The organism is Ensifer sp. NPDC090286, from assembly GCF_044769565.1.
GTDB lineage: Bacteria > Pseudomonadota > Alphaproteobacteria > Rhizobiales > Rhizobiaceae > Ensifer.
In genome coordinates, this window is sequence record NZ_JBIVYF010000001.1 from 1,274,759 (window position 1) to 1,498,427 (window position 223,669).

General features: G+C 64.0%; 225 protein-coding genes, 2 other RNA genes and 1 pseudogene (2 of these 228 cut by a window edge). 97 read left to right on the plus strand and 131 right to left on the minus strand.

Annotated elements, in window-relative coordinates; translation table 11 throughout:
• Positions 1-6, minus strand: partial view of a hypothetical protein gene (locus ACIQUG_RS06350; RefSeq protein ID WP_402318694.1) — the start only. The gene continues 792 nt to the left of window position 1, outside the view; only the first 6 of its 798 coding nucleotides appear in the window; its start codon is at positions 4-6; its stop codon lies off the left edge, out of view.
• Between the two features lie 197 nt (positions 7-203).
• Entirely contained in the window at positions 204-1,868 is a 1,665-nt protein-coding gene (locus ACIQUG_RS06355; RefSeq protein WP_402318697.1) for an arylsulfatase, read from the minus strand.
• Between the two features lie 311 nt (positions 1,869-2,179).
• On the opposite strand from ACIQUG_RS06355, the gene ACIQUG_RS06360 reads away from it, so the two are divergent.
• Positions 2,180-2,650: a group III truncated hemoglobin gene (locus ACIQUG_RS06360; RefSeq protein ID WP_192446611.1), complete on the plus strand. Its 471-nt coding sequence runs from the start codon at positions 2,180-2,182 to the stop codon at positions 2,648-2,650.
• Positions 2,651-2,702: 52 nt separating this feature from the next.
• On the opposite strand, the gene ACIQUG_RS06365 is transcribed toward ACIQUG_RS06360, so the two are convergent.
• The 5 genes from ACIQUG_RS06365 to ACIQUG_RS06385 all read right to left on the minus strand — a co-directional run bounded on the left by ACIQUG_RS06365 (position 2,703) and on the right by ACIQUG_RS06385 (position 7,350).
• Entirely contained in the window at positions 2,703-3,623 is a 921-nt protein-coding gene (locus ACIQUG_RS06365) for a DMT family transporter (RefSeq protein ID WP_402318700.1), read from the minus strand.
• Positions 3,620-4,141 (minus strand): MarR family winged helix-turn-helix transcriptional regulator, encoded by a 522-nt coding sequence (locus ACIQUG_RS06370; protein ID WP_402318703.1) that lies wholly within the window; start codon positions 4,139-4,141, stop codon positions 3,620-3,622. The genes ACIQUG_RS06365 and ACIQUG_RS06370 overlap by 4 nt, the downstream gene beginning before the upstream one ends.
• Before the next feature lie 79 nt (positions 4,142-4,220).
• Entirely contained in the window at positions 4,221-4,781 is a 561-nt protein-coding gene (gene recX, locus ACIQUG_RS06375) for a recombination regulator RecX (protein ID WP_402318706.1), read from the minus strand.
• A 301-nt stretch (positions 4,782-5,082) separates the two neighbouring features.
• A complete protein-coding gene (locus tag ACIQUG_RS06380) occupies positions 5,083-5,853 on the minus strand; it encodes a siderophore-interacting protein (protein ID WP_402318709.1) in 771 nt (256 codons plus the stop codon).
• A 267-nt stretch (positions 5,854-6,120) separates the two neighbouring features.
• On the minus strand, positions 6,121-7,350 hold the full coding sequence (locus ACIQUG_RS06385) for a PLP-dependent aminotransferase family protein (RefSeq protein ID WP_043616346.1): 1,230 nt from the start codon (positions 7,348-7,350) through the stop codon (positions 6,121-6,123).
• A 453-nt stretch (positions 7,351-7,803) separates the two neighbouring features.
• On the opposite strand from ACIQUG_RS06385, the gene ACIQUG_RS06390 reads away from it, so the two are divergent.
• Complete coding sequence (locus tag ACIQUG_RS06390; RefSeq protein ID WP_402318712.1) at positions 7,804-9,441, plus strand: arylsulfatase; 1,638 nt, start codon at positions 7,804-7,806, stop codon at positions 9,439-9,441.
• Between the two features lie 226 nt (positions 9,442-9,667).
• Positions 9,668-10,117: a hypothetical protein gene (locus ACIQUG_RS06395; protein WP_402318715.1), complete on the plus strand. Its 450-nt coding sequence runs from the start codon at positions 9,668-9,670 to the stop codon at positions 10,115-10,117.
• Between the two features lie 123 nt (positions 10,118-10,240).
• On the opposite strand, the gene ACIQUG_RS06400 is transcribed toward ACIQUG_RS06395, so the two are convergent.
• Positions 10,241-10,903, minus strand: coding sequence for a LysE family translocator (locus tag ACIQUG_RS06400; RefSeq protein WP_402318718.1), 663 nt, complete (start codon positions 10,901-10,903; stop codon positions 10,241-10,243).
• Between the two features lie 149 nt (positions 10,904-11,052).
• On the opposite strand from ACIQUG_RS06400, the gene ACIQUG_RS06405 reads away from it, so the two are divergent.
• Together ACIQUG_RS06405 and ACIQUG_RS06410 are read left to right on the plus strand one after the other, a co-directional pair.
• The gene (locus ACIQUG_RS06405; RefSeq protein ID WP_402318721.1) at positions 11,053-11,925 is read left to right on the plus strand and encodes an arginase family protein; all 873 of its coding nucleotides are present in this window, start codon (positions 11,053-11,055) and stop codon (positions 11,923-11,925) included.
• An 83-nt stretch (positions 11,926-12,008) separates the two neighbouring features.
• Positions 12,009-12,608, plus strand: coding sequence for a class I SAM-dependent methyltransferase (locus tag ACIQUG_RS06410; RefSeq protein ID WP_402318723.1), 600 nt, complete (start codon positions 12,009-12,011; stop codon positions 12,606-12,608).
• Between the two features lie 45 nt (positions 12,609-12,653).
• Here ACIQUG_RS06410 and ACIQUG_RS06415 read toward each other — a convergent pair whose 3' ends face one another.
• The gene (locus tag ACIQUG_RS06415; protein WP_402318726.1) at positions 12,654-13,895 is read right to left on the minus strand and encodes an RDD family protein; all 1,242 of its coding nucleotides are present in this window, start codon (positions 13,893-13,895) and stop codon (positions 12,654-12,656) included.
• A 631-nt stretch (positions 13,896-14,526) separates the two neighbouring features.
• Between ACIQUG_RS06415 and ACIQUG_RS06420 the strand changes: the two genes are divergently transcribed.
• Positions 14,527-16,047 carry an arylsulfatase gene (locus ACIQUG_RS06420; RefSeq protein ID WP_402318729.1) on the plus strand — a complete coding sequence of 507 codons (1,521 nt, stop codon included), beginning with the start codon at positions 14,527-14,529 and terminating at the stop codon, positions 16,045-16,047.
• 57 nt (positions 16,048-16,104) lie between these two features.
• Here ACIQUG_RS06420 and ACIQUG_RS06425 read toward each other — a convergent pair whose 3' ends face one another.
• From ACIQUG_RS06425 to ACIQUG_RS06480, 12 genes are all read right to left on the minus strand, one after another.
• Entirely contained in the window at positions 16,105-16,428 is a 324-nt protein-coding gene (locus ACIQUG_RS06425; protein ID WP_402318732.1) for a hypothetical protein, read from the minus strand.
• Between the two features lie 100 nt (positions 16,429-16,528).
• On the minus strand, positions 16,529-16,822 hold the full coding sequence (locus tag ACIQUG_RS06430) for a hypothetical protein (RefSeq protein ID WP_402320593.1): 294 nt from the start codon (positions 16,820-16,822) through the stop codon (positions 16,529-16,531).
• Between the two features lie 186 nt (positions 16,823-17,008).
• Positions 17,009-17,668 (minus strand): L,D-transpeptidase, encoded by a 660-nt coding sequence (locus ACIQUG_RS06435; RefSeq protein ID WP_402320596.1) that lies wholly within the window; start codon positions 17,666-17,668, stop codon positions 17,009-17,011.
• 44 nt (positions 17,669-17,712) lie between these two features.
• Positions 17,713-18,648, minus strand: a complete 936-nt coding sequence (locus tag ACIQUG_RS06440; RefSeq protein WP_402320599.1) for a glycine betaine ABC transporter substrate-binding protein — start codon at positions 18,646-18,648, stop codon at positions 17,713-17,715.
• Between the two features lie 522 nt (positions 18,649-19,170).
• On the minus strand, positions 19,171-20,862 hold the full coding sequence (locus ACIQUG_RS06445; RefSeq protein ID WP_402318734.1) for a methyl-accepting chemotaxis protein: 1,692 nt from the start codon (positions 20,860-20,862) through the stop codon (positions 19,171-19,173).
• A 160-nt stretch (positions 20,863-21,022) separates the two neighbouring features.
• Entirely contained in the window at positions 21,023-21,532 is a 510-nt protein-coding gene (locus ACIQUG_RS06450; protein WP_402318737.1) for a metal-dependent hydrolase, read from the minus strand.
• A gap of 130 nt (positions 21,533-21,662) precedes the next feature.
• Positions 21,663-21,878 carry a hypothetical protein gene (locus tag ACIQUG_RS06455; RefSeq protein ID WP_034792977.1) on the minus strand — a complete coding sequence of 72 codons (216 nt, stop codon included), beginning with the start codon at positions 21,876-21,878 and terminating at the stop codon, positions 21,663-21,665.
• Between the two features lie 138 nt (positions 21,879-22,016).
• On the minus strand, positions 22,017-22,931 hold the full coding sequence (ubiA, locus tag ACIQUG_RS06460; protein WP_402318740.1) for a 4-hydroxybenzoate octaprenyltransferase: 915 nt from the start codon (positions 22,929-22,931) through the stop codon (positions 22,017-22,019).
• Positions 22,932-23,352: 421 nt separating this feature from the next.
• The gene (locus ACIQUG_RS06465) at positions 23,353-24,015 is read right to left on the minus strand and encodes a peroxiredoxin (protein WP_043626719.1); all 663 of its coding nucleotides are present in this window, start codon (positions 24,013-24,015) and stop codon (positions 23,353-23,355) included.
• A 336-nt stretch (positions 24,016-24,351) separates the two neighbouring features.
• The gene (locus tag ACIQUG_RS06470) at positions 24,352-25,335 is read right to left on the minus strand and encodes a threo-3-hydroxy-L-aspartate ammonia-lyase (RefSeq protein WP_402318744.1); all 984 of its coding nucleotides are present in this window, start codon (positions 25,333-25,335) and stop codon (positions 24,352-24,354) included.
• Positions 25,336-25,398: 63 nt separating this feature from the next.
• Positions 25,399-25,986, minus strand: a complete 588-nt coding sequence (locus ACIQUG_RS06475) for a hypothetical protein (RefSeq protein WP_402318747.1) — start codon at positions 25,984-25,986, stop codon at positions 25,399-25,401.
• A 125-nt stretch (positions 25,987-26,111) separates the two neighbouring features.
• Complete coding sequence (locus ACIQUG_RS06480) at positions 26,112-27,629, minus strand: PLP-dependent aminotransferase family protein (protein WP_402318750.1); 1,518 nt, start codon at positions 27,627-27,629, stop codon at positions 26,112-26,114.
• A gap of 87 nt (positions 27,630-27,716) precedes the next feature.
• On the opposite strand from ACIQUG_RS06480, the gene ACIQUG_RS06485 reads away from it, so the two are divergent.
• The 10 genes from ACIQUG_RS06485 to ACIQUG_RS06530 all read left to right on the plus strand — a co-directional run bounded on the left by ACIQUG_RS06485 (position 27,717) and on the right by ACIQUG_RS06530 (position 34,461).
• A complete protein-coding gene (locus ACIQUG_RS06485) occupies positions 27,717-28,340 on the plus strand; it encodes an FMN-binding negative transcriptional regulator (RefSeq protein ID WP_402318752.1) in 624 nt (207 codons plus the stop codon).
• A 130-nt stretch (positions 28,341-28,470) separates the two neighbouring features.
• Positions 28,471-29,103: a LysE family translocator gene (locus tag ACIQUG_RS06490; RefSeq protein ID WP_402318754.1), complete on the plus strand. Its 633-nt coding sequence runs from the start codon at positions 28,471-28,473 to the stop codon at positions 29,101-29,103.
• Between the two features lie 153 nt (positions 29,104-29,256).
• Positions 29,257-30,843, plus strand: a complete 1,587-nt coding sequence (locus tag ACIQUG_RS06495; RefSeq protein WP_402318757.1) for an acetolactate synthase large subunit — start codon at positions 29,257-29,259, stop codon at positions 30,841-30,843.
• 272 nt (positions 30,844-31,115) lie between these two features.
• Entirely contained in the window at positions 31,116-31,352 is a 237-nt protein-coding gene (locus tag ACIQUG_RS06500; RefSeq protein WP_043612659.1) for a helix-turn-helix domain-containing protein, read from the plus strand.
• 454 nt (positions 31,353-31,806) lie between these two features.
• Positions 31,807-32,016, plus strand: coding sequence for a cold-shock protein (locus ACIQUG_RS06505; RefSeq protein ID WP_043612661.1), 210 nt, complete (start codon positions 31,807-31,809; stop codon positions 32,014-32,016).
• Positions 32,017-32,192: 176 nt separating this feature from the next.
• Positions 32,193-32,429, plus strand: a complete 237-nt coding sequence (gene rpsU, locus ACIQUG_RS06510; protein ID WP_043612663.1) for a 30S ribosomal protein S21 — start codon at positions 32,193-32,195, stop codon at positions 32,427-32,429.
• Positions 32,430-32,470: 41 nt separating this feature from the next.
• Positions 32,471-32,692 carry a hypothetical protein gene (locus ACIQUG_RS06515; protein ID WP_043612665.1) on the plus strand — a complete coding sequence of 74 codons (222 nt, stop codon included), beginning with the start codon at positions 32,471-32,473 and terminating at the stop codon, positions 32,690-32,692.
• Positions 32,693-32,799: 107 nt separating this feature from the next.
• Positions 32,800-32,922, plus strand: coding sequence for a hypothetical protein (locus ACIQUG_RS06520; RefSeq protein WP_256364274.1), 123 nt, complete (start codon positions 32,800-32,802; stop codon positions 32,920-32,922).
• Positions 32,923-33,181: 259 nt separating this feature from the next.
• Entirely contained in the window at positions 33,182-34,096 is a 915-nt protein-coding gene (locus ACIQUG_RS06525) for a pyridoxal-phosphate dependent enzyme (RefSeq protein ID WP_402318764.1), read from the plus strand.
• 116 nt (positions 34,097-34,212) lie between these two features.
• Positions 34,213-34,461, plus strand: coding sequence for a hypothetical protein (locus ACIQUG_RS06530; protein ID WP_402318767.1), 249 nt, complete (start codon positions 34,213-34,215; stop codon positions 34,459-34,461).
• Between the two features lie 196 nt (positions 34,462-34,657).
• Here ACIQUG_RS06530 and ilvC read toward each other — a convergent pair whose 3' ends face one another.
• Both ilvC and ACIQUG_RS06540 read right to left on the minus strand, forming a co-directional pair.
• Positions 34,658-35,677 (minus strand): ketol-acid reductoisomerase, encoded by a 1,020-nt coding sequence (gene ilvC, locus ACIQUG_RS06535; protein ID WP_104663209.1) that lies wholly within the window; start codon positions 35,675-35,677, stop codon positions 34,658-34,660.
• A gap of 54 nt (positions 35,678-35,731) precedes the next feature.
• Positions 35,732-36,379, minus strand: a complete 648-nt coding sequence (locus tag ACIQUG_RS06540) for a TetR/AcrR family transcriptional regulator C-terminal domain-containing protein (protein WP_402318770.1) — start codon at positions 36,377-36,379, stop codon at positions 35,732-35,734.
• Between the two features lie 439 nt (positions 36,380-36,818).
• Between ACIQUG_RS06540 and ACIQUG_RS06545 the strand changes: the two genes are divergently transcribed.
• Positions 36,819-37,397 (plus strand): AAA family ATPase, encoded by a 579-nt coding sequence (locus ACIQUG_RS06545; protein WP_402318773.1) that lies wholly within the window; start codon positions 36,819-36,821, stop codon positions 37,395-37,397.
• A gap of 24 nt (positions 37,398-37,421) precedes the next feature.
• Here ACIQUG_RS06545 and argS read toward each other — a convergent pair whose 3' ends face one another.
• Positions 37,422-39,125, minus strand: a complete 1,704-nt coding sequence (gene argS, locus ACIQUG_RS06550; RefSeq protein WP_402318776.1) for an arginine--tRNA ligase — start codon at positions 39,123-39,125, stop codon at positions 37,422-37,424.
• Positions 39,126-39,283: 158 nt separating this feature from the next.
• Complete coding sequence (locus ACIQUG_RS06555; RefSeq protein WP_402318778.1) at positions 39,284-40,132, minus strand: LysR family transcriptional regulator; 849 nt, start codon at positions 40,130-40,132, stop codon at positions 39,284-39,286.
• A gap of 202 nt (positions 40,133-40,334) precedes the next feature.
• Between ACIQUG_RS06555 and ACIQUG_RS06560 the strand changes: the two genes are divergently transcribed.
• The 7 genes from ACIQUG_RS06560 to ACIQUG_RS06590 all read left to right on the plus strand — a co-directional run bounded on the left by ACIQUG_RS06560 (position 40,335) and on the right by ACIQUG_RS06590 (position 46,763).
• Positions 40,335-41,114: a cysteine hydrolase family protein gene (locus ACIQUG_RS06560; protein WP_402318781.1), complete on the plus strand. Its 780-nt coding sequence runs from the start codon at positions 40,335-40,337 to the stop codon at positions 41,112-41,114.
• A gap of 9 nt (positions 41,115-41,123) precedes the next feature.
• Positions 41,124-42,461 carry an efflux RND transporter periplasmic adaptor subunit gene (locus ACIQUG_RS06565; RefSeq protein WP_402318784.1) on the plus strand — a complete coding sequence of 446 codons (1,338 nt, stop codon included), beginning with the start codon at positions 41,124-41,126 and terminating at the stop codon, positions 42,459-42,461.
• A gap of 20 nt (positions 42,462-42,481) precedes the next feature.
• On the plus strand, positions 42,482-44,425 hold the full coding sequence (locus tag ACIQUG_RS06570; RefSeq protein ID WP_402318787.1) for a MacB family efflux pump subunit: 1,944 nt from the start codon (positions 42,482-42,484) through the stop codon (positions 44,423-44,425).
• Between the two features lie 89 nt (positions 44,426-44,514).
• Complete coding sequence (locus ACIQUG_RS06575; protein ID WP_402318789.1) at positions 44,515-44,940, plus strand: hypothetical protein; 426 nt, start codon at positions 44,515-44,517, stop codon at positions 44,938-44,940.
• A gap of 109 nt (positions 44,941-45,049) precedes the next feature.
• A complete protein-coding gene (locus ACIQUG_RS06580) occupies positions 45,050-45,457 on the plus strand; it encodes a hypothetical protein (protein WP_402318792.1) in 408 nt (135 codons plus the stop codon).
• Positions 45,458-45,492: 35 nt separating this feature from the next.
• Positions 45,493-46,194 (plus strand): Type 1 glutamine amidotransferase-like domain-containing protein, encoded by a 702-nt coding sequence (locus tag ACIQUG_RS06585; protein WP_402318797.1) that lies wholly within the window; start codon positions 45,493-45,495, stop codon positions 46,192-46,194.
• Positions 46,191-46,763, plus strand: coding sequence for a nucleotidyltransferase family protein (locus ACIQUG_RS06590; protein WP_402318800.1), 573 nt, complete (start codon positions 46,191-46,193; stop codon positions 46,761-46,763). The genes ACIQUG_RS06585 and ACIQUG_RS06590 overlap by 4 nt, the downstream gene beginning before the upstream one ends.
• A gap of 66 nt (positions 46,764-46,829) precedes the next feature.
• Here the strand turns inward: ACIQUG_RS06590 and ACIQUG_RS06595 are convergent, their stop codons facing one another.
• The gene (locus tag ACIQUG_RS06595) at positions 46,830-47,054 is read right to left on the minus strand and encodes a DUF1127 domain-containing protein (RefSeq protein WP_402318802.1); all 225 of its coding nucleotides are present in this window, start codon (positions 47,052-47,054) and stop codon (positions 46,830-46,832) included.
• Positions 47,055-47,167: 113 nt separating this feature from the next.
• Here ACIQUG_RS06595 and ACIQUG_RS06600 point away from each other — a divergent pair, with 113 nt between their 5' ends.
• Positions 47,168-48,073 carry a LysR family transcriptional regulator gene (locus ACIQUG_RS06600; RefSeq protein WP_402318805.1) on the plus strand — a complete coding sequence of 302 codons (906 nt, stop codon included), beginning with the start codon at positions 47,168-47,170 and terminating at the stop codon, positions 48,071-48,073.
• A 5-nt stretch (positions 48,074-48,078) separates the two neighbouring features.
• On the opposite strand, the pseudogene ACIQUG_RS06605 reads toward ACIQUG_RS06600, so the two are convergent.
• Positions 48,079-48,174, minus strand: a pseudogene (locus ACIQUG_RS06605) (DUF2280 domain-containing protein); the annotation flags it as partial.
• 32 nt (positions 48,175-48,206) lie between these two features.
• Between ACIQUG_RS06605 and ACIQUG_RS06610 the strand changes: the two are divergent.
• Positions 48,207-48,398, plus strand: a complete 192-nt coding sequence (locus tag ACIQUG_RS06610) for a hypothetical protein (protein ID WP_156134222.1) — start codon at positions 48,207-48,209, stop codon at positions 48,396-48,398.
• Here the strand turns inward: ACIQUG_RS06610 and ACIQUG_RS06615 are convergent.
• Complete coding sequence (locus tag ACIQUG_RS06615) at positions 48,395-49,414, minus strand: putative metallopeptidase (protein ID WP_402318808.1); 1,020 nt, start codon at positions 49,412-49,414, stop codon at positions 48,395-48,397. The genes ACIQUG_RS06610 and ACIQUG_RS06615 overlap by 4 nt on opposite strands.
• A 486-nt stretch (positions 49,415-49,900) precedes the next feature.
• Between ACIQUG_RS06615 and ACIQUG_RS06620 the strand changes: the two genes are divergently transcribed.
• The 3 genes from ACIQUG_RS06620 (at position 49,901) to ACIQUG_RS06630 (ending at position 51,357) form a co-directional block, all read left to right on the plus strand.
• A complete protein-coding gene (locus ACIQUG_RS06620; protein WP_402318811.1) occupies positions 49,901-50,356 on the plus strand; it encodes a hypothetical protein in 456 nt (151 codons plus the stop codon).
• Positions 50,357-50,495: 139 nt separating this feature from the next.
• Positions 50,496-51,077 carry a hypothetical protein gene (locus ACIQUG_RS06625; RefSeq protein WP_402318814.1) on the plus strand — a complete coding sequence of 194 codons (582 nt, stop codon included), beginning with the start codon at positions 50,496-50,498 and terminating at the stop codon, positions 51,075-51,077.
• Between the two features lie 148 nt (positions 51,078-51,225).
• Positions 51,226-51,357, plus strand: coding sequence for a hypothetical protein (locus ACIQUG_RS06630; RefSeq protein ID WP_256364293.1), 132 nt, complete (start codon positions 51,226-51,228; stop codon positions 51,355-51,357).
• Here ACIQUG_RS06630 and ACIQUG_RS06635 read toward each other — a convergent pair.
• Positions 51,341-51,541, minus strand: coding sequence for a hypothetical protein (locus ACIQUG_RS06635; protein WP_402318817.1), 201 nt, complete (start codon positions 51,539-51,541; stop codon positions 51,341-51,343). The genes ACIQUG_RS06630 and ACIQUG_RS06635 overlap by 17 nt on opposite strands.
• Positions 51,542-51,684: 143 nt before the next feature.
• Between ACIQUG_RS06635 and ACIQUG_RS06640 the strand changes: the two genes are divergently transcribed.
• The gene (locus ACIQUG_RS06640) at positions 51,685-52,434 is read left to right on the plus strand and encodes an SDR family oxidoreductase (RefSeq protein WP_402318819.1); all 750 of its coding nucleotides are present in this window, start codon (positions 51,685-51,687) and stop codon (positions 52,432-52,434) included.
• Positions 52,435-52,523: 89 nt separating this feature from the next.
• On the opposite strand, the gene ACIQUG_RS06645 is transcribed toward ACIQUG_RS06640, so the two are convergent.
• A complete protein-coding gene (locus ACIQUG_RS06645; protein ID WP_402318822.1) occupies positions 52,524-52,976 on the minus strand; it encodes an Lrp/AsnC family transcriptional regulator in 453 nt (150 codons plus the stop codon).
• 114 nt (positions 52,977-53,090) lie between these two features.
• Here ACIQUG_RS06645 and ACIQUG_RS06650 point away from each other — a divergent pair, with 114 nt between their 5' ends.
• A complete protein-coding gene (locus ACIQUG_RS06650; RefSeq protein WP_402318825.1) occupies positions 53,091-54,074 on the plus strand; it encodes a nucleoside recognition domain-containing protein in 984 nt (327 codons plus the stop codon).
• A 25-nt stretch (positions 54,075-54,099) separates the two neighbouring features.
• On the opposite strand, the gene ftrA is transcribed toward ACIQUG_RS06650, so the two are convergent.
• Positions 54,100-55,134, minus strand: coding sequence for a transcriptional regulator FtrA (gene ftrA / locus ACIQUG_RS06655; RefSeq protein WP_402318828.1), 1,035 nt, complete (start codon positions 55,132-55,134; stop codon positions 54,100-54,102).
• 84 nt (positions 55,135-55,218) lie between these two features.
• On the opposite strand from ftrA, the gene ACIQUG_RS06660 reads away from it, so the two are divergent.
• From ACIQUG_RS06660 to ACIQUG_RS06670, 3 genes are all read left to right on the plus strand, one after another.
• Positions 55,219-55,650 (plus strand): rhodanese-like domain-containing protein, encoded by a 432-nt coding sequence (locus ACIQUG_RS06660; protein ID WP_205238400.1) that lies wholly within the window; start codon positions 55,219-55,221, stop codon positions 55,648-55,650.
• A 188-nt stretch (positions 55,651-55,838) separates the two neighbouring features.
• Complete coding sequence (locus ACIQUG_RS06665; RefSeq protein WP_043622477.1) at positions 55,839-56,315, plus strand: GNAT family N-acetyltransferase; 477 nt, start codon at positions 55,839-55,841, stop codon at positions 56,313-56,315.
• A 597-nt stretch (positions 56,316-56,912) separates the two neighbouring features.
• Positions 56,913-57,320, plus strand: coding sequence for a hypothetical protein (locus tag ACIQUG_RS06670; RefSeq protein WP_402318833.1), 408 nt, complete (start codon positions 56,913-56,915; stop codon positions 57,318-57,320).
• Between the two features lie 43 nt (positions 57,321-57,363).
• On the opposite strand, the gene ACIQUG_RS06675 is transcribed toward ACIQUG_RS06670, so the two are convergent.
• Together ACIQUG_RS06675 and ACIQUG_RS06680 are read right to left on the minus strand one after the other, a co-directional pair.
• The gene (locus ACIQUG_RS06675; protein WP_402318836.1) at positions 57,364-58,596 is read right to left on the minus strand and encodes an HlyD family secretion protein; all 1,233 of its coding nucleotides are present in this window, start codon (positions 58,594-58,596) and stop codon (positions 57,364-57,366) included.
• Between the two features lie 3 nt (positions 58,597-58,599).
• The gene (locus ACIQUG_RS06680; RefSeq protein ID WP_402318839.1) at positions 58,600-59,076 is read right to left on the minus strand and encodes a hypothetical protein; all 477 of its coding nucleotides are present in this window, start codon (positions 59,074-59,076) and stop codon (positions 58,600-58,602) included.
• A gap of 270 nt (positions 59,077-59,346) precedes the next feature.
• Here ACIQUG_RS06680 and ACIQUG_RS06685 point away from each other — a divergent pair, with 270 nt between their 5' ends.
• The gene (locus ACIQUG_RS06685) at positions 59,347-60,072 is read left to right on the plus strand and encodes a class I SAM-dependent methyltransferase (RefSeq protein ID WP_402318842.1); all 726 of its coding nucleotides are present in this window, start codon (positions 59,347-59,349) and stop codon (positions 60,070-60,072) included.
• 38 nt (positions 60,073-60,110) lie between these two features.
• Here ACIQUG_RS06685 and ACIQUG_RS06690 read toward each other — a convergent pair whose 3' ends face one another.
• Both ACIQUG_RS06690 and ACIQUG_RS06695 read right to left on the minus strand, forming a co-directional pair.
• A complete protein-coding gene (locus ACIQUG_RS06690) occupies positions 60,111-61,379 on the minus strand; it encodes an NAD(P)/FAD-dependent oxidoreductase (RefSeq protein ID WP_402318844.1) in 1,269 nt (422 codons plus the stop codon).
• Between the two features lie 138 nt (positions 61,380-61,517).
• A complete protein-coding gene (locus ACIQUG_RS06695; protein ID WP_402318847.1) occupies positions 61,518-61,832 on the minus strand; it encodes a DUF1272 domain-containing protein in 315 nt (104 codons plus the stop codon).
• A gap of 70 nt (positions 61,833-61,902) precedes the next feature.
• On the opposite strand from ACIQUG_RS06695, the gene ACIQUG_RS06700 reads away from it, so the two are divergent.
• Positions 61,903-62,937 (plus strand): GlxA family transcriptional regulator, encoded by a 1,035-nt coding sequence (locus ACIQUG_RS06700; protein ID WP_402318849.1) that lies wholly within the window; start codon positions 61,903-61,905, stop codon positions 62,935-62,937.
• 8 nt (positions 62,938-62,945) lie between these two features.
• On the opposite strand, the gene ACIQUG_RS06705 is transcribed toward ACIQUG_RS06700, so the two are convergent.
• Together ACIQUG_RS06705 and ACIQUG_RS06710 are read right to left on the minus strand one after the other, a co-directional pair.
• Complete coding sequence (locus tag ACIQUG_RS06705) at positions 62,946-63,530, minus strand: isochorismatase family protein (RefSeq protein WP_402318852.1); 585 nt, start codon at positions 63,528-63,530, stop codon at positions 62,946-62,948.
• A gap of 6 nt (positions 63,531-63,536) precedes the next feature.
• Positions 63,537-64,001, minus strand: coding sequence for an Lrp/AsnC family transcriptional regulator (locus ACIQUG_RS06710; RefSeq protein WP_043622517.1), 465 nt, complete (start codon positions 63,999-64,001; stop codon positions 63,537-63,539).
• A gap of 189 nt (positions 64,002-64,190) precedes the next feature.
• On the opposite strand from ACIQUG_RS06710, the gene ACIQUG_RS06715 reads away from it, so the two are divergent.
• Positions 64,191-64,910 carry an aspartate/glutamate racemase family protein gene (locus ACIQUG_RS06715; protein ID WP_402318855.1) on the plus strand — a complete coding sequence of 240 codons (720 nt, stop codon included), beginning with the start codon at positions 64,191-64,193 and terminating at the stop codon, positions 64,908-64,910.
• Between the two features lie 65 nt (positions 64,911-64,975).
• Here the strand turns inward: ACIQUG_RS06715 and ACIQUG_RS06720 are convergent, their stop codons facing one another.
• From ACIQUG_RS06720 to ACIQUG_RS06735, 4 genes are all read right to left on the minus strand, one after another.
• The gene (locus tag ACIQUG_RS06720; RefSeq protein WP_402318858.1) at positions 64,976-65,866 is read right to left on the minus strand and encodes a GrpB family protein; all 891 of its coding nucleotides are present in this window, start codon (positions 65,864-65,866) and stop codon (positions 64,976-64,978) included.
• Entirely contained in the window at positions 65,867-66,259 is a 393-nt protein-coding gene (locus tag ACIQUG_RS06725; RefSeq protein ID WP_402318860.1) for a glyoxalase/bleomycin resistance/dioxygenase family protein, read from the minus strand.
• A 52-nt stretch (positions 66,260-66,311) separates the two neighbouring features.
• A complete protein-coding gene (locus ACIQUG_RS06730; protein WP_402318862.1) occupies positions 66,312-67,592 on the minus strand; it encodes an FAD-dependent oxidoreductase in 1,281 nt (426 codons plus the stop codon).
• 267 nt (positions 67,593-67,859) lie between these two features.
• On the minus strand, positions 67,860-68,264 hold the full coding sequence (locus ACIQUG_RS06735) for a winged helix-turn-helix transcriptional regulator (RefSeq protein WP_402318865.1): 405 nt from the start codon (positions 68,262-68,264) through the stop codon (positions 67,860-67,862).
• Between the two features lie 202 nt (positions 68,265-68,466).
• On the opposite strand from ACIQUG_RS06735, the gene ACIQUG_RS06740 reads away from it, so the two are divergent.
• Both ACIQUG_RS06740 and ACIQUG_RS06745 read left to right on the plus strand, forming a co-directional pair.
• Positions 68,467-69,351, plus strand: a complete 885-nt coding sequence (locus ACIQUG_RS06740; RefSeq protein ID WP_402318868.1) for an NmrA family NAD(P)-binding protein — start codon at positions 68,467-68,469, stop codon at positions 69,349-69,351.
• 205 nt (positions 69,352-69,556) lie between these two features.
• The gene (locus ACIQUG_RS06745; RefSeq protein WP_192446668.1) at positions 69,557-69,940 is read left to right on the plus strand and encodes a VOC family protein; all 384 of its coding nucleotides are present in this window, start codon (positions 69,557-69,559) and stop codon (positions 69,938-69,940) included.
• A 106-nt stretch (positions 69,941-70,046) separates the two neighbouring features.
• Here the strand turns inward: ACIQUG_RS06745 and ACIQUG_RS06750 are convergent, their stop codons facing one another.
• The 4 genes from ACIQUG_RS06750 to ACIQUG_RS06765 form a co-directional block, all read right to left on the minus strand.
• Positions 70,047-71,261 carry a multidrug effflux MFS transporter gene (locus tag ACIQUG_RS06750; RefSeq protein WP_402318872.1) on the minus strand — a complete coding sequence of 405 codons (1,215 nt, stop codon included), beginning with the start codon at positions 71,259-71,261 and terminating at the stop codon, positions 70,047-70,049.
• 166 nt (positions 71,262-71,427) lie between these two features.
• Entirely contained in the window at positions 71,428-72,222 is a 795-nt protein-coding gene (locus ACIQUG_RS06755; RefSeq protein WP_402318875.1) for a class I SAM-dependent methyltransferase, read from the minus strand.
• A gap of 96 nt (positions 72,223-72,318) precedes the next feature.
• Positions 72,319-72,975, minus strand: coding sequence for a histidine phosphatase family protein (locus ACIQUG_RS06760; RefSeq protein WP_402318878.1), 657 nt, complete (start codon positions 72,973-72,975; stop codon positions 72,319-72,321).
• Between the two features lie 24 nt (positions 72,976-72,999).
• Positions 73,000-73,752 carry a pyridoxine 5'-phosphate synthase gene (locus tag ACIQUG_RS06765; protein ID WP_402318880.1) on the minus strand — a complete coding sequence of 251 codons (753 nt, stop codon included), beginning with the start codon at positions 73,750-73,752 and terminating at the stop codon, positions 73,000-73,002.
• Positions 73,753-74,225: 473 nt separating this feature from the next.
• On the opposite strand from ACIQUG_RS06765, the gene ACIQUG_RS06770 reads away from it, so the two are divergent.
• The 3 genes from ACIQUG_RS06770 to ACIQUG_RS06780 all read left to right on the plus strand — a co-directional run bounded on the left by ACIQUG_RS06770 (position 74,226) and on the right by ACIQUG_RS06780 (position 77,339).
• On the plus strand, positions 74,226-75,338 hold the full coding sequence (locus tag ACIQUG_RS06770) for a hypothetical protein (RefSeq protein ID WP_192446673.1): 1,113 nt from the start codon (positions 74,226-74,228) through the stop codon (positions 75,336-75,338).
• Positions 75,339-75,736: 398 nt separating this feature from the next.
• The gene (locus ACIQUG_RS06775) at positions 75,737-76,411 is read left to right on the plus strand and encodes a MerR family transcriptional regulator (RefSeq protein ID WP_112985256.1); all 675 of its coding nucleotides are present in this window, start codon (positions 75,737-75,739) and stop codon (positions 76,409-76,411) included.
• Positions 76,412-76,664: 253 nt separating this feature from the next.
• Entirely contained in the window at positions 76,665-77,339 is a 675-nt protein-coding gene (locus ACIQUG_RS06780) for a hypothetical protein (protein ID WP_402318884.1), read from the plus strand.
• Between the two features lie 4 nt (positions 77,340-77,343).
• Here ACIQUG_RS06780 and ACIQUG_RS06785 read toward each other — a convergent pair whose 3' ends face one another.
• Genes ACIQUG_RS06785 through ACIQUG_RS06795 form a run of 3 tightly spaced genes read right to left on the minus strand, consistent with a single transcriptional unit; the run spans position 77,344 to position 79,215 of the window.
• Entirely contained in the window at positions 77,344-77,613 is a 270-nt protein-coding gene (locus ACIQUG_RS06785) for a hypothetical protein (RefSeq protein WP_402318887.1), read from the minus strand.
• Positions 77,614-77,668: 55 nt separating this feature from the next.
• Entirely contained in the window at positions 77,669-78,040 is a 372-nt protein-coding gene (locus ACIQUG_RS06790) for a VOC family protein (protein WP_402318890.1), read from the minus strand.
• Between the two features lie 47 nt (positions 78,041-78,087).
• Positions 78,088-79,215 (minus strand): ATP-dependent RecD-like DNA helicase, encoded by a 1,128-nt coding sequence (locus ACIQUG_RS06795; RefSeq protein WP_043624159.1) that lies wholly within the window; start codon positions 79,213-79,215, stop codon positions 78,088-78,090.
• A gap of 402 nt (positions 79,216-79,617) precedes the next feature.
• Here ACIQUG_RS06795 and ACIQUG_RS06800 point away from each other — a divergent pair, with 402 nt between their 5' ends.
• Together ACIQUG_RS06800 and ACIQUG_RS06805 are read left to right on the plus strand one after the other, a co-directional pair.
• Positions 79,618-80,706 carry an AbrB family transcriptional regulator gene (locus tag ACIQUG_RS06800; RefSeq protein ID WP_402318894.1) on the plus strand — a complete coding sequence of 363 codons (1,089 nt, stop codon included), beginning with the start codon at positions 79,618-79,620 and terminating at the stop codon, positions 80,704-80,706.
• A gap of 46 nt (positions 80,707-80,752) precedes the next feature.
• The gene (locus tag ACIQUG_RS06805) at positions 80,753-81,175 is read left to right on the plus strand and encodes a hypothetical protein (RefSeq protein WP_402318896.1); all 423 of its coding nucleotides are present in this window, start codon (positions 80,753-80,755) and stop codon (positions 81,173-81,175) included.
• A gap of 38 nt (positions 81,176-81,213) precedes the next feature.
• On the opposite strand, the gene ACIQUG_RS06810 is transcribed toward ACIQUG_RS06805, so the two are convergent.
• Positions 81,214-82,104, minus strand: coding sequence for a LysR family transcriptional regulator (locus tag ACIQUG_RS06810; RefSeq protein WP_402318899.1), 891 nt, complete (start codon positions 82,102-82,104; stop codon positions 81,214-81,216).
• Between the two features lie 98 nt (positions 82,105-82,202).
• On the opposite strand from ACIQUG_RS06810, the gene ACIQUG_RS06815 reads away from it, so the two are divergent.
• The 4 genes from ACIQUG_RS06815 (at position 82,203) to ACIQUG_RS06830 (ending at position 85,185) form a co-directional block, all read left to right on the plus strand.
• Positions 82,203-83,186 (plus strand): quinone oxidoreductase family protein, encoded by a 984-nt coding sequence (locus ACIQUG_RS06815; protein ID WP_402318902.1) that lies wholly within the window; start codon positions 82,203-82,205, stop codon positions 83,184-83,186.
• 256 nt (positions 83,187-83,442) lie between these two features.
• Positions 83,443-83,820, plus strand: a complete 378-nt coding sequence (locus ACIQUG_RS06820) for a lipoprotein (protein ID WP_043624149.1) — start codon at positions 83,443-83,445, stop codon at positions 83,818-83,820.
• On the plus strand, positions 83,804-84,355 hold the full coding sequence (locus ACIQUG_RS06825; RefSeq protein ID WP_402318904.1) for an RNA polymerase sigma factor: 552 nt from the start codon (positions 83,804-83,806) through the stop codon (positions 84,353-84,355). The genes ACIQUG_RS06820 and ACIQUG_RS06825 overlap by 17 nt, the downstream gene beginning before the upstream one ends.
• On the plus strand, positions 84,352-85,185 hold the full coding sequence (locus ACIQUG_RS06830; RefSeq protein ID WP_402318907.1) for an anti-sigma factor family protein: 834 nt from the start codon (positions 84,352-84,354) through the stop codon (positions 85,183-85,185). Before ACIQUG_RS06825 ends, ACIQUG_RS06830 begins: the two co-directional genes overlap by 4 nt.
• A 141-nt stretch (positions 85,186-85,326) precedes the next feature.
• Here the strand turns inward: ACIQUG_RS06830 and ACIQUG_RS06835 are convergent, their stop codons facing one another.
• Positions 85,327-85,962, minus strand: a complete 636-nt coding sequence (locus ACIQUG_RS06835) for a TetR family transcriptional regulator (RefSeq protein WP_402320602.1) — start codon at positions 85,960-85,962, stop codon at positions 85,327-85,329.
• 91 nt (positions 85,963-86,053) lie between these two features.
• Here ACIQUG_RS06835 and ACIQUG_RS06840 point away from each other — a divergent pair, with 91 nt between their 5' ends.
• Both ACIQUG_RS06840 and ACIQUG_RS06845 read left to right on the plus strand, forming a co-directional pair.
• The gene (locus tag ACIQUG_RS06840) at positions 86,054-86,707 is read left to right on the plus strand and encodes an O-methyltransferase (protein ID WP_402318909.1); all 654 of its coding nucleotides are present in this window, start codon (positions 86,054-86,056) and stop codon (positions 86,705-86,707) included.
• Positions 86,708-86,761: 54 nt separating this feature from the next.
• A complete protein-coding gene (locus ACIQUG_RS06845; protein WP_402318912.1) occupies positions 86,762-87,652 on the plus strand; it encodes an SDR family oxidoreductase in 891 nt (296 codons plus the stop codon).
• Between the two features lie 230 nt (positions 87,653-87,882).
• Here ACIQUG_RS06845 and ACIQUG_RS06850 read toward each other — a convergent pair whose 3' ends face one another.
• The 5 genes from ACIQUG_RS06850 to ACIQUG_RS06870 all read right to left on the minus strand — a co-directional run bounded on the left by ACIQUG_RS06850 (position 87,883) and on the right by ACIQUG_RS06870 (position 91,457).
• Positions 87,883-88,272, minus strand: a complete 390-nt coding sequence (locus ACIQUG_RS06850) for a nitrile hydratase accessory protein (protein WP_402318914.1) — start codon at positions 88,270-88,272, stop codon at positions 87,883-87,885.
• Complete coding sequence (gene nthB, locus ACIQUG_RS06855) at positions 88,241-88,900, minus strand: nitrile hydratase subunit beta (protein WP_402318917.1); 660 nt, start codon at positions 88,898-88,900, stop codon at positions 88,241-88,243. Before nthB ends, ACIQUG_RS06850 begins: the two co-directional genes overlap by 32 nt.
• A complete protein-coding gene (gene nthA / locus ACIQUG_RS06860; RefSeq protein WP_402318920.1) occupies positions 88,897-89,541 on the minus strand; it encodes a nitrile hydratase subunit alpha in 645 nt (214 codons plus the stop codon). The genes nthB and nthA overlap by 4 nt, the downstream gene beginning before the upstream one ends.
• Before the next feature lie 91 nt (positions 89,542-89,632).
• Positions 89,633-90,226, minus strand: coding sequence for a LysE family translocator (locus ACIQUG_RS06865; RefSeq protein ID WP_402318923.1), 594 nt, complete (start codon positions 90,224-90,226; stop codon positions 89,633-89,635).
• A 319-nt stretch (positions 90,227-90,545) separates the two neighbouring features.
• Positions 90,546-91,457: a twin-arginine translocation signal domain-containing protein gene (locus ACIQUG_RS06870; protein ID WP_402318926.1), complete on the minus strand. Its 912-nt coding sequence runs from the start codon at positions 91,455-91,457 to the stop codon at positions 90,546-90,548.
• Between the two features lie 116 nt (positions 91,458-91,573).
• Between ACIQUG_RS06870 and ACIQUG_RS06875 the strand changes: the two genes are divergently transcribed.
• Complete coding sequence (locus tag ACIQUG_RS06875; RefSeq protein WP_402318930.1) at positions 91,574-92,482, plus strand: LysR family transcriptional regulator; 909 nt, start codon at positions 91,574-91,576, stop codon at positions 92,480-92,482.
• A 161-nt stretch (positions 92,483-92,643) separates the two neighbouring features.
• Positions 92,644-93,489: an aldo/keto reductase gene (locus ACIQUG_RS06880; protein WP_402318933.1), complete on the plus strand. Its 846-nt coding sequence runs from the start codon at positions 92,644-92,646 to the stop codon at positions 93,487-93,489.
• Between the two features lie 145 nt (positions 93,490-93,634).
• Here the strand turns inward: ACIQUG_RS06880 and ACIQUG_RS06885 are convergent, their stop codons facing one another.
• Positions 93,635-94,615 (minus strand): acyl-CoA desaturase, encoded by a 981-nt coding sequence (locus ACIQUG_RS06885; protein WP_402318936.1) that lies wholly within the window; start codon positions 94,613-94,615, stop codon positions 93,635-93,637.
• A 179-nt stretch (positions 94,616-94,794) separates the two neighbouring features.
• On the opposite strand from ACIQUG_RS06885, the gene ACIQUG_RS06890 reads away from it, so the two are divergent.
• Entirely contained in the window at positions 94,795-95,151 is a 357-nt protein-coding gene (locus ACIQUG_RS06890) for a metalloregulator ArsR/SmtB family transcription factor (RefSeq protein WP_402318939.1), read from the plus strand.
• Between the two features lie 71 nt (positions 95,152-95,222).
• The gene (locus ACIQUG_RS06895; protein WP_402318942.1) at positions 95,223-95,474 is read left to right on the plus strand and encodes a hypothetical protein; all 252 of its coding nucleotides are present in this window, start codon (positions 95,223-95,225) and stop codon (positions 95,472-95,474) included.
• A 19-nt stretch (positions 95,475-95,493) separates the two neighbouring features.
• Here ACIQUG_RS06895 and ACIQUG_RS06900 read toward each other — a convergent pair whose 3' ends face one another.
• The 3 genes from ACIQUG_RS06900 to ACIQUG_RS06910 all read right to left on the minus strand — a co-directional run bounded on the left by ACIQUG_RS06900 (position 95,494) and on the right by ACIQUG_RS06910 (position 99,271).
• Positions 95,494-96,519: an NADP-dependent oxidoreductase gene (locus ACIQUG_RS06900; RefSeq protein ID WP_402318945.1), complete on the minus strand. Its 1,026-nt coding sequence runs from the start codon at positions 96,517-96,519 to the stop codon at positions 95,494-95,496.
• Between the two features lie 378 nt (positions 96,520-96,897).
• The gene (gene ilvN / locus ACIQUG_RS06905) at positions 96,898-97,470 is read right to left on the minus strand and encodes an acetolactate synthase small subunit (RefSeq protein WP_402318948.1); all 573 of its coding nucleotides are present in this window, start codon (positions 97,468-97,470) and stop codon (positions 96,898-96,900) included.
• Between the two features lie 22 nt (positions 97,471-97,492).
• Positions 97,493-99,271: an acetolactate synthase 3 large subunit gene (locus tag ACIQUG_RS06910; protein ID WP_034792684.1), complete on the minus strand. Its 1,779-nt coding sequence runs from the start codon at positions 99,269-99,271 to the stop codon at positions 97,493-97,495.
• Between the two features lie 510 nt (positions 99,272-99,781).
• Between ACIQUG_RS06910 and ACIQUG_RS06915 the strand changes: the two genes are divergently transcribed.
• Positions 99,782-101,155 carry an MATE family efflux transporter gene (locus ACIQUG_RS06915; RefSeq protein WP_402318953.1) on the plus strand — a complete coding sequence of 458 codons (1,374 nt, stop codon included), beginning with the start codon at positions 99,782-99,784 and terminating at the stop codon, positions 101,153-101,155.
• A gap of 45 nt (positions 101,156-101,200) precedes the next feature.
• On the opposite strand, the gene ACIQUG_RS06920 is transcribed toward ACIQUG_RS06915, so the two are convergent.
• Complete coding sequence (locus ACIQUG_RS06920) at positions 101,201-101,569, minus strand: hypothetical protein (protein ID WP_402318956.1); 369 nt, start codon at positions 101,567-101,569, stop codon at positions 101,201-101,203.
• Between the two features lie 389 nt (positions 101,570-101,958).
• Entirely contained in the window at positions 101,959-102,570 is a 612-nt protein-coding gene (locus ACIQUG_RS06925) for a TetR/AcrR family transcriptional regulator (RefSeq protein ID WP_402318959.1), read from the minus strand.
• 116 nt (positions 102,571-102,686) lie between these two features.
• On the opposite strand from ACIQUG_RS06925, the gene ACIQUG_RS06930 reads away from it, so the two are divergent.
• Together ACIQUG_RS06930 and ACIQUG_RS06935 are read left to right on the plus strand one after the other, a co-directional pair.
• Positions 102,687-103,298, plus strand: coding sequence for a class I SAM-dependent methyltransferase (locus tag ACIQUG_RS06930; RefSeq protein WP_402318962.1), 612 nt, complete (start codon positions 102,687-102,689; stop codon positions 103,296-103,298).
• A 24-nt stretch (positions 103,299-103,322) separates the two neighbouring features.
• The gene (locus ACIQUG_RS06935) at positions 103,323-104,333 is read left to right on the plus strand and encodes an NAD-dependent epimerase/dehydratase family protein (RefSeq protein WP_402318965.1); all 1,011 of its coding nucleotides are present in this window, start codon (positions 103,323-103,325) and stop codon (positions 104,331-104,333) included.
• A 12-nt stretch (positions 104,334-104,345) separates the two neighbouring features.
• Here the strand turns inward: ACIQUG_RS06935 and cax are convergent, their stop codons facing one another.
• Entirely contained in the window at positions 104,346-105,446 is a 1,101-nt protein-coding gene (cax, locus tag ACIQUG_RS06940) for a calcium/proton exchanger (RefSeq protein ID WP_402318968.1), read from the minus strand.
• 274 nt (positions 105,447-105,720) lie between these two features.
• Between cax and ACIQUG_RS06945 the strand changes: the two genes are divergently transcribed.
• Complete coding sequence (locus ACIQUG_RS06945; RefSeq protein ID WP_402318971.1) at positions 105,721-107,733, plus strand: ATP-binding protein; 2,013 nt, start codon at positions 105,721-105,723, stop codon at positions 107,731-107,733.
• A gap of 132 nt (positions 107,734-107,865) precedes the next feature.
• Positions 107,866-108,579 carry a class I SAM-dependent methyltransferase gene (locus ACIQUG_RS06950; RefSeq protein ID WP_402318974.1) on the plus strand — a complete coding sequence of 238 codons (714 nt, stop codon included), beginning with the start codon at positions 107,866-107,868 and terminating at the stop codon, positions 108,577-108,579.
• Positions 108,580-108,599: 20 nt separating this feature from the next.
• On the opposite strand, the gene ACIQUG_RS06955 is transcribed toward ACIQUG_RS06950, so the two are convergent.
• Positions 108,600-109,013: a helix-turn-helix domain-containing protein gene (locus ACIQUG_RS06955; protein ID WP_245281695.1), complete on the minus strand. Its 414-nt coding sequence runs from the start codon at positions 109,011-109,013 to the stop codon at positions 108,600-108,602.
• A 160-nt stretch (positions 109,014-109,173) separates the two neighbouring features.
• Here ACIQUG_RS06955 and ACIQUG_RS06960 point away from each other — a divergent pair, with 160 nt between their 5' ends.
• Together ACIQUG_RS06960 and ACIQUG_RS06965 are read left to right on the plus strand one after the other, a co-directional pair.
• Positions 109,174-109,566 carry an MAPEG family protein gene (locus ACIQUG_RS06960; protein ID WP_402318978.1) on the plus strand — a complete coding sequence of 131 codons (393 nt, stop codon included), beginning with the start codon at positions 109,174-109,176 and terminating at the stop codon, positions 109,564-109,566.
• A gap of 115 nt (positions 109,567-109,681) precedes the next feature.
• Positions 109,682-110,083, plus strand: coding sequence for a VOC family protein (locus ACIQUG_RS06965; protein WP_402318981.1), 402 nt, complete (start codon positions 109,682-109,684; stop codon positions 110,081-110,083).
• Between the two features lie 19 nt (positions 110,084-110,102).
• Here ACIQUG_RS06965 and miaA read toward each other — a convergent pair whose 3' ends face one another.
• Positions 110,103-111,014, minus strand: a complete 912-nt coding sequence (gene miaA / locus ACIQUG_RS06970) for a tRNA (adenosine(37)-N6)-dimethylallyltransferase MiaA (RefSeq protein WP_402318984.1) — start codon at positions 111,012-111,014, stop codon at positions 110,103-110,105.
• On the opposite strand from miaA, the gene serB reads away from it, so the two are divergent.
• Positions 111,013-111,900, plus strand: a complete 888-nt coding sequence (serB, locus tag ACIQUG_RS06975; protein ID WP_402318987.1) for a phosphoserine phosphatase SerB — start codon at positions 111,013-111,015, stop codon at positions 111,898-111,900. The genes miaA and serB overlap by 2 nt on opposite strands.
• A complete protein-coding gene (locus tag ACIQUG_RS06980; RefSeq protein WP_402318990.1) occupies positions 111,897-112,472 on the plus strand; it encodes a GNAT family N-acetyltransferase in 576 nt (191 codons plus the stop codon). The genes serB and ACIQUG_RS06980 overlap by 4 nt, the downstream gene beginning before the upstream one ends.
• Positions 112,473-112,550: 78 nt before the next feature.
• Here the strand turns inward: ACIQUG_RS06980 and ACIQUG_RS06985 are convergent, their stop codons facing one another.
• From ACIQUG_RS06985 to ACIQUG_RS07030, 10 genes are all read right to left on the minus strand, one after another.
• Positions 112,551-113,456 carry a LysR substrate-binding domain-containing protein gene (locus ACIQUG_RS06985; RefSeq protein WP_402318992.1) on the minus strand — a complete coding sequence of 302 codons (906 nt, stop codon included), beginning with the start codon at positions 113,454-113,456 and terminating at the stop codon, positions 112,551-112,553.
• A 618-nt stretch (positions 113,457-114,074) separates the two neighbouring features.
• The gene (locus ACIQUG_RS06990; protein ID WP_402318995.1) at positions 114,075-115,595 is read right to left on the minus strand and encodes a DegQ family serine endoprotease; all 1,521 of its coding nucleotides are present in this window, start codon (positions 115,593-115,595) and stop codon (positions 114,075-114,077) included.
• Positions 115,596-115,866: 271 nt separating this feature from the next.
• Complete coding sequence (locus ACIQUG_RS06995) at positions 115,867-116,253, minus strand: ACT domain-containing protein (RefSeq protein WP_043621496.1); 387 nt, start codon at positions 116,251-116,253, stop codon at positions 115,867-115,869.
• Between the two features lie 6 nt (positions 116,254-116,259).
• Complete coding sequence (locus tag ACIQUG_RS07000; protein ID WP_034792618.1) at positions 116,260-116,445, minus strand: DUF2065 domain-containing protein; 186 nt, start codon at positions 116,443-116,445, stop codon at positions 116,260-116,262.
• A 7-nt stretch (positions 116,446-116,452) separates the two neighbouring features.
• Positions 116,453-117,373, minus strand: coding sequence for a protease modulator HflC (gene hflC, locus ACIQUG_RS07005; protein ID WP_043621493.1), 921 nt, complete (start codon positions 117,371-117,373; stop codon positions 116,453-116,455).
• Positions 117,370-118,488: an FtsH protease activity modulator HflK gene (gene hflK, locus ACIQUG_RS07010; protein WP_034792611.1), complete on the minus strand. Its 1,119-nt coding sequence runs from the start codon at positions 118,486-118,488 to the stop codon at positions 117,370-117,372. Before hflK ends, hflC begins: the two co-directional genes overlap by 4 nt.
• A gap of 156 nt (positions 118,489-118,644) precedes the next feature.
• Positions 118,645-119,181 carry a dihydrofolate reductase gene (locus ACIQUG_RS07015; RefSeq protein WP_402319001.1) on the minus strand — a complete coding sequence of 179 codons (537 nt, stop codon included), beginning with the start codon at positions 119,179-119,181 and terminating at the stop codon, positions 118,645-118,647.
• Entirely contained in the window at positions 119,174-119,779 is a 606-nt protein-coding gene (locus tag ACIQUG_RS07020) for a glutathione S-transferase family protein (protein ID WP_402319003.1), read from the minus strand. Before ACIQUG_RS07020 ends, ACIQUG_RS07015 begins: the two co-directional genes overlap by 8 nt.
• A 168-nt stretch (positions 119,780-119,947) precedes the next feature.
• Entirely contained in the window at positions 119,948-120,742 is a 795-nt protein-coding gene (locus ACIQUG_RS07025) for a thymidylate synthase (RefSeq protein ID WP_402319006.1), read from the minus strand.
• A 99-nt stretch (positions 120,743-120,841) separates the two neighbouring features.
• The gene (locus ACIQUG_RS07030; RefSeq protein WP_043621481.1) at positions 120,842-121,150 is read right to left on the minus strand and encodes a DUF2853 family protein; all 309 of its coding nucleotides are present in this window, start codon (positions 121,148-121,150) and stop codon (positions 120,842-120,844) included.
• Positions 121,151-121,296: 146 nt separating this feature from the next.
• Between ACIQUG_RS07030 and ssrA the strand changes: the two genes are divergently transcribed.
• The 5 genes from ssrA (at position 121,297) to ACIQUG_RS07055 (ending at position 123,903) form a co-directional block, all read left to right on the plus strand.
• Positions 121,297-121,655, plus strand: a transfer-messenger RNA (tmRNA) gene (gene ssrA / locus ACIQUG_RS07035).
• Positions 121,656-121,794: 139 nt separating this feature from the next.
• On the plus strand, positions 121,795-122,307 hold the full coding sequence (locus tag ACIQUG_RS07040; RefSeq protein WP_043621479.1) for an SspB family protein: 513 nt from the start codon (positions 121,795-121,797) through the stop codon (positions 122,305-122,307).
• A gap of 18 nt (positions 122,308-122,325) precedes the next feature.
• Positions 122,326-122,538 carry a DUF4169 family protein gene (locus ACIQUG_RS07045; protein ID WP_402319010.1) on the plus strand — a complete coding sequence of 71 codons (213 nt, stop codon included), beginning with the start codon at positions 122,326-122,328 and terminating at the stop codon, positions 122,536-122,538.
• A gap of 89 nt (positions 122,539-122,627) precedes the next feature.
• A complete protein-coding gene (locus ACIQUG_RS07050; protein WP_402319012.1) occupies positions 122,628-122,864 on the plus strand; it encodes a ribbon-helix-helix domain-containing protein in 237 nt (78 codons plus the stop codon).
• A 250-nt stretch (positions 122,865-123,114) separates the two neighbouring features.
• Complete coding sequence (locus tag ACIQUG_RS07055) at positions 123,115-123,903, plus strand: hypothetical protein (protein ID WP_402319014.1); 789 nt, start codon at positions 123,115-123,117, stop codon at positions 123,901-123,903.
• Positions 123,904-124,042: 139 nt separating this feature from the next.
• Here ACIQUG_RS07055 and ACIQUG_RS07060 read toward each other — a convergent pair whose 3' ends face one another.
• The 3 genes from ACIQUG_RS07060 to ACIQUG_RS07070 form a co-directional block, all read right to left on the minus strand.
• Positions 124,043-125,377, minus strand: a complete 1,335-nt coding sequence (locus ACIQUG_RS07060) for a TadE/TadG family type IV pilus assembly protein (RefSeq protein WP_402319017.1) — start codon at positions 125,375-125,377, stop codon at positions 124,043-124,045.
• 459 nt (positions 125,378-125,836) lie between these two features.
• Positions 125,837-129,583: an AsmA-like C-terminal region-containing protein gene (locus tag ACIQUG_RS07065; protein ID WP_402319020.1), complete on the minus strand. Its 3,747-nt coding sequence runs from the start codon at positions 129,581-129,583 to the stop codon at positions 125,837-125,839.
• 231 nt (positions 129,584-129,814) lie between these two features.
• Positions 129,815-131,221 carry an FAD-binding oxidoreductase gene (locus ACIQUG_RS07070; protein WP_402319023.1) on the minus strand — a complete coding sequence of 469 codons (1,407 nt, stop codon included), beginning with the start codon at positions 131,219-131,221 and terminating at the stop codon, positions 129,815-129,817.
• Positions 131,222-131,620: 399 nt separating this feature from the next.
• Between ACIQUG_RS07070 and ACIQUG_RS07075 the strand changes: the two genes are divergently transcribed.
• Positions 131,621-131,797 carry a hypothetical protein gene (locus ACIQUG_RS07075; RefSeq protein ID WP_402319026.1) on the plus strand — a complete coding sequence of 59 codons (177 nt, stop codon included), beginning with the start codon at positions 131,621-131,623 and terminating at the stop codon, positions 131,795-131,797.
• A 191-nt stretch (positions 131,798-131,988) separates the two neighbouring features.
• On the plus strand, positions 131,989-132,423 hold the full coding sequence (locus ACIQUG_RS07080; RefSeq protein WP_043621463.1) for a DUF1772 domain-containing protein: 435 nt from the start codon (positions 131,989-131,991) through the stop codon (positions 132,421-132,423).
• Positions 132,424-132,447: 24 nt separating this feature from the next.
• On the opposite strand, the gene ACIQUG_RS07085 is transcribed toward ACIQUG_RS07080, so the two are convergent.
• Together ACIQUG_RS07085 and ACIQUG_RS07090 are read right to left on the minus strand one after the other, a co-directional pair.
• Positions 132,448-135,558, minus strand: coding sequence for an efflux RND transporter permease subunit (locus ACIQUG_RS07085; RefSeq protein ID WP_043621530.1), 3,111 nt, complete (start codon positions 135,556-135,558; stop codon positions 132,448-132,450).
• A 59-nt stretch (positions 135,559-135,617) separates the two neighbouring features.
• On the minus strand, positions 135,618-136,799 hold the full coding sequence (locus tag ACIQUG_RS07090) for an efflux RND transporter periplasmic adaptor subunit (protein ID WP_402319030.1): 1,182 nt from the start codon (positions 136,797-136,799) through the stop codon (positions 135,618-135,620).
• Between the two features lie 314 nt (positions 136,800-137,113).
• Here ACIQUG_RS07090 and ACIQUG_RS07095 point away from each other — a divergent pair, with 314 nt between their 5' ends.
• Positions 137,114-137,935 carry a cyclase family protein gene (locus tag ACIQUG_RS07095; protein WP_402319033.1) on the plus strand — a complete coding sequence of 274 codons (822 nt, stop codon included), beginning with the start codon at positions 137,114-137,116 and terminating at the stop codon, positions 137,933-137,935.
• Between the two features lie 183 nt (positions 137,936-138,118).
• On the opposite strand, the gene ACIQUG_RS07100 is transcribed toward ACIQUG_RS07095, so the two are convergent.
• The gene (locus ACIQUG_RS07100; RefSeq protein WP_402319036.1) at positions 138,119-138,433 is read right to left on the minus strand and encodes an EthD family reductase; all 315 of its coding nucleotides are present in this window, start codon (positions 138,431-138,433) and stop codon (positions 138,119-138,121) included.
• Positions 138,434-138,542: 109 nt separating this feature from the next.
• On the opposite strand from ACIQUG_RS07100, the gene ACIQUG_RS07105 reads away from it, so the two are divergent.
• The 3 genes from ACIQUG_RS07105 (at position 138,543) to ACIQUG_RS07115 (ending at position 141,865) form a co-directional block, all read left to right on the plus strand.
• Positions 138,543-138,683 carry a hypothetical protein gene (locus ACIQUG_RS07105; RefSeq protein WP_402319039.1) on the plus strand — a complete coding sequence of 47 codons (141 nt, stop codon included), beginning with the start codon at positions 138,543-138,545 and terminating at the stop codon, positions 138,681-138,683.
• A 122-nt stretch (positions 138,684-138,805) separates the two neighbouring features.
• Positions 138,806-139,213, plus strand: coding sequence for a carboxymuconolactone decarboxylase family protein (locus ACIQUG_RS07110; RefSeq protein ID WP_402319042.1), 408 nt, complete (start codon positions 138,806-138,808; stop codon positions 139,211-139,213).
• Between the two features lie 186 nt (positions 139,214-139,399).
• Positions 139,400-141,865 carry an ATP-dependent helicase gene (locus ACIQUG_RS07115; RefSeq protein ID WP_402320605.1) on the plus strand — a complete coding sequence of 822 codons (2,466 nt, stop codon included), beginning with the start codon at positions 139,400-139,402 and terminating at the stop codon, positions 141,863-141,865.
• A gap of 47 nt (positions 141,866-141,912) precedes the next feature.
• Here the strand turns inward: ACIQUG_RS07115 and ACIQUG_RS07120 are convergent, their stop codons facing one another.
• The 4 genes from ACIQUG_RS07120 to ACIQUG_RS07135 form a co-directional block, all read right to left on the minus strand.
• Complete coding sequence (locus ACIQUG_RS07120) at positions 141,913-142,311, minus strand: hypothetical protein (protein ID WP_402319045.1); 399 nt, start codon at positions 142,309-142,311, stop codon at positions 141,913-141,915.
• A 172-nt stretch (positions 142,312-142,483) separates the two neighbouring features.
• Positions 142,484-142,945: a GNAT family N-acetyltransferase gene (locus tag ACIQUG_RS07125; protein WP_402319048.1), complete on the minus strand. Its 462-nt coding sequence runs from the start codon at positions 142,943-142,945 to the stop codon at positions 142,484-142,486.
• A gap of 48 nt (positions 142,946-142,993) precedes the next feature.
• On the minus strand, positions 142,994-143,629 hold the full coding sequence (locus ACIQUG_RS07130; RefSeq protein ID WP_402319051.1) for a cysteine hydrolase family protein: 636 nt from the start codon (positions 143,627-143,629) through the stop codon (positions 142,994-142,996).
• 168 nt (positions 143,630-143,797) lie between these two features.
• Positions 143,798-144,469: a phosphoribosyltransferase gene (locus ACIQUG_RS07135; protein ID WP_402319053.1), complete on the minus strand. Its 672-nt coding sequence runs from the start codon at positions 144,467-144,469 to the stop codon at positions 143,798-143,800.
• Between the two features lie 329 nt (positions 144,470-144,798).
• Here ACIQUG_RS07135 and ACIQUG_RS07140 point away from each other — a divergent pair, with 329 nt between their 5' ends.
• Both ACIQUG_RS07140 and ACIQUG_RS07145 read left to right on the plus strand, forming a co-directional pair.
• The gene (locus tag ACIQUG_RS07140) at positions 144,799-146,043 is read left to right on the plus strand and encodes a diguanylate cyclase (protein ID WP_402319056.1); all 1,245 of its coding nucleotides are present in this window, start codon (positions 144,799-144,801) and stop codon (positions 146,041-146,043) included.
• Between the two features lie 153 nt (positions 146,044-146,196).
• Complete coding sequence (locus ACIQUG_RS07145) at positions 146,197-146,691, plus strand: CreA family protein (protein ID WP_192446720.1); 495 nt, start codon at positions 146,197-146,199, stop codon at positions 146,689-146,691.
• Positions 146,692-146,932: 241 nt separating this feature from the next.
• Here ACIQUG_RS07145 and ACIQUG_RS07150 read toward each other — a convergent pair whose 3' ends face one another.
• The 3 genes from ACIQUG_RS07150 to ACIQUG_RS07160 form a co-directional block, all read right to left on the minus strand.
• Complete coding sequence (locus ACIQUG_RS07150; protein ID WP_043621430.1) at positions 146,933-147,235, minus strand: hypothetical protein; 303 nt, start codon at positions 147,233-147,235, stop codon at positions 146,933-146,935.
• A gap of 258 nt (positions 147,236-147,493) precedes the next feature.
• Positions 147,494-147,958 (minus strand): chemotaxis protein CheW, encoded by a 465-nt coding sequence (locus tag ACIQUG_RS07155; RefSeq protein WP_034792537.1) that lies wholly within the window; start codon positions 147,956-147,958, stop codon positions 147,494-147,496.
• Positions 147,959-147,960: 2 nt separating this feature from the next.
• Complete coding sequence (locus ACIQUG_RS07160; RefSeq protein WP_402319061.1) at positions 147,961-150,060, minus strand: methyl-accepting chemotaxis protein; 2,100 nt, start codon at positions 150,058-150,060, stop codon at positions 147,961-147,963.
• Between the two features lie 369 nt (positions 150,061-150,429).
• Between ACIQUG_RS07160 and ACIQUG_RS07165 the strand changes: the two genes are divergently transcribed.
• The 3 genes from ACIQUG_RS07165 (at position 150,430) to ACIQUG_RS07175 (ending at position 152,492) form a co-directional block, all read left to right on the plus strand.
• Positions 150,430-150,588 carry a hypothetical protein gene (locus ACIQUG_RS07165; protein WP_192446723.1) on the plus strand — a complete coding sequence of 53 codons (159 nt, stop codon included), beginning with the start codon at positions 150,430-150,432 and terminating at the stop codon, positions 150,586-150,588.
• Positions 150,589-150,855: 267 nt separating this feature from the next.
• A complete protein-coding gene (locus tag ACIQUG_RS07170) occupies positions 150,856-151,455 on the plus strand; it encodes an SCO family protein (RefSeq protein ID WP_402319065.1) in 600 nt (199 codons plus the stop codon).
• Positions 151,456-151,616: 161 nt separating this feature from the next.
• On the plus strand, positions 151,617-152,492 hold the full coding sequence (locus ACIQUG_RS07175; protein ID WP_402319068.1) for a 50S ribosomal protein L11 methyltransferase: 876 nt from the start codon (positions 151,617-151,619) through the stop codon (positions 152,490-152,492).
• A 211-nt stretch (positions 152,493-152,703) separates the two neighbouring features.
• On the opposite strand, the gene ACIQUG_RS07180 is transcribed toward ACIQUG_RS07175, so the two are convergent.
• Positions 152,704-152,976: a hypothetical protein gene (locus ACIQUG_RS07180; RefSeq protein WP_402319070.1), complete on the minus strand. Its 273-nt coding sequence runs from the start codon at positions 152,974-152,976 to the stop codon at positions 152,704-152,706.
• Between the two features lie 578 nt (positions 152,977-153,554).
• Between ACIQUG_RS07180 and ACIQUG_RS07185 the strand changes: the two genes are divergently transcribed.
• Positions 153,555-155,390, plus strand: a complete 1,836-nt coding sequence (locus ACIQUG_RS07185) for an aminopeptidase P family protein (protein WP_402319073.1) — start codon at positions 153,555-153,557, stop codon at positions 155,388-155,390.
• An 85-nt stretch (positions 155,391-155,475) separates the two neighbouring features.
• Here ACIQUG_RS07185 and ACIQUG_RS07190 read toward each other — a convergent pair whose 3' ends face one another.
• From ACIQUG_RS07190 to panC, 4 genes are all read right to left on the minus strand, one after another.
• Positions 155,476-155,790, minus strand: coding sequence for an AzlD family protein (locus ACIQUG_RS07190; RefSeq protein ID WP_043615991.1), 315 nt, complete (start codon positions 155,788-155,790; stop codon positions 155,476-155,478).
• Positions 155,791-155,792: 2 nt separating this feature from the next.
• Entirely contained in the window at positions 155,793-156,506 is a 714-nt protein-coding gene (locus ACIQUG_RS07195) for an AzlC family ABC transporter permease (RefSeq protein ID WP_043615959.1), read from the minus strand.
• Positions 156,507-156,717: 211 nt separating this feature from the next.
• On the minus strand, positions 156,718-157,539 hold the full coding sequence (panB, locus tag ACIQUG_RS07200; protein ID WP_402319077.1) for a 3-methyl-2-oxobutanoate hydroxymethyltransferase: 822 nt from the start codon (positions 157,537-157,539) through the stop codon (positions 156,718-156,720).
• Position 157,540: 1 nt separating this feature from the next.
• A complete protein-coding gene (gene panC / locus ACIQUG_RS07205) occupies positions 157,541-158,416 on the minus strand; it encodes a pantoate--beta-alanine ligase (protein ID WP_402319080.1) in 876 nt (291 codons plus the stop codon).
• A gap of 249 nt (positions 158,417-158,665) precedes the next feature.
• Here panC and ACIQUG_RS07210 point away from each other — a divergent pair, with 249 nt between their 5' ends.
• The 3 genes from ACIQUG_RS07210 to ACIQUG_RS07220 all read left to right on the plus strand — a co-directional run bounded on the left by ACIQUG_RS07210 (position 158,666) and on the right by ACIQUG_RS07220 (position 160,567).
• Positions 158,666-158,965 carry a hypothetical protein gene (locus ACIQUG_RS07210; protein ID WP_402319083.1) on the plus strand — a complete coding sequence of 100 codons (300 nt, stop codon included), beginning with the start codon at positions 158,666-158,668 and terminating at the stop codon, positions 158,963-158,965.
• A 332-nt stretch (positions 158,966-159,297) separates the two neighbouring features.
• Complete coding sequence (locus ACIQUG_RS07215) at positions 159,298-159,705, plus strand: VOC family protein (protein WP_192446731.1); 408 nt, start codon at positions 159,298-159,300, stop codon at positions 159,703-159,705.
• 208 nt (positions 159,706-159,913) lie between these two features.
• On the plus strand, positions 159,914-160,567 hold the full coding sequence (locus ACIQUG_RS07220) for a CatB-related O-acetyltransferase (RefSeq protein ID WP_402319085.1): 654 nt from the start codon (positions 159,914-159,916) through the stop codon (positions 160,565-160,567).
• Positions 160,568-160,598: 31 nt separating this feature from the next.
• Here the strand turns inward: ACIQUG_RS07220 and ligA are convergent, their stop codons facing one another.
• From ligA to aqpZ, 10 genes are all read right to left on the minus strand, one after another.
• The gene (gene ligA / locus ACIQUG_RS07225) at positions 160,599-162,752 is read right to left on the minus strand and encodes an NAD-dependent DNA ligase LigA (RefSeq protein ID WP_402319088.1); all 2,154 of its coding nucleotides are present in this window, start codon (positions 162,750-162,752) and stop codon (positions 160,599-160,601) included.
• A gap of 75 nt (positions 162,753-162,827) precedes the next feature.
• Complete coding sequence (locus ACIQUG_RS07230) at positions 162,828-163,817, minus strand: hypothetical protein (RefSeq protein WP_402319090.1); 990 nt, start codon at positions 163,815-163,817, stop codon at positions 162,828-162,830.
• 157 nt (positions 163,818-163,974) lie between these two features.
• Positions 163,975-165,648, minus strand: coding sequence for a DNA repair protein RecN (recN, locus tag ACIQUG_RS07235; RefSeq protein ID WP_192446735.1), 1,674 nt, complete (start codon positions 165,646-165,648; stop codon positions 163,975-163,977).
• Positions 165,649-165,683: 35 nt separating this feature from the next.
• Positions 165,684-166,550, minus strand: coding sequence for an outer membrane protein assembly factor BamD (locus tag ACIQUG_RS07240; RefSeq protein ID WP_043615925.1), 867 nt, complete (start codon positions 166,548-166,550; stop codon positions 165,684-165,686).
• 173 nt (positions 166,551-166,723) lie between these two features.
• Positions 166,724-167,677, minus strand: coding sequence for a UDP-3-O-acyl-N-acetylglucosamine deacetylase (gene lpxC / locus ACIQUG_RS07245; protein ID WP_192446736.1), 954 nt, complete (start codon positions 167,675-167,677; stop codon positions 166,724-166,726).
• 334 nt (positions 167,678-168,011) lie between these two features.
• Positions 168,012-169,799: a cell division protein FtsZ gene (ftsZ, locus tag ACIQUG_RS07250; RefSeq protein WP_402319095.1), complete on the minus strand. Its 1,788-nt coding sequence runs from the start codon at positions 169,797-169,799 to the stop codon at positions 168,012-168,014.
• A 97-nt stretch (positions 169,800-169,896) separates the two neighbouring features.
• On the minus strand, positions 169,897-171,228 hold the full coding sequence (gene ftsA, locus ACIQUG_RS07255; RefSeq protein ID WP_034792498.1) for a cell division protein FtsA: 1,332 nt from the start codon (positions 171,226-171,228) through the stop codon (positions 169,897-169,899).
• Positions 171,225-172,175, minus strand: coding sequence for a cell division protein FtsQ (gene ftsQ, locus ACIQUG_RS07260; protein ID WP_043615914.1), 951 nt, complete (start codon positions 172,173-172,175; stop codon positions 171,225-171,227). Before ftsQ ends, ftsA begins: the two co-directional genes overlap by 4 nt.
• Positions 172,163-173,089, minus strand: coding sequence for a D-alanine--D-alanine ligase (locus ACIQUG_RS07265; protein WP_043615911.1), 927 nt, complete (start codon positions 173,087-173,089; stop codon positions 172,163-172,165). The genes ftsQ and ACIQUG_RS07265 overlap by 13 nt, the downstream gene beginning before the upstream one ends.
• Before the next feature lie 311 nt (positions 173,090-173,400).
• Complete coding sequence (aqpZ, locus tag ACIQUG_RS07270; RefSeq protein ID WP_192446739.1) at positions 173,401-174,087, minus strand: aquaporin Z; 687 nt, start codon at positions 174,085-174,087, stop codon at positions 173,401-173,403.
• A 324-nt stretch (positions 174,088-174,411) separates the two neighbouring features.
• On the opposite strand from aqpZ, the gene ACIQUG_RS07275 reads away from it, so the two are divergent.
• Positions 174,412-175,722, plus strand: a complete 1,311-nt coding sequence (locus ACIQUG_RS07275) for an MFS transporter (RefSeq protein ID WP_402319101.1) — start codon at positions 174,412-174,414, stop codon at positions 175,720-175,722.
• A 164-nt stretch (positions 175,723-175,886) separates the two neighbouring features.
• On the opposite strand, the gene ACIQUG_RS07280 is transcribed toward ACIQUG_RS07275, so the two are convergent.
• From ACIQUG_RS07280 to ACIQUG_RS07370, 19 genes are all read right to left on the minus strand, one after another.
• On the minus strand, positions 175,887-176,567 hold the full coding sequence (locus ACIQUG_RS07280; RefSeq protein WP_402319103.1) for a hypothetical protein: 681 nt from the start codon (positions 176,565-176,567) through the stop codon (positions 175,887-175,889).
• A 31-nt stretch (positions 176,568-176,598) separates the two neighbouring features.
• On the minus strand, positions 176,599-177,573 hold the full coding sequence (gene murB / locus ACIQUG_RS07285; protein ID WP_402319106.1) for a UDP-N-acetylmuramate dehydrogenase: 975 nt from the start codon (positions 177,571-177,573) through the stop codon (positions 176,599-176,601).
• 2 nt (positions 177,574-177,575) lie between these two features.
• Positions 177,576-178,985 (minus strand): UDP-N-acetylmuramate--L-alanine ligase, encoded by a 1,410-nt coding sequence (gene murC, locus ACIQUG_RS07290; RefSeq protein WP_192446742.1) that lies wholly within the window; start codon positions 178,983-178,985, stop codon positions 177,576-177,578.
• Positions 178,982-180,106 (minus strand): undecaprenyldiphospho-muramoylpentapeptide beta-N-acetylglucosaminyltransferase, encoded by a 1,125-nt coding sequence (murG, locus tag ACIQUG_RS07295; protein WP_402319109.1) that lies wholly within the window; start codon positions 180,104-180,106, stop codon positions 178,982-178,984. Before murG ends, murC begins: the two co-directional genes overlap by 4 nt.
• 3 nt (positions 180,107-180,109) lie before the next feature.
• Positions 180,110-181,264, minus strand: coding sequence for a putative lipid II flippase FtsW (gene ftsW / locus ACIQUG_RS07300; RefSeq protein WP_043615892.1), 1,155 nt, complete (start codon positions 181,262-181,264; stop codon positions 180,110-180,112).
• 96 nt (positions 181,265-181,360) lie between these two features.
• Positions 181,361-182,752, minus strand: coding sequence for a UDP-N-acetylmuramoyl-L-alanine--D-glutamate ligase (gene murD / locus ACIQUG_RS07305; RefSeq protein ID WP_402319112.1), 1,392 nt, complete (start codon positions 182,750-182,752; stop codon positions 181,361-181,363).
• 7 nt (positions 182,753-182,759) lie between these two features.
• On the minus strand, positions 182,760-183,860 hold the full coding sequence (gene mraY / locus ACIQUG_RS07310; RefSeq protein ID WP_043615886.1) for a phospho-N-acetylmuramoyl-pentapeptide-transferase: 1,101 nt from the start codon (positions 183,858-183,860) through the stop codon (positions 182,760-182,762).
• 233 nt (positions 183,861-184,093) lie between these two features.
• Complete coding sequence (locus ACIQUG_RS07315) at positions 184,094-185,548, minus strand: UDP-N-acetylmuramoylalanyl-D-glutamyl-2,6-diaminopimelate--D-alanyl-D-alanine ligase (protein ID WP_402319116.1); 1,455 nt, start codon at positions 185,546-185,548, stop codon at positions 184,094-184,096.
• Between the two features lies 1 nt (position 185,549).
• Positions 185,550-187,013, minus strand: coding sequence for a UDP-N-acetylmuramoyl-L-alanyl-D-glutamate--2,6-diaminopimelate ligase (locus tag ACIQUG_RS07320; RefSeq protein ID WP_402319119.1), 1,464 nt, complete (start codon positions 187,011-187,013; stop codon positions 185,550-185,552).
• A 66-nt stretch (positions 187,014-187,079) separates the two neighbouring features.
• The gene (locus tag ACIQUG_RS07325) at positions 187,080-188,828 is read right to left on the minus strand and encodes a peptidoglycan D,D-transpeptidase FtsI family protein (RefSeq protein WP_402319122.1); all 1,749 of its coding nucleotides are present in this window, start codon (positions 188,826-188,828) and stop codon (positions 187,080-187,082) included.
• A complete protein-coding gene (locus tag ACIQUG_RS07330) occupies positions 188,828-189,211 on the minus strand; it encodes a hypothetical protein (protein WP_402319125.1) in 384 nt (127 codons plus the stop codon). The genes ACIQUG_RS07325 and ACIQUG_RS07330 overlap by 1 nt, the downstream gene beginning before the upstream one ends.
• 6 nt (positions 189,212-189,217) lie before the next feature.
• Complete coding sequence (rsmH, locus tag ACIQUG_RS07335; protein ID WP_402319128.1) at positions 189,218-190,243, minus strand: 16S rRNA (cytosine(1402)-N(4))-methyltransferase RsmH; 1,026 nt, start codon at positions 190,241-190,243, stop codon at positions 189,218-189,220.
• Between the two features lie 14 nt (positions 190,244-190,257).
• A complete protein-coding gene (gene mraZ / locus ACIQUG_RS07340) occupies positions 190,258-190,698 on the minus strand; it encodes a division/cell wall cluster transcriptional repressor MraZ (RefSeq protein ID WP_192446750.1) in 441 nt (146 codons plus the stop codon).
• A gap of 501 nt (positions 190,699-191,199) precedes the next feature.
• Positions 191,200-191,835: a hypothetical protein gene (locus ACIQUG_RS07345; RefSeq protein ID WP_402319132.1), complete on the minus strand. Its 636-nt coding sequence runs from the start codon at positions 191,833-191,835 to the stop codon at positions 191,200-191,202.
• A gap of 8 nt (positions 191,836-191,843) precedes the next feature.
• An RNA gene (gene rnpB, locus ACIQUG_RS07350) (RNase P RNA component class A) lies at positions 191,844-192,243 on the minus strand.
• Positions 192,244-192,349: 106 nt separating this feature from the next.
• Positions 192,350-193,540, minus strand: coding sequence for an NAD(P)/FAD-dependent oxidoreductase (locus ACIQUG_RS07355; protein ID WP_402319135.1), 1,191 nt, complete (start codon positions 193,538-193,540; stop codon positions 192,350-192,352).
• Between the two features lie 295 nt (positions 193,541-193,835).
• Positions 193,836-194,363, minus strand: coding sequence for a lytic transglycosylase domain-containing protein (locus ACIQUG_RS07360; protein ID WP_043615871.1), 528 nt, complete (start codon positions 194,361-194,363; stop codon positions 193,836-193,838).
• Between the two features lie 223 nt (positions 194,364-194,586).
• Positions 194,587-195,351 carry an N-acetylmuramoyl-L-alanine amidase gene (locus ACIQUG_RS07365; protein ID WP_043615869.1) on the minus strand — a complete coding sequence of 255 codons (765 nt, stop codon included), beginning with the start codon at positions 195,349-195,351 and terminating at the stop codon, positions 194,587-194,589.
• A complete protein-coding gene (locus ACIQUG_RS07370) occupies positions 195,348-196,055 on the minus strand; it encodes a TerB family tellurite resistance protein (RefSeq protein ID WP_402319138.1) in 708 nt (235 codons plus the stop codon). Before ACIQUG_RS07370 ends, ACIQUG_RS07365 begins: the two co-directional genes overlap by 4 nt.
• A 429-nt stretch (positions 196,056-196,484) precedes the next feature.
• Here ACIQUG_RS07370 and ACIQUG_RS07375 point away from each other — a divergent pair, with 429 nt between their 5' ends.
• The 3 genes from ACIQUG_RS07375 (at position 196,485) to ACIQUG_RS07385 (ending at position 199,628) form a co-directional block, all read left to right on the plus strand.
• Positions 196,485-197,702, plus strand: coding sequence for a pyrophosphate--fructose-6-phosphate 1-phosphotransferase (locus ACIQUG_RS07375; protein ID WP_043615863.1), 1,218 nt, complete (start codon positions 196,485-196,487; stop codon positions 197,700-197,702).
• A 127-nt stretch (positions 197,703-197,829) separates the two neighbouring features.
• Positions 197,830-198,465 (plus strand): LysE family translocator, encoded by a 636-nt coding sequence (locus tag ACIQUG_RS07380; RefSeq protein WP_043615860.1) that lies wholly within the window; start codon positions 197,830-197,832, stop codon positions 198,463-198,465.
• A gap of 116 nt (positions 198,466-198,581) precedes the next feature.
• Positions 198,582-199,628, plus strand: a complete 1,047-nt coding sequence (locus ACIQUG_RS07385; RefSeq protein ID WP_402319141.1) for a transglycosylase SLT domain-containing protein — start codon at positions 198,582-198,584, stop codon at positions 199,626-199,628.
• 67 nt (positions 199,629-199,695) lie between these two features.
• Here ACIQUG_RS07385 and ACIQUG_RS07390 read toward each other — a convergent pair whose 3' ends face one another.
• On the minus strand, positions 199,696-201,048 hold the full coding sequence (locus ACIQUG_RS07390) for a serine hydrolase domain-containing protein (RefSeq protein WP_402319144.1): 1,353 nt from the start codon (positions 201,046-201,048) through the stop codon (positions 199,696-199,698).
• 139 nt (positions 201,049-201,187) lie between these two features.
• Positions 201,188-202,747, minus strand: a complete 1,560-nt coding sequence (locus ACIQUG_RS07395; RefSeq protein WP_402319147.1) for a putative bifunctional diguanylate cyclase/phosphodiesterase — start codon at positions 202,745-202,747, stop codon at positions 201,188-201,190.
• Positions 202,748-202,925: 178 nt separating this feature from the next.
• Here ACIQUG_RS07395 and ACIQUG_RS07400 point away from each other — a divergent pair, with 178 nt between their 5' ends.
• From ACIQUG_RS07400 to ACIQUG_RS07420, 5 genes are all read left to right on the plus strand, one after another.
• Positions 202,926-204,176: a DUF3419 family protein gene (locus ACIQUG_RS07400; protein ID WP_402319150.1), complete on the plus strand. Its 1,251-nt coding sequence runs from the start codon at positions 202,926-202,928 to the stop codon at positions 204,174-204,176.
• Between the two features lie 36 nt (positions 204,177-204,212).
• Complete coding sequence (locus tag ACIQUG_RS07405) at positions 204,213-204,848, plus strand: class I SAM-dependent methyltransferase (RefSeq protein ID WP_402320607.1); 636 nt, start codon at positions 204,213-204,215, stop codon at positions 204,846-204,848.
• A gap of 240 nt (positions 204,849-205,088) precedes the next feature.
• Positions 205,089-205,880, plus strand: coding sequence for a GH25 family lysozyme (locus ACIQUG_RS07410; RefSeq protein WP_043615848.1), 792 nt, complete (start codon positions 205,089-205,091; stop codon positions 205,878-205,880).
• Between the two features lie 141 nt (positions 205,881-206,021).
• Positions 206,022-207,251 carry a lytic murein transglycosylase gene (locus tag ACIQUG_RS07415; RefSeq protein ID WP_402319153.1) on the plus strand — a complete coding sequence of 410 codons (1,230 nt, stop codon included), beginning with the start codon at positions 206,022-206,024 and terminating at the stop codon, positions 207,249-207,251.
• 293 nt (positions 207,252-207,544) lie between these two features.
• Positions 207,545-208,483, plus strand: a complete 939-nt coding sequence (locus ACIQUG_RS07420; protein ID WP_402319155.1) for a DMT family transporter — start codon at positions 207,545-207,547, stop codon at positions 208,481-208,483.
• A gap of 738 nt (positions 208,484-209,221) precedes the next feature.
• On the opposite strand, the gene metF is transcribed toward ACIQUG_RS07420, so the two are convergent.
• From metF to ACIQUG_RS07440, 4 genes are all read right to left on the minus strand, one after another.
• A complete protein-coding gene (gene metF / locus ACIQUG_RS07425) occupies positions 209,222-210,169 on the minus strand; it encodes a methylenetetrahydrofolate reductase [NAD(P)H] (RefSeq protein WP_402319158.1) in 948 nt (315 codons plus the stop codon).
• A 2-nt stretch (positions 210,170-210,171) separates the two neighbouring features.
• Positions 210,172-211,191 carry a metalloregulator ArsR/SmtB family transcription factor gene (locus ACIQUG_RS07430; RefSeq protein WP_043615837.1) on the minus strand — a complete coding sequence of 340 codons (1,020 nt, stop codon included), beginning with the start codon at positions 211,189-211,191 and terminating at the stop codon, positions 210,172-210,174.
• A gap of 601 nt (positions 211,192-211,792) precedes the next feature.
• The gene (ettA, locus tag ACIQUG_RS07435) at positions 211,793-213,442 is read right to left on the minus strand and encodes an energy-dependent translational throttle protein EttA (RefSeq protein ID WP_043615834.1); all 1,650 of its coding nucleotides are present in this window, start codon (positions 213,440-213,442) and stop codon (positions 211,793-211,795) included.
• 208 nt (positions 213,443-213,650) lie between these two features.
• A complete protein-coding gene (locus ACIQUG_RS07440) occupies positions 213,651-214,430 on the minus strand; it encodes a ribonuclease T2 (RefSeq protein WP_402319163.1) in 780 nt (259 codons plus the stop codon).
• A 188-nt stretch (positions 214,431-214,618) separates the two neighbouring features.
• On the opposite strand from ACIQUG_RS07440, the gene ACIQUG_RS07445 reads away from it, so the two are divergent.
• From ACIQUG_RS07445 to ACIQUG_RS07455, 3 genes are all read left to right on the plus strand, one after another.
• A complete protein-coding gene (locus tag ACIQUG_RS07445) occupies positions 214,619-215,554 on the plus strand; it encodes an alpha/beta fold hydrolase (protein ID WP_402319166.1) in 936 nt (311 codons plus the stop codon).
• A gap of 20 nt (positions 215,555-215,574) precedes the next feature.
• Complete coding sequence (locus tag ACIQUG_RS07450) at positions 215,575-216,519, plus strand: DMT family transporter (protein WP_402320610.1); 945 nt, start codon at positions 215,575-215,577, stop codon at positions 216,517-216,519.
• A gap of 64 nt (positions 216,520-216,583) precedes the next feature.
• Entirely contained in the window at positions 216,584-218,230 is a 1,647-nt protein-coding gene (locus tag ACIQUG_RS07455; RefSeq protein ID WP_402319169.1) for a thiamine pyrophosphate-binding protein, read from the plus strand.
• A gap of 152 nt (positions 218,231-218,382) precedes the next feature.
• On the opposite strand, the gene ACIQUG_RS07460 is transcribed toward ACIQUG_RS07455, so the two are convergent.
• The 4 genes from ACIQUG_RS07460 to ACIQUG_RS07475 form a co-directional block, all read right to left on the minus strand.
• Positions 218,383-218,673, minus strand: a complete 291-nt coding sequence (locus ACIQUG_RS07460; RefSeq protein WP_402319172.1) for a GIY-YIG nuclease family protein — start codon at positions 218,671-218,673, stop codon at positions 218,383-218,385.
• A 161-nt stretch (positions 218,674-218,834) separates the two neighbouring features.
• Positions 218,835-219,185 carry a cupin domain-containing protein gene (locus ACIQUG_RS07465; RefSeq protein WP_402319175.1) on the minus strand — a complete coding sequence of 117 codons (351 nt, stop codon included), beginning with the start codon at positions 219,183-219,185 and terminating at the stop codon, positions 218,835-218,837.
• A gap of 63 nt (positions 219,186-219,248) precedes the next feature.
• Positions 219,249-219,587 (minus strand): TIGR01244 family sulfur transferase, encoded by a 339-nt coding sequence (locus tag ACIQUG_RS07470; protein ID WP_043615821.1) that lies wholly within the window; start codon positions 219,585-219,587, stop codon positions 219,249-219,251.
• A gap of 92 nt (positions 219,588-219,679) precedes the next feature.
• Positions 219,680-220,525: a DUF4432 family protein gene (locus ACIQUG_RS07475; protein WP_402319179.1), complete on the minus strand. Its 846-nt coding sequence runs from the start codon at positions 220,523-220,525 to the stop codon at positions 219,680-219,682.
• A gap of 164 nt (positions 220,526-220,689) precedes the next feature.
• Between ACIQUG_RS07475 and ACIQUG_RS07480 the strand changes: the two genes are divergently transcribed.
• Together ACIQUG_RS07480 and ACIQUG_RS07485 are read left to right on the plus strand one after the other, a co-directional pair.
• Positions 220,690-222,147: a L,D-transpeptidase family protein gene (locus ACIQUG_RS07480; RefSeq protein WP_402319182.1), complete on the plus strand. Its 1,458-nt coding sequence runs from the start codon at positions 220,690-220,692 to the stop codon at positions 222,145-222,147.
• 383 nt (positions 222,148-222,530) lie between these two features.
• Positions 222,531-223,669, plus strand: the 5' portion of a protein-coding gene (locus tag ACIQUG_RS07485; RefSeq protein ID WP_402319185.1) for an NAD(P)/FAD-dependent oxidoreductase. The gene runs 151 nt beyond the window's last position; the window shows 1,139 of its 1,290 coding nt (coding positions 1-1,139); it begins with the start codon at positions 222,531-222,533; the stop codon falls past the right edge of the window.

Consider the following 223,669-nt stretch of genomic DNA (forward strand, 5'->3'; position numbering starts at 1 on the left):
ATCCATGAAACCCCTCGGGCTCCGCCGCAACGCTCGCCGAAAGCAGGGCGGCGCGGCAGGGTGCGGTCTTGGCCTTCGAAAAAGAGTGCCGGCATTCCACAAGTGCCGCATGCGATCAGCCGGCGGCCGCAAGAACAGCCGGTCCGGCCGGCCGTCAGGCACTTCGCCGCCGGCCGAAGCCGGCGGCGAGGCAAGGTTTCGGGTTACCGCGGAGCAAGGCTTTCCAGCTCGCCGAGCCGCTTCATCGCGGCCTGCTGCGCCAACCAACCGTAGTTGATACCGCTGGCGTTCAGCGTGCTTCCGGCCTGGTACGGATAATCGTTGAAGTCCTGGAAGAACTCCTTGATCTTTGCCTGTATCGGCACCAGCAGCCACATGTTGCGGGCCAGGAACTCGATCGCTCCGCCGCCGTCCTCCATGCCGCGTTCATAGGGATCCATGCGCAGGTTGGCGATAACCGCCCAGCTCGTGACTTCGCGCTGCGCCGTGGCGATGTTGCCGTGGCTCGCCTGGGCAAAGCTCAGCTTCCAGTCGTTCCAGCGCAGTGCGTTGAGGTTGCCGCCCTGGTCGAAGTAGTAGACGGTCTCGCGCGCCGGCTGCTTGGCCTCACCTTTGAGGGTATCGGTCAGGTCGTAGCCGTCGAGATGCACCTTGAAGGTCTTCGAGGTGCCCTTGAAGCCCTTCTTCATCTCTTCCTTGACGTCGCCGACGCCGGCAGCCGTCGCGAATGTCGGCAGCCAGTCCATCAGGGTCACAGGGTCGTTGATCTGCGTGCCCGGCTTCACCACGCCCGGCCAGCGCACCATCATCGGAATGCGGAAGCCGCCTTCCCAGGTCGTGCCCTTTTCGCCGTGGAACATCGTCTGCGCGCCGTCCGGCCACAGGGCCAGTTCGGCACCGTTGTCGGTGGTGTAGAGCACGATGGTGTTGTCGGCGATGCCGAGATCGTCGAGCTGCTTCAGGAGCTGGCCGACATGACCGTCATGCTCCACCATGCCGTCGGCATGGATGCCCTTGCCGGTCTTGCCGAGCGAGTCCGGCTTCAGGTGGGTGAAGACGTGCATGCGGGTCGAGTTGAACCAGCAGAAGAACGGCTTGTCGGCCTTGACCTGCCGGTCGATGTAGTCCTTGGCGGCTGTCAGGAACTCCTCGTCGATCGTTTCCATGCGCTTGGTGTTGAGCGCACCGGTGTCCTCGATCTTGCCGTCGGCGCTGGACTTGATGACGCCGCGCGGACCGAACTTCTTCTTGAACTCCGGATCCTTCGGATAGAAGTAGCCTTCCGGCTCCTCTTCGGCGTTGAGGTGATAGAGGTTGCCGAAGAATTCGTCGAAGCCATGAGCGGTCGGCAGGTGCTCGTCGCGGTCGCCGAGGTGGTTCTTGCCGAACTGGCCGGTGGAATAGCCCTTGGTCTTCAAGACGTCGGCGATCGTCGGCATCCAGTCCTGGATGCCGTGCGGGTCGCCCGGCATGCCGATCGTCAAGAGCCCGGTGCGGAACGGCTCCTGGCCGAGGATGAACGAGGCGCGTCCCGCCGTGCAGCTGTTCTGGCCGTAGCTGTCGGTGAAGATTGCACCCTCGGCGGCAATGCGGTCGATATTGGGCGTGCGGTAGCCCATCAGGCCCATCGTATAGGCGCTGATCTGCGGAATGCCGATATCGTCGCCGAAGATGACGAGGATGTTCGGCGGCTTGCCGCTCGAGGAGGATGAGGATTGCGCCTTGGCCGGGCTTACCGAAGCAGCGCCTGCCACCAGCGACGCGGCCGCAAAAATCGTTCCGCTGAGGAGTAGGTCGCGGCGGCTGACATCCGTCACCCCATTCTCGGCCATCGCGGGCGTGGCCTTGCTATCGTCATGCATGCTCATCGTATTCTCCTTGTTAAGGCGATCGGAAATGCACTGCTGTCGAGGACCGGGCGAATGATGCGCTTGAGGGGGCGGGTGTCCAAGTACGTAACAGTTACGATGTGGCGGTCCGCACCCGTTACTGCACCGCGCACTGCAGGCAATCCGTTGCAAGGCCGGGGTGAGCAGCCCTTGGAGAATTCGACCGGCGCCATCCTGACAGATTGCCGCAACCGCCCCTTTCGCCTCTGGCGCGACAACCCCGCATGCCTATATGCAAGGCGCCAAATACAAGCACGCAGACGCAAGGCTATTTAGACAGGGACATCGGGATGGACGACAACGACTTGCAGGGCCGCGCCGCCCATGTCGCAGCGATCCGCGAGCGAGCGGAAGCCGAGATGAAGGCAATCGGCATCGATGCGGCCTTCATCGACCGTCTCGTCGAGACCTTCTATGCCCGGGTGCTTGCCCATCCCGAGCTCGGCCCCGTCTTCGACGCCAGGCTTTCCGGCCGCTGGCCGGAGCATATGGAAAAGATGAAGAGCTTCTGGTCGGCCGTCGCCTTTCGCAACGGCGCCTATGGTGGCAAGCCGGTCCAGGCCCATGTCGGCGTCGCCAACATGACGCCGGATCTCTTCCCGAAATGGCTGGATCTCTTTTCCACGACGCTCGACGACATCGCCCCGAACGGCGAGGCCAAGGCCTGGTTCATGGCCACGGCCGAGCGCATCGCCCGCAGCCTGACGCTGTCGCTGTTCTACAATCCGGCGATGGACGATCCGGCGCTGAAGCGCGGGTAGTTGCCCGCGGCTTTCACGCCGCCGCTCGCTATCCCCCTCGCCCGCATCCGCGTCAGCTGCGAGAGACCTGCGACGCGACAGCGACCGAGGCGATGATGACGAGCGTGCCGATCGCCTGCCACGGCGTCACCGCTTCGCCGAGGAAAAACGCCGCGCCGCCGATGCCGAAGACCGGCGTCAAGGTCAGGAACAGCGCGGCCGTGCTGGCCGGCAGGCGCTTGAGGCCGATCAGGTACAGCCAGAAGGCAAGTGCGTACTGGACGATGCCGGACAAAAGGGCGAGCGCCAGCATGCCCGCCTCCGCAGCGGCCAGGTCCTTGCCGATCGCCTGGCGCGAGACCCAGGCGAGCAGGAAGACCAGCACGAAGATGAGGCCGACCGACTGCTGCAGCGCCGCGAGCATCAGCGGCTCGACCTTGGCCACGAGCCGGCTGCTAACCACCACGTAGAGCGCCGCAAACACCGTGCCGAGAATGACGAGAAGATCGCCGGCCGGGCTGAAGCCGCTGCCGGCGCCATGCGCACCCGTGACGATCGCAACACCGGCCATCGCCGCAAGGATCGCAAGCACGGTCGGCAGGCCGACCCTCTCGCGAAACAGGAGCCAGGCGAGCAGCGCGATCAGCAGCGGTTCGGTGGTGGCGATCAGCGAGGCATTGCCGGCCGTCGTCAGGAGCAGGCCGAAGGTGCCGAAGACATAGGCAAGCCCCGGTTCGAGCACGCCACTCAGCGCCGCCAGCCGCGTATGGCGATCGAAGCGCAGACTTTGCCGGGACACGCCGACGGCGCTCCAGAGAAAGGCGACGCTGGCGCCGAGCTGCAGGCTGACCAGCAACGGCGGCGAAAAGGCCGAAAGCGCGCCCTTCGACATGACGGTGGCAAAGCCCCAGCAGGCGGCGGAAAGCACCATGGCGGCAACGGCGGCCCCAAGCCCGAGCTTACCGGCAACCGCCTCCTGCCCGTGCCCGGTCACGGCCCGGCCTCTCGGGCGACCGCGACGCGTTCGACCGGACAGGTCTCCGGCGTGCAGACGGTCTCGTCGCAAAGCCGGCAGATATGGTCGGCGCTGTGGCGGTCCGCGGTCAGCGCCGCCAGCATTTTCTCCACCATCGGTTCGAGATCGACCTGCTGCCACGGATCGAGTGCTGCAACCGCCTTTTCGACCGCCCTTCCGCGAGCATCAAGAATGTCGCTGCGCAGGGCCATGCCGGCTGCCGTGAGCGATAGTGCGACTTGGCGCTTGTCCTCGCCCTGCCCCCGCTCGATCAGCCCCTGGGCCACCAGCCGATCGACCGAGCGCACGGCGGCCGATTGCGTAAAGCCGATGATCGGCGCCAGCGCGCCGACCGACATTCCCTTGTGATAACCGACCGTGATCAGGGCAGCGGCGTCGCTCGGAACGACGCCGAGCTTTTCGCAGGCGCTGACCTGGGCATCGGCGAGAGCCGTCCCGAGTGCCGCGACCAGATTGATGAAACGAGCCGATGTCATAATAAATGAATGACTCATTCATATGTTTATTTTGGGGCGTGGCCGTTCGCAATTCAGACGGCAGGAACGGACCCTTGAGTCAGAGCGAGCGGCCGGAGAACAGGATGTCCTCGGCCTCGTCGATCGACATCGCAAAGACCCGCTTGCCCAGCTCGAAGCCGAAGCCGCCCCGGGCAAAGGCGGAGAGCTCCTTGGCCGTGCGCTTTTCGTCCAGCGCCGCCTTGCGGAACGGCCCGAAGGCGCGCTTTCGCGCCAAGACGACGGCTGCATAGAGATCGTCGGCTTCCGCCACCGCCGCAGCGACGGCATCCCGCGCGACACCCTTTTCCGACAGCTTCTGGGCGATCGCCCGCTTCGACTTGCCGCCGCGCATGGCCGAGCGGGTCATGATCTCGGCGTAAGCCTTGTCGTTGAGCGCGCCGTTGTCATAGGCAAAGGTCACGGCGGCAGCGGCCAGCAGTTCCACCTGGTTGACACTGATATCCTCGAACTTCTCCCGCGCCTTGCGCGAGATGGCGTCGAAGAGCTGCTTTTCCGTCAGCATCTGCCGCGCCAGCCGATAGGCGGCCGAGTTGCGCGCCCAGGCATACATGCGCGGCGTCGGCTGATCGGATTGCGCTTGATCGTCGATGAGGTCCAAGCCTGCCCTGCCCTCGAAGTGAACCACGGGTGGCAGCCGTCGCTCCACAGGATCGGATCGACGGCGCCCTAGCAAGCGAAATGAGCTGACTCTTCGTGACAAGGCAACCGCGCACCCGGGCAACCGCGCGGTTTTCCCGGCCTTGTTCTGCCGGCCCTGCTCTGTCGGCATCAGCGCGGCAGGCGCCCCTTCGGAAAGGCGCGCCTGAGGCAACCGCGGAAGGTCCGCGCGGATCTTTTCGATCCGCCGGTCGAGCGTTCCCGTCGCGATGCCCTGAAAGGGCACCGGAGCGCGGAATGGTCTATTCGAACTTCTCGGTGCTGTCGGCCTTGCCCTTCACCCAGTAGCCCGAGGCTTTCAGCCAGGTGAGCGGCAAGCCGCGCTCTTCGACGAAATGGGCGCGGAGCGCCCGGGTGACCGCGGCTTCGGCCGCGATCCAGACGAAGGTGCCCGGCTCGAGCGGAACCTGGCGCACGACGGCAAGCAGCGCCGACGGGTCATGCGCCGCATCGAGCGGGCGATAGGCCCAATGGGTTTCAAGCGCCGCTTCGGTGCGGAAATCCTGCCGCTCCTGCGGCCCGGTGACGACCGCAATGCTGGTGACCTGATGGCCCGCCGGCGTTTCCTCGATCCGCCGGCCGATCGCCGGCAGCGCCGTCTCGTCGCCGATCAGCAGCCAGCGCTTGAAGTCTCCCGAGACGACCGCCGAGCCGCGTGGCCCGCCGATTTCGAGATGATCGCCGACCGCGGCATTCATCGCCCAGGCCGTCACCGGCCCCGCCTCGTGCAGCGCGAAGTCGAGCACCAGCGTGCAGGCGTCGGTGTCGTAGCGCCGCGGCGTGTAATCCCGGTGCTCCACCGTGCCATCGGCGCCGGGCACGAAGATCTTGATGTGGTCATCCGCCCCGAGGCTGACGAAGTCGCCGAGATCGTCGCCGGAAAGCGTGATCCGCAGCATGCCGGGCGTGACCAGCTCGATGGCGGAAACGACGAGCGATCGGCGCTTCAGCTCGTGGCGAACACGTTCGATGCGCGGCGTCGGGAGATGGGAATAGGCGGGAAAATTGTCCATTTGCATCCTTTGGGGGCCTTGAAAGCTCGATCCGCAGGACACAGTCACGCAGATCGAAGCCGCTTCTGGCCGTTCGATCATACGCGTTGAGTGACGTTAACGCTTACGTGGCCGGGCGTGCCCGGTCATGTCCGTCCTGTCTATCGGAAGGCCCCGCTTCGATCAATGCGTCATCTTGACTAAAAGAAGAAGGTTTTACCAGCCAAAAGAAAAACGCGCCCGCCGGAGCGAGCGCGTTCGACAATTTCCGGAAAGCCTGTGCCTTAATTAAGCCGCCAGCGCCGCGACTTCGCCACGGATAAGGTCGCCGAGACGGCGGATGCCCTCGTCGATCATCTGGTCGTTGGCGCAGGAGAAGGAGACGCGTAGCGTGTTCTCGCCCGAGCCATCCGCAAAGAAGGCGCGACCGGGAACGAAGGCGACCTTGGCCGTCTCGATCGATTTTGCCAGCAGTGCGGCGCCATCCATGCCCTTCGGCAGCGTCACCCAGACGAACATACCGCCTTCCGGCTTCGTCCAGGACACGCCCTCGGGCATGTATTTTTCAAGCGCTGCGAGCATGGCCGTGCGGCGCTGCTTGTAGACCCGGTGGATCTTGGCCACCTGCTGGTCGAAGCCGCGCTCGGCAACGGTGCAGATCGCCATCTGGTTGATGGTCGAGGAATGGAGGTCTGCGGCCTGCTTCAGGAGCACGAGCTTGCGGATAACCTTTTCCGAGGCGCAGACCCAGCCGACGCGAAGGCCGGGGGCGAGCGTCTTGGAGAACGAGCCGCAATAGATCGTGCGGGTGTTGTTGATGTCGCCCTTCTTGGCGATTTCGAGCGCCAGGATCGGCGGCACCGGCTCGCCGTCGTAACGCAGCGACTGGTAGGCCGCGTCTTCGATGACGGCAATGTCGAGCTCTTCGGCAAGTTCAAGCACGCGCTCGCGGCCGGCGCGGTCGACGGTCTCGCCGGTCGGGTTGGCGAAGTCAGCCGAGAGGTAGGCGAACTTGACGCGGCCGCCGGCATCGGTTGCCGCCTGGCGGTAGGCTTCCGGCGTGCGGTTGCCGTTGGGGTTCAGCTGGTCGTAGGTCGGCTCGTAGGCGTTGAACGCCTGCAGCGCGCCGAGATAGGTCGGCCAGGTGACGAGCGCCGTATCGTTCGGCGACAGGAACAGCTTGCCGAGATAATCCAGGCCCTGCTGCGAGCCCGACGTGATGAAGATGTTGTCGGCGCCGGCGGGAATGCCGATCTTTTCCATCTCCTTGGCGAGCCATTCGCGCAGCGGCTTGTAGCCTTCGCTGACCGAGTACTGCAGCGCAGCACTTACGGCCGGACCGGAAAAGATCTCCGCATAGGCGTCCTTGAATTCCGCATCCGGAAACAGCGCGGGATCGGGAATGCCACCGGCAAACGAGATGATGTCGGGGCGATCGAGCAGCTTCAACAGTTCGCGGATTTCCGAAGCGCGCATACGGCTAGAGCGCGTCGCGAAGATATGTTCCCAATCCAGCATGGGGTGTTTCCTCAAGAAGATTATTGCGGAAAGCGGTTCTCCGCTTTCTCCACGGGTTTTAGAGCGCCATGCGTTATCACGAACGCGCAAGGGACGCTCTAGCCTTTTCGTTCTAAAACACCTTTCCGCTTCAAGCGATCCCGCTTGCTTGCGGAAGACGGTGAAGCGACAGGATCATGGCCGCCAATTTATGTCAACATTATTGACCTAAATTCGTGCGATTTTCGCCCTTTCAGCGCGTTGAACCTAACGTCGAATGACTGACGCTACGTCAGTTCGTGGCAGTCGCGAGCGGGCTCCGCGCGATGCCCATCAGAGCGTAACCGTTACATGCTTGCCGCTTGCCGGAAGCGGGCGCAGAGTCGCGCCGACCGATTGCCTTTCACCAGCTCAAGTCCCGATAGCCCGAGTTTCGTTGCGTCTCGAACCCCTGACGATATGGAGCGACATGTCATGAGCAAGCATCCGGTATCCGATCATTCCCGAAAGACCGACCTGCCCCCGAACGACCAATCCTTAAGCGTCAGCCGGCGCGATCTCCTACTGGGCGGCAGCGCGCTCGCCGCAGCCGCCCTCACCGTTTCGGCCCCCGCCGTGCACGCCCAGCAATCGAGCACGCCGGCCACGGGCGGCGGCGGCAAGCCCAACATCCTGATGATCATGGGCGACGATATCGGCTGGTTCAATCCGAGCATCTACCATCGTGGCCTCATGGGCTACCGCACGCCCAACATCGACCGCATCGGCAACGAGGGCGCGCTCTTTACTGACTGGTATGGTGAGCAGAGCTGCACGGCCGGCCGCGCCGCCTTCATCACCGGCCAGTCTCCGATCCGCACCGGCCTGACGAAGGTTGGACTGCCCGGCGCCGATCTCGGCCTGCAGGCCGAGGATCCGACCGTCGCCGAACTCCTGAAGGCGCAGGGGTATGCCACCGGCCAGTTCGGCAAGAACCACCTCGGCGACAAGGATGAATTCCTGCCGACCGCCCACGGCTTCGACGAATTCTTCGGCAATCTCTATCACCTCAACGCCGAGGAGGAGCCGGAAAACCCCGACTATCCGAAGAACCCGGATTTCGCCAAGCGCTTCGGCCCGCGCGGCGTCATCCATTCCTATGCCGATGGCCGGATCGAGGACACCGGCGCGCTGACGAAAAAGCGCATGGAAACCGTCGATACCGAGTTCCTGGCGGCTGCCCTCGACTTCATCGACAGGCAGCACAATGCGCAGAAGCCCTGGTTCTGCTACTTCAACTCAACCCGCATGCACATCTTCACCCATCTTAAGGCGGAGTCCCAAGGAAAGACCGGCAAGGGCATCTATCCCGACGGCATGGTGGAGCATGACGGCATGGTCGGCGAACTCCTGAAAAAGCTCGAAGACCTCGGCGTGCTCGAAAACACCATCGTCGTCTACACCACCGACAACGGCGCCGAGGTGATGAGCTGGCCGGACGGTGGCACCACGCCCTTCCGCGGCGAAAAGGCCACCAACTGGGAAGGCGGTTATCGCGTGCCGATGCTGATCCGCTGGCCGGGCGTCATCAAGCCGAACACCGTCTATAACGAGATGTTCTCCCACTACGACCTGATCCCGACTTTCTGTGCCGCCGCCGGCGAGCCGGATGTCGTCGCCAAATGCCTCGGCGGCTATCAGGCCGGCAGCAAGACTTTCAAGGTCCACCTCGACGGCTACAACCTGATGCCCTTCTTCCGCGGCGAAGTGGCCGACGGCCCCAGGCGGGATTTCCTCTACTGGAACGACGACGGCGAACTGGTCGCGGTCCGGGTCCAGGACTGGAAACTCAACTTCAAGATCCAGGAACACACCGGCATCGGTGTCTGGCAGCGCGAATTCACCAACCTGCGCCTGCCATGGATCTTCAACCTTCGGGCAGATCCCTTCGAGCGCGGCCCGGAATCCTTCGAATACGACCGCTGGATGGCCGAGCGCGCCTTCCTGCTGGTGCCGTCGCAGGTGCTGGTCGGCAAATGGCTGGAAAGTTTCAAGGACTTTCCGATCCGCCAGAAGCCGGCAAGCTTCAATCTCGACGAAGTCATGGACAAGCTGTCGAACGCCAAGCAGTAAGCAGAAAGCCCCTTGCCTTCCCCATCCCGCAGCTCAGCGCCCTGCGGGATGGTTCTTCGTCGCCTTTCGACCGGATGGCTCAACCCACCCGATGCGGTGCCTTGCGAGGCTTTCCGAACGGGCCGGCCGCAGTACCCGGTGCCTTGATAATCCGAAGGAGCAAATTGCCGGGAGAGAGGCCGAAGCGTAAAATCCCGCCCCTCAATTCGACCGGAGGGACTAGGCTATGAGCAGACTGTTTATCCTGTCGGCTGGCACCATCCTGGCGCTGGCACAAGCGGCGTTCGCAGCACCCGCAGCGCCGGAGACGCAACCCCTCAAGATTGCCAAGGAGTGCAGCCAGTTTACCGGCGATACGCCGAGCTTCTGCACCATCACGGAATCGAACCTCGACGCGATCCCGGCGGGCACCAAAATCCTCTATTATGGACCGGTGGTCGCCAACCCGCTCTTCTCCAGCAGCACTGCCGTCATCTCGGTTGGAAACGGCGACTCGGCGGTCGGATATTGCGTCGTCTACGATACGGCCAAGCCGCCACTCGGCACCTGCGCGTTCCATGCCGGCAGCGGCACGCTCGCCGGCTTCCAGGCGATCGTGAAGGTCACGGTCGACGACAAGCAGATCTGGCACTGGGACGGGGACTACGTGCTCGGCACCACCCAGGCGGCCAAGTGAGACCATAGATATTGCCGGCTCCCACCCGGCCGATCGACACGACGCGACAGAGGGCCTGGGCACTCTGCCGTCGCGGCAACGCCATTCAAGCTGTCCCCGCCACCAGCGGGGGCAAGCGCTGCTTCACGCTCGGACCGCTGGCGCGCTGGCGTTGCCTGTGAGCAGCAGCCGGATGCCGAGCGCCAGCATGACGGCGCCGGTAAAACGCTGCTGCCAGACGAGCAGTCGCGGAAAACGATAAAGCGCCTGGCCGACCGTTCCCGAGGCAAGCGCCACCGAACCGAGCGAGAGGATGCCAGCGAGCTTCTGCACGGTGCCAAGCACGGCAAGCTGCAGCCACACGGGGCCGGCGGTCGGATCGACGAACTGCGGCAGGAAGGCAAACATGAAGAGCAGCGACTTCGGGTTCGTCAGGCTGTTGATCGTTCCCTCGCGAACCGCGCGCCAGTCGGAAACCTCGGTCGCCGCCAGTCGCTTGGCTGCGCCCGCATCGCTGAAACTCGACCAGACCATCCGCGCGCCGAGATAGAGCATGTAGGCGGCCCCCGCCCATTGCAGAAGCATGAGCCTGGCGGGATAGGCCTTCAACAGCGAGGCGACGCCGAGAACGAGCAGCCCCACCTGCACGACGCCGGCGACGAAGATCATGCCGACCACCGTCAACAGCGCCACCCGGCGCCCCTGCCCGATCCCGCGGGCAAGAACCAGCATCATGTCCGGACCGGGGGTGATTTCGAGAACGAAGAGTGCGGCAACGAAGGTCAGGAGGATGGGAAAATCGGCCATCGGAGATTCCGGTTCGGGTCAGCTGTCGCATCCTTAGCCAGAAGCCTGCGACCTGTCGATCAGCCCTTTCGCTGACGGCAGGCCGATATTTTTCTCCGCCTGCAGCAATCTTCGTCTAGTCTGTGGCCGGGCTTCGACAGGAGGGAGCAATGAGCGGAAAAACGCTGCGTCTGCAGATCCCGCAATGGCAGGGTGGGACGCTGGAAGCCTATCACTTCGGTGCGCAGTTGCTCGCCTTTCTGGCGCCGGCCGCCTCGGGACCGGTCGCAACCGTCGAGGTGCCGGAACCGGAGGGCTCGGCGCTTGCCCTTGAAGATGGCATCGTCGCCCGTAGCGCCCTTCTTCGCCAGCTCGATGCGACGCAAGAAATCCTGAAGCGGGAGGCGCCGGACAAGGTCGTCGTTCTCGGCGGCGATTGCGCCGTCGATCTCGCCCCCTTTGCCTATCTGAACGAACGCTATGAGGGCGACCTCGCAATCCTCTGGGTCGATGCCCATCCGGATTTAAGGACAACGGATCAGAGCACCCATGCGCACACCATGGTGCTTGCCCAACTGATGGGCGAAGGCGACGCGGATTTCGTGGGGCGGGTGGCAAGGCCGATCAAGCCGGAACGCGTGATGTATGCCGGCCTCTACGACATGTCGCCGGGAGAACGCGCCACCGTCGACCGCCTGGGGCTCAACCTCGCCACGCCGTCCGAACTCACCGAAACGAGCAAGCCGGTGCTCGACTGGCTGCGTTCGACCGGCGCGCGCCATGTCGCCATCCATTTCGATCTCGACGTTCTCGATCCCTCCGGGTTGCGCTCGCTCTATTTCTCTCGACCCGATGCCGGCCCTGGCGCCTTCGCCGGCATACCGCAGGGACGCATGACGATCCCCGAGGTCGTCCGCCTGCTCAACGACGTTGCCGCGCAGGTCGAGGTCGTCGGGCTCGGCATCACCGAGCACCTGCCTTGGGACGCCATCGCCATCCGCAACATGCTGCGCGCGCTGCCTCTGATCGGCCGGGAGGCCTAGCCGAAGCAGAGCAGACGACTTTTCCGCGGTCCGAAGCAACGGCCCCATCCATCTCGTGCGGCAACAACCACCGAAAAGCATCTATGACAAAACCCGACGACGACACCCTCGCCTTCTATCGTGACAATGCCGCGATCTATGCGGCGCGCGACCGTAAACCGCCGGAAGCGCGTCTGGCGGCCTTCATGGCCCGCCTCGCCCCCGGCGCTTGCGTGCTCGATCTCGGCTGCGGCGGCGGGCATGACAGCCTCGTCCTGCTTGAGCATGGCTTCGACGTCAGCGCTTGCGACGGCTCGGCGGAACTGGCGCGGGAAGCGGAAGCGCGCATCGGCTGCAAGGTCGAGGTCATCGCGTTTCAGGAGATCGTTTGGGAAGACCGGTTCGACGGCATCTGGGCCGAGGCCTCGCTTCTGCATGTGCCGCGCACGGAACTCGCCGACGTGCTCACCCGCGTTCGCCGAGCGCTGAAGCCGGGCGGCATGCTGCAGGCGAGTTTCAAGGCGGGCGAGACGGAAGGCCACGACCGCTTCGGCCGCTACTTCAACTACCCCTCAGCCGACTGGCTACGCGCCTGCTTCGAAGACGCCGGCTGGCCCGAAGTCGACATCAGCGAGGCCGACGGCGGCGGTTATGACGGCGAGCCGACTCGCTGGCTGCATGTCGCGGCGAAGCGCGCGGACTGAAGCGCATTCAGTGAGCCGCCCGTGCGCCCTCGCCGCCGACCTCCGCTACTTCGTCGTCGCAAACATGGCGTCGACAAACCGTCTCTTCTCCGCCTCCTGCTCAGCGGAATTGCCGCGGGTGTAAACCAGCGTTCTCCACGCATCGCGACCGCTGACGGCGACTGTCACTTCAACAGACGCGTCCTCGGCGCTCACTGCCTTACCCGTTGCCCTGAGGCCTGCCTGAAGGCCCGCCATGTCAAAAATAGTGACGGTCTGCCACCCGGTGGTGATATCGACCTCCTCGCGGAGCACTTTCTCGAGCGCCTCCGCATAGAGGTCCGCTCCAATGCCATCCGAAGGTAACTCTTCGTGCCCGAAAAGCGCCTCGGAGAGAAGTTCGTCGGAAACGAAGTAGAAAATCCGACCGCTATTGGTCTCAAGTTCCTCTGGCTTCCAGGACCTCCCGATCGTCGCCACGCGCTGGGTCATCGGGTTGGACCAGCTCTGAGTGGTCTTTAGATTGCTCTCCATGGCCCGCTCCTCCGCTTGCAGCGCGAAACTACCGATGAGGAGAGCGGCCGCCACGACCAGGGTCACTCCGAACCGAAACTGCGAGGGATCGGCGACAACGACGGGGTTCCCGCTGTCGTAGCTTGCGGGTTGCCCAAGAGAGACGCGGCGGCGCTGTCGGATCTGGGTGAAGAGCGTTACGATCGGAATGCCCAGCCCGAGGCCGATAACCCATACCTTGAACTCCCTTACGAGGAAGAACAGGGCACGGTTGCGAGCCGCAGGCACCGGGACGCGCACACCCGCGATCGCCTTGCCCGGCGTCGTCCCCGTGATCGTCATGCTAAGCGCCAGCACCAAAGCGACAAGCGGCAACAACATCAAGACAAAGAGAGCGCCATTTATGGAGACGATTTGCAGGTAGATGCTCGGCGCGTACAAAACGGCCCATACGCTGATACCGAACCCGAGCAGCGGCGTGAATAGAAAATTGTCGATGAGGCGCGCCCAGAACCGTGGCCAGGGCCGGGAATTGCGGATCAGTCCGGGCTGAACGTCTGGTTCCTCGACGATGGGTTCGGCGGCGTCCGCCTCGGCTGCGGTCGCCGAGATGGGTGGCGGCACAAAGGCATCGACAAGGTCTGGATGGGATCCGGCCGCCTGCCATTCCTCCAGACCTTCGCGCCACACAATGGTTTCTTGCGTGATCCTGCCATCCCGAACAAGCGCTCGGAGATCGTCGTCATCGACAGGACCGTGTTGATCCGGTCCCGTCAAATAGTACCAAACTGCCATGCTGCTACCCCTCGACTGAGCGTCTCAGGTAGCAAAGACCTTCACAGCCGTAAAGTTGTGCAGATAGAGAATGAAAATAGCCAGGAGTTGTCGCCGTTCGGAGGCGCCACGACGGCTGGCACGACGCTCATGCCTGGCGTTTTCCGACCGCTCCGGGTCGGCAATCAACCCGCCTTCGCGACCGCAGTCCTCAGGCCTCGCGGCTGAAGTAACTCAGGATCAGAAGCGTGCAGATCGCCGCAACGATCAAGGCGTCGAAAAGTGCAAAGTGCTCGAAGAACGAGGGCATGGCATTTCCTCCTTCCAACTAAACCTATGAGAGCACATATTTCCAAAACTTGGAAGAAGTTTTGAAAAATATACTGATCAAACAACGCGATTAGTCAAAATTCTATTTGCACTGCAGCATTATTTATTTGCACCGCACAAAGCTTAACCCCATGAAAATTATCGGCCTCAGTGCCACGACAGCTCATTGATGCAGCCGCCGATAGGCCGTCCGAGACGCGGCATTTCGCCCCTTCGCCACCACGACAATGTTAATTGACGGCGCTACCGGAAGATGCAGATATTAGCTATTCAGAATAAAAGGATCCGCCGTCCGGCCGGGTCGCATTTCCAGGGGGTGCGCATGTCTGAACTGCAAGCGAATAACGCCCGTGCAAACGCATGCGGCGGCAAGAGCGCTGGCGCGGATCCGCAAGCGGGCCCGACCCGGCGCGACGTTCTCATGAGCGGTGCGGCGCTTGCCCTTGCCGCCGGACTGCCGGCGGGCCTTGCGGCACTTGCCCCGGATGCGGCGCAAGCAGCCGGCACGATGGCGCCGAACATCGTCTACATCATCGCCGACGATCTCGGCTGGGGCGATGTCGGCTTCCGCGGCTCGGACATCAGGACGCCCAATCTCGACCGGCTGGCGGCGACCGGGGTAACCTTCGACCAGTTCTACACCCAGCCGATGTGCACGCCGACGCGCGCCGCCTTCCTCACCGGCCGTTACCCGTTGCGCTATGGCCTGCAGACGGGCGTGATCCCCTCGCCCGGTTCCTACGGACTGGCGCTCGACGAGTATCTGCTTTCCCAGGTGATGAAGGATGCCGGCTACCGGACGGCGCTCGTCGGCAAATGGCATCTCGGCCATGCCAAGCCGGAATATTGGCCGAAGCAACGCGGCTTCGACACCTTCTACGGCGCGCTGGTCGGCGAGATCGACCACTTCAAGCACTCTTCCCATGGGGTGAAGGACTGGTACCGGGGCAACAGGCCGATCGAGGAGACCGGCTTCGACAACACGCTGATCGGCGACGAGGCGGCCCGGGTGGTCGAAAGCCACGATCCCGCAAGCCCGCTCTTCCTTTACCTCGCCTTCACCGCGCCGCACACGCCCTTCCAGGCGCCGGACGACGCACTCGACCGCTACAAGCACATCGCGGACAAGAACCGCCGGGCCTATGCGGCGATGGTCTCCGTGCTCGACGACGGCATCGGCAAACTGCTGGCGTCGCTCGAAAAACGCGGCATGCGCGACAACACGCTGATCGTCTTTCACAGCGACAACGGCGGCGTGACGAGCTCGCTCTTTGCCGGAGACAGCAAGGTGAGCGGCGAACTGCCGGCCGACAACGGCCACTATCGCGACGGCAAGGGCACGCTCTACGAGGGCGGCACCCGCGTGGTGGCGCTTGCCAACTGGCCGAAGAAGATCAAGCCCGGCAAGGTCGCAGGCATGGTCCACGTGGTCGACATGTATCCGACGCTGGCCGCCATCGTCGGCGCGACGCTCGACAAGAACCAGCCGCTCGACGGCATCAACCTGTGGCCCTCCCTGAGCGAGGGCAAGCCGACGCCGCGCACCGAGGTGGTCTACAACGTCGACCCCATGGGGGGCGCCGTGCGAAGGGACAACTGGAAGCTCGTCTGGAAGGCGACGCTGCCGCAAAAGGTCGAACTCTTCGACCTTGGCGCCGACCCGTCGGAGGCACATGAACTTTCGGCCGACTACGCCGACCGGGTGCGCGACTTCCAGGACTGGATCACCAGCCTTGCGGTCGAGATGGACCAGCCGCTGCTGCTGATGGACGCCGCACGATTGACCTTCTACGCGCCGCCCGTCGTTGCCGATCCCTCGACGCTGTTCAATCTCGGTGATTGACGGCCGGCGGCATGGCCGCGGCCAATGCCGACATTTCCTTTTGGCAGGGTAGCGGCATCAGTCGGGGCGACCGTTTACGCCGCGTCTCGTCGCTTCCTGCAACTCGCTCCACAGAAGGTAGTAAAGGGGGTTACCTGTCTTCTCCCAGAAGTCAGGACTTGAGGCGTTGAAAATGAGCGCTGTTACAAGCGACGCAAAGATCGAGAAGACAATGAAGGCCAACGCGAGCACGTTCGCAACCAAAGCAGTCCCCACCAAGGCGGTAAGCCCGCTATTTGCTATGGAAAGCCATTCCTCGGACACGTAGCCCGTCAGGCATAACCCCGCAAGCGTCGCGACGAGGATCGGCAATGCCCAGAGCGTCTGCCTCTTCGTAAGCATGGCTGCTCTCTCCGGCGGAACGCATGCACCGCCACTTCACAGACGAACCAGGCAGCATCGGTGCCGGAAGCGGCGCTTGGCGTCTACTTTGCCGACAGACTTAAACCGGCGTGACCGACTTCACGCTGCCGGCGGTGTCGACGATGCAAGTGAACTTGCGGCCGGCGGCGTCGAGGTCGACGCTGTAGGAAGCGGCATCGAGCGCGCGCGAACTGGTCGGCAGTACCTTCGTGCTGTCGACCTGGGCGGCCCCCGCCGCGGCATGGGCGCAGAGCAGTTGCAGGTCGGCCGGCGCCGTCTGCAGGCTGGTGCGGGCCATGTCCTCGGGCTTGGGCGCGGACTGGCAGCCGACGATCGCGGCCGTGGCCGCCAGTGCCAGAACAAGGCCCTTCATACGCAATATCCCCTCGCTCACCACGTATCCTCCCCTTCGGATCTTCTGTCCCTGTTCCTTCGCGCGATCGGCCACGCGTATCCCCAGCAGCCGATCGGTTCCATCCTGGCGCCCGCAAGGCGCCTGCACCCGCAAAATGTCTGCGCCGGCGCGCCGCTCTCAAGCGGCCCGCCTTGCTCCACTGTCTCAAACGCCCTTGTAGAGCGCCGCCCCCTGCATCAGCACGATCACCTTGGCGCCGATCTCGATGCGCGAATGCAGGTCGATGACGTCGTCATTGTTCATGCGGATGCAGCCAGAGGAAACGTCGAGCCCGATCGTCCAGGGCTCGACCGTGCCGTGGATGCGGTAGATCGTGTCCTGGTCGCCCTCGTAGAGATAGAGCGCGCGGGCGCCGAGCGGATTGTCCGGCCCGCCGGGCATGCCGGCCGCCCATTTCGCCGCATTAGCGTCGCGCGCCACCATTTCGGCCGGCGGCGTCCAGGTCGGCCATTCCGCCGTGCGCCCGACGCGCACGATGCCGGCCCAGCCGAAGCCCTCGCGGCCGACGCCGATGCCGTAGCGGATCGCCTGACCGCCGGGCTGGACGAGATAGAGGAAATGCTGGTTGCCATCGATGATGATCGTGCCCGGCTTTTCCGCCGTGCGGAACGTCACCACCTGGCGGCGGAAGGCCTCCGGCAACTGGTTGTTGCGGGCGAAATACTGCCGCGCTTTCTTCTTGTCGTAGTTGACCCATTTCTTGGTGCGGGCGTCGTAGATCTGCGTCTGCGCCCAGGCGGCAAGCGGCCCGAGCGTCAGGGCAGCGGCAAGCACCGCTATGCCGAACCTGCGCCGCGTCCACATCGGCCGATCCTTGCCGGCAGGGCGATTGTCGTCAGAACGTCCGCTCATGGCTTGGCCCACCCGTCGATGCGCGCCGCATTGTCTTCGGCCCATTTTTTCGCATAGTCGGCCGGCGCCTGGCGCTCGACCTCCAGTGCGTAGCTCATCTTGGTCACTTCCTCCGGCGAGAAATCCACTTTCTCCAGGAACTTCGCCACGTCAGGGTGTTTCTTGCCGAAGGCGGTGGCATAGGCGATCTGGAAATGCGCCGCCTGCCAGGCGGTCGAGGCGCTGGATTTCGACACCCAGAGTGGATCGCTCGGCGGCAGGATCTTCCACTTGGCGGCATCGTGCGGCGGCTCTTCGAGCCGTGCGATCTGGTGCAGTTCGAAGACGTGATGCGGCGCGTAGCAGTAGAAGACCATCGGCCGCTCGGTTGCGACCGCCGCGTCCACAGCCGCCATCGCCACCTCCTCTTCCGCCTCGAACAGCGTCAGCGTCTTGTCGTAGCCGTAGCCGGCTGCCCGCGCCCGCTCGATGCCGGTCGAAAGCCAGGTGGCGGCGCCGATCCACATCTCGCCCTTGCCGTCGCCGTCGGTGTCGAGGATCTTGGTCTTTTCCGGGTCGCTGAGATCGGCGGCCGACTTGATCGTCTTTGCCGCTTCTGGCGTGGCGCAAAGCCCCTGCCAGGCCGGCACGCTGCGCTCGGTCAGCTGGCCGACCTTCTTGTCGGTCACGTATTTGCGCACGACGTCTTCGAAGTTCGGCCGCCAGACTTCCGGCTGGATGTCGACCGTGCCCGCTTCGAAACCGACGAAGGCATTGAGCGTGCCGAGTTCCTTGACCTCGGCGTCGAGCCCGAACTTCTTGGCGATGCCCACTTTCAGGATATTGGCCGTCGCCTGGCCCGACGGCCAGTTCGGCATGGCGATCACCAGATCGGCGGCAGTGGCAGGCAGCGCCACGGATGCGGCGAATATGGCAGCCAGCGCCGCTGGCAGAAACCTCGACTTTTCCTTCACAATCCCCTCCGGCCTCGAGCAATCGATGCGAATGATGTCGTGAATGCGTATGTCGTGCTTTTGTGACGCCGAAGCGCGCCGCAACTCTGCAGGTTTCCCTTGGATCGCGAGACCCTGCAGTTCTTCAGAAAGCCATGGCGACCTAGCGAGACGCGCGATCACCGTGGGCGAATGCGAAGCTTATCAATGCCTTGGGCCTTTGGCCCTGCTCTTCCCCCTGCCGTATCCGGCATCTTCGCTCGTTGGCCGGCAGGATGCATAGAACCGCGGGCTTCGTCAACGTATCAGCGATACCACACGTTGCACGGACACGTCTGCCGATCGTCAATCACCCGGCAATCCCACGCCGGACCTTGGAGACGACAGTGTCGGAATTCATCGTGGCGTTCGAGCTCACACGCACGGACGGTTGCCGTGAAAGGGATGAGGCGGGCCGCACCCCCGGCCCGCCTGCCCGCGAACGGCAGGGCGTGATCGCCCCGCACGTCCCGCTTTGTCGCCTCAGGCGGCGCGCGCGTCGCTCGCGCGGCGACGATCGCCGATGCCGCTCGCAGCCGCTGCCGTGCCCGCCTCGCGCCGCTCGGCACGGCGGTTGAGCTGGAAGCGGTTGACGAGTTCCGTCAGCCGCTGCGCGCCCTCGGCCAGCCGGACGCTGACGTCGGCGGTGCGCTCCACCATGCCCGCATTCTTCTGCGTCATGACGTCGATGTCGTTGACGGCCGCGTTGATTTCGCCGAGGCCCGCCGTCTGCTCGGTCGCAGCCGTCGCGATCGCCGCAATCCGCGTGTCGATCGCCGCGACGAAGTCCTCGATTTCCTTCAGCGCGTTGCCGGTATCGCCGACAAGGCGCACGCCTTCGGCGACCTCGGCAACCGAGTTGTGGATCAGCGCCTTGATCTCCTTGGCGGCCTTGGCCGAGCGCTGGGCAAGCTCGCGCACCTCCGAGGCGACGACCGCAAATCCCTTGCCGGCGTCACCGGCGCGCGCCGCCTCGACCCCGGCGTTGAGGGCCAGAAGGTTGGTCTGGAAGGCGATCTCGTCGATCACGCCGATGATCTGGCTGATCTCCTCGGACGCCGCCTTGATGCGCTGCATCGCCGTCACCGCATCGCGCACGACGCCGGAAGAGCTGTGCGCCGATTGCCGCGCATTCTGCACCAGCGCGCGGGTCTGCTGAGTATTCTCGGTCGAGGTGCGCACCGTCGCCGTCGCCTGTTCCAGCGCCGCCGAGGTCTGCTCCAGCGCTGCCGCCTGCTGGCGGGTGCGGTCGGAAAGATGCTCGGCCGCATCCTTCATCTCGTGGCTGTTGCTGTTGAGGTCGCGGGTCTGGCTGAGCACCGCCGACAGCGTTTCCTGAAACATGCCGATCGAGGTATTGAAGTCGCGCCGGAGCGTTTCGAGCTCGCCGACGAAGGGCTCGTCCAGCGTCATGCGGATGTTGCACTCGGCAAGGCGGCCAAGCCCGGCGCCGATCTCCTGGACCGCAAGCACGCGATCGGAAACGTCGACGGCGAATTTCACCACCTTCGACACCCGGCCGGCATCGTCGAGGATCGGATTGTAGGACGCCTGGATGAAGACCGTCTTGCCACCCTTGCCGATGCGCTTGAACTGGTCGGTGACGAAGCGCCCGGCCGCAAGATCGCGCCAGAAGGCGTCATAGGCGGGCGAATGGACATCGTCCGGTTCGCAGAACATCGAATGGTGCCGGCCGACGATCTCGGGAAGCGCGTAGCCCATGGCCGAAAGGAAGTTTTCGTTGGCGGTGATGATCTCGCCCGAAGGCGTGAATTCGATGATGGCCTGGGCCCGCGACAGGGCGTCGATCTTGCCCTGGTCGTCGGTGCTCTTTGCCTTTGTCGCGGTGATGTCGGTCGCGAACTTCACCACCTTGTAGGGCTTGCGGCCGCGGAACACCGGATTGTAGGAGGCCTCGATCCAGATCTCCCGCCCGCCCTTGCCGATGCGCCGGTACTGCTGGCTGTCGTATTGGCCGCGGGCAAGGCGCGCCCAGAAATCGGCATAGGCGGCGGACGCCGCCTCCTCCGGCTGCACGAACATGCGGTGATGCCGGCCGACGATCTCGTGGAGATCGTAACCCATCGCGCGGCAGAAATTGTCGTTGGCGGTCAGGATCGTGCCGGAAAGATCGAATTCGATAATCGCCTGCGACCGGTTGATCGCATCGAGCATGGCTTTGGCATCGGACGAAAAAAGAGACGGCAGGCCAGTCATGAGGGCGGGACCTATAGCTAACAAATCGAAAAGGGATACATGCGAATTGTAGCTATTGGTATGATAAATTCCTTAAGCGATTCTTTTCGCGACCCCTAGAATTGCCGTGCTTTTGCCCTCATGCGGTCCCGATTGCGCGCCGCGCCCGAAAATCGCGCAACGCGAAATGACCGGCCAGCAGCCAGATCAAAACTTCAAGCGCGAAGGTCCAGTGCAGGATGAAGTTCAGGTACCAGGGTTTGTAAACCGCCTGCACATGCACCAGGTTCACCCTGAGATCGGCGAAGGGAAAGAACCAGCGAATATCAGCCGCGATCGAGTCCATCACCAGATGCAGGAGCACGCTCAAAAGCCCGACCCCGACAAGGACGAGCTGCTTGCGCCGCCCGGTGGCGATGAGAAGAAGCGCGATCGCCGCCGCCAGCGCCAGCCAGAAGATCGGCGTGTGCACCCAGTAGTCGTGATGCGGCGTGCGGCGCTGGTCGATCAGGTAGAAATAGGCGAGATCGAAATCCGGCAGGACGGAACAGAGAAGCCCGACACCGAAGATAGCGCGGGCCTGCGACGGGTTGCGGCGCGCAAAGGGGCGGCTCAGCAGATAGCCGGCCGGCAGATGGGCAATGAACAAGTGGGCTTCCTCCCGAAGCGCGGCCACGGCTGCACCCAACAGGCGCAGCGTTGACGCGAACACCGGAGGATTTGCAACCGAACATGTCGCTTTGATGGCTTCCGCCCACAGCCGTGACAGCCGGCAGACGTTACCAGTTGCCGGGATCGGCGGTGTGGTCGACGCTGGCGAATTCGTCCGCCTTGTCGCGCTCGAGCGTCAGCCTGGTGATGTTCTTCGCCTCGTCGGTGACGGCATAGGAAAGCGGCGCCGGCTCGCGGGTCAGATACTGGTACATCAGAAGGGCCGCCTCCTCGGCGCTATCGGCCTCGAATTCCTTGGCGACGCTGACGAAGAACCTTTGCATGGCCTGCCCCTGCCCGTTTGACTGCGCTGAGCGCCCAGATTTGACATCTGGATATGACATGGAGCGCGCGCGTCGGGCGTCAATGCGTCACCGGCCTCATCGTCGACTTCCTATGCCAAGCCGGACGCTCGGCGTCCGTCAAAACGTTCCGGCGAGAGCGGTGGCAGCCAAAAGCACGCCGGTCAGGATATTCGCCAGGAACAGGCGATAGCTGATCTCGGGGCGATCGATGTCGAAACGCCAGGCCTGCCACGCGAGATGGGCCGCGATCACCACCATGCCGACGGCATAGAGGCTCGACATGCCGAGCATCCAGCCGCCGAGAGACCAGGCGGCGAGCGTCAGGCCGTAGAACAAAGCGATGCAGGCCTTGCCGCGAGCCCCGAACAGGATCGCCGTGGACTTGAGACCGAGGCGCGTGTCGTCGCGCACATCGACATAGGCGTAGGCCGTGTCGTAGCCGATCTGCCACGCAACGGCACCGGCCCACATCAGCACGGCGCCCGCCGGAACATGTCCGGCAACCTGCGACCAGGCCATCAGCATGCCCCAGTTGAAGGCAGCGCCCAGGACCGCCTGCGGCCAGTGGGTGAACCGCTTGCAGAAGGGGTAGAGGAACACGAGCGGCACGACGCACACCGCAAGCACGCGGGTCGCGGGGCTCAGGAACACAAGCAGAGAGGCCGCGAGCGCAAGCTGGGCGATCAGGAAGAGAACGGCGCGGGACATGCCGATCTCGCCATTTGCAAGCGGACGGAACCGCGTCCGCTCGACATGCCCGTCGAAATTGCGGTCGGCCATGTCATTGATGGTGGAGCCGGCACTGCGCATCAGAAACGCGCCGAGCGTGAACACCAGAATATCGCGGATTTCGGGAAGTCCGTGCGCCGCCTGGAACAGCGCCGCCCAGCAGGGAAAGAGCGTCAGCCAGATACCGACCGGCCGGTCGAGCCGCGCAAGACGGGTATAGGGCCGCACCGCCCGCGGCAGCCGGCGATCCACCCAGTCACCCCGGTGAATGTCTGTCAGGTCGGGTCGGCTTGCTGCGGTCATGGGGCGGGTCATCCAGTCAGGGGGCGGCGCGCTCCGGCTGCGACCGCAAACGGCGGCACTATAGGCGGGGGCGTGTTCAGATAAAGGAGGGATTCTGTCGCAGAGGAAACAGGCTTCAGGCGCGAGGTTCCCGCTCCACAGCACCGAGGGTGGGGGAACGGGGCCCATCCAAACGACCCGCTTCCCGCAGACAAAGAGTAGCAAACCCGGAAGGCGCAGCAACGTCCCTTCTCCCCGCGGGGAAAAGGTTCCGGAAGGCGGATGAGGGACAGTCCCTCACCGCGGGATGAGGGGTAGTCCCCTCACCGCGGCATAGGGTCAGCCCCTCACCGCGGAGTGCGAAGAAACCCTCACCCCAGCGACGAAGGACGAACCTTCAGCGCGGGGCGCTTCCGCGCCCTGGCGAAACATCAGCGCCGCCTCAGCCCTTCGGCTGCGGCACGATGCGGATATAGGGCTTCGGCGCCTTCCAGCCCTCGGGATAGACCTTGCGGGCATCCTCGTCGCTGACCGAGCCGGCGATGATCACGTCGTCGCCCTGCTGCCAGTTCACCGGCGTCGCCACCTTGTGCTTGGCCGTCAGTTGCAGCGAGTCGATGACGCGCAGCACTTCATCGAAGTTGCGGCCCGTCGTCATCGGATAGATGAGGATCAGCTTGATCTTCTTGTCCGGGCCGACGACGAAGACGTTGCGCACCGTCTGGTTGTCGGCGGGCGTGCGCTTCGTCGGATCGCCGGAAACCGGCGCCGGCAGCATGCCGTAGAGCTTCGAGACGGTGTAGTCGACGTCTGCGATCATCGGGAAGTTCGGCGCGTGGCCCTGTGTCTCCTCGATATCGGCGGCCCAGCCGGCATGGCGGTCGAGCGGATCGACCGAAAGGCCGATGATCTTGACGCCGCGCCGGTCGAATTCCGGCTTGATGCGCGCCATGTAGCCGAGCTCCGTGGTGCAGACGGGCGTAAAGTCCTTCGGGTGCGAAAACAGCACCGCCCAGGAGTCGCCGATCCAGTCGTGAAACCGGATCGTGCCGTCGGTCGTCCCGACCTCGAAGTCCGGTGCGAGGTCATTGATTGCAAGCGTCACGATACCCTCCAGTTGTGTATGCACCGCGCCGATCCGGAGCGGTGGCAGCGCTTAGATTTTTGGCAACGCGGCGCGTCCGCCGGGGCGTTGGCTGGTCCGCTGTAAGTCTCCGGTTTCTTCCATTTCCACGCTCCGCCCGAAATGGCAGGAGGAAATATTTCTTGGAATATCAAATTGTTACAGTAACCGTTGCAAGCCCGTTCGGATGCCCGTCGCAATTGGCGCGACGCCCAGTTTGCCACTTTTGCCGTTTAAGGCAACCGGAAAGACGGGCAATTGCAACGCCCCGCCCATGACACCGCTTGGTTGGCCGTCGGCCGTCTAAGCGCGGGGGATCTACCGCAGCAGCGCCCCATAGGTCGCCAGATCGACATTGCCGCCGCTGAGGACGATGCCGACGCGCTTGCCGGCGCAGGCAAGCACCCCTTCGAGCACGGCGGCAGCCGCAAGACAGCCGGTCGGCTCGACCACGATCTTCATGCGCTCTCCGAAGAAACGCATGGTTTCGACCAGCTGTGCATCGCTCACCGTGACGATGTCGGCGACCGTGCGCTGGATGATCGGAAAGTTGTGGACGCCGATGCTGGGGGTCAGCGCGCCGTCGGCGATCGACTTCGGGATGGCGATTTCGACGATCCGGCCCTGGCGCAGCGACTGCTGGCCGTCGTTGCCGGCCTCGGGCTCGACGCCGACGATGGTCGCGCCGGGCGAGCGCTCCCGGGCGGCGAGCGCGGTGCCGCCAAGCAGCCCGCCGCCGCCGAGCGGCGTGACGATCAGGTCGAGTTCACCCACCTCCTCGATCAGTTCGAGAATTGCCGTCCCCTGGCCCGCGATCACATCGGGATGGTCGAAGGGCGGGATCAGCACGGCGCCGCGCTCGGCCGCCAGCTTCGCGCTGATCGCCGAGCGGTCTTCCTTGTAACGATCGTAGAACACGACGTCGGCGCCATAACCGCGCGTGGCCGCCACCTTCATGTCGGGCGCATCCGCGGGCATGACGATCGTCGCTGCCACACCCTGCAGGCGCGCGGCATAGGCGATCGCCTGGGCATGGTTACCGGAGGAAAAGGCGACGACACCCTGCCTCGATCCCTTTTCCCTGAGCGCAGCAATGGCGTTATAGGCGCCGCGGAACTTGAAGGCACCGCCGCGCTGGAAGTTTTCCGCCTTGAAGAACAGCCGGGCGCCGGTGGCGGCGTCCGCCGTGCGCGAGGTCAGGACCGGCGTGCGGTGCGCGACGCCGGCGATGCGGTTTCGGGCCAGTTGCACGTCGTCGAATGTCGGAATACGCACTGCCTCGTCCACCGCTGAAACTGCCATCGAGTCTCTCCCCTGAGCCTGCTTTCCGAAGGCTAGTAAAGACCGCCATGCAAGGCAAGGTCGTCAGCCGCGTCCCCCATTTTTGGACGCCTGTCCATCGTGCGCCGGGACCGTGCGATAGTGATCGACGGCGAAGCTGAAGAGCACCTTGAGCATGAAGAGGCCCGAGACCGCCATCATCGCCGGCGTCAGACCGGGCAGAAGCGGCAGGGCGGTAAGGCCGACAGCAAGCAGCAATCCGCCGACGAAGGTCTGCGCGCCCTGCCCCGCCAGCCGGTTGACGAGCGCAGCCGCTGCGATCGTATAGGCCCAGACAACGGCGGCCGCCGCGATCCCGCTGCCAAGAAGCAGCGCGACGAGAACGATGTGGAAATGGATGGCGATGAAGACCCAGCGGTTGCGCGGCCGGGCGGCGTAGAAATCATTGGTCGACGGCGTGAAATTGGCGACGCAGCCGGCGGCAATGTCGAGCACGAAAACAAGCGCCAGTGCTGCCCGCCACCAGGCAAGATCGGCAAGCAGCGGCCCCGCCGACAGCGTAAAGACAACGGCAACGGCGGCACCGAACAGCAGAATGGCGGCGAGATAGGCGACCGGCTGCTCTTCGCCGAAAACGTCGTGCAGGTGGGGATGGATGCGAAGAGATCTCATGGAAATCGCCTGGGCCAACGCGGAATGGCCGCCACTATGAAGGGACGTTGGCCGGGAGCAAGCGACTAACCGTAACGTGTCGCCCGGATGCCAACCCTCACGGGCACCACATTGCCCGCTCCAGCCTATGACGGCTTCGCGTCCGCGTTCTCGTTGTCCCAGGACCGCAACACCTGCGCAAGGGCCGCCACCCCCTTGCCGATCTCCACCGCCTCCAGGCTCGCATAGCCCATGACGATGCCGGCCCGGTCCGGCCGGTGGCTGGCCTCACCCGCCGCATAGAGCGGCGAAACCGGATAAAGGCCGACGCCTGCCGCCCGTGCCCGCGCGATCAGCGCGTCTTCCTGCGCCTTTTCCAGTTGCTCGAACCAGACGACCACATGCAGGCCAGCATCGGCGCCGGAAATGGTCACCGCGTCGCCGAGTTCCGCTTTGAGTGCCGTCAACAGCGCCTCGCGCCGGCGGCCATTGTTGCGCCGGCTCCGGCGGATGTGGCGCTCATAGGCGCCGCCTGCAATCATCGCCGCCAGCGCCTCCTGCTCGAGGCTTGGCGAATGGCGGTCTATCAGCTGTTTGGCGGCGGCAAAGGCCGGGACAAGCGCCGGCGGCGCGACGAGATAGCCGAGCCGCAGCATCGGCGACAGGCTTTTGGAAATCGTGCCGAGATAAAGCACGTTTTCCGCCTGCACCATGGTCTGAAGCGGCGGGATCGGCCGGATGTCGTAGCGATATTCGCCATCGTAATCGTCTTCGAGCACGTAGGCGCCGGTCCGCCTCGACCACGCCAGAAGCTCCTGGCGCCGCCGCGCCGATAGCACGCTGCCGAGCGGGAACTGATGCGAGGGCGTGACATAGGCGAGCCTGGCGTCGGCCAATTGTTCGAGGATGTCGGTCCGCAGCCCCTCCGCGTCGACGGCGACGGGAACCACCTGCGCGCCGGCAGCCGCAAAGACCCGGCGCGCCATCACATAGCCCGGATCCTCCATTGCCACCCGGTCGCCGGCGTCGACAAGCACGCGCGCCGCAAGGTCCAGCCCCTGCTGCGAGCCGTTGACGACGATGATTTGATCCGCATCGCAAGTGAGCCCCCGCGCCCGCCAGAGATAGGCCTGCAGCTCTGTGCGCAGGGCAGATGAGCCGGCGGGATGGTCATAGGCAAGTCGCGGCTTTCGCCGGCGGAGCGCGGCGTTGACCGCCTGTCGCCACGCCTCCTGCGGAAAATCCGCGGCCGACAGGTCGCCATAGCGAAAATCGGCGATCAGCCTCGAAGAAGCCGGCGGCATCCAGGTCGGCCCGTCGCAAAGGGCTGCCCCCAGGCGCGACAGACGAACAACCGCCGCCTGCTGCTCCCGATGTCCGTGGCTTGCCAGATGCCCGGGGACGACCGCTGAGCCGGGGTCCTCTCGGGCCGCAAGCAAGGCGACCCGCGAACGCGCGCCCGGCCGGCTTTCCAGATACCCCTCGGACAGAAGCTGCTCGTAGGCGGCCGTTACCGTCGTGCGCGAAACGCCAAGCTCGGCGGCGAGCGTCCGCGTCGATGGCAAAAGCGCCCCGGCGCCATAGGTGCCGTCAAGGATCTGCGCCTTCAGCGCCTCATAGATCCGCCGGGTGGTCCCGATCGTCGCTTCGTCCTTCACCGTCACGAACTGGCCCACGCATTTACACGGAAACTGGATGTTCTGGTCCGTCCAGTTTGCCTCTATCACGGGACAAGCACAAGGAGCGAGATCATGTACACACCGCCCGCCTTCAAGGAAGAAACGCTGAGCGTGTTGCACGACATCATCGAGGCCGCCTCGCTCTCGACCCTCGTCACCGCCACGGCCGCTGGACTGCTTGCGACCCCGCTGCCCCTGCTGCTTGTCCGCGACGAGGGGCCGAACGGCACGCTCTACGGCCACGTCGCTCGCGCCAATCCGCAGGGAACGACGCCGGCGATCGGCGCGGCCATGGCGACCTTCATGGGACCGGACGCCTATGTCACGCCCTCCTGGTACGCCTCCAAGCGCGAACACGGCAAGGTCGTGCCGACCTGGAATTATGTCGCCGTGCACGCCTATGGCACGGCAGAATTTTTCACCGACGAGGACCGGCTGCTCGACATCGTCACGCGCCTGACCAACCGGCATGAGGCCGGACGGGCCGAGCGCTGGCAGGTCAGCGACGCGCCCACCGCCTACATCAAGGCGCAGCTTCGCGGCATCATCGGCCTCAGGCTGCCGATCGAGCGTCTCGACGGCAAGCGCAAGCTGAGCCAGAACCGCAGTGCCGAGGACCGCGCCGGGGTCGCAGCCGGGCTTGCGGCCAGCGCCCGCCGCGAGGATCGCCTCGTCGCGGAGGAGATACCGGTCTGACGACGGACGAGCGGGCGGCCGGCGCCTGCCCCCGCAGTCCTGGCACTTATGATTTTCCTTCAACGTTCCCGCGAAAGCCCTTACAACGACTCCCGCAAGGGGCCACGCAGCAGCAGACGAGGTATACCGCATGCCATCGCTCGAAATCCTCCTCACCTTCTTCGTCACCACGGCGATCTTCGCCTATATTCCGGGCCCGGCCATGCTCTACGCCGCCGCGCAGACCGTGGCGCGCGGCCGCTCCGCCGGGCTGATGGCCTCGCTCGGCATCCATCTCGGCTGCTACGTGCACGTCATTGCCGCCGCTGCCGGCCTTTCGATCCTGTTTCATGCGGTGCCGACGCTCTATCTGGCGGTAAAACTTGCAGGGGCCGCCTATCTCGTCTGGCTGGGCTTCACGCTGATGCGCACCAAGGCGACGGGCGACGGTAGCCTGCCCCTGACCGAGGCGAAATCGGCGCGCCGCGCCTTCTTCGAGAGCATCACTGTCGAAGTGCTGAACCCGAAGACTGCGATCTTCTTCGTCGCCTTCCTGCCGCAGTTCACCGATGCGTCTGCCGCCTTCCCGATCTGGGTGCAGTTCCTGCTGCTCGGCGCCCTTGCCAACCTGATGTTTTCCTCGGCCGATATCGTCTGCGTGTTCCTCGCCGGCGCCGTCGTCTCGCGGATGCGCCGCTCCGGCAGGGCGCAGCGCCTGATGCAGCGCGCCGGTGGCACCGTGCTGATCGGGCTTGGCGCCCACCTCGCCTGGCAGCGGACCTGATACCCGACAGGTGAACCGGCCATGCGCTAGCCGACTTGCATTGGCCGACTTGCATTGGCCGACTGGTCCTGCGCCGGGCGGCTCGCCATGCCCCGGTTGCACCGGCGCAACTTGCCGCTATCATGCCCTTGAGGGTGATCGAGGGACACGCGCATGGGAGAAGGCGGCCAGGGAATTCGCACCACCGGCGCGGATGTGCTTGTCGACACGCTGCTTGTAAACGGCGTCGACGTCTGCTTCGCCAATCCCGGCACCTCGGAAATGCACTTCGTCGCGGCGCTCGACCGCAAGCCGGAGCTGCGCTGCATCCTGGGCCTCAGCGAAGGCCTCGTCACCGGCGCTGCCGATGGCTATGCGCGCATGGCCGGACGCCCGGCGGCGACCCTTCTGCACACCGGCCCTGGCCTTTCCAACGGCCTTGCCAACCTGCACAACGCTCGCCGCGCCCGGGCTGCTGTCGTCAACATCGTCGGCGACCATGCCTCCCATCACCTCGCGCTCGACGCGCCGCTGACGACCGATATCGAAAGCTTGGCCGCGCCGATGTCGAACTGGGTCCGGCGCGTGAAGGATCCGGCCGATGTCGGCCCCACCGTTGCCGCCGCCGTTCAGGCCGCACTGACGCCGCCGGGCGTCGCCACCATGATCCTGCCCGCCGACGCCGCCTGGGGAACGCTTGCCCTTGCCATCCCGCCACAAAAGGCGATCATTGAAGCCCCGCGCCCGGCCAGCACCGAAACCGTGCGCGAAGTGGCGCGTCTGATACGTTCGAATCCTCAAGGGGTCGCCATGGTCGTCAGTGGCGCCGCGGCGCAGGCCGATGGCCTTGCCGTCGCCGGGCGGATCGCGGCTGCGTGCGGCATCCAGCTTTTCAACGAGGTGCTGGTCGCCCACACCCAGCGCGGCCGTGGACGGGTGGCGCCGGCGCGCATCGCCTACCCGATCGACATGGCGCTCGCCACGCTCAAGGACATCCGCGTTCTCATCCTTGTCGGCGCGCCGGAGCCGGTCGCCTTCTTCGCCTATCCCGGCATGCCGGGCCGGCTGGTGCCGGAGGGCTGCACGGTCGCGCCCCTTGCCCGCCACGGTGAAGACCTGAAGGCGACGCTGGAGGCGCTTGGCGACGAACTCGGCGTCGCCCCGACGGCCCCGCTGCCGGTGGCAGGCAGCCCGACCGACACAGGCGAGCCCTCGGGCACGCTGACCGAAGACGCGATCGCCGTAATCGTCGCCCACAAGGTACCGGAGGACGCAATCGTCTGCGACGAAGGGGTGACCTCGGCGCGGCGCTTCTTTGCCCTGTCCGCCTTCTCCGCACCGCACGACCTCATCATGCAGACCGGCGGCGCGATCGGCGACGGCATTCCACTTGCAACCGGCGCGGCCATCGCCTGCCCCGATCGGAAAGTGATCTGCCTGCAGGCCGACGGCAGCGCCATGTACAACATTCAAGGCTTGTGGACCCAGGCGCGCGAAAACCTCGACATCGTCACCGTCATCTTCTCCAACCGCACCTATGCCATCCTGCATGCCGAGATGCGCAATGTTGGCGTCGGGGAGATCGGCACCAATGCGCGGCAGATGCTGAACCTCGACAACCCCGCGCTCGACTGGGTGTCGCTCGCCCGCGGCCTTGGCGTCGAAGCCGCCGTCGCCACCTCCTGCGAAGCCTTCGCCGCGCTCTTTTCCGCAGCCCTGTCGCGACGCGGACCGTTCCTGATCGAGGCGCGCCTGGCGTGAGTTTTCGCGCCCGTTTCGATGGCGATCGACGTACGAGCTTGGCACGCCAGATTGCCCGGAAAAGGACTGCCCAGCACCCGATAATCACAGGTTAAAATATTGATATAAATAGAGTTTTTACAAAAATTCGGGCGCAAACTTGCGCCTGCGGACTTCTCGCTTATATTAGCGACGCCCTAGGTTCGCACTCATCTGCCCGAGTCGCATTTCAGTTTTGGGCCCCCTTCAACCGGCAGCGTTCTTTGCCGGTGGACCAACGAAGGAGACACTTCATGTCCTTTAAGAAAGACCTAACCAAGGCTCCAGGCGCATCTCTGTCCCGCGTCAAAATCGGAGCCGCTATCAAGCTTTCGCGTGAAACCGCCGGTTATTCGGTTGACGATCTGTCGGTCACCACAGGCCTGACGGAAATTGAAATATCCAAGATCGAGCTCGGCGCCGATACCGATCCCGCCAAGCTGCAGCGCATCGCCGCCGCATTGCAGGTCTCGCCGCAGACCTTCACCTGAAAAGCGGGGGCGGTGCGCGACAGACATGCGTACCGCCGCCTCACCTTATCTTTGGCCGCGCCGAACCGGCGCGATTGCGTGACACGGCGCAAAGGCCAAGCCAAGTTTCCCCAATGAAGATCCCCTGATGTTCAACCTCTGGCAGCTGCTTCGCGCTGCCGGCATCGACAGCATTTCGGCGGCCATTCCGGGGACAATGACATAGAATAGAGGGAAAATTGAAGGCACGAAAAGCCCGCTGTTTCAGGGCTTTGACGAGGTTTTCACGGATGCCCCAAACTGAATAATTCAATATCTTCATTGAGTTTTGAGGCGTATCGTCTATATATCACCTCGTCGAATATTGCTTGTGACCTTTGACAGCGCGCTTTCGCGTGGCCAGATCTCCTCTCAAATATCGATCAATTCCAGAGAAATATTTCCTGGAAAACGCAGTGATTGAAAGGAAATCACCATGGCTTCAGGCACGGTAAAATGGTTCAACGGCACCAAGGGCTTCGGCTTCATTCAGCCGGATGACGGCAGCACCGATGTGTTCGTTCACATCTCCGCAGTCGAACGCGCCGGCATGCGCTCGCTCGCCGAAGGTCAGAAGGTTACCTTCGACGTCGTCAGCGACCGCAAGACGGGCAAGAGCTCGGCCGACAATCTGAGGTCGGCATAATTTGTCATTCGCCCTTCTCTGACCACGGATGTACTGGCAGGAAGGCGCTTGAATGACGGGAAGAGGTCGGGACAACACCCCGACCTTTTTGCGTCTTTGGACCCCACGTTTCTCGATACGGGAGATAGGCATGTCGGCGCTCGAATTTGCGTCGGCCAACAACAGGAGAACAAGTTTTGCAGGTACTCGTCAGGGACAATAACGTCGACCAGGCTTTGCGCGTGCTGAAGAAGAAGATGCAGCGCGAAGGTCTGTTCCGCGAATTCAAGGCGCGCACGAGCTACGAAAAGCCGTCGGAAAAGCGCGCTCGCGAAAAGGCGGAAGCCATTCGCCGCCAGCGCAAGCTGGCGCGCAAGAAGCTGCAGCGCGAAGGCCTGCTGCCCGCACCCAAGCGAGCAGCGCGCACACGCTAACGATCGGGGCCGGCAGACCCGGCCCCTGAAGGAGACAGAACATGACTCCACACCAGGGCGCCAATTCCAAGCCGGCCAAGACCTCCGCAAGTGACAGGGCGGCAGCAACCGACCACACGGCAAGGGCGATCGTCGCCGCCGAGAAACTCGCGCGCGACAGGAAGACCGAAAAGCTCAAGGCACAGCGCCTTGAGCGCGCCGCGGCCGAACCGGCCGTGGATGCGGCGCCATCCAAGCCGCCGCGAAAATCGCAACGCGTGTAATTGCAAGCGCCCGGCAACGTAGGGCGCCAGGGTCGGTTCTTCCGAAACGGAAGAGATCCGCGCGCCGCGGCCAGTCGCTCATGCGAACAATCAAGACGGACGACCACATGCTCCATACCTTCGCACGCAGGATCCGACGCTATGACTATGCGCCGGTAGCCATCAGGCTATCGCTTGCCTTTTCCCTGCTCTTCGTCGTGCTGATGATCCTGAACGGACTTCTTTGGTAGACGGCGCTGCGCCGTCTTCGGTCGCGGCCATCACGCCGCCACGGAACGCCTCCATTGTTGCGTCGAAGCGGCGACCGGAGGCAGACTGCGGGCAGATTCGCGGGCGCCGGCTTTTCGCCGGCCGCCGGCCAACCTCTCACCCGCAGCGCCGCGCGTCTCTTGTCAGTCACGCAAAGATCGCTGTAACACTTTGATTTTCTGCATGCCTTTCTCCTGTATCGAGAACGATCCAGGGAGACAGGCACGGACGAGGCGCCCCATGCCACTTCATATCGAAACGCCGCTCATTCAATCCCTTCCGCTCGGCCTTGCCGCAGGGCGGGACGTCTGGCTGAAGATGGACGCGCTGCAGCCGCCGGGTTCGTTCAAGATCCGCGGCGTGGGCGCCGCCTGCGAACACCACGCGCGGGCGGGCAAGCGACGTTTCGTCTCCTCCTCCGGCGGCAATGCCGGCATGGCAGTTGCCTATGCGGGCCGCCAGCTTTCGATCCCGGTTTCGGTCTATGTTCCGGAAACGACCACCGAAAGGGCGAAGGCGCTGATCCGCCAGGAGGGCGCCGACGTCATCGTGCATGGCGCCGCCTGGGATGAAGCCAATGCCAAAGCCCTTGCCTCCCTCGACGAGGACTCCGCCTTCATCCATCCCTTCGACGATCCGCTGCTTTGGACCGGTCACGCGACCATGATCGACGAGGCCGTCAAGGCCGGCCTCGCCTTCGATGCGGTGGTGCTTTCGGTCGGCGGCGGCGGGCTCTTTGCCGGCGTCGCCGAGGGGCTTCAGCGCAACGGGCTTGGCGAGGTGCCGATCCTTGCCGTCGAGACCGAAGGAACCGCCTCGCTTGCCGCCTCCATCGAGGCACGGCAACTGGTGGCGCTTCAGGCCGTCAGCGGCATCGCCACCTCGCTTGGCGCAAGGCAGGTGAGCCAGCGCGCCTTCGAACTCAGCCAGACGCGCCCGGTCGAGAGCGTCGTCGTCAGCGACGCGGAGGCCGCCCAAGCCTGCATCCGCTTCCTCGACGACCACCGCGTGCTGGTCGAGCCCGCCTGCGGCGCCGCCCTTGCCGTCGCCTACGCCCACGCCGACCGGCTGGCACGCTTCAAGCGCATCCTCATGATCGTCTGCGGCGGCGCGACGACGACCGTCGAGCGGCTGCAGGCCTGGCAGGAGTTTTAAGCCGAGCCGGGTCGCCGCCGCGCAATTGTTCTTCGACGGATCTGGAATTTACCTCTGCGCGAACTTACGTCCAGTGCGGAACCACAGCGTGTTCCGGCCTACGGCAGGGGAAGCAGATGTTTGATACGTTCATGCGCCGTGCAATCTCCACCCTCAAGGTTCTCTGGTGGGTCACAGTCGTCGGCGGGGCGACCACGATCGGCGCCCTGTACGGCTGGCAGGGCCACGGCTGGGATGGAGCGCTCGGCTTCGGTCTGATTGGCTTCACCGCCGGCTCGGCCTTTGCCGCCTGGTTCCCCGACCTGTTGCTTATCGACCTGTTAGAGCATGTCGTTGTCGGCCTGTTTCGGTTTTTCTGGAACTAATCGCGGGGCCGGGTTCTGGTGCCCTCGTCTCTCCAGGCCGGAAGCCTGCACCATGGACCGTTCGCCGCCACCCGCCTGCATCGACCAATCGCGCCGATCCGACAGCAATGACGGGGTTTTACAATCCGCCTGTCCACGCCACGAAAAAAGCCGGAGCTGACGCCCCGGCTTGTCTCATTCGACCGTTCGATAAGGCTTAGTTCTTCGCCTTGTCGACCAGCTTGTTCTTGCCGATCCAGGGCATCATGCCGCGGAGCTTGGCGCCGACTTCTTCGATCTGGTGGCTGTCGTTGACGCGGCGAATGCCCTTGAAGCGGGCGGCACCCGACTTGTATTCCTGCATCCACTCGGAGGTGAACTTGCCGGTCTGGATGTCCTTGAGGACGCGCTTCATCTCAGCCTTGGTTTCTTCGGTGATGATGCGCGGACCGGTGACGTATTCGCCCCACTCGGCCGTGTTCGAGATCGAGTAGTTCATGTTGGCGATGCCGCCTTCATAGATCAGGTCGACGATGAGCTTCACTTCGTGCAGGCACTCGAAATAGGCCATTTCCGGAGCATAGCCGCCTTCGACCAGCGTTTCGAAGCCGGCGCGGATGAGCTCGACGAGACCGCCGCACAGAACGACCTGTTCGCCGAAGAGGTCGGTTTCGCACTCTTCCTTGAAGTTGGTTTCGATGATGCCCGAACGGCCGCCGCCGACGCCGCAGGCGTAGGAGAGCGCGAGGTCAAGGGCGTTGCCCGAAGCGTCCTGGTGAACGGCAACGAGGCAGGGAACGCCGCCGCCCTTCTGGTATTCGCCGCGAACCGTGTGGCCCGGGCCCTTCGGCGCTATCATGACGACGTCGAGCGAAGCCTTCGGCTCGATCAGGCCGAAGTGAACGTTGAGGCCGTGGGCAAAAGCGATCGCAGCGCCGTCACGGATGTTGCCGGCGATTTCGGCCTTGTAGATTTCGGCCTGCAGTTCGTCCGGGGTTGCCATCATGATCAGGTCGGCCCACTTGGCGGCTTCCGCAACCGAGAGAACGGAGAGACCGTCGGCCTCGACCTTGGCAGCCGTTGCCGAGCCCGGCTTCAGGGCGATGCGGATTTCCTTGGCGCCGGAATCCTTCAGGTTCAGCGCATGGGCGCGGCCCTGGCTGCCGTAGCCGACGATGGCGACCTTCTTCGACTTGATCAGGTTGATATCGGCATCACGATCGTAATAGACGCGCATTGTTGTGGTCCTTCCCGTTGTTTGTCAGTCGTTTAAGCGAGGTTCCCCTCGCCGTTACCTTTTCGTGCCGTAAAGCGCGAGAAAGGCGGAAACCGCCTGCTCCGCCTTGCGGCCAAAACTTTGTCTCATCTCCTCGGCTTCTTCGCCGAGCAGCATCTTCAGATGCCAGTCGGAGACGATCAGCCCATAGAGCGCGCCATAGGCCTCCTCGGCATCGTCGAACGTCAAGAGCCCCGCCTTGCGGCCGGCTTCAAGCAGCGCTGCCGCGCGGCGGCCGATCTGCCGGCGCCCACGCTCCTGCAGCATGTGGCCGAGCTTGGAGCCGTCGCGGCTCGCCTGGCCGATCGCCAGGCGGTTGAGCGCCAGCGACACGTCACCGGCGAGAACCTCAAGCAGATCCTTGGCAAAGACGATCAGATGGCGCTGCAGGCTCTCGGCGTCGAGCGCGCGGGCGGCAACGTCCTGCGTGCGCACCTTGCTCGCCTGGAAGCCGATCATCGCCGAGATCAACCCGTCGCGATCGCCGAACCACTTGTAGAGGCTTTCCTTGGAGCAATTGGCAGCACGCGCGATGCCGGCCGTCGTCAGCGCCTTTTCGCCGCCGTCGACGAGAAGCCGCAATGCCTGCTCGAGAACGGCGCCCTGACGTTCCGTCAGCCCCTCCCCGGCACTCGCCTCCCTCATCGCCACAGTCATCTGCACGCTGCCTCGCCCCAATCAGTACCGTACGGTACGGTTCGCATTCTTCTAGTGAAGCCTCCCGGAGGCGTCAAGACGATTCTCAAGAAGCGGCAAAATTTCGGCGGTGACGGTGAAAGTCTCTGTCCATAAGCTGGAGAAGCAGACTGGAGAAAGGTCGACGGTGCCACCGCATCAAAAGGCATACATACTTATTATCGTGGTTTTCTTCATCGCTCTTTGCATTAAGGGCGTCCGGCACTTCCACTACGAACGGGACGCGATCACCGCATGGTGCTGCAGTCTTGCCGGTATTGGCGGGACACTTGTGCTTGCCCGCTTCGTTTACGTCGCCTGGGGCTGATTGTATGCGCCCCGCAAATGCAGACAATCGGCGCAACGTGTCAAAACGGCCAGGTCCCGGCGAAGTTAGACCAGTCGATCGTGTGAAGGAGTTCAACGCATGCAGCAGCCAGCCCTCGGCATCCTGATTGGCGGAACCTCCCATGTCGGCAAATCGACATTGGCGGGAACCCTGGCCCGTTCGCTCGGCCGCGAGCTGATCTCGACCGACGCTTTGGGTCGTCATCCCGGCCGGCCCTGGCCTTCGCTGCGCCCTGAGGTCGCCGAGTACTATGCAAGCTTGACGGACGAGACGATCCACTGGTTCCTGAAGGTGCATCACGAAAACATGTGGCCGCGCATCCGCCAGATCGTCGATAGCCATCGGGAGCGTGGGCAGCCCTTTGTGCTGGAGGGTGCGGCGTTGCGGCCGGAATATGTCGCCACACTCGAACCCGGCAGCATCATCGCCCTGTTCCTGCATGCCAACGACGAGTTCCTGCGCCGGCGGATGATCGACGAAGCGCGCCGTGACGAAGCGTACGATGAGAAGGCCGCGATCATCGAAAAATTCATCGAGCGTTCGCTCCGCGAAAACAGGGAAATGCTCGAAGCTGCCCGAACGGCCGACATCCGGTGTGTGGATGTCGCGGCACCCGGGGCACTCGACGCTTTGTTGGCGGAGTTTTCGGCGGGCTGACCGGTGAGGTCGGCCACCCACCCCCTACATGCGCCGCACCGGCTCCATCCCGAGAAGCTCGAGACACTTGCCGATGACCCTTGCCACCAGCTTGCAGGTGGCAAGCCGTCCCGACGGGTCGTCGGCCTTCAGCACCGGGCAATCCGCGTAGAAGCGGCTGAACGCGTCCGCCACCTGGTAGGCCCGATCGGCGATTTCGAACGATTCGAGATGGTGCGCTGCCTGTGAAAGCGCATGCGGATACCAGAGGCATTCGATCAGCACGGCGCGCTCGGAGGGATGGCTGATCGAGACCCGCTCGACCGGAACCATGCCCGCCTCCGCCGCCTTGTCGAGGATCGATGCGATCCGCGCGTAAGCGTATTGAAGATACGGCCCGGTCCGCCCCTCGAAGGAGGTCATCCGGTCGATGTCGAAAACATAGCCCGTGTTTCGCGGCGTCGAGAGGTCGGCGAACTTCAACGCGCCGAGCCCCACGGCCACGGCCGCCTGATTGTCAGCAACCTTTTCCGACGACTTGGCCAGCGCCAGATCGATCATGTCGGCGAGCGAGGCCGCGGAGCCGTCACGGGTCTTGAAGGGCTTGCCGTCATGGCCGCGAACGGTGCCGAAAGTTGCGTGCCGCAACGTGACGCCATCGGCATAGCCTGCCGCCCGCGCCGCCGCAAAAACGCTGGCAATATGCAGCGCCTGCCGGTCGTCGGTGCAGTAGACGATCTGCCTTGCACCGATATCACGCACACGCTGCCGCAGCGTCGCCAGATCCGTCGTGCCGTAAAGCGCCGCGCCGTCGCTCTTTTGAAGAAGCAGGGGCGGCGCATTGTCGGGAAGTCCGTCACCGGCGACATCGATGACAAGGGCACCGTCGCTCTCGCGCGCCAGCCCGCGGACCGTCAGATCGTCGAGCATGGGGGCGACTTCCGCATGCGCATCGCTCTCCCCCTTGATGAGGTCGAAATGCGCGCCGAGCATCGCTGCCGTGGCCGAAATCGAAACAAGCGAAATCGCCCGCATCCGCGCCCAGGCCTCAGCCAGAAGCGGATCGCCGTCCTGCAATCTTGTGGTCAGCATCCGCGCATGCGCAAGTGCAGTCTCGTCCTCGCAGGCAGCATTGCCCGCCTTGTAGAGGTTACCGAGCGCATCGACGGTCATGGCATCGAAGGCGCGCGGATCGATAAAGGGTGCGGGATCGCCTGCCTTCCACCCGGCCGCTTCAGCCGCCCCCAGCAGAAGCTTGCCCATCTGCAGGCCCCAGTCGCCGAGATGGATGTCGGACACGACATCGTGGCCCACCTCCATGAGGATGCGCCGCAGGCTCTCCCCGATGACAAAGGATCTGAGATGGCCGACATGCAGCGCCTTGGCGACATTGGGGCCGCCAAAGTCGATGACCGTGCGCAGCGGCTCGGCCTTCTCGGCCGCAAGCGTCGCGTCGGCGAGCATCGCGCTCGCTTCCGCCGCGACGGCCGCATCGCTCAGGCGAAAATTGATGAAGCCAGGGCCTGCGACGGATACGTCCTCGAAAGCAGCGCCCCGGGCCGCCTCTGCGACATCAGCCGCGAGCGCGCGCGGGTTCCGCCCGGCGGATTTCGCCAGCCGCATCATGTCGTTGCATTGGAGATCGCCGAATTCGGGCCGTGTCGAACGGACGATGGCGGGAGAGGCATCAATGCCGATCAGCTCATAGGCGGAGGCAAGTGCGGTAAGGGCTGCCGATGTGACGGACATGGGTCATTTCCTGAAATTGCATGAGAAAGGGTGCGCGGAAGCGTTGAGAGCTTCAGCGTCGCCGTCCTGCAATTTTCAGAACCATGTTCATGGCAGACCTCTAGAGTGAAGCCTTCAATAGACCGTGCGGTCGCCGCTGGCAATCTTGGCCGTATGCGTCATTTCCAGCCCCGCATCGTCTCCTCGATGAAGGCCGCAACCGCCGCGACGCTCGGTACCCGTGCGCGCTCCGGGTGCATCATCAGGTAAACCGGACGCTCGGCGGTGGCATCCGGTTCGTCCACCGCCTCGAAGCGAGGGTCGCGTGAGCCCGAGACGTCCGGCAGCATCAGTTCGGCGCCGAGCGAAAGGGCAGCCTCCATCAGGATCTCCAGCTTGTCGGCCGTCAGCGCCACGCGGGCATCCGGGCGCAGCTGGTCGAGCGCTTGCATTTCCGGCACATGCGCCAGTGTCGAGCCGTAGCGCACGACCGGGCAAGGCCCCGCCCCCTGGCCCTTGGGCCGGAACAGCCGGAAACGCAGCGTGCCGAGGCTTTTCACCCGCACGCTGTCCTCGCCGGTGCGCGCCATGCGGATGGCGATGTCGGCCTCGCGCCGCTCGATGCTGAGCATCTGGTTGTCGGCAACGAGATCGAGCGTCAGGCCCGGATGGCGCTGTTCGAGGCGGGCAAGCGCCGGCGCCAGGATGGCGCTGAGGACGAAGCCGATACTGGTCACCCGCACCTGGCCTTTGAGTTCCGCCGTGGTCCGCAACAAGGTCGCCAGCGACAGCGAGGCCTCCTCAGAGATCGTCCTGAGGCGCTCGACGACGGGAGCCAGCACCGGCGTCGGCGTCAGCCGGCCGTCGATGCGGTCGAACAGTGCCGCCCCCACCCGCCGCTCCAGCGCCGCAAGCCTTCGCGACACCGTCGTCTGGTCGACGCCGAGCGAGCGCGCCGCCTGGCTGAGCGTCGCGCCACGCACCAGATGATCGAGCAGTTCGAGATCCGCCCATGACCCTGCGCTCATGCAGATTGCCCTCCGAAAAATTCGGATCACTCTGCGCTGACGCAGCCGCTAAGATCAAGCCCATAGACAGACCGCTTCGACGAATCAAACCCAGGGGCCGTGGCCCCGGAGCCAACGCCCGACCAGGGCCGACGTCCACCGACCGACCCGCCTTCCACAAACCCATTTCGACCCTCGCGCGCTTGAAACAAGGAGCCTTCCGATGTCCGATTCCGCCCCCGCTGCAACCCTCTTCACGCTTGCCGGCGTCACGCTCGCCCCGCCGCCGCTTGGGCAGGCGACGCTGGTCCTGATCGACTACCAGAACGAATATCTGGCCGGCCCCGTGCGGCTCGTCGAGCCGGAAGCGGCGATCGAAAAGGCGCGCCAACTGCTGGTCGCCGCCCGTGCCGCCGGCACGAAAATCATCCATGTCGCTCATAGGGGAGCCGCCGGAGGCATGTTCGACAGGACGGCGCATCGCGGTGCCATCGTCGATGCGCTGACGCCGATCGCGGGCGAAGCCATCGTCGAGAAGATCCGGCCTAATGGCTTCTCGGACACCAACCTCTCGGAAATCATCGGCCCGGCCGGGACACCCGTCATCTTCGCCGGTTTCATGACCCACAATTGCGTGTCTTCGACGGCCCGCGCCGCCAAGGATCTCGGCTACGGCATCACCATCGCCGCCGACGCCTGCACCACCCGCGACCTGCCATCGACAAGCGGCACGATTTCAGCGCGTTCCTTGCATGAGGCCGAACTTGCCGGCCTTGCCGACCACCACGGTGCGGTCGTCGACGTCGCCGAGCTGATTGCGGCACGGGGGCTGATAGACAAGTCATTCCCCTTTGAAAACGGGGCGCCCGCGACTGCGGGCGCCTTTGTCCTGCCATGCAGATGGCGAAGATTACGAAAATATAATGATCTCAATGCTTTTCGCCGCGTCCATTCGCTTCTATTTTTGAACCTATCCATTATTGGCATCGGCGATGCCGGTTAGGCGCAAGCGATGAACAAGACAGCCAAGACGGCGCGAGCCGACACCACGCCCCGCGACGAAGGGGCGCCCAACGTCACCTTCATTCCCGGTGCGGTGAAGACGGTGAAGCGCAAGCGCCGCGCGCGGTCCTGGCTGTGGCTGCCGGTCATCCTCGCCGTCGCCGGCGCCGGCTATTACGGCTGGACGCGCTATGGCGAAAACCCGGCCTCGACCGCAATGGTGACCGAGGTGGCGACACGCGGCGACATCGAAAACAGCGTCACCGCCGTTGGCACGCTCGATGCGGTCAATTCCGTCGATGCCGGCGCTCAGGTCTCCGGCCAGCTGAAGGCGCTGCATGTGGCGATCGGCGACACGGTCACGCAAAATCAGCTCGTCGCCGAGATCGATCCGGCCACGATCGAAAACCGCATCGAGATCGATCAGGCGGAGCTTGCCAACCTCCAGGCCCAGCTGATTTCCAAGAGGGCGCAGCTGGTTTTGAAACAGGCCAATATCGAGCGGCAGCGCAACCTCGTCGATACCCGGAGCGTGGCGCAGTCCACGCTCGACCAGGCGATTGCCGATCTCGCCGCCGCCGAAGCCGACGTCAACGCCATCGAGGCGCAGATCCGCAAGCAGCAGGCGACGCTCGCCGGCGACAAGGTCGATCTCGGCTACACCAAGATCTATGCCCCGATCTCGGGCACCATTGTCGCCAACCCCGCCAAGGCCGGCCAGACGCTGAACGCCAACCAGACGACGCCGACCATCGTCACCATCGCCGACCTTTCGACTATGACGGTGAAGGCGCAGGTATCGGAAGCAGACGTCACCCGGCTGAAGGTCGGCATGGACGCGTATTTCACCCTGCTCGGCCAGCCCGGCAAGCACTTCGCCGGCAAGCTTCGCCAGATCCAGCCGATGCCAGACACCGCCAACAACGTCGTGCTCTATTACGCGCTCTTCGACGTGCCCAATCTCGAAGGCGAACTGATGATGTCGATGAGCGCCCAGGTGTTCTTCGTGCAGGCCGCCGCCAGGGATGTGCTGATCGTGCCGAGCGGCGCCCTGAGCCACCCGGCCAAGGGTTCCGGAGATGCAACCGGCCAGGGCGGCAACCGGCGCGACGGCCAAAGGAACGGGACCGGAAGCGAGCCCCGCAAGGCGCAGGTGACGGTCATCACCGCCTCGGGCGCGCTCGAAACCCGCGACGTCGAAGTCGGCATTCGCAACCGCGTCAGCGCCGAGATCAGAAACGGCCTCGAAGAGGGCGAGAAGGTCGTCGTCAGCACCGGATCGACCGGCAGCGGCAACACCCGCGACAACAGAAACCAGCGCGGCATGCGCATGCCGCCGATGTTCTGATCAGGGATCAGATACTGGCCATGACCCCGCTCATCTCGCTCAAGCACGTCAGCAAGACCTATTTCAACGGCGACCTCGCCGTCGAGGTGCTGCATGGCCTGTCGCTCGATATCGAGGCCGGCGAGTTCGTGGCGATCGTCGGCCAGTCCGGCTCCGGCAAGTCGACGCTCATGAACATTCTCGGCTGCCTCGACCAGCCGACCGGCGGCGACTACCTGATCGACGGCGAAAGCGTCGCGACGCTCGACAGCGACGAGCTCGCCGCCCTTCGCCGCCGCACCTTCGGCTTCGTCTTCCAGAGCTACAACCTCATCCCGACGGCAAGCGCCCAGGAAAACGTCGAGGTGCCCGCCGTCTATGCCGGCATGTCGGCGCGCGACCGGCACGACCGCGCCGAGGCGCTCTTGGAAGCGCTGAAGCTCGGCGAACGCCTCGACCACCGGCCGAGCCAGCTCTCCGGCGGCCAGCAGCAGCGCGTCTCCATCGCCCGCGCGCTGATGAACGGCGGCCGGGTGATCCTTGCCGACGAGCCGACCGGCGCGCTCGACAGCCAGAGCGGCTCGGACGTGATGGCGCTCTTGCGCGACATGAACGGTGAGGGCCACACGGTCATCGTCATCACCCACTCGCGCGAGGTCGCCGAACAGGCCGACCGGCTGATCGAGATCCATGACGGCCGCATCGTCGCCGACCGCGCCAAGAAAGCCCGTGTGAACGCCGAGGGGGCTGCCGCCCTCGCCCGCCATGTCAGCGAAGGCTCGGCCGCGATCGCCGACGTCACCGAAGCCGTCAAGATGGCGTTTCGGGCGCTGAAGGCCAATCTGTTCCGCACCATCCTGACCCTGCTCGGCATCGTCATCGGCGTCGGCTCCGTGGTCGCGATGCTCGCCATCGGCACCGGCGCGCAGGATTCCGTCCTGAGCCGCATCTCGTCGATGGGCTCGGACCTGCTCGTCGTGCGCCCGAGCATGGCGAATTTCCGCGGCAGCGCCGGGGGAAGCAACGTCACCCTGGTACCAGCTGACGCGGACGCGATCCTCGAAGTGCCGAACGTCGCCTTCGCCGTCCCGGAGATGACGAGTTCCGTCACCCTACGTCGCGGCAATGTCGACTATCAGACGACCGCCAACGGCACAGTGCCGCAGTTTACGACGGCCAAATCCTGGAAGATCGCCAAGGGCGAGTTCATCAACCAGAACGACATGGAGACCTATGCGCCGGTCGCCGTGCTAGGCCAGACGGTGGTGAAAACGCTCTTCCCCGATGGCGACAACCCGATCGGTCAATATGTGCTGGTCAACAAGATCCCGTTCCAGGTGATCGGCGTGATGGCGGAAATGGGCGCCACCTCCTTCGGCAACGACCAGGACGACGTGGTGCTGGTGCCGCTTTCGACCGGCAGCATCCGCCTCTTCGGCCAGCGCAACATCCGCACCATCACCGTTCAGGTGAAGGACGGTTCGGCGATCGACATCACCCAGCAGACGATCCAGGCGCTGCTCGACCAGCGCCACAAGCGCCAGGACACGCAGATCACCAACATGTCCTCCGTGCGCGAAGCCTTTACCGAGACCTCGAACACCCTGAAGCTGTTCCTCGCATCGGTCGCCGCGATTTCTCTGCTCGTCGGCGGCATCGGCGTCATGAACATCATGCTCGTCTCCGTCAGCGAGCGCACCCGCGAGATCGGCGTGCGCATGGCGACCGGCGCCCGCCAGCGCGATATCCTGCTGCAGTTCATCATTGAGGCGCTGGTTGTCTCGGCGATCGGCGGCACGCTCGGCGTCGCGCTCGGGCTCGGCACCGGCGCGCTCGCCGGCCAGTTGGGCATGCCCGTTTCCTTCACCGTCGGCCCGGTGGCGCTCGCCTTTGCCTGCGCGTTCCTGACCGGCCTCGTCTTCGGCTTCCTGCCTGCCCGCAACGCCTCGCGGCTGCAGCCGGCAGTGGCGCTGAGCGCGGACTAGGCGCGAGCGACGGCCTGCCCGTCAACCGGTAGACAAGGACTGCAACACCACCCAAGATGGCAGGCACTGCACGCTGGGGGTGATTCGCGATGTGGAAGGCGTTTGCCGTTCTTTACGGGCTGATTTTCGTTTTCATGCTGTCATTGGCTTTCATCACGCTACCCCCTGAAATCGCCGCGCAGCTGTCGTCCGCCGACCGGGCCCTGTTCTATGCGGGCCTGGCCGTGGAATTTGCGGCCATGATAGGCATCTTTGCCTACGCCTTCGACCTGAGGGTCCCGCCCTTGTCATTTTGGCGGCCATTCAGCTGGGTTCTCGCCTGCTGGTGTCTCTACTCGTCGCTGGCCGATGCCTGGGATCTCGTCACGCTCATTACCAACCCCCAGCCCGGAGACGAAGGCCTGCTGTCGGCCTCCTTCGGTTTGCTGCTCCTGCTCCTTCTCAACTATTTCGGCTGGCTCAGCGTCTGGCGCTATGGCCGCCGCATAGCGCAGCAACCGGCCTCCATGGCCTAGCGGCGGCACGCAGGCCGCTTGGCCTTGCGACGACCTGCCCCGCCGAACGATGGACAAGGCGCCCATCACCGCCGAAGCTGCCACCAGCGCAGATACAGGATGATTCGCGATGTGGAAGGCATTTGCAATTTTCTACGTGCTCAGCCTCGCCTTCGGCCTGGTCATCGGCGCGACACTGCTCCTGGGCCTGTGGGACGAGATGGCATACGGGATCAAGATCCTCGGCGGCATCAGCCTGGTCATGGCGCTGGCAACCGCGGTCGGCCTCGTCGCTTACGCCTTTGACCTGCAGGTCCCCCCCTTCGGGTTCTGGCGGCCCTACAGCTGGCTGCTCGGCATCCTTCTCGGCGGCCTGTCGCTGATCAGCGTCGTGCGATTTGCCGGCCAGTTCGAAGGCGGTGACGACCTCACCCCTCTGCTCTGGCTTTGCCTGTCCCTTCTGGTCAACTATTTCAGCTGGCTCGGGATCTGGCGCTACGGCCGCCGGGTGAAGGCGATCGCGGGCCAACCCGAGTAAACCGGCCCGCACCCCTTCGTCACGACAGGAAAGACATGCTCAACCTCGTCCTCTACAGCGACCAGATCGTCCCGGCCTGCGCGGCGATCGACCTCAGGCTCGTGGAGATGGTGGCGGCACGCGGCGCCGGTAACCGGATCGCTTATGTCGCCTCCGGTCCGGAACCGGACCGCGACTTCTTCCTCGCCGGGCAGGCCTATTACGGCAGGCTGGGTGTCGATCTCGCGCTGTTCTTCGATCTGGACGAACCGCATTCGGCAGGCGACATTGCGGCGCTCTTCGCCTCGGACGCCATTCACCTGGCAGGCGGCCACACCGGCGGCTTTCTCCAACGGCTGAAGCGGAGCGGCATGCTCGGGCCGCTCAGCGACTGGGCACGGTCCGGCGGCATCCTCATCGGCGTCAGCGCCGGCGCCATTCTCATGGCCCCGACGATCGCGACCGACGCACTCTTCATCGGTGAACGGCCCGAAGACATCGAGGACGGCGCTGCACTCGGTCTCACGCCCTTCGAGTTCTTCCCGCATCTCGGCGACGACGACGGCTACCTGCCCGCACTCTTGCGCTACAGCCTGTCGACGCCGCGACCGATCCTTGCCTGCAACGACGGCGACGGCATCGTCGTTTCGGGCGGGCGGATCGAGTGTTTTGGTGAGCCTCTATGGATCTCGGGTGGTGCCGCGCGACCGCCGACGGAGCCCATGCTCCAGGGCTTCATGCGGATACAGATGCCATGACGGACCTGCAGACGATCATCCTGAAGAGCCCGCTATTGGTTCCGATCCTGGATCGCTGGGACCGGATTGCCCTGCCTGACGCCTGGCTGGCGGCCGGCGCGATCGCTCAGACCGTCTGGAACCATGCCTTCACGCTGCCGCCAGCGCACGGCATCGACGATATCGACATCGTCTATTTTGACGGTGACGATCTCTCGGAAGAGGCGGGGGCCGCGCATGCGAAGCGGATCGGCAGCCTGTTTGCAGACCTGCCCGTGCGGATCGACGTCAAGAACGAGGCGCGCGTCCACCTCTGGTACGAAGAAAAGTTCGGCGCGCCAATCAGGCCCTATCGATCGACGCGCGACGCAATCGCGACATTTCCGACGACGGCAACCGCTGTCGGTCTTCGCCCGTCCCGGGACGGACTGGAGATCTGCGCCCCTTTCGGCCTAGCGGACCTGCTCGCACCGATCGTGCGCGCCAACAAGGGTCAGATCACCCGCGCCATCTACGAGCGCAAAGTTGAACGGTGGCGCGCCCTTTGGCCGGGCCTTGCGATCGAAAGCTGGGACCTGAAGCCGGCTTGAGGCGAGACGCACTTGCGACGGCAACCCCGCCGCCCGAGACCGGGAAAGACGCGCGGACCGAGACCACTACATCGCACCGGCTCGCGCAGCTTCCGCATGCCGGACGGCCATGGACCCCTCGCGCACCGGCAGCGGCGCGGCCTTGCGCCGCCCAAGCTTTGGCTCCGCCTCCGTCAGGCCGATATCGGCAAGCTGTTCCGCGTCGAGGTCGCGCAGGTGTTGCAATTGCCAGTACCGCGAGCGCGGCGAGGCAACGAGATAAAGACCAAGTTCCCGGATCATGTCGAACATCCATGTTTCGTTTCCAACCATGGACACAGTCTGCGCCTCGACATCTCCTAAAAGAAGTTTAGCATTCCTATTCCACGCATAAGAGAAACTTTGACAACAAGAGAAACCCGGGCATGAGTGCGCTTGATCTCGACTATCTCAAGACCTTCGCGCTGGTCGCCGAACTCGGCAGCTTTTCGGCCGCGGCCGAGCGCTTGGGCCTGACCCAGCCGGCGGTCAGCCTGCAGGTGCGGGTGCTGGAAAGACAGCTCGGCGTGCGCCTGGTCGAACGGGTCGGCCGCAAGGCGCGGCCGAGTGCGGCCGGTGAGGAACTGCTGGCCCATGCCGGCAGCATCGAGGCGGCCACCAGCCGGGCGATCGAGGCCGTCGCCCGCCACGCCAAGGGCGTGCTCGGCCGCGTCCGGCTCGGCACCGGCGCCACCCCTTGCGCCTTCCTGCTGCCGCCGCTCCTGGCCGACCTCAAGCGCCGCTTTCCCGATCTCGACATCACCGTGACAACAGGCAACAGCGCCGACATCGTCCGCGCGGTCGACGAGAACGTCATCGACATCGGCCTCGTCAGCCTGCCCGTCTCCGGCCGCATCTTCGACATCACCCCGCTCTTCGACGAGCGTTTCGTGGCGATTGCGCCGCTCGGAACCGTTCTGCCCGATACCGTCACGCCCGCGATGCTTGCTGAACGGCCGCTGATCCTCTACGAGCCCGGCGCCAATACGCGACGGATCACCGACGAATGGCTGGCGACCTCAGGCACGACCGCCAAGCCCGTGATGGCGCTCGGCAGCGTCGACGCGATCAAGGAAATGGTCGCCGTCGGCCTCGGCTCAGCCCTGGTCCCGGAAATCGCCCTTCGGCCCGGCGATCGGGAACGCCTGGTGGTGCGCCCCGTCACCCCAACGCTCTTCCGCCGCTTCGCCCTGGTGCTTCGAAGCGACAAGCGGCTCGACCGGGCCCTGCGCGAAACGCTCGCCGCCCTGAAGACGACGGCGACGCCTGGACAGCCCGAAATCAAGCCCTAAACCCCTTTTCAAGGCTTAGCGACGACAGACGGGCTGTCGAAGCATGCCGGAGCCTGAACGATGTAGCACTTGACCTCATCGTTTAGTTTTGGTTTGGCCATTGATCTGTCAAAGTCCGTCAAAGGAGCAAGAAGTGACGAAGTACGATCCCGATAGATTGAAACTCCGCATCCAGGGACGCGGCCTGAACACATGGAACTGGCAGCTGCTGCTCGATGGCAAGCAGATCGTCAAATCCGGAACCATCTCGGGCTCGAGACGCAATGCCGAAGTCGCGGCCGAGGCAGTCTTGCGCGATATGTCGACTGCGCCGGACAAGGACTAAGCAGGTCGAAGCTGGCAGGCGCCGCATGCATGCGCGCTCTGCATTCTGGCGATCTCGGGCTTCTGGTTGGCTGCAACGACCATGGCCCGGACGCCGGCAGCACCCAAACGTCTGGCTACTCCAGCGAGCGTCTCCTGTGCACGGATGACGAACACCGGGCGGCCAGCCGATCCGCCGATCGCGATGGCGAAGGCAAGACGATCAACGTCAAAGAAACCGACGATGTCGTCGTCCGGCGGCTCGTGACTTGATATTCCTACCAATTTCCTCTCCTGACGGCACAAGTTGAGACATCGCGGCAAGACATGGACGGTTTGCTTCAGTTCCTTGGAGACATCTTGGGCAACTTGGTGTCGGGCAATCCCTCGAAATCGAAAGCTATGCGCTGGGCTGAACGCACGGTTATCGCGATCGTAACGATGCTCATCGCACTCGTGTTGTATAGGATGTACTTCGATTGATGTCCGGAGACTCGAATGGCTGAGAACGAAAGCGAGAGAACGGATGAATCTACGAAAAGACCTCCGTACACGTACGGAGAGCCGTTGCCGCAGGGACATGACTGGTTTGGGGTAATCTACAAGTTCTTCATCGCTCTCAGGTCCGCCTTCCCCAGAAAGAACCAGTGACGGTCCGCCGCGCCACTCGGCGTGATGGAGCTCGTGCTCGACCAGCGCCATGAACTCGGCGGCTCCACATTCCCGGCAGTAGTTGGCGTCCAGCGTGATGACGAAATCCGCGACGTCGCCGAACCACTCTTTGACCTGCATATCTGCCCGGACTCGGGACCACTTGCCCATCGTGTCCTGCGGCGCTCCTGTCTCACACTGTCCGATGACACAGCGGCCCTTCTTGCTGTTGCCGACGATGGTCCGGAGGAAGCCGATAACGACGTGGGCGAGATGAGCGTGATCCGGGTTGTGCACCGGCGACGCGGGGTCGAGGAACGTCGCCTCAATCCAACCGGGCAAATCCTCGGCAGGGGCGAAGGCTGGCGAGTTGGCATCGTCGAACATCGTTGGTGGTGGTTGCGGTCTCATAACCCCTCGCTCACGAAAAAGTGAACAGCAAGTGCGGTGTACCGAACGTTCCGCAAACGACATCAAACGACATCAGCTGACAATAGCCGTCATCAACTGACAATCAGACGCAAGGAAACGCAAGAACCGACAAGTGAGACGGCGACTTGTCGCGGCAACCATTTCAGGCATATTGCGGCAGCAGGCAGCACCGATTTTTTTGGTGAAAGGTGCGCCATGCAAACCGCTACAGATATCCTCAAACTATCCGTCCCCGGCTTCCAAGCCGAAGCCACTGGTCAATTCGCGATTGTGGCGTTGCTGACCCTGGTTGCCCTCGTCTTCATCTCTCGGAGGCCACGGCGGTGACGTCACCGCCTCTAATTCGCTGTCTTGCCTTTGGGCAACGCCTGCGCGAATTTTCGTGGCGCGCGTTCTTTAAGACGGGCATAGGGGACCTATGAACGAAGAGAAAGACTTCAAATGAGAGAAACCTGGTTCCAACGACAGCGCAGGCTAAGCGATGAGCGAAACACAGTCGCCCAGCACGAATACGAAATAGAGGCCATCAAGGCGCATCACGCCCCAAAGATTGCAAAGGCCAAAACCGTCTCCGCTCAGGCCCTTCACGAAGCTGAAGAACAGGAATACTTCGAAGTATCAATCCAATACGACCTAATAGACGCCATCCGTACCAAGCAACTCATACGGGAGGCTATTAGATTAGGGGTTCCCGTTCCGCGCCACTCGAAGGAAAGCGACTTTTGGTACGAATCCAGACAGCTTGGCTCGAAGCATCTGACAGACGATGGGCAGCATTTTCTTCGTCGGGAGATCGCGTCAGAGATCGAATTGCGCCAGAAGCCATTTCTTACATGGGGCGCTTTTCTAATCAGCGTACTTGGATTGTGTATTAGTATGATTGCAATCGCCCAATGACTGGGTGGCGCAAGCTGGCGAGTTGATGTCGTTGAACATTTACGATGGCGGCTTGCAGTTACATCGAATCACCACTTGCCTATGTCCCGCGCTTGCGCCACCTTCGCGAGTATTTTGAGGGCTGACGTAGGGACCCATAATGGAAGCGTTTACGAAGGACGGCCTGCTTGCATTGGACCCAGACGTTAGGGCGTTCACGCTCGTGGGTGCCTACCTGGGCTACTTTGCCCTTCTAGAGGCCGGCGTCAACGACGCCGTGAGCAGCGTCCTTGAGATCAAAGGCCTTCGAGCGGCGATCGTCGCTCGCAACATGTCCTTCGATGACAAACTTAAAACTCTACGCGCTCTCGTTGCAGAATACATCCACGACAAGGAAGAGGCCAGAGCTTTCGATGACCTAGCCAAACGGGCCAAGAGGTGCGGCGAAAGCAGAAACATCATCGCTCACACACCGTTCCGCCGAAGTGAACAGTCTGACGGAGTTGAATTTTTCGCCACCTCTGCAAACAGCACGTTTAAGTACATCGATATGGATTGGACCATCGATGAGTTTTTGCAGCAGATCGACAACATCAACGAGATTGACAACTCGCTGCGCTCGGTCGGGACGAGAATGTCGATCCAGCGGATCGCTGAAGCGCTACTGAAGCCGAGCAAACTAAATCCTCCCTCAAACATGGGCGGTTTGTTCGGGCTGGCCCAAAGACAGGTAGATCCCTAAAATAGGTTGTGGAGGCTTGCAGACCAGGGGAACCGGGCCTGAGGTCCGGCTCCCTATTCAGGCATGCGGGATTAGCAGCCCTGGCGCGCCCTTGGATAGTGGGGTGAAAGCGGGTATTTCTCGTCCATCAACCAGAGGAGTCTAGGTGATGGCTAAAGGTCAGGTTCGCAGCAACAAAGAGGTGCGCAAGCCGAAGAAGGACAAGGTCGAGAAATCGGCGGCGCCAGCCCTTGGCTCGCAGGTAAAGAATAGCGAGAGCGCGCTCAACAAAAAGAAGTGACCCTACTCGGGTGACAAACCGGTACGGGGCGGCCACGGCCGCCCTTGCCAGATTGGAAAAGCCGCCCGGTGAAAAATTGGGCGGCTGCGATTGGTACAGTCTGGGTGCGCCGCACATGGCGGATCGCAGCCGCTTCGATCCGCACTGCGCCGCAATGGCCGCTGCCGCTCTCGATCTTCAGCATCTTCCTCCCTCCTTGTCGACCCGGGCTATGCCGCCGGGGCGATTGAAAATCTGCGCTGTCACAATCGCCGATCGGAAATCGGGTGGGCGCTGATGCCCGCCGGCAGTAGTCAGGGCGCCTCAATCAAGAGAAGGGAAAAGTCCATGACCATGCTGCAAGACAAGATCGTGATCGTCACCGGTGCGTCCTCCGGCATCGGCCGCGCGGTCGCGAGACTCTTTGCCGCCGAGGGCGCGAAGATCGTCGCCAACGCCCGCGGTGAAGAGCAGCTCGACGCCGTCGTCGAAGCGATCCGCGAGGACGGTGGCGAAGCGATCGCGGTTGGCGGCGACGTCACCGCGGAAGACACCCATATCCGGCTGGTGGAAGCGGCGCTCAAGCATTTCGGCGGCCTCGACATCGCCGTCAACAATGCCGGCGCCGTCAACGTCATGAAGCCGGTCGCCGAGATCACGCTTGAGGAATGGCAGCAATCGCTTGCCACCAACCTCACCTCCGCCTTCCTCGGTGCCCGCCACCAGATCCCGGCGATGCTTGAGCGCGATGGCGGCTCACTGGTCTTCACCTCCACTTTCGTCGGCACCAGCGTCGGCATTCCCGGCATGGCCGCCTATGGTGCGGCAAAGGCCGGGCTGATGGGCCTCGTCAAGGGCATCACCGCCGACTATGGCGCCAAGGGCATCCGCGCCAACGCGCTCCTTCCCGGCGGCGTCGACACGCCGGCGGCCGGCAGCAAGGAGAACAAGGAATGGGCCGCCGGCCTGCATGCGATGAAGCGCATCGCCCAGCCGGAGGAAATCGCTCAGGCCGCCCTCTTCCTCTCCGGCCCGATGGCAAGCTTCGTCTCGGGTGCGGCTCTCTTTGCCGATGGCGGCAACGCAGCGGTCAAGTGACGGCCGCCGAAGCGCCGGGGAGACTGTTCCCCGGCGCATGTTCGGCAAGCCTGTCGCCGGCGGTCGCCGCTACTGCCGTTCCGCGACCCTCACACCGGGATCTCCGTCGTCTCCTTGCCGGTGCGGATCACAAACGCCGTGTAATAACGCGCCACGTTGGTTTCCTCGCGAAACAGCCGCTCGGTCAGCGCGTCCAGCTCGTCCATGTCTTTCAGCCGCAGCATCAAAATGGCGTCGGTCTCGCCGCTGACGCTATAGGCCTGGACCACCGCCGGCTCCCTGGTCGCCATGTCGAGGAAGCGGCGGATGTATTGCTCGCCGTGGCGCTCGAGTTCGACGGTGATGATCGCCTTCATGGTGCGACCGGCCTTGGCCGGATTGAGAACCGCGACGATGCGGTCGATGACACCCGCCTCATGAAGCCGCCTGATGCGGCGCAGGCAGCTCGAAGGTGACAGGCCGACTTCGGCCGCAAGCTCGGCATTGGTGCGCGACGCATCCTGTTGCAGGAGCCTCAAGAGCTTGCTGTCGATCTTGTCCATGTTCGTCCCCGTTTCGGCCCAATGCAATTTTATTGCACGAAAGTGCATATTTTGACCACAACTGCGAAGCGCCTCGCGTTAGTCCTTGGACAACAAATTCAAGGAGAGACCGCCATGCCCGTTCTGATCATTTTTTACCGCAAGACACTCGCCACGCTCGAAGTCTACTGGGACCTGGTGCGCATCATCGTTCCCGTCACCATCGCCACCCATGTGCTGCAGGAACTCGGCGTCATCCGCGCCGTCGCTCCGGTTTTCGAGCCGCTGATGACGATCGTCGGCCTGCCGCCGGAGTTTGCCTTTGCCTGGTTGACGGGCCTGCTCGTCGGCATCTGGGGCGCCGTGGTGGTCGTCTTCACGCTGGTGCCGGTCTCGGAGCTGACGACCGCCGACATGACGGTGTTTTCGGCGCTGATCCTGGTAGCGCACGCGATCCCGATCGAGCAGCGCATCATCCAGAAGGCCGGCCCGAGCTTTCTCGCGACCGCCGTGATCCGCATCGGCGGCGGCCTGGTCTTCGCAGCGCTGCTCCACCAGGTCTTCGCGCTGACCAGCTGGCTTTCGACGCCGCTGGCGCCGAGCTGGATACCGGCGAACGAGACGGCCACCTGGACCGGTTTTGCGTGGAGCACGCTGAAGACCCTTGCCACCATGCTCGTCGTGCTGCTCTCGCTGAGCTGGCTGATCGAGATCCTGAAGCTTGTCGGCATTCTCGGCTGGCTGAACCGGGGCATGGCGCCGCTCTTCCGTCTGGCCGGCATCCAGACGCAAACGGTGCCCTTCACCGCCGTCGGCGTGCTGCTCGGGATTTCCTATGGCGGCGCGCTTCTGATCCGCGAAGCGCGCGAGGCCAAGGTCGAGCCGCGCCAGGTCTTCCTCGCCTGCGTCTTCATGGGCTTCACCCATAGCCTGATCGAGGACACGCTGGTGGTGGTGGCACTGGGCGCGGATTTCGCCAGCGTCTTCTTCGGCCGGCTGGTCTTTGCCATCCTCGCCACCGCGATCATCGCCCGGGTGGTCGTTTTAGCGCCGGACGCCGTGTTCTTCCGCTCCTTCTTCCGCAAGGACGGCGGCGAGCCCGCCCTGTCGGAGGCTTGAAGCCTGCAATCGAGGCGCGGCGGCGCTACTCCGCCGCGACCTCTGTAGCCAGTGCAGGACCCGGCATCCGCCCGAAGGCGGCGCGATAGGCGGCGGGTGTCGTGGAAAGCTGCTGGCGGAAGTGGTGGCGCAGCGTCTGGGTTGAGCCGAATCCGGAAGCCTCCGCGACCTGTTCCATGCCGAGCGCCGTTTCCTCCAGCAATTGCCGGGCGCGGGAAAGCCGCTCGGACAAGAGCCAGCGCGCCGGCGTCGTGCCGGTCGCCGCCTCGAAGCGGCGCAGGAAGGTGCGCTCGCTCATGCCGGCCGCCTTTGAAAGCGCCGCAATCGAAAAATCCTCGCCGAGCCGCGCGCGCATCCGGTCAAGCAGCGGCCCGAGCCTGGCGCTCTCGTGCACATCCGGCACCGCCCGCTCGATGAACTGCGCCTGGCCGCCATCGCGATGCGGCGGCACGACGAGCCGGCGCGCCACGCGGTTTGCGGCCTCGCTGCCGAAATCGCGGCGGATCAGATGCAGGCAGAGATCGATGCCGGCGGCACTGCCAGCCGAGGTCAGAACCTGGCCGCCATCGACATAGAGCACGTCCGGCACCACCTCGATATCAGGGTAACGCGCCTTCAGCTTGTCGGTATAGCGCCAGTGGGTCGTCGCCCGGCGGCTCGAAAGCAGCCCAGCCGCCGCCAGCACGAAGACGCCGGAGCAGATGGAAAGCACGCGCGCGCCGCGGGCGTGGGCATCGCGTAGCGCCGCGCACACCGCTTCCGGCACTGGCTGGTCGGCGCCGCGCCAGCCCGGCACGATGATCGTACCGGCCTGCCTCAAAAGCTCGATGCCGCCGTCGGCGACGAAGCGCACGCCGCCGGTTGCCCGAAGCTCGCCCGCATCGACCGAGGCGACGGCGAAGCGATACCAGCCCTCGCCCATTTCCGGCCGCGGCAGGCCGAACATTTCGACGGCGACGCCGAACTCGAAGGTGCAGAGCCCGTCATAGGCGAGCGCCACGACGAGCGGGTTTGTGAGTGGCACGGCAGCGGAAAACGACTTTGGCATGATCTTGAGCATATATGGCAATGTTGCCAACTGCCAGCCCCGATCGAGCGCTGCTACACATCTCCTCGTCAACACGCACACCCCAAGGAGAGCCCGATGAGCACCGTCACCGAAATCGCCGCCGCATCGCCTGAAATCGCCATTGCCCATTTCGCCGGGCGCCTGAGCGTCGAGACCGATTGCTCCGACGTCGCCCAGGCGCTGAAGAGCGGCGATCAGGATTTCGTGCTGCTGCACGTCGTCGGCTCGGATGCGGCCTATGCCCGCCGCCATGTGCCGGGCGCGATCCACCTGCCCCACCGGCAGATTTCGGCCGAGCGTCTGGCCGAATGGGCGCAAGACACCCTGTTCGTCGTCTACTGCGCCGGCCCCCATTGCAACGGCGCCGACCAGGCCGCACTCAAGCTCGCCCGCCTCGGCCGGCCGGTGAAGCTCATGATCGGCGGCATCACCGGCTGGGAGGACGAAGGTCTCGCCTTTGCGACCGGCGCTGCCCCCGGCGAAGCGCAGGCGCTGCTCGCCGCTTGAGCCGGCGCCGAAGGCCCTTTGCAGCGCCGCACGCCTTGTCGGATGCACGGCACTGCAGCATTTTGGATCGCGGTCGGTTTCAGCCTGAAATCGATCGCGATTGCAGCCGATGATGCGGTAGGATCGCCCCTTCACCGGGCCTCCGTAACCCGCGCCGGCCCGCTAACCCCTTTGCACGAGGTATCGCGATGACCGCGTCACCCCTTATCGTCCGCCCATTCGAACGAGATGACGTCGCCTGCGTGCTGCGGCTGATGCGCGACCTTGCGGTGTTCGAAGGCTACATCGACGATTTCCGCGTGACCGAGGGCGATCTGATCGCGCACGGGCTTGGCGACAACCCGCGCTTTGGCGTGCTGGTCGCCGAACTTGACGGCCGCGTTGTCGGCATCGCCGTGCACTACGTCATCCCCTGGACCTACGACCTGAAGCCGACGCTCGTGCTGAAGGAGCTTTTCGTCGATGAAACAGCACGTTCCCTGGGCGCCGGCGCGGCGTTGATCGCGGCGCTGAAACGCCACGCGGCGGCGATCGGCGCGCCGCGCATCGAGTGGTCGGTGCTTGCGAGCAACGACGATGCGAAGCGCTTCTATCGGCGCCAGGGCGCCGTGCTCGACGCAATCTGGGAGCCCTGGGCGCTTTCGATCGGGAGTGATGACGCCTAAAAGAATGTGTCGGGATCCCGGCTTTGCCCCTGCGGGCTATTGTCAGGAAAATCCTGGCCCTATCGGGTGAATAAGTTGGGGATTTTCCCGTAACCCAAATTGACTATTAAAATCCCCTTAAATTCCATTGCTTTCAGCGGCCGGTTTTGCCACACTGTACTTGCGATTGCGCCCCGGAAGTATGCAATCCCCGGAAGAGTATGCATGCTTGCGGTTATATTGCAGTGCAGTTGCTTTATTAATTTGATTGCGCGCTTGAGCCTCCGTCCCCACGGGGGCTCAATCATTTTTGCAGACCCCCTTTGGGTCCGTGACCGACTGGCATTGTCGGGACTTTCCAGAAATCGTTGCAAGATGTAGACGCAACGGAAGATAGCGCCCCGAACGGGTCGCTCCCGCCACGATTGCCGCAGGCCATTCTTGAAAATCAGACGTCTTTACACAGCCCTCGCCCTGATGCTGCTTGCCTCCCCGAGCGCAGCCGGTTCCTTCGAGACCATGTCCGAGGAGGAGGTCGCAACCTATCTCCTGTTCGGATTGGATCGGCATGCCCCGGCACCGCCCGGGCTCTTGACCTTTTCCGCGCCGGCAAAGCCTTTGACCGTGGCCATCGCCATGGTGGAAGGCTCCCAGCGCGCCGAAATCGGGCGAATTACCGTCGAGCGCACAGGGGCTTGCAGCTTCAATGCGGAGCTTTCGGACACGGGTGCGCTGGCGGTCTTTCGGGCGGGTACGTTCTCTGTCGATTTCACCGCCCTTGAAACTGTCGAGACCAGCAAGACCGACGATGCAGCCGTGACGATCCTTGCCGGGGCGAAGATGCGGTGCCTCGCGTCACAATTCGACGGCGCATGCGACCGTTTCAACAGCGAGGACGCCCCGCGCGGGCTTTGGCGCTGGAGGATCGGCCCGATGGAGAAGGACAAAAGTGGGAATTTGCAGACCGACCGGGCAAGGCTGAAAGGAGCCGTGGCTTATATGAAGGGCAAGATCTGCGTGCGATAGGCACCGGCCGGGATCGAAAACCCCGGCCGGCCTGGCTTGTCCCTTAGTGCCCGCCGAGCACCAGCGTCTGCACCGGCAGCATCAGCGCCTGGATGCGCAGGATCGCCGCATGCACGAGGCCGACCGCATCGACGCCGTGAAGATAGACCCATTGCAGCGTGCTGATCCCGGGCTTGTCCAGTTCTTCGTGGTTGCTGGTATAGGCATTGGCGATGCAGCTGCTGCCGGGCGGAACGTCGTCGAGCACGCCCGGGAAAAGCGGCTCCATAACCACGGTGAGCGTACCCGGCTGCGAGATCTGCGCGACGTCGATCAGCTGGTCGCTGGCGCGCACCTGGCCGGCGGCGATCACGTCCTGAACCTCGGTGACGACAAGGGGGATGATGGTGAACGGCTTGCCGACACAGGTCGCCTCCCCGATCATGCCCACCTTCATCACCTGCGCTTCGATCTGGCCGAAGCCGGCAACGAGCCGCGCCCGGCCGGCATCTTCGGGAACGAGCACGCCCGCGGGCCTCAGCAGCGGGTTGACGATTTCGCCGACCCGAAGGGTGAACTGTTGCAGCGTACCGGACACGCCGGCGCGCACGGTGGCCTTGGTAATGTCGACCTCCGCCTGTTTCAGCGCCGCTTCGGCGCTGGCTTTCTGCGACGGCAACAGCGAGGAGAGCTTCGTCTCGAGTGTCTGCTTGTTGGATTGAGCCGCCGTCAGCGCGCCCTTGCGCCCTTCGAGATTGACCTGCCGACGCTCGATCTCGCGCCGGGCGACAACGTTGGGGTTGAGCTTGTTGAGCTCGACCTGGGTGTCGTACTCGTCCTGCGCCTGCTGCACGGCGGCCTGCGCCTGGACGATGACACCATCGGCAGCGACGAGTTCGGTACGAGCGACCGTCAACTCGGCGTCGACCTCGGCGATCTGGCGGCGGGCGACTTCGGCGGCAGCCTCCTCCTCCGAACTGTCGAGCTTGAACAGCGGCTGTCCCGCCTTCACCTTCTCAAAGCGCGTGGCATAGATCTCCGTGACACGACCATTGGTCTCCGGCAGCACGGCGACGGTGCGGAAAGCCGCAGTCACGTTCTTCGTCGACGGGTGGAAGTAGAAGATCAGCGTGATCAGCGAGATCGTCAGCACGATGCAGGCGGTGATGCCCCAGCGCAGCTCGAACCAAACAGAATAGATGGTGATCTCGCGCCCGATGCGCTTTCCCTGGCCGTAACGGCGGAAGAGATAGTCGGGCAGGATGGTCAGCATCGAGCAAAGGATGAACTCGAACATGGCTTATGCCTTCCCTTCCGTCGTCGGCTGAATGGGCAACGCGCGGGGCTGGAACTGCGGCTCGGCCGCTGCAGGCTCGGACGCTGCCGGCTCGGTATCGGCCACCGGCTTCTCCACGGTGACAGGTTGGTCGACAACCTTGCCGGCAATTTTTTCCAGCGAACCGGCGATAGACGATAGCGGCGAGGAGAAATCGGGCAAATCGATCAGCGCCAGCAGCAGGGCCGCGCCCCACAGGAGGTTGTTGTGGGTGAGCAGCGACAGGAGCGCCAGGACCGCGACCAGTTCCAGCTGGATCTTGTTGGTCTTGTGCGCCATGACCTCCGGCAGCGAGTGCAGCCGCAGATAGAGCGTGCCAAGCGCGAAGATGGCGACGATCAGGAAGACGGCGACCGCATTGAGGAGCCAGTCGGACTGGCCGGGTGCCGTAATAAAGCCAGGCAAATGATGGATGGCGAGAGGATGGACGGCTTCGGACATTAGGCCTCCACAAGACGGGCTGAAGCGAGAGAATCGAACATTAGCACCACGCTAGAAAAACAAAACCAAAAGCTTGCGCGCAACCGTGACTTGACGCCGGGTTGCTGCGCGACCTATCAGTTCGATGCGCTAGCGCTTTGAAATGCCGCAGCTTTCGAGCAGGATCCTCGACGGCGTGCTGTTCCCGGGGGAACGGCGGCAGATGCCAGCCCGTCCTATCGCGCGCCTCATGCACGCGCGCCCCTGCCCGCTGCCCCGAAGGAGACCGAGATGGCCCAGAACATTTATGACAGCGAAGAATTTTTCGAAGGCTACAGCCAGCTCGGGCGCTCTGTGCACGGGCTCGAAGGGGCCGCCGAATGGCCGGCCATCCGTAGGTTGTTGCCGGATCTTGTAGGCAGCCGCGTCGTCGATCTCGGCTGCGGCTATGGCTGGTTCTCGCGCCATGCCCGCGAGGCCGGCGCCGCCCATGTGCTCGGGCTCGACCTCTCCGAAAAGATGATCGCCCGCGCCAAGGCCGACACGTCGGATCCGGCGATCGACTACAAGATCGCCGATCTCGACCAACTCGACATGCCGCAAGCGAGCTTCGACTTTGCCTACAGCTCGCTCGCCTTCCATTATGTCGAGGATTTCGCCCGGCTGGTCGCGACCATCCACCGGGCGCTGGTCCCCGGCGCGCATTTCGTCTTCACCATCGAGCACCCGATCTACATGGCCTCGCTCAACCCCGGCTGGCGCATCGCCGATGGCGAGCGCACCTGGCCAGTCGACCACTACTCGGCCGAAGGTCCGCGCACGACGAACTGGCTGGCGAAGGGCGTGATCAAGCACCACCGCACGATCGGCACGACGCTGAATACGCTGATGGGCGCAGGCTTTGCCATCCGCCACGTCGAAGAATGGCGGCCGACGCAAGAGCAGATCGCCGAGACCCCGGCGCTTGCCGAAGAGATGGACCGGCCGATGATCCTGATCGTGAAGGTGCAGAAATAAGCCACGACGGCGGCCATGACATTGGCCGCCTCTCGCCCTTAGCCCTTCTCCTTCAACGTCTCTTTCTGGGTGATCAGCCGGGCGCTGTGCTGGCCGCTCAGATACGTCCAGAACCAGCTCCATGCGACGGCGAAGCGGCTGCGGGTGCCGATCAGGAAGTAGATGTGGGCGATGCCCCAGATCCACCAGGCAAGCGCGCCTTTCAGCTTGAAGCGGCCGAAATCGATGATCGCGGCGCGTCGACCGATGGTCGCAAGGCTGCCCTGGTGGCGGTAGCGAAAATCAGCCGGAGGCTTGGCGCCTGAAAGCCGCGCGCGGATGACGTCGGCCACATAGGCGCCTTGCTGCTTGGCGGCGGGCGCAATACCCGGCACCGGCTTGCCGCCGTCATAGGTAACGGAAGCCGTATCGCCGATGACGAAGACGTCGGGGTGGCCGGGCGCCGTGAGATCCGCACCGACGATGGCCCGGCCGGCGCGGTCGGCCGCAATACCCAGCCAGCGGGCGGCGGGCGATGCCTGCACACCGGCGGCCCAGACGAGGGTGCGGCTGCCGACGAATTCGTCGCCGATGACAACGCCCTCCTCCGTGCAGGAGGTCACAGGCGTGCCGGTGCGCACCTCGACGCCGAGACGTTCCAGTTCCTTGACCGCATAGGCAGACAGATCCTCGCTGAAGGCGGCGAGAATGCGCGGCCCTGCTTCGACCAGGATCACGCGGGCCTGCCGGGTGTCGATGCGGCGGAATTCATCGGGAAGCGTCCGGTGCGCCATCTCGGCGATGATGCCGGCAAGCTCGACGCCGGTCGGGCCGGCACCGATGACGGTGAAGGTCAGGAGGGCTGCACGGAGATCGGGATCCTCCTCCAGCTCGGCGCGCTCGAAGGCGAGAAGCACCCGGCGGCGGATCGTCGTCGCGTCCTCCAGCGTCTTCAGGCCGGGCGCGAAGGGTTCCCATTCGTCGTGACCGAAATAGGCATGCGTCGCCCCGGTCGCCAGCACCAGCGTGTCGTAGGCGATCCGCTTTCCGTCCCGGAGCACCACGGCCTTTCCGGCCTCATCGACATCGCTCACCTCGCCAAGCAGCGTCGTCACCTCCGGCCGGTCGCGCCAAAGGCTGCGGATCGGCCAGGCGATCTCGGAGGTCGCGATCAGCGTCGTTGCGACCTGGTAGAGCAAGGGCTGGAAAAGATGATGGTTGCGGCGGTCGATGAGCGTGATCCTGACCGGCGCGCCGGCGAGCCCCTTGACGAGCTGCAATCCGCCGAACCCGCCGCCGACGACGACCACATGATGCCTGTCCTGCATGTTCTTCCCAGTCGGCTTTCGACTGGCCTTCCGTTGGACATGCCACAACATTGGGGTTGTGGCAGCCAAGCACAAGCGCAACCACCTCATGTCACCCTTGCAAAAAGTCAAGAACGGCGCGGAAAGCCGCCGCTCCGGTCAGCGCTCCTTCGGCGCGAGGTGCCGGATCCGCGCCACATGCGCCTGAATATCCTCCGCCGTGAACGGCGAATGGCGACGAACGTCGCTCGCGGGATCAAAGCCGAGGCCAAGGCGCTTTTCCGGGCGAAAGGACCGCAGGGGCCGGATCGGTCTTGGCGCAAATCCGCCGCCGCAGGTCGGGCAGACATTGTGAAGCACCGTTTCCGCGCAGCTTGCGCAATAGGTGCATTCGTAGCTGCAGATGCGCGCGTCCAGAGAGGCTGGCGGCAGGTCGCGGTCGCACAGTTCGCAGTTCGGTCTGATTTCCAGCATGGTCGGCTCCAAGGGTGACGGATAATGGACCCGCTTGCTCCCATGAAAAGCGTTTGGCATAAATGACAATATGCCCTCGTTTTACGCCAAACCCGAAAAAGCCGCGCGAACCGTCGCGATCGTGCTCTTCGACCGCACGAAGCTGATCGACGTGACCGGCCCGCTGCAGGTCTTCAACGACGCCCGCACCGCGTCGGGCTCCCGGGCCTATTGCATCACCCTGGTCTCCGAGTGCGGCGGGCCGGTCGCAACGGATACAGGCGTTGCGCTCGACACAAGCCCCTTTGCCGATTGCGCCCCGCCCGACATCCTGCTCGTCTCAGGCGGGCAGAGCGCTCTCGAGGCGGCGAATTCGGAAGCGCTCCAGGCGTTCCTTTCGGCCATGGCCGGCCGATGCCGGCGCCTCGGCTCCATCTGCCTCGGCGCCTTCATTCTGGCGCGCGGCGGCCATCTCCATGGGCGGCGGGCAACGACCCATTGGGAGGATTGCGCGCAGCTGCAGCAGGATTTCCCAGAGATCGAGGTGCGGGAGGATTCGATCTTTGAGGAAGATCGCGGCATCTGGACCTCAGCCGGCGTCACCGCCGGCATCGACATGGCGCTGGCGATGGTCGAAGAGGACCTCGGCCGCAGCGAGGCTTTGCGGCTCGCGCGCTCCCTGGTGCTTTACGTCAGGCGCACGGGCGGCCAGCGCCAGTTCAGCGCCGCCCTGCACCAGCAGATGACGAGCCGAAGCGACCGCTTCGATACGCTGGTGGCCGAGATCCGCGCCGACCTGGCAGCCGACCTCTCCGTGCCGCGGCTTGCGGAGATGGCGCGCATGAGCGAGCGCAATTTTTCCCGCCTGTTCACGCAAGAGATCGGGGCAAGCCCGGCGCAGTTCGTCGAGGAACTGCGGGTCGATGCGGCCTGCGAGGCGATAGAGCGTGGGGATGTGTCCGTCGCGCAGGCGCCGTTTCTCTTCGGCTTCGGGAATGCCGAACGCCTGCGCCGCGCCTTTCAGCGCCGCAAGGGCATCGCGCCTTCGGACTATCAGGCGCGCTTCGGCCCTATAGCGCCACGCGCCTTGTCAGACATGCAATTGGCCGACAGCATGAATCGGTGAGAGGAAACTTACGTGGCCGCGAAGGCGATATCCTCCGCCGCATCCGTGAGCACGATCTCGTCGCCGAGCGACCACTCGGCCGCCCGCGCGGCCAGTCGCGCCGGCACCATCGGCGAGCGGCCGGGACCGGGCGGCACGTCGTAGGTCGCATGCGCATCGTTGGCGAGGATCACGGTGAAGTCCTTCGCCATCGCTGTGCGGGCCGTCGCCGCCAGGCACATTTCCGAAAGCATGCCGCAGATCGCGATCGTCTCGATCTTGCGCGCCCGAAGCTGGTCTTCGAGGTCAGTGCCGTCGAAGCCGTCGTCGTTCCGCTTGCGCACCACCACCTCCCCGGCCTTCGCGGGAAAGAACAGCTGCCAGCCCTCGGTCTCCGGTTCGTCGACGGCGCCCTTGGGTCCATCGTTCTGCAGGAAGATCACCGGCACGCCGGCCGCGCGCGCATTCTGCAAAAGCAGGCCAACGGCCCGCTGCAGGTCGACATGGCCGGGCACGGCTTCCGGCCCGGAAATAAAGGCCCTCTGCACATCGACAATCACCAGCGCATCGGCAACCTCGCCGCCGACCGCCTGGCTCACTGCATCCTTCGTCATTTCGCCTCACACCGCATAATCGACCGGCACCGCCGTGCCGCTCTTCAGGATTTCCATCGAGATCGAGGCGGAGACGTCGAAGAGTTCGACCTTGCGCACGATCTGCTTGTAGACCACGTCGTAATGCTCGACCCGCGGCAGCACGACCTTGACGATATAGTCATGATTTCCCGTCAGACGATGGGCCTCGACGATTTCGGGGATGTCGCTGATCGCGCGGCGGAAGGTCTCGATCCATTCGTCCGAGTGATGCGCCGTCTTGATCAGCGCAAAGACGGTGGTCGGCACGCCCATGCGCTCGCGGTCGAGCACGACGATGCGCCTGGCGATGTAGCCCGCCTCCTCCAGCCGCTGGATGCGGCGCGAACAGGCCGAAAGCGACAGGTTCACCCGCTCCGCCAATTCGCCGACAGCCACGCTTGCATCCTGCTGCAGCAGCGCGAGCAGCTTCCTGTCTCTATCGTCGAGCACGCCGATCCCTCCCATGATCTGAAATTCATACGCCTCATATTTGCACATTTTCTCATACATGCACAAACAGATCGCGCGAAACACCGCTTTCGATCCGATCAAAGCGAACCATTGCCGCCGACCCTGCGGCATAGTTCCTCCCATCAAACGACGGCCGCAACGGACGGCGGCAACAGCGGACAGAGAGGAATGGTTATGCGCAAGATCGGTCTTATCGGCGGCATGAGCTTCGAAAGCTCGGCAGTCTACTACCGCATGGTCAACGAGGCCGTTCGCGAGCAACTGGGCGGGCTGCATTCGGCCGAGGTGCTGCTGCATTCCGTCGATTTCCAGTCGATCGTCGACCTGCAGAAGGCCGGCCGCTGGGAAGACGCCGCCAAGCGCCTTGCCGATGTCGCCCGTGGCCTTCAAGCGGCCGGTGCGGACTGCGTGCTGATCTGCACCAACACCATGCACCTGATCGCCGATGCCGTTCAGGCGGCGATCGACATTCCGCTCATCAACATCATCGACGAGACGGCTATGCGCCTGAAGGCGGCTGGCAGCCGCCGCCCGCTGCTGCTGGCCACGCGCTACACCATGGAACACGGCTTTTACGCCGAACGCATGAGAAGCCACGGCATCGACATCCTGGTGCCGGATGCGGACGGCCGCACGCTCGTGCACGACGTCATCTTCGACGAACTCTGCGCCGGCAAGGTGCTGCGCTCCTCCCGCCGAGCACTGATCGAGTTGATCGACAAGGCTGAAGCGCAAGGCGCCGACTCCGTCATCCTCGGCTGCACCGAGATCTGCCTGACCCTCGACCCCAGGGCCCTGCCGCTGCCGGGCTTCGATTCCACCGCGATCCACGCGGATGCGGCGGTTGCGTTCGCGCTGGAAGGTATCTGCCTGGCGCGAGCGGCTTGAGCGCAACGCTCAGGCCTTGAGGCTGTACCCGAGGATGACTCGTCCGGGTCAGGCCCGGAGATGATTTAAGGGTTGCGCGCAAGCGGCCGCAGAAAGACACGCTCGTAGCTCACGAATGGCGGATCGTCGGCATATCGCGCATTGGCGGCAATGCCATCCGGATCGGCGGCGACATCCCTGCGATAGCGCAGATACGCCGCCTCGTCCGGAAAGCTGAAGAGCGCGACGGCGATGTCGCCGGCGCCGTCTTCGCCCACCCCCGGAAAGCTGGCGCCGACGCCTACGGGTTTTTCGCGCGGCACGAAATAGCCGTGGTGCGTCCCGCCGTGCCGCTCGATCAGTGCCATCCAGGTCTGCGCATAGGCCTCGAACTCCGCCAGGCCGCCCGGCTTCAGCCGGTAGCGGATCTCGCAGGTGATGGATGTCTGTGACATAGCGAACTGATCTCCCGTCATCCGGTCTTCGCGCTCGACGATCGCGTTGATGAAGCTCGTCTTCTCAGTGGTGTAGCGATCCCCGTCATAGCGATAGGTCTCGGCGAGGCTGGCCTTCAGCGCCGCATAGGCTGAGGCGGTGTCCGCATGCCCGCGCAGATGGTCGCGGAAGACCAGGCGCCGTCGATGGGTCTCGTTGTCCGGCGGGCAGAGATAGATCCGCTGTTTCGGCTCACTCCGATGCAGCATGAAGGCCCAGACATCGTCGTCGTAGCGGTTGCCGCGCGCCTGATAGCCGGCCGAAACAAGCAAGGCACTGGCAGCCGCAATGTCGGACAGCCCCCTCAAGGTCACATCGATGTCGATGACGGCCTTTGCCGGCATATCGGGCACGGCCGTGCTGCCGATATGATCGACAGCAATCACCAGCGCACCCAGGATGCGCCTGAGTTCCTGCGCGATCTCCAAGTAGTGCTGCGGCCAGCTGGTATCATAGGCAACGATCTCCACCCGCGTCGCCATTCAGAGCTCTGCCTCGTTGTCGACGCCGCCCTCTCCCGGGCGCGGCCCGCGAAGGCCGATGCAATTGCCCCAGGGGTCGCGCACCTGGCACATCCACAGCCGCTCCTGGATCGCCATCGGCCCGCGATAGAGATGCGCGCCGAGCGCCTCGAAATGGGCAAGCGCCCGATCGAGATCCGCGACCGCCCAGTAGACGACGGAACCCGCAGCCCCGCTCGCCACCTTCTCGTCGGCCTGGACGATCTCGAGATCGATCGCGCCGATCCGCAGATAGGCAAAATCAAAGGCGGCAAGAAACCGGCGTTCAGCCTCAGGAAATGCGCGCTGATACCAGGCAAGACCCGCCTGCGTATCGGCCACATGCACGAGGATGGCCGCCACGCCGTCCGCCATCAAACCCTCCATCCGCCATCCGGATCGCCTTGATACAGGATTCGCGGCCGTCTCAGGTGGAAATCGCCGAGGCGCCCGCTTGGCCGCGCTCGTCCGCGCCGCCTCCCACCGCCTGCCAGTCGCATTCGGCCAGTCCCGCCGGCCTGAACGGATCGACCAGCGTGCCCGAGACGATCGATGCGAGCAGCGCCTGCATCGGCGGTGTGCGCGCGACTGTGGCCACCAGCCGGTCGCGCAGCCAGGCGAGAGCCGTCGAGTCCGACTGGTAGAAGGGCGTGAAGAGAAGCGACAGCAGCTGGAACAGCGCGACGTGATTGCGGCGTGCGGCGGCATAGGCGGCAAGCGCGGCATCGAGATCGCCGGCCGTCTCCAGCGCATGCGCAAGTGCTGCGACATCGAGCAGCGCCATGTTCGCCCCCTGCCCGAGCTGCGGGCTCGTCGAATGGGCGCTGTCGCCGACAAAGGCGATGCGGCCGCAGACCGGCGGGCGCATCGTGCGGTGCGCATAGCGCGCCAGCGTCAGCTGCTCCCAGTCCCTGATCTGATCGAGCACCGGCGCGCAATCCGGCCAGTAGTCGAGAATGCGCACCTTCCAGCGGTCAAGCCCGGCCTGCCGTATCGCCTCCGCGTCCGCTACCCTGAGGCTCCAGAAGAAGGCGACACGGTCGCACTCGCCTATCCGCGCGCGGCCCGCCGGCAGGATGCCGATCATAACTTTCGCGCGGTCGTAGCGCTGCACCAGTGCGTGTGGATCATGCTTCAGACCGTCGCTGTCGAGCGTCGCCCAGAAGGCGCCATAGGCAAGCTCGCGCACCTTGGGCGCGACGGTCGAACCGGCAGCGAGCACCGAGCGCGCGCCGCTCGCATCGATCACCAGATCATAGGCGCCCGCCTCATGCCCCTGCGCATCCAGCAGCACGGCCTTGCCGCCCGCCATGCGCACACCGGTCAGCGTGACGCCGGTCTTGACCGGCAGCCCGGCCGCGGCGACGGCGTCATGAAGCGTATTGAACAGGGCCGCGCGCTGCACCGCCAGCCCGAAGCGCCCACCGGCAAGCGCATCATAGCGCACGTCGAGCACGGTGCGTCCGGATCTGGCATCGGCGCCATAGAGCCGGTCGATCCGGCTGCCGAGCGCGAGAATCGGATCGAGCAGACCGAGCGTGTTTAGGACCGTGAGCCCCGTCGGCTGCAGCATCAACCCCGAGCCGACAGGCGACGCCACGTCGAAACGCTCGAGGACCTCCACCCGATGGCCGCGCCGCGACAGCATCAGTGCCGCTGCCAGCCCCGCCGGGCCGGCGCCCGCTATGCCGATATGAAGTGTCTTCATGGTTCCCCTAGGTGACGCCAATGATCGGCGAAACTATAGGGAAAATCAAAGTGCTAGGGCAAGGTCACGGCAGCGGGACACGACGTCGCGCGTGACGGTTGACGTCGCGTCATGCCGCAAAGGAGCGACTGCCGCTCATGTGGCCTGCCGGGCAACCCGAAGAGAGGGGCGACCCCCGCAAGCGATCGTCGGAAACACATAAGGAAGGCGCGCGACACAGGCACGCGAACGCGCCCACGCCAGCGAGGCACAGTGGAGCGATCGCCCCTACCCCTCCGCGTCATAGACCTCGCGCGCGGCCCGAATGGCGCCGTGGTTTTCCACCGACCAATCGACGAAGTGCTTGAGCAGACCGAGCAGCGAGCGGCCGAGATCGGTCAGCGCATATTCGACGCTCGGCGGCTGCGTCGGGTAGACGGTGCGGTGGATGTAGCCGTCGCGCTGCAGGTCGCGCAGCGTCTGGGTCAGCATGCGCTGGGAGATGTCGGGGATCAGCCGGCGGAGCTGCGAGAAGCGCAAGGGACCGTCGGCGAGCGACAGGATCATCAGCGAATTCCACTTGCCGCCGATGTTGTCCATGACGTCGCGGACCGGGCAGTTTTCCATATCCATCGGCACGCCGCAGACGATCGCCACGCGCCTGCCCTTCATGTCCCCGGTCGGTTTGTTCATCGGCGGTACCCTTTTTGTAACCACAGCAGAAAAAACTGCCTCCTTTACAGCCCTACCTCGATTACGGGATAAGAGCAAGTCTCAAAAAGAGACCATGTGCCGGCGCACCTCCCAGGCGACGGCATGAAGAGCCGGCGAGACCTGCGCCGCGGCGTTCCGCCCGCGTTTTCCGTCTCGGCCCAAACAGGAAAAGGTAAAGACCATGTCCGATACATTGCTCGTCACCGGCGCTACCGGCCAACTCGGCAAGCTTGTGCTCGACCAGCTTCTTGCGTCCGGCGCCGCACCGAGCCGGATCATCGCCACCAGCCGCGACACGGCCAAGCTCGCCGATTACATCGCCAGGGGCGTCCAGGCCCGCGTCGCCGATTTCGACGATCCCGCTTCGCTCGACCAGGCCTTTGCCGGCGCCGACCGGATCCTGATCATCTCAACCGACGCGCTGGACCAGCCGGGCAAGCGACTGAAGCAGCACCTTGCTGCCGTCGCGGCCGCGAAGAAGGCCGGCGCCAAGCACATTGTCTACACCTCGATGCCGAGCCCGGAGACCTCGGTCATTCCCTTCGCGCCCGATCATCTCGGCACCGAAAACGCCGTCAAGGCAACCGGCATTCCCTACACCATCCTGCGCAACGGCTGGTACATGGAGAACCTGTTCATGGCGCTGCCCCATGCGCTTGAGACCGGGCAATGGTATTCCTCGTCGGGCGAAGGCCGCCTCGCCCACATCGCCCGCGCCGATGCCGCCAAGGCCGCAGCCGCAGCCCTTGCCTCCTCCACCGGCGAGAGCCACACCTACACGCTGACCGGCGGCGAACTGCGCTCGACGGACGAGATTGCCGCCCTTGTCGCCAAGGCAACCGGCAAGCCGCTCAACGTCGTTCACATCTCCGACGAGGCGCTTGCAGGCGGTCTGAAGAGCGCCGGGCTGCCGGACTTCCTTATCCCGATCGTCGTCTCCTTCGACGCCAACACCCGCGAGGGCCACATCGACATGGTGACGAGCGATGTCACGGCGCTGACCGGCGCAACGCCAGTGACGCTCGCCACCTTCCTCGAAGCGAGCAAAGCGCAACTTGCGGGCTAAGCGGTAAGCCAACCGGCGGGAGCCCGGGCGTTTGCGCCGGGCTCCCGCAACGATGTGCCACGCTGTCGGCATCGGGCGGGCACCAGGCGCCCGTCCCGCGGCGAGACAATCCTCGCCATGATCGCCGGCGTTATTTGTTCTTGCTTTGTTCACATCTTCGCTCTATGAATTCTCCCGGCTTCACCGCTTCAAAAAAGGGGACATCATGAGCGTTTATCTGACCGTCGGTGCTTTGGATTCCGCCAGATCCAATGCCTTCTACGATGCCGCCTTGGCGACGATCGGCTGGAAGACGCACACGGAATTTCCGGACTGGCGCGCCTATTCCGAAGGCGGAACCGGCAATGGTCCCGTCTTATGGGTCTGCAAGCCCTTCAACAACGAGCCGGCAAGCGCAGGAAATGGCTCGATGGTCGGCTTCATGGTCCAGTCCCGTCAGGATGTCGATGCCTTCTACCAGGCGGGCATGGCCAATGGCGGAACAGATGAGGGCGCCCCCAATCCGCGGCCGCATTATGGGCCTCACTGGTACGCCGCCTACATGCGCGATCCCGCCGGAAACAAGATTTCCGTTGTCTACAACGGTTAACCATCGCTGCCTTGGCGGAGCACCGTAACCGAACATCCGAAACGCCGGGCCCGCCGGCATGGGAACGTTGATGCCGCCACACGGGCTTGGCAGCGTTTGCCGCTCGCTAGCGGATGGCCTCCACCGGCGAAGCATCGGCCCTCAGCGCAAGTTCGGCCAGAATAAGCGCCCCAATGCCGGCGAGAAAGAAGCCGGCCGAAAGGTTGAGCGTCGTGCCATCGTAGAAGGCCCCAACCGCGATCGAAAACACCGTCGCGACAAGGCTGGAGCCGGAGGCGATCAGCGACGCGCCGAGACCTGCCACCTGCCCCAGGGAACGCATGGCCATGGCGTTGAGATTGCCGAACAGCACGCCGACCGCAAAGAAGGCGGCAAAGCCGAGCATCAGCAGCACCGCAAGCGGCGGCCGCCCGCCCCAGTAGAGCGAGGCCACGAGCATCGCCAGGCCGGCGGCGGCCAGGCCCACGAAGCCCCGGCGCGCCATCGCCTCCGCGCCGAAGCGCTGCACGAGCTTGGCATTGAGGAACGAGGCCAGCCCGATGCCCGTCGCCAACATGGCAAAATAGAGCGGAAAGGTCTCGCCGATCCCGTAGGCGTCGAAGAAGAGGTCGGCCGCCGTGCTCAGATAGAGAAGCTGCGCGCCGAAGACGAGCCCGGTCGCAACGATCAGCAACGTCACCCGCCGATGCGACAGGATGCGCCGGCCGTTCGACACGAGAAGCCGCGGGCGAAAGGGGATGCGTTTGTCGGCCGGCAATGTTTCCGGCTGCCGCATCACCAACCACAGGCCAAGAAGGCCGGCCGCCGCAAGATAGACGGCAAAGATGCTGCGCCAGCCGGCCACGGCGATGATCCCTTGCGCCAGCGTCGGCGCCAGCATCGGCACGAGAATGAACAGCGTGAACATGAACGACATCACGCGGGCCATGGCGTCTCCCTCGAACTGGTCGCGGATCATCGCCCTCGTCGCGATCTTCGGCCCGGAGACGCCGACACCCTGAAGAAACCGGCCGAGGATGACCATTTCGAGCGAGCCCGCCACCATGGCGACGACCGTTCCGAGCGCATAGACGCCAAGGCCCAGGACCAGCGCCCTCCTCCGCCCCATTGCATCGGAAAGCGGCCCGAGCAAAAGCTCTCCGAACGCCATGCCGAGAATGAACAGCGAAATCACATGCTGTGTGGAAAGCGGCGGCGCGACGCCGACATCGGCGCCGATCTGGCGCAGCCCCGGCAACAGCGCGTCGATGCTGATCGAGGTCAGCGATGTCAGAAGCGCATAGAGAACGATGCGCTCGCGAAAACTGGTGGGAGATGTCATTGGCCGCACATATGGGAGAACTGAGGCTCAACCTATAGCAGTCTTGCCGCAAGATGCGTGCGGCGATCGCGAGATTTCTCCGCAAATTTTTTGAGTACTTTCCCGCCACGAAGCGCGTGAAAACAAGAAGCTACCGCATCGACCACCCGACCATCGAAATACAGGTTTAGTCTTTGACGGCAAGAAACAGGCCGCTTTCCTTCTGCACTTTCAATACGCCGCCGCCTTCTGCGAAGGCAGAGTGGATCGCTTCCTTGAAGGTTGAAAGTTGATCGTCTCCGGCTTGGTCTCCAGGGGGAAAGGACGTCAGCGCCAGGTACACGTCGTTCGGATCGGTGACGACCATATGGGCGGGATGAATGTAGCGCTTAACATTTCCAAACCGCTCCTGAAGCAGCGCCTCGGCGTGCGTGAACCCGAAGGCGGCAGCGGCCGGATCATAAGGTGTTCCGCCAAACGTCGTCGTCAACTCGTAGAGGCGGCGCATATTGTTCGCGCCGTTGGTCGTGACCGCCAGGAAACCTCCAGGCTTCAGAACGCGAAACATGTCGGCGACCGCCGCCACGGGATCGGCCACGTGATAGAGCATGTGCATGGCGACAACGCCGTCGAAACGCTCATCCTCGAACGGCAACGCCGCCGCATCCGCCACCCCGCCACTCACCGACCCGAACGGCAACGACGCACAGCGTTTCATCGCTTCATCGACCATGCCTTGAGATAGATCCGTCAGGGTGAGATCGAGATCGCGAGGGACGGCGTCCGTCACCGCCTCCCAAAACCATGCTGGACCGCAACCGACATCCACGATCCTGTCGCCGGCCTTCAAGGGAAGGTGGCTTGCGATCCACGGGAACCACGGGCGATCCGATACAGTGTACTGGGATGCAAGACGCGCTCGTGCTGCGAGGTTTTGGCTGTTGCCGTACTGTTTTGCATTGCCCGTTGTCAGTGACGTCACCTCGGCCTCCTCGATCGATTGTCCGCTTCGGCGGCTTCTCATCGAGATGGGGCCAGCCGCATACCACCCTGTCAGCCTTGAAAATACTCTTCTTGATCAATGGCCTGCAGCGATGCCACCGCCTTCAGCCTGAAGCCGCAGATGCGCGGCATCCGCCAGGCTGACGACGGCTCGGTTCCTGAAAAAATCATCCTGACGCAGATGGGTGATGCTTCCGGATTTCGCCGGGAAACTCAAGAAACCGGCGGCCTCGATCGGAACCTTCATCCAGGCGGCCATCACCAGCGTCAGCGTGAAGCCGTGGGTGACGATGATCTGCGTCGGACAAGGCCTCGCCACAATCGCTTCGACGCAAGGGTAGACCCGTAGCGCCACGGCGCGGCGGGTTTCTGCACCCTCGATGCCGCAATCATAATCCAGCCTGTCGTCGTCAGGCGCCACGGTATAGCGCGCATCGAGCCAGGCCTGCGGTTTGCCGCCGGCCACGCCATAGCTGATTTCGCGAAGGGCGGCAGTTTCCGTCACGGGCGCGCCGAGGCGCGCGGCGATTGCCGCCGCCGTTTCAGCGGCGCGCAAGAGGTCGGAGCTGAAGATCTCGACCTGCCTCCCACCGACAAGGGTCGCGAGACGCTCGGCCGTGGCCGCCGCATCCTTTCGGCCGCGCTCGGTCAGGCCGGTGTCGTACCAGCCGCCCACCCTGCCCTCGACATGGTGGACGGACTGCGTGTGGGTGACGACGAAGATTTCCTTCATGGCGAAGGCGCCTCAGACCTCTGATCAGACCTCCTGGCCGCAGGCGCGGCGGAAGCGGCGCACGGTCTCGGCCATGCCGTATTCCAGCGCATCAGCCGTCAGGCCGTGGCCGATCGACACTTCGGCCAGGTCCGGAATGTGTTTTGCAAGCAGCGGCAGGTTGGCGACCGTCAGGTCGTGGCCAGCATTGACGTCGAGACCGAGTTCGGCCGCCATCGCCGCTGTACGGCCGAGTTCGCCGGCGATCTTCTCGGCCTTCTCCGGATCGTCATAGCAGCCGCCATAGGGGCCGGTGTAGAGCTCGATGCGGTCCGCACCCGTTTCCTTGGCGATGCGTAGCGCCTCCATGTCCTCGTCGCCATCGGCAAACAGCGAGACACGAAAGCCCTTCTTTTTCAGCCGGCCGACGACATTGCCGAGCAGATTGTGGTTCTTGCGGAAATCCCAGCCGTGGTCGGAGGTCGCCTGCGCCGGATCGTCCGGCACCAGCGTCACCTGCTCCGGCCGGTGCGCTTCGACGAGACCGAGGAACTCCTCGTTCGGGTAGCCTTCCATGTTGAATTCCGTCGCCGGGAATGCACCGTCGATCAGGTCGCGGATCGGCTGCAGGTCGGAAAAGCGGACATGGCGCTGATCCGGTCGGGGATGCACCGTCAGGCCGGCGGCCCCTGCTTCGAGCGCGATGCGCCCGAGCGCGGTGACGGACGGCCAGGGCAGATCGCGCCGGTTGCGAAGCATTGCGACGGCATTCAGATTCACGGACAGTTTTGCAGGCATGTCTGAACTTTCCAGAGGCGGGGCCGCTCACGGCCCGATGCGGGCAATGTGGATGCAATGTTCTACTGCATATTTACCGAAAGCAGAAACGGTTTGAGGTCGGGATTATGCAGCAATTCCAAGGAGTACCAATGCAATGGCCGCGGCAATGGCGCGCAGTGCATTTGCCCGCCTTGTCTTGATCGAATCTTGACAATCGATCTCTCTAATATGCAGGAAAGCTCAATCACCGGATCGAAACCTTCGCGCCGACGGCACGTCGGCTCCGGGTGAGCGGTCACCGCTACGATCTGTCACAGGGATTAAGGACGCAATTTTTACGTTTATTTCAGAAAAAACTCAAATTTGGCGTCTATCACCCCTGACAACCACTTCTTTTGGCCTTAACTTTCCGAATCAGATCGAATGGCCTTGGCCTACGCCGCGATCGCCTTCATAGATTTTTAGATCACATGACCCTGGAGCAAGCACCGATGACGACGGTCGAAAGACCCTGCGATGAGACGATACGGCGGACGCTCCGTCGCATCCTCGAAAGCAAGGCTTTCGCGCGTTCCGAGCGCTTGCGGGCGTTTCTTTCCTATGTCGTCGAAAAAGAGATGATCGGCGAAGGCCATCAGCTCAAGGGCTACTCGATCGCCATCGACGTCTTCGACCGGCCGCAGGCCTTCAACGCCGACAGCGACCCGCTGGTGCGCGTGCATGCCGGCAAGCTGCGCAAGCTGCTCAAGGCCTTTTACGAGGGCGATGGCGCCGACGAGGAATGGCGCATCGCCATCCCCAAGGGCACCTACGTTCCGGAATACCGCCACGCGCGGACGGAAGTGGCCGAAACGGTCGCCCCCGCGTCGCGCCAGCCGAAGCCGGCCAAGCGACGCTTTGCCGGGCATCGCCCCGCCTGGCCGCCGGCGCCGCTCTCTTCGCCGCTCTCCGTTCTGAGCGTCCTGCCGCTGTTGCTCTTTGCGCCGATGCCGTCGCAGGAAATGACGCTGGACCTCGACGCCCAGGCCAAACTCTTCAACGCCCGCCACGCCACCGAGCGGGTGCTGCCCGCCGTCACCGTGAAGCTCAGCGGCGCCGAGAACAGCGACGCGAAAGCCTTCGCCACAGCGCTTCGGCTTGCAGCCCAGCGTCACAAGACGCTGGCGCGCGCCACCGACGGCGACACCGGCCGCCCCGTTTCGCGCAACTCCGCCCTCTCCTTCACCGTGCAGGTGACCTGGTACGAGGCGCCGGCCCAGGGTATTCGCGTCACGCTCTCCCATGACGGCGAGACTGTGCCGTTGCGCCAGGACTTCATCACCTGGAAGCGGCTCGAGACCGAGCCGGACCTGCTTTTCGAGAGCATGTCGCTCGCCGCCGAACTGTTTTCGCTCGATGGCGAGATCTACAATCACGCCCGCGAAGAGCAGATCGAAAGCCCGCTGATGGGCTGCATGGCCGCCACCCAGCGCTATCGCAAGCACCTGACCCGCGACACTTTCGAGACCGCCTGGTCCTGCCAGCAGAAACTCTCGCCGCTGCGCGGCGACGAACCGCTGTTCATCCTCAGCGCCAACAGCCCGCTCAAGGTCATCGGACACTGAGCGTGCCCGGCGGGGCCGGCAAGAGCCGGCCCGCATGAAGCAACTGCGGACCCCGGTCCAGCATACTCACCCGCCTTACTAAAGACTGGTCATATTAGCGATTCGCGTATACCGTACACGCATGCGTTGGGAATGGGTGCCTGGGTGCTCGTCAGGCAAGCATCGATGTCCTGAGTAAACCGTGCCTTGCGTGCGGAGGTGCCCCAACCGAGCAGCAGGTATTGTCGTTGACGATCAACGAGTGCCTCACCGCGCGGATCCGTCCGCACCTTTGAGACCCGGCGATCGCCACCGCTTCCGGACGCGGATTGCGCGCACCCCTGGGTCGGTCTCGATTCAGGAAAATGCAGAAACAGCGCGCCGAAAGACGCGCAGGCTGTAGACCGGGGACCTTCGACATGCCGCGAGACCACTGGAAATTCGAGGGCGTGCTGGCCGCGCCCGATCGCGTCGGCTTTCTGCCGGACCTGCCGCTTCCCCACCACGACCCCACCACGCCGCTGGCGATCGCCGACATGGCCGACGCTTTCGGCGTCACCCATCGCACGCTGCATTTCTACGAGGAAAAGGGGCTCCTGACCGCCGCCCGCATGGGGCCGATGCGGGTCTACAACGAAGATCACATTCGCCGCATGGCGGTCATCAATGCCTGCCGCGAGATCGACATGCCGATCTCGACTATCCTGGAACTGCTGACCGGGCTTGCGGGCACCGAGGAACAGGCCGAAGCCGACAAGCTGTTTCGCGACGCCCTGCTTGCCCGAAGGCGCGAACTCGCCGCCCAGCAGGCCAACCTGCGCCGGCAGATGCAGCGCATCACCGAACTGCTCGAAACCACCGACGGAGGCGAAGCCACCGACGAGGACGGCCATGTCCACCTCTCACCGATCGAAAGCGAATGCCTGACCTTCATGGCCGACGGTTATCCAGCTGCGCGCATCGCCGGGCTAATGGACATGGACGTGGCGGCAGCACTCACCCTCGAGGCCGGCATCATCCGCAAGTTCGGCGCCAACAACCGCTTCCAGGCGATCGCCAAGGCGGTGCTTTCAGGCATGATCTCGGCGGAATAGCGCGAACACGGCCGCTGCCCCCGATGCCTTGCCGTCAGCATCCTCGTGCGTCACCGGGACGAGGTAGAGCTGCTCTTCGCGTCGGTCGCGGAGCTTTCCCGCAGCCCCTTCGCGCGGGCCTGCCACCGTAAGGCGCGCCGAACAGTTTACCCGTCCGCGCGGCACAATTCACTTGAACGAGAGACATTGCGGTGTCGTCATCACCATGCGCGTGTTACGAGGGCGCCTGAACAAATACGGATGAGAGACCCCGATGCTTCCCTGGATAGAGCTGGACCGCGCAACCATCCCCGGCGACGGCGACGAGCTGCGCCTGAAGCAGCGCGGGCAGGAATTCTCGATCATGCTCGGCTCGAACGAGCTGATGAACAGCCGGTTGAGTGGCTCGGAGGAAGCGCTGGCGACGCTCGCCCATGAGCGCATCGCCGGCCGGAGAAACCTGAGCATGCTGATCGGCGGCCTTGGCATGGGCTTTACCCTGCGCGCGGCCCTCGGCGTGCTGCCGGACGATGCCCGCGTGACCGTCGCCGAACTGGTTCCAGCTGTCGTCGACTGGGCGCGCGGCCCGATGGCGGAGCTGCACAAAGGCACGCTCGACGATCCCCGCGTCGACATCCATGTCGGCGATGTCGGCGCTCTGATCCGCTCGAAGAAGGCGGCCTATGACGCCATCCTGCTCGATGTCGACAATGGCCCCGACGGCCTGACGCGCCCTTCCAACGACGGCCTCTACAGCCACACCGGCCTTCGCGCCGCGCAAGCCGCCCTTCGGCCCGGCGGCGTGCTCTCCGTCTGGTCGTCGGCACCTGACAGCGCCTTCACCCGCCGCCTGCGCGAAGTCGGCTTTGCCACCGACGAGGTGAACGTGCGCGCCAACGGCAAACGCGGCGGCGCCCGCCACATGATTTGGATGGCGACGAAGCGGTAGTTAGTCACAGGGGCGCGCGCTTCAACAGAGCGACGCACTCTGCAATCTGATCGACAATTTCCTCGTCGCCGGTGATCGAAAGACCGATATAGGTTTCCGCTTCGATGGTGGCGTCCCGACCGGCGATCGTTGCGACGACCCTGTCCCATTCCTGCGAGCCGGCGACCGTCCAGTTCTGACTTGCAATCACCGCGCCGCGCTGCCGCATGGCATCCATGACTGCATTTCGCAGGTCCTGATCGTATTCTGGTCCCAGGATTACGGTTTTCGTCACTGCACCAACTCGGAGATTGAGAAAGAGGTGCCGGCCGTTGCAGCGGCGTCGCGGCTCACTCCGACAACCGGACTTTGCGGAACGCGCGGCTCGAGACCGAGATCGGGTTGCCCGATGGATCGACGGCATTGGCGAACGTGTAGCCGTCGGCCCGATGAATGGTCCCGAACACCAGCCCTTTTTTCGCGCGGCCTTGGCAAAAAGCCTCGACGTCGGCCACGTCGAAGACCAGCTTGACGGTCGACTGCCCCTTGCGCTGCCCTTTCGCCGCCGGATGGATCATCAGATTGGCACCACCCTCGGCCGAGACCAGTTCGACGATACGGTCGCCCGCTTCGCGCGATGCCTGAAAGCCGAAGTGATTTTCGTAGAAGCGAACCGTCGCCTCGACATCCTGCGCGTAAAGGATGATCCTTTTGATCGGCAACGAGGTCCCTTCCCCCAGGTCGCGCCCGCCTCGACCAGCAAGATCGCTCAGCGAACGATCGTCAGCCGCTCCGCCGCGCGGGTGATGGCAGTGTAAAGCCAGCGCTCGCGCGTATCGCGGAAGGCCCAGCTTTCGTCGAAGAGCACGACATTGTTCCACTGCGAGCCCTGCGCCTTGTGCACCGTCAGCGCATAGCCGTAGTCGAACTCGTCGTAGCGCTTGCGCGTCGTCCAGGGAATCTCGCCCTCAACATCCTCGAAGGCCGCCTTCAACAGCTTGATCTTGGCGGCACCGCGATCCATGTCGTCGTCTTCAGGCCGGATCATCAGGTTGATGCCAGGCTTCACCGTCTCCTTCGACGAGCTCATCACCTGCCAGAGCGAGCCGTTGAGCAGGCCCTTGGCCGGGTCGTTCCTGAGGCAGACGAGCTTGTCGCCGGATTGCGGGTAGTCGCTGGTGAAGCCCTTCAACTCGCGAAGGCGCTGGTTGTAGCGCCGGCGGGTCTTGTTGGTGCCGACCAGCACCTGGTCAGCTTCGAGCACCAGTTCCTGGTTGACCTGGCCGCGACCGATCACCTGCGTGGTGCCGTAGTCGCCGTGCATGATTTCCTTGCCTTCGCGCACCTGCATCGCCAGCTGGATGATCGGGTTGTCGCGCGCCTGGCGGTGAATGTCCGTCAGCAGGTAATCCGGCTCCTGGTTGGTGAAGAAGCCTCCGCCCGTAACCGGCGGCAGCTGACCGGGATCGCCGAGCACCAGGATCGGCGTGCCGAAGCTCATCAGGTCCTTGCCGAGCGCCTCGTCCACCATCGAGCATTCGTCGACGATGATCAGCGCCGCCTTGGCGACCGGGCTCTGGCGGTTGATCGCAAACATCGGCGCGATCGAGGTCTTGCCGGTCTCCTCGTCGGAAACCTCCTCTTCACCGCGCGGCCGGTAGATCAGCGAGTGAATCGTCTTGGCGTTGCTCGCCCCCTTGGAGCGCAGCACCTGCGCGGCCTTGCCGGTAAAGGCGGCAAACAGCACGTCGCCATCGACATGCTCGGCAAAGTGCCGGGCCAGCGTCGTCTTGCCGGTACCGGCATAGCCGAACAGCCGGAAGAGCGGCGAGCGGCCCTCTTTCAGCCATTGCGAAACGGCCTTCAGGGCCTCGTCCTGTTGCGGTGCGAATTGCATGAGGCTGAGTGTCAGGATTCGGGCCGCACACGCAAGCCCGGAATTGCTGCCCTGCCGGAGGGCGAGGAGCCGCCAGCTTCGCAAGCTTCACCGCCGCGCGCGAAATTACCCCGTAAAATCAAGGTCGCGCCTCGTCATCGCGCCTGGCAACAGGGCTTTCGGCCGGCGGAATTTGTTCACGTTTTTTTCTCATTTCGCCGCCTGCCCGCATGGCGTTTGTATTCCCCTCTGTCGATCCTGTGGCACTTTCTTGCTCTGCCCCTTGAATGCAACGCCGCATTGTTGTTAACGAGCGTGACGTGATGGCGCCCGCGTTCCTGCTGGCGAAGACCATCGCTCTAAGCCCGTCAAGGCCGGCCCGATGGCCGTTCCCGCCTTTCCGGGTCATGCCGGAGAGTGCCCGTGAAAACCGACAAGCCAGCTGCGCCGCCCACCCCGGACAAGGTCGGCATCGGTCGGCTCACGCCCTGGCTGCAATGGAGCCTGCTGCTGGCGGTCTCCATCGTCCTTGCCTCGTTTTTCGAATTCATCGGCCTTCCCGCCGGGCTGCTCATGGGCCCCATGCTGGCCGCCGTGCTCGTCGGCATGAATGGCGGCACCATCCGGTTGCCGCGCCAGCTGTTCTTCTGCGTGCAGTTCATCCTGGCGATGATGATTGCCGGCGCCATGACGCCCGGCATGCTCGTCACCTTCTCCGGCAACTGGCCGCTGTTTCTCGCCGTCATTCTCTCGGTCATCGCCGTCAGCACGCTCTGCGGCTGGGTGATCACCCGCATGCGCATCCTGCCGGGTACGACGGCGATCTGGGGCTCGTCGGCCGGTGCTGCGTCGACCATGCTCTTGATGGCCGATGCCTATGGCGCCGATGCGCGCCTCGTTGCCTTCATGCAGTATCTGCGCGTGATCTTCGTCGCCAGCACCGCGACCGTGGTTGCCCATATGTGGGTCACCGGCGCCGAAGTCGAGCAGACCACCCATTGGTTCGCACCGATCGATGGCCTGCTCTTCCTCGAGACCATCGCCGTCGGGCTGGGCGCAGCGCTCGCCGGCCGCTTCCTGCGCGTGCCCGCCGGCGCCTTCCTGCTGCCCTTCCTTCTCGGCGCCGTGCTCAACGTCTCGGGCGTCATGACCACCGCGCTGCCGCAATGGCTGCTGGCGATCTGTTTTGCCATGCTCGGCTGGAACATCGGCCTTGGCTTCACCCGCCAGATCCTCATCCATGCGCGCCGCGCGCTGGTGCCGACGATCATCTCGATCGTCGTGCTGATCTCGTTCTCCGGCCTGCTCGCCCTGCTCCTGATCAAGGTGGTCGGCATCGATCCGCTGACCGCCTATCTCGCCACCAGCCCCGGCGGTCTCGATTCGATCGCCGTCATCGCCGCCTCGAGCAATGTCGACCTCTCCTTCGTCATGGCGCTGCAGACCGCCCGGCTGCTGATCATCACCATGATCGGCCCGACGCTCGCCCGCTTCGTCGCCGACCGGGCTTGACGATGCTGGTCCGGCACGTTTCCAATGCGCTGCCGGGAGGACACAGGTGAAGACGCTCAGAATCTACGGACCTCCGGGAGGCGCGCTTCCCTTCGACCTGCGCGACATCCTGCAACGCCTCGCACCGCGCTCGCTGGGCGCGTCGTGGAAAGTTTCCGCGGTCGACGCAGGCTATCAATGGTTCGATGCCACCGGCCCCGGCGGCGACGTTCTCGAGACTTGGGCCCAGTCCGGCAGCATGGTCGAGGGCCGGCAGCTCGCCGCCGCTGTGCAAGACGTCCACCAGGTCATCTGGGGAGAGTTTGCCGGTTTCCTGCCCGGCGCTCCGGACAGACCCTGGATCGTCATTCGCGCCATCGACAGCACGTTTTACGAAATCACCACCGACGACGAGACGGTTCTGCGACAGGTGGAGACCGGCTTCCAGGGCGTTCGCCGTTCTGATGCCCCTTGGAAACCAGCCGGCTAGCAGCATCGGCCGCTCGCTCACCAAAACGTCCGCGATGCTCAGGCGCTTTCCGCCGATCGCGCAGCGAAGCGCGCCATCACGGTAGCGACCGCCTCCTTGATGAGCCGCACGCGTGGCAGCTCGGCCGATTGTTCATGGACCAGCAGCCAGAGATCCGGGGCCAATGGCGGCACCTGCGGCAACAGTGGCGTGAAGCCTGCCGCTTCGGCCGCGAAGGCCGGAAGCACGGCAAAACCGAGCCCGTTTTTCACCGCCGCCATCTGCGCGCCGAGCGAAGAGAAACGCATCGCTGGCTGCAGGCCGGGGCATAGGGTTTCGAGCCAGGCGACCATGATCAGGTAGCTCAGCTCTTCGCTCCAGCCGACCAGCCGGTGGCGATGGAGGTCGGCAGGAGTGCCCGGCATGCCGTGGCGCGCGATGTAGCCAGGCGTCGCATAAAGGCCGAAGGCGAGCTGCCCCAGCCGGCGCTGTCGATAGTTGCCCTGCTGCGGCCGCACCAGGCGCAGAACAATGTCGGCCTCTTCGCCGGCCAGCCGCACCGGGCGCACGCTCGAATGCATCTCCAGGCGGATGTCCGGATGCTCCAGCAGGAAGCCCGCGAGCCCCGGCATCAACACCTCCTGCCCCAACAGTTCCGGCACGTCGATGCGTACCGGGCCGGCGAGGTCGCTGTCCTTCTCCCGTGCCGTGCGCTCGAAGACCCGCATCTGCGCCTCGGCCCGCTCGGCCGGCGCCAAAAGCGCCTCGCCCGCCGGGGTCAGGTCATAACCGTCGCGGTACGGCCGGAAAAGCCTGACCTGCAACGCCGCCTCCAGCGCCTCGATCCGGCGCGACACCGTCGATGCGCTGACGCTAAGCCTGGCGGAGGCCGCAGTCAGCGAGCGCGCATTGGCAACGGCCAGAAAGAACTTGAGATCGTTCCAGTCCATCTTCGCTTTCCATTTTTGGGAACTGGTATTGCAGAAAGGTTTCTCGACCGAGATCGGAAAATCAAGCAGATTTTGGCAAAATCTGGAGAGAGAGCAGCATGACGATCAATATCGAGACCTTTCGATTTTCCGAATTTGGCGATCCGTCGGCACTCGCCTTCAAGGCTGAGACGCTGGGCGACCCCGGACCCGGCGAAATCCAGATCCGCCATCTCGCCATCGGCGTGAACTATATCGACATCTACCACCGCCGGGGCTCGGCACCCTTGCCCCTGCCGAGCGGGATCGGCGTCGAGGGCGTCGGCGTGATCACCGCGCTTGGCGATGGTGTCGCGGGTTTTTCGCTCGGCCAACGCATCGCCTATGTGGGCGGCCCGCCCGGCGCCTATGCCACCCACCGCAACCTGCCCGCCGCCCGGGCGCTGGCGCTGCCGGAGGAACTGGAGACCCGAGGGGTCGCAGCCCTCGTCTTCAAGGGGTTGACCGTCGAATACCTGATCCGGCGTTGCGTTGCCGTGAAGCCCGGCGACACGGTGCTCTTCCACGCGGCCGCCGGCGGCGTCGGCTCGATTGCCTGCCAGTGGCTGAGCCACATCGGCGCCACGGTCATCGGCACCGTCAGCTCCGCGGAGAAAGCCGAGATCGCCCGGACCAATGGCTGCCATCACGTCATCCTTTACGGCCAAGAGGATTTCCGGGCCCGCGTCGGCGAAATCACCGGCGGCAAGGGTGTCGATGTCGTCTATGATTCCGTCGGGGCCGACACTTTCGCCAGGTCGCTCGACTGCCTGCGCCCGCGCGGCACGCTGGCTTCCTTCGGCGCCTCCTCCGGTCCCGTCCCGCCGCTCCACGTCGCCTCGCTCTCGGCCAAGGGCTCGCTCTATGTCACCCGCCCCTCGATCGCCCATTACACCGCCGACCGAGGCGAGTATGAAGCGGCAGCGCGGGAGCTGTTCGGCGCCATGCAGGCAGGCGTCGTTCGTGCGCCTGCGATCACCACCTATCCGCTTCGCGACGCCCCAAGGGCACAGGAAGACCTGGAGGCCCGGCGGACGACCGGCTCGGTGGTTCTGATACCCTGAGCGGATCGCCGCCAGCTGGTCACCATCCTTGTCACCCTCTCACCGGCTACGCGATGAACGTCGCGTGGCCGGCTGCGTCCTATGGCCCGAGCGGAGACAGGGCCAACCGAAACTTCCGCCCGTTCTCCGGGAATAAATCCTGTGCGTGTCGTGTCTTACGGTTGGATCTGCACCATGCGGCTCCCGCGGAAACGGGACGAGGAGGCTTTTCGCCCGTTTCCGGACAGGAAAACCATCTTGAGGAAGGACAATTGCCATGAGAACGTTTCCACTGACGATCGCCATGCTGCTTGCGGCCAGCGTCACGGCTTTCGCCGCGCCGCCGGTCAAGGAAGTCGAGACCGCCAAGGGCAAGGTGCTGGCCGGAGAAAACGGCATGACGCTCTACACCTACAAGGACGATCATGGCGGCATGTCCATGTGCTACGACGATTGCGCCAAGAACTGGCCGCCATTCATGGCCGAGGCGAGCGCCAAGGCAGATGGCGCCTATACGCTCGTCGAGCGTAAGGACGGCAAGAAGCAGTGGGCCAAGGACGGCATGCCGCTCTACTTCTTCATCAAGGACAAGAAGATGGGTGACATGACCGGCGACGGCATGAAGAAGGGCGAATGGAATGTCGCCAAGCCGTAACGGCGGCAACGAGGATGCGGGGGAACACCCCGCCTCCGACCGGTTCGAAGAGGATGTGCTGGCCCTGGTGCCGGCACTGCGGCGCTATGCCCGCAGCCTGGTGCGCTCGGACCCGGATGGCGAGGACCTGTTGCAGGATTGCGTGGAGAAGGTGCTTGCGCGCCGCGCGCAGTGGCGCGGCGTCAACCTGCGCGCCTGGGCCTTCACCATCATGACCAATCTCGGCCGCAACCGGCACCGCTATGTGGCGATGCACCCGCAGGTGGCGCTGGATGAGGATCTGGGGCTCGAGGCCGAGACCCACGAGAGCGACCCGCTGGAGCGCTCCAGGCTCGAACGGGCGCTGAACGGGCTTTCCACGGAGAACCGCTCGGTGCTGATGCTCGTGGTGATCGAAGGATACCGCTACCAGGACGTGGCCGAGATGATGGTCATACCGATCGGCACCGTGATGTCGCGCCTGTCGCGCGCGCGGCGCCAGCTTGCAGAAGCCATGAAGGACGACAATGTGATCAGCATGCGGAGACCGAAATGACGGAAGGCCACAACACCGTCTCCGAAGACGACCTGCACGCCTATGTCGATGGCGCCCTTGGCCCGCGCGAGCGGTTGCGGATCGAGCAATGGCTCGAGCAGAACCCCGCGCAGGCCGACGAGGTCCGACAATGGCGGGCGCAGGCGGTCGAGTTGCGCGCGCTCTTTGCCGGCTATGCCCGCAGCGACGCCGATGACCGGGCGCTGCTTCTCAGCAACGGCAGCGAACGCCCGCAACAGCACCCCGTCAAGGACACCCGATCGTTTGCCGGCATCGCCCGCGCCATCGCCGCCGGGCTGGCGCTCTTTGTGGCCGGCGGCCTCACCGGCCTCTACGCGCCGTCACTGCTCTCGCCCGAGCAAAGCCCCCGGCTGACGCAGACGGCCGACAGCCTGCCGCGCCAGGCGCAATCGGCCTTCCTGGTCTATGCCAGCGAAGTGCGCCACGCCGTCGAGGTCGGCGCCGACGACCAGACCCATCTCGCCACCTGGCTTGGCAAGCGTCTTGATCATCCGCTCTCGATCCCCGATCTCTCCTCGCTCGGCTTCTCGCTGGTCGGCGGCCGGCTGCTGCCGGTCAACGGCAAGGCGGGCGCGATGTTCATGTACGAGGATGGCACCGGCCGGCGGCTGACGGTGCTGCTCGGCCGCAACGACGACAACCGCGAAACCTCGTTCCGCATCGACGAGAACGATGGCGTCGAGACCTTCTACTGGATCGACGGCCCGCTCGGCTACGCCGTCACCGGCGAGGTGCCGCGCGATCTGCTGCAGCAGGTGGCGGATGAATGCTACCGGCAGTTCGAAAAGAGCGAGGCGACGAAGAGCTGAGGACCAAGCGCGCCAGCTACTCCGGCCCTGTTGGCGAGCCGTATCAGAGTGTTACGGTCGGCTCCGCACACTCGCCTCACCCTACGTGACTCGGGCCCCTCCGCTTAAAATCGCCCGGACGCTTGGGGTTGTCGGCATGGCTCAGGTGCCGACACCTTTCGCCACGAGATAGGCCGAAAACATGTCGGCCATCGCATCCGCATAGGCCTCGATCTCCGCATCGCTGCGCGCCGTTCCCGAAAAATCCTTACCCACCGTGGTCATCGTCGTCATGATCAGGTCGCCGACGCGTTCCCTGATGTCGGCGGGTGCGCTCGGAAGAAGCTCGATCATGAACCGGTCGATGAGCGGGTCGTTGGCCTCCTTGGCTTCCCGCGCTTCGGGCGCATCGCGATAAAGCGGTGCCGCGTCGCCCAGGGCGACCCGAACGGCCGCCTCCTCGCATTCCGAGCGCAGGAAGGCGTGAACCAGGGCTCGCAGCCGATCGAGCGGCGCGCGCGACCCGTCGCTAAGGATCGTCGCCAGCAGCCCCGACGTCTGCCGCCACTCGTCGCTTTGCAGGCGGAACAGGATCGCGCCCTTGTTGGGAAAATACTGGTACAGCGAACCGACGCTGACACCCGCCCGTTCCGCCACGCGAGCGGTGGTAAATCGCTGCGCCCCCTCCTCCTCCAAAACCTGAACAGCAGCCTGGAGAATGGCCCTCACCAGCTCGTTCGAGCGCGCCTGCTTGGGCGCTTTTCGTGAAGAAATACGGACACTTGATCTGTTTGCCATTGGCAGCGCCTGCAATGCGATTAGCGAATGCGACGAATTATTCGTATTTTTCTTCGTGAACGCAAGCCCATCGAAAACGAAGGAACATCCGATGTCCACGCTTACCAGCCAGCCTCTCAAGGGCCTTCTCGACCGCCTGTTCGACGAGGCCGATGCCGCGACCAGCCCCGCAGTCGCGCAACTGCCCGCAGGCGAACGCGAACGATTGCTGCACAGCAAGACCGAATATCTCCAGCTCTACGGGCTCTTGAAGGACCTGTGGTTGCCGGTTTCGCGCGAGACCGGCAACCTCCTCTACATGCTCGCCCGCGCGAGCCGCACCCAAAGGGTCGTCGAGTTCGGAACGTCCTTCGGCATCTCGACGCTCTTTCTGGCAGCGGCGCTGCGCGACAATGGCGGCGGCGAGCTGATCACCAGCGAATTCGAACCGGCGAAGGTGGCGCGGGCCGGACAGAACCTCGCGGCAGCCGGTCTCGACGATCTCGTCGAGATCCGGCAAGGCGATGCGCTTTCGACTTTCGCCGATCTTCCCGATGCGATCGACCTGGTGCTGCTCGACGGGGCAAAACCGATCTACCTCGACGTCTTCAAGCTGATCGAGCCTCGCCTGCGCTCAGGCGCCCTGATCATCGCCGACGATGCCGACAGTTGCCCCGAATATCTCGACTACATCCGCTCGGCCCCCGGCGCCTACCTGTCGACGCCATTTGCCGACGACATCGAAGTGACGATGCGCCTCGCCTGAGCGGCGCCATCGCCTCACGGACCCGCGTGGTCCGCCCAATCAAGGAGAATAGCAATGCATGTATTCGTAACGGGCGCGACCGGCTGGGTCGGGTCGGCCGTGGTCAGGGACCTGATCGCGGCGGGGCACAGGGTGTCCGGCCTGGCGCGCTCCAGCGAAAAGGCCGTGGCGCTCGCCGCAACCGGGGCTTCGGTCGTCGAAGGCAGCCTTCAGTCCGCGGCGATCCTGCAGCGCGCCGCTGGCCAAGCCGATGCCGTCATCCACACGGCCTTCCGGCACGACTTCGTCCACGGCCCGCGCGACCAGGATTTTTCCAGCTTTTTGGAGAGTGCGGCCGAGGATCAGCGCGTCATCGCGCTTCTGGGCGAGGTTCTCGCCGGGTCGGATCGGCCACTTTTGGTGACCTCGGGTCTTGCCGGTCTGCCGCCCGGCGCGACGGAAACCGATCGCCCCAATGCCGCCGTGCCGCGCAAATCCGAAGCTGCCGCCCATGCCCTAACCGAGCGCGGCGTTCGGGCGGCAACGGTCCGGCTCGCGCCTTCCGTTCACGGCATGGGTGACTACGGCTTCATCCCCACCCTCGTGCGCCTGGCGCGCCAGACCGGCGTATCGGCCTACCTGGATGACGGCGCCAATTGCTGGTCGGGCGTCTACCGGGACGATGCCGCACGCGTCTATCGGCTTGCGCTTGAAAGTGGCACGACCGAGAGCGTCTACCACGCCGTGGCGGACGAAAGGATCCCGTTCCGGCAGATCGCCGAGGTCGTCGGCCGACATCTCGGCCTGCCGGTCGAAGCCCGCCCGCGCGCCCATTTCGGCTGGTTTGCCGGCATGGCCGGCGGGAACATGGCCGCGTCCAGCGCCCATACCCGCGCCGTGCTCGGGTGGCGCCCTGCCGGCCCCGGCCTGCTCTCTGACCTGGATCAGCCGGCCTATTACGCTTGATGGTCGCTTCACGTTGCGTGAAGCGCTGGCCCTCATCCGGTCTGCCGACCACCTTCTTCCCGCCCCGTGTGGAGAAGGACACGTGCCGCTGCCGCTCGCACCAGAGTTCGCCTCTATCGCCTCGCGAGTTACGGTCAATTGCAGATGGTGACGCGCGCCGCAGGGCTCGTCCCTTCTCCCCGTGAGCGGAGAGAAGGTTAGGATGAGGGGCAAAACCTCCTATCCAGCGCCTACCTGAGCGGATCGTTCTCTCTGACGATCGGTTGCCCATGCGGCGTTGCTTCGGCCGCGCGTTGCCAGCTCAGCGTCAGGTCGTCCAGTTCGCGGCCGGAAGCGAGCGAAAGCTCGGTGACGAGGCGCGAGAGGGCTGCCACCCAGCAGTCGTAATAGTCGCTGGCATCGGCCTTGCGGCCGGGCTTGTAGAGTTCGGCCGAAAGCGCTTCTGCCCATTCCGGCCAGGAGAACACGCCCTTTTCGTGCAGGCGCACGGTCATGGCGAAGGCGTTTGCCTGCCAGGGCTCGGCAAAGACCGGATCGCCCTCCGGCGATTTCGGCAATTCGGCCGAGGCGACGAGCGGCGATGTCACCTTACACGTGCTCAAGGTAGCTCTCCCACGCATCGATCGACACCGTCAGCGTCGGGTCGGCGCCCTCGCCCCAGATCTCCGCCCCGTCGAAAACGACCGTATAGACCCATTGCGGATTTTCGCCGCGGCCATGGGCGTTGTCGTCAGGAAAGACGAAGGAGCCCTGCACCGCCTCGACCCGTCCGAGCTTGGCGCGAGCATAGCGCGGCAGGCGCGTATGGGTCTCTGGATTGAAGTTCTTCGTCTTCACCCGGTCCCCAACGGCAAAGCGTGGCGCGGCATCGACAGGCCGATCGCACGGGCCGCCCTTGGCCAGCACACCCGCCACCATGTCGGCCTTCAGTACCCGCTTCGGCGCCGCCCCCTGCTCCAGCCTGTGCCCGCCATCGAGCTCGGCCTGGGTCACGAAGCCGTGGCGCTTCAACAGCGTCTCCAGCGCGCGGGTCCAGATCTCGTAATAGCTCGCCGAAAGATAGGTCGCCGGCGGCAGGCTTTCGCGCGCATGCCGGCTTTCATCGATCGTCCACGCGCCGAAGGCGCCACAGGAGAGCGTGACGCCGAGCGCCCGCTTTTCCCATTCGCCGTGAAAATAGGGCTCGTCCTTTTCCGGCGCCACCGGGCCGAGGCCGTGGGCACCGCCGAGATCGTGCGGACCGTTCATCGAAGCGCCTCCGCGGAAAGGGCAAGGCCCGTGCCGATCATCGCGTCGCGCGTGACGAGTCCTGCAAGCTCGTCCTCGCTGAAGCCATCGGTCCCTGCCGGGCGTTCGGGGATCACCAGATATCTGAGTTCCGCGGTCGAATCCCAGACGCGGATGCGCGTCGTCTCCGGCAGGCTCAGGCCGAACTCCTGGAGCACCCCACGCGGATCGATGACGGCGCGCGAACGATAGGGCGGCGCCTTGTACCAGACCGGCGGCAGGCCGAGCACCGACCAGGGGTAACAGGAACAGAGCGTGCAGACGACGAGGTTATGGGTGTCGGTCGTGTTGAACACCGCGCGCATGTGCTCGCCCTGCCGGCCGGTATAGCTGAGACTGGCGATCGCTTCCGTCGCATCGCGCTTCAGCCACGCGGCGAACTCCGGATCGACCCAGGCCTTGGCGACGACGCGCGCACCATTGCGCGGGCCGATCTTCGTCTCATAGGTCTCAACGATCGCATCGATCGCCGCCGGGTCGATCAGCCCCTTCTCCGTCAGCACCGTTTCCAGCGCCTTCACCCGCGCTTCCATGTCGGTGAAATGGTTGTCGTGGTGATGGTCGTGATCGTGGTGATCGTGGCCATGATGGTGTTCGGACATTGCCTGGCTCCTCCGCCGGGAATTCGCTGCCACTTCTACTGCAGAATCGCATCAGCCGAAACTGGATTGCAGCGCAAGGCGATAAGCGCGCTTATTTCAACATCGGCCAGAGGCTGACGACGAGTAGTACCGCCATGGTGATGTTGAACCATTTCAGCCGCGACGGCTCCGACAGCCATTGGCGCAGCGCCGAGCCGAAGCCCGCCCAGGTGGAAACGCTCGGCACGTTGACCAGCGCAAAGACGAGGCCGACGACGAGTACGCTGAAGAGATAGCTGTCGCTGCTGGTATAAGTCGCCATCGCCGACACCGCCATGACCCAGGCCTTGGGGTTGACCCATTGGAAGGCCGCGGCCCCGATGAAGGTCATCGGCTGTGCGCTGGCCTTGCCTTCGGACAGCGAACGCGAGGTGCCGATCTTCCAGGCGATCCAGATGAGATAGGCACCGCCCGCAAATTTCAGCGCGGTATAGACGGCCGGCACGGAATGGAGCAGCGCGCCAAGGCCGAAACCGACGGCGATGAGCAACAGGAAAAAGCCGGCGCCGATGCCCAGCATGTGCGGAATGGTGCGCACGAAACCAAAGTTCACGCCCGACGCGAACAGCATCATGTTGTTCGGCCCCGGCGTGATCGAGGTGGTGAATGCGAACAAAAACAGCGCCAGCAGCGTATCGGCCTGCATGGTTTCCTCCCGGTCAATTGGGTCAGCATAGCTGTCCTAATAACCGGCACCAGCCGCGAACTTGTCATGGTGACAATTGCTGGTGGTGGCCCGGCACATCGGGCGACGGCTGTTGTTGCGGCCCGCCTGTTCGGCGCACCGCGCGACCGCCGGATATCGCCGATCATCCGGTTGCCCCCCCAATTGGCCCGGGCTCCTCAGCTCCAACGACCAGCGCTCATATCCGCGTCAGGCGGACGCGGATATGAGCGGCTTTACGCAAGGGACATGCTGCAGCAGGCGGCAAAGCCAGCCTGCCCGACCAGGCCGAGCACCCGGCTCAGCCCCACTTCATCTCGCCCTTGGCGACCTTGGCGCCGAGTTCGAGCGTGGAGACGCCGGGCAGATCCGGATAGCGCTTGGTCATCGCCGCGATCAGTTCGCCGCTGTCCTTGGCGGCGGCGGCCGCCTCGTTGAAGGCTGCGAGATAATCGCGGGTGAAGCGAATGGCCTCGACGCCCTCCGGCCCGCCCGCGCTCTTGTGCGCCGGCACGACGACCACGGGCTTGCGCGCTGCCATGGCGTCGAGCGCCTCGATCCATTTCTGTCGCCCTTCCACCGTCGCCTCGTCGGCCACCCAGACATGCGAACCGGAATAGACGAGCACGCCGCCGAAGATCGCCTGCAGGTCCGGTACGAAAAGGTAGCGCCGGTCCTTCATCCCTTCGATCGTGACGATCTCGATCGTGCTGCCTTCGAGCGTCAGGGCGGTGCGATCGTCGGCCGTCGGCATCACCACATCGGCGAGCGTCTGCGGACCATTGTCCTTCAACTGCGGTCCCCAGGTCTCGAGCTTGCCCTGAACATTGGCCTTAATCGCCTCGACGGTCGCCGAAGCGGCGATGACCTTCGCATCCGGAAAGGCTTCGACGATCGGCTTGAGGCTGAAATAGAAATCCGGATCGTTGCAGCTGACATAGATCGTCGTCAGCCGCTTGGCCGTTGCCTTGATCGCCTCGGCCACCGCCCGGCCGTCGGAAAATGTAAAGCCGCCATCGATCAGGATCGCTTCGCTCTTGCCGGTCAAGAGCACCGGCGTGCGATTGAAGCCGGCATCGTCCGCCTGGAAATAGCGCCATTCGAGCTTCGAGGCAGCCCTGGCAAAGCTGCTGCCAATGGGCTGAATGAGGATGGCGGCGCCGGCCGCCGCCACCGTCTTGAGTGCGGTCCGCCGGGTCAACTGGATCTGCATGGGGGCTCCTTGGGCTTTTGTCTTGCCTGGCAGGATGACGGCAAGGGCGCTCTTGAAAAAGCCCGACCGTCCGAACAAACTGTCTGAGGGCCTCAGACAATCACAAAGAATTTCGAATGACTGTAAACTTAAACCGCCTCTCGCATTTCGTTGCCGTGGTCGAATGCGGCTCGTTTACGGCCGCCGCCGAACGGCTGGGCCTTGCCAAGGCCGCCGTCAGCCATCAGGTCGCCCAACTGGAAAAGGAGCTTGGCACCACCCTGCTCGTGCGCACCACCCGGCGACTGAGCCCGACCGCCACCGGCCAGCGCTTCTACGAGCGCTGTGCGCTGATCCTGCGCGACGCCGGCGAGGCCGTCGGCGCGGTCTCGGCCGAAACCGAGATCCCGAGCGGGACGCTGACGCTGACGGCGCCGCTCGACTATGGCGCCAAGGTCGTGACCAACGCCGTCGCGGCCTATCTCGCGGCCTATCCCGACATGCGGGTGGAGCTGAGCTTCGGCGACACCGTTCTCGACATGATCGAGAAGCGCCTCGACCTCGCCATCCGCGCCGGCTGGCTGGTCGATTCCACCGAGCGGGCAAAACGCATCGGCACCTTTCAGCAGCACCTCGTCGCGGCACCCGCCTATGCCGCCAAGCTCGGCGCCATCGCGCATCCCGGACAATTGATGGAGGCAGACTGGATCGCCAATGGCGCGCTGAAGGCGCCGCTCGAATGGACCTTCACGGATGCAGCGGGCGCCGCGACGACGATCATAGGCAAGGCGCTTGTCACCGCCGACAGCACCGATTCCGCCCATTGCTGCACTGTCGCCGGCATCGGCCTTGCCGTGCTGCCGGACTATCAGGTGCGAACCGACATCGCCGAGGGCCGGCTGGTGCGCCTGCTCGTCGATTGGTCGCTGCGCTCAGGCGGCATCCATGTCGTCTATCCGCCCTCCCATTTCCGGCCGGCGCGCGTGCGCGCCTTCGTCGAGATTCTGCAACGCATGGAGAAGGAGCGCGGGCGGCTTTCCGGATGAAGGCTCGAAAGACCGGCGGGATGCGCTAGATTGCCCGCTACCCGACTGTTTCCTGAAAGCGTTTCCGTTTTTAGGGATAGAAACTTGGTGCACGTCAAAGTGCTACATGACCTTGGCGCATCGTGAAGGGTGCGGGCAAATTCGGCCGCGAGGAGAACAGCATGCACGATCCGATCCCGACGACGACACTTCCCGATGGCCGCGCGATCCCGGTTCTCGGCCAGGGCACCTGGCGCATGGGCGACAGCGCCGCGCGCAAGGCCGACGAAGTGAAGAGCCTGCAACTCGGCCTCGATCTGGGCCTGACGCTGATCGACACGGCGGAAATGTACGGCAACGGTGCGTCCGAGCGCGTGGTCGGCGAAGCGGTACGCGACCGCCGCGACGTGGCCTTCATCGTCAGCAAGGTGCTGCCGTCCAATGCCAGCCGCATCGGCACCGAGGCCGCCTGCGAACGCAGCCTGAAACATCTCGGTCTCGACCACATCGATCTCTACCTGCTGCACTGGCGCGGCGGCTATCCGCTGGCGGAAACCGTTGCCGCCTTCGAGGCGCTGAAGAAATCCGGCAAGATCGGCGCCTGGGGCGTCTCGAACTTCGACGTCGACGACATGGAGGAGCTGCTTAGCGTACCGGACGGAAAGAACGTTGCCGTCAACCAGGTGCTCTACAACCTCTCGCGCCGCGGCATCGAGTTCGACCTTTTGCCCTGGTGCCAGAGCAAAGGCATCGCCATCATGGCCTATTCGCCGCTCGACGAAGGCCGGCTGCTGCGCAACCCCGATCTCATCCACATCGCCAAGGCGCACCAGGCGACCCCGTCACAGATCGCCCTTGCCTTCCTCAAGACCCGCCCCGGCGTGATCTCGATCCCCAAGACCGGCTCGGCCGACCGCGTCCGCGAAAACCGCGACGCGATGGACATCCACCTGACCGCCGAAGACCTCACCGCCCTCGACAACGCTTTCCCGCCACCGAAGCGCAAACGGTCTCTGGAGATGATCTGAGGGCTCTGCCCGCGGACAAGGCCGCCCGCGCGTGAGGAAGCCTATCCGGCCTGCCGGCCGGCGGGGAGAAGGAGTTTCGCTGCACTCGCACGTTCCATCGAACACCGTTGACGGCCGCCCCATGCCTGGAGGGCTGGCGCATATCTCAGCGGCAACCTCGTCCCCTCTCCCCGCCTGCGGGGAGAGGGTTAGGGGCACTGTCCGTTCTGGCGCCGTGAACGGTCGCCGGAGCGACGCGCACGAGGCCGGCGCGGCGTTGCGTATTGGACGGCAGCTTGATCGTCGAGGCCAGGCCAAGGCGTGCAAGCACGCGGATGAACCACCAGCCGAGATCAACCTGTCCGGGCTCGATGCCGAGCCGGGCGGATTCGGGAAAGGCGTGATGGTTGCCGTGATAGCTTTCGCCGAAGGTCACCAGGCCGAAACGCGGCAGGTTGTAGCCCTGCACCGCGACGCCATCGACGCGCCAGCCCTGCTCGCCACCGCGATGAGCGAAATGACCGACCAGCCAATGCCCGGTCAGCGACACTGGGACACGCACCGCCACGCCCCAGACCACCCAGGAAATGCCGCCAAAGACGAACAGTAACAGCGCCAGCGGCGCCTGCTGCAGCATCCAGGTCGCCTCAAGGAGGCGATAGAACCGATCCTGCGCGACGCGATCTTCGATGACGAAGCGCGGCGGATGATCGAGCGCCAGCACGCAGTGCATCTGCCAGAAGGCGTCCTGAAAGAACGGCCGGCGATGGGCGAAGAGATCGTGGCAGGCCGGCTGGCGCTGCGCCCAGTCGCGGATGTCATGGGCGTAGATCATGCCGAACGGCCCGGCCATGCCGACGAGCACCCCGAGATAGACGAGGATGCGCTCGATCCAGAGAGGCGCCTCGAACGAACGATGGATCAGCAACCGATGCATGCCGACCGAATGGCCGAGGCAGATCGTCAGGGCCGTGAGAGTGACGAAGACCGCAAGTGCCTCCAAGGAAAACGTCACTGGTGCGCCGACGAGCGCCACGACCGTCATGCCGCTGATCCACAGCGACTTGCTCGCAGCCCAGACAGCCTTGCCGTTCACCGGATCGCTGCCGGTTTGCGCGATCATTCGCCCTGTCGACTGGATATCCATGACACCCCCCGTAGCGACATCGTCATCCGATGCCAGGCAACACCGAAGGCTCCGGTTGAAAATAACCGGCGCAGAAGGTAATTAGGAAATAAGCTAAATATACATGTACGCGCCAAATGATAATTAGGCAATAAACTAATTATCTAGCGGCAAATGCCAGCACTGTGGAGGAGGCGACCGTGGAAGACGACAGGGCCCAGAACGCGCTCGAAGGCGACGCAGGCGGATCGGTCCAGCGTGTCTTCAACGCGCTGTCGTCGCTGCATCGACGCAAGATCCTGGCCTACCTTTCAGCATCGAGCCTGACGGCTGGCGAAATCGCCGAACGCTTCAACATGAGCAAGCCTTCTATCTCGCAGCATCTGAGTGTGCTGGAAAACGCCGGCCTGATTGCCAAGGAGAAACGCGGCCAGTTCGTTCACTACACGCTGGTGACAAACAATCTGGTCAACACGCTGAATGGTTTTGCCCAGGAGGTCTGCCCCGTCAGCCGTCCGCTCAAGCGGGAGAGCGAAGCGAAGGCGAAGAAAGACTGAAAGCAAGAGCTCAGTCTGGCGAAACGCTTGTGCATCAAACGCGGACGGCGCGACGCACGAAGGGAAAGATCTTGACCCTCGATGACATCGACAAAATCACCACCAAGGACGATTTCGCGTGTTTCGTGGAAAAACTGCGGGATCACCTGCAGCAATCTCCCGAAGAATGGGAAAACGTAACTCTTGAGAGCTTTCTCGAAGCGATGGAGGCCTGGGTCCGCGACATCGACGGGTACATCGCCAACTCCGGTGACAAGGATGCTGTCAATCCAAGCTGGAGGACCTTTGCCAAGGTCCTCCAGGCGGCAAGTATCTACGAGTAGCGCGGACAAGCGATGATCGTTATCCGCCCACGATCTCCACCACCACCTTGCCCTTGGCGCGGCCGGACTCCAGATAGGCGAAGGCTACGGCGACATCGTTCAGTGCAAACACGCGGTCGATCACCGGCCGGACCGTCCCGGCGTCGATGAGGCCGGCGAGTTCTGTTAGCTCGGGTCCGCTCGGATGCATGAAGAGGTAGCGGTAGGCAACGCCGTGCTTTCGGGCGATGGCGCGGATCTTGTAGGATGCAAACCAGAACAGCGCCCTCAGGAACAGGCCGCGGCCGAGATCCTTTCGTGCGGTTTCCGGCTCGGGCATGCCGGCGATGGACACCACCTTGCCGCCGCGCTTGACGACGCCGAAGGATTTTAGAAGCGTGTCGCCGCCCAGCAGATCGAAGGCGCCGTCCATGTCGCGCAGGCGCTCTTCGAAACGTTCCTTCGTGTAGTCGATCACCACGTCGGCGCCGAGCGCTTCGACCAGCGCACGGCCGCGCGGCGATGCGGTGGTCGTGACCTCCGCGCCCAGCCATTTCGCCAGCTGAATGGCGAAGGTGCCGACGCCGCCGGCGCCACCGGGAATGAAGATCCGGCTGCCCCGCCCCACATGAAGCTCGTCGCGCAGCGCCTGCAGGGCCGTGAGGCCGGCAAGCGGCACGCCGGCGGCCGTGTTGAAATCGATCGATGCGGGCATCTTCGCCAGGAACCGTTCGGGTACGACGGCATATTCGGCGAGAGCGCCCATGGCGCCCTTGGGCATGCGCGCAAAAACCCGGTCGCCCGGTTCAAACGACGTGACGCCCTCTCCCAGTTCCTCGACGACACCCGCAAGCTCGTTGCCCATGACGGCAGGCAAGGAGTAGCGCTGGACGACCTTCAGCATCCCGTCCCGTGTCTTGTAATCGACGGGATTGAGGCCGGCGGCATGCACCCGCACAAGCACCTCGCCGCGCGCTGCGCGTGGGCGCCGCACGTCGCGCAACTCCGCGGCATCGGAACCACGATATCTCGTCAGGACCAAGGCCTTCATCTTCGTGGAATTCATCGGGCACCTGCGATCGTGAGAGATCTTCTTCGGGATTACTCCGCGAGAAATGCCGGGCGAAGTCAACCATGGGCTTGGCGTTTGGCGGTTTCGGTCGCGACTGCGTGCACCGATGAGGCGGCCTGCCGACGTTTCGGCTGCGGCTGCCCTCATCCGGCCTGCCGGCCACCGTCTCCCCGCACACGGGGAAAAGGGCCCCGTGGCGAGCGCCTGGCCCCGGGGATGTGGGGACACCTTCGGCAGCGCCCGTAACCCTGACGGCGCAGTGGTTTTCAATCGAAGTGACCACTCAAAACGAAAAGGGCAGCCCAGCGCGAAGCGTGGGCTGCCCAATTTGAAGCGAGGCGAGGCCTTGTCGGCCCCGTCACCAAAGCAAGATCACATGCCCTGCGGGCCACGGTTCATCGCAGCGATGCCGGTGCGGCAGACTTCGATGAGGCCGAGCGGCTTCATGATGGCGATGAACTGTTCGATCTTCGACGGCTTGCCGGTGATCTCGAACACGAAGTGATCGATGTTGGCGTCGATTACCGAGGCGCGGAAGGCGTCGGCGAGACGCAGCGCCTCGACCCGATGGTCGCCCGAGCCGTGCACCTTGACGAGCGCCAGTTCGCGCTCGATCGGACGGTCGTGGCCGAGCGAGCCGGCGCGCACGGTGAGATCAACGACGCGGTGGACCGGAACCAGCCGTTCGAGCTGGTTCTTGATCTGGTCGAGCACATGCGGCGTGCCGCGGGTGACGATGGTGATGCGCGACAGGTGCGCCTCGTGTTCCGTTTCCGAAACCGTGAGGCTCTCGATGTTGTAGCCGCGTCCGGAGAACAGGCCGATGACGCGGGCAAGGACGCCCGGCTCGTTGTCGACGAGAACCGATAGCGTGTGCGTTTCGGCGACTTCGGTCTCCTTGGCGATGAAGTAGGCGGAGCCGGTCGGTTGAAGGTGTGCGTTCATGTGCGTGGTTCCTCTACCTATCTCAGACCAGCTGACGGCCCTTGGCGTCGATCGCATTGGCGACCGCTTCGTCCGTGGCTTCGTCGGGCAACAGCATCTCGTTGTGGGCCTTGCCCGAGGGGATCATCGGGAAGCAGTTGGCGAGATTGGCGACGCGGCAATCGAAGATAACCGGCGCCGGCGTGTCGATCATCTTGCGGATCGCAGCGTCGAGTTCGCTCGGCTTGTCGCAACGGATGCCGACGCCGCCATAGGCTTCCGCCAGCTTGACGAAGTCAGGCATGGCTTCCGTGTAGGAGTGCGACAGGCGGTTGCCGTGCAGCAGCTGCTGCCACTGGCGCACCATGCCCATGTATTGGTTGTTGAGGATGAAGATCTTGACCGGCAGGCCGTACTGCACCGCGCAGGACATTTCCTGGATGCACATCTGGATCGAGGCGTCGCCGGCGATGTCGACGACGAGGCTGTTCGGATGCGCGACCTGCACGCCGATCGCCGCCGGGAAGCCGTAGCCCATGGTGCCGAGGCCGCCCGAGGTCATCCAGCGGTTCGGCTGTTCGAAGCCGAAGAACTGGGCCGCCCACATCTGGTGCTGGCCAACTTCGGTGGTGATGTAGGTGTCGCGGTCCTTGCTCAGCTCATAGAGCCGCTGGATCGCATATTGCGGCATGATGACGTCGTCGTTCGGCGCATAGGCGAGCGAGTTGCGGGCGCGCCACTTGGTGATCATTTCCCACCAGTCCGAGAGACGCGCCTTGTCGGTCGACTTGGAAGCGGCCCGCCACAGGCGAACCATGTCTTCGAGAACGGTGCCGACATCGCCGAGGATCGGGACGTCGACGCGGACGTTCTTGTTGATCGACGACGGGTCGATATCGATGTGGATCTTCTTGGAGTTCGGCGAGAACGCATTGAGGCGGCCGGTGATGCGGTCGTCGAAGCGCGCGCCGATGCAGATCATGACGTCGCAATCATGCATCGCCATGTTGGCCTCGTAGGTGCCGTGCATGCCGAGCATGCCGAGCCAGGCCTTGCCGGAGGCCGGATAGGCGCCGAGGCCCATCAGCGTCGAGGTGATCGGGAAGCCGGTCAGTTCGACCAGTTCGCGCAGGAGGTGCGATGCTTCCGGACCCGAATTGATGACGCCGCCGCCGGAATAGATGATCGGCTGGCGCGCGTTGCGCATCAGTTCGACCGCTTCCTCGATCTTCTTCAGATCGCCCTGCTTCTTCGGCTGGTAGCTCTTCTGGGTCGGGACGGCAGATGGCGGCGTGTAGGTGCCGGTCGCAAACTGGACGTCCTTCGGGATATCGACGACGACAGGGCCCGGGCGGCCGGACTGGGCGACGCGGAAGGCCTCATGGATGATGCGGGCGAGATCGTTGACGTCGCGAACCAGCCAGTTGTGCTTGGTGCAAGGCCGGGTGATGCCGATCGTGTCGCATTCCTGGAAGGCGTCGGAGCCGATCAGCGAGGTCGGAACCTGGCCGGAGATGCAGACGAGCGGGATCGAATCCATCAGCGCGTCCTGCAGCGGCGTCACCGCGTTGGTGGCGCCAGGACCTGACGTGACCAGCATGACGCCGACCTTGCCGGTGGAGCGGGCGTAGCCTTCGGCCATGTGGCCGGCGCCCTGCTCGTGGCGAACGAGGATGTGCTGGATATCGTCCTGCTGGTGGATTTCGTCATAGATCGGAAGTACGGCGCCACCGGGATAGCCGAAGATATGTTCGACGCCATTGTCCTTCAGTGCCTGGAGAACGATCTCCGCGCCTGTCATCTGGTTTTCTGTACCGCTCATTGACTTGCTTCCGTCCCTTTTCCCAGTTGGGTGCTTAGCTTGTTTGAAGGCATAAAAAAAGGCCCCGTCAGGAGCCTCGTTCAGCGCATGGGTGGCTACCGCCGGATGGTTACACCATCCTGCCCATGCGCCGTCCCACCACAAGAATAACCGCATAATTTTTCATGGGCCGAGTTGATAACCACAAATGCCTAAGGCGTCAACGGCTTTTAGTTACGCGATCTGGCTTTGCCGCGGAACAATGTTGCGCGCGCCGACGGGCGTGACCGCGTGGCCGCCCCGAGAAAGCCGCGCGACTGCGGACGGCCGAAGACCATCAGGCGCCGACTTGACGGCGGTGCGGCTTGGCGCTACCTCCCTTTCCGGGCTTCAGATCCCCGCCGCTCGCAGGCTTCCGGTCTCGGTGAAATCTGACTTCTGACGATATCCTCTCGCCCCGAACGCATTTCGTGTGGCAGGCAATGCGAGCCCCTCCTCTTCCCAATCGAAATGCGAGAACAGGAGCGCGGGATGTCCAAGGACACCTCCAAGCCGAATGCCTTTCTGACAGCACCCCTCGGTGCGATCTTCCTGAAGACGGCGCTGCCGATCATCTTCGTCATGAGCATGAACGGGCTGCTGACGGTGGTCGATGCCGTCATGCTCGGCATCTATGTGGGCGCCGAAGCCGTCGGCGCCGTAACCACGGTGTTTCCGATCTTCATTCTCACGGTAGCGCTGGCCACCCTCGTCGTCAGCGGCATGGCGAGCCTGCTTGCCCGCCACCTCGGCGCCGGCCGCTTTACCGAGGCCCGCGGCATCTTCGCCGGCGCCCATATGCTGGCGCTGACGATCGCGGCAGCATTGATCGTGCTGTTCATCGCCTTTGGCGACCGCCTGGTGCTGACGCTTGCCAATGGCCCGGGATCGCTCGCCGGCATGGCCGAGCACTATATTGCGATCATCATCTTCTGCGCGCCCGTCCAGTTCCTGCTGGCGGTGCAGTCGGATGCACTTCGCTGCGAGGGGCGTGCCGGGCTGATGGCCGGCCTCAGCCTTCTGGTCTCGATCGCGAACCTCGTCCTCAACTATGTGCTGATCGCGCTCATGGACATGGGCGTAACAGGCTCCGCCACCGCCACGGTACTGGCGCAGGTCCTGGCGCTTGCGCTGATTGCCCTCTTCCGGCTGTCCGGACGCACGGAGTTGCGGCTCTCCGCCCTCCTCCGACATAATCCGCTGACGGGATGGAGCCGGATGATTGCGCTGGGCAGTCCCCAGAGCCTCGGCTTCATCGGCATGGCGCTGGTGTCGGTGACGATCATGGCGGCGTTGCAGAAGACGGCGGCCGATACCTACGACACCACGGTCGCCGCCTACGGTATCGTCACCCGCATCATGACCTTCGCCCTGTTACCGTTGCTCGGTTTGAGCCAGGCGATGCAGGCGATCGTCGGCAACAATGTCGGCGCGGGCCTAGCGGGCCGGGCAGAAAGGATGCTGCGGATTGGCATGCTTGTGGCGCTGGCCTACTGCCTCGCCATAGAAGTGCTGCTTGTCGGCTTTGCCCGGCCGATCGGCGCGGCCTTCGTCGACAACGATGCGGTCATCGCCGACGTCGCGCGGATCATGCCGGTGATGGTCGCGATGTATGTCTTCTCCGGCCCGCTGATCATGCTTGGCAGCTACTTCCAGGCAATCGGCGATGCCGGCCGGGCGGCGATCCTGGGGCTTGCCAAGCCCTATCTCTTCACCATGCCGCTGGTCGCACTCTACGCGTCGACCTTCGGCGAACCCGGCATCTGGTTCGCGACCCCGACCGCAGAGGCGCTGCTGCTTGCGGTCGCGCTACTGGTTCTGTGGCGGGCCTCGCGGCAGCGAACCGCAACGGCGCCGTCAGGCTGATCTGCGCACGACGCGCCGGCTCTCGGCGCGTCGTGGCCCCTGTCGCTAGAACCGCGAGAACCCGACAAGCGGCGGCATGATGGAGCCGCGCCCATCGCTGATGAACGGCGCGAGCCCCGCAGCCACCTCTTCGCTCGGATTGCCATAGACCTCGAGCCGCTCCACCGTGCAATGGGCGGAGACGTCGTTGATGTGCGCATCCGACATCTGCCAGTGCCGGAGCACGTCCTCGGAATTCCGGTAGAGCTGGATGCTCACCGCCTGCATCCCTTTCTCGTCGATGAAGGTCTGCACCATCAGCTGCGGCGCATGCGCTTCGACGAAGGCGATCGCGCTGCGCACAGCCTCGCAGAACGGCTCGAGATGGCCGGGCGTAATCCTCATCAGGTTTCGGAAAAGCAGTTGCTCGGTCATGCGTCCTCCCTGTCGCGCATCGTTGGCTCCCCGGGGCCGGATTCAGGCCGGGGATGGCGTTCGGGCGAACGCCGATGGAGAGGTTTGTAGGTGCTCAAGCATGGTTGAGGTCAAGCGCCGAATACCAGAGCAATATTAGAGGTCGGCCGCGTGCGCATGCACCCGGCATTAACACTTGCCGTGGCAAATTAGCTTGGCTGCATGATGCAGCTTAAAAACAAAGGCAATGAGATGCTTGACCTTTCCTTTCTCACTCCCCTCCTCCTCAGTTTCGGCGCGATCTACCTGTTCTTTCGCTGGGTCGTGTTCGATATGAACGCTCCGAAATAGTCCGCCCAAAGGCTGCCTCGCGCACGCCTGCGATCCCCTAGGGAGCGCGGAGGCGACCCCTATTCGTCGACAAGTCGCGCGACCAGATCGCCAAGCACGCGCTCGAGCGCGGCGTCGCGGTCCTTGCTCAGCGCGTCGAGCCCCACCACCTGGCGCATGATCTGGACGCCGGCGACGAGCGACATCAACAACGCCGCACGCTCGGCCGCGTCGGGGCCTGAAAGGGCTTCGGTCACGTTCTTCTGGTGATGGCTTTCCACCACCGCACGCGCGATCTCCACCGCCCGCTCGTTGGAGATCGAGCGCAGCATGATCAAGAAGCCGTCGAGCGCGGTCGCCTCCGGTTCCGTCACCTTGAGCAGCGCCTTGCTGATGCGCGCCGCCCGATCCGGTGCCGAAAGCGTCTCTGGCGTCGCGATGATCGGCCGCCTGTTGGCGGTCGAAAGCACTTCGGCAAAGAGCCCCTCCTTCGACCCGAAATAGCGGTTGATCAGCATCGCCGTCACCCCGGCCCCTTCGGCGATTTCGCGCACGCCGGCGCCCTCATAGCCCGACGCGATGAAGGCGGCCCGTGCGGAATCCAGAATGGCGGCGCGCGTGGCGGCCGCGTCGCGGCGGCGCCCGTCCTTTTCCGCAGACGGCTTTTCGGCGGACGGATTTTCGGCAGACATCGCTTCCCCTTAGTATACATGTGTAGACATTCGCATGAATCGGAAGTATACGGATGTAGACATGCTGCCGCAACGCACCGCGCCGCAGAGCCTTCATTTCATCCACGGAGCCCCACGTGACAAGCATTTGCGCCTACAGCGACAGTCTCAATTTCTTCCGCTCCTGGCTGTCAGATCCCCTGCGTGTCGCCTCCGTCACGCCCTCTTCCCGGTCGCTTGCCCGGCTGATCACGCGCGAGATCGACCCTCGCCATGGCCCGGTGCTCGAACTTGGCCCTGGCACCGGCGTCTTTACCCGCGCCCTGATCGCGCGCGGCGTACGCGAGCAGGACCTCGTCCTCGTCGAAAGCGGCCCGGACTTCGCCGCCGTGCTCAAGAACCGTTTCCCGGCCTCCACCATTCTTGCGATCGATGCGGCGCGGCTCGCCGAAGGCCGGCCCGAGATTTCGGCCGGCATCGGCGCTGCCGTCAGCGGCCTGCCGCTGCTTTCCATGCCCACACGCAAGGTTATCGCAATCCTCTCCGGTATCTTCCTGCACATGCGGCCGGGGGGCCATCTCTACCAGTTCACCTACGGTCCGCGCTGCCCGATCCCGCGGCCGCTGCTCGACCGGCTCGGCCTTCGCGCCCGGCACGTCGGCGGCACCATCAGAAACTTCCCGCCCGCCTCCGTCTACCGGATCAGCCGGCGCCAGCCCTTCGCGGCCATGCGCAGGACCTGCGACTGACGCAACGAAAGAAGATGAAAACCGATGAATGAATATGTTCTTGTCACCGGCGGCACCGGCTTCGTGGCCCGCTGGTGCATCGTCTCCCTGCTCGAGCGCGGCTACCACGTTCGCGCGACCTTGCGCGATATGGCAAAGGCCGAGGCCATCAGGCGCTCCGTCGCCACCGTCAGCGACGCCACCGACCGGCTGTCCTTCGCGAAAGCCGATCTGACCAGCGATGACGGCTGGGCCGAGGCTATGGTGGGCTGCACCTATGTGCTGCACGTCGCCTCGCCGCTCGGCGGCGTTTCCAGCGGCGGTCGCGACGCCTATGTTACGCCGGCGCGCGAAGGCACGCTACGGGTGCTTTCCGCCGCCGTCGATGCCGGCATCCGGCGCGTGGTGATGACTTCGGCGGCCGCCACCACCCGGCCGCCGCTGGACTCAGGCCTAACCAGCGACGAGACGCGCTGGGCCGACCCCGACGACCCGCAATTCGACAACTACCGCGTCTCCAAGATCCTAGCCGAGCGCGCCGCCTGGAAGTTCATGGCCGGCAAGGCAACGGAATTCGCCACGGTGCTGCCCGGCGCCGTCTTCGGCCCGGTGCTTTCGAGTGAAAATCTCGGCTCGGTGAAGATCATCGGCGACCTCGTCGTCGGCCGGCCGCGGTTCCTGCCGCGCCTCGGCTTCTGGGTGGTGGACGTGCGCGATCTCGCCGATCTGCACGTCACCGCCATGACTGCGCCGGAGGCTGCAGGCGAACGCTTCCTCGCTGCCGGCGACTTCCAGTGGATGGAGGATATCGCCGCCACGCTGCGGTCGGGCCTCGGCGCCGATGGCCGCAAGGTGCCGAGGCGACGCCTACCGACCGCGCTCGTGCGGCTGCTGGCCCCGCTCAGCTCCGAGTTGAAGCCGCTGGCGCCGCTGCTCGGTCGCAAGTTTGCGCTGTCTTCCGACAAGGCCCGGCGCGTGCTTGGCTTTGCACCGAGGCCGGTGAGCGCCACCATCCTCGACTGCGCCCGCAGCCTGATTGCGGCCGGCGGGCGCTGATTTCAGCCCGCCTCAGGGCTGGACCTGCGGCGGCAGCAGGAACAGCGTCATGCCAAAGATCACATAGACGGTGAGCGCCAGCACGCCCATGTACCAGGCAGACCGCCCGCCGTTGGAAAGCAGCGTCGCGGCCATGGTCGAGACCAGCATCATCACGATCGCCCCCGGCCAGAACTGCAGGTCCATCGGTTGCGGCCCGAGCACATAACTCAGGAGCACCAGCAGCGGCGCCACGAAGAGCGCAATCTGCACGGCGCTGCCGAGCGCAATGCCGACGCTGAGGTCGAGCCGGTCCTTGCGCGCCGCGGAGAAAGCCGTCGCCATCTCCGCGGCAGCACCTACCAGCGCGACGACGACGAAGCCGACAAAGGCCGGCGTCATGCCCAGTTCTTCGGCCGCCACCTGCACCGAGCTGACGAAGACTTCGCTGACGAGCGCCACAAGAACCGTCACCACCAGCAGGACGACGATGCCCACCGAAAGCGGCCAATGCGGTTCATCGCCGCCATGCTCGGATGCAGCCGAGGCGAAAAGCTCGCTGTGGGTCTTCAGCGAAAACAGCATCCACAGCCCATAGGCGATGATGAGTACGACGGAGAGACCGGCGCTCAGTTGCTGGGTGAAGGCTGCCTGCGGCTGGCCGTCGGCAGCCCCGATCAACGACGGGACGAGAACGGCGATCGTCGCCATGAACAGGAGGCTCGACAGAAACCGCGCATTGACCCGGTTGAACTCCTGCAGGTGAAACTTGAGCCCACCGAGCAGAAACGAACCGCCGAGCATGAACAGCGTGTTGGTGACGATCGCACCGGCGATCGAGGCCTTGACCAGCAGATACTGGCCGGCGGCGAGCGCCATCAGCGCGATGACAAGCTCCGTCAGGTTGCCGAGCGTCGCGTTGAGCAGTGCGCCCACCGTGTCGCCGGTGCGGGACGCGACCGCCTCCGTCGCCTGGCTCAACAGTGCGGCGAGCGGCACGATCGCCGCCACCGACAATAGGAAGAGCAGCGTATGGGCGTTCGGCCAGATATGCTCGCCGACGATGGCGATGGGCACGAAGACGATCAGCCAGAGAATGGGTGTTCGACGAAAATGATCCAGCGCATCGCTCATGGCCGTTTCCCCCTAGCCCCTTGAGCATCCGCAGTCCAAAGCGCCCTCCGGGTGCGCGAGACGAGTCGCTTGAACGCACTGCGATTATCCCGCGTTCGGCATGAGCCCGCATTGACTTTCGTCAAGTCCTGCAGCCGCGCGTTGAAAGTACGGGCCGGATTGCTCAGATCCGCTCCAGCGCAGTGAGCGCCTCTTCACGGGACCAAACGCTGCGAAACCACTTATTAAATCCCCTTGGCTAACATGAAGCGCCGTATTGCCGGGGTTTCTCGCGTTGCTGAACAATGAACTTCATTCCTCGATCCGTGCCGGAGAGCAGGATCGCCGTGACGGCCTGAAGCCTGGCAACCGTTTCCTCGGACGGGTGGTTGCCTGCAACGGCGCGCGCGCCACGATCGCCGCCATCGCTGAGAGCGGCGAGACGTCGCTGACCGAACTCTGGTCCGTCGGCCGGCTGATCTCCATTTCCGTCGGCAGGAACCGCGTGGTGGCGTTGGTCTATTCGATGCAGACAGCCTCCAGCGAATGGGGCGAAGAGGCCAACAACACCTTCCGCATCGAAGTCGAGTTGATGGGCGAGGTCCACAGGGGGCCTGACGGTCGCGAAGAGTTTTCCGCCGGCATCAGCCAATACCCCTATCTCGGCGCCATCGCCCACCGCATCCGCGCTGCCGACCTTGCGCGCATCTACGATTCCGGCCGCAACGACAGCTGCATCATCGGCAAGCTGACCCAGGACGAGAGCCTCGACGCCACGATCCACGTGCCCTCGATGCTCGCCAAACATTTCGCCATCGTCGGCACGACCGGCGTCGGCAAGTCGACCGCCGTCACGCTGCTGCTCAACAAGGCGATATCGGCCGATCCGAAGCTGCGCGTGCTGATCCTCGACCCGCACAACGAATTCGCCGCCGCCTTCCCCGACCTTGCCGTCGTCATCGACACCGATACGCTCGACCTGCCCTTCTGGTTCTTCCGGCTGGAGGAGTTCGCCGAGGTGATCTTCCGCGGCCGTCCGGCGCCGCCGGACGAACTCGACATGCTGCGCGACATCATCCCCGAGGCGAAGAAGGCCTTCCGTGGCGGTGGCGGCGACGGCATCGTGCGCCGACAGACCGAAAAGAGCTCGATCACCGCCGACACGCCGGTGCCCTACCGCATCGCCGACCTGCTCGCGCTGATCGACGAGCGCATCGGCCGGCTCGAAGGGCGCAACGACAAGCCGCATCTGCGCTCGCTCAAGGTCAAGATCGTCTCGGCGATCAACGATCCGCGCTATCATTTCATGTTCTCCTCGAACACGATCACCGACACCATCCAGGACACGATCGCCCGGGTGTTCCGCATTCCCGGCGACGGGCGGCCGATCGCCACCTTCCAGCTGGCCGGCATCCCCTCGGAAGTCGTCAACTCCGTTGCCTCAGTGCTTTGCCGCATGGCGTTTGAAATCGGTCTCTGGAGCAATGGCGGCATCCACATGCTCGTCGTCTGCGAAGAAGCGCACCGCTATGTGCCGGCCGATCCGTCGCTCGGCTTTCTGCCGACCCGCCAGGCGATCGCCCGCATCGCCAAGGAAGGCCGCAAATACGGCGTCTCGCTCGGCATCATCACCCAGCGCCCCGGCGAACTCGATCCGACGATCCTATCGCAGTGCTCGACGGTCTTTGCCATGCGCCTTGCCAACGACCGCGACCAGGACATCATCCGCTCGGCCATTCCGAACTCGTCGACCTCGACCACCAGCTTCATTTCCTCGATCGGCAACGGCGAGGCGATCGCGTTCGGTGAGGCTGTCGCCGTGCCTATGCGCATGCGGTTCTCCCGCATTGCCGAAGAGCGCCTGCCGCGCGCCCACGGGATCATCGACCGCATTGACGAGGACCATCCGCCGACCGTCGACCTGCGCGCGATCGTCAGCCGGATGCGCGCCATCAACGGGCCGGATATTTCGAACTTCCAGCAAAGCTACATCGCTGCACAGACCGCCAGCGAAGAGCAGCGCTGGGAAGCGGAACTCGGCGCCACGGCAGAAACCAAGCCGCAACAGGGCCTCAGCGAGCCGCAGGTCGAGATCGAGCCCTATCGTCCGGACATGCTTCCGCGCGCCCCTGCCCCCGTCAACCCGGAGCTGGAGCGCTTCAACCAGATCCGCCAGCAGCTCCTGAACGAGCCGCCCGCGACCGACCAACGCCGCCCGGACCCCGCGTCCGGCGAGCGCCCGCGCCAAGGCTCGCTTCGCGAAAGCCTGTTGAAGCGCCCGCTCGGCAGCATCATCCGCAAGCCATAGTTCACGTCACCGGCCGACCAGGCGGCACCGCACATTCGGCCTTGCCCGATCGCGGCACCGGCCGATAGGATAGTCATTTCAATCGCTTCGACAGCCGAATGGCGCCTTCCGGCGGACCGCGGAGGAACAATCTTGTCTGAGAACGACTACGACGCCTTTGCGGCAGACTATGATGCCGACAATGAAAACAATGCCTGGAACGCCTATTACGAGCGACCGGCGACCCTGTCTCTCGCCGGCGAGGTCGCCGGCCTTCGGGTGCTCGACGCCGGCTGCGGCGGCGGAGCGCATGCGGCAGCGCTGATCGCGCGCGGCGCCACGGTGACGGGCATCGACCGGAGCGCCGGTCTGCTGGAAATCGCCCGGCGTCGCCTCGAAGGCCATGCGCGATTGCTGCTGGCCGATCTGAGCGAACCCCTGCCGTTCGGCGACGGCGCCTTCGATCTCGTCGTGGCATCGCTCGTCATGCACTATCTGGAGGACTGGTCGCTTCCGCTTCTGGAATTCAACCGCGTTCTGGCGAAGGGCGGCCGGTTGGTTCTTTCCACCCATCACCCGTTCATGGACCACCCGCTCTCCGGTCACGACAACTACTTCGAGACCTATCGCTTCGACGACACCTGGGAACGCGGCGGCAGGACCATCCACATGCGCTTCTGGCATCGCCCGCTGCATGCCATGTTCGACGCGTTCAAAGCGGCCGGGTTTGCCATCGAGACGGTGAGCGAGCCTGAACCCGATCCGCGCGCCCGCACGCTCTTTCCGACGGCCTACAAGAGCCTGGCGACCGAGCCGCGCTTCCTCTTCTTCTCGCTCGTGAAGGCGGGAGACCGGCAACCTTATTGAAGCCGGTAGACAGGAGAAACTCAGATCCCGAGGATTTCCTCGTGCGCCCCGGTCGCGCCCCAGCGGACGATCTCGGCCAGGATCGGCATCAGCGCTCTGCCCTGGTCGGTCAGGCTGTATTCCACCTTGCGCGGCACCACCGGATAGTCCCGACGGCTGATCAGGCCGCGCTCCTCCAGCTCCCGCAATTCGCGGCTGAGAACGCGCGGCGTGATCGGTTTTCCAAGCCCGCCCCGAAGCAGCGAACGCCCAATCTCGCCATAGCGATGCGTGCCGCCTTCGAGCACGCAGAGGATGTGCAGCTTGTAGCGCCCGCCGACGATCCGGGTAAAGGCGATGGCGGGGCAGAGCCGGATATGGCTCATGTCGAGCCCGGTCAGGCTGGACACTTTCGGGCCTACGCCACGTCCGGGTTCCACGGCTTGTTCCGTCATGCAGGCGGCCATCCGTACTATCCTATTTGTCCGTATTTACGATATCATACCAAAGAGTTAGCGTCCTTCCAGCGAAACATTGCAGGGAGGAAGGCACGATGGCAAAGCGCGACCGGGCGAACTCACTGGCGCCGTCCGAGACGGCATTCGGAGCGCAACCATGAGCACGGAGATGACCGTTCTGGCGCTCGGCTGCGTCTTCGGCATCGTCCAGCTTTTCGTCGCGGCGCAACTCCAGACCCGCCAGCATGGGCTCGCCTGGTCGCTCTCGTCGCGCGAGGTGGCCATGCCGCCGCCAACGCCCCTGGTCGGCCGGCTGAAACGCGCGCAGGCAAATTTTCTCGAGACTTTTCCCTTCGCTGCGTCCGCGCTGCTGGCGGTCGAAATCACCGGCGCAAACGACGCAACGACGGAACTCGGTGCGATCGTCTGGCTTTCGGCGCGCCTCGCCTTCTGGCTCGCCTATGCGATCGGCATCCCCGTGTTGCGCTCGGCCCTGTTTGCGACCAGCATCATCGGGATCGGACTGGTACTGTGGCCGCTTCTGGCGTGACGACGGTCGGGAGCAAGGTGGGAACAATCGGGCAAGCCGCCCGTTGTCGTGGCGACACCTTGGGGTAGTATCGCTCAAGAGGCTGTCGAACGGCCGACGAGGACGGGAGCGCGCCATGGTCACAAGCATCACCCCTTTCCTGATGTTCCAGGATGGCGTCGCCGACGCCGCCATGGCCTTCTACGTCTCGCTGTTTCCCAATGCCGAAGTGCTGGAGGTCGAGCGCTACGGCCCGGACGAGCAAGGTCCCGAAGGCAGCGTCAAGGTGGCGCTCTTCCGACTCGGCGCACAGCGGGTCAAATGCATCGACAGCCCGGTCAGGCACGCCTTCGATTTCACCCCGTCCTTTTCCTTCTTCGTCGAATGCCAGAGCGAGGATGAGATCATCACGCTTTCAGGCATGCTCGCCGAAGGCGGAGCGGTGTTGATGCCGCTCGGCAATTATGGCTTCAGCCAGCGTTTCAGCTGGGTCAACGACCGCTTCGGCGTGTCCTGGCAGCTGAACCTCGCCGACTGATCCGCACCAGCAGCGCTCGTCAAAGCACCTCGTCGGCGCTGGCGATCCGCTGCCAGCTGTCGTCGAGCTGGTTGCGGAACCAGGTCATCTGCCGCTTGGCATATTGCCGCGTGGCGGCAGCGCCCAACTCGATCACCTCGGCCTCGTCGAGTTCGCCCTTCAGAAGGGCTGCGATCTGGCTGACGCCGATCGCCTTCATAACAGGCATTTCCGGCGGCAGCTGCAGGGAAAGCAGCGCCTTGACCTCGTCGATTGCACCGCCGGCAAGCATCAACTGGAAGCGCCGGTTGATGCGATCGTGCAGGAGCTTTCGCTCCGGCAGCACCACATATTTCTTGGCCCGGTCCGGGTCGACGATGACAGGCCCGGTCTGCTGCTGGAAAAAGCGGATCGGCTTGCCGGTCGCCTCCACCACTTCGAGCGCGCGGACGATCCGCTGGCCGTCGCCGGGCTTCAGCGTCACCGCCGTTTCCGGATCTTTGGCCTCGAGGTCACGATAAAGCGTCTCCGGCCCTTCCGCCTTCAGCCGTTCGCGAAGCCTTTCCCGGATTGCTGCCGGGATTTCCGGCATATCCGAAAGCCCGCCGGTCAGCGCCTTGAAATAGAGCCCCGTGCCGCCGACGAAGACCGGCAAGCGCCCCTCGCCCTTCAGCCGCGCGACCAGGGCCTGCGCCTCGCGCGCCCAGGCGCCGGTGGAATAGGCCGACGCCGCCGGCACATGGCCGTAAAGACAGTGCTCGATGCCGCCCATGTCGGCCTCGTCCGGCCGCGCCGTCAAAAGCCGCAGCGTGTCGTAGACCTGCATGCTGTCGGCATTGACGACCACGCCAGCGTGCCGGCGCGCCAGTTCGACAGCAAGCGCAGACTTGCCGCTGGCGGTCGGCCCGGTTATCAGGATCGCGTCGCTCTCGGTATCAAGGTTGTTGTCCATGGCTCTCGTTGCCACGCTTATCGCCAATCCGTCAAATCCTGTTCTGACGCCAGCACTGGCGGAAGCCGCCGCTGACGCCGTCAAGGCATCCGGCCTCTATTGGCTCGCCGATGGCGTCGCCTGCGATATCGCGCTGACCGACGGCACCGATCCGGATGAGGCCGAAGCCCTGCTGCGCGGCGTGATCGGCGATGCGCCGGTCGATGTCGCCGTGCAGGAGGCCGAGAGCCGCCGCAAGAAGCTGCTCATCGCCGACATGGACTCGACCATGATCGGCCAGGAATGCATCGACGAACTCGCCGCCGAAGTCGGCCTGAAAGACAAGGTGGCAACGATCACCGCCCGCGCCATGAACGGCGAGATCGCCTTCGAGCCGGCCCTGATCGAACGCGTCGCACTGCTGAAGGGCCTGCCGCTCGGCGTCGTCGACGAGGTCATCGCCAAGCGCATCACGCTGACCCCGGGCGGAAAACAACTGATCGCGACGATGAAGAGCAAGGGCCATTACACCGCGCTGGTCTCCGGCGGCTTCACCGTTTTCACTGGCCCGATCGCCGAGATGCTCGGCTTTGACGAGAACCGCGCTAATACGCTGATCGCCGAAGACGGTATCCTCACCGGCGAAGTCGCCGATCCCATCCTCGGCAAGCAGGCCAAGGTCGACTCGCTGGTCGAGATCGCAGACCGCCTCGGCATCTCCACAGGCGATGCGCTTGCCGTTGGCGACGGCGCCAACGATCTCGGCATGATCCAGCTTGCCGGAACCGGCGTGGCGCTGCATGCCAAGCCCGTGGTCGCCGAGCAGGCGAAGGTCCGCATCGACCACGGCGACCTGACCGCCCTTCTCTACCTGCAGGGCTATCGCAAGACGGATTTCGCCGGATGATCATTTCCGAGACCGAGCGGCTTCGCATCCGGACGTGGAAGGAGAGCGACCGCGCCCTCTTCTTCACGATCAACAGCGATCCCAAGGTCATGGAGTTCTTTCCCTTCCGCCGCAGCCGCGAAGAGGCAGATGCGCTCTTTGCGCGCGTCGGCCGCGGCATCGCCGAAACCGGCTTCGGCTTCTTCGCCGTGGCGCTCAAGGCCGACGACCAACCGATCGGCTTCTGCGGCCTCGCGCTCACCGATCTGGAGCCGCACCTGCCCAAGGGAACGGTCGAGATCGGCTGGCGGCTGGCAACGCCCTTTTGGGGCAAGGGCTACGTCACCGAAGCGGCCAGCGCGCTGCTGCGCTATGGCTTCGAGGACAGGGGCTTGAGCGAGGTCGTCTCCTTCGCGGTTCCCGCCAACACCCGCTCGACCGCCGTGATGCAACGGATCGGCATGCACCGCGACCCACGCCGCGACTTCGATCACCCCCGCGTCCCAACCGACCAGCCGGCCCTGATCCGGCATGTGCTCTACGCCATCAGCGCCGAGGAATGGCGCGCGCACCGTTCAAAGGCTGGGACGTAAGCCGCCGCTTTCGAGCGTGCCCCTCACTGCCCTGCCGGCCATTTCTGAGGGAGAGACGCCAGTGGCAGACGCCAGCGTTTACCGTGGCTGCCGCCCCGCCCCCGGATAGCTTCGCTCGACCCAGTCGACAAATGCCCGCGCCGCCTGCGACAACGCCTCGAAACGTCGCGTCACCAGAAAGAATGCGCCGTAGGGAACGGTGACGTTGAAGGGCTGGATCAGCCTTCCGGCCGCAAGATCGTCGAGCGCGTGGTCACGGTCGATCAGGCCGACGCCGCTGCCCCTGACGGTCGCCTGCAGCACCATCGCGCCATCGGCAAAGATGGCGCCTCGCTCCAGCTTGACCGGAGCAACGCCCGCGGCTGCGAACCATTGCTCCCAGAGCGCACGGTTGTCCTCGTGCAGAAGCGCATGCTGCAAAAGGTCCTCGGGCCGGTCAAGCGGCCGGCCGGCCGTGGCAAGTGCCGGCGCGATCACCGGGATCATCTGCACGCGCGCCAGCGGTCGCGCCTCGACCCGCGGCCAGCGTTCCGAGGCCAGGCTGTGGCGGATGGCGATGTCGGCCTCGCCGCTGCGAAACTCGGCAAGTCGCGGATCGGCATCGATCACCAGGTCGATGTCCGGGTGCTCCCGCTGGAACTCCTGGAGATGCGGCACGAGCCAGCAGCCGGCAAAGGATGGCTCTGCGCTCACCCTCAGCGTCTGCACCAGCCCTCGCCCGGATAGCGCATCAAGGCCTTCGCTGACCATGTCAAAGGCCGACGTCAGCGTGGCAAGCAGCGTGCGGCCGTCGGCCGTCAGGCGTACACTGCGGTGGTGCCGTTCAAACAGCGGCCGGCCGATCAACTCTTCGAGTTCGCGCACCTGCCGGCTGATCGCCGCCTGAGAGACGAAGAGTTCGGCCGCGGCCAGCGTGAAACTCTCCAGCCGCCCGGCCGCCTCGAAACTCCGCAACGCCGTCAAGGGCAGTCGTCCACGCTTCATGCATAACCTCAAGTCATTTGAAGGCGACTGTAAACTCGTTTGAGGGATGCCGGCAAGTGGAGTGAAATGCTTGCAGGAAAGGAGGTGCGGCAATGCAGATGATCATCGAAATTCTGTTCGAAGCTCTCAGGCTGATGACCTTCCAGCCGGCACGCAAGTCGTCCCCGCACCCCACGCAAGCGAGCAACGACTGCTGAAGGAAAGCACCTCACCGCTTCGGGAATATCCCCCTCAGCCTAGCCCTCTCCCCGCCCACGGGAGAGGGAACGTACGCCACCGCGAACGCTCTGTTGCAGCACGATCTGAGAAGTCACGGGATCGCCCAGGGAGTGTTGCAAGGGGATGGCGCAGGTCTTCGAGCGGGTGCGGCAACGTCCCTTCTTCCCGCAAGCGGGGAGAAGGTCCCGGCAGCGAAATGAGGAGCTGAGCCTGACACCCATTACAAGCGCACTGCGGCCCGTCGAGCGGACCGCAGCCGTGAATCAAAACCTGAGGAAGTGGATTCAGGCTCTCAGCCCCAGAGGCGATACCACTGAAAAGACTCAGACAATCGGCCTAGACGGAAGCAGTGCTGCGGCATCGATCCGATGCCGTAGGATCAAGGAAGGCGCGACACGCCTATTCCACCCTGACACTGACGAAGCGCAGTTCGCCGGTCTTGTTGGAGAGCAACAGTTGCGCGTGGCGACGGCCGCTGGATTTCAGCTCCTCGACCCGATCGACCACGTCGGCGGGTGTCTCCATCGCCTCCTGACCGACCTCGACGATGACGTCGCCCGGCTCCACGCGCCGCTCTGCCGCGACCGAATTCGGTGTCACCTCGGTGATCACGACGCCGTCGATGTCTTCGGCAATGCCGTATTTCTTGCGCGCCTCTTCGTTGAGCGTCGCAAGCTTCATACCGAGCACGACGTCGGTCGCTGGAAGCGGTACAGCCTCCGGCTTGTCGGGCTTCGCCCCCTCGTCGCCGGTCGCTGCGTCAGCACTTGCAAGCGCGCCATCCTCGAGGCGTCCGAGCGTCACCTTGACTGTCTGTTCCTTGCCGTCGCGGATCACCACCACATCGACCGCCTTGCCGACGGGGCTTTCGGCGACCACTCGCTTCAGGTCGCGCACCTCGCCGACATCATGGCCATCGAATTTGACGATGACGTCGCCGGCCTTGATCTCGCCGTGCGTGATCGGCCCGCCCTCGATGATGCCGGAAACGAGCGCGCCGCGCGGCGCGTCCATCTTCAGGCTCTCGGCGATATCGTCGTTCACCGGCTGGACCCGCACGCCGAGCCAGCCGCGCCGCGTCTCGCCGAAGTCCTTGAGCTGCAGCACCACATTGGCGGCAAGTTCAGTCGGCACGGAGAAGCCGATGCCGATCGAACCGCCCGTCGGCGAGATGATCGCCGTGTTGATGCCGATCACTTCGCCGGCCATGTTGAACAGCGGCCCGCCGGAATTGCCGCGGTTGATCGCAGCGTCCGTCTGGATGAAATTGTCATAGGGGCCGGCGTTGATGTTGCGGCCGCGCGCCGAGATGATGCCGACGGAAACGGAGCCGCCGAGGCCGAACGGGTTGCCGATCGCCATCACCCAGTCACCGATGCGCATCTTGCGCGAATCCCCGAAAGGCACGGCCTTCAGCGGCCCTTTCGGTTCGACTTTCAGGACGGCGAGGTCCGTCTGAGTGTCCTTGCCGACCAGCTTGGCCTTCAGCTTGCTGCCATTGGCGAAGTTGATCTCGATATCGTCGGCGCCCTCGATCACGTGGTTGTTGGTGACGATATAGCCGGAGGGATCGATGACGAAGCCGGAGCCGAGCGATTCGACCGTGCGCTGGCGGTTACCGCCCTGATTGCCCTGACCTTTAAAGAATTCGTCGAAATAGCGCTGGTAGGGCGAGCCCTCCGGCACCTGCGGCGCCGGCGCATCGTCGTCGTTCTTGACCTTCTGCGACGTCGCGATGTTGACGACGGCATCCAGCAGTCCGGCAGCGAGATCGGCAACGGAGGCCGGGCCATTGCTCGGCGGGCGGATCGCCGTGTTCTGGGCGAGTGCGGTGCTGCTAAAGGCGAGCGCGCCTGCGAGCGCCAGAACGCCCAGGGACGCGCCAAGCGAGTGTACTCGGGATTTTGATCGCGTGGACAATTCGCTTCAGCTCCTCTGGCTGTGTGCGGCGACACCGGCACACCATAGCACTTTGATTCTTCGCATAATTCCGCCTCGACCGAAACCGCCGGCCGGGCTTATGCGGCGGATTTGACAAACGCAAGCCACAAGGCTGCGGCGTCCGACCTTCCTCTGAAGATAAGGCGGAATTCGGAAGGGTCCAAACACGATTTCCTGATCCTTGCGCAGAAGGGTGCGAAAGGACTGGCGTTCCCGGCCAAGCCGTTACGTCGAGGCCGGGCGCGGCTGATCAGGTGGTGAGCTCGTGGCCGTGGTCTTTCAGCGCCTGCACCGCCTTGTCGAGATCGGAGCCGGCAACGAAGATGTAGTCGGTGCTGAAGGTCGAATTGGCAAAGACACCGACACCGGCATCCGAAAGTGGCCGGAGCACCGAGGCGAGCACGCCGGGCACGTCAAAGGCAAAATGCTGCTCGACACGGAAGCAGCGCCAGCCGAGCGAACTCTGGACGCTGGAAGGCACGCGGGCGGCCCGGCAGACCAGCGTCATCTCCTCGCGGGAGCTAGACACGGTCCAGAAGCCTGGCCCCGGCAGCCATTCGGGCATGATGGAACCGATATTGAGGCGGGTGATGGCGTATTCGGCATCGACCAGCCGGATCAGCAGTTTATGTGGCATTTCGCATTATCCTCGAAGCAACCATACAAGTCCGACCCCGGCGGCCACGCAAACGAGCCCCGCCAGTCGAAGCTGATGTTCGGGGACATACGGCAAACGCTTCGCCATTTCCACCAAAACCAAAGGGGCCAGTGCGTACACCAGCCCCTCGATGATCAGGAAGAAAGCAAATCCTGTCAGAAAATCTGACATGGTCCGCCTAGTTTCCGGCCGGCTGCTGCGCAGGTGCAGCCGGTGCGGTGCCTTCCGAGTCATTGAAGAAACGGAAGAATTCGGAATGCGGCGACAGCACCAGCGTCGTGTCGGGGCTACCGATCGACTGGGTATAGGCCGTCATCGAACGGTAGAATTCGAAGAACTTCGGATCGCGCGCAAAGGCGTCGGCAAAGGTCTTCGTCCGTTCGGCTTCGCCCTCACCGCGCAGGATTTCCGAATCGCGCTGGGCGTCGGCGACGATCTCGACGACCTGACGGTCGGCGATGGCGCGGCGGCGCTGGCCCTCTTCGTTACCACGAGCGCGGATCAGTTCGGCTTCCGCCAGACGTTCGGCCTTCATGCGGTCGTAGGTCTGCTGCGAAACTTCCTGCGTCAGGTCGGTACGACGGATGCGGACGTCCTCGATGTTGAGGCCGAGCGACTCGGCATCGCCTTTGAGGTCGGCGCGAACTTCACGCATCATCGATGCGCGCTCGTCCGAAAGGGCAGCTTCGAAGCCACGCAGACCGTAGACGCGACGCAGCGATGCGTCGAGACGGGTGCGCAGGCGCGATTCCGCAGAATCGCGGTCGCCCGAGACCGTTTCGCGGAAGCGACGGGGATCGGAGATCTTGTAGACGACGAAAGCGTCGACTTCATAGAACTTGCCGCCCGAGACCTGGACGCGGATGTTGTCGAGGTCGAAGCGCAGTGCCTGGTCTTCGACGTACTGGACGCGGTCGGCATCCATGAAGGCGAAGGGCAGCTTGAAGTAGAGGCCCGGCTGGCTCTTGACGTCCTTGATCTGACCGAAGCGCACGACGATCGCCTGCTGGCGCTCGTTGACGACGAAGACCGAGGAATAGATGCCGACGAAGACGACGGCGAGCAGGATCAGGATAACGGAGGTACGATTGTTGATCACTGGCCTGCTCCCGAAACTGCTGCGGCACCCGACGTCGTCGGACGACCGATTTCATTCAGCGGCAGATATGGCAGAACGCCCTGCCCGTTCTTCTCGTCGATGATCACCTTCTTCGACTTGCCGAGAACGCCCTGCATGGTTTCGAGATAGAGACGCTTGCGGGTCACGTCAGGCGCCTTGGAGTACTCGTCGTAGACGGAGATGAAGCGCTGAGCCTCACCCTGTGCTTCCTTGACGACACGGTCCTTGTAGGCGGCCGCTTCTTCGCGGATCTGCGCACCCTGACCGCGTGCCTTGCCGAGCACCTGGTTGGCATACTGGTTGGCTTCTTCGACGAAGCGGTCTTCGTCCTGCTCGGCGCGCTGCACTTCGTCGAACGCATCGGCCACTTCGCGCGGCGGTGCGGCGTCCTCGATCGCGACCGTGTTGACGGAAACGCCGGTACCGTAGGTGTCCATCGTTGCCTGGATCGTGCTCTTCACGTCCGCGGCGATCGCCTGACGGTTGTCACGGAAGATGTCCTGCGCCGGACGGCGGCCGACGACTTCGCGCATCGCGCTTTCGGCCACCTGCTGCAGCGTGTCGGATGGGTTCTCGACGTTGAAGAGGTAAGCCTTCGGATCGGTGACCGAATAGAGCACCGAGAACTGGACGTTGACGATGTTCTGGTCGCCGGTCAGCATCAGGCCGGAATTCGACTGACCGCTGGAGCGCCCGCCGATGTTCTGCTGCTGCTCTGTGATCTTGACGAATTCGACGGTCTCGAATGGCCAGAAATGATAATGCAGGCCAGGCATCGAGATCTCGTCCTTCGGCTTGCCGAAGCGCATCTCGACGCCGCGCTCGTCCGGCTGCACCGTGTAGATCGAATTGATCAGGACAAAACCGACGATCAGCAGGCCGATAATGGCGAAGACGCCACCATTGAAGCCGCCGGGAACGACGTTCTTAAGCTGGTCCTGGCCACGGCGAATGATCTCTTCCAGATCCGGCGGGCCGCCCTTGCCGCCACGCGGCCGGTTTGGGCCCTGGCCCCAGGGACCTCCCTGATTGCCGCCACCGCCGCCGCCGCCCCATGGGCCACCGCCGCCGCCATTCTGATTGCTCCAGGGCATCAAAACCTCTCTTTTGAATACTTCCCACGATGAACGGCCGCGCCACCGCACGGTCGTTCATGATGTGAAACCGTTATAGGTATCACCCGCACCGCTTTCAACGCGATAGACCCGAGTTCACCGTAAATGGTTCAAAATAGTTGACGATCCGCCGCGTCAGGCTGTCGCACGCCGCTTAAACGTGACGAAATGCATGGCGTGGCTGTCCTTCTCACCCTGCGGCAGATCCTCTTCGAACACCTTCTCGAACACGTCGGGATCGATATCCGGGAAGCGCGTATCGCCATCCACGGTCGCCTGAACTTCGGTCACGTGCAGGATATCGGCCAGTGCAATCGACTGGCGGTAGATCTCGCCACCGCCGATCACGCAGATCTCGTCCAAGCCCGCAACCTGCGCCTCTCGGCCCGCAAGCGCGATCGCCGCATCGAGCGACGGCACGACGCTTGCACCCTCCGCGACAAAATCCGCGTTGCGGGTGATGACGATGTTGGCGCGGCCGGGAAGCGGGCGCCCGAGCGACGCCCAGGTCTTGCGCCCCATGATCACGGGCTTGCCGATCGTCAGTGCCTTGAAACGCTTGAGATCGGTCGAAAGCCGCCAGGGCAGATCGCCATCGCGGCCGATGACGCCGTTGGCGGCAACGGCGACGACGATCGATATCTTCGGATGAGTGGTCTTCGCTTCAGTCATGGAACCCGTTCGGTTTGCTGTCGATTTCTCTGGCCCGGTCATGGGCGGCCCGGTCCGTCACGACGCGGATGTAGCGATCGACGACCGTGCTTTCCGGCAGTAACTTGCGCATCCACTGCAGCGCGCTTGCTAGAAGCAGGTCGGCCGCACTCATCGTTTCGCCGAGCAGATAGGTCTGGCGGGTGAGCACGTCGATCACATGGGCGCACATTTCGCTATAGAGCCGCGCTTGCGCCGGATTGTTGATGGTCGCACCCGAGATATGGGCGAGCGCCGTCGGTTCGATCACGCCCGCATAATAGGCAAGCCAGGAGAGATAGGCGCCGCGCTCCTTGTGCCCGGGCGGGCGGCCGAGGCTGCTGTTGGGATGAAGGTCGGTGAGATATTGCACGACCGCGGCCGACTCCCAGATCACCGCGCCATTATGAATGAGCGCCGGCACCTGCTTGTGCGGATGCGGGTTGTTGTCGTCCGGCGCGCCGGATCCGTCCCAGCGGCGGATCGAGACGTAGCGGATCTCGTATTCCGTGCCCAGCTCCTCAAGCAGCCAGACGATGCGCGAGGATCGCGACAGCGGCGCATGGACGAGTGTGAGCATCGATACCTCCCTTGGACGACAGCCCTCCCCGGCCGCCCCGCAGCTTTGGATTGCCGGCCCCTGCGCTTGTGGGCGACGGAAGCACCTGCCCCGCCCGAAGGGTGGCGCGGCATCGGCATCGAGAAGAATTCAGAAATGCGGACCGGCCACCCGCAGCATCAGGATATGTCAGACGGCGATCGGCGCCTTGATCGATGAATCGGCTTCGTAGCCGACGAGCGTAAAGTCTTCGAAACGGAAGGAAAAGAGATCTTTCACGTCTGGATTGATTTCCATCCGCGGCAGCGCCTTCGGCGTGCGGGTGAGCTGCAGCCGGGCCTGTTCGAAATGGTTGTGGTAAATGTGTGCGTCGCCGAGCGTGTGCACGAAATCGCCCGGCTTCAGGCCCGTCACCTGCGCCACCATCATCGTCAAAAGCGCATAGGAGGCGATGTTGAAGGGCACACCGAGGAAGATGTCGGCCGAGCGCTGGTAGAGCTGGCAGGAGAGCTTGCCATCGGAGACGTAGAACTGGAACAGACAATGGCAGGGCGGCAGCGCCATCTCGTCGACCAGTGCCGGGTTCCATGCCGAGACGATGTGGCGGCGCGAATTCGGGTTGGTCTTCAGGCTTTCGACAAGGCCGGCAATCTGGTCGATGTGGCGTCCGTCCGGTGCCGGCCAGGAGCGCCACTGGTAGCCGTAGACCGGGCCGAGGTCGCCGTTCTCGTCGGCCCACTCGTCCCAGATGGTGACGCCGTTTTCCTTGAGGTAGCGGATATTGGTATCGCCCTTCAGGAACCACAGCAGTTCATGGATGATCGAGCGCAGGTGCAGCTTCTTGGTCGTCAACACCGGGAAGCCTTGGGAAAGGTCGAAGCGCATCTGGTGGCCGAAGACCGAGCGCGTGCCCGTTCCCGTCCGGTCGCCCCGGTCGGATCCGTTGGTCATCACATGGTCGAGAAGGTCGAGATATTGCTGCATGGTCTGGCGCCGCCGATTCGTATTTTCCCTAAATTTAGGACGAAGCCGGCGGCGAACCAATGACCACGGGGCGATTATCCCGGATAATTCGGCGAGGCGCTACAAGGTCTGCAGCTTGCCGAGGTTCTTGGCCACCAGATAATAGAAGGTGACGCGCGATTTCGACCGGTCCGCCGACATCGCCTTGACGGTGGCGTCGATCGCACTGTCCGCGTCGGCGCCGCTGATGCCGAGCTTCTTTTCGCACCATTTCTCCCTGACTCGCTCGAGCTCCTTCGGATCCGAGGCCGAAACGAGCGAGGAATCCCGGTTGCGAAGCGCAATGCCAAGGTGACGCACGATCTTGTTGACGATCGCTTCGTCGGCGCCGCTGTCGTATTTCTGCACATCTGCGAGGTAGTCCGTCATGAGTCCTCCAGCTTGCTTTGCTTTTCGAAATTGCAGCCGGAGAATGCCGGCCGCGTGGCAGCAGCGGGAGTTTTTCACGGATGCCGGTCAAGTCAAGGCAGTTCGGCGCGAGCCAGTCCGGGAGAAAGTCATATATCCGACACATCCCCCTTTTCTTGGAGGCCGGAAAGACCTATATGAACCCTGCCGTCTTCGGGCGGCTATGGCAATAAACGGGCGATGAAATAAACCCATTGGACCCGGGGGCGGTACCCGGCGCCTCCACCAAAAACCGATCACAACCGATCGGCTTTTGATGGGGGCGAAATAGGATCGACAAGGGCGTAAAGATCGACTTTTTGCTCGGCATTGTACCACCGTTATCGGGCTAAACTTATAGTTGCAAACGACAACTATGCTGAAGCACGTCTCGCTGCTTAATCGCGGTGCGACACTTCAAATCAAGTCCTTCCGGGTAGCACCGTAAGGCGGGGTCCGAAGGCACCTGGCAACAGAAGCCTTCACCTTCTCCCCCGCTTCGAAATGGTCTATAGATGCTTGAATAATTGACTCGTCTGCTTCAGACGGGCAATGAAAAGCCGACGGCAAGACGTCGTGCCGGCAGCCGACAAGTAAGATTGAGTTCGAGGAAAGACGGGACACTCATGGGCCAGGACCACATCCGCTACGACATTCTGGCACAGGACGCGCTCCGCAGCGTCATCCGCAAGGTTTTGACCGAAGTCGCGACGACCGGCCACCTGCCGGGCGAACACCATTTCTTCATCACCTTCCTCACCGGCGCGCCGGGCGTGCGCATCTCGCAGCACCTGAAAGCCAAGTATCCCGAACAGATGACGATCGTCGTCCAGCACCAGTTCTGGGAACTGAAGGTCACGGACGTCGGCTTCGAGATCGGCCTCTCCTTCTCCGACACGCCGGAACGTCTGGTCATCCCGTTCAACGCCATCCGCGGCTTCTACGACCCGTCGGTCAATTTCGAACTGGAGTTCGACGTGGCGGCCGGCGAGGAGGAAGAACAGGAATCGGCGGAGATCACCGCCTACCCCGTTCCGGAAGAAAATGCCGAGACCTCGGCCAAGGACGACAAGCCCACCGAGCCGAAGAACGGAGGCGGCTCCGTCGTTTCGCTCGATTCCTTCCGCAAGAAGAACTGATCCGAGGAGCCGCGGCTCATGACCGGCGACGTCGTCAATCTGCGCCAGTTCCGCAAGCGCCGCGAGCGCACGGAAAAGGAAAAGCAGGCCGAGCAGAACCGCATCTCCTTCGGCCGCACCAAGGCCGAAAAATCCCTGACGAAGGCGCTGAACGACAAGGCGGAAACCCGCCTTGACCAGGGCCGCATAGAGCGGCCGGCCGCCGACGAAACCGACGGCAGCAAAGACTGAACCCACCGAAAACGATTCTGGAGCAAGGACTTGCGACCGGTTCCCGAATCCAAGTGCCAAGCACCTGAATCATTTTCTAAGGCCGGACGATGATCCGCAAGCATTCCGCGACGCTCCACGGCCACCGCACCAGCTTCTCGCTCGAAGACGCCTTCTGGCAGGAATTGAGGGCGATCGCCGAGGCAAGGGCGATCCCGCTCGCCCAATTGATCGCCGAGATCGATGACCAGCGCACGCCCGGCAGCAACCTGTCCTCGGCACTGCGCGTCCACGTGCTTGAATGGTTGAAACAACAGCGCGCCCCGACGTCCTTGACCGAGACCTGACCCACACGCCCCGGCGGACACCCGGCCAGAAATAGCCTGTCACGCCGATATAACTGTGTGCCCGCTGCAACAACTCCGGCTGTTTGATCGGCCGCGACCGGCGCATCCGGCGGAAAGTCATTTGTATTCGCACAAGCTTATACAACAATGCGCTCGTGCGGGGCGGCAGCGCTGCTCTTGGACATCGGACCTGTGATTTCAGCGGTTCCCGACGAAGATCGTTGCGGATCTGCTCAGCGGGAGGCGTATCATGAGTATCTCTACGCGACTGGGCCTTACGGCCTGCCTGAGCCTGGTACCGCTTCTGTCGGCCAATGCGGCCGACATCACGCCGCTGATGGCGCCTTCAGCGCCGGTGGAAGAAACCGAGAGCGGCTGGCAGTTCGCCTTCGCGCCCTACTTCTGGATGGCGGGCCTTTCCGGCGACACGTCGCAGCTCAACCTTCCGACCGTTCACATCGATTCCAGCTTCAGCGACATCTGGAGCAATCTCGACTTCGCCGCCATGGCGACGATGGAGGCGCGCAAGGACCGCTTCAGCATCTTCGGCGATCTGATCTACACGAAGCTCTCCGGTGACGGTAAGGCGCGCGGCATCTTCACCGACACCGTGGATGTGGAATCGGAGACCTTCTCCGGCCTCATCGGCGTCGGCTACACGGTGTTCGAGGACCAGAAATCACACCTCGACGTGGTCGGTGGCGCCAAGATCTGGTCGGTCGACACGACCATCTCCTTCCGTGGTGGCCCGCTCGATGGCGTCAGCCGCGATGACAGCAAGACCTGGGTCGACGGCATGGTCGGCGTGCGCGGCGCCTATTACTTCACGCCGGAAATCTATCTGACCGGCTGGGGCCTCGTCGGGGGCGGCGGCGCCGACATCGACTGGGACGTCGGTCTTGGCCTTGGCTATCGCTTCAACGACACCATCTCGGCGATAGCCGGCTATCGCGCCCTTGGCGTCGACTACGATAATGACGGCTTCCTTTTCGACGTGGTGCAACAGGGCCCGATCCTCGGCCTGTCGATCCGCTTCTAAAGCCGGAGCCTGTCGCGATGGAGAACACCCGGCTGTCCCGCAGCCGGGTTCTTTTTACGGAGCGTTACAGACGCCCGCTCCGGTGCACCGACAACGCGCCCAGCGAGAGCGGGCCTCCAGCACCGGCCCTGCCGGCGCTTCACCGCACCAGACGGATCGCACCGGGATTGTTGATCGTGGTGTTGGCCAGCACCGCCTTGCAATCCAGTTTGAAGCTGCTGTTGCCGATCATGGTGATTTCCTGGGCGACGATGCGCACACATTCACCGCCGGTCGATCCGTTGCCGGCATACTGGATCTCGCGCGATGCCGGCATGTAGATGATGCCGGCGAGCGACGAGGCACTGTTGCCGTTGATGGTGGCGGTGGCCGTATTGTTGCGCCCGGCGACGATCGAGAAACCGGCCCAGTCGCCGGTCGTCGGCGCGCTGACCTGGAAGGTTGCCCCGCCGTGAATGTCGAGTTGGGCGCCATTCAGGAGGAAGAAGGTGACCCCTTCGGCGCTCAGCACGGACTGACTGGTAAACTTCAGGCTGCCGCCGTCGATGATGTAGTTGCCGGGCCTCAGAAGAACCCTGCCCTTGATCTCGAGGGCGCCATAGGTGCCGGGCTTCAACTCGACGCGGTAAGTGTCGGGCGCGTTGTTCGGTGTCCTGCCGGTGCCGTTGCAGTCGCCGTTGCCGCCACCGCCGCCGACGAAATTCTGGCCGCAGCCGGCAAGGCTCACCCAGCCTCCCGTGGTCGGCATCTTCTTCGAGCGGAAGGGGTCGGGAATCGGGGCCACCTCCTCGACCGCCTTGCCGCAGGCAAGCTGGAGATTGGCGAGCGTCGCCGACACCTCGCCGGCGGCATAGAGACACTCGGCCTTGAGCGTGGCCGAGCCGCTGAGATAGATCGACTGCGCGTCGGTGGAGTTCGACGTGATCGTGCAGCCGGACGTGTCGACGCTTGCCCCGCCGCTGACCTCGAAGGCCCGGCTTGCCGTCGGGTGCAGCGCCAGGATGCAGGCCTCCCGCCCCGGCATGCGCGCGGCAACGCTTTCCCGGTCGATCGTATAGGGCTGCAGCCCGAAGAAGAGCGGATTGTATTTCAGCGCGTAGGCCGCGGTCGCCGTGGTCTCGACGCCGGCGGCGCCGAAGGCGATCTGCACCGGCGCGGCCGCCACCGACACGCCGCTCTCCGCGCCGATCTGGTCGACGGCCTCCGCCTGACCGAAATTCGCGAAGAAAACGTTGTTGGCGAGATCCCTGGCACTGGCCTCGGTCTCCCCCTCGCCGTAGGATTTGACCGCCGAAAAGGCGGCGGCATCGAGCGCCGTCTGCATCTTGGCGGCCTCGAGGTTGATCCGCGCCAGGTTGATGGCGATCGACGCGGCGCTCAGCAGCGGCACCGCTATCAGCGCGGTCAGAACCGTAAAGTTACCCTTCTCGTCCGCAAGGATGCGGGCGGCTCTCTTCCTCAAATTGTAGCGCATCTCTGATCGTGGCCCCTCAGCAGACGGCGACGCGCCGCTCAGGTCAATCCGGAGCGATCGACGTCATCCTTCCCATGCGTCGATTAACGACGCGGCCCGCAAGCCGCACCCCCTGCCCCATCCAACGCAAATTGCTAATTTAGCGATCAATAGTGGAAGATGTGCTTCAGAATTCGTTAAAACTCTGCCGATCCCTTCGCGCGCCACGGTGCGCAGGACGAGCGCCGGTTCGATGAACCCACCTTCGAAATCTGAAGCAGAAGCATGTCGCGCAACGGTGCGCAGCCATTGGCAATAGCGGCATGCGAACATCAAAACCGAGAGCGGAGAAAGTGAAGCTAGGATCGCGACGGGCTTCAGGGGCCGCCAGCCAAGGATGGGATCACGGCCGCCTGCGCAAGCGGCGGCACATCACCGGCCCCGAAAGGCCGGGACCGTCGTGCTCCGCGCAATCGCCTGCTACTGCACCGTGACGTCGGGCAGGACGTCGAAGTTGAGCTTCTGTCCGGGAGGGGTGCCGGTGGCACCGTCCGGTTGGGTCTGGGGGTTCGGCCCCGTCTGCGGCTGGCTCTGGACGGCGCTGCGCGCTGCCTCTGCCGCCCGGCGCGCGGCTTCCGCCTGCCGCTCCGCTTCGGCCTTGCGTTCGGCCTCTGCGCGTGCATCTGCTTCCGCCTTGAGGCGGGCGGCCTCCGCAGCGCCGGCAGCCCGCCGGCGTTCCTCGGCAACGGCGCGTTTGCGCTCCAGTTCCCTTGCCTCCGCCCGCGCCTTGTAAAGCGCGAGTTCGCGTCGCAGGCGCTGCTTCTCCAGCACGTTTGCCTGCAGGATCTCGACCCGCCGGCGCTCGCGCTCGAAGGCGCGTAGCGACAGGAAATTCGCGAGATCGGCAACGTTGAGATCGACGCCCGGATCTTCCATCAGGCCGGCATAGCCGATGCGCACGCGCGGCTCAGCACCCGCAAGCGCCTCGTCGCCGGGCCGGAAGGTCAGGTCGATGCCGGCATCGATACGGCCCGCCGCAAGGTCCAGCGAGGCCTCGCCGGTCATCGCCGCGTTGCCGTCGCCGGCCGTCACGTTCTGCGCCCGCAGCACCCCGCCGGCGATGCTGAAGGGCGCCTTGACGACGCCAACCAGCGACTGGCCAGAGAAGATGGTCGCCTCCGCGGCACCCTTGATTGCGTCCGCAGAGATCTGCGTCTTCAGCGCATCGGCGGCTGCGATCAGCTGCGGCAGCGCCCCGCTGTTGATGCCGGCAAGCGTCATGCCGTTGAAGGTTGCCGTACCCGAGCCGCTTGCCGAATGGGCCATTGCCTCGGGCGTCGCACCCGAAGCCTCAAGCGCCACGGAAAGATCGAAGGTCCCGGTCGCGACCGGCGTGCCCGCATGGGCCCAGCCCGCCTGCGCAAGGTCGCCGCCCTTGACGTCCAGGCGCGAGCGCAGGAAGCCAGAGCCGTTGGCATTCCCGATCTGCACCCGTCCGGCGAGCCTGCCACCCAGCCAGTCGCCGGCCGCATCGGTCAGCGCGACCTCGTCGCCCTTCCATTCCAACTTGCCGGCAAAGCTCGTGACCGCGCCATAGACGCCCGGCCAGAATTTGCCCGCCTGCACGTCGAGCGCGAGATTGAGGCCGGTCCAGGCCGGCTGCGCCAGGGCGCCCTTCGAGAAGGCCCCGTTCGTATCCTCGATCGGGCCGAGTATGCCCTCGCCGAGCCAGGCAAGATCGAGCGTGTCGAGCGTCAGCTGTCCGCTGGCCGCCCCCGGCGTCTTGCGGTCGATCGTCAGATTGCCGCTAAAGCCGTTATGGTCGGCCTTGCCCTCGACGGTGGTGAGCGCGATGGTTTCGGGCGTCGTCGCGATATCGGCAGAGACGGTGAGCGGCAGGCCGCTGCCCATCTGCGGCACGGCCACGCCCTGGAGCAGAAGATAGGGCTCTAGGTCCTGGGTCTGCAGCGTCACCTTCGCCTGACCTTCAAGGAAATGATCGCGGGAAAGATCGACGCTGCCCTTGGCGGCAAGCGACGTCTTCTCGGTGGTAAAGGTCACCGTGCCGTTCGCCGTTGGTCCGTCGGTGCTTTGCAGCTTGACCGAGAGAATGCCGTTGGCATCCGCATCAAACGGCAAGGGATCGAAACCCGTCTGGCCGAGCAGCAGCCGCGTCTCGGGGTTTTCGAGCGTCGCTTCCAAGAGCATCGCCTTGCCGGTCAGCGCCTGCGCCATGTCGGGCGCCTGGTAGCTGGCGGCGATCTTCGTGCCGTTGGCGGTTCCGAAGATACCGAAGGTCGCGGGCGCATTGCCTTCCTTGTTGCCGGCCGTCAGCGTCACGTCGAAGGCCGTGTCGCTGTAATAGGGACCGGCCTTGATCAGCTGCCTCAGCGCCGGATGATTGACCGCGTGGCGGCCGATCATTTCCAGGAACGGCGTCAGGTTCTTGGCCGCAAGCTTCATCTTGGCCGAAACCACGGGCTTGTCGAGGTCGCCGCTGGCCCGGCCGGAAAAGGCGAGCTGCGCGCCGGCAAGCGAGCCGATCGCCACGCGCTCGGCCTGGAGCTGGCCGTTCTTCAGCGTCAGCACCGCCTGCACGTCCTGCGCCTCCTCGCCGAAGGCGGAAAACTCGTCGGCCGAAAGATCGGCGGCAATCGCGTGCTGCAGCAGCGTGTCGGTGGAAGCGTCGCCCGCCACCAGCCCGGTCAGCGCCTGCAGCGCCTCGAAGTCGATGCGGTTGCCCTTCAGCTGCAGCGAGAGGTTCGGTTGCTGGTCGGCGAAGGACTGCCGCTCAAGCCGGCCCTTGAGGCTCGCCTCGTCGGCGGCCACTTCGAGGTTCTCGAACTGCTGCAAGGTATCGGTCAGGTTCACCTTGGCCGAAAAGCCGGCGGTCCTCAGCTTGCGGATCGCCGGGTCGACGGAGCCCGCCAGCCAGTTGGCAAGGCCGGAAGGCTGGTTGGAGGCAAGCAAGAGGTCGCCGCGGAAACTGCGCTGTCCCTTGAGGTTCAGCCGCCCCTTGGCTTCGAGCTGCGTGCGCCCCGGCAGCAGCGCCACCACATTGTCGATCACCCAGCCGGCGCCATCGGGCTGTACGTCGATGCGCACGTCCCGCACGGTCGTATCGCCGACGACGATCGCCGGCAGTTTCAGGCTGGCGCGCCCGGGCACCTGCGGGATGGGAATGTCGGCGGCGATCGCGAGCATGGCTTCGAGCCGCTGGCGCATCGAGATCGCCGGATCGCGGCCGGTCTTGTTGTTTCGGCTCGGGCCGATGCGGCTGACGTCGATCTGCTGGCCGTCGGCGATCAGCAGGAATTTCTGGTCCTTGCCGGTATCGAGCGTCGCCTCGCCGGTGACCACATAGGGATCGTCCGACGGGCCGATTTCAAAGCGGTATTCCGGGACGCGGATGCTCTCGTTGGTCAGCTGGAAATTGCCGTTGATGCGCAGCGGCGCCCGCCCGTCCGCGTTCTTCGTCTCACCCTGTGGCCGGTTCTCCGTCAGCGTGAAGCGGCCGCTATAGACAGGCCTGAAATCGACGATACGCAGCGAGCCGTCGGTCTCCACGCCGAAGGGGCGTTTGTCGGGCGTTACCCGCGCCTTCAGGCTGAGCGTGCCCGCCTCGTCCACCTCGTTGCTGGTCAGCGAAAAACTGCCGGCTTCGCCATCGAGCGCGGCGCGCCCCTCGACCTTCCAGGGCCCGGCGAGCGTGCGGGCCGAAATGTCTGCGGCAAGTCCGCTCACGCGGCGGGTCCGGCCGGTCTGCTCGTCGACGAATTCGATCTGGCCGTTGGTGATCTCTACATTTTCGAGCACGACGGTCTTGGCCGGGATCGAGGCCCGCCGGCCCCTCGCCCAGTCGAGCGTGCCGTCGGGCAACAGGCGCACCTTGGCTTTCGGGCGGTCAAGCTTCATGTCGAAGATCAGCGCTTCGCCGCTCAGGAACGGCGCAAGCTCGGCGCTCATCGAGAACTGCGCCACCTGGATCAGTGGGTCGCCATCCTCGGCAGCGCCGACGCGCACGTCGTTGAGCGTCACGGTCGGAAATGGGATCAGCCGCGCATCGACGCTTCCATGCACAACGACGGGCTTGCCCATGATGCGGCTTGCCTCGCGCTCGAACTCCTTGCGGAAATCCGTCCAGTCAATGAACCACGGAGCGATCAGCGCCGCAAAGAGCGCAACGACCACAAGTCCACCGACGGCAAGCAGAATTCGCGAAAGCACCGTGCCTATATTCCCATATCAGTTCAGCGGCGCATGGCGCGCCGCTCATCGATTGGAGCGCCAGGACCTGGCGCCCGCCGACAGCGCCGTGTCCGGCACTGTAGCATCTTGATTTGCCGCATAAATCGCCGGGCGTCCATGCCGACATCGGAACTATGCAGTATCACACTTTCGCCGCGGCGCATCGCCCCAAAAAAGCGCAACGCCCGACGGTCACATTCCTTCTCCGCCTCAGGCGAAAATCTTGCCGGGATTGAAGATGTTGTCCGGATCGAGCGAGCGCTTGACCTGCCGCATGAGGTCGAGCGCATCGCCAAGTTCCGCCTCGAGGAACGGCATCTTGCCCTGGCCGATGCCATGCTCGCCGGTGCAGGTCCCATCCATCGCCAGTGCCCGCGCATTGAGGCGCTCGACGAACGCCTCGGCCCGCGCCACATCAGCGGCATCCTTGTCGTCGAACAGCAGGCCGACATGGAAGTTGCCGTCGCCCGCATGGCCGACGATCGGCGCGGTCAGCCCGTGGGCGGCGCTGTCTTCCTGCGTTGCCGCCACGCATTCCGCCAGCCGCGAGATCGGCACGCAAACATCGGTCGACAGGATTGCAGCACCCGGGATCAGGCTCTTTTGCGCCCAGTAGGCATTGTGCCTGGCCTTCCAGAGCCGCGCCCGCTCCTCCGGATTGGTGGTCCAGAGGAAGTCGCTGGCGCCGAACTCCGAGGCGATCTCGCCAAACTGGCGCGCCTGCAGTTCGACGCTCTCGGGGCTGCCGTGGAATTCGACGAACAGCATCGGCGTCTCCTGATAGGAAAGGCCGGAATAGCCGTTGCAGGCTTTCATCTGCAGCTCATCGAGCAGTTCGATGCGCGCCACCGGAATGCCCGACTGGATGGTCAGGATCACCGCATTGCAGGCGTCTTCGATCGTCGGGAACGGGCAGACGCCGCCGGAAATCACCTCCGGAATGCCCTGCAGCCGAAGCGTGATGGAGGTGATGATGCCGAGCGTTCCTTCGGCGCCGACGAAGAGCCGCGTCAGGTCGTAGCCGGCCGAGGACTTGCGCGCCCGGTGCGCCGTGCGGACTTCACGCCCGTCAGCGGTCACCACCGTCAGCGCCAGCACATTGTCCTTCATGGTGCCGTAGCGCACCGCATTGGTGCCGGACGCCCGCGTCGAGGCCATCCCGCCGATCGAGGCATTGGCGCCGGGATCGATCGGGAAGAACAGGCCGGTGTCGCGCAAGTAGGTGTTGAGCTCCTCGCGAGTAATGCCCGGCTCGACGCGGCAGTCGAGATCCTCGGCATTGACCTCAAGCACCTTGTTCATGCGCGAGAGATCGACCGAGATGCCGCCATGGGGCGCGTTGATATGACCTTCGAGCGAGGAGCCGGTGCCGAACGGGATCAGCGGCACCTTGTGACGGGCGGCGATCTGGACGATCTCGCGCACGTCGCCGGCGCTTTCGGCAAACGCCACGCCATCGGGAAGCTGCGCCGGAATATAGGTGGTGGTGTGGGCGTGCTGGGCGCGGATCGCTTCGCCCGTCTGGAACCGGTCGCCGAAGCGGGCGGAAAGCTCCGCCTTCGCCGCCGCAATCCCCGCCTCGTTTCTCGCGCCAGCCCTGATCGCCTTCAATGCCACGGAAAACGCCCTTCCTCTTGCATCCGCCGCGCTGCCTTTTCGATGTTCGGGAAGCGCAGTCATTTCAAGGCGCTACTGTGCAAATCGGAATCACTTTGTCCAGACGCTCGCCCACTTCCCGCTCACAGTAGCGCAGGAAAACGCCTGACGTGAGACCGGAGTGTCACAAGACTGTATGACAGCGTGGAAAACACCAACGCTGAAAAGCCGACACGATGTGTCCCCGTTTGCCGAAATGTCATTTCCACACCGCGCCGCGCGGTGATCCGTTCGGGAAGTCCTTGCGTATAAAGTCCGAGCGGAAGGACGTATGACGTGCTTGGAGAGATCGGCAGAAAGCGACTGATGATGCGGTTGCCGCACTTGAGGGGCAGCATCGCGTCGGCATCGTCAGATTGCATGATTGAGCTGTTCTGCAGTTACGAACTTGCGGTCAACATGCGGGACGCACTCGTGTTGGGCGGCGGCCGCCCGGATCTCGCTGACGAATACTGGCAGATCTGCCTCGAACTCGAAGAAGAGGTGGAGGTCGTGCTCTGCGCGACGGCACTGGCCGTGCGGCGTGACGGCACATAGCGCGGGCGGGGCGGTAGACAGAGGGCCTTGCAAACGGGCAAACCGCGTCGCACCAGATTTGCCACTGGCAAAAGGAACGCCTCAGACCGACCGAACTCCGGCACCGCTACGTATGAGAGCGAAACGGCGGAAAACACCTGCCGTCTGCCCGGCCTTGCGCTATGATATCGGCGTGAAGAAAGGAGAGGCAAATGCTGGGTCTCACCGCTTTGCTCACCGCGTCGGTCTTCTTTGGCGCCGCCATCTACATCACCTGGGCCGAGCAGCCGGCACGGCTGCATCTCGACGATCGCGCCGCACTCGTGCAGTGGGTGCCGTCCTATCGCCGCGGCTTCGAGATGCAGGCGACGCTCGCGCTCATCTCGGGCCTGCTCGGCGCCGGCGCCTGGGGGCAGACCGGCCACGTGCTCTGGGGCCTCGGCGCCGCCATCATCATCCTGAACTGGCCCTATACGCTGCTCTTCGTCCTGCCGGTCAACCGCCAGCTGGAGGCAGTCCGGCCCGAAGACGCCGGCAACGACAGTCGCGAGCTGCTCAAATATTGGGGCAGGCTCCACGCCGGGCGCAGCGCGCTTGGCGGCCTGGCGGCAGCGATCTTTCTCGTTGCCGCCTGGCTCGAATTGTAAGCCGCCCGCTGACGGCCATTTCGGTTAGCGCACTTCCATGGCCGCCGCGGCGTCCATCTCCTCGTGCAGCTTGCGCTCCTCGTCCGCATGCGGCTTGGTAAAGCGGGCAATGACAAGATAGGCGACCGGCGTCAGGTAGAGCGTGACGATCACCGCCAGGCCAAGGCCGCCGACGAGCACCCAGCCGAGCGCGATACGCGCCTCGGCGCCCGCGCCGCTGGCCAGCACCAGCGGTACCGCGCCGACGATGGTGGCGATCATCGTCATCATCACAGGACGCAGGCGGATGTTGGCGGCGTTCTCGATCGCCGAACGCACGTCCTCGCCGCGATCGCGCAGCTGATTGGCGAACTCGACGATCAGGATGCCGTTCTTCGCCATGATGCCGACGAGCATCACCAGGCCGATCTGGCTGTAGATGTTGAGCGTGTTGCCGGTCATGATCATCGCAAACACCGCGCAGGCAAGCCCCAGCGGCACCGTCGACATGATGATCAGGCCGCTGACGAAGCTTTCGAACTGGGCGGCGAGCACCAGGAAGATGATGACGAGCGCAAAGCCGAAGGTGACGAACAGGCCATTGGCGTTTTCGTTCAGCGTCGCAGCCTCGGCAAGCGGCATGATGCGCGAGCCCGGCGGCAGCAAGGGTTCCGCCATCTGCTCGACCATGGTCAGTGCCTCGCCAAGCGCCAGGTCGGACTTGAGGCCCGCCGAAAGCGACACGGCGCGAAGCTGCGATTCGCGCGACAGCTGCGGCGCCACTGCCATCTCCTCGACGCTGGCGATCGTCGACATCGGCACGATCTTGCCGTCGCCGGCTTTCAGGAAGATGTTCTGCAGGTCGGTCGGGTCGTTGACCGGATTGGTCGAGGAAAGCAGCTTCACCGGATAGGATTCGCCGTCGACATAGACGTCGACGACGCTGTTGCCGTCGAGCATGGCCTGCAGCGCCCAGGCGAGGCCGCCGATATCCACGCCCATGTCTGAGGCGCGTTCGCGGTCGATGGTGATCGAAAGCTGCGCCTGGTTGGCTTCATAGTTGAGGCGGACGTTTTCGAAGCGCCCGGTGTCTTCCATCTGGCGCACCAGCTTTGCCGCCGCATCGCCGAGCTTGTTGTAGTCGTTGCCGACCAGCGCCACCTGCAGGCCGCTGCCGGCGCCGCGAATACCGAGACTGTTCGGCTGCATGGCAAAGACGCGAACCGAGGGGATCCGCCCGGTCACCTTGTTGATGTCAGCGACAATATCCTGTTGCGTTCGGTCACGCTTGTCCCAGGGAGCGAGCGTCAGCACCATGAAGCCGCTGTTGACCGAACCGCCCTGCCCGGAGATCGAGAAGATGTTGTCGATCTCGCCGGATTTGACCAGCGGCTGCAGGCCGTCCTCGATGCGGCGCATCTGCGCCTGGGCATATTCGAGCGAAACACCCTGCGGCGCGTTGATACGCATCATGATCTGCGAGCGGTCTTCGGTCGGGGTCAGCTCCGATTTCAACGTCAGGAAGCCGACGGCGCCCATGGCGGTGAAGAAGCCCGCGATGACGAAGACGATCAGCGGCGCGTTGAGGCATGCGCGCAGCGTCACCCGGTAAAAGCCGGCCGCCCGCGCGCCGAACCGCGCCATCGGCCCCGGCACCGTGTGGGTATCCTTCGTCAGCATGCGCGAGGCGAGCATCGGGCAGAGCGTCAGCGACACGAAGGAGGAGAGCAGGATCGCAAACGCAAGCACGAAGCCGAACTCGCGGAAGAGACCGCCGGTCTGGCCCGGAAGGAACGACAGCGGCACGAAGACGGCGGCAAGCGTCGCGGTCGTTGCCAGTACCGCGAAGAACACTTCGAGCGTGCCGTGCACGGCGGCGGCCCGGGGCCCCAAGCCCTCGGCGCGCCGTCGCACGATGTTCTCAAGCACCACGATCGCGTCGTCGACCACGAGACCGGTCGCCAGCACGATCGCCAGCAGCGTCAGGATGTTGATCGAGAAGCCCGCCATGTAGATCGCCGCCACCGTGCCGATCAGCGCGATCGGCATGGAGATCGTCGGGATCAGCGTCGCGCGCCAGTCAAGCAGGAACATGTAGATGACAAGCGTCACGATGAAGACAGCGACGATCAGCGCGATCTCCACCTCGTGGATGGCGCCGTTGATGAAGACGGCATCGTCGCTGGTGATCCTGAGCTGCGTGCCCTCCGGCAGGATCTGCGTCTGGATCGTCTCGACGACCTTGCGCACGCCCTCGGAAATATCGACCGTATTGGACTGTGCCTGGCGAACGATGCCAAGGCCGATGCCCTGACGGCCGTTGGAGCGCAGCGCCGTCGTGCCGGTGTCGGGACCGAGCGTCACCGTCGCAACGTCGCGCAGGCGTACATTGTTGACGAGGATCAGGTTTTCGAACTGCTCCGGCGTCTGCAGGTCGGCCGTGGCGCGCACCGAGATGTCCTGGCTGGCGCTGGTCAGCTTGCCGGCGGGTACGTCATAGGAGGCATTGGCGAGCGCTGTCCTGAGGTTTGCGACCGTCACCCCGCGCCCGGCGAGCTTCGCCTGGTCGAGGTCGATGCGGAAGATCTTCTCCTGGTCGCCATAGACCGCGACGTCGGCCACACCTTCGACGGCAGCGAGCCGGTCGCTGATCTCGTTTTCGACGAGCAGCGTCATGTCTTCCATCGACATGGTGTCGGAGGTGAGAGCCAGGCGCATGATCGGCTGGCTGTCGGCGTCGGCCTTGACGATGCTCGGTTCGTCGACATTGTCGGGCAACTGGTTGCGCACCCGGCCGAGCGCATCGCGGATGTCGTTGGAAGCCTGGCCGATATCGGTCGTGTCGGAAAACTGCAGCGTCACCCGGCTCCGGCCGAAGGACGAGGTCGAGGAAATGTCGCGGATGCCCTGCACGCGCGACACGGCGCCCTCGACCACCGAGGTGACCTCGCGGTCCATCGTCTCGGGTGCGGCGCCATCGAGCGTCGTCGTGACCGAGATCACCGGCTGGTCGACCTGCGGCAGTTCGCGGATTTCGATGCCGTTCCAGGCCGCAAGGCCGGCAACGACGATCAGCGTGTTGACGACCAGCGCGAAGATCGGCCGGCGGATGAAGAGTGCGGTAAAGCCGGTCTTGCCACGCTCGCGGGCTGACATCTTGTCGCCACCGCCCCCGTGACCACCACCATGGCCGCTCGACTGACTGTCGCCGCCGCTCACTTGGTTTCCTCCGCAACCTTCTGCGGTTCCTGCTTGTTCTCGCGGCCGGCAATGCGCACGGCGCCGCCGTCGCGCAGGCGCTGCACGCCTTCGGTGACGACCTCGTCGCCTTCCTTAAGGGCTGCGTCCACCAGCACCTTGTCCGGGTTGCGCTGAATGATCTTGACCGGCACCTTCTCGCTCTTGTCGCCGGAAACGCGCCAGATGTAGGAGCCTTCCGAGCTCCACTGGATCGCCAGCGGATCGACCGTCGGATAGGTGTCGCCGTCGAAGGCGACGGTGACCGAGAAGGACATGCCTGCCCTAAGCTTGTCGTCAGGGTTTTCAAGCCGTGCGCGCACGCGCAGCGTCCGGCTCGCCTGATCGAGGCGGTTGTCGATCGCATGGATCGCACCGTCGAGCTGGTTGCCGGGCTGGGCGATGGCGAAGGCCGTGACCGGCTGGTCGACGCTGATCTTGTTGGCGAAGCGCTCCGGCACCCAGAAGTCGACGAGGATTTCCGAGCGGTCGTCGACGACCGCGATCGGCGTCGTGGTCGTGACATAGTCGCCGACATTGACGGTGATGATGCCGACCACGCCCTTCGACGGCGCCACGATATCGCGGCGCTTGAGGTCGAGCTCGGCGGTCTTCAGCGCCAGTTCGGCGGTCTGCATGGCGATCTCGGCGTCGCGGACATCCACCGCCGACACCGCCCGCGCCGTGCTGAGGTTTCGGTAGCGCTCGACCTTTTCGCGGGCGCTGTCGCGTGTCAGCCGCGCCTGGTCGGCGGCAATCTTCTGGTCGTCGCTATCGAGCCTGGCAATCACCTGGCCTTGCGCCACCTTTTCGCCGGAGCGCACGAGAATTTCGGTGAGGTTGCCGGTTGCCGTCGGCGTTACGGTGACGGAATGGATCGCCTCGCCGTTGCCGATCGCGTTCAGCCGGTCGTTGACAACAGACGTGCCCGAGGGGCGGACCATGACGAGGATGGCATTGTTGCCGCCCTGCCCGCGGCCATTGCCGCGTTCACCGCCCGCGCCGCCTTCGGCACCAGGCTTGGACAAGGCATCGATCAGCGGGTGTGAAACACCGATCGCCGCCAGCGTTTCACCGGCGCCGGGCACAAACCGTACCCAGACGCCTGCGCCCACGAGAAGCACAGCGGCGCTCACCGCAAGCTGTTTCCAAACCCGCATTCAAGTCTCCGAATTAAGCAAAAAACACGCCCCAGCGCGGCGCGGCCGGCGGTTCGTTCCGATTGCCCGGAGTATCCCTGTTCGCACGTGTCGGGGCAATGACAGAATACCATCATTACGCAATTGTAATAAAAGCGAATTTGTTGGCGGGATGATGACGCACCGACGCTTCGTTCGACCCATCGCAGCTTTGTCCAGAAATTCACTAGACAATTGCCATTTACAGCCGCCGACACTGCGCTATCCTGCAACCGCCGGCAGCGTCTTTGGCCGGCTTAGCGCCTGTCTTCAGGCCTCTTGGGGGAGAGAAGTCGATGTGCGATGCCTGTGTCATGGAAACGGTGAAAGAGCGCATGCTTTCGCGCCGCAGCTTCTTCAAAGCAGCCGCGGTCGGAACCGCGGGCCTTGCCGCCGCAAGCGTGGGCGCGGCACCGCCGGCGTTGGCGCAGGGGCATTCAAGCGTCACCGACCTGACCCATGAATTGCACGAGGATTTCCCGACCTTCTTCGGCCAGCAGCAGTTCTTCCGCGAGGAGAAATTCAACTACGCCAAAGACAAGTTCAACATGTTCGAGCTCCGGGTGAACGAGCACACCGGCACCCATGTCGATGCGCCCCTGCACTTCTCGGCCGATGGTCTCTCCGTCGCCGAACTGCCCGTCGACAAGCTGGTGGTGCCGCTCGTGATCGTCGATATCAGAAAGAAGGCCGAGAACGACGCCGATGCGCAGGTGACGCCCGACGATCTCAAGGCCTGGGTCGCCGCCAATGGCGAGATCCCGGAAAACGCCTGCGTCGCCATGCTGTCAGGATGGGGCGCGCATATGGGCACCGACAAGTTCCGCAATGCCGATGGCGCCGGCAAGCTGCACTTCCCCGGCTTTCACGTCGAGGCGGCCAAATATCTCCTCGAAGAGAGCAAGGCGGCCGGCATTGCCGTCGATACGCTCTCGCTCGACCACGGCCCCTCGCCCGATTTCGCCACGCACTATGCCTGGCTGCCGGAGGGACGCTGGGGGCTGGAGGCCGCGGCCAATCTCGACAAGCTGCCGGTCAAGGGCGCAACGCTCATCCTCGGCGCACCGAAACACCGCGGCGGCACTGGCGGCCCGGCGCGCGTTTTCGCGCTGGCCTAGGTCACGGACCAAGGTTTTGGCTGAGGCGAGCTTAAAGGGAGCAAGGTGGTTCGCTTCAACGGCAACCACATGCTCGCGATCGTCGACCAGTTCGGCACCGGCTGCGTCACCATGGATCACGGTGCGCCAACACGACGCCGATCGCGAAAAGGTCAACGGCGACGCCTGACGCGCCGAAGCACCCTAACCTTCAACGACTTCACTGATCTGCACGATGGGCGCGATATCCGTATAGTTGGCGACATCCGCGGAAATCTCGGCGCGGTGGGGACCTAACGCCTGCTGGAATGCCTCGAGGTTCGGCGCGTAGACGTGGCACGCCGCGACGAACTGTGGCGCGCTTCCAGGCTCGCGCCCCGCAAGGCCCTTGTCGATCTCGTAGCGCAGGCAGGCATCGCCCAGCCGCTCCTGAAGCAAGGGCATGTGGGTGGTGCGGTAGTAGTCGTGGTCGAACTTCGTGCCACCATCGGCCGGATAGTAGACGCTCATCTTGATCATGGTCGGGCTCCTGCCTGAACGCCGCTTCGAGCGTCCGAAGCTACTTCTAGGTCACCGACCTATGGAGCACAACCAGCTTTTGGCTGGAACACGTTTGACGAGAGCAAGGTTGTTTTCGGGCTTTTGCGGCCGCAGGGTCTTCATCGTCACGCAGAACGGCAACGCCTATCAGGGTTCGAGCAAGGGCGTGCTGTTTACGACGGGACCGTTCGGCTCCAACATTCAGCCCTGCAGCGAAATCCCCAATTGAACGCATCGGCGACGGCTCCTCAAACGCAGCGCTGGCAATCGCTGCAACGTCGGCTATCGTCGTCGCAGCAAGCGACCGGCCAGCCCACGTGCCGCCACCACCAACAACAGCGAAGGAGCCCCATGAGCACCGTAACCCCGCCCCCACTTCCGGAAGCCGATCCACGCGTCAAGGCCGTGTTCGACGATATCCGCGCCACCCGCAAGTCCGATTTCATCAACAATATGTGGCTGTGGCTCGCCTTCGACCCGGAATTACTGGAGCAGACCTGGCGCGACGTGAAGGCGGTGATGGCGACACCTTCGGCCCTCGATCCGCTGGTCAAGGAGATGCTCTACATCGCCGTTTCCGTCACCAATGGCTGCGGTTACTGCGCCCATTCCCATACGGCGGCGGCAAAAGCCAAGGGCATGAGCGATGCCGAGCACGCGGACCTGCTCCGGGTGATCTCGCTTGCCGCCCGCACCAACCAACTGGCGACGGCGCTGCAGGTGCCTGTCGATCCCGCTTTCGACAAAACGGCTGGGTGAAGCATGTCGCGCAAAAGTGTGAAGCGGTTTTGTGGCGACGACATGCGACAAACGAAACAGGCCCAAGAATAAGCGGTCTCGAAATCGCCTGTCTTTCCACAGGCTTGGTACGACTGGCGCAGAAAACGGAATAAAAGAAGAACATCCTTTCTGGCCTTTCCCCACCGAATCACTACATTGAGCCGCATGATGAGTGGTTTCGACGACATTCCCTTCTTCGACGAGGAGCCGGCGCCGCGCAAGCAGCAGCCCGCCCCCGCAGGTGTTCCGGCAACTGGCGGCATTGCTGCGCGCGCCATGGCGGCGCGTGATCGCGCCCAGCCGCGCCCGGATTATCTCCAAGGCCTCAACCCGGAACAGGCCGAAGCCGTCGAGACGCTGGACGGACCCGTGCTGGTGCTCGCCGGCGCCGGCACCGGCAAGACCCGGGTGCTGACGACGCGCATCGCCCATATCCTGACCACCGGCCGCGCCTTCCCCTCGCAGATGCTCGCGGTGACCTTCACCAACAAGGCAGCGCGCGAGATGAAGGAACGCATCGGCGTGCTCGTCGGCCATGCGGTCGAAGGCATGCCCTGGCTCGGCACCTTCCACTCGATCGGCGTCAAGCTGCTCCGCCGCCATGCCGAACTCGTCGGCCTGCGCTCCGATTTCACCATTCTCGACACCGACGACGTGGTGCGGCTGATCAAGCAGTTGATCCAGGCCGAAGGCATCGACGACAAGCGCTGGCCCGCCAAGCAGTTCGCCGGCCTGATCGACGGGTGGAAGAACAAGGGCCTCGATCCCGCCCAGATCCCCGAGGGCGACGCCCGCGCCTTTGCCAACGGCAAGGGCCGCGAGCTCTACGCCGCCTACCAGAACCGGCTGTTGACGCTGAACGCCTGCGACTTCGGCGATCTTCTTTTGCACCCGATCCGCATCTTCCGCATGCATGCAGACGTGCTGAAGGATTATCACGACAAGTTCCGCTACATCCTGGTCGACGAATACCAGGACACCAACACGGCCCAGTACATGTGGCTGCGCTTGCTCGCCCAGCGGCCGAAGGGCGTCCCGCAGAACGTCTGCTGCGTCGGCGACGACGACCAGTCGATCTATGGCTGGCGCGGCGCGGAGGTGGACAATATCCTGCGCTTCGAGAAGGATTTTCCGGGCGCCAAGGTCATCAAGCTCGAGCGCAACTATCGCTCGACCGAACATATTCTCGGTGCTGCCGGCCATCTGATCGCCCACAACGAGGGCCGCCTCGGCAAGACGCTCTTTACCGACCGCACCGACCCGGATGACGAGAAGGTGCAGGTGCACGCGGCCTGGGATTCCGAAGAGGAAGCCCGCGCCGTCGGCGAGGAAATCGAGCAGCTGCAGCGCAAGAGCCACAAGCTCAACGACATGGCGATCCTGGTGCGCGCCTCCTTCCAGATGCGCGAATTCGAAGACCGCTTCGTCACGCTTGGCCTCAACTACCGCGTCATCGGCGGGCCTCGTTTCTATGAGCGTCTCGAAATCCGCGATGCCATGGCCTATTTCCGCCTGGTCTGCCAACCGGCCGATGATCTGGCCCTCGAGCGCATCGTCAACACGCCGAAGCGCGGCCTTGGCGACACCACGGTGCGCACGCTGCACGACTATGCCCGCGCCCGCGACATTCCGATGCTGGCCGCCGCTTCAGAGATCATCGAGACCGACGAGCTGAAGCCGAAGGCGCGGAAAGCCCTGTTCGACGTCGTCACCGATTTCCGCCGCTGGCAGAGCCTGCTCGAGACCACCGTGCATACCGAGCTTGCCGAGCAGATCCTCGACGAGAGCGGCTATACGGCCATGTGGCAGAACGACAAGACGGCGGAAGCGCCCGGACGGCTCGAAAACCTGAAGGAACTGATCCGCTCGATGGAAGCGTTCGAAAGCCTGCGTGGTTTCCTCGAACACGTGGCGCTGGTCATGGATGCCGAGCAGAACGAGAACCTCGACGCGGTCTCGATCATGACGCTGCACTCGGCCAAGGGTCTGGAGTTCGACACCGTCTTCCTGCCGGGCTGGGAGGAAGGCCTGTTCCCGCACCAGCGCGCCCTCGACGAAGGCGGCCGCTCCGGTCTGGAAGAGGAACGCCGCCTTGCCTATGTCGGCATCACCCGCGCCAAGCATCGCTGCCACATCTGGTTCGTCTCCAACCGCCGCATCCACGGCCTCTGGCAGTCGACCATGCCGTCACGCTTCCTCGAGGAGCTGCCGCTTGCCCATGTCGACGTCGCCGAAAACGAGCAGCCCTATGGCGGCTATGGTCGCGGCGGCTACGGCCAGTCGCGCTTCGACAAGGCCGACCCCTTCCAGAACAACTATTCGACGCCCGGCTGGAAGCGCGCGCAGCAAAACCGTTCCGACGCCACCCGCGACAACTGGGGCACCCGCTCCGGCCATGCGGTCGAGCGCATCGGCTACGGTGAAAGCGGCCCGCGCGGCCGCACCATAGACGGCGAACTGGTGGCGAAATCGACCGCCACCGAACCGTCGCGCTTTTCGGTCGGCGACCGCGTCTTCCACATGAAGTTCGGCAACGGCAACATCGCCGCGATCGAAGGCAACAAACTCACCATCGACTTCGACCGCGCCGGCCAGAAGCGCGTGCTGGACGGGTTTGTCGAGAAGGCGTGACGGGAAAAGGCGCGACGATCAGGCCGCCGAAGTACGGGCCGGCACCTTCAATCCCGCGACGCCAGGCACGGATCAAGCACCACGTGCCTGTCATCCTCCATCCGCATCGCGCCGCGAAGCGTGGCCTGCTCGCCCACCTTCATGCCGTTGTCGGAATAGGTGACGCACAGTACCCGGATCCCCGGCTCGGCGCAGATGGCGAGATACCAGAGCACCTTGTCGGTCTCGACCAGGGTGAGCGGCCCTGACGCCCAAAGGTCGACGCGCTCGTCCGGTAGCTTCAGCCCGCCAAGCGTCTCGGCAAGACCGTCGCAGCCGACGACCTCTGCCGGTGTTTCTTCCGCGCCGGCAAGGCCGCGTCGTCCGGTCAGATCGCTTGCCTCCGTCATCGCCGGCACGGCTTGGCCGGCGAGAAGAAGAAGGATCGCCGCGGTTCGACCGGACACGCAAAAAGGCCAGGCATTGGACAACGGAAACATCCTCGACGCAAAACCGGGCCGCGTTCGCGCCCGGTCGGGGTCGAAGATGTCAGCCTCCGCCGGCCGCGACAAATGATGAAATCAACGGCGAGGCATGAGAAACTTGTGCTCTTATCGGCCGGGTCCGGGACAGACGCTCTCACACCACCTTCCGGTACACCAGAAACCCCGACTTCTCCGCCACCTTGTCGTAGAGCACCATCGCCGTCTCATTGGTTTCGTGCGTCATCCAGTAGACGCGCGGCGCGCCAACCGCCCGTGCTGCCTCGTAGACGCCCTCGATCAGCGCCCGTCCGACGCCCTTGCCCCGCGCCTCCGCATTGGTGAAGAGGTCCTGCAGGTAGCAATTCGGCTGGATCATCGTCGTCGAGCGGTGGAAGAGATAGTGGGTCAGCCCGATCAGCCGCCCTTCGCTTTCGGCCACCAGCGCATGAACGGGCTCATAGGCATCGAAGAAGCGCGACCAGGTCATCGCAGTGATCGCCGGGTCTAGCGCCGTTTCACCGGAGCGGCCGTAAAAGGCGTTGTAGCCGTCCCAGAGCGGCAGCCATTGCTCGTAGTCGGTGCGGGCGATCGGGCGGATGTGAAGGTTTTCGGTCATTGCAAGATCCTGAAACGGGATGAAATCGAAGGAATAGCTGAAGCGGTGTTACCGTTTGGTCATCGCCGCGGTGATTGTCTGAACGTCGGTCATGATCGCATCGCCCATGAAGGCGATGTTTTCCATCGCGCGTTCGCCGGCATCGTGATGCCCCGCCCCGCAGGCGTCGCGAACGACGACGGGCACGAGGCCGAGGTCGGTCGCATGGCGCACGGTCGGGTCGATGCCGATTTCCGTGGCGATGCCGCAAATGGCAAAGGAAGTCAGTCCGAGGTCGCGCAGGATCATGGCGAGCGGCGTACCCTCAAAGGCGGAAAACGTGATCTTGTCGATGATCGCCTCGTCGTCGCGAGGGGCAAGTTCCGGCACCAGTTCGAAGCCCGGCGTGCCGCGCAGGAACCAGGGATGCACCGCATCCGGATTATCGGTGCGCTGCCAGGCCATTGCCTGGCGCAGCTGGAAGGCGCCCATCAGCGGCTTCGGCATCGACAGATGCCTAAGAAAAATCACCGGAAACCCGCCGGCCCGCGCAGCGTCCAGCACCTTCAGCACCTTGGACAGCACCGCCGGGCCGTTCTTGACCTGATTGGTAATCCCCACCTGCATGTCGTAGACGATAAGCGCCATTCGCTCGGGCCGGCAGAAATCCTCAAGCGTCTTTCCGATCTCCAGTTTCGCGGCCATGACATCTCCTCCGGGCGCCTCCTCCGGCGCCCCTCTCCCGGCAACATCGCGCGCCGGAATGTGGCGCGGTAGAAGGAGGCTTGCAAGACGGTTTCAGCGGCCTCGCGCAACTATTCGGATGCTTGGCGAAAGTCGCGGCAACCGGAGCCGGGCTTGCCCGGAACAGGATCAATCGCGCTCGCTGCGCAGCCGCGCCTTCTCCATCAACGCAATTACCTCCTCGTCCGCCGTCTGCTCGAAATTGCGGTAGTAGAGCCCGACAGCACGGAAGGCGAAGGGGGTGGCGAGACAGACGACACGATCGACCTCGCTGCGCAAATCCGCGAGCTCACTTTTCGGCGCCACCGGAACGGCAAGCATGATGCGTCCTGCCCCCATTCGCCGCAGCGCCTTGATCGCTGCGCGCACGGTGCCGCCGGTGGCGATACCGTCGTCGACGAGGATCACGTCGCGGTCCCGGGGCGACGTCGGCGCACGGTCGCCGAAATAGAGGGTGCGGCGGCGCAGGATCTCGGCGCGCTGGCGCTCGGTCTCGGCCTCCAGATAACCTTTCGGCGGAAGGACCAGCCGGATCGCCCGACGGTTGAGCACCAGTTCCGGTTCTTCACCGTCGACCAGCGCGCCCAGACCGAATTCCTCATGCCCCGGCGCGCCGATCTTGCGCACGATCAGGATTTCCAGCGGCGCGGCGATATGGATGGCGACTTCATAGGCGACCGGCACGCCGCCACGCGGCAGCGCCATCACGAGCGGATCGTCAAGGCGCTCGTCTTCGACCGCGCGCGCCAGCTGGCGCCCGGCATCCGCCCTGTCCTCGAAGAGCCATGTTGCCGTGAACACGTCGCCTCTCCCGGCTCGTTCTCCTGCTTCATCATCGGGCCTGAAAACAGGGGCACAAGTGCCCGGCCAGGGCTCCGATCGCACGGTCTGAAGATCATCAACCGGGCCTGTCCGCGCCGCCGCTCGCGCACGCCTCATCGCCTGTCGGCGCGCCCTCTCCCGGTTGATCCGGCGCCGCTGTGAACAACCGCGCCAATCCCCGCCAATCGCTAAAATTGCAACGGATTTCGCCGGGTTTCGTTAAGGCGCCATCGCTACCAATTGGCGTCACATATCTGGCTGAGACGCAAGCCGCCTTTGTTGATTTTAGCACGACAGGCCGTTTCGAAATGAGCTTTCTCCCTGCCATATCGATCATCGCTCTTCTGGCGATGCTCCCTGTGCTGATTTCCCTGCGGGCCTCGATGGTCGAGGGAGGCACGGATTTCGCAGCCGCCTGCGCTATCGCAGCCGCGGCGACGCTGTTTCTGATGCTGTCCGAGATCCCGGCGCTGCGGCCGTTGTCGCTGATCGGCATCGTCTTTCTCGTCGGCGCCTGTCTTTTCGTGCTCTCGGGCTTTCACCGGGCGCTCGGCGTCCTCCGGCCGATGTCGACGCCGCTGGTCGCAGCCGCCTCGATTTCGGCCGTGGTGCTGCTGATTGCCGCCTTCGGCCCGCAGAGCGCGACATTGCATGCGCTGTCGGCCGTCGGCATTGCCGCCGCCTTCGTGTTGATCATCGCCGTCTGTTCGCAGCATCGGCGCGCAGCACCCGGGCCGATCGAGCGCCTCTGCATCATCGGTTGTGCCGCCATCGGCTGTTCCGCCCTGATCGCGGTCACGATTTTCTCGCCGATTGCCCACGGGACCGCCGAAACCCCGCTGGCCTCGGCCAGCTGGGACTTCGCCTGCGTCGCGCTCAGGTATTTCTACCTCCCTGTGCTGTTTCTCGGCGTGATCCTGATGATCCAGAACCGGGTGATCACCGACCTCAAGAGCGCCATTGCCCGCGACGAGCTGACCGGCGCCCTGTCGCGCCGCGCCCTGCTCGACCTTGGACAACGCACCCTGGCCGTCGGTTTCGCGCGCCAGAGGCCCGTCACTTTCCTGCTGCTCGATCTCGACTATTTCAAGCAGATCAACGACCGCTACGGCCACGCGGTTGGCGACACGGCGCTCGGCCATTTCGCCGGCACCGTCGCCGCCTGTCTCGGCGGCCGCGGCACGCTTGGGCGCATCGGCGGCGAAGAGTTTGGCATCGTCCTGCCCAACCACTCGGAGGACGCCGCCTTTGCGGTGGCCGAGGAGATCGGCCGCACCGTGCGCGATACGCCGATCGGCCGCTTCGACCGGCCGATCCGGCTGACGGTGAGCATTGGCCTTGCCGAAGCCGAGCCCGGCGATACGATCAGCGACATCATGATCCGCGCCGACATGGCGCTCTACGACGCCAAGGCCGACGGCCGCGACCGCTGCACCATCGCCGGCCGCTTCCAGCCCGAGGCCAGCGCACGGGCGCTTGCCGCCGCCGCTGCGCAGATGCGGGCCGCCGAGACCCGAAACCTCGAGCCGCAGTTGCTTCGCGGCACCGCCTGAGCCGGCGGCGCCTTGTAAAGCGAACTCGCGAACCTATGTGAACCTCGCTGCCCGCGCGCACGTTTCTTAGGGGCCCTCCCGGTGAAAACACGCGCGAATTCATATCGATACGGCGCCCTTGCGTGAGACGCCAGGCGCTGCAGGAGGACATCCATGTCGCGTTCGCTTCGTGCGCTCTTTTTTGCCGGCCTCGCCATCGCAGCCGCAGCTCTGCCTGCCCGCGCCGAAACGGTGGGCGAAGTCGGGGTCGACTGGCTCGGCAACGACATCATGATCGATGCGGTCACCGACCCCAAGATCAAGGGCGTGACCTGCCATGTCACCTATTTCGACCGCAGCGTCATCGACCGGCTGAAGAACGGCAACTGGTTCGAGGATCCGTCGAACAATTCGATCGCCTGCCGGCAGACCGGCCCGATCGAAATCGGCGATATCGATCTTTCCAAGGAAGGCGAAGAAGTGTTTCGCGCCGGCTTGTCGCTCGTCTGGAAGAACCTGCTCGTCACGCGGATCTACGACCGCAAGAACGACACGCTGATCTATCTGGCGCATTCGCGCGAATTGACGGATGGCTCGGCGAAGATGTCGATCACCACCATTCCGCTCTACGGCCAGACGGTCAATTGGCAGAACGGCAAGCCGCAGTAGGAGCGGCCCCTGCCGCCGGCATCGGCGTGCAAGGCGATCGGTCAAGGTTGAAAGCGCCTGCCCCTTCGCAGGCGCTTCCGAAACCTCTTCGGTGCGGAACAGGGAGAAGTCTGGGAGCAACCCGTTCCGCTTTCGTGCATGCCTGAAGTGCCGTGCGTTCAAGAGAACGCACAAGGACGTCCCGGCACATTCATTTCAAATCGTCTGTCCGCTTCAAGCGTTTTCACTGGAGCGGGATAGTCTAGTAGGCCGTCGGCGGAACGATGCCCTGGTAGTAATCGCCATCACCGCCCTGGTATTGGCCATAGGGATTGCGGTCGCGATAGACCGGGGTCGGTGCTGCTGTTCTGTTGATGCTGCCCGTCGACATCGTGTCAACCGAAGCGGTCGGCCGCTTCATCGGCGTCATCGTCTTGTGCGTGTTCATCGTTCCGGGAGGGTTGTTGACGTCGATGCCCGGATAGTAGCTATCGGCCAAAGCCGGTCCGGCGATGACCATCGTAACGGAGAGCACGGCGGCGAGTTTCCTGAGAGAGATTGTCATAGGTTCAACTCCTGTTTGCGAGACAGGCACCCGGCCTCCGTTCGGGCACCAGCAACAATCATAAGTTAGTACAAGTATCGTCGCCGGCCGCATGACGTTTTGTCACAATGGCATCCCCCAAGCGTGAAGTTCATTGCCGAAGTTTAACTTGACCGTATCGTTCCAGAACGGGCGAAACCGGGCCGAAATCATGCCGAAACGCAAGAAAGCCCCGGCGCCGATGCGCCGGGGCTTTCTCAAGCGGCAAACAAGCTTGCCTCAGGCGGCCTGGGCCAGCTCGTCGGCGATGACCGTGTCGAGGTTGAGGAAGCAGACCATGGTCTTTTCGAGCGCGACGATGCCGCGGCAGAAGGCGCGCTGCGCTTCCGGGATGATCTCCGGCGCCGGCTGCAAAGCTTCGCTCTTGATCGTCATCATGTCCGAGACCTGCTCGACGAGCAGACCGACAAGCTTGCCGGCAATGTCGGTAACGATGATCGCCGAGCGCTCCGACGGCTCGGTCATCTTCATGCCGAGGCGGGCGGCCATGTCGATGACCGGGATCACCGCGCCGCGCAGGTTGATGAGACCGAGCACGTAGGGCGGCGTGTGCGGCATCGGCGTCACCGGCGCCCAGCCGCGGATTTCGCGGATCGCCATGATATCGATGCAGAATTCCTGGTCGCCGAGGTGGAACGACACGATTTCGAGATAGGCACCGGACTGCTTGATTGCGTTGCTCATGATCAGAATTCTTCCCAGTTCTCACCGGAGGCCGTCGTCGACGGCACCGAGCCCGGTTTGTTGCCGAATGCGCCCGCAAGCTTGCCCATCAGGGCCTTGGCGGGGGATGGAGTTGGAAACGAGGCCATTTTGGCCGTGCCGATCTTGCGCAGGGGCACCGCTTCGCTGGTGCCCTTGGCTGCCGGCCGCTGAACGGCTGAAACCGAAGGTGCTTTTGCCTGCACCGGCGCAGCGGTCCTTGCCGCCGGCGTCACGGGCGCCGGTGCCGCCGTCGGCATGGCGCGCTGCATCGTGTGCCCCTCGCGGAACTGGCCGACGAGGTCCGTCAGTCGCTCGGCGTCCTGCGCCAGCGTGTGGCTGGAGGCATTGGTCTGCTCGACCATGGCGGCGTTCTGCTGCGTCATCTGGTCGAGCTGGCCGACGGCCGTGCTGATCTCGTTGAGGCCGGTCGACTGCTCGCGCGCCGCCATCACGATCGAGGTCATCAATTCGTTGATGCGCGCGACATCGGTGCCGATCCGCCCAAGCGCCTCGCCGGTCGCCTGCACCAGCTTGACGCCTGAGCCGACCTCGGTGCCGGAGCGGCTGACGAGTGCCTTGATGTCCTTGGCAGCACCGGCTGCCCGCTGCGCCAGCTCGCGCACTTCCTGTGCGACGACCGCAAAGCCCTTGCCGGCCTCACCTGCGCGTGCCGCCTCGACGCCGGCATTCAGCGCCAGAAGGTTGGTCTGGAAGGCGATCTCGTCGATGACGTTGATGATCTTGCCGATTTCGTTCGAAGCACCCTCGATGCGCGCCATGGCGGCGATCGCCTGGCCGACGATGCGGCCGGACTCCTCGGCATTGGTGCGCGTCTGGTCGACCATCTGGCTCGCCTCTTCGGCGCGCTGGGTCGCGGTGCGCACGGTCACGGTAATTTCGTCGAGCGCGGCCGAGGTCTGTTCCAGCGACGCGGCCTGGCGCTCGGTGCGCCGCGCCAGGTCGTCGGCGGCGGTGCGCATCTGCTTGCCGTTGGATTCGATCGAGAGCGCATTGTCCTTGACGCTCGACAGCACGACGCGCAGCCGCTCGACCGTCTGGTTGAAGTTCTGCCGGAGCTGATCGAGGTTTCCGTCGAACGGCCGGTCGATGGCAACCGCCAGATCGCCGTCGGCCAGCTGCGTCAGCGCCCTGCCGAGACTGTCGATCGCCGCCTGGATGCGGCGCACCGCCTCCTCGCGCTCGTTCTGCTGCTGCTCGCGTTCCTTTTCGATCTCGCGACGGCTCATCGCCGCACTCTGTTCGAGCGATTGCTTCTCGATCGCCGACAGGCGGAAGAGGTCGACGGAGCGCGCCATCGCGCCGAGTTCGTCACCACGGTCGAGTGCTTCCAGCCTGGTCGAAAGTTCGCCTTTCTGGATCCGCTGCATGCCGTCGCGCAAGGACAGAATGCCCCGCCTGAGCGTGCTGCCATGGAACCAGAGCAGATAAAGCAGCGTCGCCATGGCAAGGAGGCCGGAGGCGAGCTGAAGCTGGAACGCCTGGTCGGAGGTGGCGCGCGCCTCGGCGACGCGCGTCTGAACCAGCGTCGCTGCCGCCTCGGAGAGATTGGCGAGCGCCTGAGCCACCCGTTCGCCGGCGCCGTCGATCGCGTCGTCGATCTTGCCGAAGTCGTCGGCCGAAGCCTTGCCCTCGATCAGCGCCTTCAGGTCCGTGCCGATCGCCTGGCGCAGTTCGGCCACATCGGCGTCAAAGGTCGAAAGCGCATCGCTGCGGCCGAGCAGGCCGGCAAGCGCCTTGATGTCGGTCGATTTCGTCTCGAGCAGCTTCAGGATCTCGGCGATGCTGGCGGCGCGCGCCGGCTGGATCGCGCCCTCCTCGCGGTCGATGATGCTGTCCATCGCATTGAGCACGAGATTGGTGGTCGCAAGCCGGACCTCGTCGACCATGGTCAGCCCGTTCTGCGCGGCGAGCGCGCCTTGCAGGGCATCGTTGGCCTGGCGGCCCTCGTACCAGCCGACGCCGAGCACGGAGCCGAAACCGACGAAAGCGGCACCGGCAAGCGTTGCCAGCCGTTGGCTTACGGAAAGATTGCGCTTCAATGGGGAAGATGCGGCAGTCATAGACAGTCCATGCTCACGGACCCGGCGCGGGCCGGATCCTCCGTTAGGATCGATGCGGAAAACCGGGCTCGATCAAACCGGATGACCTCATGTCATGTCGGAGCACAACGCTCCCCCGCGCTGGAAAAACACTGTCAAACAGACCTTAAACATTCGCTAAGGCGCCCCATGGATCCCCAGGGAAAACGCCTTATTTTCGAGTTTGCGCATATTTGCTGCAAGCGCCGGTTTTCCCGGCATTTAAGGGCACAATCCATCGGCACGCCGGCCGCCGCTTTTCACCCCGGTCTGGTCGGGCCCATGCAGAACCACGGTCCGTCGGCAAGCACGTCCGCTTCCCCTTGCCGCCCGAACTGCTATGATGACGCCATGAACACGAAGACCGCGCGCTCGATCCGCCTTCCCCTCGCCGCAACCCTTGCGACCGCGATCGCCGTCGTGCTGCTGCTCGCCTTCCGCGGCTGGATGGAAAACGGCGCCGAGATGTTCCTGGCGCTTGCCCAGTCCGGGCTTTCCTGGTGCCTCTAGCATAGACGAGCGTCGCCGAGACCGGACGCCGCCCCTGACCTTTAAGTTCTCCCCGGACAGTGTTGACGCGCGAGATTGCGATACGGCCCCTTCTCCCCGTCATGATGGGAGAAGATCGCGACAGCGGGCTGACGGGCCGTTCCCGACCGCAATGCACCGCCACAACCTGCGGCAATTGTCCCATTTGCGCGGGGTCCGTGAAGGCGGTATCAAGGGCCGATCAACCGGACACGGCCGTCTTCGGCCCCAACAAAATCGGTAGCACGCATGAAAACCATCCGCATCGTCCTCTGGGCCGCCGTCGTCGTCATGGCGGGTATCCTGGGCTGGCTGACCTATGAAATGACCCAGTCGAAGCAACAGGCGGCATCCGGCCCCTTCGGCGTTCCCTTCACGCTGGTCGCCCAGGACGGCAAGGAAATCACCGAGAAGGCCTTCACCGGCAAGCCGACGGCGCTCTTCTTCGGCTTCACCCATTGCCCCGAGGTCTGCCCGACCACGCTGTTCGAGCTGAACGGCTGGATGGAGAAGGTCGATCCTGACGGCACCAAGCTGCAGGCCTATTTCATCACCGTCGATCCCGAGCGCGACACGCCGGAAATCCTCGGCCAGTACGTTTCCAACGTCTCCAAGCGCATCACCGGCATTTCCGGCCCGGCCGACAAGGTCATGGAAATGGTCAAGGGCTTCCGCGTCTATGCCAAGAAGGTTCCGGTCGACGCCGCAAAGCCCGACGGCGACTACACCATGGACCACACCGCATCGGTGTTCCTGCTCGACGCCAACGGCAAGTTCTCCGGCACGATCGCCTACGAGGAGAACCCGGAGACGGCGGTCAAGAAGCTGGAAAACCTGACCAAGGGCTGAGCCCTTCGATCCTGACCTGAAGATGCAAGCGCCGGCCCCGTCCGGCGCTTTGCCTTTGCAGGGCAATCGTGATAGCGCACAGCACACGATTGCCGACGCTCGAGCGCACCCCTTTCACAGCCTGGTGCGAGCGGCGGATTTGCCAGCCGAAGGACGGACCCTTGAGCGAGATCAGACTTTTCGTCACCACCACCGAGAAGCAGGCGGAAGCCGTGCTCGACCGCATGAGCGAGGTCTTCGGCGAAGAGGACTATGCCATCGGCACGACGGAAGTCGACGAGAAGCGCGACATCTGGGAAGCCTCGATCTACATGATGATGGTCGACGAGGAGAGCGTGAACGAGCGTCTCACCGAGGCCCTCTCCGAAAACTTCGCCCATCTGCCGATCGAGCGCGAAGTGCTGCCGGATATCGACTGGATCGCCAAGTCGCTCGAGGGTCTGGCGCCGGTGCGCGCCGGCCGCTTCGTCGTGCATGGCTCGCATGACCGCGAAAAGGTCAAGACCGGCGAGATCGCCATCGAGATCGACGCCGGCCAGGCCTTCGGCACCGGCCACCACGGAACGACTGCCGGCTGCCTCGAAGTGCTGGCTACCGTCGCGCGCACCCGCACCGTGAAGAACGTGCTCGATCTTGGCACCGGCAGCGGCGTGCTCGCAATCGCCGCCTGGAAGCTGATGCACGTGCCGGTGCTTGCGACGGACATCGACCCGATCGCCACCCGCGTCGCCGAGGAGAACGCCCGGGTCAACGGCGTCGTGACCGGCATGACCTTTGCGACCGCCCCCGGCTTCCACTCGACAGCCTTCAGCACCAACGGCCCGTTCGATCTCATCATCGCCAACATCCTCGCCCGCCCCTTGATGAAGATGGCGCCGCAACTCGTCGCCAACCTTACCCCCGGCGGCTCGGTGATCCTGTCCGGCATTCTCGCCGAACAGCGCTGGAAGGTGCTTGCCCACTACAACGGCCAGCACCTGCGCCACGTGCGCACCATCTGGCGCAACGGCTGGGTGACGATTCACCTGGAGAAGTGAGCGGGTAACGATTGGCGCTGCCCCTTACCCGGCCAACCGGGGAAGCGGCTTGCGGCGCCACTCCACTCAGAGATTAAACTCCAAATCACAACGACCGCCACCGTGCACCCCCTCCGCCCGCGTGGGACGGGGATGGGCTACGGCCTGGGATTTGGATCGACATGAAAACTAGGTAGCAATTGCCGCCAGGATTTGCGCGTATTGGGAGGCTTTACACCGAAGGACGCTGGGTTTCTGTCAACCAATCAAACTCGACCAGTGCTTCGCGCTCGGCTAAGTCCGCGCCTCCAAAGAGACCGAAGTCTCCATAAATCGGCTTCCAACCTTCAGCGATACGTTCTCCGTCGATCACGTTTTGATACCACTCCTCAGGCTTGATAACGTACGCGCCGTCTTCGCGCTGAACGATCCAAACGCGCTTCAGGTTGTCGTTGCCCTGAAGGAGTTTGACCCGTTTGTCTGTAGTCGCGGGCTCTCGCTGCATCTTATCCATCTCATCAAGGGCTGGGTGGGATTCATCAAACGCACCGGAAGCACGGGGGATAATGTCGGCTCTGCGGTTTAGCGGGCTGCGGGAAAAACGAAAAGGCCGCCTCGTCCTTCATGACGGGCGGCCTTTCGAAACTAAGGCGATGCCAGAGGCATCGCCTGCTGGTTGGCTTGTGGCCAACCATGCCCGCGAGCCTGAGGAGGAGGAGTGCTCGAGCGGGCGTCTACTGTTCCGAAGCTGACCACCCTTGAGGGAGGAGGAGAACAGAGTGACCAACTATTCTCGGAACCGCAGCTTTTTGAACCACCGGATGTTCGTCCGTGTTCGTTGAGGCGGCTTATAAACTATTATTCCGATAGAGAAAGAGTTTTCTGAGCATGGGTGCCATGCACTGAGCGCATATGTATGGTAAATGGGCAATTGCTCTCTTACCGCAGCACAACTGCAGCTTTGCACCAACCGGGAATCCGGCCGCCATCGCAGGATATCGCCTCTTTCCTCCAAAGGGCCGTTTCCGCTAACATGGCCCATCTTTTCCCGCGGTTTGCCGCTCAATCTACCGGAATTCCCTCATGTTTCAGTCTTTTGAAGTCACCTCCACGCCGCAGTTCGGCAAGGAGCGCACCGAAGCCCTGCGCGCGTCCTTCGCGGCCCTCGGCATCGACGGTTTTCTCGTGCCGCGCGCCGACGAGTTCCAGGGCGAGTACGTGCCGGCCTCGTCCGAGCGCCTGTCCTGGCTGACCGGCTTCACCGGTTCGGCCGGCGTCGCCCTCATCACGAAACGTGAAGCCGTCGTCTTCGTCGATGGCCGCTACGTCACCCAATTGAAGGAACAGGTCGATGGCGCGATCTTTACCGGTGGCGACCTCATCGGCGAGCCGCCGCATCTCTGGCTCGAAAACCATGGAACCAAGGGCTTCAAGCTCGGCATCGATCCCTGGGTGCACACCGGTGCGGAAGTCCGCCGGCTGGAAAAGGTGCTCGCCACCCTCGGCGGTTCGCTTGTCTTCCTCGATCACAACCCGCTCGACAGGATCTGGACGAACCGTCCGGCCGCCCCGCTCGGCAAGGTGACGATCCAGCCGATCGAGCATGCGGGCACGCTCGCCAAGGACAAGATCGCGACGATCGCAGCCGGCCTTTCCAAGGCGGGCGCCGAAGCCGTCGTGCTGACCGACCCCTCCTCCGTCGCCTGGACCTTCAACATCCGCGGGTCCGACGTACCGCACACGCCGCATCCGCTGGCTCGCGCCATCATCCACGCCGACGGTCGCGCCGAGCTTTTCCTCGACAAGCGCAAGACCGGCATCGAGCAGGAAGCCTATCTCACCCAGATCGCCGAGATCGTCGCACCGTCGACCTTCGACGATCGCCTGGCCGCACTCGGCACTGCCGGCGCGTCTGTCATGATCGATCCGGACCTCGCCTCCTTCGCCATTTCCGAGCTGATCCGCGCCAAGGGCGGCAAGATCGTCGAGGCGGTCGATCCCGCCCGCCTGCCCCGCGCCCAGAAGAACACGGCCGAAATCGAAGGCTCGACCCGCGCCCATCTGCAAGATGGCGCCGCCATGGTCGAGTTCCTCGCCTGGCTCGACGGCCAGCAGCCGGGCACGGTCACCGAGATCGCTGCCACCAACCAATTGGAAGCGGCGCGCACCACTGTCGGCGAACGCATGCAGAACCCGCTGAAGGACATTTCCTTCGACACGATCTCCGGCGCCGGCGCGCATGCGGCGATCATGCACTACCGCGTCAACACCGCCACCGACCAGGCGATCGAGGCGGGCACCATGTTCCTGATCGATTCCGGCGCGCAATACATCAACGGCACCACCGACATCACCCGCACGGTCGCCATCGGCGCAGTACCGGAAGAGCAGAAGCGCTTCTTCACCCTGGTGCTGAAGGGCATGATCGCGATCAGCACGGCGCGTTTCCCCAAGGGCTCGCGCGGCGTCGATCTTGATCCCTTGGCCCGCATCGCGCTCTGGAAGGCGGGCGCCGACTATGCCCACGGCACCGGCCACGGCGTCGGCTCCTATCTCTCGGTGCATGAGGGACCGCAGCGCATCGCCCGTCTTTCGACGCAGGAACTGCTGGCCGGCATGATCCTCTCCAACGAGCCCGGCTACTACCGCCCCGGCGCCTTCGGCATCCGCATCGAAAACCTCATCGTCGTGCAGCCGGCAACGATGGTCGACGGTGGCGACCTGCCGATGCTCGGCTTCGACACGATCACCTACTGCCCGATCGACCGCCGCCTGGTGCTGCCGGCGCTGTTGACCGACGAGGAACTCGCCTGGTTCAACGCCTATCACGCCGAGACCCGCGAAAAGCTGATGCCGCTGCTGGCGAGCGACCAGACCCGCGCCTGGCTGAAGGCCGCAACGGAAGCGCTCTCACGCTGAGTCAGTCGCCGCCCGATACAATAAAAAACGCCGCGCTCCTTGAGCGCGGCGTTTTTGCTTTCCCGATACCGGGCGCTTATTGGCCCTACATCACCAGGTGGCGGATCACCATCACCACGACCCAGCCGATGACAAGCATGCGCAGCGTCGAGAGGTTCAGCCCGAGCGCGATGGCAAAGGCGATGAACATGGCGATCGTGACGTCGAGCCCGCCATAAACGAAGGCCGGCGCCACGAGTGTGGTGAGAACGGCCGCCGGAACGGCGTTCAGCGCCGCCTCCAGCCGCGGCGGGATCTGCTTCATCTGGGTGATCAGGATGTAGCCGCCGACACGCGTCAGGAAGGTCGCAACGGCCGCGGCGACGATCAGATAGATGAGGTTCAGGTGTTGCGGATCCATCGTCATGCCTCCTTCTCGACAGCTGGCGCGGCAGCCTGTCCGCTTGGCGGCAGGATGGCGGCAAGCAAGATGCCGGCAAGTGCGCCGATGCTGACATGCCAGGGCGAGCCGACGAAATGCATGCCGGCGACGGAAGCCAGTCCCGAGACGATGACGATCGGCAGAAACCGGTCCCGCTTGCGGAAGCCCATGACAAGGCCCATGAAATAGACCGGCAGCAGCACATCGAGGCCGATCGCCTTGGGATCGCCGATCATCTGCCCGAAGATCGCGCCGACCAGCGTGTTGATGATCCAGGGAACGTAGATGATCAGCCCGAATCCGAGATACCAGGCAAAGGTGATCGGCAAGCCGCGCTCGCCGCGCTTCTCGGTCTCGGCATATTGCGGGTCGACCAGCAGGAAGAAGGCGAGGAACTTCTGCCCGAAGGTGAAGTGCCGGACATATTTGGCGATCGAGGCCGAATAGAGCACGTGGCGGAAGTTGACGGCAAAGACCGAGAGCACCACCAGCCAGGGCTGGACATGGTTGCCGAAGAGCTCGATGCCGACCATCTGGCTGGCGCCGGCATAGACGGTCGCGCTCATGAACACCGCATCGGCAATGGTAAAGCCGTTATCGACCGCAAGCGCCCCGAACAGCGCGCCAAAGGGCGATGCTGCCAGCATGATGGGAAAGCCGCCGCGGACCCCTTCCCAGAATTCATCTTTTTTCATGGAAACCTCCGCCGGCCGGGGCGATGACGCGCCGCGCGGCCGGTGCCGGACTGATAGGCGCTTGCGCCCCCGGCAACAATTCAAATGCGCTGATACAATGATTGAATTTTATGATGCCTCGGCGAACGAGGCTTGAACAAAAGGCGCACCGATCAAGAAACCGGTACGCTTTATCGCTTGGAACATGCGGCCGGCGCGGGGCAACTGCCGCCTACTTCTTGACCTGGAACGTATGCTCGATACCGGGGAAGCTACGCGCCTTCACCTCGTTTGCATACGCCTCGGCCGCCTTGGAGATGGCCGGTGCCAGTTCGGCGAAATGCTTGACGAAGCGCGGCTTGAAGTCGTTGAAAAGGCCGAGCATGTCGTCGGAAACAAGGATCTGGCCATCGCAGGCCGGCGATGCGCCGATACCGATCGTCGGTGAGCGCAGCTCGGCGGTAATCTCGCGGGCCACCGGTTCCACCGTCCCCTCGATGACGATGCCGAACGCGCCGGCATCGTCGATCGCCTTGGCGTCGCGGCGGATCTTCGCCACTTCCTTGTCGTTGCGGCCGACCGAACGATAGCCGCCTGTGGTGTTGACGAGCTGCGGCATCAGCCCGACATGGCCGAGAACCGGAATGCCGCGGCTGACGAGGAACTCGACCGTCTCGGCCATCTCCGCCCCACCCTCGAGCTTCACCGCGCTGCAGCCGGTTTCCTTCAGGATGCGCGCGGCACTGCGGAACGCCTGCTCCTTCGTCTCCTGGTAGGAGCCGAAGGGCATGTCGACGACGACGCAAGCCTGCTGCGAGCCGCGCATGACCGCCTGGCCGTGGGCGATCATCATTTCCAGCGTCACGCCGACGGTGGTGTCGAGCCCATAGAGCACCATGCCGACGGAATCGCCGACCAGCAGGAAATCCACATGCGGATCGAGCAGCCGGGCGATCGGCGTCGTATAGGCCGTCAGGCTGACGATCGGGCGTTCGCCCTTCAGCGCTTCGATGTTGGCGGGGCTGAGACGACGCTTCTGTGACTGCACGCTCATGTCAGGCAACCTTTGCAAAGGACGCGGATTTCGGGGCGATCACGCGGTTGTCTAGCAGCTTCGTCGTGCCGAAGCGGACGAAGAGAAGCAGCAGCACCGGCCGGTCGCCGATCGTTTCGATCGTCTCCAGCGTCTCGGGATCGCGGACAGCCACGACCTCGGGCTTCGCCAGCGGCTCGCTCGCGAGAAACGCGGTCACGGCCTTTTCGAGTGCCGCGACATCATAGACGCCGGATGCGACGAGACGGGCCGCCTCATCGAGCGCCTTCGGCACGATCGCCGCCGCACGCCGCTCTTCGGCCGTCAGATAGACATTGCGCGACGAGCAGGCGAGCCCGTCGGCCTCGCGCACCGTCGGCACGCCGATGACGGTGACCGGCTGGGCAAGGTCTTCCACCATGCGGCGGATGATCTGCAGCTGCTGGAAATCCTTCTCGCCGAAGTAGGCGCGATCGGGCCCGACGATGTTGAAGAGCTTGGTGACGACCGTGGCGACACCGGCGAAATGGCCGGGGCGCACCGAGCCCTCGAGCTCGCTGCCGAGCGTCGGCACGTCGACGACCGTTTCCATCGGCCGCGGATACATGTCGGCCACACCGGGGGCGAAGAGATAGTCGACGCTGCCCGCTTCGAGCATCGCCTGGTCGCGAGCGAGATCGCGCGGATATTTGGAGAGGTCTTCGTTGGCGCCGAACTGCAGCGGATTGACGAAGATGCTGGCGACGACGATGCCGTTTTCCTCGCGGGCCCGGCGCATCAGCTCCATATGGCCGACATGCAGATAGCCCATGGTCGGCACGAAGCCGACGGTCTTGCCTGCGCGGCGATGTTCTGCAAGCGCTGCACGCAGCTCGGCGATGGTGGTGAAAGTCTTCATCTCCGGACCCTCCAATCCGCGCCGGCGCCCTGCCCTTTGGGGTGCTGGCGCGCTGCCTTCGGAGATGGCCGCGACCTGCTCCACGAAAAGGCATTTGCATAAAATTCGGCTGCAATCCTCTATCTTGTGCAGCGCAAAAAAACAATCGGATTGATGACAGGTTGATGACGCGCGGCCGCGCTTGACTTCCCCCGACAGCCTGTCACGGTTGGCCATCGATGCCACCTGCAACCCACGCTGGAGAGCGAGATGAAACCCTGCCTGCGCCTTCTCGGCCTTCTTGTCCCGACGCTTGCCGTTGCCGCGGCCGCCGAAGCCAAAATCCCGCTCGTCAACGCCACCTGCCCCGGCAAGATCGAGGTCCATGCCGACGAAGGCGGCCCGATCTACATCAATGGCAAGGAAGCCAAGCTGAAAGTGTTCAACGAGAACTACTACGAGGCCAAGGGTGCGGGCGTTACCATCTCGCTCAGCATCAATCCCGACGGCTCGCCGAGCGTGTCCTACACCGGCAAGGGCGGCGCCAACGGCATCTGCACCGTGAAGTGACAATGGCACCAAGCCGCGGCGCGCGCCTTCGCGCGCCCTTTGAGGCTGCACGCAGCCGCTAGCACCGTCGATCCAATAGCAGCTTCGACGCAGGCCCCGCTCCGCTTGAAAACCTGAAGTTGCGCCCCACATCAGCCCGGCTCAAAAAAATCTTTGAGCCGATGTCGGGACCGTCGACCGGCGTTCGTCCTTAGGGCAACTCCAGGAAAAGTGCGACGCGGTTTTCCGTCCGGAGTTGCGTCAATCAAAGAGTTGGATCGCTTCGCGGTTTCGTAAAAAACAACGAAGTGATCAGATCCGTAAAACACAAAATCCATTCCAAGGAGCATTTCATGCGCATGATTTTCGTAAACCTGCCGGTCAAGGATCTGAAGGCCTCGCGCGCATTCTTCGCCGCGCTCGGCTTCACCTTCAACGAGCAGTTCTCCGACGATACGGCCGCTTGCACGGTGATCTCGGACAATATTTTCGTCATGCTTTTGACCGAACCGAAGTTCCGCGACTTCATCACCGGCGAGATCAGCGATGCCCGCAAGGGCACCGAGGTCATCACCGCCCTTTCGGCCGGCAGCCGCGCCGAATGCGACGACATGCTCGCCAAGGCGCTCGCTGCCGGCGCCAAGCCGTGGAAGCCGGCGCTCGACTACGGCTTCATGTACGGCATCTCCTTCCAGGACCTCGACGGCCACGTCTGGGAGTTCATGTGGATGGACCAGGAAGCAGCCCAGCAGCAGGGCTGATGAACTCAAGCATTGCCCGCCGAACCTTGCGCCTGCCGCCAAAAGCGGCGGGCGTTTTTGTGTGATGGAATGGTCGCAGTGCCGGCCAGAGCTTCCGGTCGGCGCTCGATTTGAGAAGAAAGCGGTCGGTAAATCCGATAATTGGGACGGAATACGAAAGGCGAGCGACGCGCAGCTTCGCTTGCAAGCATTGAGAATGAGGAACCCCATGTCCACGAAGGTCGAAGCCAAGCATTGGTCCAAGGTCGAGCTTTTGCACGAGACCGTGCGCAACCCGAACATTCACGTGCGCGGCAGCAACAGCTACTACAGCAACGCCTGGACCGGATCCTTCGAGGAGAGTGTGGTTCGCTACCTCTATGGCGACGACTACAGCCTAAAGGCCTGGGAGCCGCAATGGCCAATCGATCAACTGCGGATCGGCGACTATGTCGCTATCGGCGCCGAGGCGGTGATCCTCATGGGTGGCAACCACACCCATCGCACCGATTGGGTGAGCCTCTATCCCTTCCTCGACGTGATCGGCGAAGCCTATGTCGGCAAGGGCGACACCATCATCGGCGACGGCGCCTGGATCGGCATGCGGGCCATGATCATGCCGGGTGTGACGCTGGGTGAAGGCGCCGTCGTGGCGTCGGGCGCCATCGTCACGAAGGACGTTGCACCCTACACCATCGTTGCGGGGAACCCTGCCCGCCCCGTCCGCCAGCGTTTCCCCGCGGCCGATGTCGAGACGCTGCTTGCGCTCGGCATCTACCGGTGGGAACGATCAAAGTTCGACGCGCTACGCCGTTTCATCTGCGCCGACGATATTGCCGCCCTGAAAGCCGCCTCTGAAGAGTACGACAGCAGGCAGGCGTAACGACGCTCCGCCGATTGCCAACCGGCGGGGATCACCCGCCGATCAGCGCCAGCCATTCGTCCTCGTCCATGGTCTGGACTCCGAGTTCGCGGGCCTTGTCGAGCTTGGAGCCGGCGCCCGGGCCGGCAACGACGATATCGGTCTTCTTCGACACGGATCCGGCCACCTTGGCGCCGAGGCTTTCGGCCTTGGCCTTGGCCTCGTCGCGCGTCATCTTTTCGAGCGAACCGGTGAAGACGACCGTCTTGCCGGCGACTGGGCTGTCGCTCGCGACCGGCGCTTCCGCCGCCTCCGGCGTCACCTCGGACAGCAGCCGGTTGACCACTTCGAGGTTGCGCGGCTCCTTGTAGAACTCGACGATGGCGCGGGCGACGACCTCGCCGATGCCGTCGATGCTGTTGAGTTCGTTCCAGGCGTCGCCCGTAAACGTCGAAGCCTCGCTCATCGCGGTGCCGAAGTGTTCGTAATTGCCGTAGGAGCGCGCCAAGAGTTTTGCCGTCGTCTCGCCCACATGGCGAATGCCGAGCGCGTAGATGAAGCGCTGTAGCGCGATCGAGCGGCGCGTGTTGATGGCGTCGTAAAGCTTGCGCACGCTGACGCGGCCGAAGCCGTCGATGTTTTCGAGCTTCGTGAGTGACGCCTCCTGGCGCTTCTCCAGCGTGAAGATATCGGGCGCCGTGCGGATCGAAAGCGTCGGATCCTCGCTTTCGAAGAAGAACTCGATCTGCTTCGAGCCGAGGCCCTCGATGTCATAGGCGTTGCGCGAGACGAAGTGCTTCAGGTGCTCGACCGCCTGGGCGCGGCAGACGAAGCCGCCGGTGCAGCGGCGCACGGCATCCACCTTGCCGGTCTTCTCGTTGATGTCCCGCACCGCATGGCTGCCGCAGACGGGGCATGTCGTCGGGAAGCGATAGGGCTCGGAGCCTTCCTTGCGCTCGTCCATGACCACATCGACGATCTGCGGAATGACGTCGCCGGCGCGCTGGACGATCACCATGTCGCCGATGCGGATGTCGCGGCCCTCGCGGATCGGCTCGCCCGAATTGCCGAGACCCTTGATGTAATCCTCGTTGTGCAGCGTCGCATTGGTGACGACGACGCCACCGACGGTGATCGGCTCGAGCCGTGCCACCGGCGTCAGCGCGCCGGTGCGGCCCACCTGGATGTCGATCGCCGTCAGTCGGGTAAAGGCTTGCTCGGCCGGGAACTTGTGCGCCGTCGCCCAGCGCGGCGAGCGCGAGCGGAAACCGAGGCGGGCCTGCAGGTCGAGCCGATCGACCTTGTAGACGACGCCGTCGATGTCGTAGTCGAGATCCGGCCGTTCGCGCTCGATATGGTGGTAATGTTCGAGCAGCGCATCGGCCGAGGAGAGCCGCTGCATCAGCGGGTTGACCGGGAAGCCCCAGGACTTGAAGACCTCGACCATGCCCATCTGCGTATCGGCGGGCATGTCCGAGATCTCGCCCCAAGCATAGGCAAAGAAACGCAGCTTGCGGCTCGCCGTCACCTTGGCATCGAGCTGGCGCAGCGACCCGGATGCCGTGTTGCGTGGGTTGACGTAGAGCGGCTTGCCGAGCGCCGCCATTTCGGCATTGAGCGCGGCAAAGTCGGATTTCGCCATGTAGATTTCGCCGCGCACCTCGACGATGTCAGGCGCGCCGGCCGGCAGCGTCTGCGGGATCATGCCGATGGTGCGGATGTTGGCGGTGACGTTTTCCCCCGTCGTGCCGTCGCCGCGGGTTGCGGCCGTCACCAGCCGGCGGTTTTCGTAGCGCAGCGACATCGACAGGCCGTCGATCTTCGGCTCGGCGGTAAAGGCGATCGAATTGTCAGGTAGCTGCCCAAGGAAGCGATAGACCGAGGCGACGAAATCGCGGGCGTCCTCGTCGGAAAACGTGTTGTCGAGCGACAGCATTGGCCGGGCGTGAACGACCGGCTGGAAGGTGACGGACGGCGCCGCGCCCACCTTCCTCGACGGGCTGTCCTCGCGGATCAGCGCCGGAAAACGCGCCTCGATCGCATCGTTGCGCCGCTTCAGCGCGTCATAGTCCGCATCCGAAATCTCAGGCGCATCCTGGCCGTGATAAAGCGCGTCGTGGCGCGCAAGCTCGGCCGCGAGAAAGCCAAGCGCTTCGGCCGCTTCCGCTTCGTTGAGATTCTCGACGGGTTTCAATTCTTGGGACATGCGCGACAACTCCGGATTCGGTACCGTTTTGTAGAGCAACCGCTGGGAAAGAAAAGACCGTCCGGCGCCGTCAACTCACGCGCCCGTGGCATTGGCCCTCCCCGTCGCGATCCCGGCAAGCGGCCGGACATCCAGTTCGCACCAGCGTTCATAGCGCTTCTGATACCGGCAGCGAATGGCCTCCAGATCCTTTTTCTGGACGCCACGCTTGCAGTAGATCCATTTGCCTTTCGCCTGGCCACGCATCACCCGGCTGACCGGCTGCAGGCCGAACATCTTCAGGATCGCGGCCCCGCCCTTGTCCCAGCCGATGCTGTAGATGTCGATGCCATCGGGCGGGAACGTGTGGTGTTCGAGGATCGCCGAGACCGTCGCCCAGACGAGGATGCCGTTCTGCCGGCGACGCTCGGCACGCATGGAATCGAGCAGGAAGCTCAGATTGAGGATGGTCGCGAGATAGACGACCTTTGCCTTTCGCGCCTGCGGATGGGCAAGCAGCCCGCTCGCCAAGAGATTGTCGAAGGCATAGTGGCCCTGCAGGAACAGTTTGAAGTGGTTCTTCTCGAAAGCGTAGTAGTCGATGAAGCCGAAGATGTTTTCGTCGGGATCCTGCAGGCAAATCAGGCTGTAGGGATCGGAATGGAACGCTTTCATATCCTCTTCGGGATCGATCGCGCCGCTGCGAAACACATCCTGTGCCTTGCGGACCACATCATAGGCGACCGCCGTCGGCGCCGGGACGCGGACAAGATAGGAACGGTCCACACGCGCGCAGGGCGCCACAAGCGCCAACGGGGTGGCTTCGTCCGCGTTCGGCGGTTGAGGATCGGCCACCTCCTCCGCCGGCCCGAACTGTGAGCCACGTCGTAGCCTTGCGACAAGAGTTGCTGCAATCCCGGCGATCGCAACACACGCGACCACCCCGAAGCCACCCAGCTCCTGGTTCGCGTCCCTTATGGTCAGGATAAGGCCGGCATAGGCGAGCGCGATGAGCAGGATCAGTTCCGGATGCGCACGCATCTGCGCAAACCGGATCTCCAGTCTATGCTGAAGTTTCTCCCACATGCTCGAAGTGCCCCAACCGCAGAGGAAATAGAACACGGGTGCAGCGGCGCAACAATTCAACCAAAAGGCTTAGGAAGCCCAAGGCCGTGGGTTCGGATGCGCACTCTGAGGACATCGCATTTCAGCCGCCAATGTTTCCACTTGGCGGCAGGATGATCTAGCCGTTGCCGGAAAGCAGGCGAGCGGCTGCCGCCCTCGCCTCTTCGGTGATCGAGGCGCCGGCCAGCATGCGGGCGATTTCCTCGGTGCGCGCCTTGTCGTCCATGCGGGCAACACGGGTGGAAATCATCTCGGCCTTCTCGGCCGAAGGACCCTTGGAGATCAGGAGATGCGTTGCCGCGCGCGCGGCAACCTGCGGCGCATGGGTGACGGAAAGCACCTGCACCGTCGCCGAAAGCCGCTTCAGCCGCTGGCCGATGGCATCGGCCACCGCACCGCCGACGCCGGTGTCGATTTCGTCGAAGACGAGCGTCGGCGCCGAGCCGCGATCGGCAAGCGCCACCTTCAGCGCCAGCAGGAAGCGCGAAAGTTCGCCGCCCGAAGCCACCTTCATGATCGGCCCCGGCCGCGTGCCGGGGTTGGTCTGGACGTGGAACTCGACAAGGTCGATGCCGTCGACCGTCGGCAGCGACGGATCGCTTTGCACTTCGACCATGAAGCGCGCGCGCTCGAGCTTCAGCGCCGGCAGCTCGGCCATGACGGCGTCGGAAAGTGCTGTCGCGGTATGGCGACGCTTTTCGGAGAGCGAGCGCGCCGAAGCGTCGAACGCCACCCGCGCCACGCCGACCTGGGCATCGAGTTGCTTCAGCTTTTCCTCGCCGGCATCGAGATCGGCGAGATCGGAAATCATGCGGACGGCAAGCGCCGGCAGTTCCGTGACCGGAACCGAATATTTGCGGCTGGCGGCGCGAAGCGCGAACAGCCGCTCCTCCACCCGCTCCAATTCCTTCGGATCGAATTCCGTGTTGCGCAGCGCCCGCTCGACCGACATCTGCGCGTCCGAAAGCTGGTTGAGCGCTCCATCGAGCAGCTCGACCGTTTCTTCGAGCAGACCCGGCGCCTCCTGGCTCTTGCGCTCGAGACGGCGCACGAGCGAGGCGATCAGCGGAACCGGCGAAGCGTTGCCGTTCAGGAACTCCGAGGCCTCGTTGATGTCGCCGGCAATGCGCTCGGCCTTCATCATCCGCGCCCGGTTCTCGGCAAGCTCGTCCTCTTCGCCGTCGCGGGGGCTGAGCTTCTCCAGTTCCTCGACCGAGGACCGCAGATAGTCCGCCTCGCGCGCGGCCGCCTCGACCCGCTCGCGGTGTTTCTTCAGGCCGCGCTCGGCATCCTTCCAGGCGCGATAGAGTTCGCTCACATGCGCCGCTTCGTCGGCGGTGCCGCCGAAGGCGTCGAGCAGCGTGCGGTGCGCGTCGATGTCGACGAGCGCGCGGTCATCGTGCTGTCCGTGGATTTCGACGAGCGTCTGGCCGAGCTGGCGCATCAGCTGGACGCTGATCGGCTGGTCGTTGACATAGGCCTTGGTGCGGCCGTCGGCCGACTGGACGCGACGGAAGATCAGGTCGCCGTCGTCGTCGATGCCGTTTTCCCTGAGCATCAGCCGCGCCGAATGCCCCATCGGCACGTCGAAGACCGCCGTCACCTGCCCCTTGTCGGAGCCGTGGCGGACGAGCGAGCCGTCGCCGCGCCCGCCAAGGGCCAGCGACAGACTGTCGAGAAGGATGGACTTGCCGGCCCCGGTTTCACCGGTCAGCACCGAGAGCCCGGCGTCGAAATTGAGATCAAGCCGTTCAATCAGGACGATATCGCGGATCGAAAGCTGGGCAAGCATCCGGGGTCATATCTTCCTAGAGGGCGCTGATAAGATCAGGCGCCGACGAGTTTCTTGGCGGCACGCGAGATCCAGGAGTTGCCGCTTTCACGTGGCTCCAGGCCACCCGACTGCAGCAGCTTGAACGAATCGGAGTACCACTGGCTGTCCGGATAGTTGTGGCCGAGAACGGCGGCAGCGGTCTGCGCCTCCTGGGTCACGCCCATCGCGAAGTAGGCTTCCGTCAGACGGGCCAGCGCCTCTTCCACCTGGTTGGTGTTCGGGTACTGCTCGATGACGACGCGGAAACGCGATACGGCGGCAAGGTATTCCTTGCGCTCGAGATAGTAGCGGCCGACCTGCATTTCCTTGCCGGCCAGCTGGTCGCGGGCAAAGCGGATCTTCGACTTGGCGTCGTCGACATATTCGGAGTCCGGGTAGCGGTCGACGACCGCCTGCATGGCTTCGATCGCCTTGAACGCCGGCTTCTGGTCCTGCGTCACCGCCGGGATCTGCTTGGTATAGGCGAGACCCTGGATGTACTGCGCATAGGCCGCGTCTTCCGACTGCGGATAAAGATTGAGGTAGCGGCCGGTGGCGTTGATCGCCTCCTGGTACTGACCGTTACGATAGGAAACGAAGGCGTTCATGACCAGCGCCTTGCGGGCATATTCCGAGAACGGATGCTGGCGGTCGAGCGCTTCGAACTTGCGCGCCGCCTCCGTCGTCTTGCCGGCATTGAGGTTGGCAAGGCCCTGATTGTAGAGCACTTCCGGCGGATCGGTCTCGGCCGTCAGCTTGGTGATGTCGATATCGGGATCGTTCTGGCAGGCGGTGATCAGGGCGCTGCCGGCAACAGCCGCGACAATGACGGCGGCGACGCGCGCTGACTTCTTCAAATCCACAGAAACTGCAAGAACCATCGGATATTCCCGTTCCACTCTGCGGGCATGGACCCCGCCAGACATGCGCTTTTAGAGCAAGTTACCTTGAGACCGCAACGTCATGATCGGTGATTCATACAAATTTGTGGCAGCTCTATCATGAAAATGCCGGCCTTTCGGCCGGCGACTGGAGGAGATGATGTCTTTTTTTGTTATGCGGACCAGGGCGCGAAGCCCGGAGCTGCCACTGCAACCATATCGCGCGCGCGGGTACGCTGGCGCGGGGTTGCCGTTTCGACGACTTCGTAGGCCGTCGGGTCGCTGAGCAGTGCCTTCAGCGCGTTGGCGTTCATCTTGTGGCCGCCGCGGTAGGAGCGGTAGCAGCCGATGAACGGCGCGCCGGCGAGCGAGAGGTCGCCAACCGCATCGAGCGTCTTGTGGCGCACGAATTCGTCGGTGTAGCGCAGGCCCTCGACGTTGATCACGGCGTTGTCGTCGGAAATGACGACGGAGTTTTCGAGCGAGGAGCCGAGTGCGAAGCCGGCGGCCCAGAGGCGTTCGACATCGCGCATGAAGCCGAAGGTGCGGGCACGCGACAGTTCGCGCTTGAAGACGGACGGCGTCATGTCGCCCTTCCAGGCCTGGCGACCGATCAGCGGGCAATCGAAATCGATCTCGACCTCGAAGCGCATGCCGTCATAGGGCGTGAACTCCGACCAGGAAGCACCCGATTCGATACGCACCGGCTTGACGATGCGGATGTAGCGACGCTTGACCGCAAGGGCGCGAACACCCACCAGCTCGATCGCGTCGATGAAAGGTTCGGAGCTGCCGTCCATGATCGGCATTTCGGCGCCGTGCACTTCGACCGTGAGGTTGTCGAGGCCGAGCGCGTAGATCGCGGCCATGACATGTTCGATCGTGGCGATCGAGGTCGCCGGCGACATGCCGAGAACGGTGCAGAGATCGGTGTTGCCGACCTGCGAGGAAACCGCCTTGTATTCGCTGACCCGGCCGTTGGACAGGACGCGCTGGAAAACGATGCCCGCATCGGCTTCGGCCGGATGGAAGGTGATCGACACTTCCGCACCGGAGTGAACGCCAATTCCCTTGAGCGTTACCGGGCTTGCAATCGTCGTCTGAAACCCGAGCAATTCGATTCCCATTCTCGTCACTTTCAATACCTGTGGCCGATGGCCAAAACCTGCTGGTGGACGCAACAATCTTCAGGGCACAAGAAAGATGCCCGAGAGTCCCGGCTCAACGACCGGTCCTCTGCGTTTCGAACAGACAGCGCTTGATCGAATCGCATGCGTCCCCAATTCCGAGTCTGAAAATAGGAGTTTGGAGGCACCATTCCAAATCACTGTTCGTTTCGCTTTGTTACGCATTTGCGACGGTCCGTAACATGGAATCAAACACCTGAAATGATGAACAAAATGCAAAAATGCCCGGGCAGTTGCCCGGGCATTCGGCAAGGTGAAGGAACGGGCCTTCCAATCAGTTCGATTGACGGCGCAGGAACGCCGGGATCTCGAGCTGATCATCTTCTTGCGGGCGCGCCTGCGGCGAAGCGCGACCGTGATCGTCAAGCTGGCCGCGACGCGGCGCATAGAGGCTCGCTTCCGGCGAGAGCGGGCGGCGCTGCTGGGAAGCAGCGGTCGGTGCGGAAGCCGTCATGTCGGCGGCTGCCGGGGTCTGTTCGCGTTCACGCAGGCCAAGCGAGCTGGTGATGCGGTTGAGCAGGCCCATCGGGCCGCGCTCTTCCGCGATCGGGGCAGCCGGCTGCGCGCGGCGGTCCATCTCGGCCTTTACGACCGGCGGGAAGTCTTCGACCTTCGGCATGCGAACCTGTTCCGGCTGCTGGCGCATGACCGGAGCGACGGGCTCCTGGCGCATGATCGGCTGCGGCTGGGGCTGGACCGGCTGCATCTGCGGCTGCGGCTGGCGCATGACCGGAGCGGCCTCTACCGGTGCAGCACCGGCGAAAAGCTTGCTCTGGGGACGAAAGTTGTCTTCGTGCATCGGCTGCTGGACCGGAGCCTGGGCCTGCACCTGGGCTGCGCGGGTGGCGATGTCGAGCTCGCGTTCCATTTCGGCTTCGCGGATCGCGGCGGCGATCTGGTCGGCGGTAGCCTGCTGCTGCATCGGCTGCTGAACCGGCTGGGCGACCGGCTGCTGCATCACCGGCTGGTGAACCGGGGCCGGCTGGTGCTGGGCAACGACCTGCGGCTGCTGGGCCGGAACCGCGGCAGACGGACGGACGACCGGCTTTGCTGCTACCGGACGAAAGTCGGCGGAACGACCCGCCACCTCCGCGGCCGTACGGTCGATGCCGGTGGCAACGACCGAGACGCGGATGAGGCCTTCGAGGTCTTCGTCGAAAGTCGCACCAAGGATGATGTTGGCATCCGGGTCGACTTCTTCGCGAATACGGGTTGCCGCTTCGTCGAGTTCGAACAGGGTGAGGTCGCGGCCGCCGGTGATCGAGATCAGCAGGCCCTGCGCGCCCTTCATCGAGGTTTCGTCGAGCAGCGGGTTGGCAATCGCGGCTTCGGCTGCAGCCAGTGCGCGGCCTTCGCCCGAAGCTTCGCCGGTGCCCATCATGGCGCGGCCCATTTCACGCATCACCGAGCGGACGTCGGCGAAGTCTAGGTTGATGAGGCCTTCCTTGACCATGAGGTCGGTGATGCAGGCAACGCCCGAATAGAGAACCTGGTCGGCCATCGCAAACGCGTCCGCAAAGGTCGTGCGGTCGTTGGCAATGCGGAAGAGGTTCTGGTTCGGGATGACGATCAGGGTGTCGACCGACTTCTGCAGTTCGGCGATGCCCTGGTCGGCGAGCCGCATGCGGCGCGCGCCTTCGAAATGGAACGGCTTGGTGACGACGCCGACCGTCAGGATGCCCTTGTTGCGGGCGGCCTGTGCGACGATCGGGGCTGCACCGGTACCGGTGCCGCCACCCATGCCGGCGGTGACAAAGCACATGTGGGTGCCGTTGAGGTGGTCGATGATCTCATCGATGCACTCTTCGGCGGCCGCACGGCCGACTTCCGGCTGCGAACCGGCGCCGAGACCTTCGGTGACGGCGACACCCATCTGGATGATGCGCTCGGCCTTGGTCATGGTGAGTGCCTGGGCATCGGTGTTGGCGACGACGAAATCGACGCCCTGGAGGCCTGCGGTGATCATGTTGTTGACGGCGTTGCCGCCACCACCGCCCACACCAAAGACGGTGATGCGCGGCTTCAGCTCCGTGATATCCGGCTTCTGCAAGTTGATAGTCATAGTCCCGTTCCTTCTGTTTTCTGGCCGCCTTGCCGAGCCGGCCAAATCTTTCAGTTTGTCTTCACCGGCCCCGTCCCTGTTCGGAGCCAGCCGTCACTCAAAAGCTTTCTTTCAGCCACTGGCCCATGCGGGCGATGCGGCCGTTGCCGGCGCCGAGCGCCGAGAACATGCCGCCGTGGGAGGCATGCGTCTCGAGGTCGGCGACCTGCGGATAGATCATCAGGCCGACCGCCGTGGAGAAGGCGGGGCCCTTGGCAGCGGCCGGCAGCCCGGAAACCCCGAGCGGACGACCGATGCGAACATTGCGGGCGAGGATGCGGCGGGCCGCTTCCGGCAGGCCGGTCAGCTGGCTGGCGCCACCCGTCAGAACGATGCGCTTGCCGACGATCGGGCTGAAGCCCGAGCGCTGGATGCGATCGCGGATGAGTTCGAGCGTTTCTTCGATGCGGGCGCGCACGATGCGCGACACGAGGGCGCGCGGCACATGCGTCGGCTGATCGCGGTCGTCCTCGCCGATCGGCGGAACCGAAACGATGTCGCGCTCGTCGGCGCTGTTGGGCAGGGCCGAGCCGTGCACGACCTTCAGCCGTTCGGCATCCTCGATGCGGGTCGAAAGACCACGCGCCAGATCCGTCGTCACGTGATGGCCGCCGAGGCTGACAGCGTCGGCGTGAACCAGTTTGCCTTCGGCAAAGACCGAGATCGTCGTCGTGCCACCACCCATGTCGATCGCCGCACAGCCGAGCTCGACTTCGTCGTCCACGAGTGCTGCAAGACCGCTGGCATAGGGGGTGGCAACCATGCCCTCGACCGAAAGGTGAGCGCGGTTGACGCAGAGTTCGAGGTTCTTGAGCGCTGCCCGTTCGGCCGTTAGCACATGCATGTCGACACCGAGAACGTCGCCGAACATGGCCAGCGGATCGCGGATGCCGCGCTCGCCATCGAGCGAGAAGCCCGTCGGCAGCGAGTGCAGGATGGCGCGGTCGGAGCGCAGCGACTGCTGGCCGGCAGCCGACAGAACCTTGCGCAGATCGTTGGCGTCGACTTCCTGGCCGCCGAGATCGATCGTCGCGGTGTAGACGTCGCTCTGCAGCCGGCCGGCCGAAACGTTGACGATCAGGCTGTCGATGGTGAGACCGGCCATGCGCTCGGCCGCGTCGACGGCGAGCCGGACGACGCTTTCCACCGCATCGAGGTCGGCGACGACGCCGTTCTTGACGCCGCGGGACTTCTGGTGGCCGATGCCGATGATTTCGACGCTATGCGTACGGTTGGGCAGGATCTGGCTCTCGGCGCGCGGCGTCAGCCGGCCGATCATGCAGACCACCTTGGTCGAACCGATATCCAGCACCGAGACGACATGAGACCGCTTCGAGGAAAGCGGCTTCAGGCGTGGCAGGCCAAAGCTGGAGGAACCGAACAGACTCATATGCGGCCTTCTTTCTTCTTTTCGGTCTCCTGCGCCTTTAGCATCTTGTCCCTCGCCTTCAAGGCAACTTCGCGCCGGGTCACTGCGTCCGGCGTCAACTGAACTGTTGTTCTGTCCTCAAGCCTCAGATCCACGGCAGCGATGTCGCGCTCGAGGAGCTGGTGCTGGCTTTCCATGTCGGAGAGCACCTTCATCGCCCGGGCGACGTCGTGCTCCGGCAGCTTGACGACGATGCCGTTGTCGAGGCGCAGGTCCCAGCGGCGGCCGGCCACGCGCACGAAGGCCTTCACCCGCGAGCGGATCTCCGGCCAGCGGGAAAACTCGTCGTAGAAATCGGCAGCCGCCGTTTCGGCGTCACGACCGACGAAGAGCGGCAGCGCTGCAAACTTATTGTCGCGCAAGGGCGCGATCACGCTGCCGCTGCGCTCGATCAGCGAAAGGTCGGAGCCATGCTGCCAGATGCCGAAGGCCTTGCGCTCGGTGAGGCTGACCTCGATCGTGCCGGGATAGATCTTGCGAACGGTCACGCCCTGCACCCAGGGCATTTCCGCAATCAGCTTGCGCGCCTCGGCGATATCGAGCGCCACCAGCGACGTCGTGCCGTCGAGGCCGAGCTGCTGGAGAATGTCGATTTCCGAAGTCTGGTCGTTGCCGGAAACCTTGACGTCTTCGATCGCAAAGCCCGCGGCTGTGGTCGAGGCCTGCGCGAAATTCTGCGTGTGGCCGCCGAGCGACATGCCGTAAAAGCCGGTTGCCGCGAAAAAGGCGATTGCCGACAGCGTGCCGGTATGAGCGGGAAAACGAATGCGGCCAGCACCGAGGCTGACGAAGAAGCGCACGACACGACGAAGCGGACGCGGCAGTACGCGCGCGCCGTCCACATCGGCGGCGGCGGCGCCATCGAGGTGACGAACCCTCTTGCCCCTTTTGCCCCTCAACGCAAACACGACGCGTCCTCCACCATCCAACTCAAAAACTCACCGAAGCTGTAGCCGGCATGCGCGGCCATCTCGGGCACCAGGGAGGTCGGAGTCATGCCGGGCTGGGTGTTGATCTCCAGCCAGATCAGCTCGCCCTCAGCGGAGGAACTGTCATCGAAACGAAAGTCGGATCGGCTGACGCCCCGGCAACCGATTGCCTGATGCGCCTTCAGAGCGAGTGTTTGTATTTTTTGGTAAATATTTGGTGAAATCTGTGCCGGAATGACGTGGCGCGAACCACCTTTTACGTATTTGGAATCATAATCGTAGAAGGCGTGGCCCTGCGGGATGATTTCGGTGACGCCAAGCGCCTTGTCGCCCATGACGCCACAGGTCAGTTCACGGCCGGCGACATAACGCTCGACCATGATTCGGTCGCCGTAGCGCCATTCGCTCGACGTCACCACCTGCGGCGGATGCGACTGATCTTCCTTGACGATGACGACGCCGAAGCTCGAGCCTTCGGAAACCGGCTTGACGACGTAAGGCGGCTTCATCGGATGCTTCGGACCGAAGGCATGGCGATCCATGACCTGCGCATCGGCGACCGGAATGCCGGAAGCAGCCGCTACGTGCTTCGCCTGCGCCTTGTCCATCGCGAGCGCCGAGGCAAGCACGCCGGAATGGGTGTAGGGGATCTCGAGATATTCGAGGATGCCCTGGATCGTGCCGTCCTCGCCGAACGGACCGTGAAGGGCATTGAAGGCAACGTCGGGGCGCAGTGCGGCCAGCGTCTCTGCGACCTTGCGGTCGACGTCGATGCGGGTGACGCGATAGCCGGCAGCCTCTAGGGCATCCGCACAGGCAGCCCCGGACGACAGGCTAACCGGTCGCTCCGAAGAAAATCCGCCCATCAGGACAGCCACATGCTTGCCGTTCATTCAAACCCCCAGACAATACGCCACTATCGCAAGGTTTCCTTGCGTCTGGCTGGCTCCCGCCCTCGCGAGTCAGCTGTGCCATTGGGGTCACTAGAACGTCATTAAGGTTAACGAACCGTTTACTTTCGTTAACCCTAGTCAGGAAATGAAACGCCACCTGCAGGCGCAAGCGCATGTGGAACAAGGCATTTTAGCGAGAGATCAAAGGGTTGCGGAGCAATCTTGAATCTAATGCATAAACAGAAGAAAAAATGAAAAAACCCGCCGCATCGAAAGCGGCGGGTCCATGCGTGACGGTATCCTGACCTTGATCAGTCGTCGTCGCCGACGATCTTCCAGACGATGCCGGCGATCGCCGCACCGACGATCGGCGCCACCCAGAACAGCCACAGTTGCGACAGCGCCCAGTCACCGACAAAGAGCGCCTGCCCTGTCGAGCGGGCCGGATTGACCGAGGTGTTCGTCACCGGGATCGAGACGAGATGGATCAGGGTCAGCGCCAGCCCGATGGCGATGGGCGCGAAGCCCGCCGGCACCCGGCCATGGGTGGAGCCGAGAATGATGAACAGGAAGAAGAAGGTCAGCACCACTTCGGCCACCAGCGCCGCCGTCAGCGAATAGCCGCCCGGTGAATGCTCGCCATAGCCGTTGGCAGCAAAACCGCCGAGCTGGAAATCGCCCTTGCCGCTGGCGATCACATAGAGGACGGCGGCAGCCGCAATCGCGCCCAGCACCTGGGCGATGACATAGCCGACAAGGTTCGACGCTGGGAACTTGCCCGCCACCGTCAGGCCGACGGAAACGGCCGGGTTGAAATGACCGCCGGAAATACCGCCGACCGCATAGGCCATGGTCAGGACGGTGAGACCGAAAGCGAGGGAGACGCCAAGATAACCAATACCAACGCCGGGAAGAGCAGCAGCCAGCACCGCGCTGCCGCAACCGCCAAAAACGAGCCAAAATGTACCGAGAAATTCTGCTGAAAGCTTTTTGAACATGCATTCGCTCCTGAAAAACGAAGCCGATCGCTTCAACTGCCCAGAGTTTGCCACAATTTGATTCCCGTCAATCCGGGTTGTCGAGCCGCGCTACGCACCCGCAAAGCGTGAGCCTTAGCCGGCAGCAGGCCGGTTGGGGCGCAACCGGAAAGCCGGTTCCGTGCGGCCGGCCCTGGGCCGCACCGCGACAGAAGATTGCTGCGCATGGCGGCGATATCGTTCGCACTTCTTACGGTATCAGGGTTTCGCGATGCCGAAACTTGCGTTAAGAGGCCCTCACCCGCCTCCCAAGACGGTATGAAATCCACATCAGGAATTATGATAATGACAGACGCGACAACCTCCCTGTCGCCGAAGAACAATGCGTCAAAGCACGCGGCAGTGAACTCCCCTGCCCGGGTGCTGTTCGCAAGCCTCGTCGGCACGACCATCGAATTCTTCGACTTCTACGTTTACGCCACCGCCGCTGTTCTGGTGTTCCCGCACCTGTTCTTCCCGGGCTCAGACCCGACCTCGGCAATGCTGCAATCCTTCGCGACCTTCTCGATCGCCTTCTTCGCCCGCCCCTTCGGCGCCGTGATCTTCGGCCATTTCGGCGACAAGGTCGGCCGCAAGGCGACCCTGGTAGCCGCCCTCATGACCATGGGCATCTCCACGGTCGTCATCGGGCTTCTGCCGACTTATGCGTCGATCGGCGTCGCAGCCCCGCTCTTGCTCGCCCTTTGCCGTTTCGGACAGGGCCTCGGGCTTGGCGGCGAATGGGGCGGCGCAGTGCTCCTCGCCACCGAGAACGCGCCTGAGGGCAAGCGCAGCTGGTACGCCATGTTCCCGCAGCTCGGCGCGCCGATCGGCTTCATTCTTTCGGCCGGCACCTTCCTCATCCTCGGCGAAGTCATGAGCAACGAGGCCTTCCTCGCCTGGGGCTGGCGCGTGCCGTTCATCGCCAGCATCCTGCTGGTTGCCGTCGGCCTTTATGTCCGCCTGAAGATCACCGAAACGCCGGAGTTCCAGAAGGCCGTCGACAAGCACGAGCGCGTGCAGGTGCCGATCATGGAGATCTTCCGCTTCCACAAGCGCAGCCTGGTGCTCGGCACTTTCGTGGCGCTTGCGACCTTCGTGCTGTTCTACCTGATGACCGTCTTCTCGCTCTCCTGGGGCACGGCGAAGCTCGGCTATTCGCGTGAGCAGTTCCTGGTCGTGCAGATGACTGGCGTCGTCTTCTTCGGCCTGATGATCCCGGTTGCCGGTATCCTGTCGGACCGCTACGGCCGTCGCCTGATCCTGATCGTCACCACCATCGGCATCGGCGCCTTCGGCCTGTTCATGGCGCCGCTTCTGGCGGGCGGCATCGGCGGCGCCTTCCTGTTCTCGATCATCGGCCTCGGCCTCATGGGCCTCACCTACGGCCCGATCGGCGCAGCGCTGGCGTCCCCCTTCCCGACCTCGGTGCGCTACACCGGCGCGTCCATGACCTTCAACCTCGCCGGCATCTTCGGCGCGTCGCTGGCGCCCTATATCGCCACTTGGCTCGCCACCAACTACAGCTTGGACTACGTCGGCTACTACCTGCTCGCCGCCGCCGCCATCACGCTGCTTTGCCTGGTGCTGTCGACGGAAGACGAAGTTTCGGCCTGATAACGGCCGGTCGCGCCTGGCGCGGCAGACGACAACGAAGAAAGGCCGCAGCGGCGACGCTGCGGCCTTTCTTGCTTAATGCGCTCTGTTCACCAGGCTTCTGAGGGCTGATGAAGATGCCAGCATGTGGCGGCCGGCACGCTAGAGGGCGCCGCTGCCTCTGTTCACGGCTCCACAAGGTCCGGGTCGTCGGCGCAATCGCCGGTCATGGCGCAGCTCGAGCCGACTTGACGTGTGGCCTTGGGAAGTCGGGAAATCACTTCACACCGATGCATCGATTCCGCAAAAATGCTGTCGACCTCCGTGCCGTCGATCATGATGACGCCGTTTCGGATGGCTGGCTGAGTGCCGCTCGCGATCGCCATTGCAACAACCCTGATGGTCGCGTTGGCGTAGTGGCATGGCCCCATCGAGAGCGCGATCTGCTGCCATTCGGACGCTCCGTTCACGTCCTCCGGCTGCTCATAGACCTTTGCCAGAATGTTGAGGAGATCACCGTCTTTCATCCGGATCTGTTCGGCGAGCTTCGCAAGCTCGGCTTGGTCGCCCGACTTTACGAGCTCGGCAACTTTGGCCTCGAGACGTTGGGCCTCGGCACCGTCACTGAGCGCAGCGATAGCCGCCTGCAGGCGAACCTCGTCCATGGCCTTGACGGGTGTCAAGAAAACAAGATTGACCAGCAGGGCCTGAACGGCAAGCAAGCTCACATTCGATCGTCTTTTCGGGCAATGCACTCGGGCTTTCTCCTCGGACACATTGGGTGTGGGCACGGCATTCCCTATCCGTGGCGCTGGGCACAGCTTACCGCCGTCCGGATAAACAAAGGGCCGCAGCGCTTCCGCCACGGCCCTTTCGATCGTGTCTCGCAACCCCGCCTTACGCGATGCCGCGGCCGAGGAATTCCTTGATCTCGTAGCCCGGCATGAAGGTGCCGATGCGCTTGATTTCCCATTCGAGCCGGACTCCGGAATGTTCGAGCACGCGCTGGCGCACGGTTTCGCCGAGATATTCGAGCTCGTAGCCGGTCGCCTGGCCGGTGTTGATCATGAAGTTGCAGTGCAGCGGCGACATCTGCGCGCTGCCGATCATCATGCCGCGGCAGCCGGCCTCGTCGATCAGCTTCCAGGCCGAATGGCCCTCGGGGTTCTTGAAGGTCGAGCCGCCGGTCTTCTCGCGGATCGGCTGCACGGTTTCGCGATGCTGGCGCACGGCGTCCATGTCGGTGCGGATCTTGTTCTTGTCCTCGGAATAGCCTTCGAAGACCGCATGGGTGAAGATCAGGTCCTTCGCCGCCGCGGAATGGCGATAGGCGTAGCCCATGTCGGCATTCGACAGCACATGCTGGTTGCCCTGGCGATCGACCGCATGGACCTCGACGACCCGCTCGCGGGTCTCCGCGCCATTGGCGCCGGCGTTCATGCGCAGCGCGCCGCCGAGCGAGCCGGGAATACCGTAATAGAAGTAGAAGCCGCCGATACCGTGATCGAGCGCCATGGCCGCGATGTTCTTGTCCGGGCAGATCGCACCCGCCTTGATGCGGTTTTCGCCGACGAGTTCCAGATCGCCAAAACCCTTGGCCGACAGCCGGATGACGACGCCGGGAATGCCGCCGTCGCGCACCAGCAGGTTCGAGCCGACGCCGACAACCATGACAGGCACTTCAGCCGGCACCAGCTTCAGGAAGGTGATGAGATCGTCCGTGTCGTGCGGCTGGAACATGAGCTCGGCAAGACCGCCGGCGCGGAACCAGGTGACACGATCCATCAGCGCATCCGGCGTGATGCGGCCGCGCACAGCGCTGACGCCACTTCCGAGCGATTCCAGTAGTTTCTGACCGTTGACCTGTTTCATGCTCAATTTCCTGAAATATCCGCGAGTTCCTTAGGCAAGGCAGCCGCCCAGTAGGTGATGCTGCCAGCGCCCAAGAGAACCACAAAATCGCCGGGCTGTGCAATCTTGCTGACAACCGGCGCGATTGCTTCCGGACCGGAAACAAAACGGGCGTCGCGGTGGCCGCCTGCCTTGATGCGATCGACCAGTTCTTCCGCCGTAGCCCCCTGGATCGGCTCTTCACCCGCCGCATAGACCGGCGCGATCAGGATCGTGTCGGCATCGTTGAAGCAGGCGGAGAATTCCTGGAACAGGCTCGAAAGGCGCGAGTAGCGGTGCGGCTGGTGCACGGCGATGATTCGGCCCTGGCAGGCCTCGCGCGCGGCGCGCAGCACCGCCTTGATCTCGACCGGATGGTGGCCGTAGTCGTCATAGACGCGCACGCCGTTCGTCTCGCCGGTCAGCGTGAAGCGGCGCTTGACGCCGCTGAAGGAGGCGAGCCCCCTGGCGATCGCTTCCGGGCTGACGCCGAGGCGCTGCGCAACGGCGATCGCTGCGGTGGCGTTCGACACGTTGTGGCGGCCAGGCATCGGCAGGCGCAGGTCCTTCATCGGGATCACCTGGCCGGTGCGGCGGCGGCGGATCTCGATGTCGAAGACGGAGGTGGCGCCGTCCATGCGGATGTTGTGGAAGCGCACGTCGGCCTGCGGGTTCTCGCCGTAAGTGACGACCTTGCGGTCCTCGATCTTGCCGACCATGGTCTGCACTTCCGGATGGTCGAGGCAGAGCACGCCAAATCCGTAGAAGGGCACGTTCTCGACGAACTGGCGGAAGGCCGCGCGCACGGCGTCGAAGTTGCCGTAGTGGTCGAGATGTTCCGGGTCGATGTTGGTGACGATGGCAACGTCGGCCGGCAGCTTCAGGAAGGTGCCGTCGGATTCGTCGGCCTCAACCACCATCCACTCGCCCTCGCCCATGCGGGCGTTGGTGCCATAGGCATTGATGATGCCGCCGTTGATGACGGTCGGGTCGAGCCCGCCGGCTTCCAGCAGCGCTGCGACCATCGAGGTCGTCGTCGTCTTGCCATGCGTGCCGCCGATCGCGATCGCATTGCGGAAGCGCATGAGTTCGGCCAGCATCTCGGCGCGGCGCACGACGGGCAGGAACTTCTCGCGCGCGGCGATCAGTTCCGGATTGTCCTTCTTGATCGCGGTCGAAACGACGATCACCTCGGCGTCGCCGAGGTTCTCGGCCTTGTGGCCGACGAAGACTTCGATGCCCTTGGCGCGCAGGCGCTGCACATTGGCGCTGTCGGACTGGTCGGAACCCTGAACCTTGTGTCCGAGGTTATGCAGCACCTCGGCGATGCCGCTCATGCCGATGCCGCCGATACCGATGAAATGGACCAGCCCGATGGTTTTCGGCATTTTCATGAGCGTGTTTCCCTGAATTTCTCGACTGTCAAACCGCTGGCAATAGCCTCTACGAGGGATGCAAGCAAGCTTGCAGCGTCCGGCTTGCCGGTTTCGCGGGCATTTGCCGCCATATCGGCGAGCGATTGCGGCTTGCCGATCGCATCGTTGAGGATGCCGGCGAGACGGTCGGCCGTGAGTTCGCCTTGAGCGATCACGCGCGCGCCGCCCTTTGCGGCAAGCGCTGCCGCATTGGCCGCCTGGTCGTGGTCGAGCGCATAGGGATAGGGCACCAGGATCGCCGGCCGCCCGATGACCGCAAGCTCGGAAACCGTCGAGGCGCCGGAGCGGCAGATGACGAGCTGCGCGCCGGCGATGCGCTCGGCCATGTCGGTAAAGAAGGGCGAGACTTCGGCCGGTACGCCGAGCTTCTCATAGGTGGCGATCACGCCGTCCTTGTCTTCCGGCCTGGCCTGCTGCGTGACCTTGAAGCGCTGGCGAACCTCGTCGTCGAGACGGCAGATCGCCTGAGGGACCGCCTTGGAGAAATACTGCGCACCCTGGCTGCCGCCGAAGACGACGAGATGAAACGGCGCGTCGCCGACGGCCGACGCATAGGGTGTCTTGGCCGCGGCAAGCACCGCCGGGCGGACCGGGTTGCCGGTCGTCACGGTTTTCGCGGCAAAGGCGCCGGTGCCCTCCGGCAGGAAGCCGCCGGCAATCGCCTTGACGCGCGAGGCCAGCGCCTTGTTGGCGCGGCCCATGACCGCATTCTGCTCGTGGATGATCGACGGCACGCCCATGCCGGTGGCGGCAAGCAGCGGTGGCACGGTCGGATAACCGCCGAAACCGACAACGGCCTTGGGCTTCAGCCGGGCAATCAGCTTGCGTGCGGCGCGCATGCCCGCCCACAGCGTCCAGAGCGATTTGACGACGGTCACCGGGTTCTTCGAGCCGATCGTTGCCGAGGGCACGACATGCACCTCGTCGGCCGGAAACTTGCCGGCATAACGCTCGGCGCGGCTGTCGGTGACCAGATGCACCGAATAGCCCATGGCCTTCAGTTCATGGGCCAGCGCTTCTGCCGGAAAGAGGTGGCCGCCGGTACCGCCGGCGGCAAGCAGGATGATGCCTTTAGTCATATTTTACTCCGCCGGCACGCCAATGCCGGACCGAAACAGGCTGCGCTCCACGGCGCGCTTCTCCGGGCGGTGACGGGTCAAGGCCAGGATGAAGCCGGCAGTGACGCAGATCGCCACCATGGACGAGCCACCATAGGAGATCAGCGGCAGGGTCATGCCCTTGGCCGGAAGCAGTTCGAGGTTCACGCCGATGTTGATCATCGACTGGATGCCGATCTGGAGCACCAGGCCGGCAACGGCGAACCGGTTGAAGTCGTTGCGTTCGCGGAAGGCATGGTTGAGGCCGCGCATCACCAGGAAGGCGAAGATCATGACGATGACCATGCAGAAGACGATGCCGAATTCCTCGGCCGCAACGGAGAAGACGAAGTCGGTGTGGCTGTCCGGAATGATGCGCTTGACGATGCCTTCACCCGGGCCACGGCCGAACCAGTCGCCGCGGATGATCGCCTCGCGCGCCGTGTCCATCTGGAAGGTGTCGCCTTCCCCGGTCAGGAACTTGTCGATACGGGCCGCCACGTGCGGCAGCATCGTATAGGCGACGAAGAAGCCGCCGAGGGCCGCACCTCCAAGCAGGATGATCCAGAGCCAGGGCATGCCGGCCATGAAGAACATGCCGCCCCAGACGGCGGTCGTCAGGATCGTCTGGCCAAGGTCAGGCTGGGCGACAAGCAGGGCAGCCACGATGCCGAAGAGCAGGATGGCGAAGAGATTGCCGGGGATTTCCGGCTGGCGCGCATGCTCCGAGAACAACCAGGCGCAGACGACGACGAAGGCCGGCTTCATGAACTCCGACGGCTGGATCGAAATCCCGCCGAGCGAGATCCAGCGCATCGAGCCCTTCACCTCTTCGCCGATGAAGAGCACCAGCACCATCATGCCGAGCGAACCGGCCAGAAGCAGGATGGCCGCCCGCCGGACCTGACGCGGCGAGAGAAAGGATATGCCGACCATCACCACCAGCGACGGCAGAAGGAAGAGCGCGTGACGCCGGACGAAGTGGAAGCTGTCGAGGCCGATGCGCTCGGCAACTGCGGGGCTCGCCGCAAAGGACAGCATGAAGCCGACGCCCATCAACAGGATGAAGGTCGCCAGAAAGAACCTGTCGATCGTCCAGAACCAGTCGGCCACGGGGCCACGTTCGGCTCGGCTTACCATCTTGTCAGTCCCCTTCTCCGGCGCCCATCGCGCCCACGTCCGAAATCCCGCACCACCCTCCGCATCGACCGGCACGCCTGCGCGCCGGTCGAGGGATCAAATCAGCATCGTCACGCCTTCGATCGCCCGCACATGGCCGACGAAGGCATCACCGCGTACCTCGAAGTTCTTATACTGGTCGAAGCTTGCGCAAGCCGGTGACAGCATCACCGCCGAACCGCCCGTCTCGTCCCTGTCGGCATCAGCCGCGGCATGCGCCACCGCCTGCTCCAGCGTGCCCGAGATTTCATAGGGTACCGCGTCGCCGAGCGTCGCGGCGAAGGCCGGTGCAGCCTCGCCGATCAGATAGGCCTTGGCGATCTTCGGGAAGAAAGGTAAAAGCGTCGTGATGCCCCCTTCCTTCGGCAAGCCGCCGGCAATCCAGTAGATGCGGTCATAGCTCGAAAGCGCAGGCGCCGCCGCATCCGCGTTGGTCGCCTTGCTGTCGTTGACGAAAACCACCGCGCCCTTGCGGCCGACCGGCTGCATGCGGTGCTTGAGACCGGGGAAGCTCTTCAGGCCCGCGTGGATTTCCGTAGCGCTGACGCCGACCGCAAGGCAGGCAGCGATCGCAGCTGCCGCGTTCTGGGCGTTGTGACCGCCGCGCAGCGTCTGGATGCCGGCGAGATCGACGAACAGGCTGGACGTGCCCCCCTCGGCCTTCAGGATTCGCGAGCCCTCGGCATAAAGGCCGCTTGCCAGCACATGGCGGCGCGAAATGCGCACGGTCTTGGTACCGGCGCGCTCGACGCGATCGGCGATCAGCGCCGAAAAACTGTCGTCGACGCCGACGATCGCCGTGCCGCTGCCGGCAACCAGCCGTTCCTTGATGTCGGCGTAATGCTGCATCGTGCCGTGGCGATCGAGGTGATCCGGTGTGAGATTGAGCAGAATGCCTGCGGTCGGGTTCAGCGTCGGCGCCAGGTCGATTTGGTAGGACGAGCACTCGACCACGTAGAAGCGTCCGGCCTTCGGCGGGTCAAGCGTCAGCACCGCCGTGCCGATATTGCCGCCGAGCTGGGTGTCGCGGCCGCTTTCTTTCAGGATGTGGGCGATCAGCGCCGTCGTCGTCGATTTGCCGTTGGTGCCGGTAATCGCAATGAACGCGCAATCGGGCGCATGCGCCCGGCGCTCGCGCACGAAAAGCTCGACGTCGCCGATGATCTCGACGCCCGCCGCATGGGCGAGATCCACCGTCCAGTGGGGCTTCGGATGCGTCAGCGGCACGCCGGGCGAAAGCACGAAGGCGGCAAAGGCCGCCCAGTCGACCGTGCGCAGGTCCGCCGTCGGTACGCCTGCGGCAGAAGCCTTGGCGACGCTGTCCGGGTTGTCGTCCCAGGCGGTGACCGCGGCGCCACCGGCGACGAGCGCCTCAGCCGTGGCCAGCCCCGAACCGCCGAGACCGAAGAGAGCGACTTTCCTGCCCTTGAAGGAGGTGACCGGGATCATCGTCCGCTCACCGCAGCTTGAGGGTGGAGAGGCCGACCATCGCCAGGATGACGGCGATGATCCAGAAGCGGATCACGACCTGGCTTTCGGTCCAGCCCTTCTTTTCGAAGTGGTGGTGGATCGGCGCCATCAGGAAGACGCGGCGGCCGGTGCGCTTGAACCAGAAGACCTGGATGATGACCGACAGGGTCTCCATGACGAAAAGGCCGCCGATGATGATCATGACGATCTCGTGCTTGACGGCGACGGCAACGGTGCCGATCAGGCCGCCGAGCGCCAGCGAACCGGTGTCGCCCATGAAGATGGCGGCCGGCGGCGCATTGAACCAGAGGAAGCCGAGGCCGGCGCCGATGACGGCGCCGAGAATGACGGCAAGCTCGCCGGTGCCAGGCACGAAATGGATCTGCAGGTAGTTGGCGAAGACGGCGTTACCGGCAAGGTACGCAATCAGGCCGAAGGCGGCAGCGGCGATCATCACAGGCACGATCGCCAGACCGTCGAGACCATCGGTCAGGTTCACGGCATTGCCGGCGCCGACGATGACGAAACCACCGAACAGCACGAAGAAATAGCCGAGATTGACAATCAGGTCCTTGAAGAAGGGGAAAGTGACGGAGGAGCCGAAGGTGGAGCCGGACGGGCCGCTCGAAAGCGAGGCCTGCATCATGAAGAACACGGCGATCGCCGCGATCACGAACTCGATGCCGAGGCGCGCCTTGCCGGAAAAGCCCTTGTCCGACTGCTTCGTAACCTTGAGGTAATCATCGTAGAAGCCAATGGCGCCGAAGCCGAGCGTAACGAGCAGCGTCGAGACCACGTAGACGCTCGACAGATCGGCCCACAGCAGCGACGAAACGACGATGCCGGCCAGGATCATCAGGCCGCCCATGGTCGGCGTGCCGGCCTTCTTGAAATGCGTCTGCGGCCCGTCGGCGCGGATCGGCTGGCCCTTGCCCTGCCGGATGCGCAGCGAGGCAATCATCGCGGGCCCGAAGAGGAAGACGATCATGGCCGACGTGAACAGCGCCGCGCCGGTGCGGAACGTGATGTAGCGAAAAAGATTGAAAAACTGAAAGTGGTCCGCCAGTTCCACGAGCCAAATGAGCATAAGGGACCTTTCCCCAAAGGTTTCCTGCACAATGATGCAGCAGTTTAAAGTGTTACAGCGAAGCTTTCCCGCCCCGGGAATAGCGCGGCGCCGTAGTATTTCGAAACACGTCCAACAGAATCATCTGAAAAACGATACGCGCTTGCATGAGAAAGTGTTAGGGCGCGCGACCTAACCTCAAACTGTATCCACCACGCCATCATGGGCGGTGCCGCCGGCTCTTTTATTGCCCGCTATCCCTCGGCTTCAGATCCCTCGGCCGCATATTCCTCGGCTTGCGCCGCCGGATAGGTGTCGATCAACGCCTGCACGATCTTGGCGCAGCCGGTCCCCTTGGACGACTTGACCATGACGACGTCGCCCGGCGCGACAGCGGCCAGCGCGTAGGCTTTGAGGTCCTCGACGCTCTCGCGGTAAACAACCGAAACTTCGGGCGGCAGCGCGTCGCGCAGGTGCGCCATCAGTGGCCCGGCGAGCCAGACATCGGTGATGCCGGCTTCGATGAGCGGACGGGCAAGGGCCGCATGTACCTCGGCCGCGTGTTCGCCCATTTCGAGCATGTCGCCGAGCACGGCAACGCGACGGCCGCCGACCGGCGGCTCGCTGTCGCGCAGCAGCGAAATCGCCGCCCGCATCGAGCTCGGATTGGCGTTGTAGCTCTCGTCGATCAGCTTGAGCGTACCGCTGCCGATGACAAGCGTATGGCGCCGGCCCCTGCCCGTTTCGGCCTGCATGGTTGCGAGCGCCGAAGCCGCATAGTCGAGATCGCCGCCGGCAAGCTTGACCGCTGCCAGAACCGCAACCGCGTTTTCGGCGATGTGACGCCCGGGTGCGCCGATCGCGACTTCGAGCGTGCGACCACCGATGCCGGCCCAGAGGATCGAGCCTTCCGCACCGCCGCTGAATTCGACGAGCCGGAATTCGGCCTTCGGGTTGGCGCCGAAGGAATGGATATGGCTGACGCCGGCTGCAGCCGCAGCGTCTTCGAGCAGCTTGTACTGCGGGCTGTCGTGAATGATCAGCGCGTGGCCGCCATTGACGACGCCTTCGAAGATTTCGGCCTTGGCCTCCGCGATCTGGTCCAGGCTCTCGAAATTGCCGAGATGGGCGGCGGCGATGCTGGTGACGATGGCCACGTGCGGGCGCACCATGGCGGTCAGCGGCCGGATCTCGCCCGGATGGTTCATGCCGATTTCGAAGACGCCGAAATCGGTGGCCTCGGGCATGCGCGCAAGCGTCAGCGGCACGCCCCAGTGATTGTTGAAGGAGGCGACCGACGCATGCACGCGGCCCTGCGGCTGCAGCACGTGGCGCAGCATCTCCTTGGTGGTCGTCTTGCCGACCGAACCGGTGACGGCGATGATCTTGGCGGCACTGCGGTCGCGCGCAGCGCAGCCGAGCCGGATCATCGCCTCAAGCACGTCGTCGACGACGATCATCGGCGCATTCAGCCGTCCAAGCGCCGGCAGCTTGCCTTCGCTGACGACCAGAACCGCGGCGCCATTGGCGAGCGCGATGCCCGCATAGTCGTGGCCGTCCACGCGATCGCCCTTGATCGCGAAGAAAGCTTCGCCCTTGCCGATCGAGCGGCTGTCGATGGAGATCCCCGAGATGCCTTCAGGCAGATTGCCGACCGGCCGGCCATTCATGGCGGCCAGGAGATCGCTGCTTGTCCAGAGCCAGTTCAAATCACAAGCCTCCCAATGCCTTGCGGACCTCCGCATGATCCGAGAAGGGCAGCGTGACGGAGCCGATCGTCTGCCCCTCCTCGTGCCCCTTGCCGGCGACGATCAGCGTGTCGCCGGTCTTCAGCATGCCGACCGCCGTGCGGATCGCCGTGGCGCGGTCGCCGATTTCGATCGCGCCCTTGGCCGCAGCCATGATTTCGGCGCGGATCACGTCGGGCACTTCCGAGCGCGGATTGTCGTCGGTCACGATCGTCACGTCGGCAAGCCGCGTGGCGATCTCGCCCATGATCGGGCGCTTGCCCTTGTCTCGGTCGCCGCCGCAGCCGAAGACCACGACGACGCGACCGGTGGTGAACGGGCGCACCGAGGCGAGCACGTTTTCCAGCGCATCCGGCTTGTGGGCGTAGTCGACATAGGCGAGCGCGCCGTCCCTGGTCTGGCCGACCAGTTCGAGGCGACCGGAGGCACCCTGCAGCTTTTCAAGCGCGGAGAAGGCCGCCTTGGCGCTGATGCCGGTGGACATGGCAAGGCCTGCCGCAACGAGCGCATTGGCGACCTGGAAGTCGCCGGCGAGCGGAATGTGGATTTCGAAGATGTCGTCGCCGACATGCACTTCGGCCGACTGCTTGTGGCGGAAATGTTCGACGCGCTTCAGCGAGATGTAATCGCCCTTGCGGCCAACGGTGCGCACGTCGAGCTTCGCCTTGCGGGCAGCCGCGATCGCCTGGTCCGACCATTGGTCGTCGGCAAAGATCACCGCCGGCGCGCCCTTCGGCAACAGCGCCTCGAACAGCCGCATCTTGGAGGCCATGTAGTGCTCGACCGTCGGGTGGTAGTCCATGTGGTCGCGGCCGAGATTGGTGAAGGCGGCAGCCGAAAGGCGCACGCCGTCGAGCCGGCTCTGGTCGAGACCGTGGCTGGAGGCCTCCATCGCCGCATGGGTGACGCCGGCATCGGCAAGTTCGGCGAGCAGCTTGTGCAGCGACACCGGATCGGGCGTCGTCAGCGAACCGTAGTCGTTACGCCCCGGCGCGACGACGCCGGTCGTGCCGATCATCGCGGCTGCAAGACCGGAATGGGCCCAGATCTGGCGGGTAAACGAGGCGACCGAGGTCTTGCCGGCGGTCCCGGTGACGGCGACCATGGTATCGGGCTGGCGGCCATAGAAGGCAGCGGCAGCGCGGGCGAGAAAGGCGCGGGGTTCGGAAAGCTTGATCACGGGCGCCGCCGATGCGTCGACGTCAGAGCCAGCTTCGGTGACGACGGCGACCGCGCCGCGCTTCAGGGCGTCGGCGACATAGGTGCTGCCATTGGCCTTGCTGCCGGAAACGGCGACGAAGAGATCCCCTGGCTGAACCTGCCGGCTATCGGCCGTCAGTCCGGCAACGTCGATATCGGCGGCAGCGCCGCTCAATTGCGCCGAAAGTTCCGGGAAGTTCGATCCCGCCAGGTCTTTGATCTTCATGAACGCACGTCTCGCATCGATTTCGATCCGCAAGAATCGCGAATCGTCCGCTTTCTCATTTCATGTCTAATAAGACACAAGCAAGGCAGAACCGTCTTCTCCAAACTTTGGTTCGACACCGAGCAGCGGCGCAGAGCGGCTGATGATGTCACGAACCATGGGAGCCGCGTTCGAGCCTGCGGTGCGCCCGCCACCCTCGCCGGTCTTCGGCGCGTCGATGAAGGTCAGCACGATGTATTTCGGGTTGTCGATCGGGAAGGCCGCGAGGAAGGCGTTGAAGTTCTGATCGCTGGCATAGCGGCCGTTGACCACCTTGTCGGCCGTGCCGGTCTTGCCGCCGACGTTGAAGCCCGGAACCAGCGCGCGCTTGCCCGAGCCGGCGATGCCGTTCCAGCGCAGCAAGAAACGCATGTCGTCGCTGGTGCTCTTCTTGACCACCGGCGTGGAGACCGCGTCGGCCTGCTCTTCGGTGCGCGGCAGGAAGGTCGGCTCGATCAGCTTGCCGCCGTTGACGAGCGCAGCCCCCGCGACCGCCGTCTGCAGCGGCGTCGTCGAGACGCCGTGGCCGAAGGAGATGGTGACCGAGTTGATCTTCTTCCATTCGCGCGGCTGGCTGGGCGTCTTCACTTCCGGCAGCTCGGTCGGCAGCTTGGAAAGCAGGCCGAGGCGGGTCAGGAATTCCTTGTGTCCGGGAATGCCGACGAGGTCGGCGATCTTCGCCGTGCCGATGTTGGACGAGTACTGGAAGATTTCCGGAACGGTCAGAACGCGGCGCTTGCCGTGGAAGTCCTTGATGGTGAAGCCGCCGATGCGGATCGGCGCCGAGGCGTCGAAACTGTCGTTCAGCGTCACCTTGCCGGAATCAAGCCCCATGGCGATGGTGAAGGTCTTGAAGGTGGAGCCCATCTCGAACGTGCCGTTCGACATGCGGTTCATCCAGCCCTCTTCCGCCCCTTCGGCCGGCTTGTTCGGGTCGTAGTCGGGAACCGACGCCATGGCCAGCACTTCGCCGGTATGCACGTCGAGCACGACCGCGCCGGCAGCGAGCGCCTGATAGTTCTTCATGCCGGCATCGATGACGTCGCGCACGATGTTCTGGACGCGCACGTCGATCGAGAGCTTCACCGGCTCGAGCTTGGCGTCGCTGGTCATGCCGATCGCGGCAAGGTCGGCCAGCCCCTGGCTGTCGATGTAGCGCTCCATGCCGGCAACGCCGCGGTTGTCGATATTGACGTGGCCGAGGATATGCGCGGCGGTGTGGCCGCCGGGATAGAAGCGGCGCTTTTCCGGACGGAAGCCGACGCCGGGAATGCCGAGCGCCAGGATCTCCGACTGCTGCTTCGGGGTCAGCTGGCGACGCAGCCATTGAAAGCGCGATTTCGACTTCAGCTTGTTGTAGATTTCGCGGCTATTGATGTCGGGCAGCACCGTCGCCAGCCGCTCGACCGCCTCGTCGGCATCGACGATCTTGTGCGGCTCGGCATAGAGCGAGACGGTGCGGATGTCGGTCGCGAGGATCTCGCCGTTGCGGTCGAGAATGTCGGGGCGCGAAGCCATCAGGTTGTCGGCGCGGCCGATGCTCGAAACCGTCTCCGGCTGCGCCATGCCGTATTGCACCAGGCGTCCGCCGATGACGCAATAGACGATGCCGAAGCTGGCGATCACGATGGCGACGCGGTTCTTCGCCTGGTTCGTGGTCTTCTTGCGCGTCCCCTGGAAGGTGACGTTGACGCCGCTTTCGGCCGGCCGGTTGTTGCCGCCAGCCGAGAAATGCGCCTTGCTCTTCAAAACCATGATGCGGGAGAGAAACGACATCAGCGCGCCACCGAACCAGTTGCGATATCATCGGTCTTGTTGATGATCGAGGCGATGCCGTCCTTGGCCGACTTGTCCTCAGGCACCGGCAGATCGGCCTTCAGCATCGGCAGCTCCTGCGGCTGTGCAAGCTGCGTCGACGGCGTGGGCGCCAGCTGCAGGTCGGCACCGAAGGCGCCGACGAGGCGCTCGAGCCGGTTCGGCTGGGTCAGAAGCGCCCAGTCGGCGCGAAGCAGGTCGATCGTGTCCTCTTCGAGCTTGATCGCCACGTCGAGCTTGCGGACTTCCTCAAGCTTGTTCTCGGCGCGATGCTTGATCGTATAGGTCACTGTGGCCGCGGCCGTCATGACGACGATCAGAACGATATCGAACGTTCGAAGCATGTCTTGTCAGCCCCCCAGCCGTGCAAGGCTTGCCAGTTCCGGCAGATTGAAAATGGACAGATCGTTTCCCGGCGACTGAGCCTCAGTGCGGATACCGGCGCGCAGCTTGGCGGAGCGGGCGCGTGGATTGAGGGACGCTTCTTCCTCGCTGGCCGACACCATAGGCTTGCCAACTGGCGTGAAGGTTGCGGCGCGGGCAGTGACCATCGGCAAATGGCGCGAGCCGGCAGCCTTGCCGGAACGATCCTGGAAAAAGGCTTTGACGATGCGGTCTTCGAGCGAATGGAAGGTGACGACGACGAGGCGGCCGCCGGGCTTCAACGCCTTCTCGGCGGCAAACAGCGCCTGAGCCAGCTCACCGAGTTCGTCGTTGACGAAGATGCGCAACGCCTGGAAAACGCGGGTTGCCGGATGGATCTTGTCCTTGGCCTTGCGCGGCGTCACCACCTCGATCAGGCCGGCGAGATCGCGGGTCGTCTCGAAGGGCTGTTCGGCGCGGCGCTTCTCGATGGCGCGTGCGATGCGGCCCGACTGCTTCTCCTCACCGAGAAAGCCGAAGATGCGGATGAGATCGGAAACCTTGGCGCGATTGACGACATCGGCGGCAGAGACGCCCGAAGCCGACATGCGCATGTCGAGGGGCCCTTTTCTCTGAAATGAGAAGCCGCGCTCGGCCTCGTCGATCTGCATGGAGGAGACGCCGATATCGAGCACGACACCATCAAGCCCGCCCTCGGGCGCATGCGCCAGAAGCTCGGAGAACTGCGCGTGAATGAGCTTCAGCCGGCCACCCCACTCGGAGACCTGCGCCTGTCCCGCTGCGATTGCGGTCGGGTCGCGGTCAAGCGCGATCACGTCGGCACCGGCCTTGAGGATTGCGGAACTGTAGCCACCGGCACCAAACGTGCCGTCGAGGATGACCTTACCGGGCGCGGGCTCAAGCGCCGCCAGAACTTCCGGCAAGAGAACGGGAATGTGACGAACCGGTCCGCCTTCGGCTTCAGAAACACCTCCGCCTTGATCCGTCACCATTCCCTCTCTCCATTCTATTCTGGACGCAACCCCCGTGACTTGCGCCCTTCCCGGGCTGCCGCCTGCGCCTTTTGAAAGGCCTGCGGCTCCCAGAGCTGAAAATAATCGCCCCGCCCGACGAACATCACGTCGGTCGAGATCCCGGTGAAGTCGCGGATGAAATCCGTCATCATCAACCGGCCTTCCGGATCGAGCTTGACGAAGACGCCGCCCCCGTGAACCAGCAGCGACATCTCGTTGGCTTCCGGAGAAAATGGATCCTCGGCCGCCATCTGCTTCTCGAACCGATCCAGGAGTTCCGGCCCACCGACGCTGACCGCCGGAAAGACGAAATCCTGAAAACAGTATAGCTCCCGAACGCCCCCATCCGACAGCACGGAGCGAAACGCCGAGGGAACGGAGACCCGCCCCTTCGCATCGATCCGATTGGTGGCATGTGACAAGAAGCGGTTCATAACGCGAAACGGCCGCCCAAGACTGACGGGCCACGATCATCGACCCGCGAGAACACGTCACTCCGCACGCAAGACAGCCCCGCCGAACAGTGGAATGTCCGACCACCCTCCGAAGCCGGAAGGCACTGGAATCTTGCGATGTTGGGCCGCGAAGCAGCCCCTGCGCAGTGCCATTATGGGATATCATGGGACCATATGGGCGTCAATGGGAATGGATCGTAAACAGCCGCCGGGCTGATCAAATATTGATAGGTTGTTAAGTTTAACGAAGGGTTACGAAGAGACCCCCACCGTGCGGGAATGCGACGGTCGAACGGCTTCAAATCGTTGAAAAATCAGAATGTGAGAAAAAGCGCAGGAACATGCGCATTGCCACCGCCGAGCGCGATCGCGCGGAACCCAACCGGCGGAAAAACCGACGCAGCATGGCCCCGCCACCCGCCGCCACGAACGCAACTTCGCATCGCGGAGATACCCGCGACGCCGCACCTCAGATCAAGCTTAGGGCGCCTTTCGCCCGCGGTCGGACTGCGCAACATTCTCGTCGATCGAGTTGTGACACGCCTCGAACGTACCGACCTGGCGGCTGTAGAGCTCTTTCCAACGACCAGCATCGAAAACCAGGTATTCAAGCACGCATCGGTCTGGCTCGTAGGAGCCCCATTGCGCCATCATCAGCCTGCTATCAAGCCCGAAGCCAAGCGTCATCAGAAGGTTGTCGTCACCGCCCCGAGGGAAATCAAAGACCTCCCCGGTTCGGTTGCTTGAGACAACGACGAAAGTGCACTGCGTACCGCAGCCGACTTGGTTCACCCGGTACTCGCCGGCAAAGTTCACCCCTTCCAGCATTTCCTTGGCGATCGTCGTTCGAAAGAGACGGAAATCCTTGCCACGGCCGTTGAAGTCCGGGAGTTTTACTTTGCCCTTGTAGACCTTGGCGGCAGGATAGCTCTTCGGCGAAAGGTCCGGCAGATTTTCGCCATAAACGGGAGCAACGGCTGCCGGCACCAGCACAAGCAGCGCCAGACCGACACCGCACCATTTTCCGACAGCTTTTGCGACTGTCACCTGCGCCCCCCTGTCAGCACTCGCTGACACCACTGGTACAACCAAGTGGTAAAGACGCGGTTCCACCATAAAGAGAAATCGCCAGTTGGCCTGTAAGCCGGGTTCTGTATGGCCCCGCCACCCGAAGGCAACGGAACGTGGCAGCCATTCATCTGGGACTACGTTTGCACGCAGCCTCTTGCAACCCACCCGGATGACTGGCCCGGAAACAGGCTGGGCGCTTGCGCGTCCGCGTCATCCCTATTCGGTCTTGCTCCCGGTGGGGTTTGCCGTGCCGTCCATGTCGCCATGTCCGCGGTGGGCTCTTACCCCACCCTTTCACCCTTACTCCGCAAGCGGAGCGGTTTGCTTTCTGTGGCACTTTCCCTGAGGTCGCCCTCGCCGGACGTTATCCGGCACCGTACTTCCGTGGAGCCCGGACTTTCCTCCCCCCGCGGCCTTTCGGCACTTGCGGAGCGCGGCTGCCCGGCCAACTGGCAGGCGCTCCTTAACGCAAGCCCCCGCCCGGCGCCAGAAAAAACGGCAGGGTTTCGAAAGCCACCAACAGGCAGATCGACTGGAGCCTGGCGGATGCCGCCTCCGCCTAACGGAAGGCCACCGCGAAATCGGCGCCGTATTCGGGCTCGTCGATCCGGCCGTTCTGTACGAGGACAGCGCCGAGCCTGCCGATTTCATCGGAGCTTTTTGCCGCCTGGCCGTTACCGCCGGTGACGACAGCGATACGGTCGCTCTCGGCAAAACCGATATAGGGCAGGCCATGCCGGGTGAACGAGGTGACGCAGGGCGAAAAATGAGTGGAGGCCGGCTTGAAGGCGGGCATCACCTCGGCCAGCAACCGACGCAGATGCTCGGCCGCGGCGGCACCGCCAGGCCCGCGGAACCAGTGCCGTATCGCCGGCTCATCATCAAGCGTTCTATCGCTCGGATCACCGCCGATCTTGATGTAGGTCTTGCCGTCGGCATAGCCGACCGGCGGCAGCAGGTAGTAGCTCTTCTCCTGCTCTGGCGCCGCACCGATCAGCGAAGGCATGCCCTCGAAGTCAGGCAGATCGCTTGCCGCCACCTCGGCGAAGAGCACCGTGCGAGCCTTGACCGTCAGGTCGATCGGCCGCGGCAGCAGCGTGTTGGAAAGCGAGAAGCCACCGGCCGCGACGATGACCCGCGGCGCCGTCAGCCGATCGCCCTTGAGCGTGGTAACGATCACCCGGCCGGCGGTTTCTGCGATGGAGCGAACCTCGTCGCGCACGATCCGCGCGCCGGCCCTCTCGGCGCAGACGACCTGTGCGGCAACGAGCGCACGCGGGTTGACGTAACCGGCACCAAGGCGCTCGTAAACGCCGGCCGCTCCCTCGGGAAAACGGAACCAGGGAAAACGCTGCGACAGCGTCTCGCGGTCGTAGAGCGGAGCCTCGACGCCGAGCGCATCCCGTGCCCTCTCCACCTGCTCGATATAGTCGTAGCTCGATCCCGGCGCGGGCCCGGCCATCAGGCAGCCGACCTCATGATAGAACCGGATGCCGCTCTCGCGCTCGATCTCGTCGTAGCGCTCGATCGAGCGCCGGGCAAGGCGCGCCCAGACGGGATCGTCGTCGATGGTGCGGGTGATGCGGGCATTGTCGTAATGGCTGGAAAAAACGCCGGAATGGCTGGCCCAGTCGCTCGGTTCGTCCGGGCCGACGAGCGCAACGTTCGCCCCCGACAGCGCCAAGTGCCGGGCCGCGGCCGCGCCCATCATGCCCTTGCCGACGACAATGAAATCAAAGCTTTCCGACATGCCCATCCCCGCTCCGCTGACACGGGAAGGAGGTAGCATATCGGCGCCGACAGGACACCACTACTCAAGGATTTAATTGGTGCGCCGGAACGCGAGACCTGTCCGGCTGGAGCATCCGCCATGGCCGCGTGGCCGGCGGATGGTGCTCTCTCGTCGCGCGGGCAAATGCGTCACCCACGCTTGTCTGTCGATCGACCGGAGCGCCCGCTCTCAAGTGGAACCACCGAGGCGAAAAGATGCTCTGGTCTGAGAACGCCTATGCGTTCTTCGTGCGTCCAATGAAACGCACGGTCTTCTAGTCGATGATGTCCTGGACTTTACCGCAATAGCGCTTGGAAACCGGGTTCATGCGCTTGGCGCCATGACCGGCATTGTACTTCAGGATTGTGCCACAGGTGGTGCCGCCCGACAGCTCGTGCGCCATGGCGAGATACTTCATGCCGAACTTGATGTTGGTTTCCGGATCGTAGAGACCCTTGGAGGAACCGGAATAGCCCATCATGCGCGCCGTGGCGGGCTTGATCTGCATCAGGCCGATTTCGCCGGCGCTGCCGCGTGCCTTGGGATTGAAATTGCTTTCGACCTTGACGACCGCATGCGCCAGATCGACGGGTACGCCGTACTGCTTGGCATAGCTCTTGATGAGGGCTGAATACTGAACGTTCTTGGGAAGGTCCGGTTTCGGGAAGCCTGTGGTCCGGGTGACGGACGGGATGGAAGAGGTCTTGATGGTCTTGTCGACATTCCCCGCATACGACGTACCCATCCCGGCGAAGGACATGCCAAGGCATGCCGCCACCGCAGCAACAGACGATATTCTCATGTAGTTTGAATTCTCCGGTCTGGGGATTGGACCGAAGCGCACCCCGCTTCGAGCCTCACGTCCCGATCGTTTCATTCACAGGAAGTGAGCGTTGCGCCCTGAAGCTCCTGCAGTTTCAATGAGCGGGAAATGAACGGCGCATCATGGTAAACATGTGGCAAAGCTAAAAAAACATGCCACGAACATCCGCAAAACTGGCTTCAGGACGAAAAATTCTTCCGCGTCAGGCGATGAATTGCGGCAGCCCGGAAAGCAGGCGATGGAGCGTATCGAGGGTTGAGATGTCGGCGATGCCGTCCACCCTCTGTTGCCGGAAATGCCTTTGGAACGCGGCGACGGCACCCTCGGTTTTTTCGCAGAAATCGCCAGTTACTTCAATGCCGTAGCCATAGAGCGACAGCATCGACTGGATGGCCTCGACCGGCTGGCCGCGGTCGCCGCGCTGAAAGAAGCGCCCGCCGCCGATCGGCGCCGGCTCAACCCAGTGCCCGACCCCTTCTCGGTGAAGGACGTGCCAGGGAAATTTTTCTCCCGGATCGACCTTGCGAATGGGGGCGATATCGCTGTGCGCCAGTACCCTTTCCGGGGCGATCGACCACCGCTGGCCACAGTCCCGACACAATTCGACGACCGCTTCGATCTGTTTTTCCGGAAAATCCGGCAGTCCGCCGGGGTGGCCGGGATTGGCGATCTCGATGCCGATCGAAGAGGAGTTGATGTCGGTCTCGCCCTTCCAGTAGCTTTTGCCCGCGTGCCAGGCACGCAGCGTCTCAGGCACGAGCTGGTCGACGCGCCCGTCCTCATGAACGAAATAGTGGCTGGAAACCTGGCTCTCTTCACGACACAGCCATTCGAGCGCCGAAGCGCCCGTCGCCATGCCGGTGTAGTGCAGCACGATCATATCCGGCGCCCGCTTGTCAGCGCGCTCGCCGAAATTCGGCGACGGCATGAAGCGAGCCCCCGGATAGTCGCAGTATTTAGACGTCATGCAGCTCGGCGTTCTTTCTCGATCGCCTCATAGGCGGCATTGAGGGCCGCCATGCGATCATTGGCGATCGCGTGGAATTCTTGCGGTACGCCGCGCGCAACCAGCATGTCCGGGTGGTTCTCGGAAACCAGCACACGGTAGCGCTTGCGGATGTCGGCGAAATCATCCTTACGCGAAACGCCGAGCACCTGATAGGGGTCGCGACCGTCGCCGTGCACGTGACGCGCCATGATGCGACCGAAATGCGCCTCGTCCATGCCGAAGATCTCGCCGACCCGCAACAGAAACGCCAATTCGCGCTCGTGAACCGCACCGTCGGACTTGGCGATATGGAACAGGCCGTCGACGATATCTTCGAGGATCGGGCAATTTTCTTCGCAGGACGAACACAGCGACGCCATCTTCTCGGCATAGGCCTCGTAGCCGGCGACGTCCTGGCGCGCCAGGTTATAGAGACGTGCGACGTTCTGCGCCTGGTCGGGCGGGAACTGGAAGATGTCGCGGAAGGCGGCGACCTCGGCTTCGCTGACGACGCCGTCGGCCTTGGCCATCTTGGCCGAAAGCGCGATCATCGCGACGGAGAAGGCGACCTTGCGCCGTGTCTCCGGATCGCCCTCAAACAGGGTACGCACGGCCTCGACCACACCGGCAAGCGCATTGCCGGTGGCGGTAACGATCTTGAGGAGGCTGTCCCAGAATGACATGCGAGAATCCCTGTCTCTCCAGCATATAGCATGGACTTGTGTGGTGGCAAATTGCAAGCGGTGGGATGGTCCGAACCACGAGGATGACGAATTTGTGATGGCACCTCACTATTGTCAATCCATCGATTGGAACTTGCGACAGCTGGTAGACGGAAAGCTGTTCCCTTGGGAACACCCTAGCGATCCGAAGCGGCAAATTTATGCCGCAAAACGCGCCGAATGCACCGCCTGCGAAGGCCGAGCCTTCTGATCGCCGGTCGGCGCCTGCGACAATCGGCGCGGCGCCGGACTTGCCTCTCGTCTCCACGGCAGAAGGCGACCGTTCCCTCCCCGCCTCGACACAACATCCACAGGGCCGTCATTTAAATTCCATCCGATTTGCGCTATGGAGGCCGCACCCATCGCATGCCAAAGTCCCGAGGAGGAAACATGGCCAAGAAAAAAGTCGCAATGCTGACGGCCGGCGGGCTCGCACCCTGTCTGTCATCGGCCGTTGGAGGACTGATCGAGCGCTATACCGACATAGCGCCCGAATACGAACTGGTCGCCTATCGCTCGGGTTACCAGGGCGTGCTCCTTGGTGACCAGATCGAAATCACCCGCGACATGCGCGAAAAGGCCCATATCCTGCACCGCCATGGCGGCTCGCCGATCGGCAACAGCCGCGTCAAGCTCACCAACGCCGCCGACTGCGTCAAGCGCGGCCTGGTCAAGGAAGGCGAAAACCCGCTGCGTGTCGCAGCCGAACGCCTTGCCAAGGACGGCATCTCGATCCTGCACACCATCGGCGGCGACGACACCAACACGACCGCTGCCGACCTTGCCGCCTATCTCGGCGCCAATGGCTACGACCTGACCGTGGTCGGCCTGCCCAAGACCGTCGACAACGACGTCGTTCCGATCCGCCAGACGCTCGGCGCCTGGACGGCTGCCGAATACGGCGCCCGCTTCTTCGACAATGTCAGCAACGAACAGAGCGCCGCCCCGCGCACGCTCGTCGTCCATGAAGTCATGGGCCGCCACTGCGGCTGGCTGACGGCGGCCACCGCCCGCTCCTACATCCAGATGACCGACGACAAGGAATTCGTCGACGGTTTCATGATGAACCGGCAGATGAAGAACATCGACGGCCTTTACCTGCCGGAGATGAAGTTCGACCTGCAGGCCGAAGCGGACCGCCTGCGCCAGGTCATGGACCGCTCGGGCTTCGTCACGCTGTTCGTCAGTGAAGGCGCCTGCCTCGACGCCATCGTCGCCGAACGGGAAGCTGCCGGCGAGACCGTCAAGCGCGACGCCTTCGGCCACGTGAAGATCGACACCATCAATGTCGGCAACTGGTTCTCCAAGCAGTTCGCAGCCCTTCTCGGCGCCGAGCGTTCCATGGTGCAGAAGTCCGGCTACTACGCCCGCTCGGCTCCGGCCAACGGCGACGACCTGCGCCTGATCCAGAGCATGGTCGATCTCGCCGTCGAAAGCGCGCTCAACAAGGTCTCGGGCGTCACCGGTCACGACGAGGACCAGGGTGGCAAGCTGCGCACCATCGAGTTCCCGCGCATCAAGGGCGGCAAGCAGTTTGACACCTCGACCAAGTGGTTCGGCGAGGTGATGGACGTCATCGGCCAGAAGTGGAAAGCCCAGAAGCACTGACCGACACTTGCCGGCGGGTGTATAGGCCATCCGCCGACAACGCCTGATTAGACGTTGACGGCTCCGCGTTTCCGTGGCTGGCTCGGCAAATTGATTGCCGAGACGCCCTCAAACGCGGAGCTTTTTCATGTCGTTCGAACACTGGTTTGCCTTTGCCGCGGCCTCGGCCGTGCTGCTCGCCATCCCCGGCCCCACCATTCTCCTCGTCATTTCCTACGCGCTCGGCCATGGCCGCAGAACCGCGGGCGCGACGGTCGCCGGCGTGGCGCTCGGCGATTTCACCGCCATGACCGCCTCCATGCTCGGTCTCGGCGCCCTGCTTGCCACCTCCGCCGCCATCTTCACCGTGTTGAAATGGGTGGGCGCTGCCTATCTCATCTGGCTCGGCATCAAGCTCTGGCGCGCGCCGGTGGCCGCCGGCGGCGACGCCGACCTCGAAACCACGTCGACGGAACGCCCGCTGCGCATCTTCTTTCATACCTATGCAGTGACCGCACTGAACCCGAAGAGCATCGTCTTCTTCGTCGCCTTCCTGCCGCAGTTCCTCGATCTCAGCCAGCCGCTCTTTACCCAGATGGCGATTTTCGAGCTGACGTTCCTGACGCTCGCGATCCTCAACGCCAGCCTCTATGCAGCCCTTGCGACTGCCGCCCGCAGCACGATTTCCAAGCCGAATGTGCGCCGGATCGTCAACCGCGCCGGCGGCTCCATGCTGATCGGCGCCGGGCTTTTGACGGCGACGATGAAGCGGGCCACGGCCTGAAATTCGCCCCCACGCTTGCCGCCGCCAGCCTCATAGGTTAATGGAGATTCACGCTTGGCGGCTGGCAACCGCTGATTTGCAGGGGCTACGGGGCCCAGAAGCACGAAAGTGACAGAATGGCGAATTACCGTATTTCCCTTTCCAAACAGACGTTTGGCATGGCAGCTTTGTTGTCGGCGACCATCGTCTCGGGATGCTCAACGGTAGAGCACACGTCGCTGGCAGACCTCACGGCCGTGCAGACGGTCACGCCCCTCGCCAAGCCCGGCACCGAAATGACGGCCTATGCGCTGCCGACGCCCGACGGCGCCGCCACCGCAACGAGCGCGGCGCTCACGGCGCAGACGGCAGGCCAGACCGCTGGCGTCGCCGCCACCTACCCGGTCGCGACCGATCTGGCACAGGGTGCCGAAGCTGCCCCCGCACTGGTCGCGGTTCCCGCGTCCAAGCCGGGCGACACGATGGCGCTTGCCATGGTTGCCCCGACGGCCCAGAACGGCGCCAGCGCGGCGATTGCAGCCGCTGAAGCCCCCTCGCCCGCCGACGCATCGCAAGTTGCATCCGCCGCCCTTTCGCCGGCGGCAACCAAGACCACGCGCGTCCAGGACCTGCCCGTCTCGACGCTCGCAGTTGCGGCCGCAATGGAATCGGACTTCGACACCGGCGAACCGGTCGGCCTCGAAACGCTGGTCGCCAACCGCATGATCGTTCCGACCGAGCGCCCGAAAACCGGTGTGATCGGCTCGACGGTGGCCGCAGTCGCCAACGTCATTCCGGATTCGATGAAGTTCACCAAGACGCCGACGAGCTCGCGTCCCGAACTCGACAAGATGATCAAGTACTATGCCGATCTCAACGGCATTCCGGTGGAACTGGTGCACCGCGTCGTCAAGCGCGAGAGCAACTACAATCCGCGCGCCTACAGCAAGGGCAATTACGGCCTGATGCAGATCCGCTACAACACCGCCAAGGGCCTCGGCTATGACGGTCCGGCCGAAGGTCTGTTCGACGCCGAAACCAACCTCAAATACGCGACCAAGTATCTGCATGGCGCCTGGATGGTGGCCGACAACCAGCATGACGGCGCAGTCAAGCTCTATGCCAGCGGCTATTACTACCACGCCAAGCGCAAGGGCCTGCTCGAAGAGCTCGGCATGAAGTAAGCCGGCCATCCGGCTTGCCCGAAGCGAAATTGCTTCTCGACGGTTCAGGAATTCCCTTATGAGGCGCTCAATCGAGCGCCTCAATTATTTTGGCGTTGAGCTTCTGCACGTCGTAGCCAAGGCGTGAGGGCGTAAGGCCCAGCCGCACGACCGCCAGCTTCAGCGAAGGCACGAGCATGATCGCCTGGCCGTCATGGCCGAGCATCCAGAAGGCGTCCGCCGGGAAACTGCCCGTTCCCGCCCGCGCGCCGTTTTCCTCGAGCCATACCTGACCCTGGCCGTATTTCCCGCCCGATGCCTTGGTCGGCGTGCGCATGAAGGCGACATAATCCTTCGGCAGCATCGCCCTCCCCTTCCAGACGCCGTCCTGCAGCAGGAACTGCGCAAACCGCGCCCAGTCCTGCGTCGTCGCATACATGTAGGAGGAACCGACGAAGGTTCCGGCCTCATCCGTCTCCAGAACGGCGCTCGTCATGCCGAGCGGCGCAAACAGCGCGTCATAGGGAAAGGCAAGCGCTGCGGCCGGGTCGTCGAAGGTCCGCATCCAGATCCGCGACAGCAGCGTGCTGGTGCCGCTCGAATAGCTGAAGTTCGCGCCGGGCTTTGCACCCAGCGTCCGCGTGGCGGCAAAACCCGCCATGTCCTTTTCCAGATAGAGCATGCGCGTCACGTCGGTGACGGCGCCATAATTCTCGTTGAAGGCGAGCCCGCTCTGCATCCCCATCAGGTCCGCAAGCGTGATGGCCGACCGCTCGTCCCCGGCCCATTCCGGCAGCAGGTTTCGTTGCGACACGTCCATGCGCCCGTCAGTGATCCGAAGGCCAATCAGCGCCGCCGTCACCGACTTGGTCATCGACCAGCCGAGCAGCGGCGTCGAACGGTTAAAACCCTGGCCATAGGTTTCCGCCACCAGCTGCCCGTCGCGGATCACAGCGATCGCCCGCATGCCGGGCCCGGCGAGATCGACGTCCTCGATGAGTTTCTGCAGAGCCGGCTCGATCGCGGCTCTCTCGCCTTCGGGCCAGGCCGCACCCGGCACCGGCGCTTCCGCGGCGGTTTTCGTTTCGATCGGTGCCAGAGCCGCGGCATTGCCGTCGGGCAGGCTGGCGCAGCCGGCACCTGGGCGATAGGCCGCATAACCGGGTGCGGCAAATCCGAGGATGCGTGCCGTCACCAGTTGCTTCTCTTTGTCGACGCCGACGCGCACGAGCTTGAGCAAAGGATGGCCGGGCGCCTGCACGTCGTCGGCGAGCACCGCCTGAGCGTCGCGCCCGGCGATGAAGACATTGGAGCATACGATTTTCGCGGCATAGCCGTCGCCGACCTTCAGCAGTTCCGGCGGCGCCAGCGCAAGCCAGCCGCACAGGCCGACGACGATCAGCGCCAGCGCGGCTCCCGAAATCTTCAACAAACGTCTCATGCGATCCTCCCGCCTGATGCGCAAAGAGAACCAGCATTTTGCCGCAAGGGAAAGCCCCGGCCGGCTCAACTTTTCATATTAGAAAGAGGCAGAAACAGTCGAAAAAAGTGCAACGCTTTCGGCCGAGACGCGATCACGCTCACGCACTCGCGGAACGGCGCGACTCTTCCGCCTCGCCGTCGCCGACGAGCACCGAGACGTCGGCCATGACCGGCGAAATCCAGGGGCCGCGGATCTCGGCAGCGCCACAGGCACGCGCGCAATCCGCCTCGCTCTCCTTCTCGACACCACTGACGGCGATCGAAAGCCGTAGCACCTGTCCGGTCTTGATCAGGCAGGCGAGCAACGCCACGCTGCGCTCGCTGCCATGTGCGGCACGAACGGCGGCGAGATCGACGGTCACCTGGTCGGGCTGCACGTCGGAGATCTGGTTCAGAGGCAGCGACGAGGCGGAGCCGCCGCCAAGCGCGACGCGAACGCCGAGCGCGCGCAGCCCCCGCAAGTTGTCGGTGACGATGACAAGATCGTCGGTCGAGACGCCCTCGGCGACCTCGATCGTCAACCGCTCCGGCGAAAGTCCGGCATCCGAAAGGCACCGTTCTACCTGCGTGACGAAATCGCGGTCGCGCAGCTGCGAGACGAAGGGTGCAATCGTCAGCCCCTTAGGGAAGTTCCAGCCGGCCGCCTGCCTGCAGGCAGATTGAAGCGCCCAGGCGCCAAGCGCCAGGGTGATCGCGCTCTGTTCCGGTGGCTCGAACGTTTCCGCGCCGATGACGCCGAGATGCGGATGCCGCCAGCGCAGCAGCGCCTGGAACCCGCCGATGGAGCCGCTTTCTATGCCGAGGATCGGCAGGAATGCGAGGAAGAACTCGTCCGCCTCGAAACCGCGCGTAAGATCGCGCTCGGCTTCCGCCCGCTGCCGAACGGCATGGCTCAGGGTTTCCGAATGGAAGGCATGGCTGTTGCCGCTGATCGCCTTGGCCTCGTAGAGTGCCAGATCCGCCCTTTTCAACACGTCGGATGTCGACTTGTCCGACCGCTCGATGAAGGCGATGCCGATGCTGCAGCCGGACGCGATGCGCGTCTCCCCGAGATCGAACGGCGCTTCGAACAGCTTCTCGACCCGCGTTGCGAGCATTTCGGCATCGGCTTGAGACGGCGCATGCGCAGCCGCAAGCACGAACTCGTCGCCGCCCAGCCGGTAGATCGTCGCCTCGCCGGCAAAGGCACGCCTGAGACGGGCGCCGAACAGCGCCAGCAACCGGTCGCCGGCGTCATGGCCCAGCGTATCGTTGATCACCTTGAAGCGGTCGAGGTCGAGAAGAAGCAGGGCATTACGGGCAAACGCGGTACCTTCTGCACAGAGCGCCTGGCTGATGTCGGCTTCGAGGGCTGCGCGGTTTGCAAGTCCCGTCAGCCTGTCGCGATGGACTTCGTTGCGCAGGCGGCGCTCGGCGCGCCGCGCGGCACGCAGCTCGAGTTCGAGCCGGCGCGAATAGCGCCAGCGATAGAAGGAGCCGCCGAGGATGAAAGGCATCGCGCCGGCTGCCAGCACGGCGGGAACGTCCCAGTGCGGCGCCATTTCGCCGGGAAGAGCGGTTCCACCGGCAAGCCACGCCGCAGAAACCAGAGCCCCCAATGCCGCGCCGGCAGCCGCAAATCGCTGCTCGGGCTTCGGCAGAAACGTACTTAACATCATGTCGACGCCCCCCGTATGTGAGGAGGTGCTAGCACGTCAGGGTTTAATGAATTCTTATGGGTGAAAAATTGTAGATTTGAGCTCCGGAGACCGGCCCGGCCCTTGTGGAAAGCCCGTCATCAAAGTGTAGCCGAGTCACTTTAGAAGCGCCTAAGTTTCAACTGGATGACCGGCAGAGATGAATGAACTCGCTCCCGACGTAGGCTTTGGCAGAAAAAATCCGAAGCTGAAAAACGCCCTGCTCCAGCACAAGACCTTCTCCCTCGCAGGCCTCTCGGAACGCCTCTTCGGCCTGCTTTTTTCGGGCCTCGTCTATCCGCAGATCTGGGAGGATCCGATCGTCGACATGGAGGCGATGCAGCTGACCCCGGAAAGCCGGATCGTCACCATCGGCTCCGGCGGCTGCAACATGCTGACTTACCTGTCGGCCGGCCCGCGCAGAATAGACGTTGTCGACCTCAATCCGCACCACATCGCGCTCAACCGCCTGAAGCTCGCGGCTTTCCGCCATCTGCCGAGCCACAAGGACGTTACGCGGTTTCTCGCGACCCAGGGCACGGCGAGCAACGTCCAGGCCTTCGATCTCTTCCTCGCGCCGAAGCTCGATACGGCCACGCGCAGCTACTGGAACAGCCGCGACATGACCGGCCGCCGGCGCATCGGCGTCTTCGGGCGCAACATCTACCGCACCGGCCTGCTCGGCCGCTTCATTGCAGCCAGCCACCTGCTTGCCCGCCTGCACGGGGTCAACCCGGAAGACTTCGTCCAGGCGCGATCCATGCGTGAGCAACGCCAGTTCTTCGACGAGCGCCTGGCGCCGCTCTTCGATCGCCCCGTCATCCGCTGGATCACCGGGCGCAAGAGCTCGCTGTTCGGCCTCGGCATCCCGCCGCAGCAGTTCGACGAGCTCGCAAGCCTGAGTGCCGAGAAGTCGCTCGCCGCCGTGCTGCGCCATCGCCTGGAAAAGCTCACCTGTCATTTCCCGCTGCGCGAAAACTACTTCGCCTGGCAGGCCTTCGGCCGCCGCTACCCGCTGCCGCATGAGGGCGACCTGCCGCCCTATCTCGACGCTGGCGCCTATGAGGCGATCCGCAACAATGCCGAGCGCGTCGAGGTGCATCACGCAAGCTTCACCGAGCTCCTGGCCGGAAAATCCGCCGGCTCCGTCGACCGCTACATCCTGCTCGACGCACAGGACTGGATGACCGACCAGCAGCTGAACGACCTCTGGACCGAGATCACCCGCACGGCGGATGAAGGTGCCGTCGTGATCTTCCGCACGGCGGCGGAAGACAGCATCCTGCCCGGCCGTGTCTCCCCGGCCCTGCTCGACCAGTGGGACTACGACGCCGAAACCGCGCTGCGGCTCGGCGCTGATGACCGCTCCGCCATCTATGGCGGCTTCCACATCTACCGCAAGAAGGGCTGAAACGTGCAACAGGCCGGGATCTCCCACGCGCGGCGCATGGACCACATGTACCGCTATCAGCGGCACTTCTACGATCTGACGCGGAAGTACTATCTCTTCGGCCGCGACACGCTGATCCGCGAAATGAACCCGGCCTCCAGCGCCTCGGTGCTTGAGGTCGGGTGCGGCACCGGCCGCAATCTGGCGCTGATCAGCCGCTGTTTCCCCTCGGCCCGCCTGTTCGGGCTCGACATCTCCCAGGAAATGCTGACCTCGGCCGATGCGAAGCTCAACCGCGGCGGCAACAGGCGCGCCACGCTCCGCGTCGCCGACGCGACGGACTTCAACCCGGCGATTTTCGGCGAAAGCGGTTTCGACCATATCGTCATCTCCTATTCGCTGTCGATGATCCCCGATTGGCAAAAGGCGATCGACGCGGCGATCGCAGCGCTGAACCCGGGCGGTTCGCTGCACATTGCCGATTTCGGCCAGCAGGAACGCCTGCCAACGAGCTTCCGCCGGGCGCTGCACGGCTGGCTCAACCGCTTCCACGTGACGCCGCGCGAGCGGCTTTTCGACGTGTTGCGCGAGAAAGCCCGCGAAAATGGCGCCGATCTCGAGCGCCGCGCCATCGGCCGCGGCTATGCCTGGCTCGCCGTCTACCACCGCCCTTCCGTGGCGATCGCCGCCTGAGGCGGCAGGCCATTTGGGCAAGGTCTCGCACCCGGCCTGACGTCGGCCTGTCCAGCGAGCGCCGAAACCACCTGGTTTTCGGCGCTTTTTAGCTTTTCGACCGTCCGCAATTCCCGCTTGAGCTAACTCAATTTTTACGATGATATGGTGAAAATGAGGTTCACGCCTCACTGGGGAAATCACCGACAGGGAAGCCATCGTGTGAGGCAGGATCATCGATCGTCTCTAGACAGGAAAATCATGCGCCGGCTTCTCCTGGCTCTGCTGCCTCTTGCCACCCTTCTTTCGGGCTGCTCGTCGACCGACTATGACCTGATGCAGACGGCTTCGATCCCGCCGCGCTTCCAGGACACCGACCCGCAGAACTTCGGCACACGCACGCCGCAGCACCACAACATCCACGGCATCGACGTCTCGAAATGGAATGGCGATATCGACTGGATGAAGGTGAAGAACTCCGGCGTCTCCTTCGCCTTCATCAAGGCGACCGAAGGCAAGGATCGGGTCGATACGCGCTTTGCCGAATACTGGCAGAAGGCGCGCGCCGCCGGCATCCCCTATGCGCCCTATCACTTCTATTACTTCTGCTCGACCGCCGACGACCAGGCCGACTGGTTCATCGCCAACGTGCCGAAGAGCGCGGTCTACCTGCCGCCGGTTCTCGACGTCGAGTGGAACGGCGAATCGAAGACCTGCCGCCACCGCCCGACACCGGACGAAGTGCGCGTCGAGATGAAGCGCTTCATGGACCGGCTCGAGGCCCATTATGGCAAGCGCCCGATCATCTACACCTCTGTCGACTTCCACCGCGACAATCTTGTCGACCAGTTCAAGGAACATCACTTCTGGGTGCGCTCGGTCGCAAAGCATCCGGGTGAGGTCTATGTCGAGCGCCGCTGGGCGTTCTGGCAATATACCAGCACGGGGGTCATCCCCGGCATCGACGGCGCCACCGATATCAATGTCTTCGCCGGCTCGGCGAAAAACTGGAAGAACTGGGTCGCTGCGGTCTCACAGCCGAAGCAGGACTGACATTCCTGCCGATAGCTGCTGCAGGAAAACCCATTTTCTTCTTTCGGTCATAATGCTCTGAAAGAGCAACGACAGATTTCGTAGCGATTTGATTGCCCGTGGCGGTGCGAGGCGCCCCACGGCAAAGAAAGGAATTTCATGATGACCCGCACAGCCCGACGCGCGCTTGCCTCCGTCGCTCTTCTGGCGCTGACCGCATCGGGCGCTGCGGCCCAGACCGCAGCCTCGACAGGCGCGAAGGCGGCATCCCCGGCCGTTGCCTGCGGCGGCGATCTCGGCGCGTTCCTGCAGGGCGTGAAGGCCGAGGCGATCGCCAAGGGCGTTCCGGCCGACGTCGCCGACCGGGCGCTCGCCGGTGCCGCCATCAATGAAAAGGTGCTCAGCCGCGACCGTACCCAGGGCGTCTTCAAGCAGACCTTTACCGAATTCTCCAAGCGCACCGTCAGCAAGTCGCGCCTCGATATCGGCCAGCAGAAGATGAAGGAATATGCCGACGTCTTTGCCCGCGCCGAGAAAGAATTCGGCGTGCCGGCACCCGTCATCACCGCCTTCTGGGCCATGGAGACCGACTTCGGCGCCGTCCAGGGCGACTTCAACACCCGCGATGCGCTGGTAACGCTGTCGCATGATTGCCGCCGCCCGGAAATGTTCCGCCCGCAGCTGATCGCGGCGATCGAGATGGTACAGCATGGCGACCTCGACCCGGCAACGACGACCGGCGCCTGGGCCGGCGAGATCGGCCAGGTGCAGATGCTGCCGGAAGACATCATCGCCTATGGCGTCGACGGCGATGGCGACGGCCACGTCAACCTGAAGAAGAGCTCGCCCGACGCGATCCTGACCGCCGCCAAGTTCATCCAGAGCCTCGGCTACAAGGCTGGCCAGCCGGTAATCCAGGAAGTCAGCGTCCCCGAAGAGCTCCCCTGGGAAAAGACCGGCCTGCAGCCGGGCATGAAGGCCAGCGACTGGTTCGCGCTCGGCGTCAAGCCGCGCAACGGCGACACCGCGTTCGGCAACCTTGAAGCCTCGCTGGTACTGCCGCAGGGCCGCAAGGGCGTGGCCTTCCTCACCTACCCCAACTTCAACGTCTATCTCGAATGGAACCAGTCGTTCATCTACACGACGTCTGCCGCCTACTTCGCGACCCGCCTCGGCGGCGCGCCGACCTATGAAGGTGGCAACCCGGAGCCCGGCCTCGACGACACCGGCATGAAGGCGCTGCAGACGAAGCTGCAGACGCTCGGCCACGACGTCGGCAAGATCGACGGCATCCTCGGTTCCGGCACCCGCGCGGCACTCCAGAAGGAGCAACTCCGCCTCGGCCGTCCGGCCGACGGCTGGGCGACGCTCGAACTCCTGAACGCGCTCTAAGCCCGAACCGCCGTTTAAAAATCATGGCCCCGGAGATCGGATCGATCTCCGGGGCTTTTTCATTCTGCGGCGACCGGCCGGATCCCGATCGATGAGAGCTTGCCGGCCGGCCCCGATCATGTCCCTTCACGATCGCCGCAAGAACCGGGTGGTTCCGCCGGACGTGCCGGGCTATGTATCGTGTGTCGAAGCACAACCGATCCGGGAGCGGTACCCAGGCGCTTGCGCCACGGCGTCCACCCGGCGGTGGAAGACTGACGGCCAGCACACAATCAGCACGGATAGGCATCACCATGAATGCGCGAAGCACCGTCGATGGCAATCAGATGAACATCGGGACCTGGGGGCTGCTTGCCCTGCTCGGCCTGATCTGGGGCGGATCGTTCTTCTTCGCCCGCGTTGCCGTCGCGCATGTGCCGCCCTTCACACTGGTGTTCCTGCGCCTGGGCCTGGCGGCGCTCGCGCTGCATATTTATATTCGCGGCCGCTTCGGCATGTATGAGGCACTGGCCGGACGCTGGCGCGAATTTGCGCTGATGGGGCTGATCAACAACGCCATTCCGCATGCCTTCATCTTCCTTGGACAAACCCATATCGGCGCCGGGCTGGCGGCGATCCTCAACGCCACGACCCCGGTCTGGACGGTGATCATCGCCAACATGGCGACCGAGGACGAGAAGCTGAGTTCCGCCAAGATCGCCGGCTGCCTGCTCGGGCTTGCCGGCACCGTCGTCCTGATCGGGCCGAGCGCCGTTGCCGGTCTGTTCGGCACCACCAGCAGCGTGCCGCTCTGGGCGCTGCTGCTGCCGGTGCTTGCCGCCATCAGCTACGGTTTTGCGGCGACCTACGGCAAGCGCTTCCGCAATCTCGCCCCTCCCGTGACGGCCGCAGGCCAGTTGACCGCCTCGACGCTGATCGCGCTGCCCGTCGCCGCCTTTACCGACACGCCCTGGCTCTTGCCGATGCCGCCCGTCGAGGTGATCCTGTCGATCCTAGGCCTGGCGCTGGTCTCGACGGCCTATGCCTACATCCTCTATTTCCGCATCATGCGCGCGGCCGGCGCCACCAATGCCTCGCTGGTCACGCTGCTGGTGCCGCCAAGCGCGATCCTGCTCGGCTACCTCTTTCTCGGCGAGACGCTGCAGGAGGCCGATTTTGCCGGCATGGTGCTGATCGCCCTTGGCCTCGCCGTGCTCGACGGTCGGATCCTGCGGTTCAGGCGGGTCGCCTGACACCTGGTCGCGGTCGAATCCGAGAAAAGACCAGACGCCTGGAATGCTTCGCACCGCGTGAAAAGGAAGTGTTTTGCGGGGAATCGACAGCCGATTTTCGTCCCGCTCCGAGCCACTCACGCACGGTTACAAACGTTTATATTAACCTTGCCGAAGCGATTGTGAAAAAAATGTGGCGGCCAAGAAACTTAAATAAAATCAGAACTATAGGCCTGTGAATAAGGCGGCGCCGGCTCACGCATTTCGCACTGCAGCACAAGTTTCCCTTTAACGTGTCGTGATTTCGCCCTATGTTTTAACGCGTTAACGCAGGGAGGGTCTTCCATGGGCCTTACACATTCGCTGAATGTCCTCATGATCAGTGCAGCGTTCGTATTCGTGGCCACGATGCTCTTCATCTGAGGAGCGGCCGCTGAGAGTCCAAACCGAATAGGGACTTAAATTTCCGGGAAACCATTTTGCAGCACCAAGCCAGTTAGACCGCCAGAGAGCTTAAGGTCTAGACGCTGCGACAAACGAGAAGGCGCCTGAAGATCGATCTTCGGGCGCTTTCCTTTTGGTGGATGCTGTAGCGAGCGGCGCGTTGCTGCGCCCCGCAGCCGATCAAGCCTCAACGGGCATGGCCCCATATAAAGCGCCACGGCGATCCTTGAGGCCTGCCAGGACGCGAGGGCGCTTTCGCAGGCACGCGCAAGTTCACGGAGCGGCCCGCGCCCGTCGCAAAAGTGCGGGCGAAGGTCAGGCGGCCGCGCCGGCCGCCACCATCAGCGGTGCATCGATCGCGCCGGCTGCTTCCACGGCGACCCGTTCGAAACCGACGAGATCCAGCACGGCTGTCACCAGCGGCGTGCGGTTCATCGTATAGATATGGAAGTCGCGCACGCCGCGCCGGGCGAGATCGACGATCTGCTCGGCGGCGATGTGGGTCGCCTCCTTGAAGCGCTCGACCGGCTGGTCCTCGAGATGCACCAGCCGCGTAACGATCGCCTCCGGCACGGTGGCGCCACAGAGGCCGGCAAACTTCTGCACCTGCGCCAGATTGTTGATCGGCAGGATGCCCGGAACGATCGGGATGTTGACGCCGGCGCGCCGCACCCGTTCGAGGTAGCGCTCGAAATCGTTGTTGTCGAAGAAGAACTGGGTCAGCGCGCGGGTCGCGCCCGCATCGACCTTGCGCTTCAGCATGTCGATGTCAGCGGTCACGTCAGGGCTCTCCGGGTGCTTCTCCGGATAGGAGGAGACGGAAATCTCGATGTCGTCGCCACGCGCACGGATCGCCCGCACGAGGTCGGTGCTGCTGGCATAACCCTCGGGGTGAGGCTGGTAGGTGCTGCCGATGCCACCGTGCGGATCGCCACGCAGCGCCACGAAATGGCGGACGCCGAAGCTGAGATACTCGTCGATCACCGCATCGACTTCCGCCTTCGGCGCGCCGACGCAGGTCAGGTGCGCGGCGGTATTGGCAAAACCGCTTTCCGCGATCAGCCGCCTGACCGTCGTAAGCGAACGCGCCTTGGTCGAGCCGCCGGCGCCGTAGGTGACGGTGATGAAGGCCGGGCCGAAGACCGAAAGGTCGTCTGCCGTCTGGAAGAGCTGCGCTTCCATTTCGTCGGTCTTGGGCGGGAAATATTCGAAGGAGAGCCGGAGATTGCCGCGTTCGGCCGGGTAAAGCGTCTGTGCCGTCATATTCATACTCCCCCCGCCTGGACACGCGGCCGCGGCGTTTCATTCTCGTTCACGGCCCGCCGATCACGCGCGAGCCAGATCGTCACCGTCAGTTTTCCATCATTCGCCCCCTCAGGCGAAAGATCCGTGGTCTTTTCGAGCACAAGGCCAGCCTTCGCCAGCCAATCGGCCATCGCCTGGTGCGAGAAGCCGAGGCGCGCATGGGCGTGCTCGTCGCGCAGATGCTCAAGCCCATGCGGCGCGAAGTCGATGATGACCAGCCGTCCGCCCGGCATCAGCATGCGCGCGGCTTCCGCGATCGCCGCCTCCGGCTCCTCGAGGAAATGCAGCACCTGGTGAATGGTGACGAGGTCGAAGGTCTGGCCGTCGAGCGGCAGGTTGAAGATGTCGCCATGGCGGATCGACGCCTTGGTGATGCCGGCGCGGTCGAGATTGGAGCGCGCCACCGCGAGCATGTCGCGGCTGGCGTCGACGCCGATGCCGCGGCGATAGAGGCCCTCGAAGAGCTGCAGGATGCGACCCGTGCCGGTGCCGAGGTCGAGCAGGCTTTCAACGGGCTCGTCGCCCACCATTTCGCGCAGCTTCGCCTCGACGTCGCGCTCGCTGACATGCAGGCGGCGAAGCTCGTCCCAACCGGCGGCGTTGCGGCTGAAATAGGCCTGCGCCTTTTCCGACCGCGCCTTCTTCAAGGTGGTGAGCCGGGCCGCGTCACGCGCAAGCACCGCGTCGTCGGCCGAAGCGGAAGCCAGCATCGCCCGCACGAGCCCGACCCGGGCACCGTCCTGACGGAGGCGGAAATAAGCCCAGGCGCCCTCCTGGTAGCGGTCGATCAGCTCGACCTCCGCCAAGAGCTTCAGATGCCTGGAAATGCGTGGCTGCGATTGGCCGAGAATTTCGGTAAGATCGGTGACGGTCAGATCGCCGGCGGCGAGAAGCGCGACGAGACGCATGCGGGTCGGCTCACCCGCCGCCTTCAGCACGTCCACCAACGCATCCAGACCCAGTTCTCTCTGCAGAGCCATAGCGATCCCCATCAACACATAAAGATATGTTTATGTGATTTGCGGTGGTGACGCAAGCAGATTTGCGCGGAGAGGCCAAACAATGGCGCTGGCGGAACAGATGCTTGTGCATGGACGCCATGCGCCACAAGCGATGCTTCAGGCGGCGCGTCAGGAGGCCTGCACGGCCGTCTCAACAGGTCTGCTTCACTATCCGAAGAAGGGCAACGCCACTCACTCGTGACAGACTTGAAGCCTTCCGGTGGGAAGCAACGCTATCCGGGCCTCTGCCCGCCCCAGGCACGCCGCGCCCTGTTTGGTTACCCGCGTCCCCACACCGCCACAAAAGCCCGCAAACGCCCTGCTCGCGTCCGGCATCGGGACGGCAACTGGAGAGCGGTTCGCTACACCTCCGGAGCGTCCTGCAGGTGCGGCCAAGGCGCGGCCGCGGTGACACGAACCTTGTACGCAAACAGTCCTTGGCCGGCCTCGCCTCGCGAACGGTGGCAAAGGAAAACGGGCGAAGCCTGCGCCTCGCCCGTTCCTTGAACAGTTGGTGCAGCGCCCGCCTTGACGGACGCCGCATGCCCCAGCGCCGCAACATGGCGGCGCCGACCGCGTGTTAGCGCGTCAGGCGCTTGTAGGTAACGCGCTTCGGGTTGACCGAATCCGGGCCGAGGCGGCGGATCTTGTCCTTCTCGTAGTCTTCGAAGTTGCCTTCGAACCATTCGACCTGGCTGTCGCCTTCAAAGGCGAGGATGTGCGTTGCCAGGCGGTCGAGGAACATGCGGTCGTGGCTGATGATAACGGCGCAGCCGGCGAAGTTTTCGAGCGCGATTTCGAGCGCTGCCAGCGTCTCGGTGTCGAGGTCGTTGGTCGGTTCGTCGAGCAGCAGGACGTTACCGCCGGCCTTCAGCATCTTGGCGAGGTGAACGCGGTTGCGCTGACCGCCCGAGAGGTTGCCGACCTTCTGCTGCTGGTCGCCGCCCTTGAAGTTGAAGGTCGAGCAATAGGCGCGAGAGTTCATCTCGTGCTTGCCGAGCTTGATGACTTCGGCACCGCCGGAGATTTCTTCCCAGACGGTCTTGTTGCCGTCGAGCGCGTCGCGGCTCTGGTCGACGTAACCAAGGTGCACGGTGTCGCCGATGCGGATCGAGCCGCTGTCGGGCTGTTCCTGGCCGGTGATCATGCGGAAGAGCGTCGTCTTACCGGCGCCGTTCGGGCCGATGATGCCGACGATGCCGCCCGGCGGCAGCTTCAGCGACAGGCCGTCGATCAGCAGGCGATCGCCATAACCCTTGGTGACGCCTTCCATCTCGATGACCACCTGGCCGAGACGTTCGCCGACCGGGATGATGATCTGGGCGTCGCCGGGACGCTGGTTTTCTGCCGCGTTGACCAGTTCGTCATAGGAACGGATACGCGCCTTGGACTTGGCCTGACGGGCTTTGGGGCTGGATGCGATCCACTCCTGTTCGCGGGCGATCGCCTTCTGGCGGGACGCCTCTTCGCGGCCTTCCTGCTGCATGCGCTTGGCCTTGGCGACGAGGTAGGCGGAGTAGTTGCCTTCGTAAGGAATGCTGCGGCCGCGGTCGAGTTCGAGGATCCAGCCGGTGACGTTGTCGAGGAAGTAGCGGTCGTGGGTGATCATCAGCACGGCGCCCGGATATTCGCGCAGGTGCTTTTCGAGCCAGGCGATCGTCTCGGCGTCGAGGTGGTTGGTCGGTTCGTCGAGGAGCAGCAGGTCCGGCTGCGAGAGCAAGAGCTTGCAGAGCGCGACGCGACGCTTTTCACCGCCCGACAGGTTGGTGACTTCCGCGTCGCCCGGCGGGCAGCGCAGCGCTTCCATGGCCATCTCGACCTGGCTTTCCAGATCCCAGAGGTTCTGGCTGTCGATGATATCCTGGAGCTTGGCGCCCTCTTCCGCCGTCTCGTCGGAATAGTTCATCATCAGTTCGTTGTAGCGGTCGACGATCGCCTTCTTCTTGGCAACGCCTTCCATGGCGTTTTCAAGCACCGTCTTCGTCGGATCGAGCTGCGGCTCCTGCGGCAGGTAGCCGACCGTGGCGCCTTCGGCCACCCAGGCTTCGCCGGTGAATTCCTTGTCGAGGCCGGCCATGATGCGCAGAACCGTCGACTTACCGGCGCCGTTCGGGCCGAGGATACCGATCTTGGCGTCCGGGTAGAACGACAGATGAACGTTCTCGAGAACCTTCTTCGCGCCGTAGGACTTATTAAGCCCGGCCATATGATAGATGAACTGACGTGCCATGAGGGAATGCTCCGCAGGGATAAGGAAATTTGCCCGCTATGTAGGCGAATTAGTGGAAGGGGGCAATGATCAAAGGCATCCGCCCCCGCCTATCCCAAAACGAACACCCCAATCGGCACGCCCGGCATGCCGCACCGGGGAGGCGCCACAAGCCGGCTCCGTGAAGGCCGCGCCTTAAGCGCTGACATGCCCAACCGGGCGAAACGCCCTACCCGCGACCGGCGGTATCGGCGATACCCTTGGCGCACTTGAACTCGGTCGGCCCCGCCGCGTGGATCAGCGGCCCGAGGGTCGGCGCCGTCATGACGTCGCCGGTGAGCCCGATCGTCAGCCCGGTGATGATGCTGCGGCCCTGAACCGTCTGGCAGCGCATGCGCACCCGGTCGCCGGCGCCAGCGCCAAAGCTCTGGTCGAAGGCCTGCTTGATCGTCGCCTCATCGAGTTCCGCGCCGACACGCTGGCGGAAAAGTGCCCCGACCGCCGAGCGGTTGAGTTCTTCCAGCATGCGCAGTTGGACCGAGAAATAGTCGTCGACCGAGCCGCTCTGGCAGGTACCGCTTCGCAGCCACTGGTGCCGGTCGAGACCGGACTGCACGCCCGGCATGGCGATGAGCAGCCGCGCCGCCGTGTCGTCGGCCATGGCAAGCTTCGGCAACTCCAGCCAACTGCCCTTGCGGTCGGTCGCCCGCACCTCGGCCGCCACCCCGCAATAGCTCTTGCGCAACGGCCACAGGCCGTGCAGCGAGAGGTTGGTGGCATCGAAGCGTTCCGCCGTCTGGCTCTCGCATTCCTTGCGCTGCGGCCGTGTCTCGCAGAAACCGGGCTGCCAGCTGACCGCCAATACATATTGGGTTCGGCTCGCAGTCCCTTCGGTAGCCCCTTGATCCGCACTTTCCTCACCGGCAGCAAAGGCGGCGGGCGCAAGCAGCAGCACCAACGCGGCCACGATGCCCGCCAAAGAACCCGACATCGCTTTAAAGAAACTCATCATGGCATCCTCCCGCGAAAACAAAACAGGAACGAATATCGCTCAAAACGGGAAAATTGCAACTCCTAATGCGCTTGCCGTCAAATCGCTTGTGACCTCATGCGCAACGATCAACAAGCGACGATTGCCTTTGCCGTGCAAATCGATTTGAAATCGCTGAGGTCTGTCGATTGTTTCCGGGAGTAGAGATGTTCGGGCAGGTGAAGACGCATCAAAGCCCGACCGGTGCCAGCTTGAGCTGGCGCCACGTGCCGGCGACCGCCGATGCCTGCGGCATTCTTCTCTTGAGCCATGGCCTAAGTGAACATTCCGGTCGTTATGCCCGCTTTGCCGAAGCGATGGCCGGCTACGGCTTCCACGTCTATGCCCACGACCATCGCGGCCACGGCGCAACGCGCGCGCCCGACGCGCCGCTCGGCATGTTCTCCAACCGCGACGGCCTCGACAAGGTGTTTGCCGATATCCGTGCCATTCGCGCGATCGCGACCGCCGCCCATCCGGGTCTGCCGGTCATCCTCTTTGGCCATTCCATGGGCGGGTTGATTGCGCTCAACGCCGCCGAGGCCGATCCCGGCCTCTATGACGCGCTCGCCGTCTGGAACTCCAACTTCCGTCCGGGCCTTGCCGGCCGCGGCGGGCAGGCGATCCTGAAGATCGAAAAGGCGCTCAAGGGATCTGACGTGCCGAGCCCGCTCCTGACCAAGCTCACCTTCGGCATGTGGGGCGGCGCGATCAAGGATCGCAAGACCGATCTCGACTGGCTGTCGCGCGACGATACCGAGGTCGCGAAGTACGCCGCCGACCCGCTGTGCGGCTCCGATGCCACAGTCTCGCTCTGGCTCGACCTCTTCCGACTGTCCTTCGATGGTCCCCGGCCCGAGCGGCTGGCGCGGCTGAAGAAAGACCTGCCCATCCATCTCGTCGGCGGCAGCGCCGACCCGTCGACCGAGATGGGCAACGCCATCCGCTGGCTCGGCACGAAGATGAAGGCGGCGGGCCTCAGAGACGTTACCGTCACCGTCTATGACGGCATGCGCCACGAAACGCTGAACGAAATCGGCCGGGAAAAGGCGACGGCAGACTTTGCCGCCTGGTGCCTGCGCGCCGTCGCAGGGCGGCACTGACCGGAATTATCATGGCCGACATGTCGCTTCCCAGGATCGCCGCAGACCACAACCGCATCTCCTTCGGGCTGACGCTGATGGTGTTCTCGGTGTTGCTGTCGCCGCTGATCGACATCTTCGCCAAGCTCGCGATCGCCACCGTCCCGTCAGCCGAAATCACCGCCGTGCGCTTTCTGCTGCAGGTCGTCTTCATCCTGCCGATCGTGCTTGTCCGTGGCAGCCTGTTCGATCTCACCTGGAAGAAGACCGGTCTGCACGCGTTGCGCGGCGGGCTTCTGGTCGTGACCATGCTCTCCTTCATCACCACGCTGAAGGTCATGGAGGTCGCCGATGCGATCGCGATCTTCTTCGTCGAGCCGATCATCCTGACGATCCTCGGCAGCATCTTCCTGAAGGAAACCATCGGCTGGCGGCGCTACACCGCCTGCGGCGTCGGCTTCTTCGGCGCGCTGCTCGTCATTCAGCCGAGCATGCAGGAAGTCGGCTGGATTGCGCTTTTGCCTGTTGTCGCCGCCTTCGGCCTTGCCGTGTTCCTGCTCGTTACCCGCATGGTGGCGCAGAACGAGGACCCCTGGTCGATGCAGTTTCACGCCGGTGTCTGGGGCGCGCTCTTCTGTCTCGTGCTGCTCTATTTCGGCGAAGGCACCGGCTCCGGCATATTCGATCCGGTCTGGCCGGAAGGTTACACCTGGTATTACCTGCTCGGCGTCGGCGTCACCGCCACCATATCAGGCGTGCTCGGCGTCTATGCCTATCGCGCTGCGCCGGCTTCCGTGCTGGCGCCGCTGCAATATCTCGAAATCGTCTCTGCCACGATCTTCGGCTGGCTCGTCTTCGGCGACCTGCCCGACGCACTGAAGTGGCTCGGCATTGCCATCATCATCGGCTCCGGCCTCTACATCATCTGGCGCGAGCGCCGCGTGCACAAGGACACGAGCGTCGCACCGGTGTCGCCAGCCATCTGACAACAAAGCCAACTGAAAACAAAAGCCAATCTGAAAACAAAGAAAGACCATCGGGAGGAATATCATGAAAACTGGAGGTCAGCTCATCGTCGACGCGCTCGTCGCCAACGGGGTGAAGCGCATCGCCTGCGTGCCGGGGGAAAGCTATCTCGCCGTGCTCGACGCGCTCTACGACACCGACATCGACGTGCTCGTCTGCCGCCAGGAAGGCGGGGCCGCGATGATGGCGGACGCCTGGGGACGGCTGACCGGCGAGCCCGGCATCTGCATGGTGACGCGCGGCCCCGGCGCCACCAACGCGTCGGCCGGCCTCCACGTCGCCAAGCAGGATTCGATCCCGATGATCCTCTTCATCGGCCAGGTGCAGAGCGAGGCGCGCGAGCGCGAGGCCTTCCAGGAAATCGAATACCGCCGCGCCTTTACCGAGGTCGCCAAATGGGTGGGCGAGATCGACGATCCCGCCCGCATTCCGGAATTCGTCACCCGCGCCTTCGCCGTCGCCACCTCCGGCCGCCCCGGCCCTGTCGTGCTGACGCTGCCGGAGGACATGCTGACGCGCAGCACAGAGGCGCCTGCCGCCAAGCCTTACCAGCCGGTCGAGAGCCATCCGGGCCCGGCACAGGTCAAGCGGCTCGGCGAAATGCTGAGCGCGGCCAAGCGTCCGATCGCCATTCTCGGCGGCACCCGCTGGACGGCTGCGAGCGTTGCTGAATTCCAGCGCTTCGCCGAACGCTGGAAGCTACCGGTCGGCTGCTCGTTCCGCCGCCAGATGCTGTTTGATCACCTGCACCCGAACTATGCCGGCGATGTCGGCATCGGCATCAACCCCGCTCTGGCAAAAGAGGTCAAGGAAGCGGATCTGGTTTTGCTTATCGGCGGCCGTTTCTCCGAAATGCCGTCCTCCGGCTATACGCTGATGGACAGCCCCTACCCGCGCCAGACGCTGGTACATGTGCATCCCGACAGTTCCGAACTCGGCCGCGTCTACCGGCCGGAACTGGCGATCGCCGCCAGCCCGCGCGACTTTGTCGCCGCGCTTGAAGGCCTTGCACCGCCAAGCGAACCGAGCTGGTCGGAGCGCACCGAGATCATGCACGCCGCCTATCTCAAGTGGTCGACCCCGCCGGAGACGGGCCCGGGCGCCGTGCAGATGGGCCCGATCATGAACTGGATCGAGGCGAATGTGCCGGAGGATACGATCTTCACCAACGGCGCCGGCAACTACGCCACCTGGGTGCATCGCTTCCACCGCTTCCGCCGTTATGCCACGCAGGCTGCCCCCGCCTCCGGCTCGATGGGTTACGGCCTGCCGGCCGCGGTTGCGGCCAAGCAGCTGCATCCGGATCGCGAAGTCATCTGCTTTGCCGGCGACGGCTGCTTCCTGATGCACGGGCAGGAATTCGCGACCGCCGTGCGCTACCGCCTGCCGGTCATCACCGTCGTCGTCAACAACGGCATCTACGGCACGATCCGCATGCACCAGGAGCGCGATTATCCCGGCCGCGTCAGCGCCACCGACCTCACCAACCCGGACTTTGCAGCCCTTGCCCGCGCCTATGGCGGCCATGGCGAGACGGTCGAGAAGACGGAAAAGTTCGCCGACGCATTCCTGAGGGCGCGCGCCAGCGGCAAGCCGGCGATCATCGAGATCAAGCTCGATCCCGAAGCGATCACCCCGACGCGCACGCTGACGGATATCCGCAACGGCTAATTACGCCTTGCTTGCTTGAGAAGGGTTCAATCACGGCGCAGACGCGCCGTGGCTGGATTCCTGTGACAAGCACAGGAATGAGGGTTGCGGGTGGGCTGGCGACAAGGCGCTATTTGGAAGAAATACTGTCTGCGCTTAATCCAAGCCCGGCATTAAAGAGCATGCAGATAGTGCGAAATGTCCAGCCATTCAGGGTTGGACTCTTCGATCAGATTGAGCTTCCATTTGCGCGGCCACTTCTTGATCGTCTTCTCTCGCGTAATTGCTGTGGTCAGCAAGTCAAACTCTTCGAACCAGACGAGTGTTTTGACACCATACCTCGACGTAAACCCCGGCGTCAGCTCGTTTTGGTGATCGTAGAGACGTCCGGACAGGTCGCGCGTCACGCCGACATACAGTGTGCCGTTTCGTTTGGATGCCAGTATGTAAATGTAACCTTTCACACTGCCAAAGTTGCAGCATCTCCGATGCTGCTTCAAGCCTAGATTGCAACCCCCCAGAGTACGCAAAGTACTCCCCTCATTCCTGTGCTTGTCACAGGAATCCAGTTGCGCCGTGTCCACGGCGCAGGGACATGAGACGTTTGCCGCGACCAACCGTCGGCCTACTCCAGCCACTCGGTCGAAAACGCACCGGCCTCGTGCAGGTCGGTCGTCTCCAGCCGTCCCGGCCCGAGGTTCTCGAACTTGTGCGGCACATTGGCCGGCGCCACGACGATCTGGCCGGCCTCGGCATCGATGGTCCGGTCGCCGACGGTGAAGCGGGCGCGGCCGACGCGCACGATAAAGGTTTCGGGATAGGGATGGCGGTGCAGTTTCGGCCCGTAGCCGATCTCATCCGTTGAAACGAAGATCACCGAGAGGCCGGCGCCATAGGCGCCGCCCTCGAATTCGCCCTTCCAGGCGTCGGGCTCGTCTGCCCATTGCGCGCGCGTAACGAGATGCGCTTCGGCCATGCCGATCCTCCACTGTCAGATGGAACGATGTGGCCGAGCGCGAGAGTTTAGATTTTGCGTGGCTCAGCCGCGGATATGCTGGGTCTGCTGGTAGACGGCCGTCGAGCGCGCACCCGAGCGGCAATAGCCGAGCATCGGCCGCTGGAACTCGTCGAGCGCGTCGACCATGCTCTTCACGGCATCGGCGGTCACGCCCATCGGGCCGACCGGAATGTGCTTGGTTTCGATGCCCAGTTCTTCGGCGCGCGCGGCAATGGAATCAAAGGTCGGCTGGTCCGGCGCCTCGAAGTCCGGGCGGTGGCAGACGATGGACTTGAAGCCGAGCGCCTTGACCTGGTCGAGATCCTCGACCGTGATCTGGCCGGTGACCGAGTATTCGTCGTTGATCTGGCGGATGTCCATGGTCGTCTTCCCTAAGGCAATTTTCTCGGCCTCTGATGTAGGCGCAGCCTCCGCTCCCGTCAATCAAAAGCCGCAGGCGTCGAGACGGCCGATCAAACAACCGAGAAGGCGACGGCATAGCTCCGCGCCTCCCCCGGCGAAAGCGGAACCAGTTCGCCGGCCGCAGCCAGTTCCGGCCGCTTGGCGATCCGGTGCGACACCGGTTCGATGCTGATCACATCCGCCGTGCCGCGCTGGCAGCGCCACATCTGCAGGAAGGGCAAAGTATCGGCCCGGAACCGCACCTTCAGGTTTCGCCCGGCGAGACCGTCAAGGCCTGCAAGCGTGACCTCCGACCAGCCATCGGAACCGATGGCCGCCGGCAGGCAGAAATGCGCGCTCTCGCCCGTGCCGAAGCGCCACGCGCTCTTACCGCCCGCAAGCGACGCGCTGACGATACGGGTCTCCTCCCCGAGCAGCCGGCCGCCGATGTTGAGGTGGTACATCATCATTGGTGGAAAGGCGGTGACGCCGGAATTGACGACGCGATCCTCGAGCACCACTTCGTGCCGCGCGGCATCGATCCGCCAGCGCCGCTCGACGCGAGCCTGCCCGCCACCCGCAAGCGCCACATCGATCGTCGCCGTACACTCGGCCCCGTCGCCCGCCATCTCCGTATGGCTGACCGCAGTCCCGGCCAGTGACCCGTGCAGCGGATAGCGTGCGCCCTCCGCGCCACCTTCGATCGCCTCGGGGTGGCGGATATGGTCCGGCCCGCAGGTAAAGAGAAAGCCGACGAGCGCCCGGTCGATCCTCGGGTCGCCATCGGACGGGATCGCAGCACCCGGCGACAGGTCGACGCCATCGACGACAAAGGCGGCGATGTCGAGCGCCGAAAGCCGGTCGAACAGCACATGATTTTCCTGGGGCTCCTGAGGTTCTCTCAGCGTTTTCAGCATGTCCTCTTCCTCAAATCGGCCGCAGAATCACTGCAATCACAAAGAGATGATAGCTGAGGAGAGGCGCAATTCACCGGTTGAAGCCCGGCATTGCACCGCCTAGATAGAATTTAACTGCTTGTTCATGATGAGTTCATTTTTTTCACATTAACGTCGAAATCGAAATGTACCGCGCCACATTCACTACAATGAAAACAGGTTCTCTCGTGACGTCAGCGACCCGCACAGGCCTCTCGCTCCTCGCCGCAGTCGGCTTTCTTGCCGTGGATCTGACGGCCGCCTTCGCACAGGACTATCGCGGCTACAATCGCTATGGCGAAGACGTCATGCTGGTCACGCCCGATGGCGAGATCCTCGACTATGTGCCCCGCTCCGACGAAGTGCAGACGATGCGCGACAGCCGCGGCCGCACGCTTCTGATCGACAACTGGGGCAATGTGGTCGCAACCGTCGTGCCCAACAATCGTGGACGTCAACGCGACTACGGCGGCAACCGCCAAGGCGACTATGGCGGCTACCGCCGCCAGGGTGACGTGGATATCTATTCCAACCGGCGCTACCGGGAAACCGAGCGCGGCTACGGGTACTCCGAACCCGGCGAGGTCACCACCGGCTCGATCCCCGACTATCGCGACGTCGTTCCGCCGTCGACCGACGGCAACGAGCTGCCGAACAGCCTGCCCGGCCTGATCGACGGCACGCAGGAAGCCTCGATCGATCCAAACGTCAGCAGCCCGGCCGGCCCGTCGATGCCACCGGCGATTTCGGTCAAGTCGAAGTCGCGCGCCGAGATCACCGCACTGCAGGTCTTCCTCGACCGCGAAGGCTTTTCGCCGGGTGTCATCGACGGCAAGATGGGCTCGAACGTCACCAAGGCGATCGAGGCCTGGCAGCAGTCGACAGGCGAAACGCTCGACCCGAACAACACCGACGACATTCTCGAGCGGCTGCGCATGAGCGGCGGCATGCCGATCACCAGCTACACGATCACGGCTGCGGACGCCGCCGGCCCCTATGTCGCATCGATCCCCGAGGATTACGCCCACAAGGCGCAGCTTCCGCACATGTCCTTCACCTCGACGACCGAAATGCTCGGCGAGAAGTTCCACATGGACGAAGCGTATCTGCGCGAGCTGAACCCGGGCGTCGATTTCACCATTCCCGGCACCATCATCAAGGTGATCAACCCCGGCGCCAACAAGACCGGCAAGGTCGCCCGCATCCTCGCCGACAAGGCGCGCAAGCAGGTGCTGGCCTATGACGAAGCCGGCAAGCTGATCGCCGCCTATCCGGCAACGATCGGCTCGTCCGACACGCCGTCTCCGTCAGGCACGGTCAATGTCGAGCGCATCGCGCTCAATCCGGGTTACACCTACAATCCGAAGATCAACTTCAAGCAGGGCAACAACGACAAGGTCCTGACCCTGCAGCCCGGCCCGAACGGCCCCGTCGGCACGGTCTGGATCGCGCTTTCGAAGCCCACCTACGGCATTCACGGCACGCCGGAACCCTCAAAGATCGGCAAGACCCAGAGCCATGGCTGCGTGCGCCTGACCAACTGGGACGCGACCGAACTTGCCAAGATGGTGAGCACCGGCGTCACGGTCGAGTTCGTCGACTGACGAACCGGCCGCCGCCCTCAGGCGGAGCGTTGTTTTTTTGGCATTTTTTGCACGTTTCCCCCAATTGGGTGAGTGACTTCGCGTCTGCAGCATAGATGATGGGGTTGCCTGGTTGACCATCCACGACAAGGCACTCTTGTTAAATGTCTTTGTGCCGACCCGTCGGCTAAATCGTTTCAGACCTATCCATTTACGAAGACCGCAGCTGCCGACGACCCAGCTGCGGTTCTTTTTCAAGCGCCGGCTGCAACACCCCGCTCCCGCCCTCCCCGTCCATCATGACTTCATGAAACATTGTCATGAGAATTTTTCCGGCAATCGGCTATCACCGGATATCTCTATGACAATGGCCGACCTGCGGCCGCACTTGAAGGATGGCCTGAATGGCGACGGAGCGCACCCTGCCCAACCTCTGGCATGCGACGGCACCGGCCGCCCCTGAGACCAGGCCTCTCGGCCAGGACCTGACGACCGATGTGGCGATCATCGGCGGCGGCTTTACCGGCCTTTCCGCAGCACTGCACCTGGCCGAAAAAGGCGTGAAGGCAACGGTCATCGAAGCCAAGATGATCGGCTTCGGCGGCTCCGGCCGCAATGTCGGCCTCGTCAATGCCGGCATGTGGGTGAAGCCCGACGACCTGATCTCGACGCTCGGCCCCGAGGCCGGCAACCGGCTGCTGACCGAGCTCGGCGACGGACCGTCGATGGTCTATGCGCTGGTCGAAAAACACGGGATCGTCTGCGAAGCGGTGCGCAACGGCACGCTGCACATGGCCGTCGGCAGCGAAGGCGTCACCGAGATCAAGGACCGCGAAGCGCAATGGCAGAAGCGCGGCGCCCCGGTCGAGGCGCTCTCGGCCGAGCGCGCGCACGCGCTCACCGGTGCTGAAGGCTTTTCCGGCGCCCTGCTCGATCGGCGCGCCGGCACCATCCAGCCGCTCGCCTATGCCCGCGGGCTTGCCCGCGCGGCGCTTGCCGCCGGCGCCGAGATCTACACCGACACGCCATTGACGGGCGCCGAGCGCCAGGGCGACAGCTGGGTGCTGAAGGCCGGCAACAACGTGGTGCGCGCCAAGCAGGTGATCCTTGCCACCAACGCCTATGGCGGTCTCTTCGCCGAAAGCCCGTGGCAGGCGCACACGCAGGAACTGACGATCCTGCCCTATTTCCAGTTCGCCACCAATCCGCTGCCGGACTCGGTCGCCAAGCGCATCCTGCCGGAACGTCAGGGCACCTGGGACACCGGCCTCGTCATGACCTCCTTCCGCATGGACCAGCAGAACCGGCTGATCTTCGGTTCGATCGGCCGCCTCGACGCGTTGGCCGAAGGTACGCATCGCGCCTTTGCCGCCCGCTCCGTGCGCAAGCTCTTCCCGTTCCTTGGCGATTTCCGCTTCGAATACTGGTGGGACGGCCGCATCGGCATGACCACCAACAACCTGCCGGCCATGCACACGCTCGCCGAGAACGTCGTCTCCGTCAGCGGCTACAACGGCCGCGGCATCGCACCGGGCACCGTCTT

Coding starts and splice junctions, on each gene's coding strand:
- ACIQUG_RS06355 (WP_402318697.1), bottom strand. CDS start 1,868: ATGAGCATGCATGACGATAGCAAGGCCACGCCCGCGATGGCCGAGAAT.
- ACIQUG_RS06360 (WP_192446611.1), top strand. CDS start 2,180: ATGGACGACAACGACTTGCAGGGCCGCGCCGCCCATGTCGCAGCGATC.
- ACIQUG_RS06370 (WP_402318703.1), bottom strand. CDS start 4,141: ATGACATCGGCTCGTTTCATCAATCTGGTCGCGGCACTCGGGACGGCT.
- ACIQUG_RS06380 (WP_402318709.1), bottom strand. CDS start 5,853: ATGGACAATTTTCCCGCCTATTCCCATCTCCCGACGCCGCGCATCGAA.
- ACIQUG_RS06385 (WP_043616346.1), bottom strand. CDS start 7,350: ATGCTGGATTGGGAACATATCTTCGCGACGCGCTCTAGCCGTATGCGC.
- ACIQUG_RS06390 (WP_402318712.1), top strand. CDS start 7,804: ATGAGCAAGCATCCGGTATCCGATCATTCCCGAAAGACCGACCTGCCC.
- ACIQUG_RS06395 (WP_402318715.1), top strand. CDS start 9,668: ATGAGCAGACTGTTTATCCTGTCGGCTGGCACCATCCTGGCGCTGGCA.
- ACIQUG_RS06400 (WP_402318718.1), bottom strand. CDS start 10,903: ATGGCCGATTTTCCCATCCTCCTGACCTTCGTTGCCGCACTCTTCGTT.
- ACIQUG_RS06405 (WP_402318721.1), top strand. CDS start 11,053: ATGAGCGGAAAAACGCTGCGTCTGCAGATCCCGCAATGGCAGGGTGGG.
- ACIQUG_RS06410 (WP_402318723.1), top strand. CDS start 12,009: ATGACAAAACCCGACGACGACACCCTCGCCTTCTATCGTGACAATGCC.
- ACIQUG_RS06415 (WP_402318726.1), bottom strand. CDS start 13,895: ATGGCAGTTTGGTACTATTTGACGGGACCGGATCAACACGGTCCTGTC.
- ACIQUG_RS06420 (WP_402318729.1), top strand. CDS start 14,527: ATGTCTGAACTGCAAGCGAATAACGCCCGTGCAAACGCATGCGGCGGC.
- ACIQUG_RS06425 (WP_402318732.1), bottom strand. CDS start 16,428: ATGCTTACGAAGAGGCAGACGCTCTGGGCATTGCCGATCCTCGTCGCG.
- ACIQUG_RS06430 (WP_402320593.1), bottom strand. CDS start 16,822: ATGAAGGGCCTTGTTCTGGCACTGGCGGCCACGGCCGCGATCGTCGGC.
- ACIQUG_RS06435 (WP_402320596.1), bottom strand. CDS start 17,668: ATGTGGACGCGGCGCAGGTTCGGCATAGCGGTGCTTGCCGCTGCCCTG.
- ACIQUG_RS06445 (WP_402318734.1), bottom strand. CDS start 20,862: ATGCTCGATGCGATCAACCGGTCGCAGGCGATTATCGAATTCGATCTT.
- ACIQUG_RS06455 (WP_034792977.1), bottom strand. CDS start 21,878: ATGCAAAGGTTCTTCGTCAGCGTCGCCAAGGAATTCGAGGCCGATAGC.
- ubiA (WP_402318740.1), bottom strand. CDS start 22,931: ATGACCGCAGCAAGCCGACCCGACCTGACAGACATTCACCGGGGTGAC.
- ACIQUG_RS06470 (WP_402318744.1), bottom strand. CDS start 25,335: ATGGCAGTTTCAGCGGTGGACGAGGCAGTGCGTATTCCGACATTCGAC.
- ACIQUG_RS06475 (WP_402318747.1), bottom strand. CDS start 25,986: ATGAGATCTCTTCGCATCCATCCCCACCTGCACGACGTTTTCGGCGAA.
- ACIQUG_RS06485 (WP_402318752.1), top strand. CDS start 27,717: ATGTACACACCGCCCGCCTTCAAGGAAGAAACGCTGAGCGTGTTGCAC.
- ACIQUG_RS06490 (WP_402318754.1), top strand. CDS start 28,471: ATGCCATCGCTCGAAATCCTCCTCACCTTCTTCGTCACCACGGCGATC.
- ACIQUG_RS06495 (WP_402318757.1), top strand. CDS start 29,257: ATGGGAGAAGGCGGCCAGGGAATTCGCACCACCGGCGCGGATGTGCTT.
- ACIQUG_RS06500 (WP_043612659.1), top strand. CDS start 31,116: ATGTCCTTTAAGAAAGACCTAACCAAGGCTCCAGGCGCATCTCTGTCC.
- ACIQUG_RS06505 (WP_043612661.1), top strand. CDS start 31,807: ATGGCTTCAGGCACGGTAAAATGGTTCAACGGCACCAAGGGCTTCGGC.
- ACIQUG_RS06515 (WP_043612665.1), top strand. CDS start 32,471: ATGACTCCACACCAGGGCGCCAATTCCAAGCCGGCCAAGACCTCCGCA.
- ACIQUG_RS06520 (WP_256364274.1), top strand. CDS start 32,800: ATGCTCCATACCTTCGCACGCAGGATCCGACGCTATGACTATGCGCCG.
- ACIQUG_RS06525 (WP_402318764.1), top strand. CDS start 33,182: ATGCCACTTCATATCGAAACGCCGCTCATTCAATCCCTTCCGCTCGGC.
- ACIQUG_RS06530 (WP_402318767.1), top strand. CDS start 34,213: ATGTTTGATACGTTCATGCGCCGTGCAATCTCCACCCTCAAGGTTCTC.
- ilvC (WP_104663209.1), bottom strand. CDS start 35,677: ATGCGCGTCTATTACGATCGTGATGCCGATATCAACCTGATCAAGTCG.
- ACIQUG_RS06545 (WP_402318773.1), top strand. CDS start 36,819: ATGCAGCAGCCAGCCCTCGGCATCCTGATTGGCGGAACCTCCCATGTC.
- argS (WP_402318776.1), bottom strand. CDS start 39,125: ATGTCCGTCACATCGGCAGCCCTTACCGCACTTGCCTCCGCCTATGAG.
- ACIQUG_RS06555 (WP_402318778.1), bottom strand. CDS start 40,132: ATGAGCGCAGGGTCATGGGCGGATCTCGAACTGCTCGATCATCTGGTG.
- ACIQUG_RS06560 (WP_402318781.1), top strand. CDS start 40,335: ATGTCCGATTCCGCCCCCGCTGCAACCCTCTTCACGCTTGCCGGCGTC.
- ACIQUG_RS06565 (WP_402318784.1), top strand. CDS start 41,124: ATGAACAAGACAGCCAAGACGGCGCGAGCCGACACCACGCCCCGCGAC.
- ACIQUG_RS06570 (WP_402318787.1), top strand. CDS start 42,482: ATGACCCCGCTCATCTCGCTCAAGCACGTCAGCAAGACCTATTTCAAC.
- ACIQUG_RS06575 (WP_402318789.1), top strand. CDS start 44,515: ATGTGGAAGGCGTTTGCCGTTCTTTACGGGCTGATTTTCGTTTTCATG.
- ACIQUG_RS06580 (WP_402318792.1), top strand. CDS start 45,050: ATGTGGAAGGCATTTGCAATTTTCTACGTGCTCAGCCTCGCCTTCGGC.
- ACIQUG_RS06585 (WP_402318797.1), top strand. CDS start 45,493: ATGCTCAACCTCGTCCTCTACAGCGACCAGATCGTCCCGGCCTGCGCG.
- ACIQUG_RS06590 (WP_402318800.1), top strand. CDS start 46,191: ATGACGGACCTGCAGACGATCATCCTGAAGAGCCCGCTATTGGTTCCG.
- ACIQUG_RS06595 (WP_402318802.1), bottom strand. CDS start 47,054: ATGTTCGACATGATCCGGGAACTTGGTCTTTATCTCGTTGCCTCGCCG.
- ACIQUG_RS06600 (WP_402318805.1), top strand. CDS start 47,168: ATGAGTGCGCTTGATCTCGACTATCTCAAGACCTTCGCGCTGGTCGCC.
- ACIQUG_RS06615 (WP_402318808.1), bottom strand. CDS start 49,414: ATGTTCGACGATGCCAACTCGCCAGCCTTCGCCCCTGCCGAGGATTTG.
- ACIQUG_RS06620 (WP_402318811.1), top strand. CDS start 49,901: ATGAGAGAAACCTGGTTCCAACGACAGCGCAGGCTAAGCGATGAGCGA.
- ACIQUG_RS06625 (WP_402318814.1), top strand. CDS start 50,496: ATGGAAGCGTTTACGAAGGACGGCCTGCTTGCATTGGACCCAGACGTT.
- ACIQUG_RS06630 (WP_256364293.1), top strand. CDS start 51,226: ATGGCTAAAGGTCAGGTTCGCAGCAACAAAGAGGTGCGCAAGCCGAAG.
- ACIQUG_RS06635 (WP_402318817.1), bottom strand. CDS start 51,541: ATGCTGAAGATCGAGAGCGGCAGCGGCCATTGCGGCGCAGTGCGGATC.
- ACIQUG_RS06640 (WP_402318819.1), top strand. CDS start 51,685: ATGACCATGCTGCAAGACAAGATCGTGATCGTCACCGGTGCGTCCTCC.
- ACIQUG_RS06645 (WP_402318822.1), bottom strand. CDS start 52,976: ATGGACAAGATCGACAGCAAGCTCTTGAGGCTCCTGCAACAGGATGCG.
- ACIQUG_RS06650 (WP_402318825.1), top strand. CDS start 53,091: ATGCCCGTTCTGATCATTTTTTACCGCAAGACACTCGCCACGCTCGAA.
- ftrA (WP_402318828.1), bottom strand. CDS start 55,134: ATGCTCAAGATCATGCCAAAGTCGTTTTCCGCTGCCGTGCCACTCACA.
- ACIQUG_RS06660 (WP_205238400.1), top strand. CDS start 55,219: ATGAGCACCGTCACCGAAATCGCCGCCGCATCGCCTGAAATCGCCATT.
- ACIQUG_RS06665 (WP_043622477.1), top strand. CDS start 55,839: ATGACCGCGTCACCCCTTATCGTCCGCCCATTCGAACGAGATGACGTC.
- ACIQUG_RS06675 (WP_402318836.1), bottom strand. CDS start 58,596: ATGTTCGAGTTCATCCTTTGCTCGATGCTGACCATCCTGCCCGACTAT.
- ACIQUG_RS06680 (WP_402318839.1), bottom strand. CDS start 59,076: ATGTCCGAAGCCGTCCATCCTCTCGCCATCCATCATTTGCCTGGCTTT.
- ACIQUG_RS06685 (WP_402318842.1), top strand. CDS start 59,347: ATGGCCCAGAACATTTATGACAGCGAAGAATTTTTCGAAGGCTACAGC.
- ACIQUG_RS06690 (WP_402318844.1), bottom strand. CDS start 61,379: ATGCAGGACAGGCATCATGTGGTCGTCGTCGGCGGCGGGTTCGGCGGA.
- ACIQUG_RS06695 (WP_402318847.1), bottom strand. CDS start 61,832: ATGCTGGAAATCAGACCGAACTGCGAACTGTGCGACCGCGACCTGCCG.
- ACIQUG_RS06700 (WP_402318849.1), top strand. CDS start 61,903: ATGCCCTCGTTTTACGCCAAACCCGAAAAAGCCGCGCGAACCGTCGCG.
- ACIQUG_RS06705 (WP_402318852.1), bottom strand. CDS start 63,530: ATGACGAAGGATGCAGTGAGCCAGGCGGTCGGCGGCGAGGTTGCCGAT.
- ACIQUG_RS06715 (WP_402318855.1), top strand. CDS start 64,191: ATGGTTATGCGCAAGATCGGTCTTATCGGCGGCATGAGCTTCGAAAGC.
- ACIQUG_RS06720 (WP_402318858.1), bottom strand. CDS start 65,866: ATGGCGACGCGGGTGGAGATCGTTGCCTATGATACCAGCTGGCCGCAG.
- ACIQUG_RS06725 (WP_402318860.1), bottom strand. CDS start 66,259: ATGGCGGACGGCGTGGCGGCCATCCTCGTGCATGTGGCCGATACGCAG.
- ACIQUG_RS06730 (WP_402318862.1), bottom strand. CDS start 67,592: ATGAAGACACTTCATATCGGCATAGCGGGCGCCGGCCCGGCGGGGCTG.
- ACIQUG_RS06735 (WP_402318865.1), bottom strand. CDS start 68,264: ATGAACAAACCGACCGGGGACATGAAGGGCAGGCGCGTGGCGATCGTC.
- ACIQUG_RS06740 (WP_402318868.1), top strand. CDS start 68,467: ATGTCCGATACATTGCTCGTCACCGGCGCTACCGGCCAACTCGGCAAG.
- ACIQUG_RS06745 (WP_192446668.1), top strand. CDS start 69,557: ATGAGCGTTTATCTGACCGTCGGTGCTTTGGATTCCGCCAGATCCAAT.
- ACIQUG_RS06750 (WP_402318872.1), bottom strand. CDS start 71,261: ATGACATCTCCCACCAGTTTTCGCGAGCGCATCGTTCTCTATGCGCTT.
- ACIQUG_RS06760 (WP_402318878.1), bottom strand. CDS start 72,975: ATGAAGGAAATCTTCGTCGTCACCCACACGCAGTCCGTCCACCATGTC.
- ACIQUG_RS06765 (WP_402318880.1), bottom strand. CDS start 73,752: ATGCCTGCAAAACTGTCCGTGAATCTGAATGCCGTCGCAATGCTTCGC.
- ACIQUG_RS06770 (WP_192446673.1), top strand. CDS start 74,226: ATGACGACGGTCGAAAGACCCTGCGATGAGACGATACGGCGGACGCTC.
- ACIQUG_RS06775 (WP_112985256.1), top strand. CDS start 75,737: ATGCCGCGAGACCACTGGAAATTCGAGGGCGTGCTGGCCGCGCCCGAT.
- ACIQUG_RS06780 (WP_402318884.1), top strand. CDS start 76,665: ATGCTTCCCTGGATAGAGCTGGACCGCGCAACCATCCCCGGCGACGGC.
- ACIQUG_RS06795 (WP_043624159.1), bottom strand. CDS start 79,215: ATGCAATTCGCACCGCAACAGGACGAGGCCCTGAAGGCCGTTTCGCAA.
- ACIQUG_RS06810 (WP_402318899.1), bottom strand. CDS start 82,104: ATGGACTGGAACGATCTCAAGTTCTTTCTGGCCGTTGCCAATGCGCGC.
- ACIQUG_RS06815 (WP_402318902.1), top strand. CDS start 82,203: ATGACGATCAATATCGAGACCTTTCGATTTTCCGAATTTGGCGATCCG.
- ACIQUG_RS06820 (WP_043624149.1), top strand. CDS start 83,443: ATGAGAACGTTTCCACTGACGATCGCCATGCTGCTTGCGGCCAGCGTC.
- ACIQUG_RS06825 (WP_402318904.1), top strand. CDS start 83,804: ATGTCGCCAAGCCGTAACGGCGGCAACGAGGATGCGGGGGAACACCCC.
- ACIQUG_RS06830 (WP_402318907.1), top strand. CDS start 84,352: ATGACGGAAGGCCACAACACCGTCTCCGAAGACGACCTGCACGCCTAT.
- ACIQUG_RS06835 (WP_402320602.1), bottom strand. CDS start 85,962: ATGGCAAACAGATCAAGTGTCCGTATTTCTTCACGAAAAGCGCCCAAG.
- ACIQUG_RS06840 (WP_402318909.1), top strand. CDS start 86,054: ATGTCCACGCTTACCAGCCAGCCTCTCAAGGGCCTTCTCGACCGCCTG.
- ACIQUG_RS06845 (WP_402318912.1), top strand. CDS start 86,762: ATGCATGTATTCGTAACGGGCGCGACCGGCTGGGTCGGGTCGGCCGTG.
- ACIQUG_RS06850 (WP_402318914.1), bottom strand. CDS start 88,272: ATGCGTGGGAGAGCTACCTTGAGCACGTGTAAGGTGACATCGCCGCTC.
- nthB (WP_402318917.1), bottom strand. CDS start 88,900: ATGAACGGTCCGCACGATCTCGGCGGTGCCCACGGCCTCGGCCCGGTG.
- nthA (WP_402318920.1), bottom strand. CDS start 89,541: ATGTCCGAACACCATCATGGCCACGATCACCACGATCACGACCATCAC.
- ACIQUG_RS06865 (WP_402318923.1), bottom strand. CDS start 90,226: ATGCAGGCCGATACGCTGCTGGCGCTGTTTTTGTTCGCATTCACCACC.
- ACIQUG_RS06870 (WP_402318926.1), bottom strand. CDS start 91,457: ATGCAGATCCAGTTGACCCGGCGGACCGCACTCAAGACGGTGGCGGCG.
- ACIQUG_RS06875 (WP_402318930.1), top strand. CDS start 91,574: ATGACTGTAAACTTAAACCGCCTCTCGCATTTCGTTGCCGTGGTCGAA.
- ACIQUG_RS06880 (WP_402318933.1), top strand. CDS start 92,644: ATGCACGATCCGATCCCGACGACGACACTTCCCGATGGCCGCGCGATC.
- ACIQUG_RS06885 (WP_402318936.1), bottom strand. CDS start 94,615: ATGGATATCCAGTCGACAGGGCGAATGATCGCGCAAACCGGCAGCGAT.
- ACIQUG_RS06900 (WP_402318945.1), bottom strand. CDS start 96,519: ATGAATTCCACGAAGATGAAGGCCTTGGTCCTGACGAGATATCGTGGT.
- ilvN (WP_402318948.1), bottom strand. CDS start 97,470: ATGAACGCACACCTTCAACCGACCGGCTCCGCCTACTTCATCGCCAAG.
- ACIQUG_RS06910 (WP_034792684.1), bottom strand. CDS start 99,271: ATGAGCGGTACAGAAAACCAGATGACAGGCGCGGAGATCGTTCTCCAG.
- ACIQUG_RS06915 (WP_402318953.1), top strand. CDS start 99,782: ATGTCCAAGGACACCTCCAAGCCGAATGCCTTTCTGACAGCACCCCTC.
- ACIQUG_RS06920 (WP_402318956.1), bottom strand. CDS start 101,569: ATGACCGAGCAACTGCTTTTCCGAAACCTGATGAGGATTACGCCCGGC.
- ACIQUG_RS06925 (WP_402318959.1), bottom strand. CDS start 102,570: ATGTCTGCCGAAAATCCGTCCGCCGAAAAGCCGTCTGCGGAAAAGGAC.
- ACIQUG_RS06935 (WP_402318965.1), top strand. CDS start 103,323: ATGAATGAATATGTTCTTGTCACCGGCGGCACCGGCTTCGTGGCCCGC.
- cax (WP_402318968.1), bottom strand. CDS start 105,446: ATGAGCGATGCGCTGGATCATTTTCGTCGAACACCCATTCTCTGGCTG.
- ACIQUG_RS06955 (WP_245281695.1), bottom strand. CDS start 109,013: ATGACGGAACAAGCCGTGGAACCCGGACGTGGCGTAGGCCCGAAAGTG.
- ACIQUG_RS06960 (WP_402318978.1), top strand. CDS start 109,174: ATGAGCACGGAGATGACCGTTCTGGCGCTCGGCTGCGTCTTCGGCATC.
- ACIQUG_RS06965 (WP_402318981.1), top strand. CDS start 109,682: ATGGTCACAAGCATCACCCCTTTCCTGATGTTCCAGGATGGCGTCGCC.
- serB (WP_402318987.1), top strand. CDS start 111,013: ATGGCTCTCGTTGCCACGCTTATCGCCAATCCGTCAAATCCTGTTCTG.
- miaA (WP_402318984.1), bottom strand. CDS start 111,014: ATGGACAACAACCTTGATACCGAGAGCGACGCGATCCTGATAACCGGG.
- ACIQUG_RS06980 (WP_402318990.1), top strand. CDS start 111,897: ATGATCATTTCCGAGACCGAGCGGCTTCGCATCCGGACGTGGAAGGAG.
- ACIQUG_RS06985 (WP_402318992.1), bottom strand. CDS start 113,456: ATGAAGCGTGGACGACTGCCCTTGACGGCGTTGCGGAGTTTCGAGGCG.
- ACIQUG_RS06995 (WP_043621496.1), bottom strand. CDS start 116,253: ATGCCACATAAACTGCTGATCCGGCTGGTCGATGCCGAATACGCCATC.
- ACIQUG_RS07000 (WP_034792618.1), bottom strand. CDS start 116,445: ATGTCAGATTTTCTGACAGGATTTGCTTTCTTCCTGATCATCGAGGGG.
- hflK (WP_034792611.1), bottom strand. CDS start 118,488: ATGCCCTGGAGCAATCAGAATGGCGGCGGCGGTGGCCCATGGGGCGGC.
- ACIQUG_RS07015 (WP_402319001.1), bottom strand. CDS start 119,181: ATGACTGAAGCGAAGACCACTCATCCGAAGATATCGATCGTCGTCGCC.
- ACIQUG_RS07020 (WP_402319003.1), bottom strand. CDS start 119,779: ATGCTCACACTCGTCCATGCGCCGCTGTCGCGATCCTCGCGCATCGTC.
- ACIQUG_RS07025 (WP_402319006.1), bottom strand. CDS start 120,742: ATGCAGCAATATCTCGACCTTCTCGACCATGTGATGACCAACGGATCC.
- ACIQUG_RS07030 (WP_043621481.1), bottom strand. CDS start 121,150: ATGACGGACTACCTCGCAGATGTGCAGAAATACGACAGCGGCGCCGAC.
- ACIQUG_RS07040 (WP_043621479.1), top strand. CDS start 121,795: ATGGGCCAGGACCACATCCGCTACGACATTCTGGCACAGGACGCGCTC.
- ACIQUG_RS07045 (WP_402319010.1), top strand. CDS start 122,326: ATGACCGGCGACGTCGTCAATCTGCGCCAGTTCCGCAAGCGCCGCGAG.
- ACIQUG_RS07050 (WP_402319012.1), top strand. CDS start 122,628: ATGATCCGCAAGCATTCCGCGACGCTCCACGGCCACCGCACCAGCTTC.
- ACIQUG_RS07055 (WP_402319014.1), top strand. CDS start 123,115: ATGAGTATCTCTACGCGACTGGGCCTTACGGCCTGCCTGAGCCTGGTA.
- ACIQUG_RS07060 (WP_402319017.1), bottom strand. CDS start 125,377: ATGCGCTACAATTTGAGGAAGAGAGCCGCCCGCATCCTTGCGGACGAG.
- ACIQUG_RS07075 (WP_402319026.1), top strand. CDS start 131,621: ATGATTGAGCTGTTCTGCAGTTACGAACTTGCGGTCAACATGCGGGAC.
- ACIQUG_RS07080 (WP_043621463.1), top strand. CDS start 131,989: ATGCTGGGTCTCACCGCTTTGCTCACCGCGTCGGTCTTCTTTGGCGCC.
- ACIQUG_RS07085 (WP_043621530.1), bottom strand. CDS start 135,558: ATGTCAGCCCGCGAGCGTGGCAAGACCGGCTTTACCGCACTCTTCATC.
- ACIQUG_RS07090 (WP_402319030.1), bottom strand. CDS start 136,799: ATGCGGGTTTGGAAACAGCTTGCGGTGAGCGCCGCTGTGCTTCTCGTG.
- ACIQUG_RS07095 (WP_402319033.1), top strand. CDS start 137,114: ATGTGCGATGCCTGTGTCATGGAAACGGTGAAAGAGCGCATGCTTTCG.
- ACIQUG_RS07100 (WP_402319036.1), bottom strand. CDS start 138,433: ATGATCAAGATGAGCGTCTACTATCCGGCCGATGGTGGCACGAAGTTC.
- ACIQUG_RS07110 (WP_402319042.1), top strand. CDS start 138,806: ATGAGCACCGTAACCCCGCCCCCACTTCCGGAAGCCGATCCACGCGTC.
- ACIQUG_RS07115 (WP_402320605.1), top strand. CDS start 139,400: ATGATGAGTGGTTTCGACGACATTCCCTTCTTCGACGAGGAGCCGGCG.
- ACIQUG_RS07125 (WP_402319048.1), bottom strand. CDS start 142,945: ATGACCGAAAACCTTCACATCCGCCCGATCGCCCGCACCGACTACGAG.
- ACIQUG_RS07130 (WP_402319051.1), bottom strand. CDS start 143,629: ATGGCCGCGAAACTGGAGATCGGAAAGACGCTTGAGGATTTCTGCCGG.
- ACIQUG_RS07140 (WP_402319056.1), top strand. CDS start 144,799: ATGAGCTTTCTCCCTGCCATATCGATCATCGCTCTTCTGGCGATGCTC.
- ACIQUG_RS07145 (WP_192446720.1), top strand. CDS start 146,197: ATGTCGCGTTCGCTTCGTGCGCTCTTTTTTGCCGGCCTCGCCATCGCA.
- ACIQUG_RS07150 (WP_043621430.1), bottom strand. CDS start 147,235: ATGACAATCTCTCTCAGGAAACTCGCCGCCGTGCTCTCCGTTACGATG.
- ACIQUG_RS07155 (WP_034792537.1), bottom strand. CDS start 147,958: ATGAGCAACGCAATCAAGCAGTCCGGTGCCTATCTCGAAATCGTGTCG.
- ACIQUG_RS07160 (WP_402319061.1), bottom strand. CDS start 150,060: ATGACTGCCGCATCTTCCCCATTGAAGCGCAATCTTTCCGTAAGCCAA.
- ACIQUG_RS07165 (WP_192446723.1), top strand. CDS start 150,430: ATGAACACGAAGACCGCGCGCTCGATCCGCCTTCCCCTCGCCGCAACC.
- ACIQUG_RS07170 (WP_402319065.1), top strand. CDS start 150,856: ATGAAAACCATCCGCATCGTCCTCTGGGCCGCCGTCGTCGTCATGGCG.
- ACIQUG_RS07180 (WP_402319070.1), bottom strand. CDS start 152,976: ATGCAGCGAGAGCCCGCGACTACAGACAAACGGGTCAAACTCCTTCAG.
- ACIQUG_RS07185 (WP_402319073.1), top strand. CDS start 153,555: ATGTTTCAGTCTTTTGAAGTCACCTCCACGCCGCAGTTCGGCAAGGAG.
- ACIQUG_RS07190 (WP_043615991.1), bottom strand. CDS start 155,790: ATGGATCCGCAACACCTGAACCTCATCTATCTGATCGTCGCCGCGGCC.
- ACIQUG_RS07195 (WP_043615959.1), bottom strand. CDS start 156,506: ATGAAAAAAGATGAATTCTGGGAAGGGGTCCGCGGCGGCTTTCCCATC.
- panB (WP_402319077.1), bottom strand. CDS start 157,539: ATGAGCGTGCAGTCACAGAAGCGTCGTCTCAGCCCCGCCAACATCGAA.
- panC (WP_402319080.1), bottom strand. CDS start 158,416: ATGAAGACTTTCACCACCATCGCCGAGCTGCGTGCAGCGCTTGCAGAA.
- ACIQUG_RS07210 (WP_402319083.1), top strand. CDS start 158,666: ATGAAACCCTGCCTGCGCCTTCTCGGCCTTCTTGTCCCGACGCTTGCC.
- ACIQUG_RS07215 (WP_192446731.1), top strand. CDS start 159,298: ATGCGCATGATTTTCGTAAACCTGCCGGTCAAGGATCTGAAGGCCTCG.
- ACIQUG_RS07220 (WP_402319085.1), top strand. CDS start 159,914: ATGTCCACGAAGGTCGAAGCCAAGCATTGGTCCAAGGTCGAGCTTTTG.
- ligA (WP_402319088.1), bottom strand. CDS start 162,752: ATGTCCCAAGAATTGAAACCCGTCGAGAATCTCAACGAAGCGGAAGCG.
- ACIQUG_RS07230 (WP_402319090.1), bottom strand. CDS start 163,817: ATGTGGGAGAAACTTCAGCATAGACTGGAGATCCGGTTTGCGCAGATG.
- recN (WP_192446735.1), bottom strand. CDS start 165,648: ATGCTTGCCCAGCTTTCGATCCGCGATATCGTCCTGATTGAACGGCTT.
- ACIQUG_RS07240 (WP_043615925.1), bottom strand. CDS start 166,550: ATGGTTCTTGCAGTTTCTGTGGATTTGAAGAAGTCAGCGCGCGTCGCC.
- lpxC (WP_192446736.1), bottom strand. CDS start 167,677: ATGGGAATCGAATTGCTCGGGTTTCAGACGACGATTGCAAGCCCGGTA.
- ftsZ (WP_402319095.1), bottom strand. CDS start 169,799: ATGACTATCAACTTGCAGAAGCCGGATATCACGGAGCTGAAGCCGCGC.
- ftsA (WP_034792498.1), bottom strand. CDS start 171,228: ATGAGTCTGTTCGGTTCCTCCAGCTTTGGCCTGCCACGCCTGAAGCCG.
- ACIQUG_RS07265 (WP_043615911.1), bottom strand. CDS start 173,089: ATGAACGGCAAGCATGTGGCTGTCCTGATGGGCGGATTTTCTTCGGAG.
- aqpZ (WP_192446739.1), bottom strand. CDS start 174,087: ATGTTCAAAAAGCTTTCAGCAGAATTTCTCGGTACATTTTGGCTCGTT.
- ACIQUG_RS07275 (WP_402319101.1), top strand. CDS start 174,412: ATGACAGACGCGACAACCTCCCTGTCGCCGAAGAACAATGCGTCAAAG.
- murB (WP_402319106.1), bottom strand. CDS start 177,573: ATGAAACAGGTCAACGGTCAGAAACTACTGGAATCGCTCGGAAGTGGC.
- murC (WP_192446742.1), bottom strand. CDS start 178,985: ATGAAAATGCCGAAAACCATCGGGCTGGTCCATTTCATCGGTATCGGC.
- murG (WP_402319109.1), bottom strand. CDS start 180,106: ATGACTAAAGGCATCATCCTGCTTGCCGCCGGCGGTACCGGCGGCCAC.
- ftsW (WP_043615892.1), bottom strand. CDS start 181,264: ATGGTAAGCCGAGCCGAACGTGGCCCCGTGGCCGACTGGTTCTGGACG.
- murD (WP_402319112.1), bottom strand. CDS start 182,752: ATGATCCCGGTCACCTCCTTCAAGGGCAGGAAAGTCGCTCTCTTCGGT.
- mraY (WP_043615886.1), bottom strand. CDS start 183,860: ATGCTCATTTGGCTCGTGGAACTGGCGGACCACTTTCAGTTTTTCAAT.
- ACIQUG_RS07320 (WP_402319119.1), bottom strand. CDS start 187,013: ATGAAGATCAAAGACCTGGCGGGATCGAACTTCCCGGAACTTTCGGCG.
- ACIQUG_RS07325 (WP_402319122.1), bottom strand. CDS start 188,828: ATGTCGTTTCTCTCCCGCATCATGGTTTTGAAGAGCAAGGCGCATTTC.
- ACIQUG_RS07330 (WP_402319125.1), bottom strand. CDS start 189,211: ATGCTTCGAACGTTCGATATCGTTCTGATCGTCGTCATGACGGCCGCG.
- rsmH (WP_402319128.1), bottom strand. CDS start 190,243: ATGGTGACGGATCAAGGCGGAGGTGTTTCTGAAGCCGAAGGCGGACCG.
- mraZ (WP_192446750.1), bottom strand. CDS start 190,698: ATGAACCGCTTCTTGTCACATGCCACCAATCGGATCGATGCGAAGGGG.
- ACIQUG_RS07345 (WP_402319132.1), bottom strand. CDS start 191,835: ATGGTGGAACCGCGTCTTTACCACTTGGTTGTACCAGTGGTGTCAGCG.
- ACIQUG_RS07355 (WP_402319135.1), bottom strand. CDS start 193,540: ATGTCGGAAAGCTTTGATTTCATTGTCGTCGGCAAGGGCATGATGGGC.
- ACIQUG_RS07360 (WP_043615871.1), bottom strand. CDS start 194,363: ATGAGAATATCGTCTGTTGCTGCGGTGGCGGCATGCCTTGGCATGTCC.
- ACIQUG_RS07365 (WP_043615869.1), bottom strand. CDS start 195,351: ATGACGTCTAAATACTGCGACTATCCGGGGGCTCGCTTCATGCCGTCG.
- ACIQUG_RS07370 (WP_402319138.1), bottom strand. CDS start 196,055: ATGTCATTCTGGGACAGCCTCCTCAAGATCGTTACCGCCACCGGCAAT.
- ACIQUG_RS07375 (WP_043615863.1), top strand. CDS start 196,485: ATGGCCAAGAAAAAAGTCGCAATGCTGACGGCCGGCGGGCTCGCACCC.
- ACIQUG_RS07380 (WP_043615860.1), top strand. CDS start 197,830: ATGTCGTTCGAACACTGGTTTGCCTTTGCCGCGGCCTCGGCCGTGCTG.
- ACIQUG_RS07385 (WP_402319141.1), top strand. CDS start 198,582: ATGGCGAATTACCGTATTTCCCTTTCCAAACAGACGTTTGGCATGGCA.
- ACIQUG_RS07390 (WP_402319144.1), bottom strand. CDS start 201,048: ATGAGACGTTTGTTGAAGATTTCGGGAGCCGCGCTGGCGCTGATCGTC.
- ACIQUG_RS07395 (WP_402319147.1), bottom strand. CDS start 202,747: ATGATGTTAAGTACGTTTCTGCCGAAGCCCGAGCAGCGATTTGCGGCT.
- ACIQUG_RS07400 (WP_402319150.1), top strand. CDS start 202,926: ATGAATGAACTCGCTCCCGACGTAGGCTTTGGCAGAAAAAATCCGAAG.
- ACIQUG_RS07405 (WP_402320607.1), top strand. CDS start 204,213: ATGGACCACATGTACCGCTATCAGCGGCACTTCTACGATCTGACGCGG.
- ACIQUG_RS07410 (WP_043615848.1), top strand. CDS start 205,089: ATGCGCCGGCTTCTCCTGGCTCTGCTGCCTCTTGCCACCCTTCTTTCG.
- ACIQUG_RS07415 (WP_402319153.1), top strand. CDS start 206,022: ATGACCCGCACAGCCCGACGCGCGCTTGCCTCCGTCGCTCTTCTGGCG.
- ACIQUG_RS07420 (WP_402319155.1), top strand. CDS start 207,545: ATGAATGCGCGAAGCACCGTCGATGGCAATCAGATGAACATCGGGACC.
- metF (WP_402319158.1), bottom strand. CDS start 210,169: ATGACGGCACAGACGCTTTACCCGGCCGAACGCGGCAATCTCCGGCTC.
- ACIQUG_RS07430 (WP_043615837.1), bottom strand. CDS start 211,191: ATGGCTCTGCAGAGAGAACTGGGTCTGGATGCGTTGGTGGACGTGCTG.
- ettA (WP_043615834.1), bottom strand. CDS start 213,442: ATGGCACGTCAGTTCATCTATCATATGGCCGGGCTTAATAAGTCCTAC.
- ACIQUG_RS07440 (WP_402319163.1), bottom strand. CDS start 214,430: ATGAGTTTCTTTAAAGCGATGTCGGGTTCTTTGGCGGGCATCGTGGCC.
- ACIQUG_RS07445 (WP_402319166.1), top strand. CDS start 214,619: ATGTTCGGGCAGGTGAAGACGCATCAAAGCCCGACCGGTGCCAGCTTG.
- ACIQUG_RS07450 (WP_402320610.1), top strand. CDS start 215,575: ATGTCGCTTCCCAGGATCGCCGCAGACCACAACCGCATCTCCTTCGGG.
- ACIQUG_RS07455 (WP_402319169.1), top strand. CDS start 216,584: ATGAAAACTGGAGGTCAGCTCATCGTCGACGCGCTCGTCGCCAACGGG.
- ACIQUG_RS07465 (WP_402319175.1), bottom strand. CDS start 219,185: ATGGCCGAAGCGCATCTCGTTACGCGCGCGCAATGGGCAGACGAGCCC.
- ACIQUG_RS07470 (WP_043615821.1), bottom strand. CDS start 219,587: ATGGACATCCGCCAGATCAACGACGAATACTCGGTCACCGGCCAGATC.
- ACIQUG_RS07475 (WP_402319179.1), bottom strand. CDS start 220,525: ATGCTGAAAACGCTGAGAGAACCTCAGGAGCCCCAGGAAAATCATGTG.
- ACIQUG_RS07480 (WP_402319182.1), top strand. CDS start 220,690: ATGTACCGCGCCACATTCACTACAATGAAAACAGGTTCTCTCGTGACG.